186 protein-coding genes, 8 tRNA genes and 2 pseudogenes (2 of these 196 only partly in view) are annotated in these 230,686 nt (G+C 29.6%); 119 read left to right on the forward strand and 77 right to left on the reverse strand.

What is annotated here, in order from left to right:
• A protein-coding gene (locus tag ACJJVK_RS09125) for an FUSC family protein (RefSeq protein WP_405565382.1) crosses the window boundary here: on the reverse strand, positions 1–1,370 show its 5' portion. It extends 847 nt beyond the left edge of the window; 1,370 of the gene's 2,217 nt are visible here — the first part of the coding sequence; the start codon lies at positions 1,368–1,370; its stop codon lies off the left edge, out of view.
• Between the two features lie 138 nt (positions 1,371–1,508).
• On the opposite strand from ACJJVK_RS09125, the gene ACJJVK_RS09130 reads away from it, so the two are divergent.
• The 7 genes from ACJJVK_RS09130 (at position 1,509) to ACJJVK_RS09160 (ending at position 8,001) form a co-directional block, all read left to right on the forward strand.
• Positions 1,509–2,099 (forward strand): alkylphosphonate utilization protein, encoded by a 591-nt coding sequence (locus tag ACJJVK_RS09130; RefSeq protein ID WP_215993457.1) that lies wholly within the window; start codon positions 1,509–1,511, stop codon positions 2,097–2,099.
• A 172-nt stretch (positions 2,100–2,271) separates the two neighbouring features.
• Positions 2,272–2,631: a BlaI/MecI/CopY family transcriptional regulator gene (locus tag ACJJVK_RS09135; protein ID WP_215993456.1), complete on the forward strand. Its 360-nt coding sequence runs from the start codon at positions 2,272–2,274 to the stop codon at positions 2,629–2,631.
• A 139-nt stretch (positions 2,632–2,770) separates the two neighbouring features.
• A complete protein-coding gene (locus tag ACJJVK_RS09140; protein ID WP_405565385.1) occupies positions 2,771–3,124 on the forward strand; it encodes a hypothetical protein in 354 nt (117 codons plus the stop codon).
• 115 nt (positions 3,125–3,239) lie between these two features.
• Entirely contained in the window at positions 3,240–4,670 is a 1,431-nt protein-coding gene (locus tag ACJJVK_RS09145; RefSeq protein ID WP_405565387.1) for a M56 family metallopeptidase, read from the forward strand.
• 11 nt (positions 4,671–4,681) lie between these two features.
• Positions 4,682–6,229: a M56 family metallopeptidase gene (locus tag ACJJVK_RS09150; protein ID WP_405565389.1), complete on the forward strand. Its 1,548-nt coding sequence runs from the start codon at positions 4,682–4,684 to the stop codon at positions 6,227–6,229.
• 7 nt (positions 6,230–6,236) lie between these two features.
• Positions 6,237–7,487 carry a tetratricopeptide repeat protein gene (locus tag ACJJVK_RS09155; RefSeq protein WP_405565391.1) on the forward strand — a complete coding sequence of 417 codons (1,251 nt, stop codon included), beginning with the start codon at positions 6,237–6,239 and terminating at the stop codon, positions 7,485–7,487.
• A 46-nt stretch (positions 7,488–7,533) separates the two neighbouring features.
• Complete coding sequence (locus tag ACJJVK_RS09160) at positions 7,534–8,001, forward strand: hypothetical protein (protein ID WP_215993451.1); 468 nt, start codon at positions 7,534–7,536, stop codon at positions 7,999–8,001.
• 6 nt (positions 8,002–8,007) lie between these two features.
• Here ACJJVK_RS09160 and ACJJVK_RS09165 read toward each other — a convergent pair whose 3' ends face one another.
• The 3 genes from ACJJVK_RS09165 to ACJJVK_RS09175 all read right to left on the reverse strand — a co-directional run bounded on the left by ACJJVK_RS09165 (position 8,008) and on the right by ACJJVK_RS09175 (position 10,552).
• Complete coding sequence (locus ACJJVK_RS09165; protein ID WP_405565394.1) at positions 8,008–8,238, reverse strand: hypothetical protein; 231 nt, start codon at positions 8,236–8,238, stop codon at positions 8,008–8,010.
• Positions 8,222–8,509 carry a hypothetical protein gene (locus tag ACJJVK_RS09170; protein ID WP_405565397.1) on the reverse strand — a complete coding sequence of 96 codons (288 nt, stop codon included), beginning with the start codon at positions 8,507–8,509 and terminating at the stop codon, positions 8,222–8,224. Before ACJJVK_RS09170 ends, ACJJVK_RS09165 begins: the two co-directional genes overlap by 17 nt.
• A gap of 87 nt (positions 8,510–8,596) precedes the next feature.
• The gene (locus ACJJVK_RS09175; RefSeq protein WP_405565400.1) at positions 8,597–10,552 is read right to left on the reverse strand and encodes a putative porin; all 1,956 of its coding nucleotides are present in this window, start codon (positions 10,550–10,552) and stop codon (positions 8,597–8,599) included.
• A gap of 83 nt (positions 10,553–10,635) precedes the next feature.
• On the opposite strand from ACJJVK_RS09175, the gene ACJJVK_RS09180 reads away from it, so the two are divergent.
• Together ACJJVK_RS09180 and ACJJVK_RS09185 are read left to right on the forward strand one after the other, a co-directional pair.
• Positions 10,636–11,235, forward strand: a complete 600-nt coding sequence (locus tag ACJJVK_RS09180) for a ribonuclease HII (protein WP_405565402.1) — start codon at positions 10,636–10,638, stop codon at positions 11,233–11,235.
• Between the two features lie 171 nt (positions 11,236–11,406).
• Positions 11,407–12,459, forward strand: a complete 1,053-nt coding sequence (locus ACJJVK_RS09185) for a nucleoid-associated protein (protein ID WP_405568344.1) — start codon at positions 11,407–11,409, stop codon at positions 12,457–12,459.
• A gap of 81 nt (positions 12,460–12,540) precedes the next feature.
• On the opposite strand, the gene lipB is transcribed toward ACJJVK_RS09185, so the two are convergent.
• On the reverse strand, positions 12,541–13,245 hold the full coding sequence (gene lipB, locus ACJJVK_RS09190; RefSeq protein ID WP_405565404.1) for a lipoyl(octanoyl) transferase LipB: 705 nt from the start codon (positions 13,243–13,245) through the stop codon (positions 12,541–12,543).
• A 61-nt stretch (positions 13,246–13,306) separates the two neighbouring features.
• Between lipB and ACJJVK_RS09195 the strand changes: the two genes are divergently transcribed.
• Positions 13,307–16,612, forward strand: a complete 3,306-nt coding sequence (locus tag ACJJVK_RS09195) for a reprolysin-like metallopeptidase (RefSeq protein WP_405565406.1) — start codon at positions 13,307–13,309, stop codon at positions 16,610–16,612.
• Between the two features lie 57 nt (positions 16,613–16,669).
• On the opposite strand, the gene ACJJVK_RS09200 is transcribed toward ACJJVK_RS09195, so the two are convergent.
• On the reverse strand, positions 16,670–17,059 hold the full coding sequence (locus ACJJVK_RS09200; RefSeq protein WP_405565409.1) for a DUF2306 domain-containing protein: 390 nt from the start codon (positions 17,057–17,059) through the stop codon (positions 16,670–16,672).
• 85 nt (positions 17,060–17,144) lie between these two features.
• Positions 17,145–18,770: an L-glutamate gamma-semialdehyde dehydrogenase gene (gene pruA, locus ACJJVK_RS09205; RefSeq protein ID WP_405565412.1), complete on the reverse strand. Its 1,626-nt coding sequence runs from the start codon at positions 18,768–18,770 to the stop codon at positions 17,145–17,147.
• A gap of 157 nt (positions 18,771–18,927) precedes the next feature.
• On the opposite strand from pruA, the gene ACJJVK_RS09210 reads away from it, so the two are divergent.
• On the forward strand, positions 18,928–19,617 hold the full coding sequence (locus ACJJVK_RS09210) for an NRDE family protein (RefSeq protein WP_405565414.1): 690 nt from the start codon (positions 18,928–18,930) through the stop codon (positions 19,615–19,617).
• A gap of 7 nt (positions 19,618–19,624) precedes the next feature.
• Here ACJJVK_RS09210 and ACJJVK_RS09215 read toward each other — a convergent pair whose 3' ends face one another.
• A complete protein-coding gene (locus ACJJVK_RS09215) occupies positions 19,625–20,113 on the reverse strand; it encodes a hypothetical protein (protein WP_252726770.1) in 489 nt (162 codons plus the stop codon).
• 88 nt (positions 20,114–20,201) lie between these two features.
• Between ACJJVK_RS09215 and ACJJVK_RS09220 the strand changes: the two genes are divergently transcribed.
• On the forward strand, positions 20,202–20,483 hold the full coding sequence (locus ACJJVK_RS09220; RefSeq protein WP_405565417.1) for a hypothetical protein: 282 nt from the start codon (positions 20,202–20,204) through the stop codon (positions 20,481–20,483).
• Between the two features lie 32 nt (positions 20,484–20,515).
• On the opposite strand, the pseudogene ACJJVK_RS09225 reads toward ACJJVK_RS09220, so the two are convergent.
• Both ACJJVK_RS09225 and apaG read right to left on the reverse strand, forming a co-directional pair.
• Positions 20,516–20,794, reverse strand: a pseudogene (locus ACJJVK_RS09225) (DUF3667 domain-containing protein); the annotation flags it as partial.
• Positions 20,761–21,147: a Co2+/Mg2+ efflux protein ApaG gene (gene apaG / locus ACJJVK_RS09230; protein WP_215993442.1), complete on the reverse strand. Its 387-nt coding sequence runs from the start codon at positions 21,145–21,147 to the stop codon at positions 20,761–20,763. The gene apaG and the pseudogene ACJJVK_RS09225, both read right to left, overlap by 34 nt.
• Before the next feature lie 298 nt (positions 21,148–21,445).
• Between apaG and ACJJVK_RS09235 the strand changes: the two genes are divergently transcribed.
• The 3 genes from ACJJVK_RS09235 (at position 21,446) to ACJJVK_RS09245 (ending at position 23,651) form a co-directional block, all read left to right on the forward strand.
• Positions 21,446–21,775 (forward strand): hypothetical protein, encoded by a 330-nt coding sequence (locus ACJJVK_RS09235; RefSeq protein ID WP_405565420.1) that lies wholly within the window; start codon positions 21,446–21,448, stop codon positions 21,773–21,775.
• A gap of 58 nt (positions 21,776–21,833) precedes the next feature.
• Entirely contained in the window at positions 21,834–22,181 is a 348-nt protein-coding gene (locus ACJJVK_RS09240; protein ID WP_405565422.1) for a hypothetical protein, read from the forward strand.
• A 117-nt stretch (positions 22,182–22,298) separates the two neighbouring features.
• Positions 22,299–23,651, forward strand: a complete 1,353-nt coding sequence (locus ACJJVK_RS09245) for a sigma-54-dependent transcriptional regulator (protein ID WP_405565424.1) — start codon at positions 22,299–22,301, stop codon at positions 23,649–23,651.
• Here ACJJVK_RS09245 and ACJJVK_RS09250 read toward each other — a convergent pair.
• Together ACJJVK_RS09250 and ACJJVK_RS09255 are read right to left on the reverse strand one after the other, a co-directional pair.
• Positions 23,644–26,058, reverse strand: coding sequence for an ATP-binding protein (locus ACJJVK_RS09250; protein WP_405565427.1), 2,415 nt, complete (start codon positions 26,056–26,058; stop codon positions 23,644–23,646). The genes ACJJVK_RS09245 and ACJJVK_RS09250 overlap by 8 nt on opposite strands.
• Before the next feature lie 64 nt (positions 26,059–26,122).
• Complete coding sequence (locus ACJJVK_RS09255) at positions 26,123–27,340, reverse strand: DUF5103 domain-containing protein (RefSeq protein WP_405565429.1); 1,218 nt, start codon at positions 27,338–27,340, stop codon at positions 26,123–26,125.
• Positions 27,341–27,535: 195 nt separating this feature from the next.
• On the opposite strand from ACJJVK_RS09255, the gene ACJJVK_RS09260 reads away from it, so the two are divergent.
• From ACJJVK_RS09260 to nqrF, 6 genes are all read left to right on the forward strand, one after another.
• Positions 27,536–28,885, forward strand: coding sequence for a Na(+)-translocating NADH-quinone reductase subunit A (locus tag ACJJVK_RS09260; protein ID WP_405565431.1), 1,350 nt, complete (start codon positions 27,536–27,538; stop codon positions 28,883–28,885).
• A 4-nt stretch (positions 28,886–28,889) separates the two neighbouring features.
• Positions 28,890–30,089, forward strand: coding sequence for an NADH:ubiquinone reductase (Na(+)-transporting) subunit B (locus ACJJVK_RS09265; RefSeq protein WP_215993435.1), 1,200 nt, complete (start codon positions 28,890–28,892; stop codon positions 30,087–30,089).
• A gap of 2 nt (positions 30,090–30,091) precedes the next feature.
• Positions 30,092–30,838, forward strand: a complete 747-nt coding sequence (locus ACJJVK_RS09270; protein ID WP_405565434.1) for a Na(+)-translocating NADH-quinone reductase subunit C — start codon at positions 30,092–30,094, stop codon at positions 30,836–30,838.
• Between the two features lie 3 nt (positions 30,839–30,841).
• Entirely contained in the window at positions 30,842–31,489 is a 648-nt protein-coding gene (locus tag ACJJVK_RS09275; RefSeq protein ID WP_068355489.1) for an NADH:ubiquinone reductase (Na(+)-transporting) subunit D, read from the forward strand.
• An 82-nt stretch (positions 31,490–31,571) separates the two neighbouring features.
• Complete coding sequence (gene nqrE / locus ACJJVK_RS09280; protein WP_215993433.1) at positions 31,572–32,297, forward strand: NADH:ubiquinone reductase (Na(+)-transporting) subunit E; 726 nt, start codon at positions 31,572–31,574, stop codon at positions 32,295–32,297.
• 7 nt (positions 32,298–32,304) lie between these two features.
• Positions 32,305–33,615: an NADH:ubiquinone reductase (Na(+)-transporting) subunit F gene (gene nqrF / locus ACJJVK_RS09285; protein WP_215993432.1), complete on the forward strand. Its 1,311-nt coding sequence runs from the start codon at positions 32,305–32,307 to the stop codon at positions 33,613–33,615.
• A 92-nt stretch (positions 33,616–33,707) separates the two neighbouring features.
• On the opposite strand, the gene ACJJVK_RS09290 is transcribed toward nqrF, so the two are convergent.
• Entirely contained in the window at positions 33,708–34,169 is a 462-nt protein-coding gene (locus tag ACJJVK_RS09290) for a Na(+)-translocating NADH-quinone reductase subunit F (protein ID WP_215993431.1), read from the reverse strand.
• A 149-nt stretch (positions 34,170–34,318) separates the two neighbouring features.
• Between ACJJVK_RS09290 and ACJJVK_RS09295 the strand changes: the two genes are divergently transcribed.
• From ACJJVK_RS09295 to ACJJVK_RS09305, 3 genes are all read left to right on the forward strand, one after another.
• Positions 34,319–34,768, forward strand: coding sequence for a retropepsin-like aspartic protease (locus tag ACJJVK_RS09295; RefSeq protein WP_405565439.1), 450 nt, complete (start codon positions 34,319–34,321; stop codon positions 34,766–34,768).
• 20 nt (positions 34,769–34,788) lie between these two features.
• A complete protein-coding gene (locus ACJJVK_RS09300) occupies positions 34,789–35,241 on the forward strand; it encodes a GatB/YqeY domain-containing protein (protein ID WP_405565441.1) in 453 nt (150 codons plus the stop codon).
• 23 nt (positions 35,242–35,264) lie between these two features.
• Positions 35,265–35,338 (forward strand) — tRNA-Arg (locus ACJJVK_RS09305).
• Between the two features lie 258 nt (positions 35,339–35,596).
• On the opposite strand, the gene ACJJVK_RS09310 is transcribed toward ACJJVK_RS09305, so the two are convergent.
• From ACJJVK_RS09310 to ACJJVK_RS09380, 15 genes are all read right to left on the reverse strand, one after another.
• Entirely contained in the window at positions 35,597–38,002 is a 2,406-nt protein-coding gene (locus ACJJVK_RS09310; protein ID WP_405565443.1) for a glycoside hydrolase family 31 protein, read from the reverse strand.
• A 239-nt stretch (positions 38,003–38,241) separates the two neighbouring features.
• Positions 38,242–40,149, reverse strand: coding sequence for a 1,4-alpha-glucan branching protein GlgB (gene glgB / locus ACJJVK_RS09315; protein WP_405565446.1), 1,908 nt, complete (start codon positions 40,147–40,149; stop codon positions 38,242–38,244).
• 24 nt (positions 40,150–40,173) lie between these two features.
• Entirely contained in the window at positions 40,174–41,436 is a 1,263-nt protein-coding gene (locus ACJJVK_RS09320) for a glucose-1-phosphate adenylyltransferase (protein ID WP_405565449.1), read from the reverse strand.
• Between the two features lie 3 nt (positions 41,437–41,439).
• On the reverse strand, positions 41,440–42,843 hold the full coding sequence (locus ACJJVK_RS09325) for a glycogen synthase (protein ID WP_405565452.1): 1,404 nt from the start codon (positions 42,841–42,843) through the stop codon (positions 41,440–41,442).
• Between the two features lie 285 nt (positions 42,844–43,128).
• The gene (locus ACJJVK_RS09330; RefSeq protein ID WP_405565455.1) at positions 43,129–43,722 is read right to left on the reverse strand and encodes a hypothetical protein; all 594 of its coding nucleotides are present in this window, start codon (positions 43,720–43,722) and stop codon (positions 43,129–43,131) included.
• An 81-nt stretch (positions 43,723–43,803) separates the two neighbouring features.
• A complete protein-coding gene (gene rplT, locus ACJJVK_RS09335) occupies positions 43,804–44,148 on the reverse strand; it encodes a 50S ribosomal protein L20 (RefSeq protein ID WP_068355457.1) in 345 nt (114 codons plus the stop codon).
• Between the two features lie 95 nt (positions 44,149–44,243).
• Positions 44,244–44,441, reverse strand: a complete 198-nt coding sequence (gene rpmI, locus ACJJVK_RS09340; protein ID WP_068355454.1) for a 50S ribosomal protein L35 — start codon at positions 44,439–44,441, stop codon at positions 44,244–44,246.
• A gap of 123 nt (positions 44,442–44,564) precedes the next feature.
• Entirely contained in the window at positions 44,565–45,083 is a 519-nt protein-coding gene (gene infC, locus ACJJVK_RS09345) for a translation initiation factor IF-3 (RefSeq protein WP_405568345.1), read from the reverse strand.
• Positions 45,084–45,207: 124 nt separating this feature from the next.
• Positions 45,208–47,148 (reverse strand): threonine--tRNA ligase, encoded by a 1,941-nt coding sequence (thrS, locus tag ACJJVK_RS09350; RefSeq protein WP_405565459.1) that lies wholly within the window; start codon positions 47,146–47,148, stop codon positions 45,208–45,210.
• A 797-nt stretch (positions 47,149–47,945) separates the two neighbouring features.
• Complete coding sequence (locus ACJJVK_RS09355; protein ID WP_215993422.1) at positions 47,946–49,409, reverse strand: glutamate synthase subunit beta; 1,464 nt, start codon at positions 49,407–49,409, stop codon at positions 47,946–47,948.
• 4 nt (positions 49,410–49,413) lie between these two features.
• Positions 49,414–53,925 (reverse strand): glutamate synthase large subunit, encoded by a 4,512-nt coding sequence (gltB, locus tag ACJJVK_RS09360; protein ID WP_405565462.1) that lies wholly within the window; start codon positions 53,923–53,925, stop codon positions 49,414–49,416.
• A 217-nt stretch (positions 53,926–54,142) separates the two neighbouring features.
• A complete protein-coding gene (locus ACJJVK_RS09365; RefSeq protein WP_405565465.1) occupies positions 54,143–55,372 on the reverse strand; it encodes an ammonium transporter in 1,230 nt (409 codons plus the stop codon).
• A gap of 6 nt (positions 55,373–55,378) precedes the next feature.
• Entirely contained in the window at positions 55,379–55,729 is a 351-nt protein-coding gene (locus ACJJVK_RS09370) for a P-II family nitrogen regulator (RefSeq protein WP_215993419.1), read from the reverse strand.
• Between the two features lie 127 nt (positions 55,730–55,856).
• Positions 55,857–57,161, reverse strand: a complete 1,305-nt coding sequence (locus ACJJVK_RS09375; RefSeq protein ID WP_215993418.1) for an ammonium transporter — start codon at positions 57,159–57,161, stop codon at positions 55,857–55,859.
• 42 nt (positions 57,162–57,203) lie between these two features.
• Complete coding sequence (locus ACJJVK_RS09380; RefSeq protein ID WP_405565468.1) at positions 57,204–58,199, reverse strand: outer membrane beta-barrel protein; 996 nt, start codon at positions 58,197–58,199, stop codon at positions 57,204–57,206.
• A 273-nt stretch (positions 58,200–58,472) separates the two neighbouring features.
• Between ACJJVK_RS09380 and ACJJVK_RS09385 the strand changes: the two genes are divergently transcribed.
• Complete coding sequence (locus tag ACJJVK_RS09385; RefSeq protein WP_405565470.1) at positions 58,473–59,255, forward strand: tRNA pseudouridine synthase A; 783 nt, start codon at positions 58,473–58,475, stop codon at positions 59,253–59,255.
• A 232-nt stretch (positions 59,256–59,487) separates the two neighbouring features.
• On the opposite strand, the gene ACJJVK_RS09390 is transcribed toward ACJJVK_RS09385, so the two are convergent.
• A complete protein-coding gene (locus ACJJVK_RS09390) occupies positions 59,488–60,630 on the reverse strand; it encodes an acyl-CoA dehydrogenase (protein ID WP_215993415.1) in 1,143 nt (380 codons plus the stop codon).
• 89 nt (positions 60,631–60,719) lie between these two features.
• Here ACJJVK_RS09390 and ACJJVK_RS09395 point away from each other — a divergent pair, with 89 nt between their 5' ends.
• The 35 genes and pseudogenes from ACJJVK_RS09395 (at position 60,720) to ACJJVK_RS09565 (ending at position 97,176) form a co-directional block, all read left to right on the forward strand.
• Entirely contained in the window at positions 60,720–61,772 is a 1,053-nt protein-coding gene (locus tag ACJJVK_RS09395) for an anhydro-N-acetylmuramic acid kinase (RefSeq protein WP_405565473.1), read from the forward strand.
• 193 nt (positions 61,773–61,965) lie between these two features.
• Positions 61,966–63,198, forward strand: coding sequence for a Glu/Leu/Phe/Val dehydrogenase dimerization domain-containing protein (locus tag ACJJVK_RS09400; protein ID WP_405565476.1), 1,233 nt, complete (start codon positions 61,966–61,968; stop codon positions 63,196–63,198).
• A 13-nt stretch (positions 63,199–63,211) separates the two neighbouring features.
• Positions 63,212–64,615: a sodium:proton antiporter NhaD gene (nhaD, locus tag ACJJVK_RS09405; protein ID WP_405565479.1), complete on the forward strand. Its 1,404-nt coding sequence runs from the start codon at positions 63,212–63,214 to the stop codon at positions 64,613–64,615.
• Between the two features lie 144 nt (positions 64,616–64,759).
• Positions 64,760–65,449, forward strand: a complete 690-nt coding sequence (locus ACJJVK_RS09410; protein ID WP_405565482.1) for a MotA/TolQ/ExbB proton channel family protein — start codon at positions 64,760–64,762, stop codon at positions 65,447–65,449.
• 55 nt (positions 65,450–65,504) lie between these two features.
• The gene (locus ACJJVK_RS09415; RefSeq protein WP_405565484.1) at positions 65,505–65,897 is read left to right on the forward strand and encodes an ExbD/TolR family protein; all 393 of its coding nucleotides are present in this window, start codon (positions 65,505–65,507) and stop codon (positions 65,895–65,897) included.
• A gap of 68 nt (positions 65,898–65,965) precedes the next feature.
• Positions 65,966–66,808: an energy transducer TonB gene (locus tag ACJJVK_RS09420; protein ID WP_405565487.1), complete on the forward strand. Its 843-nt coding sequence runs from the start codon at positions 65,966–65,968 to the stop codon at positions 66,806–66,808.
• Between the two features lie 57 nt (positions 66,809–66,865).
• Positions 66,866–68,074 carry a bifunctional folylpolyglutamate synthase/dihydrofolate synthase gene (locus tag ACJJVK_RS09425; RefSeq protein ID WP_405565489.1) on the forward strand — a complete coding sequence of 403 codons (1,209 nt, stop codon included), beginning with the start codon at positions 66,866–66,868 and terminating at the stop codon, positions 68,072–68,074.
• A gap of 160 nt (positions 68,075–68,234) precedes the next feature.
• Positions 68,235–68,309: transfer RNA gene (locus tag ACJJVK_RS09430), tRNA-Val, on the forward strand.
• A 688-nt stretch (positions 68,310–68,997) separates the two neighbouring features.
• Positions 68,998–70,275 (forward strand): nucleotide sugar dehydrogenase, encoded by a 1,278-nt coding sequence (locus tag ACJJVK_RS09435; RefSeq protein ID WP_405565492.1) that lies wholly within the window; start codon positions 68,998–69,000, stop codon positions 70,273–70,275.
• 202 nt (positions 70,276–70,477) lie between these two features.
• Positions 70,478–71,410 carry a Gfo/Idh/MocA family oxidoreductase gene (locus tag ACJJVK_RS09440; protein WP_405565495.1) on the forward strand — a complete coding sequence of 311 codons (933 nt, stop codon included), beginning with the start codon at positions 70,478–70,480 and terminating at the stop codon, positions 71,408–71,410.
• A gap of 45 nt (positions 71,411–71,455) precedes the next feature.
• Complete coding sequence (locus ACJJVK_RS09445; protein WP_215993406.1) at positions 71,456–71,884, forward strand: adenylyltransferase/cytidyltransferase family protein; 429 nt, start codon at positions 71,456–71,458, stop codon at positions 71,882–71,884.
• A 49-nt stretch (positions 71,885–71,933) separates the two neighbouring features.
• Positions 71,934–72,377 (forward strand): adenylyltransferase/cytidyltransferase family protein, encoded by a 444-nt coding sequence (locus tag ACJJVK_RS09450; protein WP_215993405.1) that lies wholly within the window; start codon positions 71,934–71,936, stop codon positions 72,375–72,377.
• A 3-nt stretch (positions 72,378–72,380) separates the two neighbouring features.
• A complete protein-coding gene (locus tag ACJJVK_RS09455) occupies positions 72,381–73,706 on the forward strand; it encodes a UDP-glucose dehydrogenase family protein (RefSeq protein ID WP_405565499.1) in 1,326 nt (441 codons plus the stop codon).
• Between the two features lie 15 nt (positions 73,707–73,721).
• Positions 73,722–74,672 carry a GDP-L-fucose synthase family protein gene (locus tag ACJJVK_RS09460; protein ID WP_405565501.1) on the forward strand — a complete coding sequence of 317 codons (951 nt, stop codon included), beginning with the start codon at positions 73,722–73,724 and terminating at the stop codon, positions 74,670–74,672.
• Between the two features lie 138 nt (positions 74,673–74,810).
• Positions 74,811–75,155 (forward strand): annotated as a pseudogene (locus ACJJVK_RS09465) (four helix bundle protein).
• A gap of 69 nt (positions 75,156–75,224) precedes the next feature.
• Positions 75,225–76,352 carry a GDP-mannose 4,6-dehydratase gene (gene gmd / locus ACJJVK_RS09470; protein ID WP_405565503.1) on the forward strand — a complete coding sequence of 376 codons (1,128 nt, stop codon included), beginning with the start codon at positions 75,225–75,227 and terminating at the stop codon, positions 76,350–76,352.
• A 120-nt stretch (positions 76,353–76,472) separates the two neighbouring features.
• Entirely contained in the window at positions 76,473–77,945 is a 1,473-nt protein-coding gene (locus tag ACJJVK_RS09475; protein WP_303436098.1) for a hypothetical protein, read from the forward strand.
• Positions 77,946–78,001: 56 nt separating this feature from the next.
• The gene (locus ACJJVK_RS09480; protein WP_215993400.1) at positions 78,002–78,769 is read left to right on the forward strand and encodes an HpcH/HpaI aldolase/citrate lyase family protein; all 768 of its coding nucleotides are present in this window, start codon (positions 78,002–78,004) and stop codon (positions 78,767–78,769) included.
• 71 nt (positions 78,770–78,840) lie between these two features.
• The gene (locus tag ACJJVK_RS09485) at positions 78,841–79,530 is read left to right on the forward strand and encodes a cytidylyltransferase domain-containing protein (protein WP_405565504.1); all 690 of its coding nucleotides are present in this window, start codon (positions 78,841–78,843) and stop codon (positions 79,528–79,530) included.
• Positions 79,520–80,152 carry an HAD family hydrolase gene (locus ACJJVK_RS09490; protein ID WP_405565506.1) on the forward strand — a complete coding sequence of 211 codons (633 nt, stop codon included), beginning with the start codon at positions 79,520–79,522 and terminating at the stop codon, positions 80,150–80,152. The genes ACJJVK_RS09485 and ACJJVK_RS09490 overlap by 11 nt, the downstream gene beginning before the upstream one ends.
• A gap of 7 nt (positions 80,153–80,159) precedes the next feature.
• A complete protein-coding gene (locus ACJJVK_RS09495; RefSeq protein ID WP_215993397.1) occupies positions 80,160–81,515 on the forward strand; it encodes a lipopolysaccharide biosynthesis protein in 1,356 nt (451 codons plus the stop codon).
• A gap of 38 nt (positions 81,516–81,553) precedes the next feature.
• Positions 81,554–82,717, forward strand: coding sequence for a glycosyltransferase family 4 protein (locus ACJJVK_RS09500; protein WP_405565508.1), 1,164 nt, complete (start codon positions 81,554–81,556; stop codon positions 82,715–82,717).
• Between the two features lie 8 nt (positions 82,718–82,725).
• Complete coding sequence (locus ACJJVK_RS09505) at positions 82,726–83,805, forward strand: glycosyltransferase (RefSeq protein WP_215993395.1); 1,080 nt, start codon at positions 82,726–82,728, stop codon at positions 83,803–83,805.
• Positions 83,795–85,318 carry a hypothetical protein gene (locus tag ACJJVK_RS09510; RefSeq protein ID WP_405565509.1) on the forward strand — a complete coding sequence of 508 codons (1,524 nt, stop codon included), beginning with the start codon at positions 83,795–83,797 and terminating at the stop codon, positions 85,316–85,318. The genes ACJJVK_RS09505 and ACJJVK_RS09510 overlap by 11 nt, the downstream gene beginning before the upstream one ends.
• A gap of 98 nt (positions 85,319–85,416) precedes the next feature.
• Complete coding sequence (locus ACJJVK_RS09515; RefSeq protein ID WP_405565512.1) at positions 85,417–86,379, forward strand: glycosyltransferase family 4 protein; 963 nt, start codon at positions 85,417–85,419, stop codon at positions 86,377–86,379.
• Positions 86,380–86,494: 115 nt separating this feature from the next.
• Positions 86,495–87,175 (forward strand): hypothetical protein, encoded by a 681-nt coding sequence (locus ACJJVK_RS09520; protein ID WP_215993392.1) that lies wholly within the window; start codon positions 86,495–86,497, stop codon positions 87,173–87,175.
• A 3-nt stretch (positions 87,176–87,178) separates the two neighbouring features.
• The gene (locus ACJJVK_RS09525) at positions 87,179–88,333 is read left to right on the forward strand and encodes a glycosyltransferase (protein ID WP_252726767.1); all 1,155 of its coding nucleotides are present in this window, start codon (positions 87,179–87,181) and stop codon (positions 88,331–88,333) included.
• Between the two features lie 11 nt (positions 88,334–88,344).
• On the forward strand, positions 88,345–89,403 hold the full coding sequence (locus ACJJVK_RS09530; protein WP_215993391.1) for an acyltransferase family protein: 1,059 nt from the start codon (positions 88,345–88,347) through the stop codon (positions 89,401–89,403).
• Complete coding sequence (locus ACJJVK_RS09535; RefSeq protein WP_303435837.1) at positions 89,390–89,965, forward strand: putative colanic acid biosynthesis acetyltransferase; 576 nt, start codon at positions 89,390–89,392, stop codon at positions 89,963–89,965. The genes ACJJVK_RS09530 and ACJJVK_RS09535 overlap by 14 nt, the downstream gene beginning before the upstream one ends.
• Entirely contained in the window at positions 89,958–90,512 is a 555-nt protein-coding gene (locus ACJJVK_RS09540) for a putative colanic acid biosynthesis acetyltransferase (RefSeq protein WP_215993390.1), read from the forward strand. Before ACJJVK_RS09535 ends, ACJJVK_RS09540 begins: the two co-directional genes overlap by 8 nt.
• Positions 90,509–91,414 (forward strand): glycosyltransferase family 2 protein, encoded by a 906-nt coding sequence (locus ACJJVK_RS09545; RefSeq protein ID WP_405565515.1) that lies wholly within the window; start codon positions 90,509–90,511, stop codon positions 91,412–91,414. Before ACJJVK_RS09540 ends, ACJJVK_RS09545 begins: the two co-directional genes overlap by 4 nt.
• 2 nt (positions 91,415–91,416) lie before the next feature.
• Complete coding sequence (locus ACJJVK_RS09550; protein ID WP_405565518.1) at positions 91,417–92,181, forward strand: glycosyltransferase family 2 protein; 765 nt, start codon at positions 91,417–91,419, stop codon at positions 92,179–92,181.
• 50 nt (positions 92,182–92,231) lie between these two features.
• On the forward strand, positions 92,232–93,623 hold the full coding sequence (locus ACJJVK_RS09555; RefSeq protein ID WP_405565520.1) for an undecaprenyl-phosphate glucose phosphotransferase: 1,392 nt from the start codon (positions 92,232–92,234) through the stop codon (positions 93,621–93,623).
• A gap of 370 nt (positions 93,624–93,993) precedes the next feature.
• Positions 93,994–94,767 carry a polysaccharide biosynthesis/export family protein gene (locus ACJJVK_RS09560; protein WP_215993386.1) on the forward strand — a complete coding sequence of 258 codons (774 nt, stop codon included), beginning with the start codon at positions 93,994–93,996 and terminating at the stop codon, positions 94,765–94,767.
• A gap of 3 nt (positions 94,768–94,770) precedes the next feature.
• On the forward strand, positions 94,771–97,176 hold the full coding sequence (locus ACJJVK_RS09565) for a GumC family protein (RefSeq protein ID WP_405565524.1): 2,406 nt from the start codon (positions 94,771–94,773) through the stop codon (positions 97,174–97,176).
• 721 nt (positions 97,177–97,897) lie between these two features.
• On the opposite strand, the gene ACJJVK_RS09570 is transcribed toward ACJJVK_RS09565, so the two are convergent.
• From ACJJVK_RS09570 to ACJJVK_RS09580, 3 genes are all read right to left on the reverse strand, one after another.
• On the reverse strand, positions 97,898–98,752 hold the full coding sequence (locus ACJJVK_RS09570) for a hypothetical protein (protein WP_405565527.1): 855 nt from the start codon (positions 98,750–98,752) through the stop codon (positions 97,898–97,900).
• Positions 98,753–98,774: 22 nt separating this feature from the next.
• Complete coding sequence (locus ACJJVK_RS09575; protein WP_252726765.1) at positions 98,775–99,791, reverse strand: MBOAT family protein; 1,017 nt, start codon at positions 99,789–99,791, stop codon at positions 98,775–98,777.
• A gap of 446 nt (positions 99,792–100,237) precedes the next feature.
• Positions 100,238–100,990 (reverse strand): tyrosine-protein phosphatase, encoded by a 753-nt coding sequence (locus tag ACJJVK_RS09580; protein ID WP_405565530.1) that lies wholly within the window; start codon positions 100,988–100,990, stop codon positions 100,238–100,240.
• 132 nt (positions 100,991–101,122) lie between these two features.
• On the opposite strand from ACJJVK_RS09580, the gene ACJJVK_RS09585 reads away from it, so the two are divergent.
• Positions 101,123–101,974 carry an N-acetylglucosamine kinase gene (locus ACJJVK_RS09585; RefSeq protein ID WP_405565531.1) on the forward strand — a complete coding sequence of 284 codons (852 nt, stop codon included), beginning with the start codon at positions 101,123–101,125 and terminating at the stop codon, positions 101,972–101,974.
• A gap of 53 nt (positions 101,975–102,027) precedes the next feature.
• Here the strand turns inward: ACJJVK_RS09585 and murF are convergent, their stop codons facing one another.
• Positions 102,028–103,284 (reverse strand): UDP-N-acetylmuramoyl-tripeptide--D-alanyl-D-alanine ligase, encoded by a 1,257-nt coding sequence (gene murF / locus ACJJVK_RS09590; RefSeq protein WP_405565532.1) that lies wholly within the window; start codon positions 103,282–103,284, stop codon positions 102,028–102,030.
• Between the two features lie 67 nt (positions 103,285–103,351).
• Entirely contained in the window at positions 103,352–105,028 is a 1,677-nt protein-coding gene (gldJ, locus tag ACJJVK_RS09595) for a gliding motility lipoprotein GldJ (protein ID WP_405565534.1), read from the reverse strand.
• A 193-nt stretch (positions 105,029–105,221) separates the two neighbouring features.
• Here gldJ and porU point away from each other — a divergent pair, with 193 nt between their 5' ends.
• The 8 genes from porU (at position 105,222) to ACJJVK_RS09635 (ending at position 115,636) form a co-directional block, all read left to right on the forward strand.
• Complete coding sequence (porU, locus tag ACJJVK_RS09600) at positions 105,222–108,617, forward strand: type IX secretion system sortase PorU (protein ID WP_405565536.1); 3,396 nt, start codon at positions 105,222–105,224, stop codon at positions 108,615–108,617.
• 38 nt (positions 108,618–108,655) lie between these two features.
• Positions 108,656–109,783, forward strand: coding sequence for a type IX secretion system outer membrane channel protein PorV (gene porV / locus ACJJVK_RS09605; protein ID WP_215993377.1), 1,128 nt, complete (start codon positions 108,656–108,658; stop codon positions 109,781–109,783).
• Positions 109,784–109,860: 77 nt separating this feature from the next.
• A complete protein-coding gene (gene cdd / locus ACJJVK_RS09610; protein ID WP_405565539.1) occupies positions 109,861–110,343 on the forward strand; it encodes a cytidine deaminase in 483 nt (160 codons plus the stop codon).
• Positions 110,344–110,399: 56 nt separating this feature from the next.
• On the forward strand, positions 110,400–110,783 hold the full coding sequence (locus tag ACJJVK_RS09615) for a group III truncated hemoglobin (RefSeq protein WP_405565541.1): 384 nt from the start codon (positions 110,400–110,402) through the stop codon (positions 110,781–110,783).
• 119 nt (positions 110,784–110,902) lie between these two features.
• Complete coding sequence (locus ACJJVK_RS09620) at positions 110,903–111,967, forward strand: 3-oxoacyl-ACP synthase III family protein (protein WP_405565544.1); 1,065 nt, start codon at positions 110,903–110,905, stop codon at positions 111,965–111,967.
• 111 nt (positions 111,968–112,078) lie between these two features.
• A complete protein-coding gene (gene guaA / locus ACJJVK_RS09625) occupies positions 112,079–113,614 on the forward strand; it encodes a glutamine-hydrolyzing GMP synthase (protein WP_405565546.1) in 1,536 nt (511 codons plus the stop codon).
• 5 nt (positions 113,615–113,619) lie between these two features.
• Complete coding sequence (locus tag ACJJVK_RS09630; RefSeq protein WP_405565549.1) at positions 113,620–115,296, forward strand: LysM peptidoglycan-binding domain-containing protein; 1,677 nt, start codon at positions 113,620–113,622, stop codon at positions 115,294–115,296.
• A 1-nt stretch (position 115,297) separates the two neighbouring features.
• Complete coding sequence (locus tag ACJJVK_RS09635) at positions 115,298–115,636, forward strand: hypothetical protein (protein ID WP_405565552.1); 339 nt, start codon at positions 115,298–115,300, stop codon at positions 115,634–115,636.
• 72 nt (positions 115,637–115,708) lie between these two features.
• On the opposite strand, the gene ACJJVK_RS09640 is transcribed toward ACJJVK_RS09635, so the two are convergent.
• Positions 115,709–116,224: a DUF2892 domain-containing protein gene (locus tag ACJJVK_RS09640; protein ID WP_405565554.1), complete on the reverse strand. Its 516-nt coding sequence runs from the start codon at positions 116,222–116,224 to the stop codon at positions 115,709–115,711.
• Positions 116,225–116,276: 52 nt separating this feature from the next.
• Positions 116,277–119,480: a cytochrome c biogenesis protein CcsA gene (ccsA, locus tag ACJJVK_RS09645; RefSeq protein WP_405565557.1), complete on the reverse strand. Its 3,204-nt coding sequence runs from the start codon at positions 119,478–119,480 to the stop codon at positions 116,277–116,279.
• Positions 119,481–119,580: 100 nt separating this feature from the next.
• Here ccsA and ACJJVK_RS09650 point away from each other — a divergent pair, with 100 nt between their 5' ends.
• Entirely contained in the window at positions 119,581–120,156 is a 576-nt protein-coding gene (locus tag ACJJVK_RS09650; RefSeq protein ID WP_405565560.1) for a hypothetical protein, read from the forward strand.
• Between the two features lie 56 nt (positions 120,157–120,212).
• Here the strand turns inward: ACJJVK_RS09650 and ACJJVK_RS09655 are convergent, their stop codons facing one another.
• Both ACJJVK_RS09655 and ACJJVK_RS09660 read right to left on the reverse strand, forming a co-directional pair.
• Positions 120,213–121,580, reverse strand: a complete 1,368-nt coding sequence (locus ACJJVK_RS09655) for an NAD-dependent succinate-semialdehyde dehydrogenase (RefSeq protein ID WP_405565562.1) — start codon at positions 121,578–121,580, stop codon at positions 120,213–120,215.
• Between the two features lie 442 nt (positions 121,581–122,022).
• Positions 122,023–123,540: a GH3 auxin-responsive promoter family protein gene (locus ACJJVK_RS09660; protein ID WP_405565565.1), complete on the reverse strand. Its 1,518-nt coding sequence runs from the start codon at positions 123,538–123,540 to the stop codon at positions 122,023–122,025.
• Between the two features lie 179 nt (positions 123,541–123,719).
• Between ACJJVK_RS09660 and ACJJVK_RS09665 the strand changes: the two genes are divergently transcribed.
• Positions 123,720–124,055 carry a hypothetical protein gene (locus ACJJVK_RS09665; protein ID WP_405565568.1) on the forward strand — a complete coding sequence of 112 codons (336 nt, stop codon included), beginning with the start codon at positions 123,720–123,722 and terminating at the stop codon, positions 124,053–124,055.
• 22 nt (positions 124,056–124,077) lie between these two features.
• Here the strand turns inward: ACJJVK_RS09665 and ACJJVK_RS09670 are convergent, their stop codons facing one another.
• From ACJJVK_RS09670 to ACJJVK_RS09715, 10 genes are all read right to left on the reverse strand, one after another.
• Entirely contained in the window at positions 124,078–125,319 is a 1,242-nt protein-coding gene (locus tag ACJJVK_RS09670; protein ID WP_405565571.1) for an RNA polymerase sigma factor, read from the reverse strand.
• The gene (locus tag ACJJVK_RS09675; RefSeq protein ID WP_215993363.1) at positions 125,319–125,666 is read right to left on the reverse strand and encodes a YciI family protein; all 348 of its coding nucleotides are present in this window, start codon (positions 125,664–125,666) and stop codon (positions 125,319–125,321) included. Before ACJJVK_RS09675 ends, ACJJVK_RS09670 begins: the two co-directional genes overlap by 1 nt.
• Before the next feature lie 72 nt (positions 125,667–125,738).
• Positions 125,739–125,912 carry a hypothetical protein gene (locus tag ACJJVK_RS09680; protein WP_215993362.1) on the reverse strand — a complete coding sequence of 58 codons (174 nt, stop codon included), beginning with the start codon at positions 125,910–125,912 and terminating at the stop codon, positions 125,739–125,741.
• Positions 125,913–125,945: 33 nt separating this feature from the next.
• The gene (gene scpA, locus ACJJVK_RS09685; protein WP_405565574.1) at positions 125,946–128,027 is read right to left on the reverse strand and encodes a methylmalonyl-CoA mutase; all 2,082 of its coding nucleotides are present in this window, start codon (positions 128,025–128,027) and stop codon (positions 125,946–125,948) included.
• Entirely contained in the window at positions 128,020–129,369 is a 1,350-nt protein-coding gene (locus ACJJVK_RS09690) for a methylmalonyl-CoA mutase subunit beta (protein ID WP_405565577.1), read from the reverse strand. The genes scpA and ACJJVK_RS09690 overlap by 8 nt, the downstream gene beginning before the upstream one ends.
• Positions 129,369–129,689, reverse strand: coding sequence for a septum formation initiator family protein (locus ACJJVK_RS09695; RefSeq protein WP_215993359.1), 321 nt, complete (start codon positions 129,687–129,689; stop codon positions 129,369–129,371). Before ACJJVK_RS09695 ends, ACJJVK_RS09690 begins: the two co-directional genes overlap by 1 nt.
• Positions 129,689–130,294 (reverse strand): uridine kinase, encoded by a 606-nt coding sequence (udk, locus tag ACJJVK_RS09700; protein WP_215993358.1) that lies wholly within the window; start codon positions 130,292–130,294, stop codon positions 129,689–129,691. The genes ACJJVK_RS09695 and udk overlap by 1 nt, the downstream gene beginning before the upstream one ends.
• Positions 130,295–130,421: 127 nt before the next feature.
• The gene (locus tag ACJJVK_RS09705; RefSeq protein ID WP_405565581.1) at positions 130,422–130,922 is read right to left on the reverse strand and encodes a cupin domain-containing protein; all 501 of its coding nucleotides are present in this window, start codon (positions 130,920–130,922) and stop codon (positions 130,422–130,424) included.
• Between the two features lie 3 nt (positions 130,923–130,925).
• Positions 130,926–131,693, reverse strand: coding sequence for an SGNH/GDSL hydrolase family protein (locus ACJJVK_RS09710; protein WP_405565584.1), 768 nt, complete (start codon positions 131,691–131,693; stop codon positions 130,926–130,928).
• Positions 131,690–131,851 carry a hypothetical protein gene (locus ACJJVK_RS09715; protein ID WP_215993355.1) on the reverse strand — a complete coding sequence of 54 codons (162 nt, stop codon included), beginning with the start codon at positions 131,849–131,851 and terminating at the stop codon, positions 131,690–131,692. Before ACJJVK_RS09715 ends, ACJJVK_RS09710 begins: the two co-directional genes overlap by 4 nt.
• Positions 131,852–131,983: 132 nt before the next feature.
• Between ACJJVK_RS09715 and ACJJVK_RS09720 the strand changes: the two genes are divergently transcribed.
• The 4 genes from ACJJVK_RS09720 (at position 131,984) to ACJJVK_RS09735 (ending at position 137,463) form a co-directional block, all read left to right on the forward strand.
• Positions 131,984–132,838 (forward strand): PPK2 family polyphosphate kinase, encoded by an 855-nt coding sequence (locus ACJJVK_RS09720; RefSeq protein WP_405568348.1) that lies wholly within the window; start codon positions 131,984–131,986, stop codon positions 132,836–132,838.
• 63 nt (positions 132,839–132,901) lie between these two features.
• On the forward strand, positions 132,902–133,729 hold the full coding sequence (locus ACJJVK_RS09725; protein WP_405565587.1) for an exonuclease domain-containing protein: 828 nt from the start codon (positions 132,902–132,904) through the stop codon (positions 133,727–133,729).
• 99 nt (positions 133,730–133,828) lie between these two features.
• Positions 133,829–134,314, forward strand: a complete 486-nt coding sequence (locus ACJJVK_RS09730; RefSeq protein ID WP_215993353.1) for an ABC transporter ATPase — start codon at positions 133,829–133,831, stop codon at positions 134,312–134,314.
• 230 nt (positions 134,315–134,544) lie between these two features.
• The gene (locus tag ACJJVK_RS09735; RefSeq protein ID WP_405565589.1) at positions 134,545–137,463 is read left to right on the forward strand and encodes a glycoside hydrolase family 3 N-terminal domain-containing protein; all 2,919 of its coding nucleotides are present in this window, start codon (positions 134,545–134,547) and stop codon (positions 137,461–137,463) included.
• A 429-nt stretch (positions 137,464–137,892) separates the two neighbouring features.
• On the opposite strand, the gene ACJJVK_RS09740 is transcribed toward ACJJVK_RS09735, so the two are convergent.
• From ACJJVK_RS09740 to ACJJVK_RS09770, 7 genes are all read right to left on the reverse strand, one after another.
• The gene (locus ACJJVK_RS09740) at positions 137,893–138,513 is read right to left on the reverse strand and encodes a hypothetical protein (protein ID WP_405565591.1); all 621 of its coding nucleotides are present in this window, start codon (positions 138,511–138,513) and stop codon (positions 137,893–137,895) included.
• A 313-nt stretch (positions 138,514–138,826) separates the two neighbouring features.
• Positions 138,827–139,879 (reverse strand): 1-acyl-sn-glycerol-3-phosphate acyltransferase, encoded by a 1,053-nt coding sequence (locus ACJJVK_RS09745; protein WP_405565593.1) that lies wholly within the window; start codon positions 139,877–139,879, stop codon positions 138,827–138,829.
• The gene (locus ACJJVK_RS09750; protein WP_405565595.1) at positions 139,872–140,801 is read right to left on the reverse strand and encodes a bile acid:sodium symporter family protein; all 930 of its coding nucleotides are present in this window, start codon (positions 140,799–140,801) and stop codon (positions 139,872–139,874) included. The genes ACJJVK_RS09745 and ACJJVK_RS09750 overlap by 8 nt, the downstream gene beginning before the upstream one ends.
• 78 nt (positions 140,802–140,879) lie before the next feature.
• The gene (locus ACJJVK_RS09755; RefSeq protein ID WP_405565597.1) at positions 140,880–141,521 is read right to left on the reverse strand and encodes a DUF4159 domain-containing protein; all 642 of its coding nucleotides are present in this window, start codon (positions 141,519–141,521) and stop codon (positions 140,880–140,882) included.
• Between the two features lie 41 nt (positions 141,522–141,562).
• The gene (locus tag ACJJVK_RS09760; RefSeq protein WP_405565600.1) at positions 141,563–142,270 is read right to left on the reverse strand and encodes a 16S rRNA (uracil(1498)-N(3))-methyltransferase; all 708 of its coding nucleotides are present in this window, start codon (positions 142,268–142,270) and stop codon (positions 141,563–141,565) included.
• Between the two features lie 124 nt (positions 142,271–142,394).
• Complete coding sequence (locus tag ACJJVK_RS09765) at positions 142,395–143,516, reverse strand: GTP cyclohydrolase (RefSeq protein ID WP_215994869.1); 1,122 nt, start codon at positions 143,514–143,516, stop codon at positions 142,395–142,397.
• A gap of 14 nt (positions 143,517–143,530) precedes the next feature.
• Complete coding sequence (locus tag ACJJVK_RS09770; RefSeq protein ID WP_405565603.1) at positions 143,531–144,547, reverse strand: transporter; 1,017 nt, start codon at positions 144,545–144,547, stop codon at positions 143,531–143,533.
• A 173-nt stretch (positions 144,548–144,720) separates the two neighbouring features.
• Between ACJJVK_RS09770 and ACJJVK_RS09775 the strand changes: the two genes are divergently transcribed.
• The 6 genes from ACJJVK_RS09775 to ACJJVK_RS09800 are packed head-to-tail and all read left to right on the forward strand — an operon-like array spanning position 144,721 to position 151,932.
• Positions 144,721–144,981 (forward strand): DUF4834 family protein, encoded by a 261-nt coding sequence (locus ACJJVK_RS09775; protein ID WP_405565606.1) that lies wholly within the window; start codon positions 144,721–144,723, stop codon positions 144,979–144,981.
• Between the two features lie 48 nt (positions 144,982–145,029).
• A complete protein-coding gene (locus tag ACJJVK_RS09780; protein ID WP_405568350.1) occupies positions 145,030–147,468 on the forward strand; it encodes a YfhO family protein in 2,439 nt (812 codons plus the stop codon).
• Entirely contained in the window at positions 147,461–147,979 is a 519-nt protein-coding gene (locus ACJJVK_RS09785) for a methyltransferase (RefSeq protein WP_405565608.1), read from the forward strand. Before ACJJVK_RS09780 ends, ACJJVK_RS09785 begins: the two co-directional genes overlap by 8 nt.
• 5 nt (positions 147,980–147,984) lie before the next feature.
• Positions 147,985–149,178, forward strand: a complete 1,194-nt coding sequence (locus ACJJVK_RS09790) for a glycosyltransferase family 4 protein (RefSeq protein WP_405565610.1) — start codon at positions 147,985–147,987, stop codon at positions 149,176–149,178.
• Positions 149,175–150,440: a glycosyltransferase family 4 protein gene (locus ACJJVK_RS09795; RefSeq protein WP_405565613.1), complete on the forward strand. Its 1,266-nt coding sequence runs from the start codon at positions 149,175–149,177 to the stop codon at positions 150,438–150,440. Before ACJJVK_RS09790 ends, ACJJVK_RS09795 begins: the two co-directional genes overlap by 4 nt.
• 1 nt (position 150,441) lies before the next feature.
• The gene (locus tag ACJJVK_RS09800; protein ID WP_405565616.1) at positions 150,442–151,932 is read left to right on the forward strand and encodes a lipopolysaccharide biosynthesis protein; all 1,491 of its coding nucleotides are present in this window, start codon (positions 150,442–150,444) and stop codon (positions 151,930–151,932) included.
• Here ACJJVK_RS09800 and ACJJVK_RS09805 read toward each other — a convergent pair.
• From ACJJVK_RS09805 to ACJJVK_RS09850, 10 genes are all read right to left on the reverse strand, one after another.
• Entirely contained in the window at positions 151,923–152,228 is a 306-nt protein-coding gene (locus ACJJVK_RS09805) for a DUF6122 family protein (protein WP_405565617.1), read from the reverse strand. The genes ACJJVK_RS09800 and ACJJVK_RS09805 overlap by 10 nt on opposite strands.
• 313 nt (positions 152,229–152,541) lie before the next feature.
• Complete coding sequence (locus ACJJVK_RS09810) at positions 152,542–153,117, reverse strand: Crp/Fnr family transcriptional regulator (protein ID WP_405565619.1); 576 nt, start codon at positions 153,115–153,117, stop codon at positions 152,542–152,544.
• Positions 153,118–153,158: 41 nt separating this feature from the next.
• Positions 153,159–153,755, reverse strand: a complete 597-nt coding sequence (locus ACJJVK_RS09815) for a WbqC family protein (protein ID WP_405565622.1) — start codon at positions 153,753–153,755, stop codon at positions 153,159–153,161.
• A gap of 85 nt (positions 153,756–153,840) precedes the next feature.
• Complete coding sequence (lepB, locus tag ACJJVK_RS09820; RefSeq protein ID WP_405565623.1) at positions 153,841–155,535, reverse strand: signal peptidase I; 1,695 nt, start codon at positions 155,533–155,535, stop codon at positions 153,841–153,843.
• A gap of 78 nt (positions 155,536–155,613) precedes the next feature.
• The gene (dapB, locus tag ACJJVK_RS09825) at positions 155,614–156,318 is read right to left on the reverse strand and encodes a 4-hydroxy-tetrahydrodipicolinate reductase (RefSeq protein ID WP_405565626.1); all 705 of its coding nucleotides are present in this window, start codon (positions 156,316–156,318) and stop codon (positions 155,614–155,616) included.
• A 1-nt stretch (position 156,319) separates the two neighbouring features.
• The gene (locus ACJJVK_RS09830) at positions 156,320–156,916 is read right to left on the reverse strand and encodes a DUF5683 domain-containing protein (protein WP_405565628.1); all 597 of its coding nucleotides are present in this window, start codon (positions 156,914–156,916) and stop codon (positions 156,320–156,322) included.
• Positions 156,917–157,804: a ParB/RepB/Spo0J family partition protein gene (locus tag ACJJVK_RS09835; RefSeq protein ID WP_215994882.1), complete on the reverse strand. Its 888-nt coding sequence runs from the start codon at positions 157,802–157,804 to the stop codon at positions 156,917–156,919. It abuts the gene before it with no gap.
• 4 nt (positions 157,805–157,808) lie between these two features.
• Positions 157,809–158,573: a ParA family protein gene (locus ACJJVK_RS09840; RefSeq protein WP_215994883.1), complete on the reverse strand. Its 765-nt coding sequence runs from the start codon at positions 158,571–158,573 to the stop codon at positions 157,809–157,811.
• A gap of 177 nt (positions 158,574–158,750) precedes the next feature.
• Positions 158,751–160,214 (reverse strand): aminoacyl-histidine dipeptidase, encoded by a 1,464-nt coding sequence (locus tag ACJJVK_RS09845; protein WP_405565631.1) that lies wholly within the window; start codon positions 160,212–160,214, stop codon positions 158,751–158,753.
• Between the two features lie 92 nt (positions 160,215–160,306).
• Positions 160,307–160,939, reverse strand: a complete 633-nt coding sequence (locus ACJJVK_RS09850; RefSeq protein ID WP_405565633.1) for an NAD(P)H-dependent oxidoreductase — start codon at positions 160,937–160,939, stop codon at positions 160,307–160,309.
• Positions 160,940–161,047: 108 nt separating this feature from the next.
• Here ACJJVK_RS09850 and ACJJVK_RS09855 point away from each other — a divergent pair, with 108 nt between their 5' ends.
• Complete coding sequence (locus ACJJVK_RS09855; RefSeq protein WP_405565636.1) at positions 161,048–162,319, forward strand: DUF2851 family protein; 1,272 nt, start codon at positions 161,048–161,050, stop codon at positions 162,317–162,319.
• 37 nt (positions 162,320–162,356) lie between these two features.
• Here the strand turns inward: ACJJVK_RS09855 and ACJJVK_RS09860 are convergent, their stop codons facing one another.
• Positions 162,357–164,786 carry a zinc-dependent metalloprotease gene (locus ACJJVK_RS09860; RefSeq protein ID WP_405565639.1) on the reverse strand — a complete coding sequence of 810 codons (2,430 nt, stop codon included), beginning with the start codon at positions 164,784–164,786 and terminating at the stop codon, positions 162,357–162,359.
• A gap of 151 nt (positions 164,787–164,937) precedes the next feature.
• On the opposite strand from ACJJVK_RS09860, the gene ACJJVK_RS09865 reads away from it, so the two are divergent.
• On the forward strand, positions 164,938–165,579 hold the full coding sequence (locus tag ACJJVK_RS09865; protein WP_405565642.1) for a DUF4291 domain-containing protein: 642 nt from the start codon (positions 164,938–164,940) through the stop codon (positions 165,577–165,579).
• Between the two features lie 7 nt (positions 165,580–165,586).
• Here the strand turns inward: ACJJVK_RS09865 and ACJJVK_RS09870 are convergent, their stop codons facing one another.
• From ACJJVK_RS09870 to uvrA, 7 genes are all read right to left on the reverse strand, one after another.
• Positions 165,587–168,040, reverse strand: a complete 2,454-nt coding sequence (locus tag ACJJVK_RS09870; RefSeq protein ID WP_405565643.1) for a thiamine pyrophosphate-dependent enzyme — start codon at positions 168,038–168,040, stop codon at positions 165,587–165,589.
• 295 nt (positions 168,041–168,335) lie between these two features.
• Positions 168,336–169,988: a hypothetical protein gene (locus ACJJVK_RS09875; RefSeq protein ID WP_405565645.1), complete on the reverse strand. Its 1,653-nt coding sequence runs from the start codon at positions 169,986–169,988 to the stop codon at positions 168,336–168,338.
• A gap of 12 nt (positions 169,989–170,000) precedes the next feature.
• Positions 170,001–170,675, reverse strand: coding sequence for a hypothetical protein (locus ACJJVK_RS09880; protein ID WP_405565648.1), 675 nt, complete (start codon positions 170,673–170,675; stop codon positions 170,001–170,003).
• 90 nt (positions 170,676–170,765) lie between these two features.
• Positions 170,766–173,576 carry an aminopeptidase gene (locus ACJJVK_RS09885; RefSeq protein WP_405565651.1) on the reverse strand — a complete coding sequence of 937 codons (2,811 nt, stop codon included), beginning with the start codon at positions 173,574–173,576 and terminating at the stop codon, positions 170,766–170,768.
• 1 nt (position 173,577) lies between these two features.
• Positions 173,578–174,849 (reverse strand): T9SS type A sorting domain-containing protein, encoded by a 1,272-nt coding sequence (locus ACJJVK_RS09890; protein WP_405565654.1) that lies wholly within the window; start codon positions 174,847–174,849, stop codon positions 173,578–173,580.
• A complete protein-coding gene (locus ACJJVK_RS09895) occupies positions 174,849–175,556 on the reverse strand; it encodes a TIGR00730 family Rossman fold protein (protein ID WP_405565657.1) in 708 nt (235 codons plus the stop codon). The genes ACJJVK_RS09890 and ACJJVK_RS09895 overlap by 1 nt, the downstream gene beginning before the upstream one ends.
• Before the next feature lie 26 nt (positions 175,557–175,582).
• A complete protein-coding gene (gene uvrA, locus ACJJVK_RS09900; RefSeq protein ID WP_405565659.1) occupies positions 175,583–178,405 on the reverse strand; it encodes an excinuclease ABC subunit UvrA in 2,823 nt (940 codons plus the stop codon).
• Between the two features lie 233 nt (positions 178,406–178,638).
• On the opposite strand from uvrA, the gene ACJJVK_RS09905 reads away from it, so the two are divergent.
• The 24 genes from ACJJVK_RS09905 to ACJJVK_RS10020 all read left to right on the forward strand — a co-directional run bounded on the left by ACJJVK_RS09905 (position 178,639) and on the right by ACJJVK_RS10020 (position 200,187).
• On the forward strand, positions 178,639–178,857 hold the full coding sequence (locus tag ACJJVK_RS09905) for a PspC domain-containing protein (protein WP_215994896.1): 219 nt from the start codon (positions 178,639–178,641) through the stop codon (positions 178,855–178,857).
• A 3-nt stretch (positions 178,858–178,860) separates the two neighbouring features.
• A complete protein-coding gene (locus tag ACJJVK_RS09910) occupies positions 178,861–179,859 on the forward strand; it encodes a TrkA family potassium uptake protein (RefSeq protein WP_215994897.1) in 999 nt (332 codons plus the stop codon).
• Position 179,860: 1 nt separating this feature from the next.
• Positions 179,861–180,760 (forward strand): SDR family oxidoreductase, encoded by a 900-nt coding sequence (locus ACJJVK_RS09915; RefSeq protein ID WP_405565661.1) that lies wholly within the window; start codon positions 179,861–179,863, stop codon positions 180,758–180,760.
• A 90-nt stretch (positions 180,761–180,850) separates the two neighbouring features.
• The gene (locus ACJJVK_RS09920; RefSeq protein WP_405565663.1) at positions 180,851–182,437 is read left to right on the forward strand and encodes an alanine/glycine:cation symporter family protein; all 1,587 of its coding nucleotides are present in this window, start codon (positions 180,851–180,853) and stop codon (positions 182,435–182,437) included.
• 9 nt (positions 182,438–182,446) lie between these two features.
• Entirely contained in the window at positions 182,447–183,361 is a 915-nt protein-coding gene (locus tag ACJJVK_RS09925; RefSeq protein WP_405565666.1) for a ComEA family DNA-binding protein, read from the forward strand.
• An 18-nt stretch (positions 183,362–183,379) separates the two neighbouring features.
• Positions 183,380–184,546 (forward strand): acyl-CoA dehydrogenase family protein, encoded by a 1,167-nt coding sequence (locus tag ACJJVK_RS09930; RefSeq protein WP_405565668.1) that lies wholly within the window; start codon positions 183,380–183,382, stop codon positions 184,544–184,546.
• A gap of 410 nt (positions 184,547–184,956) precedes the next feature.
• A complete protein-coding gene (gene rpsU, locus ACJJVK_RS09935) occupies positions 184,957–185,154 on the forward strand; it encodes a 30S ribosomal protein S21 (protein ID WP_015480739.1) in 198 nt (65 codons plus the stop codon).
• A gap of 272 nt (positions 185,155–185,426) precedes the next feature.
• The gene (locus ACJJVK_RS09940; protein ID WP_405565671.1) at positions 185,427–186,323 is read left to right on the forward strand and encodes a tyrosine-type recombinase/integrase; all 897 of its coding nucleotides are present in this window, start codon (positions 185,427–185,429) and stop codon (positions 186,321–186,323) included.
• On the forward strand, positions 186,320–186,628 hold the full coding sequence (gene hpf, locus ACJJVK_RS09945) for a ribosome hibernation-promoting factor, HPF/YfiA family (RefSeq protein ID WP_405565674.1): 309 nt from the start codon (positions 186,320–186,322) through the stop codon (positions 186,626–186,628). The genes ACJJVK_RS09940 and hpf overlap by 4 nt, the downstream gene beginning before the upstream one ends.
• Positions 186,629–186,735: 107 nt before the next feature.
• Positions 186,736–186,809, forward strand: a tRNA-Thr gene (locus tag ACJJVK_RS09950).
• Between the two features lie 35 nt (positions 186,810–186,844).
• Positions 186,845–186,926: transfer RNA gene (locus tag ACJJVK_RS09955), tRNA-Tyr, on the forward strand.
• A 14-nt stretch (positions 186,927–186,940) separates the two neighbouring features.
• Positions 186,941–187,013: transfer RNA gene (locus ACJJVK_RS09960), tRNA-Gly, on the forward strand.
• 17 nt (positions 187,014–187,030) lie between these two features.
• Positions 187,031–187,103: transfer RNA gene (locus ACJJVK_RS09965), tRNA-Thr, on the forward strand.
• 62 nt (positions 187,104–187,165) lie between these two features.
• Positions 187,166–188,353: an elongation factor Tu gene (tuf, locus tag ACJJVK_RS09970; protein ID WP_405565676.1), complete on the forward strand. Its 1,188-nt coding sequence runs from the start codon at positions 187,166–187,168 to the stop codon at positions 188,351–188,353.
• Between the two features lie 78 nt (positions 188,354–188,431).
• Positions 188,432–188,504, forward strand: a tRNA-Trp gene (locus tag ACJJVK_RS09975).
• 18 nt (positions 188,505–188,522) lie between these two features.
• Complete coding sequence (gene secE, locus ACJJVK_RS09980) at positions 188,523–188,711, forward strand: preprotein translocase subunit SecE (RefSeq protein ID WP_015480735.1); 189 nt, start codon at positions 188,523–188,525, stop codon at positions 188,709–188,711.
• Between the two features lie 10 nt (positions 188,712–188,721).
• Positions 188,722–189,270 (forward strand): transcription termination/antitermination protein NusG, encoded by a 549-nt coding sequence (gene nusG, locus ACJJVK_RS09985; RefSeq protein WP_068357679.1) that lies wholly within the window; start codon positions 188,722–188,724, stop codon positions 189,268–189,270.
• 68 nt (positions 189,271–189,338) lie between these two features.
• A complete protein-coding gene (rplK, locus tag ACJJVK_RS09990; RefSeq protein ID WP_068357676.1) occupies positions 189,339–189,776 on the forward strand; it encodes a 50S ribosomal protein L11 in 438 nt (145 codons plus the stop codon).
• 20 nt (positions 189,777–189,796) lie between these two features.
• Entirely contained in the window at positions 189,797–190,486 is a 690-nt protein-coding gene (rplA, locus tag ACJJVK_RS09995; protein WP_068357673.1) for a 50S ribosomal protein L1, read from the forward strand.
• 19 nt (positions 190,487–190,505) lie between these two features.
• Positions 190,506–191,027 carry a 50S ribosomal protein L10 gene (gene rplJ / locus ACJJVK_RS10000; RefSeq protein WP_405565681.1) on the forward strand — a complete coding sequence of 174 codons (522 nt, stop codon included), beginning with the start codon at positions 190,506–190,508 and terminating at the stop codon, positions 191,025–191,027.
• 46 nt (positions 191,028–191,073) lie between these two features.
• Positions 191,074–191,448 (forward strand): 50S ribosomal protein L7/L12, encoded by a 375-nt coding sequence (gene rplL, locus ACJJVK_RS10005; protein ID WP_215993210.1) that lies wholly within the window; start codon positions 191,074–191,076, stop codon positions 191,446–191,448.
• Between the two features lie 150 nt (positions 191,449–191,598).
• Positions 191,599–195,408, forward strand: a complete 3,810-nt coding sequence (gene rpoB, locus ACJJVK_RS10010; RefSeq protein ID WP_215993209.1) for a DNA-directed RNA polymerase subunit beta — start codon at positions 191,599–191,601, stop codon at positions 195,406–195,408.
• Positions 195,409–195,487: 79 nt separating this feature from the next.
• Positions 195,488–199,762, forward strand: a complete 4,275-nt coding sequence (gene rpoC / locus ACJJVK_RS10015) for a DNA-directed RNA polymerase subunit beta' (RefSeq protein ID WP_405565685.1) — start codon at positions 195,488–195,490, stop codon at positions 199,760–199,762.
• Between the two features lie 113 nt (positions 199,763–199,875).
• Complete coding sequence (locus ACJJVK_RS10020) at positions 199,876–200,187, forward strand: DUF3467 domain-containing protein (RefSeq protein WP_405565688.1); 312 nt, start codon at positions 199,876–199,878, stop codon at positions 200,185–200,187.
• 37 nt (positions 200,188–200,224) lie between these two features.
• Here the strand turns inward: ACJJVK_RS10020 and ACJJVK_RS10025 are convergent, their stop codons facing one another.
• Positions 200,225–200,995 carry a hypothetical protein gene (locus ACJJVK_RS10025; protein WP_405565689.1) on the reverse strand — a complete coding sequence of 257 codons (771 nt, stop codon included), beginning with the start codon at positions 200,993–200,995 and terminating at the stop codon, positions 200,225–200,227.
• Positions 200,996–201,207: 212 nt separating this feature from the next.
• Here ACJJVK_RS10025 and ACJJVK_RS10030 point away from each other — a divergent pair, with 212 nt between their 5' ends.
• Positions 201,208–204,048, forward strand: coding sequence for a TonB-dependent receptor (locus ACJJVK_RS10030; RefSeq protein WP_405565692.1), 2,841 nt, complete (start codon positions 201,208–201,210; stop codon positions 204,046–204,048).
• Between the two features lie 10 nt (positions 204,049–204,058).
• Positions 204,059–205,093 carry a phytase gene (locus tag ACJJVK_RS10035; RefSeq protein ID WP_405565695.1) on the forward strand — a complete coding sequence of 345 codons (1,035 nt, stop codon included), beginning with the start codon at positions 204,059–204,061 and terminating at the stop codon, positions 205,091–205,093.
• A gap of 62 nt (positions 205,094–205,155) precedes the next feature.
• Here ACJJVK_RS10035 and ACJJVK_RS10040 read toward each other — a convergent pair whose 3' ends face one another.
• The 3 genes from ACJJVK_RS10040 to aroC form a co-directional block, all read right to left on the reverse strand.
• On the reverse strand, positions 205,156–206,088 hold the full coding sequence (locus ACJJVK_RS10040; protein ID WP_405565697.1) for a carboxylesterase family protein: 933 nt from the start codon (positions 206,086–206,088) through the stop codon (positions 205,156–205,158).
• The gene (locus ACJJVK_RS10045; RefSeq protein WP_405565699.1) at positions 206,060–207,157 is read right to left on the reverse strand and encodes a heparan-alpha-glucosaminide N-acetyltransferase domain-containing protein; all 1,098 of its coding nucleotides are present in this window, start codon (positions 207,155–207,157) and stop codon (positions 206,060–206,062) included. Before ACJJVK_RS10045 ends, ACJJVK_RS10040 begins: the two co-directional genes overlap by 29 nt.
• A 136-nt stretch (positions 207,158–207,293) precedes the next feature.
• The gene (gene aroC, locus ACJJVK_RS10050; RefSeq protein WP_405565702.1) at positions 207,294–208,358 is read right to left on the reverse strand and encodes a chorismate synthase; all 1,065 of its coding nucleotides are present in this window, start codon (positions 208,356–208,358) and stop codon (positions 207,294–207,296) included.
• Positions 208,359–208,599: 241 nt separating this feature from the next.
• On the opposite strand from aroC, the gene ACJJVK_RS10055 reads away from it, so the two are divergent.
• The 10 genes from ACJJVK_RS10055 to ACJJVK_RS10100 all read left to right on the forward strand — a co-directional run.
• Positions 208,600–208,684, forward strand: a tRNA-Ser gene (locus ACJJVK_RS10055).
• Positions 208,685–208,966: 282 nt separating this feature from the next.
• Complete coding sequence (locus tag ACJJVK_RS10060) at positions 208,967–210,214, forward strand: site-specific integrase (RefSeq protein WP_405565704.1); 1,248 nt, start codon at positions 208,967–208,969, stop codon at positions 210,212–210,214.
• A 238-nt stretch (positions 210,215–210,452) separates the two neighbouring features.
• Positions 210,453–211,148: an RteC domain-containing protein gene (locus ACJJVK_RS10065; RefSeq protein ID WP_405565706.1), complete on the forward strand. Its 696-nt coding sequence runs from the start codon at positions 210,453–210,455 to the stop codon at positions 211,146–211,148.
• A 234-nt stretch (positions 211,149–211,382) separates the two neighbouring features.
• Positions 211,383–211,709, forward strand: a complete 327-nt coding sequence (locus tag ACJJVK_RS10070; protein ID WP_405565708.1) for a helix-turn-helix domain-containing protein — start codon at positions 211,383–211,385, stop codon at positions 211,707–211,709.
• Entirely contained in the window at positions 211,702–212,526 is an 825-nt protein-coding gene (locus ACJJVK_RS10075) for a transcriptional regulator (protein WP_405565711.1), read from the forward strand. Before ACJJVK_RS10070 ends, ACJJVK_RS10075 begins: the two co-directional genes overlap by 8 nt.
• 361 nt (positions 212,527–212,887) lie before the next feature.
• Positions 212,888–213,505 carry an ATPase gene (locus ACJJVK_RS10080; protein ID WP_405565713.1) on the forward strand — a complete coding sequence of 206 codons (618 nt, stop codon included), beginning with the start codon at positions 212,888–212,890 and terminating at the stop codon, positions 213,503–213,505.
• A 173-nt stretch (positions 213,506–213,678) separates the two neighbouring features.
• Positions 213,679–216,528, forward strand: coding sequence for a helicase-related protein (locus ACJJVK_RS10085; protein WP_405565715.1), 2,850 nt, complete (start codon positions 213,679–213,681; stop codon positions 216,526–216,528).
• A 2-nt stretch (positions 216,529–216,530) separates the two neighbouring features.
• Complete coding sequence (locus ACJJVK_RS10090) at positions 216,531–221,348, forward strand: Eco57I restriction-modification methylase domain-containing protein (RefSeq protein WP_405565718.1); 4,818 nt, start codon at positions 216,531–216,533, stop codon at positions 221,346–221,348.
• 18 nt (positions 221,349–221,366) lie between these two features.
• Positions 221,367–225,965 (forward strand): DUF3883 domain-containing protein, encoded by a 4,599-nt coding sequence (locus ACJJVK_RS10095; RefSeq protein WP_405565719.1) that lies wholly within the window; start codon positions 221,367–221,369, stop codon positions 225,963–225,965.
• A 2-nt stretch (positions 225,966–225,967) separates the two neighbouring features.
• Positions 225,968–230,686 carry the 5' portion of a DEAD/DEAH box helicase gene (locus tag ACJJVK_RS10100; protein ID WP_405565721.1) on the forward strand. 1,254 nt of this gene lie beyond the right edge of the window, so the window shows 4,719 of its 5,973 coding nt (coding positions 1–4,719); its start codon is at positions 225,968–225,970; its stop codon lies off the right edge, out of view.

The raw sequence follows: 230,686 nt of genomic DNA on the forward strand, positions 1-230,686 counted from the left end.
GCAACACCAACCAAAGCACCTATAATTGTACCAATAACCCTGTTTTTAGTTCTTTCTTTTGTTAAACTATAACTTGGTCTCATGATTACGATTATGGTTAAAAGAATCCAATAAGATTGTTGTAATTCAATAATATGACCAACAATAAACCCAATTAAAGTGGTTAAAGTTAATCTTAAAGAATGCCTAAAGATTGGCGATTTAATACTAAAATTAGCCCTTAGCTTTTTTAAATCATAATCTTGAGGAGTAATAAACTGTTCTGCATTTTTTATACCTCTAATTTTATCATTTTTAGAGTATTTGCTTAAAATTCTAACAATATCATTTAAGTTCTGAATTTGCTTTTCTTGATAAGTTTTGTAATTTAATAACAGAATTACATCTTCTCTAGATTCTGGTAAACCTACTTGTAGCTCAAAAAGATCAATCTGATTCTCTATTTTTTTTAATAATATTTTAAAATTGTTTGCAAACGAAAGTTTTTCTTCTTTTAAAATAACTTTAGAAATATGTAAAAGTCTTTCTGAAATTTCAAAAATTAAAACTTTAAATTCATCAATTTTTTCTGGATGATCTTTATATAATACATCAAACTTTTTATAATTAATAGGGTTAGAAATGGCTAACTCATAAACTTCCATCAGTTTAGAAAATATTAATTGCTGACGTCTAATTCTGTTGCTAAAACCAGCATTAGTTCTTCTTTCTAAAATTACTTCTCTTAAGGTTTCATGTAGCTCATTAATATCAATCTGTAGTTTAAAACTTTTCTCTAATAGTAAAGTTCTATCTTCTTTTTCTACTAATAATTCACCTCTTAATTTTATAAAACCTGCTGTTTTTTCTATTAATGTAAAAAATAAAAAGTCGGTTTGAACTTTAGGGAAAATCAACTGAGTAGAAAGCGTTAAAAATAAATACCAAAAGCCACCAAGAGCAATAAATAAAGCATGTTGTAACAAGGAAACTTCATTACTATCGTAGGCAAAAGCCAAAACCAAAGCCAATAAACCTGCCAAAGAAATTAAAGAAGCTCTAAAACCAAATACAGAAATATACGAAACTGAAAAAACTAAAATTATTAAAATCGGAATTATTAATAACAAGTAACTACTAAAATAACCAACCATTAGAGTTATTGTAAAAGCTAGAATTATAGAGGCTAAAATACCATAGAATTTATGTTTTAAACTACCATTAATATCTGCAGGCAAACTTAAAATTGCACCAAGAGCAATACTAAAACCAATATCCATACTATCAAAAAAATAGATAGATATAAATACAGGAATTGTCATGGCTAAAGCAACTAAAACCGCTTTTAAAAATTGAATACTTTTTATATATCTTAAAAAAGATGTAATCATAACTTATTTTATACTGCAAATTTAAGAAGTAATTTTAGGGCAGTATATTTATATGCATTATTTAAATAATTTTTTTAATACTATCAATCATCATAAAATAAAAGGGTTTGATTATTTTTGTACAATCAAAACATAGAAATGAGTTTATTACAAGATTTAGAAAAGAGAAGTGGCAATCAATGCGAATTGTGTTCAGCAACAAATAATTTAGCTATTTACGAAGTTAAACCAGTATCTACAGGTGGTTTTGATGGTAGTATTTTAGCTTGTGAAACTTGTATAAATCAAATTGAAAATCCTGAGGAAGTAGATGCAAATCATTGGCGTTGTTTAAATGATTCTATGTGGAGCGAATTTACGCCTGTAAAGGTTACAGTTTGGCGAATGTTACATCGTTTAAAGAACGAAGGTTGGCCACAAGATTTATTAGGAATGATGTATTTAGAAGATGAAGAAATCCGTTTTGCAAAAGAAACAGGAGATCATTTATCAGAAAGTGAAAAGATTATTCATAGAGATGCAAATGGGGCAATTTTACAAGCAGGGGATTCTGTTGTGTTGATAAAAGACTTAAAAGTAAAAGGTTCTAGTATGGTTGCAAAACAAGGAACTGCAGTTCGTAGAATATCTTTAGATCACGAAAATGCAAAATATATTGAGGGTAAAGTTGGTCCAACTCAAATTGTTATTATTACAGATTATGTAAAGAAAATGGCAGAAAAGGAATAATTTTTTTTGATAAAAACTTAAAAAGGCTTGTAATTTATTGAATTACAGGCCTTTTTTTTATGGTTTAAAGAGAGATGAGATATAAAACAATAATATTTATAACTAAAAAATTAGTTTAAACTAGTTTTTTAGTTATATTTGTATCGTTAAACTAAAAGTTTAGTTGAAAATTATGAAGAAACAATTAACAAAAGCAGAAGAGCAGATTATGCAAGTTTTATGGAATTTGGAAGAATCTTCTGTAAAAGAAATCATAGAAAAATTACCTGAACCTAAACCAGCTTATAATACAGTTTCTACAATTATTAGAATTTTAGAAACTAAAGAATTTGTGGCACATAAAGCAAAAGGTAGAGGTTATGTGTATTACCCATTAATTGAAAAAGAAACGTATAGCAACCAAAGTTTACATAAATTAATGAATGGTTATTTTAATGGTTCATTTAAAAGTATGGTTTCCTTTTTTGTAAAAGAAAATAATATGGATGTTGCTGAATTGGAATCTATTTTAAAAGAAGTGAATAAAAAATAAAGTGATGAAAAATTTATCGTTCACACTTTTAATAATTTTCTGTTTTTGCTATGGATGTAAGTTAGACTCGAAAGAGGAAAATGTTTTAGTATTTAATTTAAATACTATTTCAGAAATAGAACAAAAGGATTTTTTAAAAATGAATTTAGATAAAAATCATCCAAATTTATTAAATCCTGATATTAGTAATCTGGATTTTGAAATAGTAGTGGAGTCTTGGACAAAATTGCATTCAGATTTATATCATTTTTTAAAAGACCATAACTTTAAATGGAATTCTAAAAAAGAAAACATTAAGATCTTTAACAAAATATATTTTACTAAAAAAGGAAAAATAAAAGTATACGCTTTTAAAATATTAGAAGATATAAGTGAAGATAAGATTATTGAGTACGAAAAGCTCGTTAATGAGTTTGCAAATAATGCTAAAATTAATGTAAAGAGAGATATTGATTTTGCGCAATGTGGAAAAGCATCCTTACCTAATTTATAAAATATAAGCTATGATCAATTACATCCTTCAGGTTATCTTATTCCAAGTGTTATTCTTGACTGTTTATGATTTTTTTCTTAGCAAAGAGACCTTTTTCACCAAAAATAGATGGTATTTGTTAAGTACACCAATTTTATCTTTTGTGTTACCATTGATAAAAATACCAACGTTTCAAAAAGCAGTTCCACAAGAATTTGTAATACAATTGCCAGAAATTGTTTTAAATCCTGATCAAGTAATCCAGCAAACAATTCAAGAAACAAATATTGAACAATCTATTAACTATATCAATATTTTATTTTGGATTGGAGTCGCTTTTTTCTCGGTTTTGTTTTTGATAAAATTGATAAAGATTATTTCATTTATTAGAAATAATGAAACGATTAATAAATCTGATTTTACTTTAATTTTAATTCCAAATCAAACCAAAGCCTTTTCATTTTTTAACTATATTTTTTTAGGGAAAGAAGTGCCCAAACATCAACAAGAAAACGTAATTCAGCACGAGTTGGTACATAGCCAGCAAAAGCATTCTTTAGATTTACTTTTTTTTGAAGTATTAAAAATTGTGATGTGGTTTAACCCAATGATTTATTTCTATCAAAAGCGAATCACTTTGGTACACGAATACATTTCTGATGCAATTGTAGCCAAATCAGAAACCAAAGAAAGTTATATCAATAATTTGTTATCTAGCTTTTTTCAAGTAGAAAATATATCGTTTGTAAATCAATTTTGTAAAAAAACTTTTATAAAACAAAGAATACTGATGATGAATCAGAATCAATCAAAAGCGGTAAAGCAATTAAAATATTTGGTTTTAGTACCAATATTAATTAGTATGCTTTTTTACAGTTCTTGCGCATCTTTTGACAGTAGGTTAAAGAAAAGAATTGTAACGCATTATAGTGTTGCTGATGGAGAGTTATTTAGTTACAAAGGAGAAAAAGAATCAAGTTTAGACACTTACTATGGTCCTAATCCAAAAGGGCTTTTAGAAGAAATACCTTTAGAAGAATTGCCAGAAGAAATTAAAGAACGAGAGTATAATAGGTTTAAAAAATTCAGAAACAAAGGAGAAAGAAATCAATTGTTTTTATCTTTTTATAAATTCAATAAATATTTTAAAACACCTGATGGAAGAATTGCTCATGGTATGGTTGGAGATAATTTGACTAGCATTCATCCAGATAAAGTTGGAGATGAATTGTTATTCATAAAATTAACTAAGTCACCCATTTTCCCTGGTTGTTCAGAAAGAGATTCTGATTGTTTTTTAGAAAAACTAGAACAACATTTCTTAGATAATTTTGATAGAAAAACTTTAACTGGTTTAAAATTAAATACAAAAAAAGTAAAAGTTTTGGTTGATTTTAATATTAATCCAAATGGTTATGTAGGAGATATTTCAGTAGAAGCACCAAATGAAATGATTAAAAATGAAGCTAAAAAAGTTATAGCTTCTTTACCAAAAATGACTGGTGGAGAAAAATATGGAAAACCAATAAAGGCAAAATACATATTGCCTTTTACAATTATACTTTAAAAAAAAAATCTATGATTAATTACATCCTACAAGTTATCTTATTCCAAGTGTTATTCTTGGCTATTTATGACTTCTTTTTAAGCAAAGAAACCTTTTTCACAAAGAATAGATGGTATTTATTAAGTACACCAGTTTTGTCTTTTTTAATTCCGTTGATAAAAATACCAACCTTTAAAAATGCAGTTCCACAAGAGTTTTTTATTCAATTACCAGAAATTGTTTTAAATCCAGATAGAATAATTAAAGAAAGCATTACAACAATAAGTTTTACAGATTCTATCAATTATATTAAAATTTTATTTTGGATTGGAGCCGTTTTTTTCTCGGTTTTATTTTTGATAAAATTGATTAAGATTATCAATTTTATCAAAAAATATGGAGTTCAAAAACTATCCGAATTTAGTTTGATAATGATTCCTAATGAAACCAAAGCCTTTTCATTTTTCAATTATATTTTTTTAGGATCTGCCATTAAAGAAACCAACAGAGATAAAATAATTAAACACGAATTGGTACATAGCCAACAAAAGCATTCTTTAGATTTATTATTTTTTGAAGTTCTAAAAATTCTGATGTGGTTCAACCCAATGATTTATTTCTATCAAAAGAGAATCACGTTAGTACACGAATACATTTCTGATGCAGTTGTAGCCAAATCAGAAACCAAAGAAAGTTATATCAACAATTTGTTATCTGGTTATTTTCAGGTAGAGAATATTGAGTTTGTAAATCAATTTTATAAAAAGAGTTTAATTAAAAAAAGAATAATTATGATGAAAAAGAATCAATCTAAAAAAATGAATCAGTTAAAGTATTTAGTATTAGTTCCTGTTTTAATAAGTATGTTGTTTTATAGTTCTTGTGCTGATAATGTTTCTCAAGAAATAACAGAAAGCAAAAAAGCACCTCAAACTATGTATTTAAATAGAAATGGTAAGGTTACAGAAACTGTTGGAACAGTTGAAAGCTACTTAGATGTTTACCTTGGTATGGGAGAAGGTTATGAACTTCCTAAAACGAAAGAACTATCTATAGAAGATTTAAGTGAAGGAGAAAAAATAGAATATTTAGAATTTAAAGAATCGTCAGAGATTGGTAATGATTTTAAATTAGGAGTTAAAGTGTTTGAATATAAGAATGATAGAAAGGTAATAGTTTTTAGCCCAAGTTCTTTTAGCGATTCGAATTCATCAACAGAAATAGTAGAAAAAGAAGAAATTTCTTTTATAAATATTGACAAAGTACCAACTTTTCCTGGTTGTGATGAGGGAGATAGAAAGTGTTTTTCTAAAATGGTTCAAAAGCATTTTTCAAGAAACTTTGATGCAGATATGCCTAAAACATTAGGTTTAGAACCAGGTAGAAAAAGAGTTTTTATCGCTTTTAAAATTGATAAAGAAGGAGATGTTGTTGATGTACAAGCTAGAGCTCCTCATAATGATATTAAAGAAGAAGTATTAAAAGTAATGAATTCTTTACCAAAAATGATTCCAGGTGAACACCAAGGAAAAAATATAACAGTAAAATATTCAATACCTTTTACCTTATTTATAGAATAAACGATTTATGAAAAAGAAGATTTTATTTATATTAATATTTGCAATTGTTAAAGTTGAGGCACAAACCTCAACTTTTTCTGTTGCTGACAGTTTGTTTGCTAAAGGAAGATATAAACTTGCTTTAAAAGAATTAGACACCAAAGAAGCCTCATTTTTGTCCAACTACAAAAAAGCAGTTATTTATGAATCTATAGATAATTATAAAAAAGCAGCTTATTTTTTAGAAAAAGCCATCACTTTTAAAGATGATGAAAAGGCAAAATTAAAATTAGCTAAAATTTATAGAGCTTCTAAATTATCAAAAAAAGCCATTCCTATTTACGAAGAAATTCTAGCCATAGACTCTTTAAATTTAGTTTTAAAATATCAATTAGGTAAACTTTACATCATCAATAAAAAACCGAAAAAAGCTATTGAAACCTTTACCTACTTAATTAAAAATGATACAGAAAATCCAAATTATTCTTATCATTTAGGTTTATCTTATGCTTTAAATGGGCAAAGAGATCCTATGATAAATAGTTTTATAGATACATATCAAAAAGATTCTACACATATTAGAGCAATTTCTAGATTGGCTAAAAGTTTCCTTAAATTAAAAGATTTAGATTCAACCCAATTGTTTGTAAATAAAGGTTTAGCAATTTCGCCAAACGATTTAGATTTAAATAAAATAAAGATTAATCAATTTTTTAGAGATAAAAAGTACAAAGAAAGTATTCCCTATTTATTAAATATCGATTCTTTATATAAAAAAGAAACTTATAGCACATCACTTTTGGGCAAAGCCTATTACAATATAGATAGTTTAGAAAAAGCCAAAAAATATTTTACCAAATTAAAATTTAAAGATAGAGCAAACTTTAAAGCACATACATATTTAGGGCATATCGATTTTAAGCAAGAGAAATATAATTCAGCAAGAATGAATTATATGATGGCTACTTTTATTGGTAAAGAAAGTAGAGACGAAGAATATTATGGAATGGCAAGAGTGTTTTACGAATTTAAAAAGCCAAAACAAGCTATAAATGCATATCAAAATGCTTTTGAAGAAAACCATAGAAATTACAGAGCATTATATCAATTAGCCAAACTTTCTGATGATTATTATAAAGATAAAAAGATAGCCTACAAGCATTATATAAAATATATCGAAACCTTTTATGAAATTGATGAAGGGATGTCTGCTTTTGTAAGAAACAGAATAAAAGAGATAAAAAAAGAGTATTTTTTAAGAGGAGAAACTTTAAAATAAAAGTCATTAAAATTTAGTAAGTTTACGCTTAATAAGAAAACTATAAATGCGCGTTTTTTCTTTTTTAATTTTAATGATTTTTTGCACTTCGTGTGATAAATTCTCTTTCTCAAAAAATAAGAATGTACAAGTTGTAGATACTATTGTAGATTATACTTCTGTAGATACTTTTCCGTCTTTTAAAGTTTGCGATTCTTTTATTGATAAAATTAAAAAGCAAGATTGTTTTAGAAACACAATACATCAAAAAATAGGAGAGGAGTTACAAAAACACATCTATTCTATTAAAGATTCTATTGATACAACTGTTTTGGTTGATTTAATTATCAATGCCAAAGGCGAAATAGTTTTTGATGGATTACAATCTGAAAATATAGAAATGCAATTACCAGAATTACAAGGTATAATTCGTAATTCTATTAATAATTTACCAACTGTTCTGCCTGCTGTTAAAAGAGGAATTCCTGTAACTACAAAATATCAATTACCAATAAGAATTTTGTTGAAAGAATAAAAGATGTTATTTCTTTAAATTTAAAACTCCAGAAATTAATAATAACAACCAAGGCAAACCGTGTAAAAGAACATCGAACCAATCTTGTGGTTGTAATCCTTTTTGAGCATCAAAGGCATTTCCTCCTAAAATCCATTGAATTTTTCCCCAAATATGTGGCGGATTAAAAGGAGCTAAACCCAAGGTTAAACTCGCAATTAAAAAGAGTTTCCAATTATTTTTAAGTTGATCTTTCATCTTTTCTAAGTTTATAACTTTTATAAATAGCAAAAATAAAGCCTGTTGTTGTATGTAGAATTAGTGTAAATATTAATCTTAAAAAAGCAACTAAACCATATTCATCATGGCCCCATAAATATTTGCCTCCGTAAATTATTATACTAAAATAAATTGCAATTAATATTAGGTTTAAAAAAGCATACCAATATACATATTTCCAATATGATAAAAGGTAAATACTAAACAACCACATTGCTATGATAAAGAAAATAAATAAAAGTATATACATAACATTTTATTCAAAAAATCTGCTAAAAATCGCTATTAGTACTTGTTTTGAATTCAGTCTAAATAAAAAGAATTTAGCTTAAGGTTTTTATATAAACCAATTCCAAACCAAACCAAAACGAATAGTAAAATCTCTATAAGGATAATTAGGAGCAGAAAAATAATTTTTTTCAGAAAAGCTAGAAGTTACATTATCTATCTTAAAGTAAATTCGAGTTCTACGTACTCTAGCATTAAAGAACACATCAAAAGTAGGGTAGCCAATTTCATCCGTATTTTGTAGCGTAAATTCTGCCAATAAAGGGTTATAAGCATTGGCATTATACTTTGTAAAATACTTAAACGTAACTCCAATATTTACCAACATTGGTTTTCCCTTAAACCACTCATCAGTATAATATAAAGTATTTCTAGTAACAAATTCGGGTACTCTAAAAACTTCTGCACCACTTGTAACATTTTGATACATAACAGTGTTGTCTAATCCTAATTTCCAGAATTTAAACTCTCTGTTTGCTTTAACCTTTAAATAGGTTATTTGACTTCCATATTGCTGAGGTAAATTGTTTTCATCAAAATAAGTGTAGTTATCAATATTTGTAAAGTTTAGATTGGCATTTATCAATTTAGAAGTAAAAGCAAAACCTAAATCTCTTGTATTTACGTTACTAAAATCGTTTTGCCAATTATAATCATCATATTTACTTTGATGTAATAATGTATTAAAATTAGGTGATTTAGAACTTAATAATAAACTTCCTTTTAAGCCAAAAAGGCTGTCTTTTAAATACACAGCTTCACCTTGTAAATGGCTTCCAGATAATCTTCCAGAACCAGGAGTTAAAGCTGCATCAGCATTTAATTGAAAGTTTTTAATTCTTGCATTCCAGTCTGCACCAACAGAAATTGCGCTACCCTCTAATTTTAACTTGTTAATAGAACTACTTGTATTTAAAATGGTATCATAACCATAAGAATAGTTAATAAGGTTTGCTTTTGCTTTAAATTTACCTAAAACATATTTCGAATTAAATTCAAGATTTAACTCATTATTGGTTATAGAACTTTTGGCTTCGTTATTTGTAGTATCAGAAGCATTTGCACTACCAAAAATATCTGTTGTAGTTGAGGTTTGATTAAAGCTATAAAACTTGTTCTCGCTAGTAAAAACGTGACCAACTTTTAAATTAGTAAAATCTTTATCGTTAATAGTGTCTTTGCTAGATAGTATTTTATAACTATGCTCTACATAAACTCTAGTACCATCAAACTGACTTTCTGCATCCTCAAGATTAACATCTAATCTAGAACGTTGTGTAAAATCAGGATCTTCAGTAACAAAATAATCTAAAGCATCAGCAGTTAAGCCACCACTTTCTTCGTGAAAAAAATCTTGGGATGTTAAATGCCCTCTAATTTCATATTGGTTTTCTTTAGTTCTGTAATGAAAAGCACCTCTAAAATTACCATTACTTACCAAAGATTGTCTGTATTCTCCCAAAGAACGTAAACCTTTGTAAGAAAGTGAAACGTTTAATCTTTTAGAAAAATTTAGAGTAAAAAGGGCATCAACAACTTGCCCTTGTTGTAAGCCTGTTCTGTATAAAATTTCGGTTGTTGGTGTAGGTACTTCGTAATATTTAATGTCTTCAACATCTAAATAACTAAATTGTTTTGCGCTAAAACCAATATCAGGAAATTGACTAATATTATCAAAACTATACCCTAAATTATTAAAAGTTTGCCCTTGGTTATGGAACTCAAGTAACTCAAAATTATCTTTTCTAAGATAATTGAATTTGTATTCTTTTTGTAAAGTTAAAGTAGTGTCTATGTAAGAAGTGTCTCTTTTATGAGAAAATATTTTGTAATCTGTATACTTTGTTTTACCAGATAAAATTACTTTAGTTTCGTTAGAATTATTTATGGTATCATTTCTAGAGTTTCCAAAAGATCCTCCTTCAATTTGTTCTTTTAGTCGCTGTCCAAATAAATTATTAGAGCAGATAAGCAGTAAAAAAATGTAAAAAAACGTTTTATTCATAGTAGATAAATACAAGAGCAAATGTAAAATAATTAAACGAAAAGAATAGTTAATAATTATGCTGAAATCTGTTAATTTGTAAAATGTTACAATCAAATTATAGTGGTTTTACTTTAGAAGCAGGTACAGACGAAGCTGGTAGAGGCTGTTTGTGTGGTCCTGTTGTGGCAGCAGCCGTAATTTTGCCTAAAGATTTTACGCATCCTTTTTTAAATGATTCCAAGCAATTATCAGAAAAAAAGAGAGACGAATTAAGACCTTTTATAGAACAAAATGCCTTGGCTTTTGGGGTTTCTTTTATTTGGCAAGAAGAAGTTGATGAAATAAACGTACTACAAGCCTCAATTACAGGAATGCACAGGTCTTTAGATGAACTAAAAATTACACCAGAATTTATAATTATAGATGGTAATAAGTTTCGTAATTATAAAGACATACCACATAAAACCATTGTAAAAGGCGATGCCAAATTTTTGAGTATTGCAGCAGCATCTGTGTTAGCAAAAACGTATAGAGATGAGTATATGGCTAAAATTCATCAAGAATTACCCATGTACAATTGGCAAAAAAACAAAGGTTACCCAACTAAAGAACACAGAAATGCCATTCGCGAATTTGGTGCCACAAAATATCACAGAAAAACATTTAAACTCTTACCAGAACAATTAAAAATGAAATTGTAATTTTTTTAGAAGTTATTTCCTGCTTTCACTACTCGCTTTTTTTGCTCCAAAAAGCAAAAAAGAGCTCAAACAAGTCGTTCAATCAGGGCTAAACTTGTTTGTAAACTTTAGTAAATAACTTCAAATTATTTAAAAAAGTTCAACTATTTTTACGCTCCAAATTTCTAGATGATGATTAAAAAAACAAGAGCCGAAATCACCAAATGCATTTTACACAAAGTCGCTAATAAATTCAATAGTGGTCAAAATGTGCTTTCAGAAGATTTAATTCGTTTCGATCAAGAAGGTTACGATTTAATGAAAGGGTTTTTATTAAAACCATTTGGTAGTTTAACACAAAGTTATCGCTTTTCTCATCATGCAGATGTACGTTTAAATGAGTTGAATAACTATGCATCAGAAGTTTTTAAAGACGAAAATACGTTTATAGAATACTCTAAAAACATCGTAAATCATTTGTACGAACAATCGAATTCTGCACAAATTAAAACAGGAGATGTAATTGTTGTTTTTATAGAAGGTATAGAATATAAAGATGTTTTAACAGAGGCAATAGGAGTTTTTAAAATCGAAAATAAAGTTGACTTTTTTCAAACGTATTTAGATGATAATGAAAGTTTTGATGTTGTAGTGCAAAAAGGAATATCAACAAAAAGAATAGATAAAGGTTGTTTAATTTTAAATACATCAGATGTAGAAGGTACTGTTGTTTTTTCTGTAGATAACAACAACTACGATGCCCAATATTGGATTAAAAATTTCCTTTCTGTAAAGCTAGCTGATGATTATAATGCGCACACTCAAAACTATTTAGAACTGTGTAAAGAGTTTTCTGAAGAAGTAATAAAACCAGAATTTGGGAAACATGAACAAGGTAATTTTTTGGCAAATACCGTAGATTATTTTAAAGAACACGAAGCTGTAGATTATCACGATTTTAAAGACGAAATTTTTGAAGAAGATAAACACAAAGATTTGTTCGAAGATTATAAAAAACATTACGAAGATTTAAATGATGTTTTAATTCGTAATAATTTTGATGTTTCAGGAGTTGTTTTAAAGAAAGAAAAAAGCAAGTTAAAAACAGAAATTAAGTTAGATACAAACATCAACATAAAATTAGATGTAGATGCACCAGATGCAGCCTCAGAATATTTGGAAAGAGGTTATGATGAAGAGAAAAAAATGAAATATTACAAAGTGTATTTTAACGAAGAGAAATAATTATTTGTAATTACAAAAGATAGTGAAGTAATCTGTTTAATAAATTTTGCATATTACTTCGCAAATTCGCATTAACGTATTTTATGAAGCAACAAAAGCTTCAACCTCAAAAAGTGTTTTAAAATGCTTTAAAATTTTAGTTTTTACTTCTTCTAAATCAACCTTCCTATTTAACTCAGCTTCCATAGAAGTAACTGCTTTACCTTTAATTCCACAAGGAATAATATTATCAAAATAACCTAAATTCACATTAGCATTTAAGGCAAAACCATGCATGGTTACCCATCTAGAAGAACGAATACCCATTGCACAAATTTTACGAGCAAAAGGTGTTCCAACATCAAGCCAAACTCCAGTTTCTCCTTCACTTCTTGTACCTTTTATACCATATTCTGCAATGGTTAAAATTATGGTTTCTTCTAATAAACGTAAGTATTTATGAATATCTGTAAAGAAATTTTCCAAATCTAAAATTGGGTAACCTACAATTTGTCCTGGGCCATGATAGGTAATATCTCCACCTCTGTTTATTTTGTAAAAAGTAGCACCCTTTTCTTTAAGTTGATTTTCATTCAATAACAAATTACTCATATCACCACTTTTTCCTAAAGTATACACATGAGGATGCTCTACAAACAAAAAGTGATTTTTTGTAGTTTCTTGTAAGTCATTTCTACGATTAGAAATCTTAACGTCTACAGTTTCTTGTAGTAATTCAGTTTGATAATCCCAAGTTTCCTTGTAATCCTTAACTAATAAGTCTTTTAATTCGATGTTTCTATTCATAATCTAAAGTACAAAGGTAAATATTTCATTATATTTGGAGAGCTAATATTAAAACGATATTATGAAAAATATAAGCCCTCTTTTTTTATTATTAACATTGTTCTTTTTGATAGGTTTTCAAATCAATGCTCAAGACAATTGGCAAAAGGTTTCAAAAACAAAATATGATAAGAATGAAACAGCTGTTTTTAGTAAAAAACATTTTCCAAAGGAATATAATTTGGTTTCTTTAAACTTAGAGAGTTTTGCTTCTAATCTTAAATCAAAATCAAAAAAAGCTAACAATATTATAAAGTTACCAGATGCAAATGGAAAATTGCAGAAATTTCGTTTAGAAGAATCTTCAAATTTTGAAGTTGAATTACAAGAGAAATTTCCTGAGATAAAATCATATTCAGCACAAGGAATTGATGATCCTACAGCAATTGCAAAAATAAGTATGGGTACAGATGGTTTACATGGAATTGTTTTTTCTGGTAATCAAGAAACAATGTATATAGATCCATACTCAAAAGACAAACAAGATTATATTGTTTATAGTAAAAATAGTATAGCTAAAGACGAAGATGATTTTCAATGTATGGTAGAAGAAACTGCAAATAAAGAGCTTGTTTTTTCTGATGCAGCAAAAAATGCAGACGATGGTAAATTAAGAACTTTTAGATTGGCATTAGTTTGTAGTGGAGAGTATGCGCAATTCCATTTAACTAGACAAAATGTATCAACTTCTGCTACAGATGCTGTTAAAAAGGCGGCTGTTTTATCAGCAATGAATACATCTATGACAAGGATTAATGGTGTTTTTGAAAATGATTTAGCTGTAAAAATGGTAATTGTTGGTAATAACGATGATGTTATTTTTTTAGATGAAGACACAGACAACATCACTGATGGTAATGCTGATACTATGATAGATGAAGTACAATCTATTTGCGATACTCAAATTGGTACTGCAAATTATGATATTGGACACATTTTTAGTGTTGGTGGAGATGGTTTAGCTGGTTTAGGAGTTGTTTGTATTTCTGGTCAAAAAGCAAGAGGTGTAACTGGTATTGGTTCTCCTGTTGGAGATCCCTATGATATTGATTATGTTGCTCATGAAATGGGACATCAATTTGGTGCAACACATACACAAAATAACGATTGTAATAGAACAAGTTCTACAGCAGTAGAGCCTGGTAGTGGTTCTACAATTATGGGGTATGCAGGTATTTGTTCACCTAATGTTATTGGTACAGGTTCTGCAACTGGTAATAGCGATGATTATTTTCATACAGTAAGTATAGCTCAAATGTGGAGCCACATACAATCTTCTGGTAGTTGTGCAGTTACTTCAAATACAAATAATACTGCACCTACAGCATATGCAGGTTTAGATTATTCTATACCAAAATCTACACCTTTTAAATTAGAAGGTATAGCAACAGATACAGATGGTTTAAGCTCATTAACTTATAATTGGGAACAGATAGACAACGAAGTAAGTACAATGCCACCTTCTGCAACAAACGATGTTGGCCCAATGTTTAGATCTTTGCCATCGAAAACTACACCAATTAGATATATGCCAGAATTGGCAACTATAGTTGCAGGGAATTCTTCTACAACTTGGGAGGTATTGCCTTCTGTTGCAAGAGATTTAAACTTTTCTTTTTTAGTTAGAGATAATAATATTGGTGGTGGAAGCACAGCAAGAGATGATGTTAAAATTACAGTTACAGATGCTATTGCATTTACAGTAAATACTCCTAATTCTGCTGTTATTTGGGATGTAGGTTCTACACAAACCATTACCTGGAATAAAGGTACAACAGATGTAGCACCAATTAATTCTACTTTGGTAAATATCAAATTGTCTACAGATGGTGGAATTACTTTTCCTATTTTATTAAAAACAAATACTGCAAATGACGGTTCAGAAAATATTATAATTCCAGATAATGCAACATCTAACGCAAGAATTATGGTAGAAGCTGCAGACAATGTTTTTTACAATGTAAATAGTACAAATTTTACAATAAATTCTACAGCACCAACTTTTGTAATGAATAATAATAGTGGTACTCAAATTGCTTGTAATTCTGGTAATGAAACTGTTAGTTATACTTTAAATTTCGATTTTGTTAATGGTTTTTCAGAAACAGTTACTCTTTCTGCTACTGGTCAACCTAATGGATCTGTAGTAACTTTTAATCCGACAACTATAAATAGTGATGGTAATGTAACAATGTCAGTTTCTAATTTAGATGATGAAACTGCACAAGATTATGTATTATCAGTTTTAGGATCTTCATCAAGTATAGTTCAGAGTTTAGATTTAGATTTAAAATTAACATCACCTGAATTTGGTACTTTAAAACTTACTTCACCAACAAATGGTGACACAAACATTGCTTTAACAGGAGATTTAGTTTGGGGAGCCAATACAAATGCTACCTCTTATGATGTTGAAGTAGCAACAGAAACAGGTTTTACAAACATTGTTTCTTCTGGTAATGTAACTACCAATTCTTACACAACAGATAATTTATCTGGATTAACAGAGTATTTTTGGAGAGTAAAACCTAAAAATGATTGTGGAGAAGGTTCTTATTCTACTGTGTATAGTTTTACAACATTATCACCAAGTTACTGCGAGTCTATATTTACAGATGAAACTGGTGGTTCAGAACATATACAAAATGTTACTTTTAATACCATTGAGAATGATTCTGGTAATGACACTGCAGATGGTTATATAAATTACACAAAAATATCAACAAATGTTAAAAGAGGAGATACACATCAAATTTCTGTAACTATGGATACAGCAGGTTATCAAGATCATTGTTTTGTTTTTATTGATTGGAATCAAGATTATGTGTTTGATAATGATACAGAAAGATATGATTTAGGAAGTGTTACACAAGATATTGGAACTGTAACAGCATCTATAACAGTGCCTGATGATGCAAGATTTGGAAGTACAAGAATGAGAGTAATTATAGAATACGATGATCCTAATGAAGGTTATGGTTTAGGTGCTTGTTTAGCAGATCATATTTGGGAATGGGGAGAAACAGAAGATTATAGTGTAATTGTAGACAACACAGCATCTATAGAAGACACCTCTTTTTCTAATTTTAATTTATACCCAAACCCTACTAAAGGAGCATTTACTTTGAATTTTGATATGCACAATGAAGAAGAGGTTAATCTAAAATTATATGATATTAGAGGTATGCTTGTAGGTGAAAAAAGATATGAAAATACAAGTTCTTATTTTTCTAGAAAAATTCAGTTTTATGATGTTGCTAGCGGATTATATTTATTGAAAATAATAAATGGAAACCTACAAACCACTAAAAAATTAATGATTGAATAATCATTTAAATAAATAATAATTTTAAAGAACCACACCATAATACATGATGTGGTTTTTTTAACTCCCAAAAAAGAATGTGTGTAAATATCTACCAGGAGTAAAAGTAAATCCGCCAGCAATAATGATAGCACCTAAATAAAGAAAAATCATTTTAAACTTATGCTTTTTGATTTGTCCTTTTTTTACAGCGATAATTGCTGTAGGTACAGAGTATAGAGTTAAAAAACTAAATAAATGTATATAGCCAAAATGATTTAAAAATTGTGGGCCAACATAAGCAGGCATAAATAAAGTGATTATTGCAGTTATCATCATTAAAGCCATATAAATTTTACCTAATGACTTATGAAATGGAGTTCCTTTTTTTACAGATAAAAGATAAGCACCAATAAAAAAACAAGGAACCACAGTTGACAAATGAGCGTACATTAAATATTTATAATCCATAGTATTATAAAGTTTTTGTCTAAAAATAACAAATAAAAAAACCGTATAAAATTTTATACGGTTTTTAAATAATATTTTGTTTTATTTATCCTAAGAAAGGGTATTTATAATCTGTAGGCGTAACAAAAGTTTCTTTTATTAATCTTACAGATGTCCAACGTAATAAGTTTTGTGCAGAACCAGCTTTATCATTGGTTCCAGAAGCTCTAGCTCCTCCAAATGGTTGCTGACCTACAACAGCTCCTGTTGGTTTATCATTTATATAAAAGTTACCAGCAGCATTTTCTAATGCTTTTGATGCTTGCTCTACAATATATCTATCAGTAGAAAAAATTGCACCTGTTAATGCATATTCTGTAGATTCGTCTACTAATTTTAAAGAAGCCTCCCATTCAGCATCTTCGTAAACATAAACTGTCATTACTGGGCCAAAAAGTTCAGTTGTCATTGTAGAGAATGTTGGCGATTTTGCAAGAATAACTGTAGGTTCAATAAAATACCCAACAGATTTATCATAATTACCACCAATAATTACTTCAGCATTTTCATCAGCTTTAGCTAAGTCAATATACTTTGCAATTTTATCAAAAGAACCTTCGTGAATAACAGCATTTACAAAGTTTTCTGGGTTTTCTGGTGATCCCATTTTTAATTCTGATGTCTGTGCAATTAAATGTGCTTTAACGTCATCCCAAATAGAAGCAGGTATGTAAGCACGTGAAGCTGCAGAACATTTTTGACCTTGATATTCAAAAGCACCCCTTGTAATTCCTGTTGCAACTTGTAAAGGATTTGCAGAATTGTGTGCCCAAATAAAATCTTTACCACCTGTTTCACCAACAATTCTTGGGTATGTTTTATAAGTATGGATGTTTGTACCAATTTGTTTCCATAATTCTTTAAAAACAAAAGTAGAACCTGTAAAATGTAATCCAGAGAAATCTGGAGAAGATAAACAAGTATCAGAAATCATTACAGGGTCTCCATAAACAACGTTAATTACGCCATCAGGTAAACCAGCTTCTTTAAATAAATCTACAATTACTTGTGCAGAATATGCTTGATGATCAGAAGGTTTCCAAACCACAACATTACCCATTAAAGCTGCTGCTGCAGGTAAATTTGCTGCAATAGAAGTAAAGTTAAAAGGAGAAATTGCATACACAAAGCCTTCTAAAGGTCTGTACTCAACTCTGTTCCAAATTCCTGGTGCAGATGCTGGCTGATCTTTAAAAATATCAGTCATGTATTGTACATTAAATCTAAAGAAATCGATCATTTCACAAGCAGCATCAATTTCTGCTTGGTGTACATTTTTAGATTGTGCAATCATTGTTGCAGCATTCATTTTTGCTCTATATGGTCCTGCTAATAACTCAGCAGCTTTTAAAAATATAGATGCTCTTTCCATCCAAGAAACAGAAGACCAAGCTTGTCTTGCTGCTAATGCAGTTTCAATAGCTTCATCTATATGTTTTTTTTCTGCTGTATGATATTGGCCAACAATATGCTTGTGATCATGAGGAGGTGTAACATTTTTTGTGTTTCCTGTTCTTACTTCTGCACCATTAATATGCATAGGTATATCTATAGAACCATTAAACATTTCTTTGTAAGTTGCTAATAATTCTTCTCTTTCTGGAGAGCCAGGTGCATAGCCTTTTACAGGCTCGTTTACTGCAACTGGAACATTAAAAAATCCTCTTGCCATTTTGTATGTTTTTTAAATTTGAATCGACTAATTTTGTCTATGCAAAGTTACAGTTTTTGTTTCAATAAATTTAATGGTTTTTAGGTGTCTTTTGTTAAGGGAAATTTAAAAACTATATCAATATTTAAGATTTATCATAATTTTTTAAAAGATTTTTATGTGTACAGTTACCTATCTTCCTTTAGGAGGAAATAATTTTATTTTAACTTCTAATAGAGATGAAACTCCATTAAGAAAAACAATTCCGCCAAAAACTTATTTAGAAAATGGTGTGGAAATTACCTACCCAAAAGATGAATTAGCAGGTGGAACTTGGATTGGTACAAGCAATATGAATAGATTAGTTTGCTTGTTAAATGGAGGTTTTGAAAATCATAAAAGGGAATTGCCTTATAAAATGAGTAGAGGTATTATTGTTAAAAACATACTTTCTGCGGATGATGCAGTAGCGTATATAAATAATTTTGATTTTAACAACATAGAACCATTTACTTTAATTCTCGCTGATTGGAATAGCTCTTTAGATACTTATGAGTTAGTTTGGGACGGATTAAAAAAATATTTTAATAAATTGCCACAAGAACCAAAAATTTGGTCTTCGTCTACATTATATACTTCTGATATGAGACGATTAAGACAAGTTTGGTTTGCAGATTGGTTAACTCAAAACAAATTGTTTTCTCAAGAAAAAATATTACAATTTCATAATAATTCTACTTTAGGAAGTGTAGGGACATCAATTAAAATGAAACGCGAATTTGTAGAAACTGTAAGTGTTACATCAATCTTAAAAACTGCCAATAATGTTACGTTTGATTATTTTGATTTAGCTAAAATAGAAGTATAGTTTTTGTTTAAAACAGCGCAAAAGATATCACAAAAACAAAAATAATACCAATTGTAGCTACAATAGAATAACTAAAATTCAATAACATAAACTTCATAAAAGTTTTAATATAGCCTTGCTGATAAAACTTTTTCATTGCAATAATTAAATACAGTAAAAAGAGAATAGTAAAAATCCAGAGTTCTGGTTTTAGTCCGCAAATTTTTAATAAAAAGAAAATAGCAAACAGCATAAAAAATACAGTTTGTATATGAAAAACAAAGATTAAGTGATCTATGTAGCCAAATTTTCTTCGGATGTAAAAGAACTTTAGAAACAATGTAAAAAAGGGTAAAAGTATAAATAGAGAAATAGAGCCCGAAGATAAAATTTGACTAAAAAATTGATCTCTACTATCTTCATCTTCAGTAAAAGAATATAAAGTTTTTGCTCTTGTAAATAAAAATCGATTTGTAAAATTTTTCTCAAAACCCAAAGAGTCTAAAGCTACATCCATTTTAGAATTTGGATATTCTTTTATATAATCAGTAAATTTATCTAACCTTGTAATTCCACCAAAATTAAAACTGATATCATCTTTTTTATTGGTTGTAGTAGTGTCTCTAGCTTCTTTTTCTACTTCTTCTAATATTTTTTTTCTTGCAGATGCTGGTATAGGAACAAAAGATTTTTTTAATTGGCTATCTAATTTTTGTTTAATTGAATCTATTTCTGCATCAGTTGGTGTTTCTTTTTTCTTTTGTATAGAATCTTTTTTAACTACTTCAGTAATTTCTGCTACACTTTCTTTAGCTAATTCTTCGTATTTATCTATAGATTTAGATAAACCTACAATTAGAAAGAAAAGAATGGAAACAGTTAAGTAAAAACGAAAAGGATTTGAATAACGTTGTCTTTTACCATCAATATAATCTCTAGAAACTTTACCTGGTTTTATTAAAAGAGGAACAATAGTTTTCCAAAACTTAGCATCAAAATTGAATAAACCATTAAAAACTTCGTGAATAAAACTTTTAAAAGTAATTTTATTTCCTTTATTAGTTTGGCCACATTCTGGACAGAATTTTTCGTAGCCAGAAAAAGGAAAGCCGCAATTCAGACATTCTGGATCTTTAATTTTAGCAACTTTATTTTTTCTTTTTTTTAGTTTGATAAGACTTTTGTTATTAGTTGAAATGTGGGTATAATTACATTAAATTTTTCTAAAGTTTCTATGTTTTCCATAGCATAAAAACCTTTCATAGCTCCAATATTAGATTCTAAAAAGCAACCAGAACTATATGAATATGTGTCATTTGGTTTTAAAACCGGAGTTTGCCCAACAACACCTTCGCCTTCAACGATTTCAGATTTATTTAAAGAATCAAAAATTTGCCAAAAACGATCTGTTAATTTTACAGTTTCAGTAGAGAAATTTTCTATAGTAATAAAATATGCAAATACATAATACAAACTGTTATTCCTATAGCTTGTACCATTGTATTTTGTTTTGACAGAAATTTTAATGCCTTTTGTTATTTGTTCTACCATTCAGGGTAAATGTAGTTTTTTTGGATAAAAAATACAAGTCAAAACTTAATTTAAAAAGTTTGTTTAAGAATCAATGTTTATAAAAGTAGTAATTGTCGGTTTTTGGGTAAAATTTACCCAATTATATTGAGAATTACACATGTTTTACACATTTGTTTTTACGGTATTTTGACGTGGTTGTTTTTTAGTGCGCTGTTAATTAGTGTTTTATGAATATTTATCTGTAATAGGTTTTTTACGGCATATTTATTTCAATATACCTAATCGAAAATAATTATTAATTTAAAAACTTATCATTATGAAAAAATTAGTTTTAACAGTAACATTAGCAGTATTAACAAGTGGAGTATCAGTTTATGCTTTAGAAAGCAACAATAACAACAATCCAAACGAAATTATTAAGACAGTTGTAAATGACGAATTTAAAGAAATTGCCATTGCAGATTTACCAGTAGCAGTTTCTGAAGCAATTACAAAAGATTTTGCATCTGCAACTGTAACAAAAGTTTTTGTAAACGAAAGTGAGCAGTATAAAATTGAAATTACAATGGATGGTGCTGAAAGTGTTGTATATGCAGATAAAGAAGGAAACTGGTTAGAGGAAAAAGAAATTATGACTAAGAAATAGATTAGTACGTAAGTAAAAGAATTTTTAAGAATACATAAACATTTATAAATCCAATATTATGAAAAAATTAGTTTTAACAGTAACATTAGCAGTATTAACAAGTGGAGTATCAATTTATGCTTTAGAAAGCAACAATAACAATAATCCAAACGAAATTATTAAGACAGTTGTAAATGACGAATTTAAAGAAATTGCCATTGCAGATTTACCAGCAGCAGTTTCTGAAGCAATTACAAAAGATTTTGAATCAGCAACTGTAACAAAAGTATATGTAAATGCTAGTGAGCAATATAAAATTGAAATTAAAGTTGATGAAAAAGAAACTGTTGTTTATGCAGATAAAGAAGGTAGTTGGTTAAAAGAAGAAGATATTATTACAGAAAAAGGTAGTAAATTAAAGATGTAATTATCTAAAATTTCATTTTTTTAATCAAATAGGGGGGAAGGCATTTTTTAATTAAAATGCCTTTTTTTTATATCAATCAATTTATCTTGATATTTTTGTAATAAATCTATAAGCTTTATGAAAAGGATTTTATTAATTGAAGATGATGTAACTTTTTCAGAAATGTTAAAGCGTTTTTTAGTACGACATAAATATGTTGTTGATGCAAGCTATACTATAAAAAGTGCTTTATTACAGTTAAAAAATCACAACTACGATTTAGTTTTTACAGATTTACGTTTGCCTGATGGAGATGGAATTACTTTGTTAAAACAAATAAAACTCAGTAAAAAGCCAATTCCTGTAGTTTTAATGACAAGTTATGCAGAGGTTTCTACTGCAGTACAAGCAATGAAACAAGGTGCTTTCGATTATATTTCAAAACCTTTTAATCCTGATGAAGTTTTAGAGGTTATAAGTAATGCATTAGTAGAAAAACCGGAAGTTAATACAGTGGTTTCTGAAAAGAAGCAAGAAAAAAGAACAAACAAAGTTGCAACAGAATTTATAAAAGGTATTAGTAATTCTTCTAAAATTTTATATGAATACATAGATTTAGTTGCACCAACAGATATGTCTGTACTTATAACAGGAGAAAGTGGTACTGGTAAAGAAGTGGTCGCAAAAACAATTCATTTAAAAAGTTCAAGAAAAGATCAGCCTTTTATTCCTGTAGATTGTGGTGCAATTCCTAGAGAAATAGCTTCTAGTGAGTTTTTTGGTCATAAAAAAGGTTCTTTTACAGGTGCTAACGAAGATAAAATTGGGCATTTTGAGTCCGCAAATGGAGGTACGCTTTTCTTAGATGAAGTAGGTAATTTAACTTACGAAAATCAAATACAACTATTACGTGCTTTACAAGAAAGGAAAATTAAACCAATTGGTAGTAGCAAAGAAATTAATGTTGATATTCGTTTAATAACTGCAACCAATGAAGATTTACTTTTGGCTGTAGATAAAGGTGATTTTAGAGAAGATTTGTATCATCGTTTAAATGAGTTTTCTATTAAAGTGCCCAACTTAAAAGATAGAAGCGACGATTTAATTTTGTATGTAGATTTCTTTTTAAATAAGGCAAACAAACAATTGAATAAATCAGTTGTTGGTTTTTCTAAAAATGTATTAACTATTTTTCAAAATTATCAATGGCCAGGTAATTTAAGAGAATTATCTAATGTAATTAAACGAGCTACATTATTAACTAAATCAGAAATAATCGATGTAAATACTTTACCAAGTGAGTTAACGCTGGTTAAAGAAAACGAATCAGTTTTGTCTTCTTCTAAAAAATTTTCAACAAAAGAAAATGAGAAAAAGCTAATTATAAATGCCTTAGAAGAAGTGGGGGATAATAAAACTCAAGCTGCAAAACTATTGAACATCACCAGAAAAACATTGTATAATAAAATGAAAGAATACAATCTTAATTAAGGTATTTTTTTATTGATGTTACAATTGTATTTAATTTATATATAAAATCAGTAAAAACTTCATCATCAAAAGAATTGGCAGTTTCAAATAATTCTAAATGCGGAATTACAGTTTTAATTTCTAATTGTTTAAACATACTCAACATTTTATGGCTTACCTCATTTAAGGTATATATGTCTTTGTTTTCTTGTGCATTTTTTAATAAAATAGAATTATTTTCAGTGTCTTTTAAGAAAGTCTGTAATGTGTTGTTTAAAGCATCAGCATCATTATTTAAAAAAGAATTTAGTGTTTTTAGATTAAAACCTTCAGTTGTTTTCTCTTCATTATTGTTGATGTTACTATTAAGGTCTACAATATTTGCATCAAAAAAGCGAAGTAAAGTATTTTGCAATTTTTTAGAATCAAAGGGTTTTATTAAAACATCAGAAAAACCGCTTTTTATTAAATCTTCTTTAGTAATGTTTTCACGACCTGTCATTGCAAAAACTGGTTGCTGTTTGTAAGATGTGCTATTTTTAAGTGTTTCCATAAAATGGATACCATTCATTTTGGGTAATTGAATATCAGTTAAAACAAAATTGTAAGCTATTTTATCAATGCCTTTAATGGCATCTTGAGCGTTTTTAAAAAGTATTGGTTTTATTTTAAGTTGCTTTAAAAAGTCTTCTAAAAGTTGTCTTAAAGAGGCATCATCTTCTACAATAATAGCAGTTAAATTAAAAGTAAAAATACTGTTTTTAGCTTCATTAGTAGTTGTAATTCTTTTTTCTGATAGTGTAACAGGTAGTTTTAAAGTAAAAGTACTTCCAACATTTATTTTACTTTCTAGAGTTAACGAACCATTTAATAATTCTGTAAGTTTTTTAGAAATGGTTAAACCTAATCCAAAGCCTTTAATAGTATTGTTTTTGTTTTCTGCTTGATTAAAAGCTTTAAAAATATTTTCTTTTTGATCTTTACTAATGCCAATTCCTGTATCTTTTACTTTAATTTCTAAAATATTATTTTTTAAAAAACTTTCAATGGTTATTGTTCCTTCTTGGGTAAATTTACACGCATTAATGATGAGGTTAGATAGAATTTGTTTAATTCTAAAAGGATCACTAATTATAAGATTATTGATGGATTTATCGTGTTTAACAATAATAGTTACAGGTTTATTTTTGATATAAGCTTTAGCATTTTCACTAATTTCATCAATAGAATTTTCTAAGTTAAAAGGAATAGATTCTATGGTTATATTTCCATTTTCTAATGTAGAAAACTCTAAAAGATCGTTTACTAATTGCCCCATGTAACCAGATGCACTGCGAATGTGGTCTATATAATTCTTGTCTTTTGTATTTTGTGTTGTTTTTTGAAGTAATTCACTAAAACCAGAAATGGTGTTTATAGGAGTTCTTAAATCATGACTTACCATAGAAATTAGTTGTTCTCTATTTTTTAAAAGTGATGTTGTTTTTGAGTTTGCTTTTTCTAATTGATTACGATAACGTTGTGTTTTCCAATAATCATTTAAAATAATTATAGAAAAAAATATGATGATTATAAAACTGATAGCTGCAGCAAGCAAAATAATTTTTCTACTTCCATTAATTGTTTCTTCTCGCTGATTATTCATATCAGTTGTGTAAAGAATAATATCTTTTTCAAGATTGTCTAGAAGTTCATAGAGTTTTCTAGAAATGGTTAAATCATTTTTAATAAGTTCTTTTTGTTTTCTTTGTAGATAAAAACGTCTACTATCATTTTTGTTTTTAGCTTCTTTTAACATCCTTTTAGAGATAGAAACTAAAGTGTCAATTTCTGTTTCACCAAGTTTTGTAATAGAATCTTTTGGTGTATTTTTATTTAGTGAAGCTGCATAATCTTCTAACTTTAATTTTGCTTCATTATCTAAATTTAATTGGCTGTTTACAAAATCGTTTGTGTTAATTTGTACTAGAAGTGAGTCTATAGATGTTAGTTTGTTAATTGCATTATTTATAGATTCATCAGTATCATTTTTACGATTTAAATTATGTAAATCGATAACATTTTTTAATTTTTTATCAATAATTAATTTAATGCTATCTAAAATAAACTCTTGCGAATTATTAGAAATACTAAGATTTAACGAGTCTAATCTTGATATTAATTTTTTGTTTTCAGTAAGGTACTCGTTAAATTTTTCTCTAGAATTAAATTGAAGAGCGGCCCTAGCTAAACTCTCATTTTTATAAATATTAGCAATTAAAGTACCAGTTTTTACAATTACATTTCTATCAGTAACATCTTGTTTTTGTAATTGCGTAAAAGTTTTTATTTCAGAAAGCACTAAAAAACCAGAAACAACAGCTAAAAGGCTAAGTGTTATATAACCTATTATTACCTTAAAAGTAAATTTCTGTTTTAATGATTTCATAAATTAGAATAATTATCTAAATTTTAAATCTAAAAGAATAAAATTGCTAGTTTAGTTTTTGTAATTATCTATTTTGATCAAAATAAGTAGTTCCAACTCCAATAACTCTATCATATAAACCTCCAAAAGTTTTGTAGTAGGCAATAACTGTATATTGGTTTTCTGTTTGATAAAAATTACCATTTATAGCATTCGTATCAACCTTGTTATATTTATCTACAGTTACAAAAGTATAATTGTAAAAACCTTGTTTAAAAAGTATGTTTCCTTTGTAGCTAAGATTTTTAAAATCATATTCCATTTTTGCATTTTCATCAATTTTAAAATTATTAAAAGCACCATAAATATATACGTCTTTATCTAAAAAAGGAGTATCTGCAAATAAGGTAAAATGCATCATAGCATAATCTGCTTCTGTATTTGTATCAGTACCTTCTATGGTTCTAATTACAAATTGCCCATTAATATCGGGGTTGTATCTATAAGATAAATACTCATTATATGTATAAGGATATAAATAATGATGAAAAATATCTTTCATCTCAATTCTAACTGTATTTACACTTCTATTTCTGATGAGCTTGCTATCAAAATTTAAATATTCATTGCCACCGTCAAAATTGGTTTTATTAGTATAAGTGTATAGTAATTGATTTTGTTTAAAAAAGGTTGGCTGTAAATCTGTAATTTTTTCATTCCAGTTATCATTTTTTAGAACAACAACATTTATTTCTTGTGATGGATTATTGATGCGTAAATTAGGATGATTTATAGAAAACTGAACAGTTTGTTGTGTGTTTGTAGTTTTTGCATTTCTACTTCTAGTAACATTTGCAGCAACAATTGCTGTACTTTCGTAAAGTACAAATTTTCTAGTAAAAACAACTTCGTCATCATCATTTAAAACTGATAAAAGGTAATTGCCACTTTTAGTAATCACTGTATTTATATTCGGAATTTTTACTGAATAATGAGAGTAACTCTGAAAAGTATTAAACGAATTCGTTACATCTATAATCGAGTTTTCATCAAACCCATCTATAAACTGACTAGATAACAATCTACTTTTTTTCCAATCGTGAGTCATGTGCTCAATTCTATATCTATAGTCTTTAGCATCAGCATCTAAATCATCAAAAGACAATTCTAAAAGAGTGCCTAAAGGTACAATTGAAGAATAATTATTTTCTTGTAAAGTTCTTAGTTGAATAGATTTTATACTTTGAGAGTAAGATAAATAGCAACAAAAGCTTAATAATAAAGGTAAAAATTTCTTTAACATTATACAAAAATAAGAATTCACTTTTCAGAAATATCAAATTTTAAGCCAAAAATTATGACGATAACGTTTTCATTAAATATATTTATTTAGAATAAATATAAATAGTGAATTTAAGCTTTAAAAAGTATCAAAAAGAAGATGTAAAATCCGTAAATTTGCTTGATTTTTTTAGATAATTAAAATTCCAAATTTACTATGTCAAAAGACATTCGTATTAAAAAAGGCTTAGATATTAAGCTTGTTGGTATTGCAGAAAAAAACACTACAAAAAGTACTTTAAGTAGTGTTTATGCAGTTAAGCCAGAAGATTTTCACGGAATTATACCTAAACTTGTTGCCAAAGAAGGAGCAGAAGTAAAAGCAGGAGAAACACTTTTTTATTCAAAAAGTGACGAACGCATTTTATTTCCTAGCCCTGTTTCTGGTAAAGTTGTAGAGGTAATTCGTGGAGCAAGAAGAAAAGTTTTAACCATAAAAATTGCTGCTGATGCTTCTCAAGTTTATACAGACTTTGGGGTAGTAGATGTTAATAAAATGTCTGAGCAAGAAGTGAAAAATCACTTGTTTACTTCAGGTTGTTGGCCATTTATAAAACAACGTCCTTATGATGTTGTTGCGAATCCAAATCAAGCACCAAAAGCAATATTTATTTCTGGGTATGCAAGTGCACCTTTAGCTGCAGATTTAGACTATACTTTAGCTGGTAAAGAAGCTGAATTACAAACAGCAATTAATGCTGTGTCTAAATTAACAGAAGGTAAAGTTCATTTATCAGTTGGTGCAAATTCAAACTCTGTTTTATCAAAATTAACAGGTGTAGAATTGCATAAAGTTTCTGGTCCACATCCATCAGGTAACGTAGGTACTCAAATTGCAAACATAGATCCTATTAATAAAGGAGAAGTAGTTTGGGTTGTAACGCCTCAAGATTTGGTTGTAATTGGTGAGTTATTGTTAACAGGTAAGTTTAATGCAGAAAGAACAATTGCATTAACAGGTTCTAAATTTAGTAAACCACAATATGTAACTGCAATTGCAGGAGCAGCAATAGAAGATATTACAAAAGATAATTTAATTGCTGATAATACAAGAGTTATTAGTGGTAACGTTTTATCTGGTAAGCAAGTTGCAGCAGATGGTTTTATCGGTTTTTATGATAACCAAATAACTGCAATTCCAGAAGGAGATGATTATGAATTCTTTGGATGGAATAAGCCAATCTTTAATAAAATCTCTACTTCAAGAGCATTAACTTTTTCTTGGTTAAATCCTAAGAAAAAGTACGATTTAGATACCAATACAAATGGAGAGCATAGAGCTTTTGTTGTAACTGGTGCTTATGAACAAGTTTTTCCTTTAGATATTTATCCAATGCAATTGTTAAAAGCATTTATGATACAAGATTTAGATGAAATGGAAGCGTTAGGTGGTTATGAAGTAGCTCCAGAAGATTTTGCATTAACCGAATTTATTTGTGTGTCTAAACAACCACACCAAAAAATAATTCGTGAAGGTTTAGATTTAATGAGACAAGAATTAGGATAAGATTATGGGCTTAAAACAAAATTTACATAATTTAAAAGAAAAATATAAAGGGACAAAAATGGCTCCTGCATTTAATGCAATCCATACCTTTTTATATTTACCAAATGAAGTTACTCATGGAGGAACTCATATAAAAGCAGCAGACGATTTAAAGCGTACAATGAACATTGTAATTATGGCTTTAGTACCTTGTTTGTTATTTGGTATGTTTAATGCAGGTTATCAGCATTATGCTGCAATAGATGGTTCTTTAAGAACTGATGTTATAGCTAACTTTTTTACTTGGGATAACCTTTGGATTGGAATTATAAAAGTACTACCATTAGTAATTGTTTCTTATGGAGTTGGTCTTATTGTAGAATTTATATTCGCAGTTATTAAAGGTCATGAAGTAGAAGAAGGATATTTAGTAACAGGTATGTTAGTACCTTTAATTGTACCAATTGATACTCCACTTTGGATGTTAGCTGTTGCAGTTGTTTTTGGAGTTGTTATTGGTAAAGAAGTTTTTGGAGGTACAGGTATGAATATCTTAAACCCTGCATTAACAATTAGAGCATTCTTATTCTTTGCATATCCAACTTGGATGTCTGGAGATAAAGTTTGGGTTTACGATGCAGTAAAAAGAACTGGTACAGAAGATGCAATTTCTGGAGAAACTATTTTAGGAAGTTACGCACAAAATAATGATGTAGTTTACTCTACTTGGGATATGTTTATGGGATTCATTCCTGGTTCTGTTGGTGAAACATCAACTTTATTAATCTTATTAGGTGCAGCTTTTTTAATTTTCACAAAAATAGGAAGTTGGAGAATTATAGTATCAACTTTTATTGGTGCAGCTGTAATGGGATTAATTTTTAACGGAATTGTAAATGCAGATATCATTACAGAATCTAGTAAATTCTACGGATTAATGAGCACTGATTGGTGGCAACACTTAATAATTGGAGGTTTAGCATTTGGGGCTGTGTTTATGGCAACAGATCCTGTAACAGCATCACAAACAAATAAAGGAAAATGGATTTACGGTTTCTTAATTGGTTTTATATCAATTATGATTCGTGTATTTAATCCTGCTTACCCAGAAGGTGTGTTTTTAGCAATCTTGTTAATGAATGTATTTGCACCAACTATAGACCATTATGTGGTTCAAGGAAACATAAAAAAGAGATTAAAACGTACTAAAGTTAAAACTGCCTAATTATGAGTAAGAGAACAGATAGTAATAGTTATACAATGATTTTCGCTGTTGTAATGGTGTTAATTGTTGGTTCTTTATTGGCTTTTTTAGCTTCGTCTTTAAAACCAGCCATTAAAGAAAATGAAAGAATAGAAAAGCAACAGAATATTCTGTATGCTATGGGTGTAAACGAAAATGACGAGTCTAGTGCTACATTCGTATCAACATCAGTTGCAGGAGAAGAGTTTGCAAAATACATTAAAAAGCAAATTGTTATAGAAGGAGATAAAATTTCTGAAGATGACGAAGCGTATTTAATAGATGTAAAAAAGCAACAAGCAAATGCTAAAGAAGGTAAAATTAGAAAATTGCCTTTATTTATTGGAGAAAAAGAAGGTAAAACATTTTACGTAGCTCCAATTAGAGGTAAAGGTTTATGGGACGCTATTTGGGGTTATGTTTCTATGGATGAAAATATGGTTGTACAAGGAGCTTATTTTGATCATAAAGGAGAAACACCAGGATTAGGGGCTAACATTAAACAACGTTATTTTATGGATGATTTTTACGGAGAGCATTTATTAACAAAAGCTGGAGTTTTTAAAGGAATTACAGTAGCTAAAGGAAATAACGATCCTAAAAACGAAGAAAAAACAGATTATGAGGTAGATGCAATTGCTGGTGCTACAATTACTGGTGATGGTGTTTCTGCAATGATAAAGAAAGATTTAGCATTGTATGTACCTTATTTTAAATCATTAAAAAAATAATTTATGGGACTTTTATCAAAAAAAGACGCAGCATTAATTAAAGATCCGTTATTAGATAATAATCCAATTACAATTCAAGTATTGGGTATTTGTTCTGCATTAGCAATTACTGCAGAGCTAAAAGCTTCTATTGTAATGTCAATTTCTGTATTATTCGTATTAGGAGTTGGTAACGTGGTTATCTCTTTAATGAGAAACATTATTCCATCAAAAATTAGAATTATTGTGCAACTTATTGTTGTTGCAACATTGGTAATTATTGTTGATTTAGTTTTGAAAGCCTTTGCTTATGAGTTAAGTAAAACATTATCCGTTTTTGTTGGTTTAATTATTACAAACTGTATTATTATGGGACGTTTTGAAGCTTTTGCTTTAGGTAATGGACCTTGGAGATCTTTCTTAGACGGAATTGGTAATGCAGTAGGTTATGGTGTAATTTTAATTGCAGTTGGTTTCTTTAGAGAATTATTAGGTTCAGGAACTTTATTAGGTTTTAAAGTTTTGGGAGACCCAATTGAAAAAACAGGTTTATATGCTATAGGATATGAAAATAACGGATTTATGTTATTATCACCAATGGCATTAATTGTTGTAGGTATCATTATTTGGGTACAGAGAACTAAGAACAAATCATTAATAGAAGAACATTAAAATTAGTTTGCAGTAAGCAGTCACAGTTTGCAGTCAAATGCTAACTAAATACTGAAACTGAAAACTGAAAACTAAAAAATATATGGAACATATAGAATTATTTTTCAAATCGATATTTATAGATAACATGGTTTTTGCTACCTTTTTAGGTATGTGTTCTTACCTTGCTGTATCTAAAAAAGTATCTACTGCTGTTGGTTTAGGGGCTGCTGTAATTTTTGTACTAGCAGTTACTGTACCTTTAAACTGGTTATTAGATCAATATATATTAAAAGACGGAGCTTTAGTTTGGTTAGGAGAAGAGTATGCAGAGTACGATTTAAGCTTCTTATCATTTATTATGTTTATTGCAACTATTGCAACCATGGTACAATTGGTAGAAATTATTGTTGAAAAATTTTCACCATCATTATACAATTCATTAGGTATTTTCTTACCATTAATTGCAGTAAACTGTGCTATTTTAGGTGGTAGTTTATTTATGCAATCTAGAGAAATCCCTTCTTTAGGCTTAGCTTTAACTTATGGTGTAGGCTCTGGAATTGGTTGGTTTTTAGCAATTTTAGCCATTGCAGCTATTCGTGAAAAGATTAGATATTCTTCAGTTCCTCCAGCATTAAGAGGTTTAGGAATTACTTTTATTATTACAGGTTTAATGGCTATTGGTTTTATGAGCTTTGGAGGTATGTTAACTGGTGGAGATGAAAAGAAAGAAGAAAAACCAGCTGTAGAAGCAAAGGTGAAAGAGGTTAAAGTAAAAGAAGAAAAGGCTAAAGAAATTGTAGCTGAAAACACAAATATAAACTAGTAAAAGAATGATATTAGCAGCAGGTACAACAGGAACCATTATTGCAACAGTAGCAGCCTTTTTATTAATAACATTGTTATTGGTAACATTGTTACTATTTGTAAAACAAAAATTATCTCCTTCTGGTCCAGTAACAATTACCATTAATGGAGAAAAGAAAATAGAAGTTGGTTCTGGTAGCACACTTTTAACAACATTAGGAAACGAGAAAATATTTTTACCATCAGCTTGTGGTGGTGGTGGTTCTTGTGTTCAATGTGAGTGTCACGTTTTAGAAGGTGGAGGAGAAGCTTTACCTACAGAAGTGCCACATTTTACAAAAAAAGAATTAAAATCAGGTATACGTTTAGCTTGTCAAGTTAAAGTTAAACAAGACATGAACATTACTATTCCAGAAGAAGTTTTCGGAATAAAAAAATGGGATGCAGTTGTTGTTAGAAATTACAATGTAGCTTCTTTTATTAAAGAGTTTGTAGTTGAGATTCCTGAAGATATGGGTTATAAAGCTGGTGGATATATTCAAATTGAAATTCCTCCATGTGAAGTAAAGTATTCAGAAATGGATATTACAGCTCACCCAGAAGAACATGAAACACCAGATAAATTTGAAGCTGAATGGGATAAGTTTAAATTACGTCCATTAGTAATGAAAAATACTGAAACTGTAGAAAGAGCATATTCTATGGCTTCTTACCCAGCTGAAGGTAGAGAAATTATGTTAAATGTTCGTATTGCAACTCCACCATTTGATAGAGCAAAAGGTGGCTGGATGGATGTAAATCCTGGAGTTGCATCTTCTTACATTTTCAATTTAAAGAAGGGTGATAAATGTGTAATTTCTGGTCCTTATGGAGAGTTCTTCATTAACGAGTCAGATGCAGAAATGTTATATGTTGGTGGTGGTGCAGGTATGGCTCCAATGCGTTCTCATTTATATCATTTATTCAGAACTTTAAAAACCGGTAGAAAAGTAACTTATTGGTATGGAGGTCGTTCTAAAGCAGAGTTATTCTATATTGAACACTTTAGAGCTTTGGAAAAAGATTTTCCTAATTTCAAATTCTATATAGCGTTATCAGATCCTTTAGAAGCTGATAACTGGAAAGTTAAAAAAGATATTCATGATGAAACTGGTGATGGATTTACAGGTTTTATTCATAATTGTGTAATTGATAACTATTTAAGTCTTCATGATGCACCTGAAGATTTAGAATTATATTTCTGTGGACCACCATTAATGAACAAAGCTGTTCAGAAAATGGGTGAAGATTTTGGTCTTGCAGATGAAAATATTCGTTTTGATGACTTTGGAGGATAAACCAAACTGTTATCATTAATCAACAAAAAACCGATTCAATTATTATGAATCGGTTTTTTGTTGTTCGTTATTTAATATAATTATTGTTTTACTTATGCTAAAAATGTTTGTAGATGATAAATTGGCTCACCATCTTCTTGTTCAAAAATCTTTGAATAATCCATAACATTAGGAATGTTATCAAGTTTGCATAATAGTTCAACTACGTTAGAAAGACCATTAAATAATACTTCATTAGAACTAGGGTTTTCGGGTTTAGTGTTATAATGACATAAAGGAGTTTTAAATCCGCAGGCATCTAAAAATACTTTTTCTATTTGTAATATTTCTTTTGGTGAATAGCCATTAAATTTTCTTCCTAAATTTTGATGTACTCTGCCAACATAACTAAGCTCTAAAGAACCATGATTGTTTGATAAATGTTTCCAACTATCATGATTGTCTAATATATTACCCACTGCACAAGCAGTACAATCCTCAGGATTTAATCTATTATTATGATATGCATTGTATAGCTTAAGAAGAGCTTGTTCAAGTCTTTTTGTAGTTTTCATATACTATTGCTTTTTATCAATCTAAAAATACTAAATTTTTGTTACTAAATCAAATGTTAGTATAGTTTATAGAATTAAATTAAATAAGACTTATGCTGGTTTTTTTTCATCCTTTTATATTGTATTTTTGATGATCTTATTTTCAAAAAATGAAAAATATTCAAAAAATATTAAAGAAGAATAAATACATCAAAATTAAATTAAAGCGTATTGAAACCAACCATTTGGAATTAAAAGCAACTTTGAATGGTATAAAAGGTAGATTTATTTTAGATACTGGAGCTTCAAATTCTTGTGTAGGATTAGATTTAATTGAATATTTTAATCTTGATGCAAAAGAAAGTGAAACCAAAGCAGCAGGAGCAGGTGCTACAGATATGGAAACCCAGCTATCAGAAAACAATACTTTAAAAATAGGTGATTGGAATACAAAAAAATGTCATTTGGTTTTGTTTGATTTGTCGCATGTTAATACTGCGTTAGTACAGCATAAAGCTAAAAAAGTACATGGTATTATAGGTGCTGATATTTTACAAAAAGGAAAAGCATTTATAGATTATAATAAGAATATTTTATATCTAAAAAAGACAAAGAAATAATTAATTTAAAATTAAATAAAATGAGTTTGCAAAAACAAGTAATGGATAAAATGAAAGAAGCTATGAAAGCAAAAGATACTGTTGCTTTACAAGCTTTAAGGGCTGTTAAATCTGCTTTTTTATTAGCAAAAACTGAAACTGGTGTTCAAAAAGAGTTAACTGAAGAGCAAGAAGTTAAAATTATACAGAAACAAGTAAAACAAAGAAAAGATAGTGCAGCTGTTTTTTTAAAACAAGGTAGAGAAGATTTAGCAGAACCAGAATTGATAGAAATTACTGTTTTAGAACAATTTTTACCAGAAGCTTTATCCGAAGAAAAAGTAGAGGAAATTGTTAAAGCTACTATTACTAATTTAGGAGCTTCTGGAATGCAAGATATGGGTAAAGTTATGGGTGTAGTTTCTAAAGAATTGGCTGGGCAAGCAGATGGAAAAACAATTTCTACTTTAGTTAAAAAGCATTTAATGAGTTAACAACTGCATTGTAATATTTAAATGGCTCCATAGTTCAACTGAATAGAATATCAGATTTCGGCTCTGAGGGTTGCAGGTTTGAATCCTGCTGGAGTCACAAAAAGGAATAAAAAAAAGAAGCGATGATAAGATTTATCTTTCATCGCTCTCTTTTTTACAAACAATTAACTAGAAAACTAGTTTTGGATTTATTATAATCTTGGGGGTTAGATTTATAATACTGGTTCAAATTTACATTAGATTTATAAACTATACAATCCCCATAAATGGTGAAATTTTTTTCTCCCTATAAATGGGGAGAGTCCTCCCCATTTATAGGGAGGACTCTCAAAAGAAATGATTTTAAAAATGTAAATTATTGTCCGAATAAATGTAATTCAGTAAATTCTTTGTGAACAGTAATTGTTTGTGATTCAATTGATTCTGATTGATTTATTTCAATTTCTACATTGTCTATTTGTACAGATGTAATCTTAAAAGGTAAATTGTGTAAGTTTACATTAAACTTAGTATAACTAGCATCAAAAGTACCTTCTTTGTGTTGCTGTAAAATAAATTCTTTCTTTTTACCAGTTAATTTAAAAGTACGTAAACTATATCGTCCTTTCTTATAGTCATAACCATCATGCGCATCATCATATAATTGAGACTTTTCTTTACCAGCTTTGTAATAAACATCTAATGTAATTTCATCGAAGTTCTTTTCACCTACATATTGTTGTACAGGATATTTTGGTATAACAGCACCTTCTTTTATAAAAATTGGCATACTGTCTAGATCAGCATCTACCCAAATTTCTTTACCTCCTTCAACTACTTCATTTGTCCAGAAATTATACCATTTTCCTCTTGGTATATACATTCTTCTTCCTTTAGCATTTGGTTCTTGTATTGGGCAAACTAAAATTTGTTCTCCATAAACAAACTCATCACTTCTATAATGTGTTTGTGCATCTTCTTGATCGAATAAAACAAGAGATTTAAGTATTGGAGTTCCATGATTTATGTGTTTCCAAAAAGCTGTATATAAATAAGGTAATAATTGGTATCTTAATTCTACAAACTTTCTTACGATATCTGTAATTTCATGTCCGAAAACCCATGGTTCTTGATCTCCATGATCACCAGAAGAATGTACTCTACAGAATGCGTGAAATATCCCTAATTGAATCCATCTTGCAAAAAGTTCTCCTTGAGGTTGTTCTGCAAACCCACCAATATCAGATCCTGCAAAAGAAAAACCAGACATTGCCATTCTTTGAGCTTGATTATTTGCAATTGCTAAATGTTCCCAAGTGGCAACATTATCACCCATCCAAGTTGATGTATATCTTTGAGTACCAGAATATGCTGCTCTTGTAATTACAAAAGGTCTTTTTGGATATGCATATTTTTTTAATCCATGGTAAGTGGCACGTGCCATTTGCATACCATAAATATTATGTGCTTTTCTATGCGAACAATGGTTACCATCATAATCATGACGTACATCATTTGGGAAAGATTTATTTGGCACATCCATTACAGCTGGCTCATTCATATCATTCCAAACACCTTTTACACCAATTTCTTCTATTAATTCTTGAAATAAACCAGACCACCATTCTCTTACTTCTGGTTTTGTATAATCAGGAAAATAACATTCTCCTGGCCATACTTTACCCTTCATATATGGCCCATCTGCACGTTTACAGAAATAATCTTTGTCTAAAGCTTCTTTAAAAACATCATATTCTAAATCTATTTTTATTCCTGGATCTATAATAACAACAGTTTTAAAACCGTCTTCTTCTAGCTCAGTTACCATTCTTTTTGGATCTGGGAAATAATTTTTATCCCAAGTAAAACAACGGAAACCATCCATATAATCGATGTCTAAATAAATAGCATCACAAGGAATCTGTAAATCTCTAAAAGTTTTTGTAATTTCTTTTACATTACTTTCTGGATAATAACTCCATTTACATTGATGGAAACCTAAAGCCCATAAAGGTGGTAATGCATGAGGTTTACCAGTTAAATCTGTATAATTGGCAACTACATCTTGCATTTTTGGTCCATAGATAAAATAATAATCCATTTCGCCACCTTGTGCCCAAAAACTTGTTACATTTCTTCTTTCTTGTGCAAAATCGAAATAAGTTCTAAAAGTATTATCAAAGAAAATACCATAAGCTTTATTATTGCAGATAGATGTATAAAATGGTATTGCTTTATATATTGGATCTGTGTCTTTACCAAATGCGTAAGAATCAGTTACCCAGTTTTCGAAACGTTTTCCTTTTAAATTTACATCTACAGGTTTATCTCCTAAACCATAATAACTTTCAGCTTTTTGAGATATTTTACTCATTTTCACGATATCTCCACCATATTCATAGCTTTCTTCCCAATGAAAACCTATTTCATCTTCATTGATTAAAACCATATCTATAGCATCATAAATGCTTACTTGTAAACTTAACTTTTCTACTTTACAAACTAATTTAGATGTTGTAATAATATAATGAGTTTCATCTTCTGTAATTTCTAAAAAATTATATCCTCTAGATGCGTGTATAGTAATACCATAAGAAAAATCATTTTCGAATTTTCCTGTTGTTGCATATCTAAATCTAATTACACTATCTCTTACAACTGTAACTTGTAAAACAACGTTGTTTTTAGTTGTAAAGTAGAGTGTATCTACATCTTTTTTATAACCTATTATTTTAGAAGGAAATAAATTTCCTTTTTGTTCTAATTCAGTATTTACAATCATAATTGATTTTTTTAGTTATGTATTAAGGTATCTTTATAAGATAAGTTTACCTTAATATATAAGGTATGTTAAAAACAAAAATATTGCTTATTTATTTAAAAATAAACCGAATACAATATCTTTTAAGTTTTTTGCTGTATAATTTATATTGTGATAATATTGGTTAGTTTTTTTAAGAAGTATATAAAAAACACTCTTTTTTCACTGTGATTTTTGATGAAAAAAGAGTGGTTTTTTTTCTATTTGTATTTAAAAGCTAACATACTGAGAGGAGGTAGGTTCAATTCTATAGAATTCTCACGATTATTCCATTCTAAAGTATTTGATTGTAATTTTGTGTTTTTATAATTACCAGTACCAAAATATTTCTTTTGATCACTATTAAAAACTGTTTTTAAGTTACCTGATTTAGGTAAACCAATTCTATAATTCTCTCTAGGAACTGGTGTAAGGTTTAAAACGATAATTATATTATCTTTTTCATCTTCGCCTTTTCTAATATAAGATAAAACTGAATTCTTATGATCGCCAAGATCTATCCATTCAAAACCTAAATAAGAAAATTGTTTTTGATGTAAAGCTGGTTCTTTTCTGTAAAAAGTATTTAGATCTTTTACAAGTTGTTGTGCACCTTTATGAACATCATACTCTAATAAATGCCAGTCTAAACTTCCTTGAAAATTCCATTCGCTCGTTTGCCCAAATTCACCACCTTGAAATAATAATTTTGTACCTGGATGAGTATACATAAATGAATACAGCACTCTTAAATTTCCAAAACGTTGCCATTCATCACCAGGCATTTTACTAACTAAAGATTTTTTACCATATACTACTTCATCATGAGAAAGAGGTAACATAAAGTTTTCCGTAAATGCATAGTTTAAACTAAAGGTTAACTCGTTTTGATGGTGTTGTCTGTAAATTGGTTCTTTTTTAAAATAATCTAAAGTATCATGCATCCAACCCATCATCCATTTCATACCAAAACCTAAACCACCATCATAAATTGGTCTAGAGACTTTAGAGAATGACGTGGATTCTTCTGCAATAGTTTGTACATCAGGAAAAGATGCATAAACTTCTGTATTCATTTCCTTGATAAAATCTATGGCTTCTAAGTATTCTCTTCCTCCATATTTATTAGCTTCCCATTGACCTTCTTCTCTAGAATAATCTAAAAATAACATAGAAGCTACAGCATCTACTCTTAAGCCATCTGCATGAAATTGATCTAACCAAAATATGGCATTACTAATTAAAAATGCTTTTATTTCGTTTCTCCCATAATTAAAAATTAGACTTTTCCAGTCTTGGTGATATCCTTTTCTTCTATCTGGGTGTTCGTATAAATGAGAGCCATCAAAATAACCTAGACCATGATCGTCTGAAGGAAAGTGAGAAGGAACCCAGTCTAAAAGAACTCCAATTCCTTTTTCGTGAAATTTATCTACTAAATATTTAAAATCATCTGGATAACCAAAACGTGCTGTAGGTGCAAAGTATCCTGTTAATTGATATCCCCAACTTGGGTCATAAGGATACTCCATAATTGGCATAAATTCTACGTGAGTAAAATTCATGTCTGCAACATAGTTTACTAATTCTTCTGCAAGTTCTCTATAACTTAAAAATCTATTTTCTTCTATTTGTTTTTTCCAAGAGCCTAAATGAACTTCATAAACAGAAAAAGGTGCATCTAGTGCATTGTTTTTCTTTCTGTTTTTCATCCATTTTTTGTCTTGCCATTTGTAATCATCTGACCAAACTTCTGATGCTGTTCTTGGAGGATGCTCACATCTTCTTGCAAACGGATCTGCCTTTTCTGTGGTTACATTATTATGTGAACTTTGTATTTTGTATTTGTATTTAGTTCCTTTACCAATACTTGGTATAAAGCCTTCCCAAATTCCACTTCCATCCCATCTAACATTTAATTGATGATCTGACTCTTGCCAAAAATTAAAATCTCCTATTACAGAAACTGATTTAGCACTTGGTGCCCAAACAGCGAAATAAGTTCCGTTTTCATTATCAAGTGTGGTTATGTGCGATCCAAATTTTTCGTATAAACGATAATGATTACCTGCTTTAAATAAATTTATATCAAACTCTGTAAATAAACTGTGTACTTTAACTTTTGGCATGTATTTTTTTATAAGTAGGTATTATTAAATAGATGTTCCTTTTGGTATTGTAGCACCTTTTTTTACAACAACAATACCGTCTTTAATTAAATAATTATCGGTTTCATCATCTTTTAAATGAGCGCCACCATTTATAGTAACATCATCTCCAATTCTACAGTTTTTATCTACGATACAATTATTAATTGTACATCTATCTCCAATACCTAAAAGGTTTTCTATTTTATTATTTTCTATGTCTTCTAAAGTTTCATAAGAGTCATTACCCATCATATAAGTATTGGTAACAACAGAACCTTTACCAATTCTTGATCTTACTCCAATTACGCTTCTTTCAATTTTATCTGCATGTATAATACATCCATCAGAAATTACAGATTTATTTAATAATGTTCCAGAAATTTTAGATGTAGGTAAAATTCTGGCTCTTGTATAAATTCTATTGTCATCGTATAAATTAAATTTAGGAATTTCATCTGTTAATCCTAAATTTGCTTCAAAGAAAGATTCTATTGTACCAATGTCTGTCCAATATCCTTCGTATTGATAACTTGTTGTTTTATGATTATGTATAGCATTCGGAATTATTTCTTTTCCAAAATCTATAGTATCTGGGTTTTTCATTAATTCAACTAAAAGGTCTCTATTAAATATATAAATACCCATAGAGGCTAGGTAATTTCTACCTTCACTTTTCATTTCATCACTTACATCAGAAGTCCAATCTGGTAATAATGATTCGTCTGGTTTTTCTATAAATGATGTAATTGTATTTTCGTTATCTGTTTTTAAAAGTCCAAAACCAGTTGCTTCTTTTGCTGTAACAGGATAAGTTGCAATTGTAATTTCTGCTCCACTTTCTTTGTGTTTTTTAACCATATCTTGCAGATCCATGTTATATAATTGGTCTCCAGAAAGTATTAAAGCGTATTCAAAATCATTTTCTAAAAAGTGGTGCATACTTTGCCTTACAGCATCTGCAGTACCTTGAAACCATTTATCACTTTGCATGGTTTGTTCTGCAGCTAAAACATCAACAAAAGCTTGACTAAAAAAACTAAAGTGATATGTATTTTTTATGTGTTTATTTAAAGAAGCAGAATTAAATTGTGTTAATACATACATTCTTTTAATGTTAGAATTAATACAATTAGAAATTGGTATATCTACTAATCTGTATTTACCAGCAATAGGTACAGCAGGTTTGGACCTGTCTGCTGTTAACGGATATAGTCTAGAACCTTGACCACCACCTAAAATTATTGATAATACACTGTTGTTAATCATAGTTTACTTTTTTAAAGATTTATATAAGTTTATATATTCTTGTGCAGAATTATTCCAAGAATGATCGATTGACATTATTTTTTTTGAATTTTTTACAAATTCTTTTTTATTTTGATAAAAGGTATTTGCTCTACGTATTGCATTAGTAACATTATTTACAGAAACACCATTATGGGTAATACCAAAGCCATTGGTTTCTTCTAAATCTATTATTGTGTCTTTTAAACCTCCAATTGCATTTACAATTGGCATTGTACCATATCTTAAAGAATACATTTGATTTAAACCACAAGGTTCTACTCTAGATGGCATAAGTATAAAATCTGCACCTGCATAAATAATATGAGAGAGTTTTTCATCGTAACCAATATAGGCGTTATAATTATCTGTGTTTAATAAAGCTTTAAGTTGTTTTTCTGTTTCTTTATTACCTGAACCTAATAAGAGTATAGAAATATCATTTTCTGCCAAAGATTTTTTAAATATTTCTGGGAATAAATCACTACCTTTTTCGCCAACTAATCTTCCTATAAAAGCAAAAAGAGGTTTGTTTATATCTAAATTAAACTCGTTACAAAGCCATTCTTTATTTGTCTTTTTACCAGAAATTACTGTAGATTTTGTGTAGTTTTTTATGAGATAACTATCAGTTTCTGTATTCCAAACATTCCAATCAATACCATTTAAAACCCCTAAACATTTATCACTTTCATGATTTAGGAGTGTTTCTAATCCGTTTGCGTTTTGTTTTAACTCGTTCATGTAAGAAGGAGAAACTGTAGTTACAGCCCAAGCGCATTTAATTGCTGCTGCTAAGGGATTTATTATACTATTCCAGTCTAATAAACCAACGTTTTGAAAATTAAATTCAGGTATTAAATACACTTTTCTATGAGAAAACCATCCTTGATATTGTGCATTGTGAATAGTTAAAATAGTAGGTATAAATTGTAAAGGTTTATACTTGTATGATTGTTTAATCATAAAAGGGATTAAACCTGTGTGATGATCATGAACGTGAATAATATCTGGGTTTTTTTCCCAAGATAAAATCCAATCTAAAACAGCAATTTGAAAAGCTAAAAAACGCTCTGTATCATCTGAAGAATAAACATACTCTTTATATATTAATTCAGGTATATCTACACAATATAAATCAAAATCTAAATCGTTATTAGTAAGTTTTAGTATTTTAAAATTTAAGGTATCGTAACCCAAAACTATTTTACTATCATGAACTATATCAAAGCTATTGTTTTGGGTAAACTTGTTGTTGTAAAAAGGCATTACAACATTACTATTTACATTAAGTTCTCTTTGGTATTTAGGTAAAGCTCCTACAACATCTGCTAAACCACCAACTTTTGCAATAGGATAACATTCTGCACTTACATGTAATATATTCAAAATATAATTTTTAATTTCTGATTTAAAATTACAAAAATTATATTTATTAATGGTAAAGTTTTAAATTATTTATATAAATTTAATTATGAGTTAAATTTATTATCATATTAATGAAAATTGGTTTATAATATGATACATATCATTATTTGACTATTATGATGTTTTATTAAATAGTTGTATTTATTTTAAGAAATTACATGAATGTTTCAAGCTAATAATTTTATAGTTTTCACTATAATTTATACTGTATTTTTGTTTTGTTAAAGTTATAATCTCTAACTAGAATTAGCTATTTCTGTGCTTATTAATTTCGTCTTGTAACTCTCTTCGTAATTTTTGTTCTCTTTCTATAGATTTTTTTCTATGATTTTCAAATTCTTGTTCAACATCAATTAAATTATTTTGAGCTTGTTTTGTTAAAACATTACTTCTAGAAAATTTAAAAATAAAGTAAAATAACGCTAATAGTGAAATAACGATAATACTCCATAGTACAAGGTTATATGTTACTTTGCTAAGTTGTATACCAAATAATGAAATAGAGTTTTCTTTTAAATTAGATACTTCTAAATCTGTTTTTGTTTTAGCGAGAGTTTCTTTTGTCTTTTTTATGTTTTCTCTTTCGGTTTTTAGTAAGTTTTCTTTTTCTAAGATTAAGTTTTTAGCATCTTGTAAAGAATCTAAAACATTGCTTTTAAGCTTTAAAAATTTTTCTTTATCTATAACTTTGTATACCTGGTAAGTGGTAGAAATTCTATAAATTTTATCAAACTGACCTTTTAAAGAAGTGTCTTCTGGCTTAGTTTGTTGTTCAGATTGTTGAGAGAATATAGCAGTACTTATAAAAAGTACAGAAAAGAACAGTGTTTTAAATCTCATAATGTTGTTATTAAAAGTGTAAATTTATGAAAAAAACCCAAACAAAATGTTTGGGTTTTTAATATAAGCAAGTATTATTATTTATTTAATTTTATCTACAACTGCCTTAAAAGCTTCTGGGTTGTTAACTGCTAAATCTGCTAAAACCTTACGATTTAATTCGATATTGTTAGCTTTTACTTTTCCCATAAACTGAGAGTAAGACATTCCGTTTAAACGAGCTGCTGCGTTAATACGCGTAATCCATAATGAACGAAAGTTTCTCTTGTTGTTTTTACGGTCTCTATATGCATAAAGCATACCTTTTTCAACCGCATTTTTTGCTACTGTATAAACGTTTTTTCTACGTCCAAAGTAACCTTTTGCTGCCTTCAAGATTTTTTTTCTTCTATTTCTTGAGGCTACTGAATTTACTGATCTTGGCATAATTTCAATGTGTTTTGTAGTAGGCGATTCAATTAAGAATACTTTGTTTTTTGCCTAACTCCATGGTTAATAATAAAATTCCCTGGTTAAACTTATTATTTTAAGTTTAACATTTGTTTAATGCTAGGCTCATCTGCTTTATGTACTAAAGTATCATGAGTTAGCTTTAATTTACGTTTTTTAGACTTCTTTGTTAAGATGTGACTTTTAAACGCGTGCTTTCTTTTTAATTTTCCAGTACCAGTAACTTTAAATCGTTTTTTGGCGCTAGACTTTGTTTTCATTTTAGGCATTTCTCCTTCGTTTTAACTTGCTTAATATTTTTAGTTTTAAAGTTGAAGGTTTATAAAGCATCAATGTTAAGTATGCACAAAACTTTGATACTTTAAGAACTTTTATACTTTAAGAACTCTATTTTATTTTACTTTTTTGGGAGCAATAAACATAATCATACGTTTACCTTCTAATTTTGGTAACTGCTCCACCTTACCATAATCTTCTAATTCTTGCGCTAATTTTAATAATAAAATTTGCCCTTGTTCCTTAAAGATAATAGAACGTCCTTTAAAGAATACGAATGCTTTTAATTTAGCTCCATCTTGTAAAAACTTAATGGCGTGCTTCTTTTTAAATTCATAATCGTGTTCATCTGTTTGAGGACCGAAACGTATTTCTTTAATAGTCACTTTTGTTGCTTTAGACTTTAAAGCTTTTTCACGTTTCTTCTGCTCATACAAGAACTTCTTGTAATCAATAATTTTACAAACAGGTGGTTTTGCTTTTGGTGAAATCTCTACCAAATCCAATTCCTGTTCTTTAGCTAATTCTCTAGCTTTAGCTAAAGGATATACACCAACTTCAACATTGTCGCCTACCAGACGAACTTCCTCAACATATCTTATTTTTTCATTAATTCTATGTTGATCTTCTTTGATTACTCTTAGTGGTCTTCTCGACCTGCTTCTACGTATTGCTATGACTTATAAATTTAAATTTAACTTATTTATTTTTTTTACTGATGTTACTCAGTATGTACTTTTTTGATGAAACCCTAATATATTAAAATTTCTTTAATGTTTTGTCTTCTTCTTCTTTTATTAAGGTAATAAATTCTTCAATTGTAAAAGTACCTATATCTCCTTCACCATGTTTTCTAACAGAAACTGTGCCATCTTGTTCTTCCTTTTCACCTACAATCAACATAAATGGTATTTTGCTCACTTCTGCATCACGTATTTTACGTCCAGTTTTTTCACTTCGACTGTCTACGAGGGCGCGAATTTCGGAATTTTCTAACGATTCTAAAACTTTTTCTGTATATTTTTGATATTTATCACTGATTGGCAATAAGATAACTTGATCAGGAGTAAGCCAAAGTGGGAAATTACCCCCTGTATGCTCCAATAAAACAGCTATAAAACGCTCCATAGAACCAAATGGAGCTCTATGAATCATTACTGGTCTGTGTTGTTGGTTATCTGCACCTGTATATGTCAAATCAAAACGTTCTGGTAAATTATAGTCTACTTGAATTGTTCCTAATTGCCAACTTCTGCCTAAAGCATCCTTAACCATAAAGTCTAACTTAGGACCATAAAATGCAGCTTCACCAGTTTCAATAACTGTAGATAGACCTTTTTCTTCAGAAGCTTCAATAATCGCAGCTTCTGCTTTTACCCAATTTTCATCCTTACCAATATATTTTTCAGGTTTTTCAGGATCTCTTAAAGAAATCTGAGCCTTAAAATCATCAAAACCTAAAGAATTAAATACATACAGTACTAAATCAATAGTAGCTTTAAACTCTTCTTTTAATTGATCTGGTGTGCAAAATATATGAGCATCATCTTGTGTAAAAGAACGTACACGAGTCATACCATGTAATTCACCTGATTGTTCATACCTGTACACTGTTCCAAATTCAGCATAACGTTTAGGTAAGTCTTTATAAGAAAAAGGTTTAAAGTTGTATATTTCACAATGATGTGGACAGTTCATAGGTTTCAATAAAAACTCCTCATCCATTTTAGGAGTTTTAATAGGTTGAAAGCTGTCTTCTCCATATTTTTCGTAATGTCCAGAAGTTACATATAGTTCTTTCTGACCAATATGTGGGGTTGCTACCATTTCGTATCCACCCTTTTTTAAAGCTTTCTTTAAGAAATCTTCTAAACGTTGTCTTAAAGCAGCTCCTTTTGGTAACCATAAAGGTAAGCCAGCACCAACTTTCTGAGAAAAAGTAAACAATTCTAATTCCTTACCAAGCTTTCTATGGTCACGTTTTTTAGCTTCTTCTAATAAAGCTAAATATTCAGTCAACATTTTTTGTTTCGGAAAACTTATTCCATAAATTCTTGTTAACTGATTATTCTTTTCATCACCTCTCCAGTAAGCTCCAGCAACATTCATTATTTTAATAGCCTTTATAATACCAGTATTAGGTATGTGGCCTCCTCTACATAAATCAGTAAAAGTGCTATGGTCACAAAAAGTAATATCTCCATCAGTTAAGTTTTCTATTAACTCAACTTTATATTGATTGTTTTCTTTTTTATATTTATCTAAAGCATCAGCTTTAGATACTTCACGCATTTTAAATTCGTGTTTACCACGAGCAATTTCAAGAAACTTCTTTTCAATTGCAGCAAAGTCTTTTTCAGAAATGATTTCATCACCTAAATCCAAATCATAATAAAAACCATTATCAATAGCAGGTCCAATAGTTAATTTTGCATTCGGATGAAAACTTAATATAGCCTCTGCCAAAACGTGAGCAGAAGAATGCCAAAAAGCTTTTTTACCCTCAGCATCGTTAAATGTAAATAAAACTAGAGTTCCATCTGTGGTTAAAGGTGTGGTTGTTTCAACTGTTTCTCCGTTAAAACTTGCAGAAATTACGTTTCTTGCCAATCCTTCACTTATGCTTTTAGCAACATCAATAGGAGTGCTGTTTGCAGTGAACTCTTTAATACTTCCGTCAGGTAAAGTAATCTTTATCATTTAATGTGTCTTATTTTAAGGCTGCAAAGATATTAGAAAACTATTTTTCCTACAATATATATATGTACTTACTTGTGATTTTTAATTTTTTTATGGTGTTCCCCTTCTTTTAGTCGGGTCAGGCTTTCCGCACTCGCTTTTTTTTGTTTCTTTTTGGAGTATTGAGTTATCTTATTATAGATTAATTTACATAAAACGAACTAAAATTTCCTTAGATAACAAAAAAAGAGCTCAGACAACTCCTACAATCCTTAACACAAGGTTAGTCGTTTGAGCTATGCTTGTGTTAAAGGAAAAGACTATCTTAAAAAAAAAAGATTAAATTTTTAAAATTATTTTTGAGTTAAACATCTTGTTTTAATGTACTTATATAAATTGCAAAAAATAAATTAAATATTTTTAAAATAATTCCTTGTGGGATTAGAAATGGGTTGTATATTTGCACCCGCTAAGCGAAAAACGAAATACATTTTTATGTTAGTTTATTAGTTTATCAGAGTTCATTGAGAGATTGTTTTTGTTAGATGAAGTTTAACTGTTTTAATTTTTTCGTTTAAAAAATAAAGATTAAAAAAAGTTTTAATTTATTAGTGTTGGGAGAGATATTNTTTTTATTTATATAAGTTATAGAAATTTGTCGAAATTTGCTTTTTTTATGAAATATTCTAGTGTATTTTCGTTTAAAAATTAGTAAACTAATAGCCTAAATGAGAATTTTATTTATTTTATATATATTAAGTATAAAAAAACTCATCAAATAACTTTTGATGAGTTTTAAATATTAGTTTAAATCGACATTACATTGCAACCAAGTCACCTGTAACATCTTTTGAGGGTAATTCAGATTTTCCCATTAAATATAAATCTACTTGTCTTGCTGCTTCTCTACCTTCTGAAATTGCCCAAACGATTAATGATTGTCCACGACGCATATCACCTGCAGTAAAAATGTAAGGAACGTTAGTTTGATATTTTCCATACTCTGCTTTATAATTAGATCGAGCATCTTTATCTATTCCTAATTTGTCAGATAATGTACTTTCTGGCCCTGTGAATCCAAGTGCTAATAAAGCTAGATCACAAGGCCAAGTTTTTTCTGTGCCTGAAATTTCCATTAATTGAGGCCTTTGACCTGGTATCATTTTCCATTCTACATTAACAGTTTTAAGAGCAGTTAATTTTCCATTATCATCTTTTACAAATTCTTTTGTATTGATTAACCAATTACGTTCTACACCCTCTTGATGAGAAGAAGAAGTCTTTAATTGTAGAGGCCAAAATGGCCATGGAGTTGAAGGAGAACGATGGCCTGGAGGTTTAGGCATGATCTCGAAATTTACTACTGATTTTGCTCCATGTCTATTAGATGTACCTATACAATCTGAACCAGTATCTCCACCACCAATAACAATTACATCTTTATCAGTAGCCTTAACTTGGTCTTTGATTTCAGCACCAAAAACTACTTTAGTTTGTTGTGTTAAGAAATCCATAGCTTGTACAACACCATCAGCATCAATACCTGGAGTAGGTAAACTACGTCTTTCTGTTGCTCCACCACATAAAACAATGGCATCAAAAGCTTTTAAATCTTTTACATCATAATTAACACCAACATTTACGTTGGTTTTAAAGATTATTCCTTCTGCTTCTAAAATTGCAACTCTTCTGTCAATAATTCCTTTTTCCATTTTAAAATTAGGAATTCCATATCGTAACAAACCACCAATAGCATCATCTCTTTCAAAAACAGTAACTATATGACCAGCTCTGTTTAATTGTTGTGCAGTTGCTAAACCAGCAGGTCCTGAACCTACAACAGCAATAGTTTTTCCTGTTCTAGATTTTGGGGGTTGTGGTTTTATCCATCCTTCTTTAAAAGCACGTTCTACAATGTTTTTTTCAATATTTTCAATAGATACTGGGTCTTCAATAATACCTAAAACACATGATTTTTCACATGGAGCAGGGCATAATCGACCTGTAAATTCTGGAAAATTATTTGTTGAATGTAATAACCAAGATGCTTTTTGCCATTCACCTTGATGTACCATATGATTAAAATCTGGAATTAAGTTACCAAGTGGACATCCACTATGACAAAAAGGAATTCCACAGTCCATACAACGTGAACCTTGTTTTGTTATTTCTTTATCAGAAAGCGGAACTGTAAATTCTTTATAATCTTTTATACGATCTTTTACAGAAGTATATTTTTCATCCTGTCTTTCAAATTCTTTAAATCCTGTTACTTTTCCCATGACATTATGCTATTGTTAATTCTTCTACCATTGGTTCTTCTGTTCTTAAACGTTCTAAAGCACGTTTGTATTCTGTTGGCATAACTTTTACAAAATTTGTTAAACTAGTATCCCAATCTGCTAATAAATTTGCTCCTTTATCGCTATCAGTAAATAAAACGTGTTTTTCTATTGTTGCTTTTAAATCAGTAGCATCTTCATTCGAAATTTCTTCAAATTCTATTGTTTCAGTATTACATAATCCGTTTACAAATTTGTTTTCTGGATCATAAACATACGCAATTCCACCACTCATACCTGCAGCAAAGTTTCTACCAGTTTTACCTAAAACAATTACTTTACCACCAGTCATATATTCACAGCAATGATCACCTACACCTTCTACAACTGCTGTTGCTCCTGAATTACGTACAGCAAAACGTTCACCCGCAATTCCGTTGATATATGCTTGACCATTAACAGCACCAAATAAACAAACGTTACCAATAATTATATTTTCATCAGCAATAAAATCTGCTTCTTTTGGTTTTTTAACGATTAATTTTGCACCAGATAAACCTTTACCTAAATAATCGTTTGTATTACCTTCTAAAGTAAAAGTTAACCCGTAAGCACCAAATGCCCCAAAACTTTGACCTGCTGAACCTGTAAAATTGATATTTAAAGTATCTTCAGGTAAACCTAAGTGACCATATATTTTAGAAATTTCGTTACTAACTATAGCTCCTACTGTACGATTTATATTATTAATAGGATAAGCTAGGTTCATTTTTTCTTTACGATATAAAGCTCTATGAGAATCTTTTAATATTGTAAAATCTAATACGTTTTCTAAATTATGATCTTGTTTTTCAGTATTTTTAACAGTTAAACTTCTATAAACAGAAGGTCTGTGTAATATACTTGATAAATCTAATCCTTTTGCTTTATAGTGCTTAATTGCCTTATTTGCATTAATTTTATGAGTTTGTCCAACCATTTCAGCTAAAGTTCTGAAACCAAGTTGAGCCATAATTTTTCTTAATTCTTCTGCAACGTAATAGAAAAAGTTTATTACGTGTTCAGGTGTACCTTTAAAGTTTTTTCTTAAATCCTTATCTTGAGTTGCTATACCAACAGGACAAGTATTTAAATGACATTTACGCATCATAATACAACCTGAAGCGACTAAAGGAGCTGTTGCAAAACCAAATTCTTCTGCACCTAATAAAGCAGCAATAGCTACATCACGTCCTGTTTTTAATTGACCATCACACTCAACAACAATTCTACTTCTTAGATTATTAAGTACTAAAGTCTGTTGTGCTTCAGACAAACCAAGTTCCCAAGGTAAACCTGCATGTTTTAAAGAGGTAAGAGGAGAAGCTCCTGTACCACCATCGTAACCAGAAATTAAAACAACATCTGCTTTTGCTTTAGCAACACCTGCTGCAATTGTACCTACACCAACTTCTGAAACTAACTTCACATTAATTCTAGCTTCACGATTTGCATTTTTTAAATCGAAAATTAGTTGTGCTAAATCTTCAATTGAATAAATATCGTGATGTGGAGGAGGAGAAATTAAACCTACGAATGGTGTCGAATTTCTCGCATTTGCAATCCAAGGTAAAACTTTATAACCAGGTAATTGTCCACCTTCACCAGGTTTAGCACCTTGTGCCATTTTAATTTGAATCTCTTTTGCGTTTGATAAATAATGAGAAGTTACCCCAAATCTACCAGATGCTACTTGTTTAATGGCAGAGTTTCTACTATCACCATTTATATCTTTTTGAAAACGTCTTCTGTCTTCACCACCTTCACCAGAATTTGATTTACCACCAATTCTGTTCATTGCAATGGCTAAATTTTCATGTGCTTCTCTTGAGATAGATCCATAAGACATTGCACCTGTTTTAAAACGCTTTACAATATCTGTCCAAGGTTCTACTTCATCTAAAGGAATTGGGTCTAAGTTATCAAATTCGAATAAACCACGAATTGTCATTAAACTTTCTGCTTGTTCATTTATTGTTTTTGCATAAACATCGTAACTTTTTTGATCACTTAAACGAACAGCCTGCTGTAATTTAGAAACAGTTGTTGGGTTAAATAAATGACGTTCACCATTTCTTCTCCATCTATAATCACCACCAATATTTAAACTTAAATTTTTATCGATTTGATTATCTGGATATGCTTGTTTATAACGTTGATCTATTTCTTTTTCAACTTCATATAAACCAATACCTTCTATTCTTGATGCTGTATATGGGAAATATTTTTCTACAAATTGAGAATTAAAACCTACAATTTCGAAAATTTGAGAACCTCTGTAAGATTTTAAAGTAGAGATTCCAATTTTGTTCATCACTTTTAAAACACCTTTACCAATAGCTTTGTTAAAGTTGTCTACTGCTTTTTGCTCATCCATATCAGTAATGAAGCCTTCTTTAACTTGCATTCTGATAATTTCGTTTACCATATATGGGTTAATAGCACTTGCTCCATAACCAAATAAAGTTGCAAAATGATGTGGTTCACGTGGTTCTGCAGATTCAATAATAATATCAAAGTGAGAACGTTTACGTAGTCTATTTAATTGATGATTTACGTAAGAACAAGCCAATAAAGCTGGTATTGGTGCATTTTCTTGATTTACACCTCTATCTGAAAGAATTATAATGTTAGATTTTCTTTCTAATGCTTTTTCTATTTGAATGATAATATTATCTAAAGCATCTTCTAAACCGTTTAAACCTTTTGATTTCGGATATAACATATGAATAGTTTCTGCTTTGAAACTTTCAATATCTATATTTCTAATTTTTTCTAAATCAGCATTAGAAATTACAGGATTCTGTATTCTTAATTTACGACATTGTCTGTCTGTTATGCTGAAAATATTTCTGTCTTTTCCTAAGTTTAAACTAATATCAGTTACAATATTTTCTCTAATACCATCTAAAGGTGGGTTTGTAACTTGTGCAAATAATTGCTTAAAATAATTAGAGATTAATTGTGGCCTATCTGATAAAACTGCTAAAGGTGTATCTATACCCATAGAGCCTAAAGCTTCTTTACCACCTTGTGCCATAGGTGTAATTACTTCTTGAATGTCTTCGAAAGTATAATTAAATAAACGTTGACGTGTTTTTATATCTATCGTTTCAATTGGGCAAGTTTCGCTAGTATAAGGAACGTCTTTTAAATGTAAACGAGTATTATCTAACCATTCTTGATAAGGTCTCTCAGAAACCACCTTATTTTTGATTTCTTCATCATCAATAATTCTACCTTCATTCATGTCTACCAAAAACATTCTTCCTGGCTCTAATCTACCATGTTTTTTTATATCTGAAGGATCAATATCTACTACACCAACCTCAGAAGACATAATTAATTTACCGCTTTTGGTAAGCGTATATCTAGATGGTCTTAAACCATTTCTGTCTAATAATGCTCCAATATAATCTCCATCAGTAAATGGTACAGAAGCAGGTCCATCCCAAGGTTCCATAATACAACCATTATATTCGTAAAAAGCTTTACGAGCATCTGGCATTGTTTTATGTTTTTCCCAAGCTTCAGGTATCATCATCATCATAATTTCTGGTAATGAACGACCTGTATGTGTTAATAATTCAACAACCATATCCATAGAAGCTGAATCAGATTTCCCTGGTAATATTATTGGAAAAAGTTTGTCTATTTGATCTCCAAAAACATCACTTTTCATGATTTCTTCACGTACACGCATTCTACTTACATTACCACGTAAAGTATTTATTTCTCCATTTTGACACATATGTCTAAATGGTTGAGCAAGCTCCCAAGTTGGCATTGTATTCGTTGAGAAACGTTGGTGTACTAATGCTAAACGAGTAACTAAATCTATTTCTTGAAGGTCTTTATAATATGGGCCAATATCTTCTGGCATTATAATACCCTTATAGATAATTGTAGTTATAGATAAACTAGGAATGTAAAAATAATCAGCTTCAGAAATTTTTGAATTTCTAATTTCGTGTTCAGCTATTTTACGAGCAGCATATAATTTTGCTTTAAAAGTGGCTTCATCAATGTCTTCTGTTTTACCAACAAAAAGTTGTTCTATATTTGGTTCAGAGTTTAAAGCAATTTCACCCAGTTGAGTAGAATCTACAGGTACTTCTCTCCATCCTAAAACAGAAAGGCCTTGTTTTTTTACTTCGGATTCGAAAGTAGTTTTACAAAATTTATATTGATTTGAAACTTTTGGGAGAAATACCATACCAACAGCATATTCTCTTTGATCTGGCAGAGAGAAATTACAAACACGAGTAAAATAATCGTGAGGTATATCTATTAATAAACCAGCTCCATCACCAGTTTTTCCATCTGCACTAACACCACCTCTATGTTCTAGTTTTACTAGGATTTCTAAAGCATCGTGTATAATTTGATTTGTCTTTTCTCCATTCAAATTACATATAAAACCAGCTCCACAATTTTCATGTTCAAACTCTGGTAAATACAGTCCTTGTTTCTCCATATTATATTCAATTATATTTACAAAGCTATGTATTTTGTTGAATATAATTCAGTTTTAAGAGATCTTTGATGTAATTTTTATGATGAAATTAAAAATAAGGTATAAAAAACATATTTATGATAATTTTAATGTTTTATATTTGTCAAATTCATAAAAACAAGAAATCTGCCTTTAAAATGTTAAGTTTAAAGGCAGATTTTGTTTTAAATGTAAACTTTTAATGTTCGTTTAGTCTAAAGTCTGGATAAGCATCCATTCCATGTTCATGGACATCTAAGCCTTCTAATTCTTCTTTTTCACTTACTCTAATTCCTACTATTTTTTTAAGAGTATAGATAATTAAAAAAGAAGATACTAGGCAAAAAGCTGCATAACAAGCTACCCCTTTTAATTGTATTAAGAAGGTGTGTTCTGGGTTTGTAGAGAAAATTCCTACAGCCAATGTCCCCCAAATACCACAAATTAAATGTACTGCAATAGCACCTACAGGATCATCTAGTTTTATAGCGTCAACAAAAGCTACAGCAAAAACAATTAAGGTACCTGCAATAGCGCCAATAATTATTGCGCTCTCTGGCGTCATTACATCAGCACCAGCAGTAATACCAACTAAACCACCTAAAATACCATTTAGAAACATTGTTAAATCAAGGTTTTTGTATTTTAAGAAAGATACTAATGCAGCTACAACTCCACCAGCTGCAGCAGATAAGCAAGTTGTTACTAGTGTTAAAGATGTTAATTCTGGATCTGCTGATAGTACTGAACCACCATTAAAACCAAACCAACCTAACCAAAGAATTAAAACACCAGCTGTTGCAAGAGGTATATTGTGTCCAGGTATTGCTTGTGGTTTTCCGTTTTTGAATTTGCCTATTCTCGGCCCAAGTAACCAAACAGCAACTAATGCAGCCCAACCACCAACAGAATGTACTAGTGTAGAACCTGCAAAATCATAGAACCCCATTTGGTCTAAAAAACCACCACCCCATTTCCAAGAACCAGTAATTGGGTAAACTAAACCAACATAGATAATTGTAAAAATCATAAACGGACCAATTTTCATACGTTCAGCTACTGCACCAGAAACTATAGTTGCAGCAGTTGCAGCAAACATTCCTTGAAATAAGAAATCTGTCCACCATGTGTACCCACCATCTGCGTATTCTGTTGTCATTCCGTTTTCTGGTGCAGAAATACCAAAACCTGCAAAATCAATAAAACCAACAGAACCTTCTTCAAAACCAGGATACATAAGGTTAAAGCCACCAATGTAATATAGCAGTAAACCTACAGTTATTATAAATATATTTTTAAATAGTATGTTAATTGTGTTTTTTTGTCTAGTTAATCCGATTTCTAAAAATGCGAAACCTGTGTGCATAAAGAAAACTAATGCTGTACAGATCATCATCCATACATTATTTGCTGTAAAAATTCCTTCCATTTTTTATTATTTTGATATTTTTTTTAAAGTTTCGCCTCCTTTTTCTCCTGTTCTTATTCTGTAAGCTTCTGTAATGTCTGATACGAAAATTTTGCCATCACCAACTTCTCCTGTTGCAGCAGAATTAAGTAGTGCTTTTATGGTTACTTCTTCAAAATCATCATTAACAACTATAGATAAATATCTACGTTGTATGTCACTAGTGCTATAACTTACACCTCTGTATACATGTCCTTCCTTTTCGTTGCCCAAACCAGTTACATCCCAATAAGAGAAAAAGTTTACGTCAACTTCATGAAGTGCTTCTTTTACGGCACTAAATTTTGATTTTCTAATAATTGCTTCGATTTTCTTCATGCTAATTATGATTGATTAATTTTATAATTTTGTGAAAAATAGTAAAAAAATATTATAACAAAAAAATCACGCAACTTTTAAAGTTGCGTGATTTATAAATTATAATCTTAATTATTAGAGCAATACTCTATTTATCAGTATCAAATTCTCTTACTCTTTTTCCAGGATAAGCGATTGATCCGTGTTCTGAAATATCTAATCCTTCGATTTCAACTTCTTTAGTTACACGTAATCCCATTGTTGCTTTTAAGATTCCTAAGATAATAAAAGATAAAGCTACTGCCCAAACAGCATAAGCTAAAACTCCAATTGCTTGAGCACCTAATTGAGCTGCACCACCACCATTGAATAAACCAATTGCAGTATCACCATCTACACCCCAAAGACCAATTACTAAAGTACCCCATGCACCAGCTACACCATGTACAGAAGCAGCACCAATTGCATCGTCAATTTTTAATTTCTTTTCAATAAATTCAATTGAGAATACAACAATTATACCACCAATTAAACCTGCTAATACAGCACCACCAGCAGTCATGTTACCACAACCAGCAGTAATACTTACTAAACCTGCTAAACAACCATTTAATGTTTGTCCTAAGTTAGGTTTACCATACCAGATCCAAGTTGTAACTAATGCACCTAAACCACCAGCTGCAGCAGCTAAGTTTGTAATTAATACTACGTTAGAAGCACCAGTTGCATCAGCACCACCCCAAGCTAATTGAGATCCACCATTAAAACCAAACCAACCAAACCAAAGGATAAAAACACCTAAAGTTGCTAATATTTGGTTATGACCAGGAATTGGTAAAACTTTACCATCTACGTATTTACCTATTCTAGGGCCTACCATAAATGCAGCTACTAAAGCAGCCCAACCACCTACAGAGTGTACAATTGATGAACCAGCAAAATCGATAAACTCAGCTGGCATAATACCATCTGTATCGTTTAACCATCCACCATTCCATTCCCATCCACCAGAAATTGGATAGATGATTGCAGTCATGATTAAAGAAAATATAATATAAGTTGTATATTTTGTTCTACCAGCTATTGCTCCAGATACGATTGTTGCAGTTGTTGCAGCAAACATTGTTTGGAAGAATAAATCAGCTCCTTCTCCTTGGAATAAACCACTCCAAAAGAACCATCCGTTAGAAGTGTCTCCATACATTAAAGAATAACCTACTAACCAGAAAGTTATAGAACCAACACAGATGTCTAGCAAGTTTTTCATTGCTATGTTTACTGCATTTTTAGATCTTGTCATACCAGATTCTACTAATGTAAATCCTGCTTGCATTAAGAAAACTAAGATACCTGCAATTAGCATCCAAAGCATTCCCATATCTCCATTAACTTGTTCTAAAACTTGAGCAGCTTCAGATGGAGTATCTTGAAATAATGTTAAAAATAAACTCATATTATATATTTATTAGTTAGTAATTAATAGTTGAATTTCTTCTTAGAAAGAGTAGATAGCAGCAATAGTGAAAGCAGATAAGCTATTTGTAGCCATACCATCATTGTCAAAATAAGGGTCAGTGTTATCCCATCCATCTAATCTAAATTCAGGTTTAATGATTAAGTTGTCTACTGTATAACTACCTGTTAAAGTTAAACCTAAAACACTCTCGTCATTATTTGCATCACCATGTAAAGCGTAAATTTCACTTCTTAATCCTAAAGAAAAGCTTTCTGAAGTTGCTAATTGTGGGTATAAAGCTACACCATAGAAACCAGAACCGTCGTTGTCATTATATGCAGCGTTTATTCCTAAGAAAAAACTTTCTGATACATCAAAACCACCAGTATAATCAATTTCGAATCCTAAACCATCATTGTTTCCACTATCATAGTATAAGTTAAGGAACTGTCCTTTATATCCTAATTGAGTACCAAATGCATATTCTCCAGTCATAGAAGTGTCATTTGTATCCCAAGGATTCGTAATTGCTAACATTAAGCTAAAATCTTCAGATAAAGTAAAATCTGCTTTTAAACCCATATGAGAAAATGGTCCGCTTGAAAATAAGTAAGATGTACTGTAGTTAAAGTTTGCTGCAGGTGCAATAACTTCATAACCTAAAAATGTATTCCATCTACCAAAAGTTAACGTAGTGTTTTCAGAAACATTCCAGTAAACATAAGCTTGGTTTACAATACCGTCAACAATATCAGAATTAAATGTTGCTCCAGCACCTTTAGGTCCAGTAACTAAATCTAAAACAGCTCCAGCTTTTTCTCCTTCATAACTAGCAATAACATTTGCCATACCTAAAGCAAATCCAGATTTACCTGCAAATGCAGTTCCAAAAGAAGGACCCGAATTATCAGGAGAACTTAAATACGTTTGGTAATACGCATCAACAGAACCGCTAATCGTTAATTTTTTTTCTTCTTCTTGTGCATTTACTAACAATCCGCTTGCTAATAACAAAGTAAAAATAATTTTTTTCATAATGATGTTCTTTTTAGTTTTTATTGATTTTTATTATTTGAACGCTCCAAATGTAAATATTTAATTTAATCTAACAAGGGGGGTGAATTTTCAAAACATACTTTTTGAGGGTTTACCCCTTAAAAAAATAGGGGTTAATTTGAGATAACTTTATTTTAACGTTTATTTAAGGTAAAAAATGTTAGGTTCATAAAAAAGTTGCCTATAATTTTGAGATATTCATAAAAATGCACTTTTTGTAAAAAAAAATGCAATTATTGTACATTTGCACTTATGAAATATTCAGTTTCTTACTTAATTTACTTACAATTCCTTGGTTTTCGGTTTTCTGGTTGGCAAAAACAGAAAAATGCAAAAACATTGCATGAAATTATTGATAAAACCTTGTCTTTTATACTTTTAGAAGGTGATTATAAAACAATTGGTGTTGGTAGAACAGATGCAAAAGTTTCTGCTAATGGTTATTATTTTCAGCTTTTTACAAATTCGATTTTGGAACCAGAATTGTTTTTGAAGTCTTTAAATTCTAATTTTCCTGCGGATTTTAGGGCTATTTCTATGCAAAACGTAGATAGAAAGTTTAATATTATTAATGCTGATAAGATAAAAGAGTATCATTACTATTTTTCTTTTGGAGAAGAAAACCATCCTTTTGCTGCTCCTTTTATTGTAAATGTTAATACTGATTTAAATATTGATTTAATGAAAAAAGGGGCTAAACTGTTTGAAGGCGAGCATTATTTTCATAAATATTGTACTAAGCCATCAGAGAATACAGTTTTTAAGAGGGTAATACATTCTTGTGAAATTGTAGAGAATGATGTTTTATTAGCTAACTTTTTTCCTGAAAAGTCTTATATATTAAAAGTAAAGGGAAAGGGGTTTTTAAGATATCAAATAAGATTAATGATAGCTACTTTGTTTGAGTTAGGTAAAGGTGATTTAAGCTTAGAATTTATTGAAGCTTCTTTAAAAGAGGATAATGATAGAAAGTCTTTAAGAAATATTGCGCCTGCTTCTGGTTTGCAACTGTATACTATAGATTTGCAATTGTAAATATGATTACCTATTTATTATAATTGAATTCTATTGATCTTAAAAAAAAGTTGATTTAAGGGGTTTTGATTTTGTTTACAAGTATTTGCATGAGCGATAGAAATGGCATCCTTTTTTGAAGTATGAAAAAAAGATATAATGGATAGCGCGATTTTTGTTTTTCACAAAAACATGCCAAAATAAAAATCCACCATAAAAAAGATGGATTTTTATACATTATATATAAGTGCTTTTAACCCTTGATAACTCCTCTAGAAATAACAATTTTTTGAATTTCTGAAGTACCTTCGTAAATCTGAGTAATTTTTGCATCTCGCATTAAACGTTCTACATGATATTCTTTTACAAAACCATTTCCTCCATGAATTTGTACGGCTTCTACTGTTTGTTCCATAGCAACTTTAGATGCGTATAATTTTGCCATTGCAGAAGACATGTCGTAATTATTTCCTTGATCTTTGTCCCAAGCAGCTTTCATAACCAACATTCTTGCAGCTTCAATTTCGGTGTACATGTCTGCTAATTTAAAAGCAATGGCTTGATGATTGCAGATTTCTGTACCAAATGCCTTACGTTCTTTTGAGTATTTTAAAGCCAATTCATAAGCGCCAGAAGCAATACCCAAAGCCTGTGCAGCAATACCAATTCTACCTCCAGAAAGTGTTTTCATTGCAAACTTAAAACCAAAGCCATCTTCGCCAATTCTATTTTCTTTGGGTACTTTAAGGTCGTTAAATTGTAACGTATGCGTGTCTGAACCACGAATTCCTAATTTATCTTCTTTTGGGCCAATATGAAAACCTTCTGTGTTTTTTTCAACGATAAAAGCGTTAATTCCTCTATGTCCTTTTTCTCTATCTGTTTGTGCAATTACTAAATATACGTCAGAGCGTCCTCCATTTGTAATCCAGTTTTTTGTTCCGTTTATTAAGTAATGGTCGCCTTTATCAATAGCAGTTGTTGCTTGAGAGGTTGCATCAGATCCTGCTTCTGGTTCAGATAAACAAAAGGCACCTATTTGCTCTCCAGATGCTAATTTTGTTAGGTATTTTTTCTTCTGTTCTTCAGTTCCATATGCTTCTAAACCATAACAAACTAAAGAATTATTTACAGAAACCATTACAGAAGCAGAAGCGTCTATTTTAGATAATTCTTCCATAATTAATACGTAAGAAATGGCATCCATTCCACTACCACCATATTTTGGATCAACCATAACACCCATAAAACCAAGTGCTCCCATTTTTTTTACTAATTCATCTGGGAATTCTTGTTTGTTGTCTCTTTCTATAACACCAGGTAATAATTCAGTTTTAGCAAAGTCTCTTGCTGCGTCACGTATCATTATGTGTTCTTCTGTTAAGCTAAAATCCATATTGTATTTTTATTATATTCGTAATTTAAGACTACAAATATATCGATTTCGTAATATATTTTGAATATACTTTTATTATTTTTACATATATGATTAAAAATGAAGTTTTTGTTATTGGTGTAATGTCTGGAACATCTTTAGATGGTGTAGATTTAGTATATGTTAAGTTTGATAAAAATGATTATAAAAATTTTGTAATTCTAAACTCAGAAACAGTAAGTTACCCTAAAGAATGGAAGCAAAGATTACAGTTTGCAATAGATTTATCTGATAAAGAAATACAAGAATTAGATAATAATTATGGTAAACTTTTAGGAGGTATAATAAATGGTTTTATTCAAAAATTTAAACTGATAAATATTGATTTTGTAGCTTCTCATGGACATACAGTTTTACATCAACCAGAAAAAGGAATTACACTTCAGATAGGGAATGGAAAAGAAATTGCCGAAATTACCAAGCAAAAAGTTGTTTGTGATTTTAGAACTCAAGATGTAAAATTGGGTGGGCAAGGAGCGCCTTTGGTGCCTATTGGAGATGAATTATTGTTTTCAAATTATGATTATTGTATCAATTTAGGTGGGTTTTCAAATATTTCCTTTAAAAAGGATGGTCAAAGAATTGCATATGATATTTGTCCTGTAAATATTGTTTTAAATTTTTATGCCAATAAATTGGGATTTGAGTATGATGCATCAGGAGAAATTGCAAAATCAGGTAAAATTAATCATCAACTACTAGCCAAGTTAAACGCTTTAGAATTTTATCAGAAAAATCCACCAAAATCTTTAGGATTAGAGTGGGTGCAGCAGAATGTTTTTTCAATGATAGATCAGTTAGAGGCGAATGTGCCAGATGTTTTAAGAACTGTTGTAGAGCATGTTGCCATACAAATTAGTGTAGTTATAAAAGATAATACATCACTTTTGTTTACAGGAGGTGGAGTTTTTAATACTTTTTTAATGGAGCAGGTTGCTTGTTACTCAAATGTTAAAATTGGTTTACCAGATTTTAAATTAATCCATTTTAAAGAGGCATTGATATTTGCATTGTTAGGTTTGTTAAAGATTGATAATCAGGTAAATTGCTTAGCAAGTGTAACTGGTGCACAAAAAGACCACTCTTCTGGCGTTATTTTTTAACGGTTAGTTCGTTATAAAATTAATTTGAACAATCATTTTTTTACTGTAAGTTTGTAGGGATATCACAATATTTTATAATAATTTAAAATCAATTTTAAAAATGAATCAACTTTAACTTTTTCCATATAGTTTTTAATTAAAAAAGGGAAAAGAAAATAGCAAATCGAAGTTGAGTAGTCATTAAAATTTTAAAATGAAAGAATTATTAAAAATATACGAAAATAAACAACCAGAAATTGTTTTTCATTGGAAAGATCAAGAAACTGAAGCAGAAGGTTGGACAGTTATAAACTCTTTAAGGGGAGGTGCAGCAGGTGGTGGAACAAGAATGCGTAAAGGCTTAAATATGAATGAGGTTTTGTCTTTGGCAAAAACTATGGAAGTTAAGTTTACAGTATCTGGCCCAGCAATTGGAGGTGCAAAATCAGGTATAAATTTCGATCCAAATGATATTAGAAAAAGAGGTGTTTTAGAACGTTGGTATAAAGCAGTTACTCCGCTTTTAAAACATTATTATGGTACAGGAGGCGATTTGAATGTAGATGCTGATAAAGATGTAATTCCGATTACCGAAAGTTGTGGTGTTTGGCATCCTCAAGAAGGTATTTTTAATGGGCATTTTAAACCCTCTGAAGCAGATAAGATAAATAGAATTGGCCAATTACGTATGGGCGTAATCAAGGTGATTGAAGATGAAACGTTTTCACCAGATTTGTCTAGAAAATATACAATTGCAGACATGTTAACGGGGTATGGAGTTGCAGAAGCTGTAAAACATTATTACAATATTTACGGAGGAGAAGTTAAAGACAAAAGAGCCATAGTACAAGGTTTTGGAAATGTAGGTGCAGCTGCAGCTTATTATTTAACAAAATTAGGAGCAAAAGTTGTTGGTATTATTGATAGAGATGGTGGTTTAATAAACGAAAAAGGATTTTCACAACAAGAAATGACTGATTTATTTTTGTCTAAAGATGGAAATAAATTGACATCAAAAAATATGATTTCTTTTGATGAAATAAATGAGAAAATTTGGGGCTTACCTGCAGAAATATTTGTTCCAGCAGCAGCTTCTAGATTGGTTTCTCAAGATCAAGTACAACAAATGATAGATACTGGTTTAGAAGTAATATCTCCAGGAGCTAATGTTCCTTTTGCAGATAAAGAAATTTTCTTTGGCCCAATTATGGAGTATACAGATAATCATTTAAGTTTGTTGCCAGATTTTATTTCCAATTGTGGTATAGCAAGAGTTTTTGCTTATTTAATGGAGGCAAAAGTTGATTTACCAATGCAAGATAAGGCTATATTTAATGACACATCTAACATCATAAAAAAAGCATTACAAAAAACATTTAAAAAGAGTGCGTCTAAAACAAAAATCTGTTCAACTGCATTCGAAATAGCGTTAAAACAATTAATTTAAATAATAAATAAAAATGGAATCAGTAATTATTATTGTATTTGTAATGGGGTATTTAGCCATTACTTTAGAGCATAATTTAAAACTAGATAAGTTAATACCTGCCTTGGTTATGATGGCAGTTTGTTGGGCTCTAGTTGCACTTGGTGTAGACAACTTTACAAATTGGTTCGATTCTGCAAATCATGGTTTAGTAGACGGTTTTGCAACAATGGGGCATGATGATAAATTACATTTGGTAGAAGAAACGTTATTACATCATTTAGGTAAAACAGCAGAAATTCTAGTTTTCCTTTTAGGTGCAATGACAATTGTAGAAATTATCGATTATTTTGATGGTTTTTCTACTATTAAAAGTTACGTGAATTTTAAAGGTAAGAAAAAGCTTTTATGGATGTTTGCAATTCTAGCTTTTATTTTATCAGCAATTATAGATAATTTAACAGCTACAATTGTTTTGATTTCTATTTTACAGAAAATTGTAAAAACTAGAGATGATAGAATTTGGTTTGCTGGTTTAATTATTATTGCTGCAAATGCAGGTGGTGCTTTTTCACCTATTGGAGACGTAACAACAACAATGCTTTGGATTGGGGATAAAGTAAGTACAGGTATGTTATTTACCTATTTATTTTTACCATCATTATTATGTATGGTTGTGCCTACTTTTATTGCAACTTTTTTACCTGCTTTTAAAGGAGAAATTGATTTTGATGAAAACGAAGTAGAGAAGCCTAAAAGTCAGCACAGTGCAACTATGTTATATTTAGGGTTAGGAGCAATTTTATTTGTGCCAGTTTTTAAAACAGTTACACATTTACCACCTTATGTTGGTATGATGTTGTCTTTAGGTATTGTAGCAACCTTTGCTGAAATTTATAGTAATTCTAAATTTGCGTTGTCAAAAGTAGAAGGAGAGCAAGCTCAAGAACACGAAGCAGAAGCACATCACAGTCCTGTACATGCATCTTTATCTAAAATAGAAATGCCTAGTATCTTATTTTTCTTAGGTATTTTAATGGCAGTTGCAGCTTTAGAATCTTTAGGTATTCTATTTAATTTTGCTGATAGTTTAAAACAAGGTATTCCTTTAATGGGTTCTGAGTTAGAAGGTACAGTAGTTTCTGATTTAGTGGTAATATTATTAGGTATTGGTTCTGCAGTAATCGATAATGTACCATTAGTAGCCGCAAGTTTAGGAATGTTTTCTGAAGGTTTAGATAATCCTTTATGGCACTTTATTGCATTTTCTGCAGGTACAGGAGGTTCTATGTTGATTATAGGTTCTGCTGCTGGAGTTGTTGCAATGGGTATGGAAAAAATAGATTTCTTTTGGTATTTGAAAAAAATATCTTGGTTAGCTTTAATAGGATTTTTAGTAGGATCTTTATCATTTGTTTTACTAAGAGCATTTATTTAAACATAATTTTAATAAAATTCAAAATGCCATTTTGTTAATTTACAAAATGGCATTTTTTTTGCTATAATTAAAACTGAATTGTTACCTTGAAACAATTTTAAAAAAGAACAGTCGTTAATATATAAAACCAAAAAACTTAGTTGAATGATTTCATTTTTTCAAGAAAATAAAGACTTACTAGAAGAAGCTGTACAAGAAGAAAAAACACTCTCTATCTATAAGTTAATTATGGATGGTGGTTTAGGAGGACAAATAATTATTGCTTTGCTATTTGTGTTGTTAGCTGTTGCCCTATATATTTATTTTGAACGCTTTTTTGCAATAAAATCTGCCTCTAAAGTAGATAAGAACTTTATGAATCAAATTAAAGATTTTATTTCTAATGGTAATTTAGAATCTGCAAATGCATTATGTAAAAGTAAAAATACGCCTACAGCAAGATTAATTGGTAAAGGTATTTCTAGAATTGGTAAACCTTTAGATGATATCAATACAGCTATAGAAACTGCAGGTAAATTAGAAGTGTATCAACTAGAAAAAAATGTATCTGTTTTAGCTACAATTGCAGGAGCAGCACCAATGATTGGTTTTTTAGGAACTGTTATTGGTATGATCATTGCCATTCATGAAATTGCAAATGCTGGTGGACAAATAGATATAAAAATGCTTTCTGACGGATTATATACAGCTATGACAACAACAGTTGCAGGATTAATTGTGGGTATTATCGCTTATATAACCTACAATCATTTAGTGGTAAGAACCAATAAAGTTGTCTATCAAATGGAAGCAAAATCAGTTGAGTTTTTAGATTTATTAAACGAGCCAGTTTAGAGGAGTTTGAAATTCAAGATTTAAGATTCAAGATTAATAACCCTGAAAGCAAAGTATGAATTTAAGAGGAAGAAATAAAGTAGATCCGTCATTCAACATGTCTTCAATGACAGATATTGTTTTTTTATTACTGATATTTTTTATGCTAACTTCTACTTTGGTTACTGTAAGTGCTATAGATGTTTTATTGCCCAAAGCTGGTGGAAAAACAGAAAACAGTAAATCAGTTGCTGTAACAATTACCAATAAATCTATTTTTTATATTGATAAAACTGAGGTAAGTTCATCAAGTCTAGAAAGTGAAATTTTAAGAAGTGTTGGTACAGATAAACAGAAAACCATTGTAATTAGAGGTGATAAAGATGTGCCTTATAAAAATGTAATGAAGGTGATAGATATTGCAAATAAGAATAAGTTAAAAATGATTTTAGCTGTAAAAGGGAAGTAAATACAATTGTCAGTTCGAGTGATTTTCTGATTGAAATAAAGAAAATTGTATCGAGAACTTTATAAACAATGCCAATATTAGACACAAAACATAAACGAAAATCAGCAATAATAACATTAATAATTTTAATGTTATTGCTATTTGGTATACTTAATTATGGTATGCAATATTTAGATCCGCCAGAAGAATATGGGGTTGCTATTAATTTTGGAGATACAGATTATGGTAGTGGAGAAGCAGTTTTAAATACCAAAAAAGCACCAACTCCAAAGGTTGAAGAACAAGAAGAAATTATAGAAGAAGAGGTTGTAGAAGAAACTCCTGATGAAATTATAGAAGAAGAAATTATTACTGAAGAAACTGTAGAGGATGTTCCTGTAGTGGAAAAAGTAAAAGAAGTAAAAAAAGAACCTATTAAAGAGGTTGTAAAAAAAGAAGAGAAGCCTAAAGAAAAACCAAAACCTAAACCAAAACCATCAAAAGAAACTACAGATGCATTAAATAGTTTGTTAAATGGTAATGCTTCTGATGGTGCTCCTAAAGGTGAAGGAGATGATAATGAAGAAGGTGTAAAAGGAAAATTAAATGGCGATCCAGAATCCAATAAATATTATGGAAATACGGGTAGTGGTTCTGGTGGTAATTATAATTTAGCTGGTAGAAAAGCACTGTCTAAACCCAAAGAGCAACCAAATTGCCAAGAAGAAGGTATTGTTGTGGTAAGAATTACAGTAAATAAAAATGGAAAAGTAATTAGCGCTGTTCCAGGAGTAAAAGGTTCTACAAATACGGCTGCTTGTTTACTAAAACCAGCTAAAGAAGCTGCGTTAAAAACCACTTGGAATGCAGATGATAAAGCTCCATCAAATCAAACAGGAACTATTATTTATAAGTTTTCTCTCTCTAAATAATGCTTATTTTTGTTGATTCTGTCATTCCTGTAAAAGCAGGAATCTAAAATCAGAATTATGAACTATCAAGAAACTTTACAATGGATGTTTGCTCAATTACCCATGTATCAAAAAGAAGGTAAAACTGCATTCAAAAAAGACTTAACTAATATTTTAGCATTTTCTAAAGAATTAGAGCACCCAGAAAAAAAGTTTAAATCTATTCATGTTGGGGGTACAAATGGTAAAGGATCAACTTCTCATATGTTGGCTTCAATTTTACAAGAAGCAGGTTATAAGGTGGGTTTATATACATCACCACATCTAAAAAACTTTACAGAGCGAATTCGTATTAATGGTAATGAAATTCCGCAAAGTAAAGTTATATCATTTATCAATAGCCATAAGGGATTTTTAGAAAAGCAAAAACTGTCTTTTTTTGAAATGACAGTAGGCTTAGCTTTCGATTATTTTGCAAAAGAAAAAGTAGATATAGCTATTGTTGAAGTCGGTTTAGGTGGTAGGTTAGATTCTACTAATATTATAATGCCAGAAATTTCAGTAATTACAAATATAGGACTAGATCATACACAATTCTTAGGAGAAACCTTGCCAGAAATTGCTTTTGAAAAAGCAGGGATTATTAAAGATATGATTCCTGTAATTATTGGTGAAGAGCAAACAGAGGTTAGAGACGTTTTTTTAGAAAAAGTAAAAGAAACAAATTCAGCACTCTTTTTTGCTTCGGATATTATACAAAATTATACAAGTGATTTATTGGGTGATTATCAGCAAAAAAATACGAAAACAGCAGTGTTAACAATACAAAAACTATATGGATTTATAGTTTCAGAAGAAAATATTAAAAAAGGGTTATTAAATGTGGTAAGAAATACCAATTTAAAAGGAAGGTGGCAGATTTTACAAGATAATCCAAAAGTTATTTGTGATACTGCTCACAACAAAGAAGGTTTAGAAATAGTGCTGAATCAATTAAAAAAAGAAAAGTTTACAAAGTTGCATATTGTGTTAGGTGTTGTTTCTGATAAGAAATTAGATGAGGTTTTACCTCTTTTCCCAAAAACGGCTACCTATTATTTTTGTAAACCTGATATCCCAAGAGGGCTTTCTGAAGATGAATTACAATTAAAAGCAAGAAATTTCGATTTAAATGGAAAAAAATATTCATCTGTAAAAAATGCGTATACAGACGCCTTAATAAATGCAAATCAGCAAGATATAGTTTATGTTGGTGGTAGTACTTTTGTGGTTGCAGAAATAATTTAAAATAAATTTCATTTTTTGTTTGTCAGATTCAAAAACAGTGTTATATTTGCAACCGCTTAAGGTAATTGTCTTAGTTGTTTTAGAAATTATCAATTTTGGTTTTGAAAAATTAAAATTATAAAAGTGATTAAATTCCTACCTTAGGAATTAAAATATAAAAGGGCAATTAGCTCAGTTGGTTCAGAGCACTTGGTTTACACCCAAGGGGTCAGGGGTTCGAATCCCTTATTGCCCACTTCAAAAATCCTTTACTATTATAGTAAAGGATTTTTTTATTTAGCTATGAATTGCTTCTGATGTTTTAATACTTAAAAATCTTGATAGATATGTATAGGGGAGCTAAAGATGTTGAATATGTAGTTTGAAAGCACAATTCTAATTATAAAAGGTGTTCTTTTGAGTATTGAAGTTTTAGTTATGGTGTGTCGTAAAAAGTTTGAGGCATGATTAAAGGCATTGAACTGAGAACGACAAGTAATAATTGGAAAAGTAAAAAAGCCATTCAAAAATTTATAGGCGCTTTAAAAACTTAAGGAGCTCTCAATTTCTTCAATAAGGTAAAAGTTTATTGCTACATTTATTGTTCGCTAAAAATAATTATAGTAATTTTTTGTGTTGAGCAATTTGTAAATTTAAGTTTTAAATTTGTTCTTTTTTTTATCAATTTTTTTAGATATTGAGAAATGAATGTTATTTGTGTTATTGAATAATGTAATGAGGGGAATTAAAATTGTCTTGTTTTTTAGATAGTAATGTGTGAATTTCATATATAGCATGGTTAGTAAAAAAACATGAACTTTATTCTTTTTTTTAAGAGTTGTTTAAAATAACTGTGTCTTTTTATTTCGAATTTTTTGCTTTTCATTCATACATAAAAAACCTTTTTTGTACATTCGTAGACTTATAATTATTTACGTTAGTTAATGCAAAAAATAAAAATAGCAATCATTGGTTTAGGGTATGTAGGTTTGCCGCTAGCGCGATTATTTGCTACAAAATATCCTGTGGTTGGTTTTGATATTAACACGCAAAGAGTTGCAAAACTGCAAGAAGGAATCGATGAAACCCAAGAGGTAGATGATACGCTTTTAAAGCAAGTTATTGTAAATGAAGAACGTGCTGCAAAGGGTTTGTATATTACTACAGATTCGAATAGTTTGCAAACTTGCAATTACTTTATTGTAACAGTACCTACCTCTGTGGATAAAAATAATCAGCCTGTTTTAAAGCCATTGTTATCAGCTAGTAAAACCATCGCAAAATATTTAAAGAAAGAAGATATTGTTATCTATGAATCTACAGTCTATCCAGGGGCAACTGAAGAAGATTGTATTCCTGTTTTAGAAAAACATTCTAATTTAAGTTTTAATGAAGATTTTTTTGTAGGGTATTCGCCAGAAAGAATTAGCCCTGGAGATAAAGTAAGAACGGTAGAAAGTATACTAAAAGTAACTTCTGGTTCTACTCCTGCAACTGCAAAAAAAGTGAATGATTTATATAAATCTGTATTAAAAAACGGAACACATTTAGCACCTTCAATAAAGGTGGCAGAGGCTGCTAAAATTATAGAAAATTGCCAAAGAGATATTAATATTGCCTTTGTAAATGAATTGGCTAAGATTTTTAGTTTAATGAACATTAATACCAGTGATGTTTTAGAGGCAGCCGCAACAAAATGGAATTTTCTTCCTTTTAAACCGGGTTTAGTAGGTGGTCATTGCATAGGTGTAGATCCATTTTATTTGGCGCAAAAAGCACAGCAATTTGGTTATTATCCAGAAATTATACTATCAGGTAGACGATTAAATGATAGTATGGGTAGTCATATTGCTTCAGAAGTCATCAAGTTGATGATTAATAAAGAGGTAAAAATAAAAGGTGCTAAGGTTTTAATTTTAGGGATTACTTTTAAAGAGAACTGTCCAGATATTCGAAATACAAAGGTGGTCGATTTATATCATGCTTTAAAAAGTTACGGAGTAGATATTGATATATACGATCCATGGGCACAAAAAGAAGAGGTTTTTGAGGAGTATCAAATCAGTTTATTAGAAGGTTTAACTGAACATAAATACGGAGCTATTGTTTTGGCAGTAGCACACAATGATTTCAAAGAAATTGATATAAGTGAATTACAAAGAAGTAAATCTGTAATTTATGATATTAAGAATTTTTTAAAGGTTAAGGATAAGAGTTTGTAGGTTCACAGTTCTCAGTCTTAGTTTTTGGTTAAAAATAAGGGGAATTATAAATTACGAATTATGACAAATAGGAGGAAGAGAAGATAGTCTTGAAATAAAAAAAAAGTTGAGTGTTGGAAGTAAATGGTTTGGAATTAGAACTCAACAACGAACATAGATAAACGAATCACGAATAAGTACAGCAAAAAAGCGGAAAATATAAATGAAGAATTTTGCATTAATAGGAGCAGCTGGTTATATCGCTCCAAGGCATTTACAAGCCATTAAAGAAACTAATAATAACTTAATTGCGGCTTTAGATAAGTTTGATAGCGTAGGGATTATGGATCGTTATTTCCCAAAAGCAGATTTCTTTGTAGAATTTGAGCGTTTTGATCGTCATATCGAAAAGTTAAAAAGAAATGGAACACATTTGGATTATGTATCAATCTGTACACCTAATTATCTGCACGATTCACATATTCGCATGGCATTAAGAAGAGGAGCAGATGCCATTTGCGAAAAACCTTTGGTCTTAAATCCGTGGAATATAGATGCTTTAAAAGATATTGAAAAAGAGTCGGGGAAGAAGATAAATACTATTTTACAATTACGATTGCATCCGAGTATCATTGCTTTAAAAAATAAAGTAGAAGCTGCTAATTCCAATCAAAAATACGAAGTAAACCTAACCTATATTACTTCTCGAGGACGTTGGTATGATATTTCTTGGAAAGGTGATGAAAGCAAGTCAGGAGGGATTGCGACTAATATAGGTGTGCATTTTTACGACATGCTTTCTTGGATTTTTGGAGCAGTTCAAGAAAATATTGTACATTTAAGGACGCAAAATAAGGCTTCTGGTTATTTAGAATTTGAAAAAGCCAGAGTACGCTGGTTTTTGTCTATCGATGAAAATTCTTTACCAGAAGCGGTTAAGCAAAAAGGGCAAAGAACTTATAGATCGATCACCGTGAATGAAGAAGAAATTGAGTTCAGTTCAGGATTTACAGAATTGCATAATCGTAGTTATGAAGAAATCATAAAAGGAAACGGTTTCGGATTGGTTGATTCTGAAGAATCTATAAAAATAGTACATGACATTAGGAATTTAACAATTCTTAAAAAAGGGGAAAAACATCCATTTTGTAGTTAAATAAATAAACATATATTTGTCTCAGTATTAATTAAAAATGTAACAATGAAAAAGAAAGCAATTATCGTTTCTGGTTATTTTAATCCTATTCATAAAGGGCATTTAGAGTACTTTAATAATGCCAAATCCTTAGCTGATGAGCTATTTGTAATTGTAAACAGTGATTTACAAAGGGAGTTAAAAGGTTCTAAAGCATTTCAAAAAGAAGACGAACGTTTAATTATAGTTAGTAATATCAAAGCAGTAGACAATGCGATTATTTCTGTAGATCAAGATCGTACTGTTTGTGCAAGTATTGCGCATTTGGTCAAAGAATATGGGGATGCCTATGATTTTGCTTTTGCCAATGGTGGAGACCAAAACAACAACTCTATTCCAGAAGTGCCTACTTGTAAAGAATTGGGTGTAGCCTTAATCGATGGTTTAGGTGACAAAATACAATCTTCTTCCTGGTTGCTTAAAGGTAAGGAGTAACAAGTAGAAATCAAAAATTATCAACCAAAAAGAATAAAAATAAATTAACATGAAAATTGGTATTACTTTCAGTGCTTTCGATTTGTTTCATGCAGGGCATGTAAAAATGTTAGAAGACGCAAAACAAGAATGTGATTATTTAATCTGTGGTTTGCAAACCGACCCAACCTTAGATCGTCCAGAAAAAAATAGACCGATTCAATCTGTAGTAGAACGCTACATCCAATTAAAAGGCTGTAAGTTTGTGGATGAGATTGTACCTTATGCTACAGAGCAAGATTTAGAAGATGTATTACGCTCTTTTAAAATAGATGTGCGTATTGTTGGGGATGAATATATGAATAAACAATACACAGGTCGCAAATATTGCGAAGAATCTGGGATAGAACTTTTTTACAATAAAAGAGAACACCGTTTTTCGAGCAGTGGTTTACGTAGAGAAGTACAAGAAAAAGAAAATTTAAAAGAGGAAGTAAAGTCTAAAAAAGCATAAAGCATGAATATAGCTGTTATTGGTTCTGGATATGTAGGTTTAGTGTCAGGGACTTGTTTTGCAGAAATGGGAAACAAAGTTACTTGTGTAGATATTGATCAAAAAAAAATTGATAAACTTGAAGAAGGCATTATTCCAATTTTTGAACCAGGTTTAGAAAGCATGGTATTGAAAAACGTTAAAAATAAAAATTTGTTTTTTACTACCAATTTAGCTGAAGCCATTGATGCTGCTGTTATTGTTTTTATTGCTGTGGGTACGCCTATGGGAGATGATGGTTCTGCGGATTTGCAATATGTATTAGCAGTTGCCAAATCGATAGGAGAAACCATGCAAAAACGTTTGATCGTGGTTGATAAATCTACAGTGCCAATTGGAACAGCAGATAAAGTAAAGGCTACTATACAAGCTGAATTGGATAAAAGAGAGGTGGCCTTGGAATTTGATGTGGTTTCAAATCCAGAATTTTTAAAAGAAGGCGCAGCGATTGATGATTTTATGAAGCCCGATCGTGTGGTAATTGGTGCGGATTCTGAGTATGCTTTTGATAAAATGAAGCAATTGTATTCGCCGTTTTTTAGAACTCATGATCGTTTTATAACCATGGATATTCGTTCTGCTGAAATGACAAAATATGCTGCTAATACCATGTTGGCGACCAAAATTTCATTTATGAACGAGATTGCAAATATTTGTGAGCGCGTGGGTGCAGATGCAAATAAAGTAAGAATAGGAATTGGTTCTGATAAAAGAATTGGGTATAGTTTTATTTATCCTGGTGCAGGTTATGGAGGTTCTTGTTTTCCGAAAGATGTAAAAGCTTTAAAAAAGATTGCCGAAGAAAACGGCTATAAAGCGAATTTAATTGAGTCTGTTGAAAATGTAAATGACGCTCAAAAGTTATCTATTGCTAAGAAAATTGTAGCGAGGTTTGGAGAAGATTTGTCTGGATTTACCTTTGGTTTGTGGGGTTTAGCTTTTAAACCCGGTACCGATGATATGCGAGAAGCTCCTTCTATTTATACCATTAAAGAATTGGTGAAAAGAGGAGCAAAAGTTAAAGCCTATGACCCTAAGGCTAGAGAAGAAGCAGAACATTTTTATTTAAAAGGAGTTGCTAATTTAGAATATTGTAATTCCAAATATGAAGTTTTATTTGGGGCAGATGCTTTGATACTCTTAACAGAATGGAAAGAGTTTCGTTCTCCAGATTTCCACGAAATCAAACAACAATTAAAATCACCTATCATTTTTGATGGTAGAAATCAATACAATGCTTTTAATTTAGACAAAGAAGGTTTTGAATATTATCAAATAGGTAAAAAGTAGAAGTATATTACATATATGGAAAAGAATTCGAAAATATACATTGCAGGTCATCGAGGGATGGTGGGATCTGCAGTTTGGAGAGCTTTAGAAAAAAAAGGATATACTAATTTAATTGGGAGAACTAGTAAGGAGCTAGATTTAAAAAATCAAGAAGCCGTTTTTCAGTTTCTTCAAGAAGAGAAACCTGATGCTATTATTGATGCTGCTGCAAGAGTAGGTGGTATTTTAGCCAATAATGATTTTCCATATCAGTTTATCATGGAGAACATGCAAATACAGAACAGCTTGATAGATGGTTCTTTAAAATCAGGAATTGATAAATTTATTTTTTTAGGAAGCTCGTGTATCTACCCAAAGTTTGCACCACAGCCTTTAAAAGAAGAATATTTATTAACAGATTCTTTAGAACCGACCAATGAATGGTATGCCATTGCCAAAATTACTGGGGTAAAAGCTTGTGAAGCAATCAGAAAACAATTTGGTAAGGATTATGTAAGTTTAATGCCGACCAATTTGTATGGTTATTTTGATAATTTCGATTTAAAGACTTCCCATGTATTACCAGCGATGATCCGTAAGTTTCACGAGGCAAAAGCTAATAATAATGCTGATGTTGTATTATGGGGAAGCGGAACGCCAATGCGTGAGTTTTTGTTTGTAGATGATATGGCAGAAGCCGTGGTGTATGCATTAGAAAATCAATTGCCAGAACATTTGTACAATGTAGGTTCAGGTACAGACATTACCATTATAGAATTGGCAGAAACGATTCAAAAAGTAACAGGTCATCAAGGAACCATTGTTTGGGATTCTGAAAAACCAGACGGAACACCAAGAAAATTAATGGATGTTTCTAAAATGAAAGCCATAGGTTGGAAGTATTCCACAGATTTGCAAGAAGGTATAGAAAAAACCTACGATTGGTTTTTGGAACATATAGATCGTTTTAAGGAAGTGAAAATGTAGAAGTCGTTCCTCGTCCATCGAGCAACGAAACACGAACAGCGAGAATCGAAACACGAACAACGAACAACGAACAACGAACAACGAACAACGAACAACGAACAACGAACAACGAACAACAACAACAACAACAACAAAATTATGGAATGTAAACTTGAAGTTTGGAAATTATCACATCAGCTTACTTTGGCTGTTTATAAAATTTCTGCCAAGTTTCCATCCTCCGAAAATTATGGCTTAACTTCTCAAATAAGAAGAAGTATAAGCAGTGTGCCTACAAATATTATTTAAGGGCAGGGTAGACAATATAAATAGGAATTCATACAATTCTTGTACATTGCGAAAGGATCTTTAGAAGAAGCCAACTACCAGTTGTTTTTAGCAAAAGACCTGAACTATATTTTAGAAAATGAATATATACAATTGTATGAAGTCTTTACAAGAATAAAAATGATGTTGCATAAATTGATAAAATCATTGAGATAGATTATCGATTTTCGTTTCTCGACCATCGTAAAACGAACAACGAACAACGAACAACGAAATAAAAAAAATATGAAAGTTGCATTAATCACAGGAATTACAGGTCAAGATGGATCGTACTTAGCAGAGTTATTATTAGAGAAAGGCTATGAAGTACATGGTATTAAAAGAAGATCTTCTCTGTTTAATACAGATAGAATTGACCATTTATACCAAGACCCTCATGATCCAAACCAAAGATTAAAGTTACATTATGGAGATTTAACAGATTCTATGAATCTAACACGTATTATTCAAGAATGCAAGCCGGATGAAATTTACAACTTAGGGGCGATGTCACATGTAAAGGTTTCTTTTGACATGCCAGAATATGTTGGTAATGTAGATGCATTAGGTACTTTACGAGTTTTAGAAGCGGTACGTTTGTTAGGCTTAACTAAAAAAACCAGAATATATCAGGCATCTACGTCTGAATTGTTTGGCGGTTTGCCAGAAAATAAAAATGAACGCGGTTTTTACGATGAAAACTCCCCATTATATCCTCGTTCTCCTTATGGAGTAGCTAAAATTTACGGTTTTTGGATTACCAAGAACTATCGAGAAGCCTATGACATGTTTGCTTGTAATGGGTTGTTATTCAACCACGAATCGCCAAGAAGAGGTGAAACTTTTGTAACTAGAAAGATTACACGTGCTGTAGCAAAAATTGCCTTAGGCTTGCAAGACAAAGTCTTTTTAGGGAATTTAGAAGCCAAACGTGACTGGGGACATGCCAAAGATTATGTACGCATGATGTGGATGATTTTACAAGCCGACAAAGCAGAAGATTGGGTAATTGCCACAGGAGTAACGACTACAGTAAGGGATTTTGTTCGTATGGCTTTTAGTGAAGTGGGTATCGAAGTAGAGTTTAAAGGAGAAGGTGTAGATGAAAAAGCCTATGTAGTTACTTGTAATAAAGAAGAATTTCAAGTAGCAATAGGTAAAGAAGTATTGTCTGTAGATCCATCTTATTTCCGTCCAACAGAAGTAGATTTATTACTAGGAGACCCAACAAAAGCTAAAGAACAATTAGGTTGGGTGCCAGAATATGATTTAGCAGGTTTGGTAAAAGATATGATGGAAGGTGATGTAGCACTTATGAAAAAGGATGTAGATCTGTTAAAAGCAGGGCATGAAATTTTAAAACAGGTTGAGTAGAATTTTGTTTAATCAAAATATAAGTTAGTATTAAACTACAAATAAAAAAACATGAAATTATTAGATTGCACACTAAGAGATGGAGGTTATTATACGAACTGGGATTTTGATGAAGCTTTGGTGGCAGAGTATGCTGCAGCAATGGAGGCTTTACCCATTGATTATGTGGAAGTAGGATATCGAAGTATGGCGATGAAAGGATATTTAGGCGAGTACTTTTACTGTCCAGAATATGTTTTGAAACGACTAAAAAGTTTAATGCCTAATAAAAAGTTGGTCATTATCTTAAATGAAAAAGATATAAGGTCTTCGCATATAGATGAGGGATTGTTAGATCCTTGTAAACCATATGTAGCTATGGTTCGTATGGCGATTGATCCTAAAAATATGGTGCGTGCAATTGAATTGGCAAAAACAGTAAAGGCGGCCGGTTTTGAGGTGGCATTTAATGTAATGTACATGTCTAATTGGAAAAATGATCCTTCTTTTTTAGATGCTTTAGTTGGGGTAGATGATGTGATTGATTATTTTTATATGGTAGATTCTTATGGTGGAGTAATGCCACAAGATGTAAAAGATACCATTACTATGGTCCGTAGTAAAACAAGTGTACCCATTGGTTTTCATGGACATGATAATCTAGAAATGGCACTTATCAATACTATTACAGCAAAAGAGGCTGGTTGTGAGATTTTAGATGCCACAATTACGGGTATGGGACGTGGAGCAGGAAATTTAAAAACAGAATTATTACTTACTTATTTAGAAAGTGCAGAAAACTTACCGATTGCGTATAATGAGTTAAGTAGTGTAGTTAGTGAGTTTGAAGAGATGCGTAAGCATTATCAATGGGGTACAAGTTTGCCTTATATGTTTTCTGGAGCCAAATCTTTGCCACAAAAACAAGTGATGGAATGGGTGGGGATGAATCGTTATCCTTTGGGTAGTATTATCAATGCATTAAATAATAAAAAACAAGAAGTCGCAGATAATTTAAAGTTAGCTACATTAAAAAAAGAGTCTAAATATAGTAAAGCTATAATTTTAGGAGGAGGTAAAACTGCCAAAGAACACAAAACAGCTGTAAAGAAATTTTTTGAAGGTGCAGGACAAGATGCGTGTTTAATTCATGCGGGTACACGCCAAGTAACAGAATATTTAGACATTGACTGTGACCAGTACTATGGTTTGGTAGGTTTTGAAAGTGAAAAGTTATTAAAACAAATTGGTGATTTTTCTAAAGTAACACAAGTATGTGTGTATCCTCCTTTCCCTCGTAAAATGGGAACAACTATCCCTGATAGCATAATAAAAGTATCAAAAGAGTTGGAAAGAATTACTTTTACTGATTTAGATACAGAATCACCTATGGCTATAGCAACTCAAATAGCCATTGATTTAGGGGTGAATCACTTGTACTATATTGGTTTTGATGGATACGATTTAAGTTTAAATCAAAATCAGTTTGTAATGGCAAGAGAAAATCAAATTATCTTGGAAGATGTTATGAATACAGGAGGTGTGCAAATAGAATTTTTGACACCAACGAAGTATAAAAATGTAAACGTATCTTCTATTTATAGTTTGATATAGAAAGGGAGATAGAAAAATAAAGAAGACCTTGCCTATTGACTACTTTTTAAATATATATGAAAAAGAACATACTTATCGATAAAATAACTAATCAAAAATTTCTTTATGGACCTTTTTGTAAAATGCAAGATCCTACAATTATAGAACTTGCGGCTTTAAGCGGTTTTGATTTTATTATTATTGATATGGAACATGGGCCGCATGATGTTACTTCCGTACAAAATATGATAAGAGCAGCTGAAGCTAAAGGAATTGTACCGGTAGTTCGTGTAACGGAAAATAACGAAACACTTATTTTACGACTGTTAGATATAGGTGTAAAATGCATTCAAGTGCCACAAGTATCAACGGTAAAAGATGCTCAAAAAGTAGTTGAGTGTACCAAATTTTATCCGATAGGAAATAGAGGTATGTGTAGATATGTTCGTGCTGCTGAATATACGAATGTAAGTAGTGCAGATTATTTTAAAAACTCAAACAATTCTATAGCTACCATTATTCATATTGAAGGTTTAAAAGGTATAGAAAACTTAAAGGAGATTGTTCAAGTAGAAGGAATCGATATTATTTTTATAGGATGTTATGATTTGTCGCAATCATGTGGTGTTCCCGGTGAAATAAAACACAACAAAGTTATAGAAACAATGAAAAAAGCAATAAATATTGCACAGGAAAATGGAAAAATGATGGGTACTTTTACAGAATCATTTGAAGATGCTAAAATGTGGAAAGAAATAGGGGTGCAATATATTTCTTATGCAGTAGATGTGGGTATTGTTTTAGATGCATTTAAAAAGGTGGTAACTCAGTTAAATAAAAAATAGAATATATAATCAATAATAAGAAAATCTAAGGCCATTTTTTTTTGTTATAAGTAAACAAATATCACATTACTATGACCGTATTTTTACCATGTAGAGCAGGTAGCCAAAGGATACCCAACAAGAATACCAAAGAATTTGCTGGTATCGAAGGGGGGTTATTAGAAGTAAAGTTACGTAGTTTAATTAATGCTACTTTGGTTGATAAAATCGTTCTTTCTACCAATGACCAAAAAGTTATCGATATTGCAGAAGCTATTCCTCACAAGAAAATTTCAATTGATATTCGACCAGAACATTTAGCATTATCATCTACCAGTACAGATGATTTGGTAGATTATGTACCGACTATAATTGAAGATGAGCACATTTTATGGACTCACGTAACTTCTCCTTTTATTACTTCCGATTCATTGAACAGAGGAATTAAAAAATATTATGAAAATTTAGATGAAGGTTACGATAGCTTAATGACGGTGAATAAAATTCAAACTTTTTTATGGAATGAAGATGGTAAACCCAACAATTATGACAGAGAAAAAGAAAAGTGGCCTAGAACACAAACTTTAGCTCCTTTATATGAAATTAATAGTGGTTATTTTATTAATAAAAGAGATAATTACATAAATTTAAAAGATAGAATTGGTCATAAACCTTATTTGTTACAATCAGAAGGCTATGAAAAAATAGATGTAGATTGGCCCGATGATTTTTTATTAGCAGAAATGGTGTACAAATTAAAATACAGTGTTGATGTTCAATAAAAAAAACATATTGTGGGATTTTGATGGTGTCATTTTAGATTCGATGGTTGTTAGAGATTGGGGTTTCGAAGAGATTTTTAAAAATTTTGATGCTCAACAAGTTTCAGAACTATTAAAATATCATCGTGCTAATGGAGGACTGTCTAGATATGTGAAAATCAGATATTTTTATGAAAATATTTTGGGTGAAAGTATTACAGAAGAAAAAGTAATGCTTTATGCAGAAAATTTTTCTGTGTTAATGAAAAAGGAATTAACAAACCCTAAAAATCTAATATTAGATGCTGTATCATTTATCAAATCAAATTATCAAAAGTATCATTTTCATATTGTTTCAGGTTCTGACGGAGAAGAATTACGGTTTTTATGTAAAGAATTAGGTTTGACACCCTATTTTTTATCTATTGAAGGTTCACCTACTCCCAAAAAAGTATTGGTTAAAAATTTATTAAAAAAGCATAATTATATTTTAAGAGAAACATGTTTAATTGGAGATTCAATCAATGATTATGAAGCTGCTAAGGCCAATAATATTCATTTCTATGGGTATAATAATAAAGAATTAAATAAATTAGATGGAGGATATATTCCTAGTTTAAATGTTTTAAACACTAATTTTTAATAATTTTATGTCAACAGTAAAAAAAAATATTTTAAAAAATGGTTTTGCTTCTATACTTACAAGAGGTGTAAGAATGTTAGAACAGCTATTTTTAGTGCCTTTTTTTATCACTAGCTGGGGTGCTGCTTACTATGGTGAATGGTTAACACTTACAATAATACCTAGTGTATTTGCATTTTCTGATTTAGGTTTTGGTTCTGCAGCTGCCAATAGTTTTGTTTTAGCATATGCATCGGGTCAAAAACAAAAGGCCGCTAATATAAACAAAGCAGCTATTAGGATAATTTCTACTATGTTAGTTATAGCAATGTTTGTAAGCGTAGTAGTATTATTGATACTTAATCATTTTGATGTTTTCGAAAAATCGATTATTGAAAAATACGATGCTATAATTGCTGTTTCTGTTTTGATATTAGCCAGATTTTTAAATTTTTACACGCAGCTTATAGAATCCTATTATAGATCAGCAAGAAAAGCATCTTTAAGTATTAACTTACAAACTTTAAAATCTTTGTTAAATTTGGGTGCAGGGATGTTAGTACTTTTATTTGGATATGGTATAGTTGCTTTTGCTATTTCTCAGTTAATTGTAATCGTATTCTTTAATTTTTTTTATTGGTATAGAGGGAGTAAAATGTTGGAAGGATTTCATAAATACAAAGGAATTAAAGATAAATTAGAAATAAAAAATATAACATCCAAAGGTATTGGATACATGTTGTTTCCAGGTTGGCAAGCTATTTATTTTCAAGGTACTACTTTTGTGGTTAGAATTGTCTTGGGACCTGAGTCAGTAGCTGTATTTAATACAGTACGCACATTAAGTAGGTCTGTAAATCAAGTTTTAAATATAATCAGTTCTAGTATTTTTCCTGAATTGCAATACGAAATTGGTGCTGGAAATACATCTAAAGCTAATAAAATTTTTAAAATAGGTGTACTTTCTTCTTTTATACTTTCTGTTTTAGGAGTAATATTTTTAGCAGTGTTTGGTCTGTGGTTTTATGGAATATGGACACAAAAACAATTGTATGTAGAACCGTCTGTATGGTATGTTTTTTTAATAGGTATATTGTTTAATTCCCTTTGGTGGTCTTCAGAACCTATATTCAGAGCAAAAAATGAACCATATGTTTTTGCTATTGCAGGTGTAATTAGCGCAATTGTATCTGTAATATTTACTTATCTATTATCTTCAGGTTTTGGTTTATTAGGTGCAGCAATAGGAGCTATTATTTTAGATATAATTATGGCATTTATAATTATTCCTAAAAGTATAAGTATGATGGAGATGAAATTTATAGAGATTTTTCAAGGATTAAATTTAAATATGGCCATAAAAAAAATTGTAAGTAAAAAATAAAATATTTCTCATTTTAAAATATCAATAACGTAATTGTCATGAAAGTAACTCAAATATCAATTGGTAGATTTCATCATTTTCATCTAGCAAGGCAAATGGAAAGATTTGGACTATTAGATAAAGTTTTTACAGGGTATCCTAAATTTAAATTAAAAGATGAGAAAGGAATAGATATAAATAAAATTAAAACTTTTCCTTATCTACATGCACCGTATATGAAAAGAAACGTGATAGGCTTGGATAAGTACGATTGGTTGAATAAAGCTTGGGTTTGGTATGATAAGCTTCTAGTAGATAGTTATGCCGCTTCTAAAATAGATAAGCCTACTATATTAATTGCACTTTCCGGAACAGGATTAAAAGCAGGTAAAGTTGCAAAAAAGAAAGGTGGTATATATATTTGTGATAGAGGATCAACACATATTCAATTTCAAGATGAAATTCTGAGAGAAGAATATGAGAAATGGGGTTTTGTTTATAAAGGGATCGATCCTCGTATAATTGACAAAGAGTTGGAAGAATATAATTTTGCAGACAAGATAACTATACCCTCTACATTTGCAAAGAACTCTTATATAGATAAAGGTATTAATGAAAATAAAATAACTAAAATTCCTTATGGTATAAATTTATCAAGATTCCAAAAGACTAAAATAACACCAATAGATGTGTTTAGAGTAATTTGGGTTGGTGGCGTATCTTTAAGAAAGGGGTTTATGTATGCGTTAAAAGCATTTCAAAGATTAGAACATCCAAACAAAGAATTTTTAATTATTGGAAGTGTCTCCAAAGAAATAAAATTTTTATTAACTAATGAAAATTTAGATAAGATAATTTTTAAAGGAAATGTTAGTAATGCAGTACTAAAAGACTATTATAGTGTTTCGCATGTATTTGTTATGCCAAGTATAGAAGATGGTTTTGGAATGGTGTTAGGAGAATCCTTAGCGTGTGGCTGTCCAATTATTACCACAACAAATAGTGGAGGTGTAGATTTGTTTGATGATAGTAAAGAAGGTTTTATTGTACCTATACGTTCTTCTGACGACATACTAGAAAAAATGCAATTTTTAGCTGATAATCCAGAAATACAAAAACGTATGAGTAGTAATGCTGAAAAAAAAGCTAAAGGAATAGGAGGATGGGATTCTTATGGTGATAGTTGGAAACTAGTAATAGACAATTATAATAAACTCAACTAGGTTACTAAATGGGATTAATAAAAAATAGTAATTTGAGAGTTTTATCTATTGGTGGTTTAAGTGCATATGGAAAAAGTAACACCTGTTTGCATAGGCATAATGCAATAAAAAAGAATGCAAATACTGTGCATGAAGTAGATACTGCAAATACAAAAGTGTCATTACTTTATAAAATAACAAATAAGCTATTTAATTTAGGTTTTCCTATCAATTTACCGGACTCTAAAAAATCTAATAAGAAAATATCTCGATTAATTCAAGAAAATAAATATGATATTGTATGGATTGATAAAGGTTTAACTATTAAAAAAAAAACATTAAAGCTTATTAAACAATTGCAACCAAATTGTAAAATTGTTAGTTTTTCTCCAGACAATATGATGATGCGATTTAATCAAAGCCAAAATTTTTTAAATTGCAGATTTCTATATGATTATACATTTACAACAAAATCATTTATAGTCCAGGATTTGAAAGATCTAGGTTTTAAGAATGTTTTTTTTATCAATAAAACTTATCATGAAGAATTTCATTATCCTAGAGAACTTACTTTAATTGAAGAAAAGGAATTAGGAGGAGATGTTGGTTTTATAGGTGCTTGGGAAGAAGAGCGTTGTCATAGTATTTTATATTTGGTTGATAACGGTATTAAGGTAAAAGTTTTTGGAAATAAAAAATGGAAAGAATACATCGACTATCATCCAAATTTAGAAATTAGAGAGGGTTTGTTTTCAGACAATTACCCAAAAGCCCTAAGAGCTTTTAAAATTTCTTTATGTTTTTTAAGAAAGATGAATAATGATCAGCAAACGGCAAGAACAATGGAGATACCTGCTTGTGGTGGTTTTATGATGGCAGAAAGAACAAAGGAACATCAGATTTTATTTAAAGAAGGTAAAGAAGCTGAGTATTTTAGTACAAATGAGGAATTGCTGAATAAATGTAATTATTATTTAAAGAAAGAAAATAAAGAAATCAGGTTAGCTATTATTAATTCAGGTATTAAGAGATGTGAAAAATCTGGCTATTCTAACGAGAAAACTATTGCTAAAATGATGAAAATAGTATTAGGAAAGAATGAAAAATAAAAATAAAATATTTATTCTTAAACAATTACGGAAATGGCTTGGTATAATTTTAATTATATCCATTACTTTAGAGTTATTACTTTTCCCGTCTTTAGCAAACTTATTAGGTTGCTTAATGACATTCTTTAGTTTTTTAATATTTCGTAATTTTTTAAGAGTTAAATATGTAGTTTACACACCTTTTGCTTTCTTTTTTTATCTTTCAATGTTTATGTACAGATACCTTCCTTTAATTGCAACATTAATAGAAGGTAACCCAATATCTCTCGGTTTTGAAAGACCTATTGAAACTTTTATTTTCGAGTTATTGCTCTTTTCTATCAGTTCATTTGCCTTTTATTTATCTGCAAATTTGAAATATAAAAATAATGCACTTCAAAAAATCTTAAATAAAAATAATTTTTTTGATACCAATCCAAAAATTATTTGGTTGTTAGGGGGTATAGGTTTTTTAGTAAGGCTTTATATATTTAGTGCTGGACAATCAGAGTATGGTAATGTGGGAGGTAAATTTTTAGATGGTATTCTTTATTTATATTATGCACCATTAATATTATTTTTTCCAAAGTTAATAGGTCAAGAGGGATATGGATATAAGAAATTAGTTTGGATTTATTTTGTAATTATTTTTATAGTTAATTTAGCCTCAAATAGCAGAGCAGCAATGATTGCACCTATAGGCGTATGTTTTCTTTTGTTTTTTTTATTTTTAGTAAAAAATAATTTAAAAATTAAAGAAATTATTTCACCCCGCCTTTTGTTAGTTTTAGTTTTTTTAGTTGTTTTTGGTTTGGATATGTTGTCTGATATGTCCTATGCTATGTTATATAATAGATCAATAAGGTCTGACGTTTCTAAAACAGAATTACTACAGAAAACTTTAAAAACATATAACAATAAAAAATTATTAGAGCAAATTAAATTTGATAGAAAAGAAAGGTCTAATGAAGTTAGTTCTTATAGTTTAGGCTGGACAGAAAAATACATTGATAATTTTATGTTAAATCGATATGCTAATATGAGGATATCTGATGAAACATTATATCATGCAAATAGATTAGGCTATGGTAGTGAAAAGTTACAGACCGATTTTTGGAATCAATTAATATTAGTTTTTCCTAGTCCTTTTTTAAATTTTTTTGGTGTAAAATTTAATAAAGAAAGTAATAAATACAGCAGAGGTGATTTACTATCTGGTGGCTCTCTTGGTAATTTTGTAGTAACTAGTCATGTTGGTGATGGTTTAGCAACTTTTAGTTATTTTTATTTTCCAATACAATTCATTCTAAATATACTTGTTTTTTATTTACTCAATACCTTTGTTTATATTAAAGCTTATAAAGTACATTATTCTTTATTTGGTTTAATGAATGCATTTGTTTTTTTAGGAATGTTTAGAAATGCAAATGGTATATTAATAGATTTTGGGTATTGTGTTCGCTATTATTGGCAAAGTGTAATAACTTACATAATAATTTATAGAATAGTTAAATTAATAAAAAAAATTATTTGAGGATAAATTATAGGTAAATAACTAACCTTATTTAATCAATTAAAATTAAAAAAAACAATTTTAAGCTAATGAAAATAACTTATTTTTTTCGCCCAAAAATGGATGGTGTATTTAGTATTGAAACTGTTTTTCAACAATTATTTCAATTTTTACCCAAAGAAATTGAAAAGAAAGAGTACTTGTGTTCACATAAATGGAAACGTTATGATAGTTTTGTAAAAGCACGTAAATTTCAGGGAGAAATCAATCACATTACTGGAGACATTCATACCATTGCATTATTTTTAAAAGGGAAACGTACAATATTAACAGTACATGATATTGGTCGTTATGAAAGAAATTTATCAGGAATACGTAAAATAATTATAAAATATTTATGGCTGCAATGGCCTCTTAAAAAAGTGGCTTATATTACCACAATTTCAGAATTTACTAAACAAAAATTAATTACTACTTGTAAAATAGATGCTAAGAAGGTTTTAGTAATACCGAATCCTGCAAGTTCTGATTTTAAGCCTTTTTATAAGGAGTTTAATAATAAACAGCCTCTTGTTTTACAAATTGGAGGTAGCTCTGTTAAAAACTTACTTAGATTGATAGAGGCTGTAAAAGGGACTAGTTTTAAGTTGTTACTATTAAGAAAGCCTACTGCAGATTTAAAGAAAGATTTAGATGAAGCAAATATTGTATATGAGTTTAGATATAATTTAACAAGAGAAGAGGTATATAAATGCTATTGCGACTGTGATATAGTCTTTTTTGCTTCTCTTCATGAAGGATTTGGTGTTCCAATTTTAGAAGCACAACAAATAGGAAAGCCAATTATAACTAGCAATATTGCACCAATGAACGATGTCGCTGGTGATGGAGCTCTATTGGTAGACCCTACTAATGTTAATGAAATTAAGAAAGCTTTACAGAAGTTGAAAACTGAAACAGTGTTTAGAAATGAATTAATAAAGAATGGGAGTTATAATTTAGAACGATTTTCAGTAAAAACAGTTACAGAAAAATACGTAAGTTTATACAAAAAATTAAATAAAGAATTAGAAAAATTATAATATGGGGTTTTGGCAATTAATGATCAGAAAAGACGATTTTATCATTAAAACTATGAACAGCATAGTCACTTTAAAAAATCGTTTGTCATTTGGGAAGCAAAAAGTATTATTGAGAATGAAAAAGCAGTATAAAAACAGCACCAATGTAAATCAAGTTTACATTATTTTAAATGGACCTTCACTTAAAAAACAAGATTTGTCTGTATTACAAGGGCAAGATATAATGTTTGTAAATAGAGGGTTTAAACATGAATTGTACCATCTGTTGCAACCAAAGTTTCATGTATTTGTAGATGCTAAGCTAAAGACAGGAGAATGGCCGATTACTTGGTTGGATGAAATATTAACAATGGTACCCGATATTACTTTTATAATGCCGGTAGATTGGTATCATTTAGAAATGTTAAAACCTTATAAAGAAAAAGGAGTGAAATTTCTATGGATGTCTTTAGATACACCTTTTAAATGTATAGGAGTTTCTGGGTATTGTTTTGAAGCATCCATGTTTTGTGGATATAAGAAGATCTGTTTTACAGGGTTTGATGCTAACGGTCTGGCTTATGAGTTGATAAATCATCAAAGTCATTTTTATGGTGTAAATGAAGAAAATAATATCAAAACTAGTAAAAATTATGTAATAGATTTATATATGCATAGCAGGCATTTAAGAGAATTACAAAAACTAGCAGAAGCATCAAAGCAAAAAGGTATCGAAATAATAAACTTAACAGAAGGAGGATTATTGGATATGTTTACTAGAAATAAGTTAGAAGAATCTGTTAAAAAAAGAATCTAAGTAATGAAAATATTACATGTAATTAGTACGATGGATCCAAAAACAGGAGGGGTTTGTAAAGCAGTACGAGATATTATTGAAGGTATGCGTATTATAAAACCAGAAATTATAAATGAAGTTTTATGTTTAGATCCTCAAACTGCAGATTATTTGGTTGCAGATACTTTTTTAACAATTTCTTTAGGAAGTAATAAAACAGGATGGAGTTATAGTAAAGAATTGTTACCTTGGATGAAAAAACATATAAAAAATTATGATTTATTAATTGTACACGGTTTATGGCAATATCAAAGTTTTGTAGTTGCACAAATAGCAAAATCTAAAGATATACCTTATTATGTAATGCCTCATGGAATGTTAGATCCATATTTTCAAATAGCTAAAGAAAGAAAGCTAAAGGCGATTAGAAATAGAATTTTTTGGCAGTTTATAGAAAAAAAATTAATAAACAATGCAAAGGGTTTGTTGTTTACTTGCGAAGAAGAAAAGAAATTGGCAAATACGACTTTTCCTATGTATAATCCAAAATCTGAAAAAGTTGTTGGTCTAGGGGTTGAATTACCTCCTATTGAAACAAATAAAATGAGGGAAGAATTACAATTAATAGTACCTGAATGGAATGGAAAACCTTTTTGGTTATTTTTAAGTAGAATACACCCAAAAAAAGGAGTAGATTTATTGATTGAAGCTTACACAAAGTTAGAGCAAGAAAATATTGATTTACCACAATTGATTATTGCAGGACCTGGATTAATTACAGAATACGGTAAAAAGGTATTAGAAAAATCTAAAAGTTCTAAAAATATTTATTTTCCAGGTATGTTAACAGGCGATGCTCGATGGGGAGCTTTTTATGCAGCAGAATGTTTTATTTTACCAAGTCATCAGGAAAATTTTGGAATTGCAGTAGTGGAAGCCTTAGCTTGTGGAACTCCTGTTTTGATTTCTAACAAAGTAAACATTTGGAGAGAAATTGAAAAAAATAAAGCAGGTATTGTACAAAATGATGATACTGGATCAATTTTTAAATCATTAAAAACTTGGTTTAATTATTCAAATGAATTAAAAAAATATTATGAACAGAATGCCAAAGGTGTTTTTCTAAAATATTTTGAAATTCATCAAGTAGGTAAAAGGTTTGTAAAAGAGTTAATTTAATTCTAAATATAATGGAAAAATATGTAAGTGATAAAATTAGAATGATTTCTTTTTTTTTAATACTTTTAGTTCTATATATACATTCTGGTTTTCATACAGAAGAAATACAAGGTATGAAGGTGAATTTTTATGTTCAAATGATTTTAGGAGACATGATTGGAAGATGTGCTGTCCCTATGTTTTATGTAATTTCAGGATTTCTGTTCTTTTTATCTACCACTATAAATATTGAGTCAATTTTTATAAAAATGCAAAAGAGATTTAAAAGTTTGGTTATTCCTTATATAATAGGTTGTGTTTTTGTTGTTTTATTTCTATATATTTTGCTTCAAATTCAAGGAATTTCACACTTTATAAACGGTAATATTTCTTTAATATTTAAAAAAGATATGCTTACTCTACTTTATAATACATTTGTAAATTCTGGTAGTGGTACTCCAATAGCTTTTCATCTATGGTTTTTAAGAGATTTAATATTGTTAGTGTTTTTAGCCCCATTATGGTTTTTTTTGTATAAATGGTTCAATTGGTTTTGGGTTGGTTTAATTGGTCTTTTAGCAATATATTTATCGGAAGGTTCTTTTGCCTATTCATTATTTTGGTTTTCTTTAGGAGGTGCTATACATTTAATAAAATTTAATATTGAAGAAACAACAACTTCTTTAAACAAAAAAGTAACTATATTTTTATTTATCTTATTATGCTTATTAGAATTATTTACATTTAAATGGCATGGTTGGTATTTTTTGAAAGTACCGATAATTTTTTTAGGTTTATTAGCAATTTGGTTTGCATATGATTTTGTTTTTTCTAAACATTTTAGAATAAAAAATTATCGTTATCTTTTTTATATCACTTCTTGTACATTTTTTATCTATTTATTTCATATGCCTACATTGAATATAGTAAGGAAATTAATTGTTTATTTTTTAGGTAAAAATAGTATTGGATTTTTGATATCTTACATCCTTTCCCCTTGGTTATTTGTTGGCTGTGTTACTATTATTTCGCTATTTTTTAAAAAATATTTTTTTAACTTTTATAAAATTATTGTTGGTGGAAGAGTATGATAAATTATTAAAAAAAGTTGACTTATCTCAATATAATCATAGCTTTAGTTTAAAAAATAAAGTAAGTAGGGTGATATGGTATATTACTAGATTTTTTTTGTTTCAACCTTTTAAAGGGAATATATTTAATTCATGGAGAAATTTTGTTTTAAAATGTTTCGGAGCAAAAATTGGTAAAGGGACTATTATTCATGCCAATGTAAAAATTTGGGCACCTTGGAATTTGGAAGTGGGTACATTTACCTGTCTAGGGCAAAATGTAGATTGTTATAATCAAGGAAAAATTAGCATAGGTTCTAATACTACAATTTCTCAAAAAAGTTATTTGTGTGCGTCTACACATGATATTACAGACCCTCAAAATAATTTAATTTTAAAACCAATTGCCATAAAAGATCAAGTTTGGGTAGCAGCAGATGCATTTATAGGTCCAGGGGTAACTATTGAAACAGGAGCTGTGGTAGGTGCTACATCATCCGTATTTAAAAATGTGGAAACATGGACAGTAGTAGGCGGTAATCCTGCTAAATTTTTAAAAAATAGAAAGTTACGAAATGGATAGTGATTTTGAATACAACCCAGTACAGACAACACCTTTTAGTTTTAAAGAAAAGGTAAAAAGTCATATATGGAAAATAGTAAATATGACTATTTTTAAGCTTTTTCCTAATCAAATTAAAAAACCTAGAATCTACTTATTGCGATTGTTTGGGGCTAAATTAAGTAGTACAGTAAATATTAATAGAACGGCAAAAATTGACCATCCATGGAATTTAGAAATGGGGCATCTATCAAGTTTAGGTCACAAATCTTGGGCTTATTGTTTAGATAAAATAACAATTGGAGAAAAGTGTTGTATTGGAGAATATTCTTTTTTAATAACGGGTAGTCACAATGTTAATAGTGTCGGTTTTGAAATGGTGACAAGTCCTATAGTTATCAATGACGGATGTTGGGTAACCACAGGAGTTTATATATTGCCAGGAGTTACTTTAGGAAAATATTCTGTAATTGGAGCAAAATCCTTAGTTGTTAAAAGTATTGAGCCGCTCTCTATAGTAGGAGGTAACCCTGCAAAATACATCAAAAAAAGAGTTTTAAAAGAATGAATCAAACAAAGACCATAGCCGCAATCATACTAACGTATAATGAAGAACAACATATAGAGCGCTGTATCAATTCGATAAAAAATTCGGTAGATGAAATTTTCATTATAGACTCTTTTAGCAAAGACTATACAGTTGCTATTGCAGAACGTTTAGGGGCTAAAGTTTATCAAAACCCTTGGGTTAACTATGCAACCCAATTCAATTGGGCATTACAAAATTGCAACATTCAATCGGAATGGGTTTGGCGTATTGATGCTGATGAATATTATGAATCCAATTCGAATATAGACTTAAAACAAGAATTAGCAAACTTAAGTAGTGAGATTTCAGGTGTCTACATCAAACGAAAAATTATTTTTATGGATAAGCCTCTGTTACATGGAGGTTGGTTTCCAGTATGGCACTTAAAAATATGGAAATTTGGTAAAGGTTTTTGCGAAAATCGATGGATGGATGAGCACATAAAATTAACTGAAGGTATAACTACCGAAATTAACATAGTTCAAGTTGATGAAAATTTGAATGATCTCACCTGGTGGACAGAGAAACACAACCATTACGCTACAAGAGAAGTTGTTGATTTATTAGATACCCAATATCAGATATTTTCTAAAAGCAGTGTAGAACCTAAATTTTTTGGCACTGGAGAACAACGTAAGCGGTTTTTAAAATTGGCTTATTTAAAATTTCCATTATTTGTACGTCCTTTTATCTATTTTTCATACCGTTATTTTTTGAAATTAGGTTTTTTAGATGGTAAATCGGGTTTTGTATGGCATATTTTACAAGGTTTTTGGTATCGTTTTTTAGTAGATGCCAAGATTTATGAGTTAAAACTTAATTTTAAGAATGATGAGACAAAATTGATTGCATATATCAAAGAAAAATATCAAATAAAATAATTATGAAAGTATCCATCATTACTATTGTCTATAACAATGCCGCTTGTATCGAAAGCTGTATACAATCGGTGTTAGCGCAAAGCTATCCCAACATCGAACACATCATCATCGATGGGGGGTCAACGGATGGTACACAAAAGGTAATAGAACCATTTATTCCTCAATTGGGCTATTATAAATCTGAAAAAGACAAAGGCTTGTACAATGCGTTAAACAAAGGGATTCAAGTAGCCACAGGGGATGTGATTGGTATTTTACATTCGGATGATTTGTTTTATGAATCCACCACCATAGAAAAGGTAGTTCAAGGTTTTCAACAATCAAATGTCGATTTGTTGTATGCCCATGGATTGTATGTAGAACGGGATGCGATTGATCATATTAAACGGGTCTATCCAGGGAAACCCTATCAAAAAAAGTATTTGAAGTATGGATGGATCCCTTTGCATACCACCATTTATGTAAAAAGAGACGTATTTGAAAGCTATGGACTTTATGATGAATCGTATCGCATCGCCAGTGATTACGAAATTTCTTTGCGATGGTTCTTTAATGATAAGATCAAAAAATATTTTTTAGATGACTTTATTGTAAAAATGCGTTTGGGAGGTAAGAGCACCACCTTAAAATTGCAAAAGAAAAAGTCTACAGAAGATTTGCAGATCATTCAAAAATATCAATTATGTGGCGTTTTGACTTTAATTTTTAAAATTTCACGTAAAGTAAAGCAATATGCCTTACCAAAAATAAAGGGTTATGCCTCTTAGCATGCAACGAGTTATGTTAAAATGTATCTTTATGACTAATAAAAAAAAGTATGAAAAAAAATAAATCCAAATTTATTCCCTTAATCTTCTCGATTGTAGATGTATTGCTATTCGTGATTGCCTTTTTTGTGGCGAATTATTGGGTGTTTCAAGGACAGATACCGAGTTTGATCTTTTACAATAGCTTTATTGTAGTTGGTTGTTTCTTATGGGTGGGGCTTAATTTAAAGTTTGATATCTACGAAGCACCCAGAATTATATACATGCACAAATTATTGGGGAAGAATTTATATACACTAGTCACTTTCGGTTTTTTATGTGGGGGGCTTATTTTTTTTATTACCGATTATAAATTTTCTCGGGTCTTCTTTTTGTATTTGTTATTGATTTTTTCTGTTTTGGTTTTATGCTGGCGCCTTGTTTCCTATACTTTGGTGAAGGTGTATCGAAGAAAAGGTTATAATTATAGCAAGATTGTGTTGGTAGGAATGAATGAAAACATCCTGAAATTGATTGATAACGTCTATTTCAATGCCAATTACGGGTTTAAAATCTCGGGTTTGTTTACGGATGCAAACATCACCGATGATTTACAAGCCCATTTTAAGGGGAAATTATCCCAGATCTTTGATTTTTTAGAAAAAAACCATGTGCATGAAATTATCATTTCTTTGCCTTACCATCAAAGCAAATTGATCAATGATTTGTTTCGTTATGCGGATAATCATATGATTCGGGTACGGGTGATTCCTGAATTTTCGGAGTATTTGTCCCAACGCTTTTCCATCAATTACATTCAGCAAATTCCGATTATGAAATTGAGAAGTGAGCCTTTAAAGAGTTTTACCAATCGTTTTATTAAAAGGGCTTTTGATGTTACTTTTTCTTCTATAGTGGTATTGCTCGTATTTTCGTGGTTATTCCCAGTCATTGCAATTATTATCAAGTTGACAAGTAAAGGTCCTGTTTTTTTTGTACAAAAAAGAACAGGACAAGATGGCAACGCCTTTGATTGCTTTAAATTTAGAAGTATGACCGTAAACAAAGAATCCGATTCAGTACAAGCTACCAAGAATGATTCGAGAGTTACTAAGTTTGGGGCTTTTATGCGTAAAACCAGTATTGACGAATTACCACAAATCTTTAATGTATTACTCAACAACATGTCTTTGGTGGGGCCTAGACCCCACATGCTCAAGCATACCGAAGAATACCGGGTATTGGTCGATAAGTTTATGGTGCGCCATTTTGCCAAACCTGGTGTAACGGGTTGGGCACAGATCAATGGCTACAGGGGTGAAACCAAGCAAGTCAAGGATATGGAGAACAGAGCCAATGCTGACATTTGGTATGTAGAAAACTGGAGCTTTTTTTTAGATGTAAAAATTGTAGTAATTACGGCCTGGTCCATGTTTTTTAAGAAGGATGAAAATGCTTTTTAATGGTGATTAGATAAAAATAGGATGGTTGTCAAATCGAGTGAATTGATGATCAAAGGAGTCAATTTGTACTGAGTTCTCGATACAATTTTGATGAAAAATCAAAATCACTCGAACTGACAGCTTTGGTTGTTATTGGATAAAAGTAAAGGGAGTGTCACATCGAGTGAATTGATGACGAAAGGAAGCAATTTGTATCGAGATGCCGAAAGAATGTTGATAAAATAATAAAATCACTCGAACTGACCTATCTAGATGCAGAGACCAACGCTTTAAAAATTGAAAGCACCTGTACAAACCTTATTTTAATGTTTAAAAAGATAAAATTAGATAGTATTTTAAAATTTATGTTATTTTAGCAAAAAATTAATTTATGATTAAAAAGAGTACGTATTTTCTAGGAATCTTTGTTTTTGTGTTGATGTCTTCCTGTGTCTCCAAAAAAGACATTATTTATTTTCAAAATGACGAAATAGATCAGTCTAAAGTGTCCAACAGTTACAAAACCATCATCAAACCCGACGATGTATTACAAATCACCATTACTGCTTTAGATACAGAAGCGGTACGTCCTTTTAACTTGTCAGCCGTAACCTATTCTACTTCTTCCAATTCTGCCATTGGGGTGGCACAACAGCAAAGTTATTTGGTAGATACCAATGGGGAAATTGATTTTCCGGTTTTAGGTAAATTAAAAATAGGGGGATTGACTAGAGATGAGTTAATAGACTTTTTAAAAGGAAAACTTGAACCGGATTATATTTTAAACCCGAACATAAATATACGTATCACTAATTATAAAGTAACCGTATTGGGTGATGTGCGTATACCTGGAAGTTATACAGTGCCTAATGAGCGAATTACGATTTTGGAAGCCATAGGTTTGGCAGGAGATTTAAACATTTCCGGTCAAAGACACAATGTGGTGGTCAATCGTGAAGAGAATGGTAAGAAGATACAGTATCAAGTGGATCTATTGTCTAAAGAAATTTTTACTTCACCAGTGTACTATTTGCAACAGAATGATGTGGTGTATGTGGCACCCAATTATGCTAAAATTCAGTCTGCTTCTGCCAATTCTAATACCTCACTTTTTATTTCTGTAACCGGTTTATTGGTTTCTTTAATCACTTTGCTAATTCGATAAATTATGCAAGAAAACAATAGTAATTTTATGATGACTAATCAATTGGAAGAAAATGATTCGATGAATCTTAGGGAGGAAATTGACAAATATTTAATTTATTGGAAATGGTTTGTATTATCTCTCATATTAGCTTTAGGGTTGGCTTTTGTGTATTTGCGTTATACTACTCCTACTTATAGTGCAACTGGTTCAATTATGATTAAGGACAATCAAAAATCGGGGATTTCTACGGAATTGGCTGCCTTTGAGGATTTGGGCATCATCGGGGGAGGTTCTGCCAACAATCCGGAAAATGAAATTGAAATTTTAAAGTCTCGCAAGATTATCGGACATGTGGTAGATTCTTTAGATTTACAAATACAGTACTTTTATCAGGGAAGAGTCAAAACAATAGAAATGTTTGGTTCCCTTCCATTCAAAATCCAATTTTTAGGCAAATCATATTCAAAGAATAAAATTGATACTACTTTTGTCGTAACGATTCAAGATGCTGAAACATTATTAATCAATGATATTGAAAAAGAGCAATCTCTTACAACAGGGTTTAATATAAATTTGGGGAATACAAAGCATTCCTTTCAAATTCTTAAAACTGAAGATTTAAAACCAATTCATTTTAATAAACCAATTGTTGTTGCAATATCATCAAGAGACAAAGTGATTGACAATTATAGAGGAAGAATTAATATCAGCACTATCGATAAAAATTCAAGTGTGCTAAAGTTAAATTTAATTGATGCCGTAAAAACTAAGGCTACCGCTATCTTAGACGAATTGGTGAAACAATACAATATGGATGCCATCAATGATAAAAATTTGGTTTCTGAAAAAACCAAGAATTTTATTAATGAACGCTTAAAAACGGTGGGCGGCTATTTGGCCTTGGCTCAAGATGATGTAAAAGATTATAAAACCAAATACGGAATTACTGGACTTTCATTAGAAGGAGAATTGGCTTTGGAACAAGTTTCTTTAAATAATACTAAAATTGTAGATATTCAAAGTCAATTGAGTTTGGCAAATTGGATTTTAAAAAAATTGGGGAAAGAATCGGAAACTAATGAAATTATACCTACCAACTTGGGCTTTACAGACGCAGCGATAACATCTTCTATAGCGCAATACAATGAATTGGTTTTACAAAAAAATAAATTAGTCGTGATTGCAGGGAAGTTGAATCCGCAATTGATTGAATTGAACAGACAAATTGAGGTCTTGAAAAAAAGTCTATTGGCGAGTATATCGAATTTGCAAAAATCTTTAGAAATACAATTGGAACAATTGAAGCAAGAAGCTCAAAAGGTATCTGCTAAAATCTCTAATATTCCTTTGATTGAACGTGGGATGATTGATATAGAACGTCAAAAAGAAATTTATTCAGAATTGTATTCCTATCTGCTAAAGAAAAAAGAAGAAACGGATATTTCTTTGGCGGTCACTGTGCCTAATGCTAAAATTATTGATTATGCCTATTCTAATGGTTTAGCTGTTGCTCCAAAAAAGAAAATTAATTATCTAGTCGCTTTATTCATTGGTTTTCTATTACCATTAGTTGTCATTTACATTAAAAATGTATTGGATACTAAAATTCATTCTCGTAAAGATATTGAAGACCTTACCACCATTCCATTTTTAGGCGATGTTCCTCACTCGGAAACTGATGAAAAGGTAGTGATTAAAAGTGATTCGAGAACTAGTACTGCAGAAGCTTTTCGATTGATCCGTACTAACTTAGATTTTATGTTGGCTTCCAAAGCCAATGAAAAAGGGAAAACGATTTTTGTAACCTCAACCACCAGTGGAGAAGGGAAATCGTTTATCTCTATCAATTTGGCAGCAGCCTTATCTTTATCGAATAAAAAGGTATTATTATTAGGGGTAGACTTAAGAGCGCCTAAAGTGACGGAATATTTAGGAATTCCAGAACGTAAAGGGATTACAAACTTTATAACGAATGAATCCTTGACTTTAGAGGACATTAAGTTTACCATCTCAGAAATTAAAGACTTAGATATTATTGCTTCTGGTGTTATTCCACCTAACCCAGCTGAGTTATTGTTAGGAGATCGAATTAAACAATTATTTGCAGAGGTGAAACAAGATTATGATTTTATCATTGTGGATACAGCACCTGTTAATTTGGTAACGGATACTTTTTTAATTTCGAAATATGCAGACATTACTTTATATGTATCTAGAGCAAATTATTTAGATAAACGCATGCTAAAAGTAGCACAAAACTTATATACCGAACAAAAATTAAATAATATGGCCATTGTATTAAACGATACAGACATGACTAGAGGTTATGGTTATGGTTATGGTTATGGTTATGGTTATGGTTATGGAGTGGGTTATTTAGAAGAAGCACAAAAAGTACCATGGTATAAACGAATGTTTAAATCATAAATGGTGTTAAAAAAAGTGGAGTGAGTGCAAAACTCCACTTTTTTTTGTAACTTTTCTTTAAAAGAGTTTCAATTTAAGTAAATCTTTTATTAGTAAATATCTAACTCTATTGAATTTTAACTTTTTTGAAAATAAATCTATTATGTTTGATGTAACTTGAACCTTAAAGAAAGTTGAATTTAGGATTCAGTTCTCTTTGATTTAGAATTGATAACTTTTTTAAGTTCAAATTAAAAGTTGAATTTATTAATTATCTATTTATTTCAAATCTAAATTCCATTATTCTTTGGACTAAAAAAAATAGAGAGAAGTAATTCTTTTACATAAATTAAAAAATAATTTAATGATATCGTATTTGTGTTATAATATTATTATTTAATCATTTTTACTTTATAAATAAATAACAATTTATTTTTTTAATTTATAATGTTTTTCATTGTTTTTAATTAAATCTGAACTATTTTTTTAAAATAACGATTGTATAGTTAAAATTTTAATTATTAGGTATGCGAATTTTATCAATAATAAGATCTGAAATCAAATAAAAAATAACTATATATTTTGGTGTTATTTATATTTATTAGAAGGTTTTTGATGTAAATTAAAATATTTTGGCTAATTGTTTTCTTTACTTTTATATTAAGTTGATTTTTTTGAAGTTTATTTAACTTTTTATTAAATATTTAGAAAGAAGACTTAATCTTCTATGTTTTGTTATTTGTTAATTTTTGAAGTGATTTTTTAATTTTTGAGTTATCTTAACTGCTCCATTATAATTTAAGTGTGTTGTATTTTTAAATAAATTATCTTCTTTAATTCCGTTTTTAAAATCAATTACCTCTACATTATTATATAATGAATCAATCTTATTTAAATAGTTTGTTGCCATATTAATATTATCGAATTTATTAAAGCAAGACTCGTGGTAAGGTGTAACTATTAAGATTATTTTTCTGTTAGTTGATTTTATTAAATTATTGAATTGTCTATTTAATTCAGGTTCTATTTTGAATTTAGTTTCAGTGTTCATTCTTTTTTCAATATCTTTATTAAAAATCTCTTTTGTAACCTGAAATTTTTCAAAACTCCCTCCTTTATCAGTAATTTTTGTTAAATTCACCTTATTGTTTATGAAATATTTAAAATATTTTTCAAAACGTCCAAAATATTTTATAAACGGTATAGTATAGTAAAATTCACCTTTATCATTAAGATATTGCTTTGATTCTCTCCAATTAGGTATAAAATTACCTAAATCACCATCAGAATATATTAAACCTTTTAAATCAAAGTTTATAATAATAGGTGTGTTTTTCTCTTTTTTTAATTCATGCTCTAAAAAATACAACCAAATATTACTTTGAGTACCATCAATACCATAATTAAAATAGTTATTACCTAGTATTGAAGGTACAATATTTCCTTGTGCTCGTGAAGAACCAAATATGGGTATTTCAGAACTATTATTAACTTTTAATATTTTATTAACCTTACTAGCACCACTTATTTCACTTTTAAATATTATTTGATTCTCAAAAAAATAATTAAAAAAATAACCAAAAATAATTAAAAACAAAAATATTTTAAAAATAAAAATACTAAAACTGAAAATATATGAATTCTTCTTTTCCATTAACACCAATAATAAAAATTAATAATATAAAAATAATAATAAAAGTAATATTCTGACCTTCCTTTTTAAATTTTAAATCTTTAGGAAATAAATATGTTAAATAAAGTAATATAATGGCTAAAAAACTTAATAATAAATTTAAAGGACCTTTTTGTGCTGTAATTTGATTAAGATTAAATGATAAATCAAATTGAATTAATTTTTCAAAATATACTATAGCATGATTAAGGTTTTCTGCTCTAAAAAATATCCAAGCTAACGTTACTATTGTAAATACAAATACAACTTTTATAAAATTACGAAATTTGTTTTCTGAAGATTTAGTTCTACTTTTTCTAATAAAATTGAGATAAATAATTTGAAATAATCCATGTAAAAATCCCCAAATTACAAATGTCCAATTTGCTCCATGCCATAAACCACTTGTTACAAATACAATCATTAAATTATAATAATTTCTTTTCTTAGACACTCTATTACCTCCAAGAGGAATATATAGGTAGTCTTTAAACCATGTTGATAATGATATATGCCATCTTCTCCAAAAATCTGAAATATTTGTAGCAAGATATGGCTTATTAAAGTTAATCATTAATTCGAAACCTATTAATTTAGAAATTCCTCTAGCTATTAAGGAGTAACCAGAAAAATCAGCATAAATTTGAAACGCAAAGAATACTGCTGCTATTATTAATGAAATTGTATTTGCTGTCTCAACATTATTAAAAACTGAATTCACATAAATTGCTAAACGATCTGCGATTACTATTTTTTTAAAGAAACCGTATACAATTAGACTGCACCCGTTAATAGATTGTTTTAAGTTAAACTTTCTTTTTTTTTGAAATTGGGGTAATAGATTTGAAGCTCTTTCTATAGGACCTGCTACTAATTGAGGGAAAAAAGAAACAAAAACTGCAAAGCTAATAAAGTTATCAGTATGTTTTATTTTTTCTTTGTAAACGTCAATGGTATATGACATAGTTTGAAATGTATAGAAAGAAATTCCAACAGGAAGAATGATTTTTAGAGTCCAAGTGTCAAAATTTATTCCTAAATTTTGTAATAATTCTTCAAAAGAGTTTATGAAAAAGTTAAAATATTTAAAAAAACCTAAAAATCCCAAATTAATTGCTAGGCTTGAAAATAATAAAATCTTTCTTTTTTTTGATTGTTTTGTTTTAGATAATATTTTTCCTATATAAAAGTCAATTATTGTACTAAAAGCTATTAGTCCGAGAAATCTCCAGTCCCACCAACCATAAAAAAAGTAACTAGCAACTAATAGTAAAATATTTTGAAATACTAATGGTTTTTTATTTAAACACCAATATGTTATAAAAATAATCAAGAAAAATATTAAAAACTCTATAGAATTAAAAATCATATAATTTTTTTATGCGAATATATTTAAAATTTTTATATATTTTAATTGGTATTGCTTAAAAACTGTGCATTATTAAGCAAAAGAGATTGTAAAGTTTTTAAATTCTTTTTAGTACTAATTTTTTGCAACAATTTTAAATGCTCAAAGTGATGGGTATCTGTGCCTACAAAATCATAGAGGTTTTCTTTTAATAATTTTTCTGCTGTTTTTTGAACGCCTTTGCCATAGTTTTCGGTAAGAGATAATAAATTCAATTGAAACAAGCAGCCCGCGTTTTTAAGTTTTTGAAAAATACGAAAATTATTGTGGTAACTTACATAACGTTCAGGATGTGCCAAAACTGGTTTATAACCTTTTAAACCCAGTTGAAATAAAATGTCGAACAAGTTGTTTGGTGGACTGAAATAGGACATTTCTACCAATACCAAATTGTCTTTTAAGGTTAATATTTCTTTATCTTCTTGCAGCAGGGTTAAAAAATGCTCGTCCATCATGTATTCTGCAGCAGCTTCAATTTGTATTTCATCTAGGTTTCTTTTTTTTAGCTCTTCTTTCACTAATTTTAATTGACCTCGAATAATTTCTGGTGTGTTTGGATAGACATCACCTAAAATATGTGGAGTTGTAATAAAATTTTTAATTCCATAGGAAGCCATTTTTTGAATCAATTCCATAGAATTATTTATATCTCTGGCACCATCGTCTATACCAGGTAATAAATGTGAATGTATATCTATAAACCCTTCAGGAAAAAATTCGTTTAAAGGGATTTCTTTACTTTTAAAAAAAAACATTGTTTTGTATTTGATACAAATTTACAATTTTAAAAATTTATAATAATATTTTGACACGAAAACGATTGAAGTTTCTCAGATACTTGTACAGCATTTTTTGTTATAATATCTTTGGAATAAAACAGATATATTATGATTTTAATCGCAGACGGAGGTTCTACAAAAGCAGATTGGATTGCTATAAATAGTGATAAAAGTGAAGCATTTAGAGTAAGAACATTGGGCTTAAATCCTGCTGTTGTAGCAGAGGAAGAGTTGAACAATAGAATTATAAATATGTTTCAGTTAATTAACGTTAAAGAAGATGTAACTGAAATTCATTTTTATGGAGCTGGATGTGGAACACTTAAACCTGCTAAAATCTTAGAAGATATTTTACAAGCTATTTTTATAAATGCTGAAATTAATGTGGCTGAAGATATGTTAGCTGCTGTTTACGCTGCTACAGGTGCAGCACCAGCTTTGGTTTGTATATTAGGTACAGGTTCTAATAGTTGCTATTTTGATGGAGAAAATGTGTTAATGAATACACCTTCATTAGGTTACATTTTAATGGATGAAGCCAGTGGGAATTACTTTGGTAAGGTTTTGTTAAGAGAATATTACTATAAAAAAATGCCGGCTAAAATGATGCTTAAATTTGACGAAGAATTTAATTTGGATGCAGATTACATCAAACAAAACTTATATAGAAAACCTAACCCTAATATGTATTTGGCTTCATTTGCTAAATTTATGTTCGATTTTAAAGAAGAAGCTTACATTCATAAAATCATTAGAAATGGTTTTAAAGAGTTTTTTGAATACAGAGTGTTGCCTTTTAATAAAACATCAGAAACCCCTTTGTATTTTATAGGTTCAATAGCATTTTATTTTAGAGATATTTTAGAAGAAGTCGCAGAAAATTACAAGCTTAAAGTTACAGATGTTATTCAGAGACCAATTGATAATTTACTAGAACATCATAGAAATAAGATGGTTTAGTTGGCTTTATGCTTTATGCTTTATGGTGTTGGTAGTAGGCAGTAACGAACCCATTACATTAAATCTAAAACTCTTTCTAAACGCATTCCTCTAGAACCTTTTATTAAAATAGATTGTTTTTCTAGAGGATTATTTTTGAGATAAACTTTAAAATCTTCAAAAGTTTTAAATTGTTGATGTGTAGTAGACGTTTGTAGGAAATTTTCACCAATAAAAAACTGATTATTAATATCTAGAGCACTAGATAGATCAACAATATTTTGGTGTTCTTTTAAACTGTCACTTCCTAATTCAAACATATCACCTAAAATAATTACTTTATTTTCGTCTTTTAAAGAAGCGAAATTTTCTAATGCTACCTTCATGCTAGAAGGGTTTGCATTATAAGCATCAAGAATTATTTTATTGGTTTTGATTTCAATAATTTGTGAGCGATTGTTAGTAGGTGTATAGCTTTCTATGGCTTCTTTAATTTCGCTCTTATAAACTTTAAAATATTCAGCTAGAGTTATTGCAGCTGCAATATTTGCATAATTATATTTTCCAATTAAATTACTTTCTATAATTGTATTGTTGTATGATAATTTTACAAAAGGATTAGCATCAATAAATTTTAAATCATTTTTAGGAAAAAATAGAGATTCTATATTTTTCGTTTTTTGAACTTGAATTTCATCCTCAGGATTTACAAGAGCCATTTTATTATTTTCTTGTAAATAGGTATACAATTCACTTTTACCTTTAATAACTCCTTCTATACTTCCAAAACCTTCTAAATGTGCTTTTCCAAAATTTGTAATATAGCCCAAGTCTGGTTCACAAATAGTACATAAAAATTCTATTTCTTTTTGATGATTTGCACCCATTTCTACGATGGCTAATTCATGTTCTGGTGTAATAGATAATAAAGTTAAAGGAACACCTATATGATTGTTGAGGTTTCCTTTGGTTGCAATTGTGTTGTATTTTCTGTTTAAAACTGTATTTATTAGTTCTTTTGTGGTAGTTTTTCCATTACTACCTGTTAAACCAATAACAGGGATATTTAACTGAACTCTGTGATAATTTGCTAATTTTTGAAGTGTTTTTAAAACATCATCAACTAAAATTATATTTTCTTGAGTTTTATATTCTATTTCATCAACAATAGCATAGTTTGCCCCAAGTGTTAAAGCTTTTTCAGCAAATTCATTACCATTAAAATTATCCCCTTTTAAGGCAAAAAAGATGGTGTTTTCTCTAATATTTCGAGTGTCTGTATCAACAAGAAAATGTTCGGAATAAATTTGATATAATGTTGAAATCTGCATTTTATAAATATAAAAAAAACCTCATTATTATAAAACAATGAGGTTTAAGTTTGTTATATGTTTTATATTATCTACTAGGATTTCTAGCAGATCTTTTACCAGTTGACATTGGTCCAACTCTATCAGAAACACATCTAAAACCAATATAGTTTGTAGCCATGTACTCTGGTAAATATCTTCTTTGAGCAGGATCTAACCAATATTCTCTATCAGACCAAGAACCCCCTTTATAAACTCTTGTTTTATTACTAATTAAAGTTGTTCTTCTTTCTTCGTCGTTTACTAGAATCTCTTCACCAGTTTCTGGGTCAATTTCTCTTGTAGGTGATTTAGGTGAATTATACATGCTAGGTTTAGATGCTATTTGATCTTCTTCTTCATCAAAAAATCTACTAGAATTTGCATCACCATCATTAATGTCTGTATTATCAGCAACCATAAAGTTTCTTCTCATTGTTGCATCATCTTTAGTAATAGGAATGTATTTAATAGAACCTGGTAATTGTCTTGTAAAGATTTTACCATTTGGTAAAGTGTCATATGCTACTTCTGGAGCTTGATCATTTGCAGCAATAACCACATTACCTTCTTCATCAATCATTTTTTTAGTAAAAATATTACCTCTAAAATAGTTGAAATCATTAGCTTCATTATCAATTATTGGTCTGTAAACATCAGAAACCCACTCAGCAACATTACCAGACATATCATACAAACCAAAGCCATTTGGTGGGTAAGATTTAATTTTGTTAGGTATATCTGCTCCATCAGAACTCCAACCAGGTAAACCACTATAATCTCCTTTACCTTGTTTAAAGTTGGCTAATTGATCTCCCCTTGTTCTTTTATTTTTAGATCTGGTATATTTACCATCCCAAGCATATTTTTTTCTACCTCTAATATTATTGTATTCTCTGTTTTCGATATTTGCTTTTGCAGCAAATTCCCATTCAGCTTCTGTAGGTAATCTAAAAGGTTGTACAAAAATACCATCAGCTTTGGTAATTGGTCTTCCTTGGTAAGCATCTCTACTTGGTTTTGGTTCTCCTTTTTTTCTAGGTGTTCTTCCAATACCTCTAACGTTTAATGTACTGTCTAATACTTGATCTGGACTTGTTAAAAAAGCATCAGTATCAAAAGGTATTTTAATAGAATCTATTTCAAAAATATTTTTGATGTGCCCTTTGTCTATTAATGTTTTAAGGTTTACAGCATTTGTACGCCATTTACAATACTCGTTTGCTTGTAACCAACTTACACCCACAACAGGGTAATCTGCGTATGCAGGATGACGAAAATAGTTTTCTGATAAAATATCTGTGTTTCCTAAACTTTTTCGCCAAACTAAAGTATCTGGTAAAACAGAATTATAAATGTGTTTGTAATTTTCATCTGATGGAGGAAAAACATCTTTTATATATTGTACATATAAAAAATATTCTGAGTTAGTAACTTCGGCTTCATCCATAAAAAAAGAACGAACGTGTATCTTTTTAGGAGTTGTATTCCAATCGAACATTACATCATCTTGTACTTGACCCATTGTAAAAGAACCACCTTCTACACCTATCATTCCTGGAGGTGTTTCTTGACCACTAAAAGAATTATTTCTAATAAAGCCACCGTTTTTTTCATCATTAAAATTTAAACCTGTAAGTCTAGATTTATTTGAATTTGAACTTTTACAGTTTGATAACAATAAAATTGTTACGAGAACTAAAGAGATTTTAAATATGTTTTTCATTTCCTAATTTAAAATTGATAGGGTTTTACATAGCGAATTTACGATAAATATACTTTCTTACAAGCAAATCACCAAGTTTTAACGCATCATTTTTGTACATATTTTAATAAACGATTGCTTTTTTACTTTAGTATAATTTATCTTTGTTTGCCATAAAATATCTAAATTTTATTTACGTTATTTGAATAATTAAATGAAAAAACAGCTTTTACTTCTTTTTTGCGTCTTCTTAATACAACAAAACTATGCTCAAGTTAGCAACTCTGTACTTGCTTCTGGAGATTGGTTTAAATTTTCTGTAGATACAACAGGAGTCTTTAAAATTGATAGAAATTTACTACAACAAATTGGTGTTTCTACAAATGGGTTAAATCCGAAGAAAATTCACATTTATGGTAATGGTGGTCAGCTTTTGCCAGATTTAAATAGCGAATTTAGATATGATGATTTACAAGAAAACTCCATTTTTGTTCAAGGTGAAAATGATGGTTCTTTTGATGCTGACGATTATATTTTATTTTACGCAAAAGGCCCTCATAATTGGACAGTAAATACCACCTTAAATACAGCAACTCATAACCAGAATATATATACAGATAAGTCGTATTATTTTATTATGGTTAATGATGAAGATGGAAAAAGAGTTCAACAAAAACCTGAAGTAACAACTAGTTCAACAACACAATTAAATAAATTTAATGACTATACTTTTTACGAAAAAGAAGAGAATAGTATTTTGGCTGTAGGTACTCAATGGTTTTTTAATACTGATTTTAATATAGAAAAGACCCAAACTTTTAATATTCCTTTTCCTGATGCAGTTACAAATGGGGAGATTTCTGTAGAAATTGGAGGCGTTTCTAATTCTGTGGTTTCTTCTACTATGGATGTCAATGTAAATGGAGAAGCGATTTATTCAATTAGTTACCCAGCAGTAAATTCGGGTTCTTTAACTAAGGCTTATGCCATACAAAGAAGTGCAAAAATTGTAAATTCATCAGAAAATATAGAGGTTGCTATTACCTATAATAATAACGGAAATCCGTCTGCAAATGCTTTTTTAGATTATATAGAAGTTGTAGGTGAAAAGCAATTAATATTTAGTGATTTTCAATTTTCATTCAGAAGTTTTGATCAAGCAAATGCAGCTGGTGTTGTTGAGTATCAAATAGAAAACGGAAGTTCGGCTTTTCAAGTTTGGGATGTTACCAATTATATAGAACCACAAACCATTTTAAATGAAAGTACAGCTACAAATTTTTCTTTTAAAGATAATGGAGGTGAGTTAAGAGAATACATCATTTTAAATGAAAATGATTTTTATACGCCAGAAACTATTGATAATTCTAGAATAACCAACCAAAATTTACACGCTATTAAAGATGTAAATTATATGGTAATCACAAATTCTGAACTTTCGGGTCAAGCACAAAGATTAGCAGATTATCATCAAACTAATTCAGGTTTAACTACAAAAGTTGTGCTTTTAGATGAAATTTATAATGAATTTTCTTCAGGCTCTAAAGACATTACAGGAATTCGAGATTTTATAAAACATGTGTATACCACAAATTCATCCGAAGATACAAAGCTTAAATATGTTTGTTTTTTTGGTGATTCTTCTTACGATTATAAAGATAGAATTGCGAGTAATAATAATATAATTCCTGTAAAATTATCGGATATCAGTTTTAATTTGGCAAATTCTTGGGTTACAGACGATTTTTTTGTGATGCTAGAAGATAATGAAGGTACAATGTCTAGCAATCACACAGTTGATGTTGTGTCCAGTAGAATTCCAGTTTCTACAATTAGCGAAGCTACTATTGTTGTAGACAAGATTTTAAATTATTATAGTAAAGAAGCAATTGGAGATTGGCGAAATACAATTACACTTTTAGCGGATGATATTGATGCTTCTGGAGAAGAAGTAATTGAACAAGGTGTAGAATCTATTGCAGATGAAATTAAAAATAATAAACCCATTTTTAATGTAAATAAAATTTATGTTGATGCTTTTGTGCAAGAAAACTCTTCAGGAGGTGAACGTTACCCAGAAGTAAATGAAGCCATTACAAATGCTATAGAAAAAGGGACTTTAATTTTCGATTATTTTGGTCATGGAGGAGAAGATGGTTTTGCCTCAGAAAGAATTTTAGATGTACCACAAATTCAATCTTTTAATAACCCAAATACATTGCCGCTTTTAATAACAGTAACCTGTGATTTTTCTAGATTCGATAACCCCAATAGAATTACAGCAGGTGAGTTAACTTTTAAAAGTGATACTGGTGGAGCTGCAAGTATGATTACCACAACAAGAGAAGTTTTTATATCTACAGGCCAACGTTTTAATGAGCAATTAGTAAGAGAGTTATTAGCTTTTAATGATCAAGATTATACCATTGCAGAAGCCCTAGCAGCAACAAAAAACAATTTTACAAGTACACAAAAATTCTTTATTTTTCACTTTGGAGATCCTGCAATGAAATTAGCAATTCCAGAGCCTAATATACGTATTACAAAAATGAATGATGTTGATGTAACTCAATCTCTAGATACGATAAAAGCTTTATCAAAAGTAAAATTTGAAGGCGTTATTACAGATGATGTTAATGCAGTTTTAAACAATTTTAATGGTACCTTATCTACAACAATTTTCGATAAATCTATAGATAAAACTACTTTAGATAATGATGGTTTTGGAATAGAATTAATCTTTGATACACAAGATAGTAAGTTGTTTAGAGGTAAATCTACAGTTACAAATGGTACTTTTACTTTCGATTTTATTGTGCCAAAAGATATTAAAATTGCCTACGGAAAAGGGAAACTAAGTTTTTATGCAGAAAATGGCGAAACAGATAAAGCAGGTGCAAATTTTGATGTTGTTGTAGGTGGAATTAACGAAAACGCACCCGAAGATAATATAGGGCCAGAAATAAGTTTGTTTATGAACGACGAATCTTTTATTGATGGTGGTAACACAAATTCATCACCTAATTTAATTGCAGTTTTATCAGACACAAATGGTATTAATACTTCCATAACTGCAGTAGATCATGATATTGTTGGGATTTTAGATGGAGATACATCTAACCCAATTATTTTAAATGATTTTTATCAAACAGAATTAGACGATTATTCGAATGGAAAAGTAAATTATACACTAAGAGATTTAGAAGTTGGCTCACATACTTTAAAAATTAAAGCTTGGGATACTTACAATAACTCATCAGAAACTACGTTAAACTTTGTGGTTGTAAGTGATGCTATTCTAAATCTAGAAAATGTATTGAATTATCCAAATCCTTTTGTAAATTATACAGAGTTTTGGTTTAATCATAATAAGCCTAATGAGCCATTAGAAGTGCAAGTTCAAGTTTTTACAGTTTCTGGTAAATTGATAAAAACGATTAATCAAAATGTGCAAACAACAGGTAATTTATCTAGAAATATTACTTGGAATGGTTTAGACGATTTTGGTAATAAAATAGGTAAAGGTGTTTATGTTTATAAATTAAAAGTAACATCTACAACAAGTAATTTAGTTTCAGAGAAATACGAAAAATTAGTAATACTTCAATAAAAAGAAGATATTTGTAATAAATAACAAGAAAATTAAGAATGAAAAAAATAGTATTTTGTATGGCACTTTGTGCTTTAGTAAGTTTAAAAATTAATGCACAAACAGATACTCAACAAACAGGTGGTATAACAACTGCAACACCTTTTTTATTAATTGTACCAGATGCTAGAGCAGGAGGTATGGGAGATATGGGAGTTGCAACTACTGCAGATGCTTGGTCTTTATTTCACAACCCAGCAAAAATTACATTTAGTGATCGACAAATAAAAACAGGTATTACATACTCACCTTGGTTACGAAATTTAACCGACGATATTTTTGTTGGTAGTGGTGCTTACATTAACAGATTTAGTGAAAATGCAGCTTGGGGTGCAGATTTTAAATATTTTTCTTTAGGGCAAATCGATTTAACTAATGATGATGGTAGTGATAATGGTTCTATAAACCCAAATGAATTTGTAGCAACAGGTTCTTATGCTTTAAAATTAAGTGAAACTTTTTCTATGGGAGTTTCGTTAAAATACATTCGTTCTAACTTAGCGTTTAATGGTACTTCTGGTAATTCTTTACAACCTATTAATTCTTTTGCTGTAGATGTTTCTGGTTACTACCAATCTTATGAAGAAAACTATGGTAACTTTAATGGTCGTTATAGAATAGGTTTTAATATTGCAAACATTGGACCTAAAGTTTCGTATACACCAGGTGAAGAAGATTTTATACCAACAAATTTAAAATTTGGTGGTGGTTTTGACTTTATTTTAGATGATTACAATATTATATCTACAAATATTGAATTCACAAAATTACTAGTACCAACACCACAAGAAGATGGTTCTGATGAAGAAAAAGGATGGATACAAGGTATATTTGGTTCTTTTGGTGATGCTCCAGGTGGTTTTAGCGAAGAATTAAGCGAATTTACGTATGCTTTAGGTGCAGAATACTTATACAATAATGCTTTTGCTTTAAGAGCAGGATATTTTCATGAAAGTCCAGATAAAGGGAACAGACAATATTTTACTTTAGGTGGTGGTTTTAAAACAAATGCACTAAATGTAGACTTATCATATTTAATTAATTCATCAGATGTAAATAATCCATTAGAAAACTCATTACGTTTTTCTTTATCTTTTGATTTAGGAGAAATTTATGATAATTACTAAAATTGATTTTTTTTTAGTAAATTTATAACAATATAATAAGCAGTCAAATAAGGCTGCTTTTTTTGACCAATTTATTTATGAAAAAAATTGAAATAGCTACAACTGCCACACTTTATAATGATGTGTCAGAACTCACTTCAGAAGACAAAATGTTGATGGATAAAGCTATTGAAGCAAGGCATAAAGCGTATGCACCTTATTCTAAATTTAATGTTGGTGCAGCTTTATTATTAGAAAATAATAAAATTGTATTAGGTAACAATCAAGAAAATGCAGCATATCCTTCTGGTATGTGTGCAGAAAGAGTTGCTATTTGGAAAGCAGGTTCTGAGTTTCCTGGAGTAAAGATTTTAAAATTAGCAATTACAGCAAGTTCATCTATAACTAAGGTAGATAAACCTGTTGGGCCTTGTGGCGCCTGTAGACAATCTTTATCAGAATATGAAATAAAGCAAAAACAATCCTTTCCAATTTTATTTATGGGTGAAGTAGGCGAAATTGTAAAAACAGAATCATTACGTTCTCTATTGCCTTTTTCTTTTGATAGTTCGTATTTATAAAATTCTTTTTTCTGCAAGGTTTTTAAAACCTTCTAGACATTTTAAAATGATAATAGGTGAAACCAGATATTAGCTCAAGAAAAGACATCAAATTTATCATTACCCATTTTTATGATAAATTATTGGTCGATAAAATGATGATCCCTTTTTTTGAGGAAATTGTTGCCAAAAATCAACTTGAACATCATCTAGAAACCATTACAGATTTTTGGAATGATATTTTGTTTGATACCCTAACTTATCAGAATAATGTAATGCAAAAACATGTGAAAATAAATGCATTTCTAAAGTTTAAAGAAGTACATTTTGGCATTTGGGTATCGTATTTTTTTGATACTATTGATGCTAATTTTGAAGGAGAAAAAGCACATATAATGAAAAGCAGAGCAAGCTCAATTGCAACAGTAATGAAGCTTAAGATGAATGTTTATAAGAAATAATATAATTTTCTTATTCAAAATAAGTAGTAAAATTTCAATTTGAGTTTTCCATTACTATGCATGCATAGTAATTTTGAAAATCTGAATTTCATAAATTTATACTCGAAAATAAGTACAATATGATTTCATCAAAGATTACAGGAACAGGAACCTATATACCATCTTTAATAATAAAAAATTCAGATTTTTTAAACGAAGAATTTTTAAATGCAGATGGTTCTACTTTTGCAGCGAGTAATGATGTTATTGTCGAAAAATTTAAAGCAATAACAGGTATTGCAGAAAGACGTTATGCACCAGAAGAATATAAAACTTCAGACATTGCTTTTTTTGCTTCTCAAAAAGCAATAGAAGATGCTAATATTAATTCAGAAGAATTAGATTATATTATTGTTGCTCATAATTTTGGAGATTTAAAAAAAGGAGCTATTCAGGGTGATACGTTACCAAGTTTAGCATCTAGAGTAAAAAATAAACTAGGTATTAAAAACCCTAACTGTGTTGCTTACGATGTTTTGTTTGGTTGCCCAGGTTGGATTGAAGGTGTAATACAAGCACAGGCTTTTATAAAAGCAGGTATTGCTAAGAAATGCTTGGTTATAGGTGCAGAAACACTATCTAGAGTAATAGATAAATATGATAGAGATTCTATGATTTTTAGTGATGGAGCAGGAGCTTGTATTGTAGAAAAAACAGAAGAAAAAGAATCTGGTATTTTAAGTCATGCTTCACAAACTTTTGCGAATGACGAGGCTTATTTTTTAAATTTTGAAGGCTCTTATAAAAAAGAAGAAGACCAAAATGTAAGATATATTAAAATGTTAGGACGCAAAATTTATGAATTTGCCATAACAAATGTACCAGCAGCAATGAAATCTGCACTAGATAAAAGTGGTGTAGAAATAGATGATGTTAAAAAGATATTTATACATCAAGCTAATGAAAAAATGGACGAAGCAATTATAAAACGCTTTTATAGACTATTTAAAAAACGAGTACCAAAAGATATTATGCCTATGAGTATTCATGAATTAGGTAATACTTCTGTTGCAACAGTACCTACTTTATTAGATTTAGTTTTAAAAGGTAAAATAAACAACCAAGAAGTAAATAAAGGAGATGTTATTATGTTTGCTTCTGTTGGTGCAGGTATGAATATTAATGCAATTGTATATAAGTTTTAAATTTAATATTAATAAATTTAACGAATTCTAACTCATTTTCACGAATTCTAATTCGCGTAAAAAAATATATATTTCAGGGTAAAAATTTAAACTGAAATAGTATTTTTGCGTATGCAACAACACAACGTACTTATTTTAGATTTTGGTTCTCAATACACGCAATTAATTGCAAGAAGAGTAAGAGAATTAAACATTTACTGCGAAATTCATCCGTATAACAAATTACCAGAAAGTTTAGATAGTTTTAAAGCTGTAATCTTATCAGGGAGCCCTAATTCTGTAAGAGGAGAAAATGTACTTCATCCAGATTTAGCAGAAATTAGAGGCAAAAAACCTTTACTAGCAGTTTGTTATGGTGCACAATATTTAGCACATTTTTCTGGTGGAAAAGTAGCAGAATCAAATACAAGAGAATATGGTAGAGCAAATTTATCATTTATAAAAAATGATGAAACGTTCTTTAGAAATATCACAGAAGGCAGTCAAGTTTGGATGAGTCATTCAGATACCATAAAAGAATTACCAACAAATGCTGTTTTATTAGCAAGTACTAAAGATGTACAAAATGCCGCTTATAAAATTGAAGGCGAAACTACTTTTGCCATTCAGTTTCATCCAGAGGTATATCATTCTAAAGATGGTAAACAATTATTGGCAAACTTTTTGGTAGATATTGCAGGTGTAGCACAAACTTGGACACCCAATTCTTTTGTAGAAAGTACAGTAGATGCAATTAAAGAAAAAGTTGGTGAAGACAAAGTTGTTTTAGGACTTTCTGGTGGTGTAGATTCTACAGTTGCTGCAGTTTTATTACACAAAGCAATAGGTAAAAACTTGTATTGTATTTTTGTAAATAACGGACTTTTACGTAAAAATGAATTCGAAAGCGTATTAAATCAATACGAAGGAATGGGTTTAAACGTTAAAGGAGTAGATGCTTCTGAACGTTTTTTGAAAAAGTTAGAAGGTATCACAGATCCTGAAGGAAAAAGAAAAGCCATAGGTAATACATTTATTGATGTTTTTGATGATGAAGCACATCAAATTAAAGATGTAAAATGGTTGGCACAAGGTACAATTTATCCTGATGTTATTGAGTCTGTCTCTGTAAATGGAGGGCCTTCTGCAACCATTAAAAGTCATCATAATGTAGGTGGTTTGCCAGATTTTATGAAACTAAAAATTGTAGAGCCTTTGCGTATGATTTTTAAAGATGAAGTTAGAAGAGTAGGTGCTTCTTTAGGCATAGATAAAGAATTATTAGGTCGTCATCCTTTTCCTGGACCTGGTTTAGGAATTCGAATTTTAGGTGATATTACTGCTGAAAAGGTTAGAATCTTACAAGAAGTAGATGCAATTTTTATCAACGGTTTAAAAGAAGATGGTTTGTATGATAGTGTTTGGCAAGCTGGTGCTATGTTGTTACCCGTAAATTCTGTTGGAGTTATGGGTGATGAAAGAACCTACGAAAAAGTAGTAGCCTTAAGAGCTGTAGAAAGTACAGATGGTATGACTGCTGATTGGGTAGATTTACCTTATAAATTTTTACAGAAAACATCAAACAAAATAATAAATCAAGTAAAAGGTGTAAATAGAGTTGTGTATGATATTAGCTCTAAACCACCTGCAACTATAGAATGGGAATAAAGTATATGAAGCATTTAAAATTTTTTATTTTTCTGTGTATTTTAACATTCACAGTTTCTTGTGGCCAGCAAAAAAGATACATTCAGTATAAGGTAAAGCAAGGAGAAACCATGAGTAAAATTGCTGAAAAACTGGCTATGAAAACGCCAGATTTAAAGCGATTAAATCCAGATGTGGAAGGTGAGCCCAGAGCAAACACTTTTTTAGTAGTACCAGAAAAAAAACTAAATAATTTTAATAATCAAGTAAAAGAAAGTGCTGAGGTTGTTTCAGATTCAATTGTAAATACTTCTGATTTAGATGAAGAAGAAAAGCTTTTAGAAGAAATAAAAGAACAATTTGTGGTTTATGAAGTTAAAAAAGGTGATACTTTTTATAGCTTAAATAAAACTTTTGATGTTTCTAGAGGAGAATTATTGCAATTAAATCCAGAATTAAAAGAAGGTTTAAAAGTAGGAATGTTGTTAAAAATAAAAGAAATTCCTTTAGAAATTGTATCCGAAGAAATTTTTTATAACGATTATATTGATAGAAATAAAGACTTAAAAGTTGCTTTATTATTGCCTTTTAGAACGCATAAATACAGAAACGATTCACTTACTTTAAAAGAAATTTTTGATAGAAATTCAACTTTATTAAACATTACCACAGACTTTTATTTAGGAGCAGAAATTGCGATTGACTCTTTAAGAAGAAAAGGAGTAGATGTCGAATTTAATGTGTATGATACAGGCGATCGTAGATCTAATCAAATAACGAATATTATTTCTAGAAATAACTTAAATAGTAATGATGTTGTTATTGGTCCTTTGTATTCTGAAGAGGTTCGTACAGTAGCTTCTAATGTAAATATTCCTGTAATTTACCCTGTTTATTCTGATGATCAATCAGGATTTAGTTCTAGTAATATTGTAAAAACATCACCAGAAAAAAAGGTATTTAGAGAAGAATTGGAAAAATATATCATCGAGAATTTTAACAAAGTAGAAACTATAGAAGACAACAATACTTTGGTAGATGAACAAACTATAATAGAAACTCCAATTATTGAAAAAGGAAATATTATTATTGTGACTGATGAAAGTTCTGCCTCTAAACAAAGCAGTAGAACTATTCAGAATAACTTAAATTTTGGTTTAGATGCAGTTGTAAATATATTGTCTCCACAAAAGGGTTATATCGCAAAAGAACGTTTCTTAGAATTGTTAAAACCAAATGCTAAAAATTGGGTAATTATTGCTACTGATAAAAATGTTGCAGTTTCTGACGCAATTAATAGTTTAATCAGTTTGCCAGAAGAAACTACTGTAAAAGTTTTTACTTTTGATAAAGGGAGAGTATATGATAAAATTGACAATAGAAAATTAGCTAAAATTGGTTTTACCTATGTAAGTGATGAGTTTGTTGATGAAAACTCTTTAAACACAAGAATATTCAACCAACAATATCAAAAAAAGAACAAAGCATTGCCATCTTTTTACGCTACAAAAGGTTTTGATATTACGTATGATATATTAATTCGTTTGGCTTCTGGTTATGATTTAAAATCTACATTAAACGAAGGAATGTCTGTAAGAATAGAGAGTAAGTTCGATTATAGAAATAGTACTTATCTTGCAGAAAATCAAGGTTTATTTATTGTACAATACAATAAAGATTTGTCTTTAACTAGATTGAAGTAAAATGAAATTATACACGAATTGTAAATCTTGCAAAAAAGAAATTACAATAAAATCTAACGCTTCAACTAGACCAGATCTACAAATGGAAAAAGGAGATGAATTTAACGTGAATTGTTTTAATTGTGGTAAAAAGGAAAAGAAGCATGTAAATGATATTAAAGCTGAACCTAATAAATTAGTTATTCTAATTGGGCTTCTGTTAGGGTTTTTTGCAACACTATTTTTGTGGACAATTTATGGAGCAATAGGTACAGTAAGTATTATTATTCCTTTAATATTTTTGCAACAACAAATGAGCTCAACAAAAGGTTTTAATTCTTATATGGTAAGAAGAAAGTAGAAATTTGTGTAATATATAAAACAAAAAATCCGCTATAAGCGGATTTTTTTGTTTTTGAATGGAAATAACAACTTAGATTTTCTTCATCTGTTGTTTCATCATTTGCATTTGTTCTTTTAGCATTCCGTGTTTGTCTAATTTCTTAGCCTCAGCCATTAAATTAGTCGCTTCACGTTTACGTCTTTTGGTCATTGCAATTCCTGCTAATTGTAGTTTTGCCATTGCCAAATCATGATCCATAGACAAACCTAATTTTACTGCTTTTCTTAAGAATTTTTCAGCTTGTGTAATGTTGGTTTGGCTTAACATAATACCATGTAAATAGTTATAATAACCTTGTTGTTTCGTTATTAAAGCAGTTTCTGGGTTTTTTATATAACCTAACCATTTTTGTGCAGCAGGAAAATTTTGCTTACGCAATTGTAAAAAAGCCAAAAGAATAAACTCGTTTTTAAAATAGAATAAGACAAAAATTCCAGCTAATAATAAGATAGAAATTCCGTTCATAATATTTCCTTGCGTAAATTCATACACAGACCAAACTGTAATTAAACCTGCTAAAACTAATTTTATATTTTTATTAAACATTGTTTGTTTTTGATGATTAAAAATTTCGAAAAGCAAAAATACATTTTCAGAATTACTTCTTAAAGTATTTCTTGTATTTAAATGATGCTAATACTGTTAAGCCAACTAAAGCTATAATATATATATAAGCTTCTTTAGGAGTTACAGCTTGGTCTCCACTTGCATAAGAATGCAAACCAGATAAGTAGAAGTTAACTCCAAAATAGGTCATCATTATAGATAAATATGCAAAAGCAGATGCAAAGTTAAAAGATAAACGACCTCTTAAACCAGGTATTAAACGCATATGTAAAACAAAAGCATAGACCATAATAGAAATTAAAGCCCAAGTCTCTTTAGGATCCCAACCCCAGTAACGACCCCAACTTTCATTGGCCCACATACCACCTAAAAAGTTACCAATGGTAAGCATAACTAAACCAACAGTAATAGCCATTTCATTAATAATGGTCAATTCTTTAATGTTTACATCCATTCTTTTTTTATTCTTATCATTGGTAAAAGCAATCAAAATTAATGATACAACTCCAAGAATCATCCCTAGAGAAAAAGGGCCATAACTAGCTACAATTATAGATACATGCACTAATAACCACCAAGAATTTAAAACAGGTTGTAAGTTAGCAATTTCTGGATCTAACCAGTTTTGATGTGCAAATGCTAAAATAATAGCAGCTAAAAATGTTGTTGCTCCAATGGTTAGTGCAGATTTTTTACCCAGATACAAACCAAATGCCATTGTAGCCCAAGCTACATAAATAATAGATTCGTAAGCATTACTCCAAGGTGCGTTTCCGCTAATGTACCATCTAGAAATTAATCCAAAAGTGTGGAATAAGAAACTTAAAATAATTAATGTAATTAAGCCTTTAACAATGTAATTTAAAACTTTAGATTTATAGTAAAAGATTTTAAGAATTTCTACAAATATTAAAAGTAAACCAAGTATCATGTAAAAAATAGAACTTTTTATAAAAATACCTAATTTATTATAAGCAATTTCTAAGTCAATTTTTCTTTCTTTAGGATAAACTTCAGCACCATATTTCTTTTGATAAGTTTTAATTCCGTCTAAAATTTTATTAGCTTTACTATAATCTCCATTTCTTTTAGCAGTTTGTAAAAGTTGCATGTATAAAGGCAACAATTTAGGAACGTAAAGTGAATCTTTGGTCTTTAAAATTTTGCTATTTGCTATTTCTGGATGCGAAACCCATTTGTTATTTTCATCATTAGGAATTGGATAAACTCTTAAAATTCCACCACCAATAGCGCTGTATAATAAACCAACTCTTCTATCGATTTTAATTAAATCTTTATCAAATTTATTTTGAAATTTTGTTTTTTGAGCTTCTTCTACTTGACCTTTAATAATATACTCACCTCTGTTAGAGAAAAAGTCTGACAAACGAGCATATTTAGCAGTTTTTTCTAGGCCTAATTGTTCTCTAATTTTAAAATTATTTTTTTCTAGATATATAGCTGGTACTTCATACCAAAGCCTAGAGTTTTCTAATATTGATAATAAAACCTGACTAGGTTCCATATCATGTAAAGTTTCGGTTTGGCTTACTTTTCTAACCAATTCAGAAGCAAAAGTATGCGCAGGTTTCATTCTACCTCCTGCATCTTGAATTATTAATTTATTAAAATCTTCTGCATGCTCTAAGGATACTAAATTTGCTTTTAAAATAGAATCTACTTGTTGGTCTGTAATTCTATTTACTTTATGAGGAGTAGTATGTTGTTGCTTCGTTTGAGTAGTTGTTGTATGTACATGATTTGGATCTGAATGATCGTGATCTGCTTCTTGCCCAAAACTAAAAGAAGAAATAAATAAAGCTGTAGTTAAAGACACTAAAGTTTTTTTATTTCTGATTTTCTTTAATGAATTTTTAAGCGAATCAAAACGTGTGTTTTTTGCAAAAAAGATGCAAATTAAACCTGTATATAAAAGTGAATATCCTAAGTAAGTGATAAAAGTTCCCCACCAATCATGATTTACAGATAAGTGTGTTTGTTCTCTTTCGCCAGATAAATCGTAACTAGATTGAAAAAATTTGTAGCCTTTGTGATCTAAAATATGATTCATGAAAATTCTAAAATCAAAAGTTTCATCAGTATCAATTACAGTAACTTCACTTGCATAAGAAGCTGCACTTTCTGATCCTGGATATTTTTCTAATTGAAAATCGTTTAGTTTTACACTAAAAGGTGTTTCTAAAATTTTAGCACCATACCATAATCTAAAATTTAAACCATTTATAGTAAAATCTTGTGCATTATCGTTGTTAAATTTACCACCAGTAAGTTCTACTCTTTGTGTTTCTGTACCTGTTTTTACATCTAAAACAATTACGTCTAAAACTTTATCATCTTTTGGACCACTAATTGTTGTCATTGTACCTTTACTTGGGTATTGAGGTACAACAAAAGGCAAGCCAGCAACATTATATAAAGAACGTAATTTAAAATCTTGAATACTATCTTTTAATAAACCACCTTGTTGTTGTGTAGCCATTACTTGATAATTACCATCAGCTTTAGAAAGAATTTTTAAACTATCATTTCTTTTAAATATGTTGATATTCGCATTGTTATCTTTAGCATTAAAACCCACTAAAACATTATGAATATTAGCAACTGTACCCGATTTTATATAATGTTCGTGTCTATTTCCGCTCGAAGATTCTACTATAAATAAATGTTCAACCCCATTTTTATCTTCAACTAATTTTCTTTCTGCCCAAGGTATATAATCTACTAAATTAACCTCATAATCTTTGCCTTTAAAATTATCAGAAAAAGACCAAGAATTAGAACCCCAAGCACTTAATAAAATAGGTTCGTGTTTAGTTTTTTGCACCTCATTATTATCAACAATAAGATTTACATAGGTAGTTTCTGATAAAAATTTATTAGTAGTTTCACCTTCGTCAATTAACATAATTCCTTCAAAACCAACATATCTAGTAACACCAGCGCCAATTAAAATAAATAAAAATGCTATGTGAAACATTAAAACTGGCCATTTTTCTTTTCTTAACAATTTGTATCTAAAAATGTTACCAAAAAAGTTGATGACAAAGAAAATCATAATTACTTCAAACCACCAAGTATTATAAACTAGCGCTTTAGAAGTTTGAGTGCCAAAATCATTTTCTATAAAAGTGGCAATACCCATTGCTGTTGCAAATAAGAAAAATAGAACAGCCATTAAACGAGTTGAGTATAGAAAATTAAAAAAGTTTTTCATCTTAAAATATGTGCTTTTAAAAGAGCAACAAATTTAAGCATAAAAGCACAAATAACCTTTTTGATATAAGTATATTTAATTGTTAAAAAGAACTAAAAAAATGAATAAAACTCACATAATTCCTAATAAAATTCAAGAAAGAGTAGAAGTAGCATTAAAATATTTTCCACAATTAGCCGATATTAAGATTGAATTTAAATTAAAGAAAAACATCAAAAAATCTACAATGCAAGCTAGACCCACGTTTGATAGTTTTTTTAGAAGTAAAAAAAATAGAAAATATTTAATTTTAATTAGTAAAAAATTTAAAATTTCTGATAAAGAATTTTCTACTTTAGATATTCCTGATGATATTTTTATTGGTTGGATTGGTCATGAATTAGGACATATTATGGATTATCAAGACAGAAGTAGATTTAATTTAATTTGGTTTGGACTCAAATATTTGTTTTCAGAAAATCATATTGTAGAAGCAGAAAGAGCAGCAGATAGTTTTGCAGTAAAACATAAAATGGAAGACTATATTTTAAAAACTAAGAATTTTATTTTAAACCACGCAGAAATCTCAGAAGTGTATAAAAATAGAATGAGAAGATATTATTTATCGCCAGAAGAAATTATGTTTTTAGTTGAGGATAGAGATAAAATGCCAGACAAGCAAGAGAAAGCTTTATAGAAATATTGAATTAAAAAATAAAAGCCTTTGCATTTGCAAAGGCTTTTATTTTTTAATTAATCAATCCAAATGGATTTTGTATTTACAAATTCTTTAATTCCATAATCGGATAATTCTCTTCCATAACCACTATTTTTAATCCCTCCAAAAGGTAATCTAGGGTCAGAAGCTACTAATTTATTTACAAAACTATTACCAGCTTCAAGTTGTAACGCAATTTTTTCTCCACGTTTAGCATTAGCTGTTAATACTCCAGATCCTAATCCAAAAGTGGAATTGTTTGCCAATTCAATGGCTTCATTTTCATCTTTGGCTTTAATTACAGAAGCAACAGGTCCAAACAATTCTTCATCAAAAGCAGTCATGCCAGGTTTTAAATCTGCTAAAATAGTTGCTGGATAATATGCTCCTTTTCGATCAGGAATTTTACCACCTAAAATTAATTTACCTCCTTGTACTATTGTTTTTTCTACTTGCTCATGAATTTCATTTCTTAAATCAATTCTAGCCATTGGTCCATAATAAGCATCTTCATTGGTTGGCTCATCCATTTTTGCTTCTTTCATTTTTTTTGTAAACAATTTTAGAAAATCATCATAGATTTCTTCTAAAACAATAAATCGTTTGGATGCAATACACGTTTGCCCATTATTTTGCAACCGACCAAAAGTTGCCAAATCTGTAGCTTTTTCTAAATCAGCATCCTCTAAAACAACATAAGCATCACTACCACCTAATTCTAAAACGGTTTTCTTTAAATTTTCTCCAGCAATTTTGGCCACAGAACGTCCTGCAGGTTCACTACCAGTTAAAGTAACTGCAATAATATTTTTATCTTCTATAATGGTTTTAATATCATCAGATTCTACATTTAAATTGGTGAAAACGCCTTCAGGAAAACCAGCTTTTTTAAAAGCACCTTCTAAAGCAAAAGCGCAACCTTGTACATTTGATGCGTGTTTTAAAACACCAGTATTCCCTGTCATAATAGCTGGAGCAGCAAAACGTATTACTTGATAAAAAGGGAAGTTCCAAGGCATAATAGCTAAAACAACGCCTAAAGGTTGGTAGGTTATATAACTTTTTTTAGCTTCAGTTTCTACAATTTTATCAGCTAGCAAATCGTGAATATTATCAGAATAATATCTACAAACTAAAGCACATTTTTCAATTTCACTTCTAGATTGTTGAATCATTTTACCCATTTCTTGGGTAGCTAATTGTGCATATTCTTCTTTATTTTTATCAAAAATATCAGCAAGTTTTCGCATTAATTTAGAACGTTCTCCAAAAGAAGTTTTTTTCCAAGATTGATACGTTTCATTTGCTTTTGCAACTTTTTTAAGTGCTTTATCTGTTGTTAATCTATTATAACTTGCAATTTCTTCTTCAGTTGCTGGGTTTATTGTGGTTACTTTTTTCATAAGTTTAGTGTTTTGTTTTTTCTTTTAATAATACATTCAAAATTTATAATTTAGAGAATAATCTACAACTAAATCAATAATGTGAAAGCCTTTGGTTTGTAACCTTTGGCTCCAAAACTTTCTGCATATTTAACAAAATCAGGATTTTGATTTTTAAACCATATCTAGAAAAAATATAGCCATGTACTTTCATTTTTCTTTATTCTTTTTCCTTTTTAGAAATTTATCCGAAGTTAGTTATGTGTTTTTTTTACTGTTTAGTTAAAAACGATGTTAAGTAAAATATATAGTGATTTAGGTTTATGGTTTAAAATTGGATTTATCAGCTTGATGGTTGCTAAATTGGAAATATATTGTTTGAGTACAAATTTTATTAGGTAATGAAATTTATAATAATCTGAATTTGTATGGAGGTTTCTGTTACTTAGGATTTTTATAAAGTTTAACTTACAAACTTTTCCCATTTTTTAAATTTTTTCTCTTTCATAACACGTTCCATTTTAACTTGCCCACCTTTTTTCTTGTTATTGTCACTCCAATTGTGGAATTTTTCTACATCAATAATATTTACTTTTACTCCTTTTAGAGCTTTACTTCTTGCCACTTTATAATTTTTATTTGCCTCTTTTAAAAAGTTATCTAAAGCATTAGCAACCTCTTTTTCATCAGCTTTTAATTCTGTACCTAAATACCAAGAATGATAAAATTCGCCATCATCAAATCTTTTTGCACAGATTGTATATTCAGAAATTTTAGTAGAGAATTTTTCTTCTAAATGCTTCATTGCATCATCCATTTTATTTACAGAAAGTTGAGAACCTACTGTGTTTAGAAAGAATTTTGTACGACCTGTAATTTTAATTTCTGCTTTTTCTACATCTGTAAAAGCAATGGTGTCTCCAATTAAATATCGCCAAGCACCACTTACAGTACTAATGATTAAGATATAATCTTTGTTAGGTTCAACGTCTTTTAAAGTTAATGAAGGCGCATTTTTTTTGATGGATCCATCTTCTTTAATATAATCTGGATTCATAGGTACAAACTCAAAATAAATTCCGTTTTCGGTGTTGAGTTGCATTGCATCTGTTTCTGGTCTGGTTTGTGTGGCAATGTAACCTTCTGAAGCCAAATAGGTGTCTATAACTGTAACTGGTTTACCTAAAAGAGCTTTAAAACTTTTTTCGTAAGGACCAAAAGCAACTCCACCAGAAGTATAAACTTGTAAGTTTGGCCAAATTTCGTGTATGTTTTTAACATTGTGATATTTTATAACCTCTTGCAACATTAATTCCATCCAAGAAGGAATTCCGCTTAAAGCACCAATATCCCAATTTTTTGCATTCTTTGCAATGTGAGCAACACGTTTATCCCAATCATCAATCTTTGCAATATCTTCACCAGGTTTATAATATCCTTTAAACCAAAAAGGGATATTGCTTGCGCTAATTCCGCTAATTTCTCCTTCTAAATGATCGTTTTTTTCTTGTAAATCTGTAGAGCTTCCTAACATCATAATTTCTTTTTCGAAAAAATCTGCAGGTAAATCAAAGTTGTTTAAAGATAAAACTTGCTTTATTCCAGAACTTTGAATTGCATCTATCATTGCATCTGTAACAGGAATTCTTTTGCTGCTTTTACCAGTAGTACCAGAGCTTAGTGCAAAGTAAGTAGGTGTTCCTGGCCAAGTAACATCAACCTCACCTTCGTGTAATTTGCTCCACCATTTTTCATTAATTTTATTGTAATCGAAATATGGAACAACGTCTGCAAAAGATTCACCTAAATCATCACTTAATAAAATAGTTTCGAAACTATATTTTTTACCAAATTGAGTGTCTTTTGCAGTTTCTAAAAGATTTTTTAAAACAGCTTCTTGTGCATCTGTATGATTTGTTTCTGATGTTAGTGTATCTGTTAAGTTGATAACTCCTTTTATAATATTTCCTAAAATTGCCATAGTTGTTGATTTTTAACAAAGTTCAACAATATTATAGTTACTGTTTAACTCTAATCATATAAAAATGAATGCAAAAGAAATAAGCTTGCACTACTATTTTAGAGTTAAAATTTATGGCATTTGCGATACTTTCTTAGGTGGTTTTTTATTTATTTTGATTAAATTTTAAAACATATATAATGGAAAATCAGAGTAAAAATGAATTGGATTTTATAAAAGAGTATGAAAGTAAAGGATATAAAAATTCTTATAGAGTAAAAGGAAATAAGTTAATTGAAAATGAAACAAAATCTGAATTTAGTTCAAAAGATATTAAAGTAGTTGCAAAACATAGATATGAAGGAATGAGTAACCCAGAAGATATGTCTATTTTATACGTTATTGAAACTAATAAAAATACAAAAGGTACAATTTTAGCACCTTATGGACCTGCAGGAGATACAGGAGTTTTAGAATTTATAAATGAGATTCCTGAAGAAAATATATCAGATTCAGAAAATATTCTGAACAAATAAAAAAGATTATATGCAGTGAAAATCAATTCTGATTAAGTTTAATTTTCTTCTTTATTAAATGCTCTTTTTCTAGTTGATTATTTACGGTTTCTATGGCTAGATTAATATGTGCAATTGCTTTTTTTAAGTCTTTTTTAGCAGCATAAAAATCTGATTTTGTCCCATAAAATAAATATTTACGTTGTTCAAAATCATTAGCATTCAGTTTGTTTAAATAAGTGTCTGCTTTTTGTAAATCGTTTTTTTGAATACAAATTACTGCCATAGTTAGCAAATGATTTGGCATTGGTTGTAAGGAATTTAAGCATTCATACCAGTATAAAATTTTATCCCAATTTGTAGCATTAAAAGTTTTAGCTTTTAAATGCTCTGATGCTATTGCAGCTTCATAATGATAGCAAGAAAACTCATTGTTTTCTACAGCTTTGTACATCATAGAATTCCCTAATTCTATTAACGGGTAATGCCACAGACTTCTATCTTGATGCTCTAAATCAAGAATTTGGTTTTGTGAATTTGTTTTAGATTCTAAACGTGCAGCATGAAAACACATTAACGCAAATAGAGCATAACTTTCTGAAGTTCTTGTATGTGTATTTTTTAAAAGCATTTTGCACAAACGCATTGCTTCACCACACAATTCTTTGTGAATTAATTGTTCTTTTTTATTAGAGTGAAAACCTTCGTTAAAAATTAAATATAAAACCTCTAAAACAGATTCTAATCTTTTTTTAAGTGATTTACCTTGTGGAATTTTAAATTGTAAATCTGCTTTTAGAATTGCTTTTCTTGCTCTAATTAAACGTTTTTTTACAGTTTCTTCTTTGGTTAGTAAAGCTGATGCTATTTCTTTACTACTAAAACCAGAAACTGTTTTTAGAGCAAAAGCAATTCTGTCTTTAGCGTTTAACTTCGGATGACAAGCAGTAAAAATCATTCTTAATTGAGCGTCTTCAATTTCTGATTCTAAAAAAAGTTCGTTAATTGCAATAGTGTTTGCGCCTTGATAGAAATTTGGTAGGTAGTTTTTTTCTGTTTTTAATTTTCTAAAAATATCTAGAATTCTATTTTTTGCAGCCTGTGTTAACCAAGCTTCTGGGTTTTCTGGTACTTGTTTACGCCAAGAAATACTGGCTTTTATAAAAGTGTCTTGCACAGCATCTTCAACAATTTCTAGATTAGATAATCCAAAGATTCTTGTTAAAACAGAAACCATCTTTCCTGAGTGATATCTGAAAAGATGGTCTATGAGTTGGTTTTCCATTATTTATCAAAAACCATTATTTCTCTAATTTCTACAGTTCCTCCTAAATCATAATCAGGGAAATCTTGTGCAATTTCTTGCACAGCATCAAAATCTTTGGCTTTTACAGTATAATAGCCACCAACAATTTCTTTTACTTCTGTAGATGTTAAATCTGTTACTGTTCTATTTTTACCAACAATTCTTCTAATGTCTGGTGTTAAAGCTTCTCCACCAACAAGAACACCTGCTTGTTGCATCTTATCATTCCAAGCAAACCATTTACCCATTCTTGTTTGTAATTCTTCAGGAGAAAGACCAAGATCAGCATAATCTGCGCCAATAAAAATCATCATAAATTGTTTCATCGTATATATTTTAAATTGTTATTATATCTATAAGACGTATGCCAAATTATAAAAGGGACAATTTTTTAAAAATTATTTTTTTTGTTTTTGTTGACGATTGTAATACGTAGTTCCTATTAAAACAACACCTATAAAAATAGAATAGAAATAGGCTTTAAAATCGCCACCTTTTACTAGTGAAAAAAGTCCAACTAAAATACTAAAAGAACCTATGATGATTAAAAAATAATAAAGTGCTTTTTTCAATGATGAGGTATATTAATGAAATACAAAATTAAACTATTCAGCTACACTATCAATTAAAATTTCTAGTAAATCAATAGCAGCTTGTGCAATTTTTGTTCCAGGGCCAAAAACACCTACAGCTCCAGCATCGAATAAATATTGATAATCTTGTGCAGGAATTACACCACCCACAATAACCATAATATCTTCTCTGCCATATTTTTTTAACTCTGCAATTACTTGAGGTACTAATGTTTTATGACCAGCTGCTAAAGAAGAGATTCCTAAAATGTGCACATCGTTTTCTACAGCTTGTTTAGCAGCTTCTTTTGGTGTTTGAAATAAAGGGCCAATATCAACATCAAAACCTAAATCTGCATAAGCAGTAGCAACAACTTTTGCACCTCTGTCATGACCATCTTGACCTAGTTTTGCAATTAGGATTCTTGGTCTTCTACCTTCTAAATTTGCAAATTTATCTGCGAATTCAGATGCTTTTTTAAATAATTTATCGTCTTTTATTTCTTTGCTATACACACCAGAAATGGTTTTAGTAACTGCTTTATGTCTGCCAAAAACTTTTTCTAAAGCATCAGAAATTTCACCTAATGTGGCTCTATTTTTCGCTGCTTTTACAGCTAAATCTAAAAGGTTACCTTCATTTGAATTTGCTGCATTGGTTAAATTTACTAAAGATTTTTTAACTTCAATAGTATTTCTTTTTGCTTTTAAGTGATTTAGCCTATCAATTTGAGATTTACGTACAGCTTCATTATCAACCTCTAAAATATGTAAAGGATCTTCTTTTTTTAGTTGATATTTATTTACACCAACAATAACATCTTGCCCACTATCTATTTTTGCTTGTTTTTTAGCAGCAGCTTCTTCAATACGTAATTTCGGAATTCCCTTTTCAATGGCTTTGGTCATTCCTCCTAAACCTTCTACTTCTTGAATCAGTTCCCAAGCTTTGTTGGCAATGTCTTCTGTTAATTTTTCAAGGTGATAACTTCCAGCCCAAGGATCTACAGTTTTTGTAATTTGGGTTTCTTGTTGCAAATAAATTTGAGTGTTTCTTGCAATTCTTGCAGAAAAATCTGTAGGTAAAGCAATCGCTTCATCCAAAGCATTTGTATGTAAACTTTGTGTACCACCAAAAGCAGCAGCCATTGCTTCTATAGTTGTTCTGGCTACATTATTAAAAGGATCTTGTGCTGTTAAAGACCAACCACTAGTTTGGCAATGAGTTCTTAAAGTTAAGGATTTTGGGTTTTTAGGATTAAATTGTTTTACAATCTTAGCCCACAACATTCTTGCTGCTCTCATTTTAGCAATTTCTGTAAAATGATTCATACCAATTGCCCAAAAGAAAGATAATCTTGGTGCAAAAGTATCAATATCTAAACCTGCTTCAATTCCTTTTTTAATGTATTCTAAACCATCTGCTAAAGTGTAAGCCAATTCAATTTCTGCAGTTGCTCCTGCTTCTTGCATATGATAACCAGAAATAGAAATTGAATTAAATTTAGGCATATTTTTACTGGTATATTTAAAAATATCAGCAATAATTTTCATTGATGGGGAAGGAGGATAAATGTAGGTGTTTCTTACCATAAACTCCTTTAAAATATCATTTTGAATAGTACCTGATAATAATTCTGGAGCAACTCCTTGTTCTTCTGCTGCAACAATGTAGAAAGCTAAAATGGGTAAAACTGCTCCATTCATTGTCATAGAAACAGACATTTTATCTAATGGAATTTTATCAAACAAAACCTTCATATCTTCTACAGAATCTATGGCAACCCCTGCTTTACCAACATCACCTTGTACACGTTCGTGATCAGAATCGTAACCTCTATGTGTAGCTAAATCAAAAGCAACAGATAATCCTTTTTGACCTGCTTCTAGATTTCTTCTGTAAAATGCATTACTTTCTTCTGCAGTAGAAAAACCTGCATATTGTCTTATTGTCCAAGGTCTACGAACATACATTGTAGAATAAGGCCCTCTTAAATTTGGTGCAATTCCTGCTATAAAGTTTTCGTGTTCAAAAGTTTTAGAATACTCATCTACATTTTGAGTTCTAAATTCTGAATTTTGAATTTTAATATTTGAAACATCTTTTCTACTCATTGTCTAAACGCTGTTTTTCAACTGTTTCAGAAAGTCGTTTTCTAACAATTGGAGTGATTAATGTTTTAATATGTCTTTGTTTTACAAAAGGATACAATTCTAATTCTGATTTCATTTTATCAGCAGAATTAACTTGTAAGTTTGTGCCTAATAAAACAATTTCTTTTGTATTGAATTTTTCTTCTTCTTTTATAGCACTTTCACTAATTTTCTTTTGAATGATACCTGCTTTTAGCTGTTTTAAAAATCCGCCAGATTTTTCTATGAGCTTAAAAAGTGTCAAGGCATTTTGTGCTAATTGATTCGTGATTGAATCTATATAATAAGCACCATCAGCAAAATTTTGAGCTTCTGATAAATAACTTTCTTGTTGTAAAATTAAGAGTTGATTTCTAGCAATTCTTTCGCCAAATTCATTTGATTTATGGTAAATTTCATCATAAGAAACATTAGAAATTGTGTTTGAGCCACCTAAAATTGCACTCATACATTCAGAAGTTGTTCGCAACATGTTTGTATTGTAATCGTAAAGTGTTTTGTTGCTCAAACTTGGTTGGGTAAGAATGTGTGCTTCTACATCTTTTAAGCCATATTCATTTAATAAGGATTCCCATAAAATTCGGAATGCTCTTAATTTTGCAATCTCGAAAAAGTAATTGCTACCCACTGCAAAATTAAAATGGATTTTATCAGCAATTGCTCCATCAAAATGATTTAAATATTCGTTTGCATGCGCTAAAGTGTATGCTAATTGTTGAGTAATAGTTGCACCTGAATTTTGATATAATTCACTAGAAATTGAGATGCAATTTTCTGAAGATGATAAAATTTTTTCTAATTGATTATGGTCTTCTTTTAGGTTAGTAAACCAATTGCCTTTTTCAGCTAAATTGCCAATAATATCGGTTTGAAAAAATGTATTTTTTGAACTACAATAATTGCATAATTCAATTTGAAAATCAGCATTTAAAAAAGAAAATTTAAAATAAATAATGGTTTTTTCTGTATTAATTGTATTTAAAACCGTTTTATAATCAAAAGTTTTTGAAGCTTTAAATTGAATGGAATTTGCACCTCTTTGTAATGCTTCAATAGCAAGTGAATTGGCTATTTTTTCATCATCAATAAAAATGGTTTGACAAATATTAAAACCTTTTTTGGGTAAGTTTATTGCAGTGTTATTTCTGTCTTCTTTGGTGTAAAAAGGTTTTACAATAATACTTTCATCTGTATGCCAAAGTAAGCTGTTATTATAGTCTGCACCTTTTAAATCTACTTGAATTTTTTGTTTCCAAGCTTTTGCAGATGTTGGGTTAAATTCATCAAAAAGAAAATTACTCATTACTTGTTTATTGTATCAAATTCAATAATATATATGTCTTCGTTTTCTTTTTTCATTAAATATTTTTCTCTTGCAAATCGTTCTAATTCAAGAGAATCTTCTAGCTTTTTTATAGTTTCTTTGTCTTTCGCAATTTTTTCTTCGTAAAAAGAAATGGTACTTTCTAAGTCATCAATTTCTTTATCAAATTTACGATGAACTAAATAGGAGTTTTCATCAAAAAAGATCATCCAAATTATAAATGGAACTAAAATTATTACAAAAATATTTGTAAGAATTTTAAAGACAGAATTACTTTTTAATTGCTGAAAAAAACTCATTATAGTCGTTCGTTTATAACACTTCTAACAATATCTATAGCTACTGTATTGTGCCTGTCATTAGGTATAATAATATCAGCAAAATTCTTGGTAGGTTCTATAAATTGCTGGTGCATAGGTTTTAATGTGTTTTGGTAGCGATCTAAAACTTCTTCAATATCTCTACCTCTTTCAGAAATATCTCTTCTAACTCTACGAATTAAACGCTCGTCTGTTTCTGCATGTACAAAGATTTTAATATCGAACAAATCGCGTAATTTTTCGCTATTAAAAATTAAAATCCCTTCAATAATTATAACTTTTCTAGGATGTGTTTTTACTGTTTCTTTGGTTCTATTATGCCTAATAAAAGAATATACAGGTTGGTTAATTGTGTTTCCTTTTCTTAATTCTTTTAAATGTTTTATGATTAAATCGAAATCGATAGCTCTTGGATGATCGAAATTTATTTTAGTACGTTCGTCATAAGATAAATTATCTGTGGCTTTGTAATAAGAATCTTGCGAAATTACACAAACTTCATCAGAAGGTATTTCTTTTACTATTTGATTAACAACTGTAGTTTTTCCACTTCCAGTTCCACCTGCAATTCCAATAATTAACATAAATTTGTTTGATTTGTTTTGATTAACTCCACGAAAGTAATAAACATTTTACAAAGTTATAAAATTATTAATTTTTATACTTTATGTTTTAAATTAAACATACTTGTTAAAAGTAAAAAAATAGACTTTAATGATGGGTTAATTGCGCTATAATTTGAGTGAGTTTTGGAAATTTTTTTGATAATTCAGCAGAACTTGGTAAAACAAAATCTTTAAAATCGAAACCAGGAGAAACAGTGCAACCTACAAAAGCAAATGAATCTTTTGCTAAAATTTCTGCAGCAAAATAATAATGTGCTGGGACTGTGTATTGAGGAATTTCGCCCTTTAAAAAATTATTACCAATTAAAATTGTTGAATATTCACCTTCAGGAGAAATTTGATGTAATTTTAAAGTAGTTCCTGTATAAAAATGCCAAATTTCATCTTGATTAATTTTATGAAAAGCAGAGCATTTGTCTGATGTTAGTAAAAAATAAATACTTGTACAATAGTTTCTATTTCCGTTAAAATGATGACTTAAGTTTTCTGATAAAATGATTTCTTTACTTCTGTAAGTTTCTTTGTAGAATCCACCTTCAGGATGTGCTTTTAAATCAAAAAAATCAATGATTTCTTTTGCATTCATAGTTTAAAATTTTTCTCTATCAATGATAAATTGTGCCATGTCTTTTCCCCAAATCTGATATGTTAATTTTGATGGATGAACTCCATCACTAAAGAAAACACCAACATCATCATCTAAATTATATTTTTTTTGCCAATTTTCTAAAGTTATAATTTCATTATTGTAATGTACATTACTCTTTTTTTGAACTCTTCTGTACAATCTTTTACCTAAAATCTCAACCAAATTCCCAATCACAAACTTTATAACACTTGTAAAAGCAGGGAATTCTTTAATAGGAGGCATATTTGTAAAATAGATTGGTGTTTTTGGGAATTTTCGCTTTAAAGTTTTAATCAATAAATTAATTTGAAACATCCAAGTTTCTGGTGAGTTTAGCTTAAAAGCATCATTACCACCTAAACCAATAACTATAAGATCTGCATTTGTTTCTTCAATTTTTGGTACAATTCTTTTACGAACCATTTTAGCTGTGTAACCACTTTTTGCATAAACTCGCCAAAGAATAGAGTGGTTTGTTTCTTTAGCTATTTCCTGGGCTAAAGAACCTATAAAACCGTTTTCATGAAAATCTACACCTACACCAGCTATTGTACTTTCTCCAATAGTTAAAATTTTTAATGTTTTTTCAGAGGTTGTTTTTATGTAACCTTGTGGTTTTTTAGCTTCAGGCAGTTTGGGTACATTTCTTCGGATTTTTTTCCCTTGAAAATATAAAATTGGCAAAAGCGGAACAGCAATTACAGCCCCTAAGTAATATTTAAAACTCACGATTCTGTATTTTTTTGTTCATTAGCCTTTTTTATAATGGCTTTTAAACGTTGTTTATTAAGCTCTTTCTCTAACTTTACTTTGTTGATTTTTCTGTTCATCAACTTAGTATGTTTTGCTTTGTTAACCGTATTTTTTGCTTTTCCTTTTTTCGGCATCTTTTAGTGTTGATATACGAAAATAAGAAATTTAATCTCAAAAAGTAACTATTATTCAGTTTGTTAAAAGCAGCGTTAAATCCTCTTTATTTGTTTGTTATTTTCTATCTTTAAATTTTAATTAGAATGATGATGAGTTTAGAGAAATATAAAGTAACATCTACTATAAATTTAAAGGATATATCTACAAAAGAAGTAGATGAAGATGCTAAAAAAGCCCTTAAAAAGATTCGAAAAAAGATAAGTGATGTACAGAATGCAATGTATGCAGAAGGTAAATATGGTTTGCTGATTTGTTTACAAGGTATGGATACTTCTGGTAAAGATAGTTTAATTAGAGAGGTTTTTAAAGATGTAAATGCAAGTGGAGTAGTAGTACACAGTTTTAAAGTACCTACAGAATTAGAGTTGAAACATGATTTTATGTGGAGACATTATATTGCATTACCAGCAAAAGGAAAAATAGGTATTTTTAATAGAACGCATTATGAAAATGTGTTGGTTACAAGAGTACACCCAAACTATATTTTAGGCGAAAATATACCAACAGTAAAAAGTGTTGATGATTTAGATGATGCTTTTTATCATAATAGAATGGAAAGAATAAATCAATTTGAAAATCATTTAGCAACCAATGGAACTATTGTTTTAAAATTCTTTTTAAACTTATCTAAAGACGAACAAAAAAGCAGATTGTTAAGAAGGTTAAACATTCAAGAAAAGAATTGGAAATTTTCTGATGCTGATTTAAAAGAACGAAAACTGTGGGATGAATATATGTTTTGTTACGAAGATTTATTAAACAGAACATCTAAAGAAAATGCACCTTGGTTTGTAATTCCTGCTGATGATAAACCAACAGCCAGACTAATTTTAGCCAATATCTTATTAGAAGAATTAGAAAAATATAATTTTACAGAACCATCATTATCGCCTAAATTATTAGCGCAAATAGACGATTTTAAAGCACAATTAAATAAAGAATAATATAAATGTTTAAAACTTTGATTTTTAAACTCAAAGCAGAACATTAACCTTAAACAAATAACCTTGAACCTTAAACTAGAAAAACCAATCGTATTTTTCGATTTAGAAACCACAGGAGTAAATATTGGAAATGATAGAATTGTAGAAATTTCCATTTTAAAAGTATTTCCAAACGGAAATAAAGAAAGTAAAACTTGGTTGGTAAATCCAGAAATTGAAATTCCGAAAGAAGCCTCAGATATTCATGGAATAACCAACGAAAAAGTTGTTACAGAACCAACTTTTAAAGAGTTGGCTAAAAAAGTGAATAAAATGATTATGGGCTGTGATTTGGCTGGTTTTAATTCAAATCGATTCGATATTCCTTTGTTAGCAGAAGAATTAATGCGTGCAGGAATCGATTTTGATATGAACAATAGAAAAGCCATAGATGTGCAAGTTATTTTTCATAAAAAAGAACAAAGAACCTTAGGTGCAGGTTATCAATTTTATTGTGGTAAAGAATTAGAAGGTGCTCATGGAGCAGAAGCAGATACAAATGCAACTTACGAAATTCTATTGGCACAATTAGATAAATACGATGATATTGGAAATACAGTTGATGACTTAAGCGAATATTCAACTCATGGAAAAAGAGCCGATTTTGCTGGTTTTATTTTGATGAATGATGAAGATCAAGAGATTTTTTCTTTCGGAAAATATAAAGGTAGAACTGTAGAAGAGGTTTTAAAAGAAAACCCTGGTTACCATAATTGGATTCAGAATGCAGATTTTCCTTTATACACAAAAAAGGTTTTAAAACAAATTAAAGAAAGAATGTCTGCTCCAAAAAACACCATGTCAGACGCAGAGAAATTAACAGCTTTACAACAAAAGTTTAATTTAAGATAAAACGGATTTTTAGCCCCTTAGATTATTGGATTCATAGAAAAGTTGAATAATCTAAACTATCTAAAAGTCTAACTATCTAAGAATCTAAAGACTTAAAATATGTTTACAGAATATAAAAATTTACCAGATAATTCTAGAGTTTGGATATATCAATCAGACAGAGAATTTAGCAATAATGAAGTTGAATTTATAGCAACAAAAGCAGAAGAATTTATTAATGCTTGGACCAGACATGGAGATGATTTAAAAGGTTCTTTTACTATTAAATACAATCAGTTTTTGGTTTTAGCTGTAGATGAAAGTTTTAACAATGTTTCTGGTTGTTCTATTGATAGTTCTGTGCGTTTTGTGCAAGAATTAGAAAAAGAATTGCAACTAGATTTAATGAATAAAATGAACATCACTTTTAAAGATGATAATCATATTAATTTAGTGAAATTGTCTGATTTTCAGAAATTTGCTGCAGCAAAGAAAATAACTTCAGAAACCATTGTTTTTAATAATATGGTAAGCACAAAAGAAGATTTTGAAAACAATTGGGAGGTTCCTGCAAAAGAAAGTTGGCACAAACGCTTTTTGGTATAACAATTGATTTATAAAGAAAACAAACTACCAAACAAGTTGCGTTAAGGATTGAAATGGCATCCTTTTTTTTAATTTTTAAATAAGCGTCATTACGAAATGAGGAATGAATGAAGTAATCTCTTTCTTTATTGAGAGATTGCCTATTAATACTCAATTACATTTCTATAATCACAAAAAAAAGATATAATGGAAAGCCTGTTAAAACGCCAAAAAAAATAGATCGTATTTAAATGAAAAAAGAAATATTTTTAATTCTATGTATTGCATTCTTTTTTAAAGCAAATGCACAAACTATAGACCCATTAAGAACTAAAGATTTCGAAGCTCAAGATATTTGGGTAGATAGTATTATGAGTAAAATGACCATTGATGAAAAAATTGGTCAACTATTTATGGTACAAGCTTATTCTAATTTAGATCAAAAACACGAAGATTTTATTACAGAAATGATTACAAAATATCATGTAGGTAATTTAATTTTTATGCAAGGTACACCAGATAAACAAGCCGTTTTAAATAATAAATATCAAGCTTTATCTAAATTGCCTTTAATGATTGGTTTTGATGGTGAATGGGGTTTAGATATGCGTTTGCAAAATACTTACAGATTTCCTTGGAATATGACTTTAGGGGCAATTCAAAACGATTCTTTAGTAAAACAATTTGGCGAACATTTAGGCGAACATTGTAAACGATTAGGAATCCATGTTAATTTTGCGCCTGTAGTAGACATAAATGTAAACCCAGAAAATCCTATTATTGGTAATCGTTCTTTTGGTGAAAGCAAAGAAAACGTATCTAATAAAGCTATTGCTTTTACACAAGGAATGCAAAAATTAGGAGTAATGGCAAATGCAAAACATTTTCCAGGTCATGGAGATACAGGTTCAGATTCTCACCATACTTTACCAGTTTTAAATTTTGATAAAGCTCGTTTAGATTCTATTGAATTATATCCTTACAGAAAGGTTTTTGATGCAGGTGTAGGTAGTGTAATGACAGCACATTTAAGCATACCAAGTTTAGAATCAAACACAAAACTACCAACGTCTTTATCTAAAAATGTAGTTACAGATTTGTTGCAAAACGAACTTGGTTTTAATGGTTTAATTATCACTGATGGATTAAATATGAAAGGTGCAGCAAATTATGCAACATCTGCAGAAATAGATTTGGCAGCAATACAAGCAGGTAATGATATGTTATTAATTCCACAAGATGTACCAGCAACAACTCGTTTAATAAAACAATCTATTTTACTAAAAACCTTAACAGAAGAACGTTTAAATTTTTCGGTTCGTAAAATATTAAAAGCCAAATATTGGATGGGCTTACACAATTATAAACCAGTAGTTTTAGAAAACTTAAACCAAGATTTAAATAGGGTAGAAGATGAGTTGTTACATAGAGAATTGGTAGAGAATTCTATAACATTACTTAAAGACGACAAAAAAAATATACCTATAGCAAATTTAGATTATCAGAAAATAGCTTATGTAAAATTAGGAGATGGTTTAGGGTATCATTTTTTAAATACATTAAAAAATTATACGAAGGTAGATGTAATTACTGATAGTAATTTAGACGGATTATTAAAAAAGTTAAAACCATACAATCAAGTAATTATTGGTTTTCATAAATCTAACGATCATCCTTGGAAAACTTATAAGTTTAAACAAAAAGAGTTGGTTTGGTTGCAAGAAATTGCAAGACAAAAAAATGTGATTTTAGATGTTTTTACAAGTCCTTATAGTTTATTACAAGTAAAAAGTTTTACAAATATAGAGTCTTTAATTGTGTCTTATCAAAACAGTAAATTAGCACAAGAAATTTCTGCTCAAATTGTTTTTGGAGCTTTAAAAGCAACAGGTAAATTACCAGTTTCTATAGGTAATAATTTTAAAGTAGGCTCAGGTATTAATACTTACGATTTAGGTAGATTAGAGTACACAATACCAGAAGCAGCACAACTATCATCTAAAAAACTGGCTTATATAGATACAATTTCTAAAACAGTATTAGAAAAAAAAATGGCACCAGGTTTTCAAGTTTTAGTAGCAAGAAAAGGAAAAGTAGTTTATAACAAAAGTTTTGGTTATCATACAGATCAAAAGAAAATAGAAGTCAAAAATTCTGATATTTACGACTTAGCTTCTCTTACTAAAATCTTGGCATCATTACCATTACTAATGAAGGCAGAAGAAGAAGAGAAAATTCCTTTATCTGCAAGTATTCAAGATATTTTACCAAGTTTTGCAGAAACCAACAAAGCAACAGTTTCTGTAAAAGAAATTTTATCACATTATGGTAAATTGCCAGCTTGGATTCCTTTTTACCTAAAAACAAAAGATAGCATAACACATAAAAATTCAACAAAGTTTTACAGAGCTACAAAAACAGGCAGATATAACGTAAAAGTTGCCGAAAATCTATTCATAACAAGTTCTTACAAAGACAGTATTTACAAGTACATAAAAGAAGTAGATCAAAGAGAAAAAGAAGGGTATAAATACAGTGATTTAGGATATTATTTATTTAAAGAAGCTTTAGAAAAAAAGTACGACAATTCTTTAGATGTTTTAGTAAATCAGAAGTTTTATAGCTCTTTAGGTGCAGATAGAATGACTTTTTTACCACTAAAAAAATTCAATAAATCTGTTATTGTACCCTCAGAAAAAGACGATTATTTTAGAGATCAATTATTACAAGGTAATGTGCATGATATGGGAGCAGCAATGTTAGGAGGTGTTGCAGGGCATGCAGGTTTATTTGCCAATGCAAACGATGTTGCTAAAGTTATGCAAATGTATTTGCAAAAGGGTTTTTATGGAGGCAGACGTTATTTAAACACAGAAACTATAGACAAATTTAACCATCGTTATTATCAAGATAAAAAAGTACGTAGAGGTTTAGGTTTTGATAAACCACAATTAAATCCAGATGTAAAAGCTACTTGTGGTTGTGTTTCAGACGAAAGTTTTGGGCATTCTGGTTTTACAGGCACATATACTTGGGCAGACCCAGAAAGCGAAATTGTGTATGTTTTTCTATCTAACAGAACCTACCCAACCATGGATAATAGAGGTTTGGTAAAAGAAAATATACGTACAGAAATTCAGCAAATTATTCAAGACGCAATTATTTATTAGAAGCTATTTCCAGCTTTCACTACTCGCTTTTTTTAATCTGAAAAAGCTTAAAAAAGAGCTCAGACAAGCCGTTCAATCTGGGCTAAACTTGTTTGCTGGTTTTTTGAGTTCTGTGTATAAGTTTTTAAGCTTTGTTGTGTTATACAATGCCTAAAGAACGGGAGTTATCCCAAAAGTTCATTGACATTACTAAAACCTTTATTTTTTTAAAAGCGAGGGAAAAATAACTGACGTAGGAAGTGAAAAATGATAATAAAAAAACCTTTGTTTTCACAAAGGCTTTTCTATTATTTTTTTCGGGGTTAAACACTAAAATTCTGTAATGTCGTTCAATTTTTTCATCTTATTTTATTTAATTAATTAAAAATTAATTTCAGCAAATATATATTTTTAATATTTAAATTGTGTTATAAATATACTAAAAATATATTAATCATGACTTTCAATTTCCATTGAATTTCCATGACAATAACCACCAGGCTTTATACAAGCATAATGATTAAATTTTTCATGAGCTATACTTGTAATACCACTGAAATTGTTTTTGGCTATTACTTTTAAATCAAAATACGTGCCATTTTGTGCTTTATTCTTCCATTCATTCAATAAATCAAAGTCATCTTGAAGCGTTATAAGAATTGCATAAGTAGCATAAATATCTGTTGAAAATAAATTATGAAATTTACCTTTTCTTCTGCTTAAAAACCACATATGATTTGATTTTAAAGGAATTTTTTTAACGTGAATATTCATCCCTTTAGGTGTTGATTGGGGTTGAAGCATCGTTAATTCAAACTGAATATCTACAAGTTGAAATAGATAAGATTTATTTATAACTTTTATCTTGTATATATTTTTTCCGCCTTTAACAGAACTTGCTATTTTAGGAGCTATTTTAACTTTTGGCCTTAAAAACCAAATTAAAAATAAACCCATAGCAGATAAAACAATTCCACCAGAAATTTCTACAATATAACTATTGTAGAAGAATTTACTCAAGGTAGTACCATTCTCAGGATCAAATAAAATTAGAAATATAAAGTTTTTCATATTTTTTTTAGGCAAATATAATTAAATTTATTTTTCAAAATTTAATTCCCACAAACAAGCTAAAAATACCTAAGGTAAAAAATAAAGATTATCAGTAAGAATATTAATTGAAAAGACGTTTCCTAAATATTTTAGGTAACTCTATTCAGATCTACTGATTTTTAATTCGTTATATCCAGAGTTAGCCAAGTTAGTTTTTTTAAAGTAAAATATTAATAGTAAAAACTTTTGTTATAAAAAAAACATAAAAAGAATAATGCTTGTAAAGTATAAAGCCTAACAAACTATTTTTTATCAGAAAAAGAGCGAGAAATTAAAAATCTTCGGTATTTGTAGGTGAAAATTTAGTGTAAACAAATATGAGTAAGTAAGAAGCTATCCAATAGCAAACTGCAATTTTCCATCCAAAGAAAAAAGAGATAATTAGTGCTTGTAGTAGATAAAAAATAGGAAAGGAAATTACATTTACTGCATATCTCATGGTATCTACAAACTCAATTTCTTGAATGTTTTTCTTCATTTTTTTCCATAGTAAATAAGGGGAAATTCCATTGAGAAGTACCATATAAAATAAGACTTTTAAAAGATTAGCAGGTTTTTTTACAGGTTTAGGAAAACTGTTTTCTGCAATCATTTTATTTACTTTCGCTACTTTTGTAAAATCTACATTTGCTTTATTTAATTTACTTAAAACATGTTGGTAATTTTCATCATCAGGAATATGAACAGTGAGTTTTTGGAGCTGACTGCTTACAGCTGCTTTTAAAATATTTATGGCTTTGGGTTTTTCGTTGTCATTAAAAATGGCTCTAGAATCTATTACCTTCCCAAATTTTACAGCAACTTTACAAGGGTAGCTAGATGAATTTTGATAAGTAATACCCACAGGAATTACAGCAATTTCTAAATCAGGATTTTGTTCTAAAGCACCAAAAACTATTCTGGTAAACCCTTTACTTAGTGGTTTAATATTTCTATCTCTAGAATGGCCACCTTGTGGAAAAATAATTAATGTTTCTTTGTTTTTTAAAATTTTAAAGCACTTTTCAAAAACTTCTTCGTTGTTAGATAATTGTTTTCTACCATCTCTAATTCTGTAAATTGGCATTAAGTTTAAAGAACCCAATGCTTTTTTTATTAATGGTTTTTTAAAAACATCTGCTCTTACTAAAAAATGATTTTCTCTAGGGTTAAATGTAGTTACAAACAAAGGATCCATTAACGCATTTGGATGATTGATGGCAAATAAAACTGCACCTTTTTTTGGAATGTTTTCTTTACCAGAAATCTTAATCTTATTTGCATAAAAGTTTAAACTAATTTTTAAAAAAGCTTTTACGCTTTGGTACCATATCTTTTTAATCATCGCTTTTAACTTCTATTTTTTTCGAATTTCTTCCCCAAAAAGTGGCTAATGCCATTCCAGAAAACACATCCCATATTCCCCAAAAAGCAGCTAATAAAGCCATGCCTCCTAAACCATCAAAAAAACCAAAAATTAACAGTAACCCTAAACCACCATTTTGTATTCCAGTTTCCATAGAAATGGTTTTACAATCTTTTTTATTTAAACCAAAACTTTTAGCTGTATAAAAACCTAAGATAAAAGCAAAAATATTATGAAAAATAACCAATGCTAAAACATGGTGAATATGATTTATAAATACATCTAAATTTTGAGAAAAAGCAATAAAAATTAATGCAATAAAAACTAACATAGATAAAGGCTTTAAAACCTTTTCTATTTTACCAGCCATTTCTGAATGGTAATGTTTAATAAGCATTCCACAGATTAATGGAATTCCTAAAATTAGAGAAACCAATTTTAATAAATCTACCCAATTGAGTTCTACTGTTTTTAGAATTGTGTTAGTTGGCTCATATAAACTACCCCAAAATTGTAAGTTAAAAGGCGTCATAAAAATGCAAATTAAGGTAGCAAAAGCAGTTAAGCTTACAGAAAGTGCTGCATTACCACCAGCCATTTTGCTAAAAAAGTTCGAAACATTTCCTCCTGGGCAAGCAGCAATCATTATCATTCCTAAAGCAAAACTAGGATGAGGTTTTAGTAATACAATTGCTAAAAATGTTAAGGCAGGTAATAATATAAATTGAGACAAAACACCAACAAAAACAATTCTAGGATTTTTGAATAATCGTTTAAAATCATCTATAGTAATTGCTAAAGCAACACCAAACATAATAATGGCAATTGCAATATTTAAAACCCACAATCCACTAGAATCGAAGTTTATTTTTATGGCATCTATGTCTATTTGATTTTGCATATTCTTGTATTAGATTCAAGATTCAAGGTTTAAAATTTAAAGTTTAAAAGGTTTTTCATTTTTGCTAACAGTTAACAGCTAATTTGTAAACGCATACTCAATAATATTTGCACCCATTTTTAATGCTTTTTCTCTAACTTCTTTTGGGTTATTATGAATAATTTGATCTTCCCAACCATCACTTAAATCGGTTTCATAATCGTAAAAAACAACTAATCTACCTTCGTAAAAAAGCCCAAAACCTTGTGCGTTTTTCTTGTCATGTTCGTGAATTTTAGGAATTCCGTTAGGAAATTTAAACGTTTGATTATAAATAGGGTGGTTACTTGGTATTTCTTGAAGCTCTAAATTAGGAAAAACCTTTTTGAGTTCTCTTCTTATAAATTTATCCAAACCATAATTGTCTGAAATGTGTAAAAATCCGCCAGAAATTAGATAGCTTTTTAAGTTTTGTGCTTCATCATCAGAAAAATAAACATTACCATGACCAGTTAAAAATAAAAGAGGATAATTGTAAATGTCTTCGCTATTTACTGCAACAGATTGCGGATTTTTAGAAATATTGGTTTTAATAGTTTGATTGGTAAATGAAACCAAATTTGGTATTGCAGTTGGGTTTGCATACCAATCACCACCACCATTGTATTTTAGAATGGCAACGTCTTGTGCATTAAACTGATAAATAATAGAGAATACTAAGAGCGTTATAAATTGCTTCATAAATTTCAGAAATAATTTATAGCAATATAGTAAAAATGATTTTACTGATTTACAAAAGAAACTGTATTTACAGCAACTAAAGCAGCAGTTTCAGTTCTTAATCTACTTTCGCCTAAAGAAATAGGAGTTATTTTTTTCTCTAAAGATTTTTTAATTTCATCCAAAGAAAAATCGCCTTCTGGGCCAATTAAAATGGTAATTTTTTCTGATTGATTTATACTGTTTTTAAGTAATGTTTTATCAACATCTTCACAATGCGCTATACAAACTTTGCCTTCAAACTCTTGGTTGATAAATTCATTAAATTTTACTGAAGGGTTTAATTTTGGAAGACTAAATTTTAAAGATTGTTTCATTGCAGACTGAATGATTTTTTCAAATCGTTCTAGTTTTACAACTCTACGTTCAGAATTATTACATATAATTGGTGTAATTTCGTCAATACCAATTTCTGTAGCTTTTTCTAAAAACCATTCAATTCTGTCGTTATTTTTTGTGGGTGCAATTGCAATGTGCAAATAATAATCCCAAGGTTTTTGTTTTTCTTGATGAGCTATAATTTCTGCAATGCATTTTTTATCGCTTGCAATTGTAATTTTTGCATCGAACAAAAAGCCTTTTCCATTGGTAATGTGCAAAACATCATCTTGTTTTTTTCTTAAAACACGAACAATATGTCTGCTCTCGATTTTATCAAAAGTTATAGAAGAAGTTGAGGTATTAATATCAGAATTATAAAAAAGCTGCATTGGTAAATGGTCAAAATTAAAGTTAGTAGCAAAGTTACATAGTTACAGATTGAAAAAATAACAAAATTTCAAAGCAAAAAGTTGTAGACGTTTAATTTTTAAATTTTGCAAACTGCAAACAGACCTACTGAATACTCTTTCTATAAGTTCTTCTTCTTTTATGAGTTACAGGATTAAAGTCTTCCCAAATCTTTTTGATAGATTCATTTTCTTCTAACTCAGGAGTTCGTATACAATTAACGATTCCTTTTTTAGTGAATGTTTTTGTGTATTGGTCAAAAATAATTGCAGTAACTCCTTTGTTTTGATAATCAGGATGTACACCAATTAAATAAAATGTAACGTCTTTAGAATGTTTTCTTGCTTTTAATAAACGAAACATACCTAATGGAAATAATCTACCTTTTGCTTTTTGTAACGCACTTGAAAATGAGGGCATAACAATAGCAAACGCAACAAGTTTATTACTTTCATCTACCACAAATTTTATATATTCTGGGTTGATAAATGTGATGTATTTTCTTTTAAAATAATCTATTTGAGATTCTGAAATAGGTACAAAAGTTGATAGTTTAGAGTAAGAAGCACTAAAAACTTCAAACATTTCATCTACATAAGGCATTATCTCTTTTGTTTTTGTAAAATCTAAAGCTTTAAGTTTAAAACGTCTTTTTATAATGTTGCTTACTCTATCAAAATAAACAGCATCAACATTTTTAAATTTAAATTTATTTTCTAAATATTCTTTTTCTTTAACAAAACCTAATTGCTCTAAATGTTCTTTATAATAAGGATGATTATACCAAGTAATCATTGTTCCTTGATGATCAAAACCATCAATTAAAACTCCAGTCTTGTCTAAGTTATTAAAACCTACAGGTCCTTCTATGTATTCTAAATTGTTTGCTTTACCAATTTCATTTATTTTGTTTAGAAGCACTTTGGTAACTTCAATATCATCTACCACATCAAACCAACCAAAACGCATTTTTTTTAATTGTTGATTATTTACTTCGTACCAATTAATAATAGCAACAACTCTACCTACAATTTTTCTACCTTTATAAGCAAGAAAAAATTGTGCATCCGCATTTTTAAAAACAGGGTTTTTTTTAATATCAAAATTGGCAATTTCATCTTTAATAATTGGTGGAACCCAATATTTGTTTTTTCTGTATAAAGAGAAAGGAAACAAAACAAATCGTTTTATTTCTTTTTTAGTAGTTGCTTGTTTTAGGGTAATCATAATTTATTTGGGGGTTAATTTTTCCTTTTTCTACTTCTTGTTCTTGCTGTTTTCTTCTCTTCCTTTTTGGTAAAAATACCGAAAATTCTACTAAAAAAACCTTTTTGCTTTTTATTGTAATTAGAAACAGGCGAATCTTTTATTTCTCTTCCATTTTCATCTAACTCTTTATAAGAATCTTTGTGTTTATTAATTCTGTAAGAAACACCAAAACCTCCATAAAAACCAGTAGACTGCCCTTCAGAAAGCAATCTAACAGAAGAATTAATTTGTAAATCTTTACTAAATAAATAAGCTAAACCAAAGCCCAGGTTTGTGTTATTTTGATATTCTTTAAATACAGTTTGGTTTTCTAAAAAAGAAGACCATCTGTCACTAAAATTATAAGTACCAGTAATTATGTAAGAGAATTCTGCAAAATCTGTACCTATTTCATCGTAATAAATATTGGTAATTACATTAAATTTAGAACTTAAGTTATTTTGTAATAACACACCCACTTTTGGAGACATGCTTTCTTTTTCATAAAATTCACTTACAAAATTGGTGTTTAAACCTGCATAAATTGCTACAGAAGGTATTAGTCGTTTTTTATCGAAAGCAAACCTTTTTTTCCAGCTTCTAACTTCTTTACTTTTATCTTCATATTCTTGTTGAAAAATTAAATATTTTGCACCAACCGTAAATTTGCTTAAACCTGTTGTATAATAATGAGAGGTAAAAATATTTTTAAATGTAATTTTATCTTTTTGATAACTTGCTTGTGCATTAATTTCTAATTTTTCTAAAAAAAAACTAGTTCTAAAAAGCATATCAAACCCTAAAGATTGTGGTCTAGAAAAAGTGGGTTCTATAGATGTGTTTCTAAAAAACATATTACTTTCAAACTGATAAACACCTGTACCTACACTATATGGACTTTCAGAAAAACCGGGTTTATTAGAATTTATAACCTCTGTATATTGGCTATATATTGATGAAAAACACAATAGAAAGAAGAAAAGAAAGGTTTTCAATTTAGGGTTTTTCATCGCCAATAAACAATTTTAATTTAAATATTGAATTACTAAACAAACATAGAACAAAAATGCTGTTTTTAAAAGCATTGCATACTTTTTTAGCTTTGTTAAAGTTTTATAGTTTGTTAACGCTACAATTATTATCAAATTGTTATTTTTGATAGATTTTTTAATACAATTATGGAATGGGTTTATTGAAAACTATATTTTTTATTTTAATTATTTACTACGCTCTTAAATTTTTAACAAAATTATTAGCGCCTTTACTGATGAAAAAAGTTGCAGATACAATGCAGAAAAAAGCAGAAGAACAATTTGGGGGCAGAGCTCAGCAACCAAAAAGTAATATTAAAGAAGGAGAAACAATTATTGATAAAGCACCTAGAAATGCCACACAAGGTAAAAACTCAGTAGGTGAATATGTAGATTTTGAAGAAATAGAATAATTCTATTAATCTTAACTGATACAAAGCAAAAACCAACTTAACTTTTAAATTAAGCAATTGAAACTTAAAAAAATATTTCCATACGCAATTGCAATTGCAATTTTTGTAATTGCTTCTATTATTTACTTTCATCCTGTTTTAAAAGGACAAAAAATAGCCCAATCAGATATAACTCAATTTACTGGTATGGCTAAAGAAATTAAAGATTTTAGGGCTGATAAAAATGCAGAACCTTATTGGACAGGTGCTTCTTTTAGTGGAATGCCAGCGTATCAAATAAGTGCATATTATCCCTATGACTTTGTAAGAACTTTAGACAGAACAATTCGTTTTTTGCCAAGACCAGCAGATTATACTTTTCTTTATTTTTTAAGTTTTTTTGTGTTAATGATGGCTTTAAAAGTAGAATGGAGATTGGCTATTTTAGGTGCACTTTCCTTCGGATTTTCTACTTATTTAATCATCATTTTTGTGCCTGGCCATAATGCAAAAGCACATGCAATAGCATATATGCCTTTAGTTTTGGCGGGTATTTTGTGGGTTTTTCAAAAGAAATATGTGTTAGGTTTTATTGTTACTGGTTTGGCAATGGCTTTAGAAATTTACACCAACCACATACAAATGACCTATTATTTAGGCTTTTGTTTATTGATTTTAGGAATTGTAGAACTCGTAAATGCGATTAAAGAAAAGACAATACCGAGTTTTATAAAACAAGCAGCTGTAATTATTGCTGCAGTTGTTTTAGGTATTGGGGCAAATGCGCCTAGATTAATGGCAATGAAAGAATATGCAGATTTTAGTACCAGAGGTAAATCTGAATTAACTATAAATGCAGACGGATCTAAAAAAGAAGCAACTAAGGGATTAGATAAAGCGTACATTACAGAATATAGTTATGCCAAATTAGAAACTTTTAATTTGTTTGTACCTCGTTTTATGGGGGGGGGAACTGTAGAAGAATTGAGTAAAAACTCTAATTTTTATCAATTGATAGAAAAAAGAGCAGGTAAAAAAGTTGCAGACGATTATTCTAAACAAGTGTTAACTTATTGGGGAGACCAAACTATAATAGAAGCTCCTGCATATATTGGTGCAGTTGTGTTTTTCTTATTTTTCTTAGGTATTTTTTTAGTGAAAGGAAGATTAAAACAATGGTTGGTTGCAGCAACAGTATTTTCTATTCTGTTGAGTTGGGGTAGAAACTTTGAAGGTTTAACCAACTTTTTTATTGATTATGTGCCTCTTTACAATAAGTTTAGAGCAGTTTCATCAATCCAAATTATAGCAGAATTATGCGTGCCAATTTTAGGGGTTTTAGCTTTAAAGGAATTCTTTTCATCAAAAAAATCGGATAAAAAGAAATTAAAAGCACTAGAAAAAGCTGTTTTTACTTTTGGTGGTTTAATTGTTTTTGGTTTTATTTTAGCACATAGTTTTTCTACTTTTCAAGGAATAAGAGATGCTAATTACAATGATTTACCAGGTTTAATTGATGCTGTTATTGCTGATAGAAAATCGATGTTATTGATGGATACTTTACGTTCTTTAATTTTAGTGATTTTATCTGCAGGAGTTTTGTGGTTTTTCTTAAAAAACAAATTAAAACAACAATATGCAATGATTGGTTTATTGGTTTTTATTTTATTCGATTTAATATCTGTAAATAAAAAATATGTAAACGAATCTGATTTTAAACCCTCTAGAAGAGTTGAGCAACCTTTTGTAAAATCGAATGCAGATAAACAAATATTAGAAGATAAAACACATTATAGGGTTGCTAATTTTGCTGCAAACCCAATGCAAGATGGATCAACTTCTTATTTTCATCAATCCATTGGAGGTTATCATGCAGCAAAAATGGGGCGTTATAAAGAGCTGTTCGATTTTCAAATTGCAAAGAATAATATGCAAGTATTAAATATGTTGAATACTAAATATTTTATTGTTGCAGATAATGAAGGTAAAAAACAAGCACAATTAAATCCAGATGCAAATGGTAATGCTTGGTTTGTAGAAAATCTAAAAACTGTAAATTCTGCAAATGATGAAATAACAGCTTTAGATTCTTTAAATACAAAAACGACTGCTGTTTTAGATAAAAGTAAATTATCTGAAAATATAAATTTTGATATTCAAAAAGATTCAACTGCTACAATAGAATTGCAGAATTATGATGTTACTACTTTAACATATCAATCAAAAACAGAAAAAGAACAATTTGCCGTTTTTTCTGAAATCTATTATAAAGATGGTTGGAATGCTTATATAGATAATAAGTTGGTGCCACATTACAGAGTAAATTATGTTTTAAGAGGAATGAAAATTCCTGCAGGCGAGCATAAAATTGTTTTTAAATTTGAGCCAGTAGTAATTCAGAAAGGTAGTTTTATATCTCTAGCTTCTTATGGTTTATTGATTTTAGTAACTTGTGGATGGTTGTTTTATGATGAAAAGAAGAAGAAAAAAGTAGCTAAAAATGTATAAGAAACTCCCATCAAAAAGATACGAACACACTTTGGCTTTTTTACAAAAAACAGTTCCTGCACCAGCAACAATTTTAGATTTAGGTGTTCGAAATCCGTTTTCTGAAATTATGGAAGCCAATGGTTATACTGTAATTAATACAGAAGGCGAAGATTTAGATCTTTTGCCAGAAATTGTAAAAAATCATAAAGTAGATGCTGTTTCTGCTTTCGAAATTTTTGAACATTTAATAGCGCCATTTAATGTGTTAAGAGAAATTGAAGCGACTAAATTAATTACAACTATCCCTTTAAACTTATGGTTTGCGAAAGCTTACAGAAGTAAAACTGACATGTGGGATAGACATTATCACGAATTTGAAGATTGGCAATTTGATTGGTTGTTAGAAAAATCGGGTTGGGTAATTAAAGACAAATTAAAATGGACAAGCCCAATTAAAAAGATTGGTTTTAGACCCATTTTAAGAAAGTTTACACCTAGATATTATGCTGTTTTTGCAGAAAGAAAATAGTAAATATGAATATAGGAATGATTTTAGATGAGGAATTTCCTCCTGATCCTAGAGTAGAAAATGAGGCTATTGCATTAATCAATGCTGGGCATGCTGTTTTTCTTTTTTGTTTGACTTATGATACTAGCCAAGTATCATCAGAACATATTCATAAAATTCAAGTTAAACGCTATTTATCTAATAAACTTACCTATAAATTATCGGCTTTAGCCTATACTTTTCCTTTTTACAAATTGATGTTAAAGAGTAAGATAAAACACTTTTTACAAGAGAATAATATTGATGCTATTCATATTCATGATCTTAGAATAGCTGATACTGTTTTTAGTACCAACCAAAAATTAAAACTTCCAACTATTCTAGATTTGCACGAAAATAGACCAGAGATTATGAAGTTTTATCCGCATTTAACAAAGTTTCCAGGTAAGTTTTTAATATCACCCAAAAAGTGGAAAAAGAACGAGGAGAAATTTATTAAAAAAGCAGATAAAGTTATTGTTGTAACTAAAGAATCTAAGAAGGAAATTAATAAAAGAGTACAAATTAATGCTGATAAAATAATTGATGTTCCTAACACAGTTCGTAAAGATTTTTTTACAAAGCATTCTACATATCCTGATATTTTAAATCGATATGAGAATCATTTTGTGTTGCTTTATATTGGTGATACTGGTTTAAGAAGAGGTTTGCAAACTGCTATTAAATCGTTAGTTTTTTTGAGTGATAAAATTCCAAATATTAAGCTAGTTGTTGTAGGTAAAAACTCAACAGATTTAATTCTAAAACAATTGGCAAAAGATTTAAAAGTAGAAAAGTATGTCGATTTTTTAGGATGGAAAGACCCAAAATATTTTAGTTCTTACATTTTATCTAGTGCTGTTTGTATTTCTCCTTTACACAGAAATTTACATCATGATACCACTTATGCAAATAAGATTTTTCAATATATGAGTTTTGGTAAACCTTTGTTGGTTAGTGATGCAACAGCTCAAAAAAACTTGACAGAAAATTACAAATCTGGTTTAGTACATAAAGCAGAAGATGTAAATGATTTTGCTGATAAAACTATGCAATTATATAAAAATGAAGCGTTAAGAACTGAACTTAGTGCAAATGGAAAAGGTTTTGTGAGAAATAAATTTTCTTGGGAGCAAACATCAAAAAAACTGATATATTTATATGATAATCTTCTAAATTGAAAGTACTAATTATAACATATTATTGGCCACCTGCAGGTGGCTCTGGAGTTCAACGTTGGTTAAAATTTGTAAAATATTTACAAAATTTTGATATTGAACCGATTGTTTTTACAGTTGATAATGCAAATTATCCAAAAGAAGATAAATCTTTATTAAATGAAATTCCTAAAGATGTAAAGGTATTAAAACAACCTATTTGGGAGCCTACAGATTTACTGTTTTGGAAAAATAAAAATCAGCATAAAAAGGATATTTCTAATAGTACAAATAGTGGTTTTTTATCTTTTATAAGAGGTAATTTTTTTATACCAGATCCTAAAATATTTTGGGTAAAACCTTCTGTTAAATTTTTAAATCAAATTTTAAAGGAAAACCCTGTTGACGTTATAATTTCTACTGGTCCACCTCATAGTATGCATTTAATTGCGAAAAAAATCAGCAAAAAAAACAATGTAAAATGGTTGGCAGATTTTAGAGATCCTTGGTCAGATTTGTATTATAACAAAGACTTTAATCAGCTTTCATTTGCTAAAAAGAGAAATATTGAATTAGAAAATTCAGTTTTTAAATCTACAGATTGTCTTTTAACTGTAAGCAATACCTTAAAAAAGGAGTTTACAAACAAAACCCAAAGAGTAGAAGTAATTACTAATGGTTTTGATGATGAAGTTGCCACTAAAAACAACGTAAGATTAGATAAAAAATTCACGATTTCTTATATTGGTTTATTACCAAAACAAAGTAACCCAAAGTTATTGTTTAAAGTGTTACAAAAACTTTGCTTAGAGAATTTTGGTTTTAAAAATGATTTAAAAATAAATTTTATTGGTGATATTTCTGATGAGGTAAAAAAAGAAATCGAGTTCAATAATTTAATTGATAATACAGTGTTTAAAGGTTATGTTTCTCACAAAGAAGCGATTATTTATCAGAAAAAAGCACAAGTTTTGTTGTTGTTAATTCCTAATGTAAAAAAATCCGAAGGTATTTTAACAGGCAAACTTTTTGAATATCTAACAGCAAAAAGGCCTATTTTAGCTTTAGGTCCAGAAAAAGCTGATTTATCAGAAATATTAGAAAATACAAATGCTGGAGTTGTTGTTGGTTTTAATAATGAAACCAAACTAACATCAGAAATTATAAGTTTATATCAAAAATATAAAGAAGGATTTTTACAAGTAAATTCTAAAAACGTTGAGCAATATCATCGTAAAAATTTAACAGCACAATTAGCCACCATCTTAAAAAGTATGAAATCGTAAAATGGGAATCGTATTAAAACAATCTTTTAAAAATACATTAATCATTTATTTAGCTTTTTTAATAGGAGGTGTAAATACTTTAATTTTTTATCCAGAATTCTTAGAAGCAGAGTTTTATGGTTTAGTAACTTATTTGTTGTCTACTTCTAATATTATTATGCCATTAATTGCTTTAGGAGTGCATTTTACTATGGTAAAGTTTTTTTCTTCCTACAGTACAAAAGAGCAAAAAGATAGGTTTTTAACTTCTTTAATTTTTTTACCATTAATAATTGCAATTCCACTTGGTTTTTTTTGGAACTACGCACATGAATTAATAATGAATAGAATTGCAGAGGATAATAAAACCATAGAAGATTATACTTTTTCTATTTATGTTATATCTGTTTGCTGCGCTTATTTTGAGTTTTTTTATGCTTGGACAAAAGTACAACTGAATACCGTTTTTGGTAATATTTTAAAAGAGCTTTGGAATAGAGGGGTTGTTATGATTTTGTTATTGTCTGTTTTTATAAAATTAATTACAAAAGTTGAATTTATTACATATTTAACCATTGCCTATGTTTTAAGAACTATTGTAATGATGTTATATGCTTTTAAAGTTTATTTACCAAAATTTCATTTTAAACTACCAGATAATTTTTCTGAAATTTTAAAATATTCTGGCTATATAATTTTGGCAGGTAGTGCAGGAGCTATTTTATTAGATATAGATAAGAATATGATACCTGGTAAAGATGCTATAGAAAAAGTTGCTTACTATACAGTTGCTGTTTTTATAGGTTCTTTTATAGAAGCCCCAAGTAGAGCTATGACTCAAATTTTACAACCTTTAACCTCTAAATCATTAAATAATTCTGACATAAAAGAAGTAGAAAATTTGTACAAAAAAAGTTCAATAAATTTATTTTTAATTGGTGGTTTATTCTTTTTGTTGATAAATTGTGGGGTTCATGAACTTTTTAAATTAATGCCAGAAAAAGGTTATTCTGGTGGTGAATTGGTAGTGTTAATGATATCATTAGCAAAATTATATACTATGTTTTTAGGAAGCAATGGTGCAATTATAACTAATTCTAAGTTTTATAGAATTACTTTACCTGTTGGTTTAGGTTCTGCTTTAGCAGTGTATTTTTTAAATAAACTCTTTTATTTTAAATTAGATTTTGGAACAGATGGTTTGGCTTTAGCTACTTTAATAACTATTCTGATTTTTAATACTGTAAAGCTATTCTTTGTAAAAAACAAGTTCTCAATAACTCCTTTTACTAATAAAACATTTACATTGTTTTTATTAATCTCTGTTCTAATGCTATCATTCTATTTCTGGAATTTTTCAATTCCACAAATAACTATTTTTAATAGAAATATTGCTCCATTATTTAACATCATTTTAAAAAGTATCATAATTTCAGTAATTTATATCTTTTTGATTATCAAATTAAATATTTCTGATGATATAAATCGAATTTTTAAAAGATTCTATAAGTAGCAATCTATAAAATCTGTGAGCATATGAAACAATAATGCTATACATAGAATTCTTGTCTTTTTAATAAATATGCCTGTAACATAAAAAATCATTGCAATATAAGTATGCAGAGGATGAAAGTTTATACTGCATCTGCTTTCTTCAAAAATTGGATTGGCTACTAGATGATCTAAATCTACTAACATCGATAATAGAAAAATAAGGTAAACTTTCTTCCATTTATCCTTAAAAAAGAAATAAGCAATTAAAACAGGTACAACAAAATGAAGGGAGTAATGAATGGCAAATTTTAGCATAAAAAAAAGACTTATAGTAAAAATAAGTCTTTTTTTACAATATGAATAATTATAGAATAACTGGGGGAATCCATATTATGTGGTAAATGTAAGTGTTTGATTAACTTAGTGCATTTACATATGTTAATAAAACGTATTTTTTTAGTTTTTTTATATAAAAGACTATGATTAGTTGGGTTTTTAAAATGAAATTTCAATAAAAGACTTAAAATTGAATTAAATCTTTTTTACACTAGAAAAAAAATGAATAAATTTTGGGAACTTTAAATTTAAATTTTAGTTCCGAAAAATTATTTTATTTACGTTAATAAAATTATTGAGAATATAATTTTTTTCTAATTCTGCTTAATTGAACTGCAGAAATATTTAAATAAGCAGCAATATGATATTGAGCAATAATATTTTCTATTTCTGGTATTTCATTTTTAAGTTTTAAGTATCTTTCAGTTGCATCTAATATGGCAAGATTGTAAATTTCAGATTCCATTATAAAAAACACATATTCTAATAACTTAGCATATAGATTGGCTATGTTAATATCTGTTTTTGTTAAACTCAAAAAATCTTTGTAATTTATTTTATACAGTGTGCAATCTGTTAAACATTCATAAGCAAGTTTACTTGGTTGTTTAGATATGAGTGAGTTTAAAGAAGCTGCAGGTTTACCTTGGGTAAAAAAGGTTCTTGTGTATTCTTTCCCTTTTTCATCAACCAAATAAGATCTAATTATACCAGATTTTATAATATAAAAGCTTGTGGATACATCATTAAATTTAATAACAAATTCATTTTTTTTAAATTCAACTTTCGATGCTAATTTTATAAATGTGTCAAGACTTTTTTCTGGAATATCTTTAAATTGATACGTAAATTCTTTTAATGATAGCATACATTTAAGGTTTTCTTTTAAAGATAAGAAAACTTAATGACTTATAAATAACTTATTGCATTAGGGCCTTCCATAAAAAGTAAATCTAAAACCGATAAATTAGGGATAAAACCATGTTTTTCATCAAACATTTGTATATATCTTTCAACCATTTTCTTTGGTTGATGTTTTTTATCAGCCAAAATTCTAAAGTCATTTACTATGTTTTCAGTTTTATATTCTTTAGTGAAAGTAAAGTCAGAATTCAATTGTAAAGCATCAGTAATAAAAAGAAAAGTATCGATATTTAAATCGTGTAAATATTTGTATTTCTTATTAAATATAGGAGCAATATCATCCTCTAAAAAATCAAAAAAAGGAGAAGTTCTGTAAGCTATTTTTAAAGATTTAAAATGTTGGTCTTGCCAAGGAACATTATTTTCTACTAATGTGTCTTTGGTTTTCTTTCTTCCATCTTTAATTTGATGTTTTACAGGAATAGTTAAGAGTTGTTTGCCACTAGAATTATAAATATAACAACGATTTCTATAACTCTGCTTTTGAAAATTATCTTCTACTTCAAAAACAATGTCTTTAGCTTTTACAATTTCAGAATATTGTGAAATAGGTGAAAAATATGTTGGTATAAATAATGACATAAGTCCCTTTTAATTCTCTAAAGAGAAAAATTAATTAGTTATAAAGAGTTTTTAAGTTTTAAATCAAAAGAAATTAAAACAAAACTTAAGCTTTCTTTTTAGATTTATAAAAACTCCAACCAATATAAAGCGCAATTAAAGCAAGCACTAAATACCTATAAGAAACTGGTTCTCCATCTCCATGAACAGTGGTAAACATTCTGTCCCAACGAATTGATTTTAGTTTTGCGCCAAAACTAGGTGCATCAGCATCCCAACTAAACCAAACCATAACTGGTTTTCCTAAAACGTGATCGAAAGGAACATAGCCCCAATATCTTGCATCTAAAGAATTATGTCTGTTATCACCAACTAAATAGAAATAGTCTTGTTGAAAAGTGTAAGAATCTACTTTTTCTCCGTTTATAAAAATATCATCACCATTAATAACTAAATCATTATACTCGTAATTTTTAATGATTTGCTCATAAAAAGGAAGCGACTCTGTATCTAATTTTACAGTGGCTCCAGCTTTAGGAATATAAATAGGGCCAAAGTTATCTTGGCTCCAACCTAATTCTTTTACATGAGGGAAAATAGCATTATCTGCACCATGATTAATTTTTGTAACAGATTTAGTTAGAGGATATTTTTCTAATCTATCTACTTCTTCTTCTGTTAAATTAATATTGATTTTATTCTCAACATTAATCATTTTAATTTTTCTAGCAAACTCAGGGTTTATACCTCCAGCAACTTCTGTGTATAAAGAATCTTGCCCTATTTTAGATAAACTTCCATTTTCTTTTATTGCAATTTGTACTTTATCATTTTCCCAGTATTCTGTAAGTATTTTGTATACTCCAGTTCTTTCTTTAGATAGTAAAAACTTAGGGAAACTAGTTTGACTTATTGGTTCTTTACATTCAAAAGTGTAGTAAAACTGCAATTTTGCTCTGTAAGGCAATTCGTTCTTTTTACCATTTATGTAAAAATAACCATCTTTCATTTCTAAAGAATCACCAGCAATACCAACAGAACGTTTTACATAATTTGTTTTTTTATCTACAGGTTTATAGGTAAATTTTCCAGAATTATCACCCCACATTGTAGCTAAAGAATCTGCAGGCCAGTTAAAACAAACAATATCGTTATTTTTTATTTCTTGTAAACCAGGTAAACGTGTATAAGGTAATTGAGGCTTTTTTAAATAAGAAGGTAAACCAGTAAGAGGTAAAGAATCGTGAACCATAGGTGCAGCAATTACTGTAGATGGAACTCTAGCACCATAATGAAATTTACTAACGAATAAATAATCACCAACTAATAAAGATTTTTCTAAAGACGATGTTGGTATTGTAAATGGCTGCATAAAATAAGTGTGTACCAAAGTTGCAGCTATAATTGCAAATGTAATAGAGCTAACCCATTCTCCCATTTCAGATCTTGGTTTTAAACTTCTATTTGCATTGTATTTAGCGTCTGTTGCATAATTGATATAAAAAATATACAAACCTAAAGTAACAATAGCTAAAAGCGAATCTGTTTTTTTATAATACCCGAAAGTTCTAATAGTTTCAATCCAAATTACAGGAAACATTAATAAATTAACAATTGGTATAAAAAGTAGAATAATCCACCATTTTGGTCTGTTAATTATTTGCATTAAAACAATACCATTATAAACTGGTACTGCTGCTTCCCAAGCTTTTCTACCTGCTTTTACATACAATTTCCAAGTACCTAAAAAGTGCAATACTTGCACTACTAAAAAGAAGATAAACCACTGTGTATAAGTCATAATATATTTTTAATTTCTTAAAATAGAAATAATTTTTAATGTTTTATAAGGCGCAAAATAGATAAAATGTTACAGTAATTAAGAGATGTTTAACACATCTTTCATAGAAAATACACCTGTTTTATCTAAAATCCATTCTGCTGCAATTACTGCACCTAAGGCAAACCCTTTTCTGTTATGTGCAGTGTGTTTAATTTCTATAGTATCTACCTCAGAATTGTACCAAACAGAATGTGTACCTGGTACATCTGGTATTCTTTTAGCCACAATTGGTATACTATTTTCTTCGGATGTTTTATCACCTAAAAACCAATCTTCTTTTGATGAATTTTCTATAACCCCTTCTGCCAAAGTTATTGCAGTTCCACTTGGTGCATCTAATTTTTTAGTATGATGAATTTCTTCCATAGAAACATTGTACTCTTTTAAAGCACTCATCATTTTTGCCAATTGTTTATTCAATTCAAAAAAGATATTTACTCCTACACTAAAATTAGAAGCATAAATAAATCCTCCTTCTTTTTCTTTACAAAGAGCAACAGCATCATTATAATTTTCTAACCAACCAGTAGTTCCAGAAATTACAGGAACATTATTGTTTAAACAATTTGTTATATTGCTAAAAGCTGAATCTGGTATGCTAAAATCAATAGCAACATCTGCCAAAGTTATGTCTATAACATCATTGGCATCTTTACGAATTACTATTTCATGGCCTCTAGAAACTGCAATTTTTTCAATTTCTTTACCCATTCTTCCATAACCTAAAAGTGCAATCTTCATTTTAAAAAGTAAATTTAATTTGTAATCCTACTGTTGGTGCTTCAAACTGAATTGGATCAGGAATAAAAGCTGGTTTTATAGATAAGTTATCATCAGTATTAAACTGTATTAAATGTGCATTTACACTTGCTTCTACAATTTGTAAAACATAAATAATAACTCCAGATAAAAGAGAGAAATCTCTGTTTTCTTTTAACTGTTCTTGTGCAGTCTCTAAAGTTTCTGTAGATACTAAAACGCTTCCATCATCTGATGTAAACTCATCTTGCAACCCTGCTTTTCTTAATCTATAAGCAGTTCTATAACGTTTATAATCGTTGTTGTTTATTTGATAATAATAAGTTGGTATTGCTAAGGCTCCCCAAACAATGGGTGCTTTCCAATATTTTTTATTATAAATCTGACCCATCCCTGGAAAAATAGCTGAATAAAAAGCTGCTTTTGATGGTGCTAGTGGGTCATAAATTCCTTGTGAAGTTTTTACGTTACCTAAAATTTTTACATCGTTAATTTTAACGTCTGTAGAATCTTTTTGAGCAAAAGAAAGAACAGCATTAAATATGAGTAAAATAGTAAGTATATTTTTTTTTAAAAGCACTTATTTTAATAAGTTTTTTATTCGATTAAAATCTTCTTCAGAATGAAAAGGTATTGATATTTTACCTTTTCCATTAGATGCTACTGAAATGTCTATTTTATGGCCAAAAAATTCGCTAATTTCTTTTTTACTTTCTCTAACAAAAGGAGGAATTACGATTTTCTTTTTAGGTTTAGCTAAAGCACCTGTTTTTAGGCTTTTTACCAATTCTTCTGTTTGTCTTACAGATAATTTTTCGCGTAAAACTTTCTCATAAATGGCTAATTGATCTTCTGTATTATCAACATTAATCATTGCACGACCATGTCCCATAGAAATAAATCCATCTCTCATACCTGTTTGTAAAATAGGATCTAATTTTAACAAACGTAAGTAATTTGTAACTGTAGATCGTTTTTTACCTACTCTTGTACTTAACTCTTCTTGCGTTAACTGAATTTCATCAATTAAACGTTGGTAAGAAAGCGCAACTTCTATTGGATCTAAGTTTTTACGCTGAATGTTTTCAACCAAGGCCATTTCTAGCATTTCTTGGTCGTTTGCTAATCTTATATAAGCAGGTATTGTAGGGTTACCTATTAATTTAGATGCTCTAAAACGACGTTCACCAGAAACCAATTGAAACTTATTGCCTTCTAATTTACGAACTGTAATTGGTTGAATAACACCTAATTCTCTAATAGAACTAGCTAATTCTCTTAATGCTTCTTCATCAAAATAAGTTCTTGGTTGATAGGGGTTTACATCAATTAAATCTAATTCTATTTCTATAATGTTACCCACAACTTTATCTGCATTCTTATCAGATGCAGAGTTAATGTTAGGTGTTTCTTGTAATAAAGCAGATAATCCTCTTCCTAAAGCCTGTTTCCTTGTTGCTTTTGCCATTATTTTACAAATTCTTTTTTAATAATTCTTGGGCTAAATTTAAGTAATTTATTGCACCTTTACTAGTAGCATCATAGGCTATAATGCTTTCTCCATAACTTGGTGCTTCTCCCAAACGTGTATTTCTTCTAATAATTGTATCAAAAACCATACTAGAAAAATGTTTTCTTACTTCATCTACAACTTGGTTTGATAAGCGTAAACGAGAATCGAACATTGTTAATAATAAGCCTTCAATATCTAAATTAGAATTATGAATGTTTTGTACACTTTTTATTGTGTTAAGTAACTTTCCTAATCCTTCTAAAGCAAAATATTCACATTGTATAGGTATAATTACAGAGTCTGAAGCCACTAAAGAGTTTAAAGTTATTAAACCTAAAGAGGGTGCACAATCTATTAAAATATAATCGTAATCATTTTTAATTTTTTCGATAGATTTTTTAAGCATGTATTCTCTTTCTTGCTTATCTACCAATTCAATTTCAATAGCTACCAAATCTATATGTGCAGGAATAATATCTACATTAGGTGATGTTGTTTTAACAATAGCATCTTTTGCATCTATAGTATGCTCTAATACTTGATAGGTGCCAAATTCTACAGCATCTACATCAATTCCTAGTCCAGAAGATGCATTTGCTTGTGGATCAGCGTCTATAAGTAGAACTTTTTTTTCTAAAACACCTAAAGAAGCTGCTAAATTAACACTAGTTGTAGTTTTACCTACACCTCCTTTTTGATTTGCAATAGCAATTATTTTTCCCATAATAACTCAATGTTAATTAAGAGTAAAATTACATTTTTTTATGATTTCTGAAATTTAAAGATGTTAACAAAAAGATAAATTAATAAATATCTAAAAATCAAGTAAATATACTTTGACTTTAATCTTTTTTAAACAATTTTATAAAAAACGAATGTAATTTTAATTCATTTATAAAACCTAAGCTTTTTCAGGTATGTTTTTAAGAACTTCTTTTAATAATTTCCAAAATTTTTGGGTAGATTTAATACCAGCTCTTTCATCTGGTGAATGTGCTCCTCTAATTGTTGGTCCAAAAGAAATCATTTCCATCTCTGGGTAATTTTGTCCTAAAATTCCACATTCTAATCCTGCATGACATGCAGCAACATGTGGTTGCTCATTAAATAATTTAATATAATTACCCTCAACAATTTTTAAGATTGATGAATTCATGTTTGGCAACCAACCAGGATATGTACCAGAAAATGTTACTGTAAAATTAGCCAATTCAAAACAAGATTTTAAAGAATTTGCTAAATCCCATTTACCACTTTCTGATGATGAACGTGTTAAACAACCTATTTTAATAGTGCCATTTTTTATAGTTATTTTAGCAATATTATTAGATGTTTCTACTAAACCATTAACATCAGGGCTCATTCTATAAACTCCGTTTAAAGCTGCGTAAATAGATTTTATAAAGTCTTCTTGGGCAATAACTTCCATTACTTTTTCTGGTGATTGAACTTCTTGAAGTTCAATAGATAATTTTTGTTCAAGTGTTGAAAACTCAGCTTTTATTTTGTTGATAAGTGTTGTGCTATCTGATAAAAATCTTTTTTTATTATCGCTATTAATAACAACAGTTGCAAAACTTTCTCTCGGAATTGCATTTCTTAAACTACCTCCATTTAAATCAGCAATTCTTAATCCATAATTTTTATAGCCCTCAAATAATAAACGATTCATTATTTTGTTGGCATTACCTAAACCTTTTATAATATCCATACCAGAATGACCACCATTTAAACCAGTAACTGCAATTGAAAAAGCAGTTGTGTTTTCTGGTAGATTTTCTTCTGTATAATTTCTTGTGGCAGTAACATCTACGCCACCTGCACAACCAATACCAATTTCATCATCTTCTTCTGTATCTAAGTTTAGTAAAATTTCACCATTTAAAACACCACCTTCTAAACCCATAGCTCCTGTCATACCAGTTTCTTCATCAATAGTAAAAAGTGCTTCTATTTCTGGGTGAGGAAAATCTGTTGAAGATAAAACAGCCATAATTGCTGCAACACCTAAACCATTATCTGCGCCTAAAGTTGTACCATCTGCTTTTACCCAATCACCATCAACATACATTTTAATACCTTCTTGATCAAAATCGAAAACAGTGTCAGAGTTTTTTTGATGCACCATATCAATATGGCCTTGCATAACAGTAATTTTTCTGTTTTCCATGCCAGAAGTAGCTGGTTTTTTTATAATAACATTTCCAACTTTATCTACAAAAGTTTCTAGGTTTAAACTTTTACCAAAATCAACCATAAACTGTATAATTCTTTCTTCTTTTTTTGATGGTCTTGGTACTGCATTTAAATCTGCAAAATGATTCCAAACTGATTTTGGTGCTATATTTCTAATATCTTGATTCATAAAGTTGTTGTATTAATAGGTTACAAAAGTACCAATTTTAAAGGCCAATAAAAAAGCCTTCTTGTTAAAGAAGACTTTAAATTTCGTAATATTTAATTGATTTCTATAATACTATCGTCAATATTTTTTCTAACTTTTTTTAAGTCTTTCATATAATCATCTTCAGCTCTAAACCCAACAGGTAAAACTAAAACAGAAGTTAAATTTTGCTCATTTAACTTTAAGATTTCATCATATTTTTCGGGTATAAAACCTTCCATTGGGCAAGCGTCTATTTTTTCGATAGCACAAACTGTTAGTAAATTACCTAAGGCAATATAAGCCTGATTTTTATTCCAAATTGTTAATTCTTCTTGAGTTTTATTAGCAAGTTGAGCTGTTAAAAACTCTTTAAAAGGATTGATGATTTCATCTGGAGTTTGCCTAACTTTTTGAACTAAGTTAAAGTAGTTTTCAATTTCTTTAGTTTCGTATGTTTTAGGGATACAAATTATTAGTAGGTGAGAGGCTTCTACAACTTGCGGCTGATTCATAGAATGCAAAACCAATTCCTCTTGAATGGTTTTATTTTGAACTACTACTAATTTTAATGGTTGTAATCCGTAAGAAGTAGGTGTAAGGTTAAATGCTACTTTTAAAATATCTATTTGTTTTGCAGAAAGTGTTTTGTTTTTATCAAATTTCTTAACAGCATATCTCCATTGTAAACTTTCTATTGTATTCATAAATTTAAAATATACTACAAAAATAAGGGATTCATAGTTCTAAAAATTAAGTTTCTATTGGTAAAATTGATGCGCTTATAAATTTTTTGTACTTTTAAAATAAAAAGGATGAACGAAGATTTTTTGTATTATGTATGGCAATACAAACTTTTTTCTAGTACAAGTTTATCTACTTCTGATGGACTAAAAATCCATATAAAAAAGGCAGGAACTCATAATAAAAATGAAGGTCCAGATTTTTTAAATGCTCATATTGAATTAGACAATCAGCTTTGGGTTGGTAATGTAGAAATGCATTTAAAATCGTCTGACTGGTATCTACATAAACACGAAGAAGATGTAAATTATGATGCTGTAATTCTACACGTTGTTTGGGATTATGATGCAGATATTTTTATGAAAAACAACAAAGCTTTACCTACTTTGGAATTAAAAAATGTTGTTGAAAATAACATTTTATTGAATTATAAAAGTTTAATTTATCAAAAACAAAATTGGATTCCTTGTGAAAATCAAATTGATTTAGTTGATGGTTTTTTGGTTGATAATTGGTTAGAACGTTTGTATTTTGAACGTTTAGAACAAAAATCAACCTTTATAAAAGAATTACTCAATGCATCTAATTACGATTTTGAAGCTGTTTTATTTCAGCTTATTGCAAAGAATTTTGGATTAAAAATAAATGGTGATGCTTTTTTACAATTAGCAAAATCTATTGATTTTTCAGTAGTAAGAAAGGTTCGTTTTGATGAGAATAAATTAACAGCTTTATTTTTTGGTCAAGCAGGTTTTTTAGAAGATGAAATTGAAGATAGTTATGATAAAGAATTAAAAAAGGAATATGAGTATTTAAAGCATAAACATCAACTAAAACCAATTTCTAAAAATACGTTTCAATTTTTTAGAATGCGTCCTCAAAATTTTCCAACAATAAGAATTGCACAATTGGCTGCTTTATTTTTTACACATCAGAATTTATTTTCTAGGTTGATGAGCATCAGTAAAAATGAAGATTTTTATGAGGTTTTTAATTTTGGGATTCAAGAGTTTTGGCAAACTCATTATACTTTTGAAAAGTCATCAAAAAAATCATCAAAAAAACTTACAAAAGCTTTTATCGATTTAATTTTGATAAACACCATTTTACCTTTAAAATTTGTGTATTTAAATAATAGAAATGAGTTTTTAAATGATGATTTTCTAAAACTGATTAAACAAATAAAACCAGAAAAAAATAGTGTTATTTCTAAGTTTTCTGATTTAAAAATAGGAGTAAAAAATGCAATGGACAGTCAAGCTTTGTTAACGCTTAAAAACAACTATTGCACAAAGAAACGTTGTTTACAATGTGCAATAGGTAATACTTTATTGAGAAAGTAAGTTTACAAAACATAAACTTATCTATAAGAAATTTAGATTATTTTGGATTTAAAATTTCTTTAATTTTAGCCATACAATCTCTGTAATGATACTTTGTAATTCTATTTACACCTCTGTTTTTTGCAATATTTAATTGAAAGTTTAAGCTCTCTAATTCTCCTCTAAGAATAGAAGAAATATCAGAATTTTTAGCATCCTTAGAATTTAGTAAAGTACCCATTCTGTCAATTAAAGATTTCTGTAAATTACGTCTAAAAACATCAACATTTTTAGTATAATTTGCTTCAGAAAAAATACCTGTTCTTAAATCACGAACCATACTTAAAGCATCGTAACTTTTTGGGTTTAAAATTTCTGCATCAATCATTCTTTCTAATTTTGATGTGTTTAAAAGCGAAAATAATTGTCTGGTTTGCAAACGTAACATTGTATTAGTATAACCACTTTCATCAATATTTGCTAAAATTTTAGGATCTAGTAACCAATCTTGAGTAGCAAAAGCATTTTTTTGCAACCAAATCATAGATTCTTTTTGTTTTTCTTTAGATACAGGTTCGTAAATAATTCCATCTTGTACAGGTTTTTTATTGTATTCGTAAATACCACCAATATTACCAGTAACATGACCAACATATCTGCTCCAAACACTTATAAGTTCACCATATAATTCTGATAAATCTTCGTAATTATTAGTTTGATCAGAAGTCCATTCAGGTAAATTTTTTGCAACTATTTTTAAGTTTTTTACACCATAAGTAGATGCTTTTACTTGATCATTTCCTATGCCTTCTGTTTGTGCTGAAGGATCAAAACGTTGTGCACCAAATCTGTAAATAGGATCATCAGCTTTTTCTTCAATCCATTTATCTAGAGTTTTAACTTCTTGTTCTGGTGTTTTTGCTAACGGTATTTTACGATAACCCCAATTAATTGAATAATGATCATAAGGCCCTAATTGACGTACAAATCTTACGTTTTCATCACCTGGTTGAGCTATATAGTTATAACGAGCGTAGTCCATAATTGTAGCAGCAATTCCCATTTTTTGAGTAAACTTCCCTGATCGTAAAGAATCTACAGGATAAGCATAACTTGCAGCCATATTATGAGGTAAACCTAAAGCGTGACCAACTTCATGAGAAATTACCATACGCATCATTTCACCAATTTCTTCTGCAGGTGTATCTAAAGTTCTTGCAGAAGGATTTGCAGCACCAGTTTCTAATAAATATCTATTTCTATAAGAACGTAAATGATTGTGATACCAAATAATATCACTTTCAAGAATCTCTCCAGTTCTAGGATCAGAAACACTTGGTCCAGTAGCATTTCTAGTAGTACTTGCTACATATCTGATAGAAGAATAACGAACATCTTCCATACTAAACTCAGGATCTTCTTCTTTTGTAGGTGCATATTTTGCCATAATTGCATTTTTAAAACCAGCAGTTTCAAAAACTTTAGCCCAATCATCTACACCTTGTTTTATGTATTTTTTTAATTTATCTGGTGTACCAGGATCTAAATAATACACAATTGGTTTTATAGGTTCTACTAATTCACCACGATTGTAGGCATTAATATCTTTTGGTTCTAAACGCCATCTTCTTATATATCTTTTTTCATCTGCTTTTAAGGCTTCTGAGCTATAATCTACATTTCCAAGAGAGAAATAACCTACACGTTTATCATATAATCTAGGCATCATTTTATCTTCTGGTAACACAATCATAGATTGATTTACACGAATTGTAATGGTATTTGTTCTTGAATTACTTGGTGGTTCATCTGCATCAAAAGTAAAATCTTGTACTACTTCTATGTTATTTGGATAACTTTTTATAGAGTTGATAAAACTTCTAGATGCATCTAATCTTTTTACTTTATAAGTTCTTCTATAACGTGCAGGTAATGCTGTAATAGCTTTAATATCAGAAGTAAAAAATTTAGTAACATCAACCAATACAGCAGTTGAATCTGTATTTTGAGTTTTTATATCGAAAGCATAAATAATAGGTTCTAGGTTATTGACTTTTACAGATTTGTAAATTGGTAAAGAATCATTGGCAACTGCGTTGTAAGATTTTACTTTTAATAAAATTTTATCCTGAAATTTTTCCCAAACAACAACTTGGGTATTTATTTTAGAACCAGCATTTACGTAACCACCACCTAAACCTGCAGGAATTTCTTTAATTCTAGTTACAAGTAGCATTTCTTTGCCTAAATGCGATTCTGGTATTTCATAAATGAATTTGTTATTGGTGTTGTGTACTTTAAATAAGCCTTCATCTGATTTTGTTTTTGCTGTTACAAAATCTGAATATTTTGGACTTTTACTTTTTTTAAGTGTTGATTTTGTTGGTGTTTGTTCGGTTTTTTCTTTTTTTGATTTCTTTTTTTGTGCTTTTATTTCTGTCTGAAAAGCAAATACAGAGATCATTGAAAAGAGTAATAGTTTCTTCATGAGTTATGTTTATTGGGAATTGAAGCTTCTAAAGTAAGTAAAACTGAAAATAGAAACTCTTTAGATTTTGTTAAAATATTTATAATCTGATTTCTATTTGTTATTTATTTTATATTTTTTTATTAAATTTATTTTATATGTTAAGCAAAAAATGAAATTAAAAACAAAATTATACAAAGAACAATTACAAGAATGGCCAGAAAAAGGGTATCATATTATGGCTCAGTTTGATGAAGAAAAAGTAGTTGTTTATCAATCTTATAGACCAGAAATAGGGAATTTTGCATTTGAAAATCAGTATTTTGGTGGTGCTTTTAGCTTAAAAAGAATGACATGGATTAAACCTAATTTTCTTTGGATGATGTATAGAAATGGTTGGGGAACTAAAGTTGGACAAGAAATTATTTTGGCAATTCATTTAAAGAGAAGCGCTTTTGAACGATATTTGAATCAAGCAGTGTATTCTGGTTTTCAGAATGATATTTATAACGATATTGAAGAATGGAAAATTGCTGTTAAGAATTCTAATATTAGATTGCAATGGGATCCAGATCATGATCCTTATGGAGTTAAATTAGAAAGAAGAGCAATACAGATTGGTATAAGAAATAAAGAAATTGAACAATATGCAAAAGATGATATTTTAGAAATTGAAGATATTTCTGAATTTGTGAGCGCACAACATCAGTATGTAATTAATCAACAACTAGAAAAATTAATTGTTCCTGAAGAAAAACCTTTTATCCCAAGTAAAAAATCAACATTTAATCACTTAAAATTAACTGATTTTTAAATGATTATTAATACAAACTTTTAAATTTAGTTGGATTTTCTTCATGCATAATGGCATATACTTTTTCGAAAATATCTTCTACAGAAGGTTTAGAAAAATAATCGCCATCAGTACCATAAGCAGGCCTGTGTGGTTTAGAAGTTAGTGTAGATGGTTTGCTGTCTAAATATTGATACCCATCTTGGTTTTCTATAATTTCTTGTAAAATGTAAGCAGAAGCTCCACCAGGTACATCTTCATCAACAACTAATAACTTGTTGGTTTTTGTTAAGCTTTTTACGCAATCTTTGGTTAAATCGAAAGGCAATAAACTTTGAGCATCAATAACTTCAATATCAATACCAACTTGATTTAAATCTTTTGCAGCTTCAAGTACTAAACGTAGAGTAGAACCGTAAGAAACTACAGTTAAATCTTTACCTTCTTTAACAGTTTCTACGATACCTATTGGCGTTTTAAAATCGCCTAAATTAGTTGGTAATTCTTCTTTTAAACGATAGCCATTTAAACATTCTATTACCAAAGCAGGATCATCACCTTCTAAAAGTGTGTTGTAAAAACCTGCAGCTTTTGTCATATTTCTTGGTACTAAAACGTGTATACCTCTAATGTTATTTATAATTCCACCCATAGGCGAACCTGCGTGCCAAATACCTTCTAATCTATGACCACGAGTTCTTATAATTAAAGGTGCTTTTTGTTTTCCTAAAGTTCTGTATCTTAAAGTTGCTAAATCGTCACTCATAATTTGAAGAGCGTACAATAAATAATCTAAATATTGGATTTCTGCAATTGGTCTTAAGCCTCTCATGGCTAAACCAATTCCTTGACCTATTATAGTAGCTTCTCTAATTCCTGTATCAGAAATTCTGATGTTACCAAATTTTTCTTGTAAACCTTCTAGTCCTTGATTAACATCGCCAATAAAACCAGCATCTTCACCAAAAATTACCACATCTTTATGTTTGTTAAGAATGGCATCAAAATTATCTCTCATAATAATTCTGGCGTCAACTAAGTTTTTTTCTTGAGCATAAATAGGTGCTTTGTCTAAAACCTCTAAAGCACTTAAATCAGTTTCGCTTACTAAATGTGTAGAGTATTTTTGATAAGCATCTTTGAAAAATGATTTTATGTAAATCTGTATTGCGATTTTTTCAGCAGAATTTTCGTCTCTTAAATACCATAAACATTTTCTAACCGTAGATAAAACATCTTTTCTTGTTGGTTCTGATATTGCGTTTAAATCATTTTTATATTTATTGATAAAAGGTTTGTTAGAGCTTTTATTTGCAGCTTTTTCTAATAATTCAGAAGCGTCTAAACGTTCTGATTTTATTTCATTTAAATAAGCGTTCCATGCATTTCTTTTTGCATTGGTTACTTCTTTTTTAGCTTCTTTTTCTAAAATGATTAAATCAGTTTCATCTTCTACAAATCGTAAAACATCTCCAGTTTCTGTTTCTAATTCAAAATCTAAAATCCATTCACGTAGTTTTATGATACAATCATGGTTTTTTTCCCATTGTAAACGTTCTTTAGATTTGTATCTTTCATGAGATCCAGAAGTAGAATGGCCTTGTGGTTGTGTTAATTCTTTAACATGTATTAAAACTGGTACATGTTCTTCGCTAGCTAATTTTGCTGCTTTTTGATATACATCTACTAATTGAACATAATCCCAACCATTGATTACAAAAATTTCGTAACCTTTATTTTTTTTATCTCTTTGAAATCCTTTTAAAATTTCTGAGATACTTTCTTTTGTTGTTTGATGTTTTGCGTGTACAGAAATTCCGTATTCATCATCCCAAACACTCATTATCATTGGTACTTGTAGAACACCTGCAGCATTTATGGTTTCGAAAAATAAACCCTCACTTGTACTAGCATTACCAATTGTACCCCAAGCAACTTCATTTCCATTTATAGAAAAGTTGGTGTTGTTTTGTACACTTTTTTCGTTTCTATAAATTTTTGATGCTTGTGCTAAGCCTAATAAACGTGGCATTTGGCCAGCAGTAGGAGAGATGTCTGAACTAGAATTGTATTGTTTTGTTAAGTTTTTCCAGTTTCCATTATCGTGTAAACTGTGGGTTGCAAAATGGCCTCCCATTTGTCTTCCTGCAGACATTGGGTCTGCATTTATATCTGTGTGAGCATATAAACCAGCAAAAAATTGTTGTGGACTAAGCTCACCAAGAGCCATCATAAAAGTTTGATCTCTATAATAACCAGATCTAAAATCACCTTTTTTAAAGGCTTTAGCCATAGCTAATTGCGGTACTTCTTTTCCATCACCAAAAATACCAAACTTTGCTTTACCAGTAAGTACTTCACGTCTTCCTAATAAACTGCATTCTCTACTAATTCTTGCAATTTTGTAGTCTTTTAACACCTCTTTTTTAAATTCGTTAAAAGAAATTTCTTGAGTGTTTAAAGCTACTGGTTGTTGCAACATAGTTTTCTGAATTTTTATGGTGCAAAGATAGTTTTTTTAATTGATATTTAAAAATATCAAATTTAATTAAGAATATGATAATTAAACACTGTTTTACTTGTGTTTTGTTAATAAATATGCAATATATATGTTTTTGTTTGAATTTATATGAAAATACCTTTAAATATTGAGAATATTATGTGGTTTTTTAGGTTGAATTTTTATTTTTCCTTCAATGTTTTATTTATTACTGAACAATTAAAAAAGAGATATTATTTTCATAATATCTCTTTTTATTAGTTTTATTAATTATATATTATGGTAATCTGCTGCATAAATCACCTGGTGCTTCAAAATCATCTATAACTATATTGTCAGAATTAAAAGTATAATCATAGAAGTAAACTTCACCATTATAAATAGTACCATATTTTTGAGATACTCCAATTTTAGCACCATAAATAAATCCTCTTCCATTATAAATGTACCCTACAATTCTCCAGCTTGAGTATGTTCTTCCATAATATGTATAAGATTCTTGCCTCCATAAATATAAGAATGGATTTAAAATTTTATCACCACATCTAGCCTGAAACTGTATGTTTATATTTTTTACTAACGGGGTTGTTAAACTTGCTAAACTATTAGCATCAATTGTTACTATATTACTACTACAACCATCAAATTCTTCTGAGGTATATAATAATTTTCTGTTACTATCGTAATACCTGCCATAATATACTTTTATTTTTAAACTTTGATTAGGAGTGTTCTTATATCCATTTGCATTATCTCTAGTTTTAGAAACTTGAATGTCTCTTCTTGAAATTACTTGATTGTTTGATGCATATACAACTTCGTAAGATAACTGATAAAAATTATCGCTAAGGTTTGGTACTTGTGGAATTGATACTGTTAATTTTCTTCCATAATTACATACTCCCCAGTAATGGTAATCTAGATTATACCAAGATAAATGTGTTGTGGTAAATGTAATATTGTAATTACCATCTGAATTCATAGTTACAGTACCTGTTTTATGAAAACTCCACTCTCCTTCATCATTATAAGACCAAATTTTTATTTCATCCCCAACCTCAATGTTATTTCCAGTTTCTGGGTTAATATAATCATTAGGAATTTCCATACTTACACTAATAGGTTTAGAGAAGTTTTTTACTTCTTTATCACCAACAAACATATCTATAGAAGTAAATCCTGCAGTTAAAAAAGCACTATCTTCAATTTCATCTCCATTCTCATCTGTAACACTTAAAGGTTTTAAACCACCAGGAAAAGAAGCAATAGATTCTGGAGTATCTAAGCTAAAATGAGCTACTTCACTTTTAAGATTGTCACCTGTAATATCATTACCGTTAATATCTTGAAACACTGTACCAGCTTCTACTGTAATTTCTGTTTTAGTAGATGCTTTAGTTTTAGGTGTTATTATTGTGTAATTGTTGTCTATGGTGTTGTTTGATAGTGATTTATTGTTTTCAATAAAGTCAATACCTTGTACAGTGTTTAATTTGTTTACAATATTTATAGATTGTGTTACAAGAGTGTCATCTGGAAACATCTCTAAAGGAATTGTGGTTGTTAAATAATCTTCACCACTTACTCTAAGTAATACTTTTAAAGGTGTAGAAGAAGCTTTGTTTGGGTTTACTGCTAGTGCAATGTTTCCGTTAACAACTTTTAGTTTTGATATGTTTTCACCAGAATTTGTAACAAAATTATCAGAATCTGTACCTAATACTTCTACAGTTAATTTATTATTGCCATCTAATTTTTCAGGATTAACAATATCTTCTATAGTAATAATTGCTTCTTGTGTTAATATATTATTAGAGATTTCTATATCAAAATCTTCTGTAATTTCATCAATGCCTTTACAAGACATAATGATTGTAATTGATATTGCAATAAATGCAATGGCTGTTGTTAGTAATTTTCTTGTTTTCATAGTGTTTGTTTTTTAAAATTTGTATGCAATTCTTAGTTGTATTCTCGGAATAAATTTGAAATCTTCTAAAGATTTTTGTAGGTTTTCTTTTTGTGAAGCCGTATTTTCTAATAAGTTTGTTGCGTTAAGGTCTATTTCTGGAGATGAGGTTATGTAAGAGCCAAACTCAATACCAAACCCTAATCTATTTTTCGGAATTGCTCTACCAAAACCTATACCAACATAAGGGGCTATATCTGTCCATGTAACATCTGCTATAATTTGACCTGCATCTTCGTTAGTGATAATTACATCACCAAAAACAATCTCTTCATTATAAGTAGCAACAGCATTTAGGTTTACCTTATTTAATACACCTAATCCAGCTGTTAGTTTAAAAGAAGATTTTTTAAATGGCAAATATTCTATACCAATATCTACAATTGAAACATCTAGATTGGCTAAAATGTCTACGATATCAGATTTTATTTCTACATCTTCTATTTCGAAATCCTCTAGTTTGAAAAAGTGATAAGCTACTTTGGCATTAAGGTGAGGAGTTAATTTTCTTGCATATTCTACACCAAAACCTGGTAAGCCAGCAGAAATGGCTAATGCATTCTTTTTTTCAGGAACTTCTTCTTCTTCTTGCGAGTATGTATTTAAAGCAATAGCAGCAAAAAGAATACAGATAAAGTAATTTTTCATATTCATTTAGTTTTTTGTTTTTATTTTTGTAAAACTAAAGAACAGTGTTTACTTGTGAAATACCTATTGATAGGTATTTTTAAGTTTTGTTTATAAGAATCCTCTTTTAAAGAAATTGTAAATAGAACCTATATCTGCAGTTAAAGTAAATCTAATTTTTTCAGCATAAGCAGGTTGTGAAACTTCCCAGCCATTATTTGAATATAAAGGAAAGTAAATTTCAAAAATATGGTGTACAAAATTAAAACGTATTCCATTATTATATCCGAAGTAAAGTGGGTCATGCTTATTTTTTAAAAATGCTACATCATTATAAAATTCTACCCATCTCCATAAACCAAAACTAGAATTAAAAGCTAGCATATATTGGTTGGCAAATCTTGTTGGTAAAACCGATTTAAACCCCCCTTCTGCAATAATAAATTGCTGACTAAAAAAACCACTATTTTCTGAACGTCCTAAATAATTAAGTTGAAACAAATAGTCATTTGCTCTGTCTAAACCAAAGCTAAAATAATCTCCTTTAGTAGAGTTATTTAAAAATGTACCTGCAAATATTCTAAAATCTAATTGAGTGTTTGATGTTGATAAAGATCTATACCTAATATCCGCAGCAATTTTAGAAAAATTTTGAGCAACTTCAAAACTAAAGTTATATCTAAACTCTTTTATTATGTCTGGATTAACATAGTTGTAATTTACACTAAAAATACTGTAACTATCTTCATCTGTTCTAATAACATCTATGGGGATTTCTTTATCAATGTGTAGTAATTTTGCACCTATTGATTCATAAGTTGCATCTCTTAAATCTTTCCTTTTAAAAATTAAATTTACATAAGGTACAAACGATTTGTAAGCTAAATTTGGTGCGTAATCTGATGTTGAACCAGAGATACCATATAAAATTCTATAAATTTTAGTTTTTTCGAAATATTGACTGTACCTAACAGAAAATGAACCAACAACAGAATTACTCTTTGTTGCGTAAGAAGGTGATAATGAGAATTCTAGGTTTCTTTTGATTAATGGCTGGTTATTTAATTTTATACCTAAAATTAATCCATTATAAAAATTGTAACTAGCATTTGGTTGGTAGAATACTTGATTGTAATATGGGTCTTGAATATCTTTAAACAGGCTAAATTTTAAAGGCTTATTAAAAATTCTATCTTTTAAGCTTTTCCAATTGTCTAAAGTGTTTAATTCTGGGTATAAGTTTTCGTAATTTAGTGCAACTTTATTTATTCCTTCTTTAGGTAAATATACAGTTGCAGTATCATTAACATTTGTAACCCATTTTTTGTGTTTTATGTTTTTATCTTCTAAACCATACAGTAAAACAGGTGTTGTAATGTTTCTTTTATTTTTAATGGTTACAGCTACACTGTCTTCTCTTATAACAACTTTTTTTATAGTGTGATCTATTTTTTTATTTGTATTAATAAAATCATTAAAAAACCAATCTAAATTTTTATCTGTTTTAGAAGTTAGTGCATTTTTAAAGTCGTTACTTGTAATTATTTTTGTTTGATTGTTTTGATAACATTCTTTAATGGTTTTGTTTAAGATACTATCGCCTAAATACCCTTTTAAATATCTAAAAGCTAAGCCAGCTTTATATTTATTGGCTATTTTTCTGTTAAAATTAGATAGAGAATCTGAAGATGTTGTTAATGATTGGTCTAAAAACCTACGAGATATAAATTGATAAATTAAAGGATACTGATCGTTAAAATCTGATTTTGCAATGTAAAACCTTTTAAGAAACCAGGCATCAGAGAATTTACCTAAAAGTTTCTGATTTGGGTAAAACTCATCTATGTATTCCATCATTAAATAGTTCTGTAAACCATCTAAATACCAATTGTCTTTTCTTTTATTTAACAGTAATGTATTCTCAATAAATTTAATGCTTAGAGCTTTAAACATTGTAATTTCTGTTTTAAAATCCTCTGTAAAAGGGCGCAAGAAATTAGGTAGTTGAGTTAAGCCATAAACAGGGTCTTTACGTTGTGTAATTTTATCAACATAAATTTCTTTATGTGGGTATTTACCAAGAAACTTCTCTAAAAATTTAATGTTTTTATTCAAAAGTTTAGTAGCTATTTGGTAATCTATTTCTTCATTAAAAACATCAGTATAAACTGCAATTTTATTGGTTTTGTAAGTTTTTAGTTGATGTTCTTTGTTGATGCCTAAAATTATATCTGTTTTCTTTTTACCAACTAAATAATAGTTAGTTGTATTTTCTTTTTTTGTAACATATTGATATAAATTACTTTCTAAAACATAATCTTCTGGTATGTTTATACTAATTTTAAAATCAGTGGCTTTTTCATATAAATCATTTATGTTTAAATTGCTCATTAATTCCCAGCCATTGTTGTAAACAGCTGGTGTTATGTACCAAAAACGTAAATGATAACCATCTTCTGTTTTGCCATAACCAGTAAATGAAGCATTAGGTATTTTTATTGAATAGGTTATGTTTATCTTAACTGTATCGTTTTTTGCTAATTTTTTTTGAAGTTCTACTTTTAAAATATCAGCCTGGTCTTTAAGCTCGTAAAAGGTAGTTGAATCGAAATTTACAGTTAGGTTTCTAATTGATGTGCTACCTAAATCTTCTTTATCAGCAAAATATAAATCTTTTCTAAAATCTTTAATAAACCTTTTAGATAATGGTGTTTTACGATCTCTAAAACTATTTGCCCAATTGTGTAAATAAATGTTGCTTAAAATTGAATCTGTAGTATTTATAAAAACAATTTCTTGATTTACCAACAACTCATTTTTATCAGTATCTAAGGTAGCTTTTATGTCTATAGAATTTTCTTGAGCGTAAGAAAATGCATAACAAAAACTACAAATAATAAATAATCTTAGATACTTTTTCAAATTAATTTTTTACAAATTTAAGGGTTTTATACGCATCAGTCTTTAAGTAGTAAATTCCCTTAGAAAAATGACGTATATCTATTGTTAATTCTTGTTGATTAATGTTTTTAGTTTGATACATTATTTGCCCAAGCTGATTGTAAATAATAATTGAATTTACATTTTCTTTTAAAGCCAAGGTTATCTCGTTTTTAACAATATTAGTGTTTATAAACGAAACTGGTAAAATGTTTGGAATTAATAATACATTTTCTGATGTTTCAACTTCCATTACAATAGGTAGGTGGTCGCTAAAATTGTATAATGCATTTCTTAATTCTTGCGTAAAAGCACCTGTGCAATTCGTATTACTAACATAAGAATTATAACAGTTTCCATTATTACCAATTGTCTTATAACTGTTATCTACATAATACAAATCAGAACTTGTAGTCAAATTTTTAGACATCATTATAAAATCAAAACGATCATCCATTCCACCTCCAGCACCATCTCCATTTAATTGATAGTTTCTTGTGGCTTGCGAATGTACATCAGCAAAAGAACTATTATTCCAAAAATATGTTGAGTTATAATCATCATCAAAATAATCTTTATCATCATTAGGGAATTCTGGGCAGAGTCTATTTATTGGGTCTACAATTTGTATTGAATTATACTCATCTATCAAAGCTGTAAAACCTTCTTCGTTACTTGTATAAAAATTAAAATCGCCAGCAAAAAGAACAAAACTGTTAGGGTCTAATTGATCTAAATAAGTTGTGAATTCTCTAATAGAACTTAATCGTTTTTGTCTGTTTGTATAACCACTTGATGCTTTTAAATGTGTAACAAAAACCTCTATGTTTATTGGTGTTGTTTCAGAGTTTTCTGTGTTTAATTTAAAAGTGTAATGGTTTATATCTCTAGTAGTTGTAGGTACAATAGTACTTTTTTCTAAAGTTAATTTATCTGAATTAAAATATACCATTTGCAACAAACCTGTAGCAGGAGAGTTACTGTAGTTAAAATCGGCTTTTTTAAATTTACTATTATAAGTTAAAACTGCATTATTAAATAAATAATTAGATGCAGTTTCATTTTTAAGTTCACAAACCATAAATAAATCTGGTTGTATATCTTCTAAAATAGTCTTTAAATATGGTGTTCTATTTTGACTATTAAAATCAGAATTGTAATTTAATAAATTGTAAAACATTGTTTTTACTGTAGTTTGGCTGTTTATTGAAAAGCCATAAAATAAAAGCAAAAAGAGGATGTTTTTTTTAATCATTAAAAGTTCGGTTTTAATTTATACTTAGCGTAAAATTTATTAAAATGTTCTACAGCTTCATCTGCAGTATCTACAACTCTAAACAGATTTAAATCATCTTCGCTAATATTACCTTCTGCAATTAATGTGTTTTTTATCCAATCTAATAAACCAGCCCAAAACTTTTTACCAACTAAAACAATTGGAAAACGACCAATTTTTTTTGTCTGAATTAAAGTAATCGCTTCAAAAAGTTCATCCATAGTACCAAAACCACCAGGCATTACTACAAAACCTTGAGAGTATTTTACAAACATTACTTTTCTAACAAAAAAGTAATCGAAATCTAAACTTTTTCCTGGGTCAATCCAAGGGTTATCATGTTGTTCAAATGGTAATTCTATATTTAAACCAACAGAAAGGCCTTTTCCTCTATTTGCACCTTTATTACCAGCTTCCATAATTCCTGGGCCACCACCAGTTATTACTCCAAAACCATTTTGTGTTAATTTAAAAGCAACTTCTTCTGCTAATTTATAGTAAGGATGATCTGGTTTTGTACGTGCAGAACCAAATATAGATACACAAGGTCCTATTTTACTTAAACGTTCGTAACCTTCTACAAATTCTGCCATTATTTTAAAAATAGCCCAAGAATCGTTTGTTTTTATTTCGTTCCAAGTTTTTGGTTGAAATTTTTCTTTTATTTTTCTGTCTTCGTTAATCATCTCTAAATATTTTTATCAATTTGTAATTAGGCTAATTCCTTTTTCAAAAATTTAGCTGTATAACTTGTTTTGTGTTTTGCTACTTGTTCTGGGGTACCAGTTGTTAAAATTTTTCCACCTTTTTTTCCACCTTCCATACCAACATCAATAATATAATCTGCCAATTTAATTACATCTAAATTATGTTCTATAATTAAAACTGTATTTCCTTTATCTGCTAGTTTATTTAGCACTTCCATTAATACTCTAATATCTTCGAAATGTAAACCTGTAGTAGGTTCGTCTAAAATATAAAAAGTATTTCCTGTATCTCTTTTAGATAATTCTGATGCTAATTTAATTCGTTGAGCTTCACCACCAGAAAGTGTTGTTGATTGTTGCCCAAGTGTAATATAACCCAAACCTACATCTTTAATTGTTTTTAGTTTTCTATGGATTTTAGGTATGTTCTCAAAAAAATCAGTGGCATCTTCAATTGTCATATCTAACACATCAGAAATAGATTTTCCTTTGTATCTAATTTCTAAAGTTTCTCTGTTAAAACGTTTTCCTTGACAGGTTTCACATTCTACTTGTACATCAGGTAAAAAGTTCATTTCAATTACACGAACACCTCCTCCTTGACAAGTTTCACAACGACCACCTTTTACATTAAAAGAAAAACGGCCAGGTTTATAACCACGAATTGCAGCTTCTGGAGTTTTTGCAAATAAACTTCTAATTTCATCAAAAGTCTTGGTGTAGGTTGCTGGGTTAGATCTTGGTGTTCTTCCTATTGGAGATTGATCTATATCTATAACTTTATCAACATTTTCTAAACCTTCAATTTTCTTATAAGGTTTTGGCTTTTTTACACCTCTATAAATATGAGCGTTTAAAATTGGGTAAAGTGTTTCGTTAATTAATGTCGATTTTCCACTACCAGAAACTCCTGTAACACAAATCATTTGGCCAAGAGGAAAATTAACAGAAACATTTTTAAGATTATTACCAGAAGCACCTTTTAGTGTTATGGTTTTTCCATTGCCTTCTCTGCGTTTTTTAGGAACTTCAATTTTTTTTCTACCTGTTAAATAATCAGTAGTTAAAGTTTTGTTTTTTATAATCTCATTATAAGTACCAATACTTACAATTTCTCCTCCATGTTTTCCTGCTCCAGGGCCAATATCTAAAACATAATCTGCTTTTTTCATCATATCTTCATCGTGTTCAACGACTAAAACAGAATTACCAACATCTCTTAATTTTATTAATGAATCTATTAATTTTTGATTATCTCTTTGATGTAAGCCAATACTTGGTTCATCTAAAATATATAAAACACCTACTAATTGTGAACCAATTTGAGTTGCTAAACGAATTCTTTGAGCTTCTCCACCAGAAAGTGATTTAGAGGTTCTGTCTAAAGTTAAATAATCTAAACCAACATCTAATAAAAACTGAATACGAGTTCTTATTTCTTTTAATATTTCTGATGCAATTGTAAGTTGTTTATCTGATAAGTTTTTTTCGATTGTAGAAAACCAAGAAGCTAATTCAGTTACATCCATTTGTGCTAAATCACTTATATTTTTATCAGTAATTTTAAAATGTAGCGCTTCTTTTTTTAATCTTTTTCCACTACAAACAGAGCAAGTAACTTCATCCATAAAACCTTTTGCCCAACGTTTTATGCTTGTGCTTTCTGCATTTTTATATTGGTTTTCTATAAAAGCAACAATACCTTCAAAATCAATTTTGTAATTTCTAGTTACACCAACAGTTTTAGATTCAATTTTAAATGTTTCATTACCACCATTTAAAATAATTTCTAAAGCTTCTTTGGGTATATCTTTAATAGCATCTGTTAATTTAAATTGATAACGTTCTGCTATATTCTGAATTTGTTTAAAAATCCAACTACTTTTTTGTTCACCTAAAGGTGCAATACCTCCATTTTTTATAGAAATTGTATCATCAGGAATCACTTTTTTTAAGTTAATTTCTTGAGTAATACCTAAACCATTACATTTATTACAAGCTCCTTTAGGTGAGTTAAAAGAAAAAGTGTTTGGCTCAGGATTTGGATATGCAATTCCTGTTGTTGCACACATTAATTCTCTACTAAAATAACGAGGATTATTGTCATCAATATCAATAACCATCATTATATTATTACCAGAATATAATGCTGTTTTTATAGTTTCGTCTAATCTTTTTTCTGATGATTTATTTACCAAAAGGCGATCGATTACAACTTCAATATCATGCGTTTTATACCTGTCTAAACGCATTCCTTTTTCTATTTCTCTTATTTCTCCATCAACCCTTACTCTAACAAAACCTTGTTTAGAAATTTGTTCGAATAATTCTCTATAATGTCCTTTTCTAGATTTAATTAAAGGCGCTAAAACTGCAACTTTTTTATTGTCAAAATCTTTTAGAATTAGCTCTTTTATTTGTTCATCAGAATAGCTTACCATTTTTTCGCCAGTATTGTAAGAGTAAGCATCAGCAGCTCTTGCAAATAATAATCTTAAAAAATCGTAAATTTCTGTAATTGTACCTACTGTAGAACGTGGACTTTTATTAGTAGTTTTTTGTTCTATAGAAATTACAGGAGATAAACCATCAATTTTATCTACATCAGGTCTTTCTAAGCCACCTAAAAATTGTCTGGCATAAGCAGAAAAAGTTTCTATATAGCGTCTTTGGCCTTCAGCATAAATAGTGTCGAAGGCTAATGAAGATTTTCCACTACCACTTAAACCAGTAATTACAACTAGTTTTTCTCGCGGAATTTTTACATCTATATTTTTTAAATTATGGGCTCTTGCTCCATAAACTTCAATATATTCTTGGTCTTTCAAAAAAATGGAATTTTTGCAAAGATGCAAAGTTAATCAATCTGTATTACTTTTTTATTAAAAAGCAACTATTGCCTAAATTAGAATTAATATATTTTCAAATTCATAGTTTAAATCACTTTTCTTAACGAATTCTAATTTTTAATATTAAATTTTTATCAAACTTAATTTTAGTGATTTTAAGATAAATCATCTCAATATACTATCTTGCATTTAAATGTTTAATAATAAATTGTATGCATTCAATTCGTCATTTTTTTGAAAGACATGGTTTTGGGGTTTTTTCTAGGCTAGCAGATAGATTAGGTATTAGAGCCAAAAATGTACGTATATACTTTGTTTATGTAACTTTTTTTACTGTTGGTTTATCTTTTGGGTTGTATTTAACTTTAGCATTTTTGATGAAGCTAAAAGATTTAGTTTATACAAAAAGAACTTCGGTTTTTGATTTATAATTTATGGGATTTTTAGCATCTAAGATTTATAAGATACTGTTTTTAGTAGTTTCAATTTTAACTGTTGGAACTGTTGGTTACATGCTTTTATCTCATTATTCTTTTGTTGATGCACTTTATATGACTGTTATTACTGTAACAACAGTAGGTTTTGGTGAGGTGCAACCTTTTACACCAGAAGATAAGATTTTTACAATTTTTTTAATTTTAACAAGTATTACTATTTTTGGTTATGCAGTTTCAGCATTTTCAGAATATTTAGTTAGCGGACAATTTTTTGAACATTTTAAACATAGAAGGGTGGAAAAACAAATAGCACATTTAGAAGGGCATACAATTGTTTGTGGTTATGGTAGAAATGGAAAACAAGCAATTGTAAAATTGCAAAATTATCGTAAAGACTTTGTTGTTGTAGAAAGAGATAAAGAAATGATTGCTTTATTAGATGAGCAAGGTTTGTTAAATATTCATGGTGATGCAACTATGGATGAAACTTTAATAAATGCTGGTATACATAAAGCTACAGCATTAATTGCAGCATTACCATCTGATGCTAATAATCTTTTTATTGTTTTAACAGCCAGTCAACTAAATAAAAAATGTAGAATAATTAGTAGAGCTTCTGATGAAAGTTCTTACAGTAAATTAAAAATTGCTGGGGCAGACAACGTAATTATGCCAGATAAATTAGGTGGTAATCACATGGCTTCTTTAGTAACAACTCCAGATGTTATAGAATTTGTAGATCGATTAACAATAGAAGGTGAAACAACTGCAAATTTAGAAGAGATTGATGTAGATGAATTGCCAATAAAATATATAGGCAAAACTATTTTAGATTTAGATTTAAGAAAAAAAACAGGTTGTACAGTTATAGGTTTTAGAAACCCTGATAAAGATTATATAATAAACCCAGATGCTGGTTCAGTTTTAATAAATGGTTCTCACTTAATTGTTTTAGGTAGGCCAGAACAAATAACAAAACTCAGACAGTTATTTTAAAATGAATAAAGTTATTATTACAGGTAGTAATGGATTGTTGGGTCAGTCTTTACTAAAATTATTACTACAGGATAAAGAAAATTACGAAGTTTTTGGATTTTCGAAAGGTAAAAATAGAAGTGGAAGAGAAGATTTTACTTATGTTTCTATTGATATTACAAACAAAGAAAACCTAAAAAATACTATAATAGAAATTAAACCTGATTTTATAATAAATACAGCTGCAATGACACAAGTTGATGCTTGTGAAAATGATAAAAAAGCTTGCGATCTATTAAATATTACTGTTGTAAAATGGTTAACTGAGGTTTCAATAAAAATAAATGCACATTTAATTCATCTTTCTACTGATTTTATTTTTGATGGTAAAAAAGGATATTACAAAGAAACAGATACGCCAAACCCATTAAGTTATTATGGTTTGTCAAAATTAAAATCAGAAGAAGTATTATTAGATTCAAATATCAATTATACAATTCTAAGAACCATTTTAGTTTACGGAAAAGTATTTGACATGAGTAGAAGCAATATTGTACTTTGGGTAATAAGTATGCTAAAACAAGGTAAAGAAATTACAATTGTAGATGATCAATTTAGAATGCCAACCTATGTAGATGATTTAGCCTTAGCTTGTAAAATTTCTATGGATAAAAAAGCGAAAGGTATTTTTCATATTTCATCAAACAAATTATTAAGTGTTTTTGAGATTGCACAACAAATTGCTGAGGTTTTTAATCTAGATAAAAGTTTAATAAAACCTATAACTACATTAACCTTAAATCAAACAGCACCAAGACCAGCAAAAACAGGTTTCGATTTGTCAAAAACAAATAAAGGGTTAGAGTTTTATCCAAAATCATTTAAAGAAGATTTGCACAGATTTAAAGAAAAGTTAATGTAAAAATGACATTTAACATTCAAAAATTGTTAAAACTTCATTTTTTTTATGATATTGCACATCAGTAAATTTAAAACTAACAATACGAATATTATGAAGAAAAAACTTCTTTCTTTGTTGCTTTTAGCAGCACCAATATTAACTTTTGCCCAAGAAAAAGGACTAGACCAACAAATAGACGAAGCATTTGGTAATGCAACTGGTTGGTTTGTAGATTTTATTTTTTATCAAATTCCTTTTACAGATACAGTAAGTATCTATTGGGTTCTATTCCCATTAATCTTAGGAGCAACTTATTTTACTTTCTATTTCAATTTTATCAACTTTAAAGGTTTTATTACATCAATAAATATTGTTAGAGGTAAATACGATAGTTTAGAAGATAGAGAAGATCATAAAGTAGAAATTGCTAAATCAGAATTTACTGACGAAGAAGATAATCCAGATACTATTAGAGTAGAAGGTCATAGTGGAGAGGTTTCTCACTTCCAAGCATTAACAGCAGCACTTTCTGCAACTGTAGGTTTAGGTAATATAGCAGGTGTAGCAATTGCAGTTTCAATTGGTGGTGCAGGTGCTACTTTTTGGATGATTGTTGCAGGTTTTTTAGGAATGGCATCAAAATTTGTGGAGTGTACTTTAGGTGTAAAATATAGAGATATTGAAGCTGATGGAACTGTGTATGGGGGTCCAATGTATTATTTAACAAAAGGTTTAAAAAATAAAACATTAGGTAAAGTTTTAGCAGTGTTTTTTGCGATTTTTGTAATTGGAGGTTCATTTGGTGGTGGAAACATGTTTCAAGTAAATCAAGCTTTTCAATTAGTAGAAAATATTACAGGAGGTTCAGAATCTTTTATTCATGGTAAAGGTTGGTTATTTGGTTTAGTAATGGCAATTCTTGTAGGTATTGTAATTATTGGAGGAATCAAAAAAATAGCGAAAGTAACAGATAAGATAGTGCCTTTTATGGTGGCTATTTATGTTGCAGCTTCTTTATTTGTAATTTTTGCAAATTTCAGTATGGTTGGTGATGCGTTTTCTCAAATCTTTACAGGGGCATTTAGTCCAGAAGGAATTGCAGGTGGTGCAGTAGGAGTTTTAGTACAAGGATTTAGAAGAGCAGCTTTCTCTAACGAAGCAGGTATTGGTTCTGCTTCTATTGCACATTCTGCAGTAAAAACAAAATATGCAGCAAGTGAAGGTATGGTTGCATTATTAGAACCTTTTATAGATACAGTTGTGGTTTGTACAATGACAGCTTTAGTATTAATTATTACTGGTAATGTAGCTGCAGAAAATGCTTCTTTAAATGATGCACAAGCAATTTTATTAACCTCTGGTGCATTTGAATCTGCAATTTCTTGGTTTCCTTATGTATTAACAGTAGCAGTTGTTTTATTTGCGTTTAGCTCAATGATTTCTTGGTCTTATTATGGTTTTCAAGGTTGGGTATTTTTATTCGGTAGATCTAAAAAAATGGAATATACTTATAAAGTAATCTTTTGTGTGTTTGTTGTAATTGGTGCAGCAGCAAGTTTAGGTTCTGTAATTGGTTTTTCTGATGCAATGGTTTTTGCAATGATGGTGCCAAATATGATAGGTTTAATTCTATTGGCTCCTAAAGTTAAAGCTGAGTTAACAAAATATATGGATGCTATAAAAAGTACTAAAGCATAAAATATAAAAATGAAAATTTTAAAATCCCATTTCTGGTATAACAAAAGCGAAAGAAATGGGATTTTTTTATTGGCAATATTTATCATTATTCTTCAAATATTTATTTTTTCTGATGTTCTTTTTGATGATGATAAAATAGATACAAATCAACCAAATTTACTCGCTTTTCAAAATCAAATAGATAGTTTAAAATTAGTTGAAATAGAAAACAGAAAGCCTAAAATTTATCCTTTTAACCCAAATTACATTACAGATTATAAAGGCGAACAATTAGGGATGTCTTTAAAAGAAATTGATCGATTATTATCTTTCAGAAAAACAAATAAATTTGTGAATTCTAAAGAAGAATTTCAAAAAGTAACGAAGGTTTCAGATTCTTTACTGGCAAAAATATCTCCTTATTTTAAATTTCCAGATTGGGTTGTAGAAAGAAATAAGAAAAATCAGAATTCTACTTCAAATACCCATTCTAAAACTTTCGATAATTCTAACAAGAAGTACAATTATAAGAAGAAAGTAGTATCAACCACAGACATCAACAAAGCAACAGCAGAAGATTTTATAACTATAAACGGAATTGGTGCCGCTTTTTCTGAAAGAATTATTAAGTATCGTTCTAAATTGCAAGGATTTTCTTTGGATGCTCAATTGTACGAGGTATGGGGTTTAGAAAAAGAAGTTGCAGATAAAGTGCTTTCGGTTTTTAAAATTGTAGATAAACCAATCATTAAGAAAGTGAATGTAAATACTGTGGAATTCAAACAATTATTAAAAAATCCTTACATAGATTACGAGTTGTGTAAAAAGATTTTTAATTATAGAGATGAGGTTGCTGAGTTCCAAGATATATCAGAATTAAAAAATATCAAGGGTTTTCCTTTAGATTTGTATGATAGAATAACCTTATATTTGTTGGCTGAATAAATAAAAATATCCTGCCTAATGAACAGTATGTATTTTACTGAAGAACACCAAGCTTTTCGTGCTAGTTTTAAAGAGTTTTTACAGAAAGAAGTTGTACCTCATATAGATAAATGGGAAAAAACTGGAACTATAGATCGTTTCATCTGGAAAAAGTTTGGAGAAATGGGGTATTTCGGTTTATCAACTCCAGCTGAGTATGGAGGTTTAGATTTAGATTTGTTCTATACAGTTGTTTTTTTAGAAGAAATGCAAAAAATTAATTCTTGCGGATTTGCAGCAGCAATGTGGGCGCACGAATATTTAGCAATGACACATTTAAATAAAGAAGGTAACGATTCTCAAAAGAAAAAATATTTAGAACCAAGTGTTCATGGAGATATGATTGGTTGTTTGTGCATCACAGAGCCTTTTGGTGGTTCAGATGTTGCAGGTATGCGTTCTACAGCAATCAAAAAAGGAGATAAGTATGTTTTAAATGGTTCTAAAACATTTATTACAAATGGTGTGCTATCAGATTATTTAATTGTTGCAGCAAAAACAGATCCATCAGATAAATACAAAGGTATTAGTCTTTTTATTGTTGATAGAAGCTCAAAAGGATTGTCTGCAACAATGCTAGATAAGTTAGGTTGGAAAGCCTCAGATACAGGAGAAATTGCCTTTGATAATGTAGAGATTCCTGCAGAAAATTTATTAGGAGAAGAGGGCAAAGGTTTTCCTTATATCATGCAACATTTTGCTTTAGAAAGATTACTAATGGGTGTAAATGCGCACGCAAGAGCAGAATATGCAGTAGATTATGCACTTAAATATATGGAAGAAAGAATTGCCTTTGGCAAATCTTTAGATAGCTTTCAGGTCTTAAGACATAAAATTGCAGAAATGGCAAGTAGAGTGGACATGTGTAGAGAATACAACTATTCAATTACTAAAAGATTAGATAATGGGCAATATGTAGTAAAAGAAGCAAGTATGTCTAAATTGTTATCAACTAAAATGGCAGACGAAGTAATTTACGATGCACTTCAACTTTTAGGAGGTTATGGTTATATGGAAGATTATCCTATGGCACGATTGTTAAGAGACAGTAGGTTAGGTCCAATAGGAGGAGGTACTTCAGAAATCTTAAAAGAGATTATCGCAAAAATGGTAATTGATGGTAAAGAATACAAACCAGCTACGTAATTTTTTAAATTAGTTTTTTTGTCAAAATAATACTAAGATTATCGCAAAAAAAGAACTGTTTAATAAGAAAGAATACAAATTGTGTAATTTTTTATTTTTGCTAACTGCTAACTGCTAACTGCTAACTGCTAACTGCTAACTGCTAACTGCTAACTGCTAACTGCTAACTGCTAACTATTATTCTGGGCGTTACCTAAAGGTCGGGCTTTCACTACTCGCTTTTTTCGTACCTCAAAAGAGCTCAAACAGGTCGTTCAATCCCTAACGCAAAAAGTTACTTCAAAAAATTAATTGAAATAAAAAATTGTAATTAATAATTAATAATTACATTTGCAGTCCAAAAATTATAAATCAGCAGTTTAACTGTTTTTTAAAATATATAAGATACTTATGAAGGGAGGTGCCAACCAATGTTAATTATACCTGTAAAAGAAGGAGAGAATATAGATAGAGCTTTAAAACGTTACAAACGAAAGTTTGACAGAACAAAGACTATGAAAAACTTACGTAACAGAAAAAACTTTACAAAGCCATCTGTTGCTAAAAGAGCTCAAAGAATAAAAGCTTCATACGTACAAAGATTAAGAACGCAAGAAGAAGTAGGTTAGTGAAACTCTAATTTCTCTTTTGGGAAATTAGTAAGTTTATTTAATCCTGATTTTAGATCAGACTTTTATAACCGAAAAGCAAAATACAAACTCGTATCAAATAATTTTGATACGAGTTTTTTTATGGGTAATTTTTTGTAATTTTACAAAAGACCTCAAGTCTTTTAATTAATAATGTAATATTTTAAGAAAACTAGAAATTTTGTTTTTCGTAAAATAAAGACTGGTATTTTTTAAATTAAATCAAATAACTCGTAAATTATTATCAACAAATGATAGATTCTTTTTTAGAATATTTATCGCTAGAAAAAAAATATGCTCTAAATACGGTTACAGCATATGAAAACGATTTAATTTCATTTAGAGATTTCTTAGCAACTGAATTCAATCAAGAGAATTTATCAGAAGTACATTACAATCAAATTAGAACTTGGATTGTTTCTTTGGTCGATTTAAAAATTTCCAGTCGTTCAATTAATAGAAAGGTGAGTTCTTTAAAGTCTTTTTATAAGTATCTTCAGAAAACGCATCAGATTGAAATTAATCCACTTTCAAAACACAAAGCTTTAAAAGTTGAAAAAAAGATTCAAGTACCTTTTAATACAAAAGAAATAAGTGAAGTTATAAATTTAGTTTCACATCAAAGCGATTTTACTTCTATGCGAAATAAATTAATTATTGAACTTTTTTATTCCACAGGAATTAGAAGAATAGAGCTTATAAACATAAAAGAAGGAGATGTTAGTTTGTCAGATAGCACAATAAAAGTTCTCGGAAAAAGAAATAAAGAAAGGTATATTCCTTTGTTAAAATCTGTAAGTCAAACATTAAAGCAATATTTAGAATTAAAACAAGAATTCTCTATAGGTTTAGAAGAGCTTTTTATCACAGAAAAAGGAAATAAAATCTATGAAAATCTTGTTTACAGAATAATAAATTCTTACTTTAGTAGAGTCTCTTCTAAAGAGAAAAAGAGCCCTCACATTTTAAGACATTCCTTTGCGACACATCTTTTAAATGAAGGGGCAGATTTAAATTCAGTTAAAGAGTTGCTAGGGCATTCATCTTTAGCTTCAACACAAGTCTATACTCATAATAGTTTAGAGGCAATTAAAAGAGTGTATAATCAAGCTCACCCTAGGAGCAATAAAAAGAACAATGAAGTATGAAAGTATTCACCCAATCCGTTAATTTTAATGCAGACAAAGAATTAATTAAATTCGTAGACGAGAAAGTATCAACTTTAAATAGGTTTCATGACAAGATAGTTGACGCTGAAGTTTTTTTAAAAGTTCAAAATACTAGTGATAAAGAAAATAAAATTACAGAAGTAAAAATTAATATTCCTGGTAGTGAGTTGATTATAAAAAGAGAAACTAAAACTTTTGAAGAAGGTATTAATGCAGCAGTAGATAACTTAAAAAGACAATTAAAAAGGTCAAAAGAAAAGCATAGAGATTCATTGATTTCTTAAATTTCAAAAAAAATAAAAAAAAGATTAAAAAAAAGTTTTTAAATGTAAAAAAACTTTATACATTTGCAATCCGTTAGAAATAGCGGGTTGTTTTTTGTGCAACAAAAGCCGATGTAGCTCAGCTGGCTAGAGCAGCTGATTTGTAATCAGCAGGTCGTGGGTTCGAGTCCCTCCATCGGCTCAAAAACAATAAGTTCATTAAAATAGTAAATTGAAGGGGAGATACTCAAGCGGCCAACGAGGACGGACTGTAACTCCGTTGACTACGTCTTCGCAGGTTCGAATCCTGCTCTCCCCACAAATTTACATTTTGCGAAAGTAGCTCAGTTGGTAGAGCGTCAGCCTTCCAAGCTGAATGTCGCCGGTTCGAACCCGGTCTTTCGCTCAAAAAAAATCAACAAAGCCGGTGTAGCTCAGTTGGTAGAGCGCATCCTTGGTAGGGATGAGGTCACGGGTTCAAATCCCGTCATTGGCTCATTTTTAAAAAGTATTATTAGACACTAAATATATTTAAACTAAGAATTAAAATCAATAATTATGGCAAAAGGAACTTTTGACCGTTCGAAACCTCACTTAAATATTGGTACAATCGGACACGTAGATCACGGTAAAACAACTTTAACTGCGGCTATTACTAAAGTATTAGCTGATGCAGGATTCTCTGAAGCTAGATCTTTTGATCAGATTGATAATGCACCAGAAGAAAAAGAAAGAGGTATTACAATTAATACTTCTCATGTAGAGTATCAAACTGCTAATCGTCACTATGCACACGTTGACTGTCCAGGTCACGCGGATTATGTAAAGAATATGGTTACAGGAGCTGCTCAAATGGATGGAGCTATTTTAGTGGTTGCTGCTACAGATGGTCCAATGCCTCAAACTAGAGAGCATATCTTATTAGGTCGTCAGGTAGGTATTCCACGTATCGTTGTTTTCTTAAACAAAGTTGATATGGTGGATGATGAAGAGCTTTTGGAATTAGTTGATATGGAGGTTAGAGAATTATTATCTTTCTATGAGTATGATGGAGATAATGGTCCTGTTGTTTCTGGTTCTGCTTTAGGAGCTTTAAATGGAGAGCAAAAATGGGTTGATACTGTGTTGGAATTAATGGCGCAAGTAGATGCTTGGATTGAAGAACCTTTAAGAGAGGTTGATAAAGATTTCTTAATGCCTGTTGAGGATGTATTCTCAATTACTGGTCGTGGAACTGTGGCTACAGGTCGTATCGAAACAGGTATTGCTAATACAGGAGATGTTGTTGATATTATTGGTATGGGAGCTGAGAAAATGTCTTCTACTATTACCGGTATTGAAATGTTCCGTCAAATCTTAGATAGGGGTGAAGCTGGAGATAATGCTGGTATCTTATTAAGAGGTATTGCAAAAGAAGATATTAAAAGAGGTATGGTAATCTGTAAGCCAGGTTCTGTAACTCCTCACGCTAAGTTTAAAGCAGAGGTTTATGTTCTTAAGAAAGAAGAAGGTGGGCGTCACACTCCATTCCATAATAACTATCGTCCACAGTTTTATGTAAGAACTACGGATGTTACAGGTACAATTAATTTACCTTCAGGTGTAGAAATGGTTATGCCAGGAGATAACTTAACTATTACAGTAGACTTAATTCAGCCAATCGCATTAAATGTTGGTTTACGTTTTGCAATCCGTGAAGGAGGTAGAACAGTAGGTGCTGGTCAAGTTACTGAATTATTAGACTAATATTGTTTTAGTTTACTAATTTATAAATTTAAAGGGTGTCCCATTTTAATGGGATGCCTTTATGAATAAATAATAGAGACGGGTTTAGCTCAGTTGGTAGAGCACTGGTCTCCAAAACCAGGTGTCGGGGGTTCGAGTCCCTCAATCCGTGCAAAACAAAATAAGTAAGATGAACTTTATACAATATATCAAAGATTCTTTTGACGAATTAAGTAACCATATGACTTGGATATCTAAAGAAGATGCCCAAAAAACTACTGTTACTGTAGCTGTTTTTACAATTGTATTCGCATTAGCAGTTGCTGGTATAGATTATGTTTTTCAAACTGGATTAGATAACTTTTTCAAATTATTTTAAGAAATAAATTATGGCTGATTCAGTGATGAAATGGTATGTTGTTAGAGCCATTGGAGGACAAGAGAATAAAGTTAAAAATTATATTGAAACAGAAATTTCTAGAGTAGGTTTATCTGATTATGTAAATCAGGTTATTGTTCCTACAGAAAAAGTTGTTCAAATAAGAAACGGAAAAAAAGTTAATAGAGAAAGAGTTTATTTTCCGGGATATATAATGGTAGAGGCTAATCTATCTGGTGAGGTTCCTCACGTTATCAAAGCAATTACTGGTGTTATTGGGTTTTTAGGTGAAACAAAAGGTGGTGAGCCTGTGCCTATGAGAAAGTCTGAAGTAAACAGAATGCTAGGTAAGGTTGATGAACTTTCTGTTCAAGATGAAAATATTGCAATTCCTTATAACCAAGGAGAAACAGTAAAAGTTGTAGATGGTCCTTTTAATGGGTTTGACGGAACTATAGAAAAAGTAAACGAAGAAAAGCGTAAACTTGAAGTAATGGTGAAAATATTCGGAAGAAAAACACCATTAGAATTAAGTTATATGCAAGTAGAAAAGATATAATTGTTACACAAATATATAGATTTATTTTTTGGCTTCCAACTTAAAATAAATCATTAAACATTTTTAAAATGGCAAAAGAAGTTAGTAAAGTAGTTAAGTTACAAGTAAGGGGAGGCGCAGCGAATCCATCGCCGCCGGTTGGACCCGCTTTAGGAGCTGCTGGTGTTAACATTATGGAGTTCTGTAAACAGTTTAATGCAAGAACGCAAGACAAACAAGGTAAAGTTTTACCTGTTGTTATTACTGTTTTCAAAGACAAATCGTTTGATTTTGTTGTAAAAACTCCTCCTGCAGCAGTTCAGTTACTAGAAGCGGCCAAAATTAAAAAAGGTTCAGGAGAACCAAACAGGAAGAAAGTAGCATCAGTTACTTGGGATCAAATTAAAGTAATTGCAGAAGATAAAATGGTAGATTTAAATGCCTTTGAAGTTTCTTCAGCAATGCGTATGATTGCAGGTACAGCTCGTTCTATGGGATTAACAGTAAAAGGTGATGCACCAGCATAAACTTTATAAAAAGTAGTAAAATGGCAAAATTAACAAAAAAGCAAAAAGAAGCTTACGCTAAGGTTGATAAAACTCAATCTTATGATTTAGCAGCTGCTTCAGCTCTAGTCAAAGACATTACTAATGTAAAGTTTGATGCATCAGTAGATTTAGCAATTCGTTTAGGAGTAGATCCGCGTAAAGCTAATCAAATGGTTAGAGGTGTTGTAACATTACCTCATGGAACAGGTAAAGATGTAAAAGTATTAGCATTAGTAACTCCAGATAAAGAAGCAGATGCAAAGGCAGCTGGTGCAGATTATGTTGGGTTAGATGAGTACCTTCAAAAAATTAAAGGAGGATGGACAGATGTAGACGTAATTATAACAATGCCTAGTGTTATGGGAAAATTAGGTCCTTTAGGTAGAATATTAGGTCCTAGAGGTTTAATGCCAAATCCAAAGACAGGTACTGTAACAATGGATGTTGCAAAAGCGGTTACAGATGTAAAGGCTGGTAAAATCGATTTTAAAGTTGATAAAACTGGTATTGTTCACGCAGCAATCGGAAAAGTATCTTTTGATGCTAAGAAGATTGAAGAAAATGCAAACGAGTTAATACAAACTATTATTAAATTGAAACCTACAACTGCAAAAGGAACGTATGTAAAAAGCGTTTTTATGTCTAGTACTATGAGTCCTAGTATTGCTGTTGAAGTAAAAACTGTTTAATACGTTAAAACTTATAATTATGACTAGAGAAGAGAAATCACAAGTAATACAAGATTTAACAGCAGTATTAGCAAACACAAATACAGTATACTTAGCAGATATTTCAGGATTAGATGCACAAACTACTTCTAATTTAAGAAGAGCTTGTTTTAAAGCAGGGATCCAGTTATCAGTTGTTAAAAATACGTTACTTGCAAAAGCAATGGAAGCTTCAGATAAGGAATTTGAAGACTTACCATCAGTATTAAAAGGTAATACATCAATGATGATTTCTGAAGCAGCAAATGCTCCAGCAAAATTAATCAAAGAATTCAGAAAGAAAGTAAAAGATAGACCTATTTTAAAAGGTGCCTTTGCAGAAGAATCTGTTTACATTGGTGATGATCAATTAGAAGCTTTAGTAGATATTAAATCTAGAGAAGAACTTATTGGTGAAATCGTTGGATTATTACAGTCTCCAGCTAAGAATGTTATTTCAGCATTACAGTCTGGTGGACAAACACTTTCAGGTATTATTAAAACTTTATCTGAAAAAGAATAAGCGCACAAATAAACTATAATAAAACAAAATTTTAAAAACAATTAAAATGGCAGAATTAAAAGATTTCGCAGAGCAATTAGTTAACTTAACAGTAAAAGAAGTTAATGAATTAGCTACTATTTTAAAAGATGAGTACGGTATTGAGCCAGCAGCAGCAGCTGTAGCAGTTGCAGGTCCTGCAGCAGGTGGAGAAGAAGCAGCTGAAGAGCAAACTGAATTTGATGTTATCTTAACAGCAGCAGGTGGTTCTAAATTAGCAGTTGTAAAATTAGTTAAAGAATTAACTGGTTTAGGATTAAAAGATGCTAAAGGTATCGTAGATAGTGCACCAGCACCTATCAAAGAAGGTGTATCTAAAGATGAGGCAGAAGGTCTTAAAAAATCTTTAGAAGAAGCTGGAGCTGAAGTAGAGCTTAAGTAAAATACATATTCCTGATTTTTGTAAGTATCAAAAACAGGAAAACAAATTTAGGTTTAGGTACTAAAGACTATTGTTTTTAGACCTAAACCATTTTGTGTCTATATTCGTTCTTTATTTTAATTCAGATTTTAATCAAAAAAATATTCTCTTTTGGCAACGAAAAACACTACTGAAAGAATCAACTTCGCAACTTCTCAAATGATTAAAGAATATCCAGATTTCTTGGATATTCAGGTAAAATCTTTTCAAGATTTTTTCCAACTTCAAACAAAGGCAGAAGAAAGAGGAGAAGAAGGTTTATATAAAACCTTCATGGATAACTTTCCAATCACAGATACAAGAAATCAATTCGTTTTAGAATTTTTAGACTATTTCGTAGATCCACCAAGATATTCTATTCAAGAATGTATAGAAAGAGGTCTTACGCACAGTGTACCTTTAAAAGCACGTCTAAAGCTATATTGTACTGACCCAGAACACGAAGATTTCGAAACAATTGTACAAGACGTATATCTTGGAACAATTCCTTATATGACAAACTCTGGTACCTTTGTAATTAACGGTGCAGAGCGTGTTGTTGTTTCTCAGTTACACAGATCACCAGGCGTATTCTTTGGTCAGTCATTCCACGCAAATGGTACAAAATTATATTCAGCAAGAGTTATTCCTTTTAAAGGATCTTGGATAGAATTTGCTACTGATATCAATCAAGTAATGTATGCTTATATTGATAGAAAGAAAAAATTACCAGTTACAACATTATTCAGAGCCATTGGTTTTGAAAGAGATAAAGATATATTAGAGATTTTTGACCTTGCAGAAGAGGTAAAAGTTTCTAAAGCTGGATTAAAGAAAGTATTAGGAAGAAAATTAGCAGCAAGAGTTTTAAAAACTTGGCATGAAGATTTTGTTGATGAAGATACTGGAGAAGTTGTATCAATCGAAAGAAATGAAATCGTTTTTGATCGTGATACAATTTTAGACAAAGAACATATAGATGAAATAATAGACGCAGGTGCTAAAACGGTTTTACTTCATAAAGAAGATAACCATATGGCAGATTACGCTATCATTCATAATACATTACAGAAAGATCCTACAAACTCTGAAAAAGAGGCTGTAGAGCATATTTATAGACAATTACGTAATGCAGAACCGCCAGATGAGGAGACTGCAAGAGGTATTATCGATAAATTATTCTTTTCTGAACAAAGATATAATTTAGGAGAAGTAGGTCGTTTTAGAATGAACACTAAACTTCAACTAAATGAACCTATAGATCAAAAGGTATTAACAAAATTAGATATTATAACTATTATTAAATATTTAATTGAGTTAATTAACTCTAAAGCAGAGGTAGATGATATTGATCACTTATCTAACAGACGAGTAAGAACTGTTGGTGAGCAATTAGCAGGTCAGTTTGGTGTTGGGTTAGCACGTATGGCTAGAACAATTCGTGAACGTATGAATGTACGTGATAACGAGGTGTTTACTCCAATTGACTTAATTAACGCCAAAACTTTATCATCTGTAATTAACTCATTCTTTGGTACCAACCAATTGTCTCAGTTTATGGATCAAACAAATCCATTAGCAGAGATTACTCACAAGCGTAGATTATCTGCACTAGGGCCAGGTGGTTTATCAAGAGAAAGAGCAGGTTTTGAGGTTCGTGATGTACACTATACTCATTATGGACGTTTATGTCCTATTGAAACTCCTGAGGGACCAAATATTGGTTTAATTTCTTCGCTTTCTGTATTTGCAAAAGTGAATAACTTAGGATTTATAGAAACACCTTATAGAAAAGTTGACAACGGAATTGTAGAAAAAGCAGAACCAACTTATTTAAGTGCTGAAGAGGAAGAAGGTATGAAATTTGCCCAATCTAATTTAGAATTAAATGAAGATGGAAGTTTTGTTTCTGATAGAGTTATTGCTCGTGAAGAAGGAGATTTCCCAGTTGTTAGCCCAGATGCAATTGATTATATGGACGTTGCTCCAAATCAAATTGCTTCTATATCTGCATCTTTAATTCCATTTTTGGAACATGATGATGCCAACCGTGCTTTGATGGGATCGAATATGATGCGTCAAGCAGTTCCTTTATTACGTCCAGAATCTCCAATTGTTGGTACAGGTTTAGAGCGTAGAGTTGCAAAAGATTCAAGAATCTTAATTAATGCAGAAGGAGCAGGTGTAGTAACTTATGTAGATGCTAATAAAATTACAATTAAGTACGATAGAACTGAAGAAGAAAAAATGGTTAGTTTTGATTCTGATGAAACATCTTATAACTTAATTAAATTTAGAAAAACCAACCAAGGTACTTCTATCAACCTAAAGCCGATTGTAGAAAAAGGAGATAGAGTAGAAGAAGGACAAGTACTTTGTGAAGGTTATGCAACACAAAAAGGAGAATTAGCTTTAGGTAGAAATATGAAAGTAGCCTTTATGCCTTGGAAAGGGTATAACTTTGAGGATGCAATTGTAATTTCTGAAAAAGTTGTTCGTGAAGATATATTTACATCTATACATATTGATGAGTATTCTTTAGATGTTAGAGATACAAAATTAGGTACTGAAGAGTTAACTAATGATATACCTAACGTTTCAGAAGAAGCCACTAAAGATTTAGATGAAAATGGAATGATTAGAATTGGAGCAGAAGTTAATCCTGGTGATATCTTAATTGGTAAAATTACACCAAAAGGAGAATCTGATCCAACTCCAGAGGAAAAATTATTACGTGCTATTTTTGGTGATAAAGCAGGTGATGTAAAAGATGCATCATTAAAAGCTTCTCCATCATTAAGAGGTGTAGTAATTGATAAAAAATTATTCAGAAGAGCTGTAAAAGATAAAAACAAAAGATTAAGAGATAAAGAAGCTGTTGCAACTTTAGAGCAATCTTTCGTTTCTAAATTTGAAGGTTTAAAAGACGAATTAATTGAGAAATTATTCACTTTAATTAGTGGTAAAACGTCTCAAGGTGTATTTAACGATTTAGGAGAAGAAGTTTTACCAAAAGGTAAAAAATACACTTTAAAAATGTTAAATTCTGTAGATGATTATGTTCATTTAACAGGTTCTTGGACAACTGATAGTGAATTAAATAGTTTAGTTGGTGAATTAGTTCATAACTATAAAATTAAAGTAAATGACTTACAAGGTAATTTACGTCGTCAGAAATTTACAATTTCAGTAGGAGATGAATTACCAGCAGGTATTTTAAAATTAGCCAAAGTTTACATCGCTAAAAAACGTAAGTTAAAAGTGGGTGATAAAATGGCAGGACGTCATGGAAATAAAGGTATTGTAGCTCGTATTGTAAGAGCAGAAGATATGCCTTTCTTAGAAGACGGGACTCCTGTAGATATCGTATTAAATCCATTAGGTGTACCTTCTCGTATGAATATTGGTCAGATTTATGAAACTGTTCTTGGTTGGGCAGGTCAAAAATTAGATACTAAGTATGCAACACCAATTTTTGATGGAGCATCTTTAGATCAGATCAACGGAATTACAGATTCAGCTGGTGTACCAAGATTTGGACATACTTATTTATATGATGGTGGAACTGGAAAACGTTTCGATCAACCAGCAACAGTTGGTATCATCTATATGATTAAGTTAGGGCATATGATTGAAGATAAAATGCACGCACGTTCTATTGGACCATACTCTTTAATTACACAACAACCTTTAGGAGGTAAAGCACAGTTTGGAGGTCAGCGTTTTGGAGAGATGGAAGTTTGGGCACTTGAGGCTTATGGAGCGTCAAGCATATTAAGAGAAATCTTAACTGTAAAATCTGATGATGTAATGGGTAGAGCTAAAACATACGAAAGTATTGTTAAAGGTGAAGCTATGCCAGAACCAGGTTTACCAGAATCGTTTAACGTATTAATGCACGAACTGAAAGGTTTAGGATTAGACGTTAGATTAGAAGAATAAATTTTTTCAGTAACCAGTTTTCAGTAACCTTTATGTTACTGAAAACTGAATACTGCCAACTGAATACTTATTAAAAGACATGGCAAGAAAACAAGAGAAGTACACTGTAAAAAAGTTTAACAAAATCTCAATTGGTTTATCATCTCCAGAAGCGATTCTAGAAATCTCTAAAGGTGAAGTTTTAAAACCAGAAACTATAAATTATCGTACTCACAAACCAGAAAGAGATGGTTTATTTTGTGAGCGTATTTTTGGTCCTGTAAAGGATTATGAATGTGCTTGTGGTAAGTACAAAAGAATACGTTACAAAGGAATTGTTTGTGATAGATGTGGTGTAGAAGTAACAGAAAAGAAAGTACGTAGAGATAGAGTAGGGCATATTAACTTAGTTGTTCCTGTAGCTCACATTTGGTATTTTAGATCATTACCTAACAAAATGGGATACCTTTTAGGTTTACCATCTAAAAAGTTAGATATGATTATTTACTACGAAAGATACGTAGTAATTCAACCTGGTATTGCTAAAAATCCAGAGGGGGAACCATTACAAAAAATGGATTTCTTAACAGAGGAAGAATACTTAGATATTGCTGATGAGTTACCTCAAGATAATCAATATTTAGATGATTCAGACCCAAACAAGTTTATCGCTAAAATGGGGGCTGAGTGTTTAATTGATTTATTAGCTCGTATTGATTTAGAGTCTTTATCTTTTGAATTAAGACACAAAGCAAATACAGAAACGTCTAAACAACGTAAAACTGAAGCATTAAAACGTTTAAATGTTGTTGAAGCATTTAAAGATTCTCAGAAAAATAGAGAAAATAATCCAGAGTGGATGATTATGAAGGCAATTCCGGTAATTCCACCAGAATTAAGACCTTTAGTTCCATTAGATGGTGGACGTTTTGCTACTTCAGATTTAAATGATTTATATAGAAGAGTTATTATCAGAAACAATCGTTTAAAAAGATTAGTTGAAATAAAAGCTCCTGAAGTTATTTTACGTAATGAAAAACGTATGTTACAAGAATCTGTTGATTCATTATTTGATAACACACGTAAATCATCTGCAGTAAAAACTGAATCTAACAGACCTTTAAAATCTTTATCAGATTCATTAAAAGGTAAACAAGGTCGTTTCCGTCAAAACTTACTTGGTAAGCGTGTTGATTATTCTGCACGTTCTGTAATTGTTGTTGGACCAGAAATGAAATTATCTGAGTGTGGATTGCCAAAAGATATGGCAGCTGAGCTTTATAAACCTTTTGTAATTAGAAAATTAATTGAAAGAGGAATTGTAAAAACAGTAAAATCTGCAAAGAAAATAATTGATAGAAAAGAACCAGTTGTTTGGGATATTTTAGAAAATGTAATTAAAGGTCATCCAGTTTTATTAAACAGGGCTCCTACTTTACACAGACTTGGTATACAAGCATTCCAACCAAAATTAATTGAAGGTAAAGCTATTCAGTTACACCCATTAGCGTGTTCTGCATTTAATGCCGATTTTGATGGAGATCAAATGGCGGTTCACTTACCATTAGGACCAGAAGCTATTTTAGAAGCACAATTATTAATGTTAGCTTCTCACAATATCTTAAACCCTGCAAATGGTGCTCCAGTTACTGTACCTTCTCAGGATATGGTACTTGGTTTATACTATATGACAAAAGAAAGAATTTCTACTCCTGAAGTACCAATTAAAGGAGAAGGATTAACTTTCTATTCTCCAGAAGAAGTTACTATTGCTTTTAACGAAGAAATGGTAGACTTAAATGCTGGTATTAAAGTAAGAACTCAAGATTTAGGAGAAAATGGAGAACAAGTAACAAAAATTATTAAAACTACTGTTGGTAGAGTTTTATTTAATGAAAAAGTTCCTGCTGCTGCTGGTTATATCAATGAGGTATTAACTAAGAAAAACTTACGTGGTATTATTGGTGGTATTTTAAAAGCTACAGATATACCTACAACAGGTGCATTCTTAGATGAAATAAAAAATATGGGTTATAAATTTGCCTTTCAAGGTGGTTTATCATTCTCATTAGGGGATATTATTATTCCAGCTGAAAAGCAATCTATGATTGATGAAGCAAATAAAGAAGTTGATGTTATTGTAGGTAACTATAATATGGGTATGTTAACGCAAAAAGAGCGTTACAATCAGGTAATTGATGTTTGGGGTTCTACCAACAATAGATTAACTGAATTATCTATGAAACGTTTACGTGAAGATCAACAAGGTTTCAACTCAGTATATATGATGCTTGATTCTGGTGCAAGGGGTTCTAAAGAACAAATTCGTCAGTTAACAGGTATGCGTGGATTAATGGCAAAACCTAAAAAATCTACAGCTGGTGGTGGAGAAATTATTGAAAATCCGATTCTTTCTAACTTTAAGGAAGGTTTATCGATTTTAGAATACTTTATCTCAACTCACGGTGCACGTAAAGGGCTTGCAGATACCGCTTTAAAAACGGCAGATGCTGGTTACTTAACACGTAGATTGGTTGATGTTTCTCAAGATGTTATTATTAATGAGGAAGATTGTGGTACATTAAGAGGATTAGAGGTAACACCTTTAAAGAAAAATGATGAAATTGTTGAATCTATTGCAGACAGAATAGAAGGACGTATTTCTTTACAAGATGTTTATCACCCAGTAACAGAAGAATTAATTATAAAAGCGAATCAATCTATTACATCTAAATTAGCTGATGCTGTAGAAGCTTCTGGTATTGATAGATTAGAAGTAAGATCTGCTTTAACTTGTGAGTCTACTAGAGGTATTTGTGCTAAATGTTATGGTTTAAGTTTATCAACTCGTAACAAAGTTCAAATTGGTGAAGCAGTTGGTGTAATTGCTGCACAATCTATTGGTGAACCTGGTACACAGTTAACATTACGTACATTCCACGTTGGTGGAGTTGCTGGTAACATATCAGAAGAAAACAAATTGATTGCTAAGTTTGATGGTAATGTAACTATCGATGATTTACGTACAGTTGTTGGTAAAGACAACGAAGGTAAAGAAGTTGATATTGTAATATCTAGAACTGCAGAAATAAAAATTAAAGACAAGAAAACAGGTATAACTCAGAGTACAAATATTTTACCTTACGGTTCTATTATTTTTGATAAAGAAAGAAAGACAATTAAGAAAGGTGATGTTGTTGTACAATGGGATCCATTTAATGGTGTAATTGTTTCTGAATTTGCAGGAAAAGTTAAGTTCGACAATTTAGAGCAAGGTATGAACTACTCTGTAGAAATTGATGAACAAACTGGTTTCCAAGAAAAAGTAATTACAGATTCTAAGAACAAGAAGATTATTGCTTCGTTAATTATTGAAGACGAAGATGGTAATGCATTACGTTCTTACAGTTTACCTGTAGGTGCACACTTAATGGTTGATGATGGAGATACTGTTGAATCTGGACATACTTTAGTTAAAATTCCTAGAAAATCTGGTAAAGCAGGTGATATTACAGGAGGTTTACCACGTGTAACAGAATTATTCGAAGCACGTAATCCTTCTAACCCATCTGTAGTTTCTGAGATTGATGGTGTAGTTTCTTTCGGAAAAATTAAAAGAGGTAATAGAGAGATTATTGTTGAATCTAAAACAGGAGATATTAGTAAGTATTTAGTTAAGCTTTCTAACCAGATTTTAGTTCAAGAAAATGACTTTATTAAAGCAGGTATGCCATTATCTGATGGTGCTACAACACCTTCTGATATTTTAAGAATTAAAGGGCCATCTGCAGTACAACAATACTTAGTAAATGAAATACAAGAAGTATATCGTTTACAGGGTGTAAAAATTAACGACAAACATTTCGAAGTTGTAGTTCGTCAAATGATGCGTAAAGTTAAGATTATAGATTCTGGAGATACTTTATTCTTAGAGAATCAATTAATTCATAAAACTGATTTCATCAAAGATAATGATGCTATTTACGGAATGAAAGTTGTTGAAGATGCTGGAGATTCTGAAAACTTAAAGGCAGGTCAAATTATTTCTGCACGTCAATTAAGAGATGAAAATTCTTTATTAAGAAGAAATGACAATAACTTAGTTACTGCAAGAGATGCAAGACCAGCAACAGCTGAACAAGTTTTACAAGGTATTACAAGAGCTTCTTTACAAACAAAATCGTTTATTTCTGCTGCTTCTTTCCAAGAAACAACAAAAGTATTAAATGAGGCTGCTGTAAATGGTAAGATAGATACTTTAGAAGGATTAAAAGAAAATGTAATTGTTGGTAAGAAAATTCCAGCAGGTACAGGTATGAGATCTTATGATAAAATTATTGTAGGACCTAAAGATGAAATAGAACAAAGTTTCTAATTAAACGTTTGAACGTTAACGTTTAAAAATTATATAAGTTGAATTGTTTGTAGTATTTTTACTACAAATAATTCAACTTTTTTTATTGATATTAATAATACAACCCAATAACTATGGAAGATAACCAAAATAAAGATGGACAATTAAATATAGAATTAGATCAAGAAGTTGCGGAAGGTACGTATTCTAATTTAGCAATTATCAATCATTCTATGTCAGAATTTATTGTAGATTTTATAAATATTATGCCAGGTGTACCCAAAGCCAAAGTAAAATCTAGAATTATTCTAACACCACAACATGCAAAACGATTAACCAAAGCGTTAGCAGATAATGTTCGTAAATTTGAACAACAACATGGTGAAATCAAAGATTATGAGAAACCTCCAGTACCAATGAATTTTGGACCTACAGGACAAGCTTAATCATAAAAAAGTGAAACGTTAGTTTCACTTTTTTTATTTAAAACTCTACTGAGAAATCTAAAATTTTAGGATTCGAAAAATAATCAATAATATTCTTTTCAATAGTTATGGTTTTACCATTAGCACTATAATAGGCTTCTTTAATAGAGGCATTTTTTATTCGTTTAGGAAATGTATAAATCAATTTATAGGTTGAACTCGAAAACATAGTTTTTAATTTCCCTAAACTATCAACTTCTTTTTTCAATTGCTCAGGATTTAAAATTTCTGTATTGCGTTCAAATTTCTTTTTCGAATACAAATAGTTAACTTTAGTAGAAGGTGTTTTGGGTTCACTTAATTTTTTAGTTTGTTTTCCGGAAGCTAAAAGTTTATTAGATTTCGAAGCCAAACCATAACCTTCTTGAAAAGAATTTAGCATATTATTCAATTCTTTTACATCTTTAAAGTTGGTAAACATATCAAAATTCATTTTTTCTGTATCAGAATTCATCTGCATTCTCATGCTAAAATTTTCCAATTTTTTTAATGATTTTTGTTTTTCTTGCGATAGTTTTAAAATACTATCTTTATTTTGTTTGATAACATCTTTAAAATGAATAATAGTATCGTAATTAGTATTCGTTTTTTCTTTATTTAATTTATCGCCCATCATTTGCATAAAAAACGAAGCATCAACTTTAAAAGATACAGTTCCACTTCCGTTTTTTGTAACAGTTAATTCTTCTGTCATTTGGCAACTTGTAAAAAATAAGACAATTAATATCAATAGAAAATAAGATAGATTTGGTATAAATATTGTTTTCATAGCATAGTCAATTTAAAAGATTAAATAGTAAATGTAAAGATTATTTAACAATTAAATAGGTGCAAGAGCGCTTTAAAATTATTGTAAAAATGAAATTAATTTAATGTTAATTAGTGGTGTTTTTCAATTATAATTTAGCTTTTTCTTTTCATTTTGTTAATCTTTTAAAACTTATCAAAAGTTAGTTTTGTTAAAAATTTTAACCAAATAAAATGAAACTAAACAAATTAAAATTTATTCTATTCATTGCAGTTTTATCAATGTCTGCTGCAAAGTCTTTTGGACAAACAGGTACTATTCAAGGTTTAATTACCGATGAAAATGGTATTTATGTTCCAGGAGCAAATGTATCTTTAGAAACAATTAAAAAAGGAGACGTTACAGATTTTAACGGTAGATTTACAATTGTATCTATACCTGTTGGTACTTATACTTTAAAAGTTACCTATTTAGGTTATAAAGATATTACGAAACAAGTAGTTGTAAAAGAAAACGAAACTACAAAAGTAATTTTAGAATTAAAATCTGGAGGCATTGAATTAGATGAAATTGAATTTAGATCTTACAGCTTAAGTGGCCAAGCTAAGGCTTTAAATACTCAAAAAAATAACATAAACATTACCAATGTTGTGTCTACAGATCAAATTGGTAAATTTCCAGATGCAAATATTGGAGATGCTGTAAAAAGAATTCCTGGTATTACCATGCAAGTAGATCAAGGTGAAGCTAGAAATATTGTTATTAGAGGACTTTCTCCTCAATTAAACTCTGTTACTTTAAACGGAAGTAGAATTCCTTCTGCAGAAGGAGATAACAGAAACATTCAAATGGATTTAATTCCTTCTGATATGATTCAGTCTATCCAAGTAAACAAAGCTGTAACTCCAGATATGGATGCAGATGCTTTAGGGGGGGCTGTAAACTTAGTTACAAGAACAGCTCCACAAAGTTTTAGATTATCTGCAACAGCAGGTTCTGGTGTAAATACCATTACAAATAAAAGAATTTTAAATGGTTCTTTTTTAGTAGGTGATCGTTCTAAAGACAAGAAATTTGGATGGATGCTTTCTGCAACCGTTAATGATAACGATTTTGGTTCTGATAATGTAGAAGCAGAATGGACAGATGAATTCGCTTATTTTGATGGTACAGACGAAGTAGAAATGGAAGTAAATCCTTATACAAACGTATTTGAACAAAGAACGTATTTAGTACAAAGAGTACGTAGAAGTTTTTCTGCAAATTTCGATTATCAAATAAATGATAACAACAACATCTATTTTAAATCGATGTATAACTGGAGAGATGACAGAGAAAATCGTTTTAGATTAGAGCATGAAATTTTAGATGCAGAAGATATTGAAATTGGTGATTTTACACTAACAAACAACACACCAACAATGTTTCCTGTGTCTGTAGTTAGACAATCGAAAGGTGGTATAAATAACGACAGAAATAAAAACAGACGTTTAGAAGACCAAAGAATGCAAAACTATTCTTTAGGAGGTAACCATGTTGCTGGTAATTTAAAAATCGATTGGATGGCTTCTTTAGCAAAAGCTTCTGAAGAAAGATTAAATGAAAGATATGCAGAGTTTGAATCTGAGTATATCATCAATAGCAGTACAGATTCAGAAAACCCTTTTTACTCACCTGTTGATGCTTCTGATTTTAATGATCTTGCAAGTTTTGAATATGGAGAAATTACAGAAGAAAATCAATATACAGAAGAAGAAGATTTTAATGTTTTTGTAAACTTTGAATTGCCTGCAGATTTTTTTGGTAAAGGTGATGGATTTATAAAATTTGGAGCAAGAGGTAGATTTAAAACCAAATACAGAGACAATAATTTCTTTGAGTATGATTTAGAAAGTGCTTACTCAACTTTAGAGGGTATACCAACCAAAGATTATTCTAAAGCAGATTTTCTTGCTGGTAGCCAATATCAAGCTGGTTTATTTGCATCCGAAGAATGGTTAGGAGCTTTAAATTTAGCAGATGGTGAGTCTGTAGACGATGAGTTTTTAAGAGACAATTATAATGTAGAAGAAAATGTTTATGCTGCGTATTTAATGGCAAATCAAAATTTATCGAATAAATTAAGTGTTTTAGCTGGTGTTCGTTTAGAGCATACAACTTTAACTGCAACTGGTAATAATATTTTAGATGAAGATACTTTAAATGGTACAACAACTAAAGAAAGTACTTATACAAACATATTGCCAGGTGTACATTTTAAATACGATGCTACAGATAATACAGTAGTTCGTTTTGCTTGGACAAACACTATTGCAAGACCAAATTATGCAGACATAACACCTACTTTAGATGTTGTAACTGGGGATGATGAAATTTTTGTAGGTAACCCAGATTTAGAGCCAACTACTTCTATGAACTTCGATTTAATGGCAGAAACTTATTTTAACAATGTAGGTTTACTTTCTGGTGGATTATTCTATAAAAAGATAAACGATTTTATTTATACTTTTCAACAAGAAACATCTTCAGATTTTTACGGAGCAGGTACAACAGGGTTTGATGTTTATCAACCTTTAAATGGAGATGATGCTTCTATTTTCGGAGTTGAATTTGCTATCCAGAGAAAATTAGATTTCTTACCAGGATTTTTAAAGAACTTTAGTCTTTATTTAAACTATACTTATTTAACTTCTAACGCAAATGGAATTCGTAATGAAGATGGAGATGAAAGAGACGATTTAGATTTGCCAAACACAGCACCAAATATGTTTAATGGTTCTTTAGCTTATGGTGGTAAAAAATTCTCAGCTAGAGTTTCTGCTAATTTTTCTGATGCTTATGTAGATGAAATTGGTGGTAATGCTTTTGAAGATCGTTATTACGATCAACAATTTTTCTTAGATTTTAATGCAACATTTGCGATTAACAATAACCTAAGTATTTATGCTGATGTTAATAATATTACAGACCAACCTTTGCGTTATTACCAAGGTGTAAGTGATAGAACTATGCAAATGGAATATTATGGAAGAAGAATTACCTTTGGTTTAAAATACGATTTGTTTAAAAAATAAGAAATTAATAATGAGTTTATTAAACAAAAATAAAATTGTAAAAAGTACTATATTACTTAGTGCTTTTTACTTTTTTTCTTGTAATTCTGGTAGTAAACTACCAACAATAACACCAGATATTATTACAGAAAAAACACTGAATGATACAGATGATCCTGCAATTTGGGTAAACCCAAAAGATGCTTCTAAAAGCATTGTTTTTGGTACCGATAAAAAAACAAATGGAGCCATTTATGCTTTTAATTTAGATGGAAAAATTATAGAAAATAAAACCATCAGAAATATTAAAAGACCTAATAATGTAGATTTAGAATACGGGTTTAAAATTAACGATTCTACAGCTACAGATATATTAGTGTTTACAGAAAGAGAAAAACAACAAATAAGAATTTTTTCTGTACCAGATATGCAACCTTTAGACAATGGAGGTTTTCCTGTTTTTGTTGATGAAAAAAATGCAGAACTCAAATTACCTATGGGTGTTGCTTTTTATAAATCTAAATTAGATGATAGTTTTTATACTATTGTAGGCAGAAAATCAGGACCTAAAGAAGGATATTTATATCAATACAAATTAACAGCAGCAAACAATTTGATACAAGCTAATTTGGTAAGAAAATTTGGTAAGTTTAGTGGTAAAAAAGAAATAGAAGCTATTGCTGTAGATTCAGAAATGGGTTTTGTGTATTATTCTGATGAAGGTGCTTGCATTCGAAAATATTATGCAGAACCAACCAAAGGAAATGAAGAAATAGCATGTTTTGGTGGCGAGTATTTTTTAGAAGATATAGAAGGAATTGCCATTGCCAAATTAGAAGACAAAAAAGGATATATTATTATTTCTGATCAACAAAAAGGACAATTTAATTTGTTTGATAGAACAACAAATAATTTTGTTAAAGCAATTAATTTATCAACCTTAGAAACTGATGGTTGTGATGTGGTTACTGTGCCATTAAACAACACGTTTAAAAGCGGTTTGTTTGTTGCAATGAACGATGAAAAGAATTTTTATTTTTATGATTTTAATAGATTAATCAAATAAAAAAATCTAAATATTTGAACTTTAAAAGTCGTGCTATATTTTTAGTACGGCTTTTTTATTTGTCAGATTTTAACTTCTGTTTGTCTTTCATTTTTCTGTAAAACATCAAAATACAAAAAATCTAAAATTTCGTTTTTACATTGATAAATAGGTCTAGAATTCCAACTGTGATCACCATTTTTAACTGAATATAAATAGTAAGATTTACCAATAGATTTTAATTGATCTGCAATTGCTCTAGAACCATATAATCTTAAATAACCAATATTTTCTTTTTTACAATAATGATGTGGAGCAATATTATAGGGCACTAAATCATCTTTTTCTCCGTGAAAAAGTTGTGTTGGTATTGCTTTATCATTTGTTATTTTATCAATAGTTGTAATTGCACCAGCCATACCAATAATTCCTGCAAATTTAAAACTTGAATCTAGAATCTCATTTTCATAAACGTAAGCTATGTTTAAAACTGCTTCTGCACCAGCACTAGAGCCTACTAAAATAACTTTGGTTGTGTCTATTTTAAATTTTCTATTACGTTTTATAATGTACTTTATAGCATAACTAATATCCTTAGAAACTTCATTAAAAGCCTTAATTTTTAAATCAGATTTTGTTTTGCAGCCAAAACCAATTCCTTTCATTGTTAAACGATAAGAAATAGAAGCTACAGCATAACCATAACTTGCCATTTCTTTAGAGAAGTCTACAGCGTATTTGTCATTTCTTTGTCCGCCAGAAAATCCACCTCCATGAACATAAATAATTAAAGGCTTTAAACCTTTCACTTTTCTGGGTTTGTAAAAATCTAATTTTAAATTCTTTTCTTTTTTAATTCTTTGATAAGTAAATTTATGTACAGAAGTTTTTGCTATTTTCTCTAAGTATTTTTTTTGAGAAAAACTGTTAATTGATAACAATAAAGAAAGAATAAATAATGTAGATTTCATAAAGTTATAGTCGTAATTATTCTGGTTTTCCTTTAAATTTATCATAAATTTTCCTAGAGTTTAAATACAAGAATGTGTTTGTTTTTACATAAAAGTAAGCCAACAAACATACTAATATCAAGAATAAAATTGCACCTAAAATTGCTTCAATAGGGTTTAATGTTTTACCAATTAAACTGTTTAAACCCAAACCCGTAAAACTTCCATAAATAATTATAAAATGAATCACATAAATAGATAATGTTTTTTGACCGATTTTTAAAAGAATAGGGTTCTTAAAGTAACTTTCTAATCCGTAGAAAAAAGCAAAATATAATAACACATTTCCAAATCGAGTAAATAGGTAATTATAGCTAGCAGAATCCATAAATAATTGAACATGAAACATTTTGGATAGATATGCTAGGAAAAAAGAGGAGTAGAAAATTAACAATAAACCCGTAACTATAAATGAAGTAATAATTGTTTTTTTAAAATATTTTTTGTGTAAGTTTTTATAAAATAAGGTTGATAAAAAAGCACCAAAACAGATATAACCAAACCAAGGAATTATTGTGAAAATAGAACCATTACTTTTAGAGATATAATTGCTTAAAAATAACGGAATTGAAGAAACATTTATATTTCGATACAAAGGTTCTGTTAAAAATAGAACTGTACCCAAAACTAGAACGATAGAAGAAAAAAGAATCGTTTTTTTATTACATAAAAAGTAAATACCAATTATTAATATTAAACTAATACCAATTATCTGTAAGACATCTATCACTAAAAAGTAAGGGTTAAAATTACCTGACAACCAGTTGAAAATATCGATTCGTAATAAATAACCAACTCCAATTAAGAAAAAACCTCTTATAATTCCTTTTCTCATTCTTAATTTTTCAATGCCTTTTTCTTTAGCTTTTAACAAAAGATAGGTGAAAATTAATCCAGAAATGGTAAAAAAAGTTGGTGCTGTTATTCCTCTAAAATAAGCCCAAACTCTGTAAATATTATAATTTGAATCTCTATAAGAAACCTCTAAAAGTGTATCAATAAAATGACCCTGCAACATCATTAAAATGGCAAAAGCGCGCACAATATCAATAAAATAAAGTCTATGAGAATTCAAACATCAAATTTAATGCCTTAAAAATACACATATAATTAAGAATCTACTAAGTGAAGTAAATTATATTGATTTTAATATTTATTAAGTAAAATTCAATAAATGTTTTACGAAATTTTTAAAAAAACAAGAAAGTGAATTATACTGTTCTTGTTCTATTTAGCAATAAAAAGTCTGCTAAAACTAAGGCTGTTAAAGCTTCTACAATAGGAACAGCTCTAGGTACAACACAAGGATCATGTCTTCCTTTTCCTGTAATTTCTGTAACTTCATTTTCAGAATTAATGGTTTGTTGGCTACTCATTATTGTGGCTACTGGTTTAAAGGCAACTCTAAAATAGATGTCCATTCCATTAGATATTCCACCTTGAATTCCACCAGATAAGTTGGTTCTAGTAGATCCATCAGCATTAAAAATATCATTATGTTCAGAACCTTTCATTTTTGCGCCACAAAATCCGCTACCAAATTCAAAACCTTTTACTGCATTTATAGATAACATTGCACTACCTAATTGAGCATGTAATTTATGAAAAATGGGTTCACCCAAACCAACTGGCACGTTTTGAGCTACACAAGTAATGGTTCCTCCAATAGTATCTCCAGCTTTTCTGATTTCTTTAATTTTGTCAATCATTTTTTCTGCGGATGTTTCATCAGGACAACGAACAATATTACTTTCTGTTTTAGAAAAATCTACCTCTTGATAAGGTTTTTCCATAAAAATATCACCTACAGAAGAAGTAAACGCATTTATTTTAATGCTAGAAACTAATTGTTTAGCTAAAGCACCAGCAACCACCCAGTTAGCAGTTTCACGAGCAGAACTTCTTCCACCACCTCTATAATCTCTTAAACCATACTTTTGGTCGTAAGTATAATCTGCGTGCGAAGGTCTATATACATTTGTATTATGATTATAATCTTTACTTTTTTGATTTGTATTTTTAATTACAAAACCAATTGAAGTTCCAGTAGTTTTACCTTCAAAAATTCCAGATAAAAATTCTACAGTATCTGGTTCTTTACGTTGGGTAACAATTTTAGATTGTCCAGGTTTACGTCTATTTAGCTCATCTTGAATAGCTTCGAAATCAACTTCTAAACCAGCAGGAAAACCATCTATAATACCACCAATAGCGGTTCCATGAGATTCTCCGTAAGTTGTTACTTTTAATAAATTTCCAAAAGAGTTAAACGACATAATTAAAAATTATAATTTTCTACAAATATAATGAAAGTACTTTATAGTTTTTGAAAGTTAAATCTTGTTCTAATGATTTCTAAAATCTATTAAATAACTTTAACTGCTGACTTTTAGTGATATAAAATTATAATTTTAAGATATTCAAAAAAAATAAAAATTATTTGTTTTTTTTGTTTCACAAAATAAAAAAGGTTTATATATTTGCATCCGCATTCAGGAAATACCTGATGAGACTCTTGGAGAAATGGCAGAGTGGTCGAATGCGGCAGTCTTGAAAACTGTTGACTGTAACAGGTCCGGGGGTTCGAATCCCTCTTTCTCCGCTGATAGATTTTCAATAATCATCAAAACCCTTTAAAACCTATGTTTTAAAGGGTTTTTACTTTTCCACAAAACCCATAAAATTCATTAAATCGTATAAAAATCGAGACCAATTCGGTGTCACTTGTAATTTACAAAAATCATGGACACCGAATTTTTCTGTATCCCTTTAATATCAGGGGTTTCAAGATTAAAACATGACTAATACCTGTTCAAAAAAAGTACATCTTTTTTTGTATTCGGTGTCAGTATACATTTAATATGAATTTAAAAGGTTACCAAAAATGAAAACAAAAACAGCAATTCTTTTTTATGCGAAGAAAACAAAAGTAAACAGCAAAGGACTATGCGCCATTTACACACGCATTACAGTCAATGGAAAACGAATGGAATTTAGTACAGGTAGATTCATACAGCCAGAAAAATGGTCTTCAGCTGGAGGTAAAGTAAAGGGGCATTCCAATGAAGCTCGTTCAATAAATAGACACCTTGATATTTTAAAAACGAAGATTATTGATATTCAAATGGAATTTATCCACGCAAAAATTCCAATTACAGCAAAACTCTTTAAAAGTAAAATATTAGGAGAAGAAGCAAAACGTAGAATGTTAATTCCAATTTTCGAAGATCATAACAAAAGAATAGAAGAATTAGTAGGAAAAGAATATGCTCCAGGAACACTTGAGAGATATAAAACATCACTAAAGCATACCAAAAAATTTTTAGAATGGAAGTTTAAGGAGTCAGATATCGATATTCTAAAAATAAACCATGCCTTAATCACAGATTACGAATTCTATTTAAGATCAGTTAGAAATTGCAGTAATAACACAGCAGTAAAATACATCAAGAATTTCGGTAAGATTATTAAAATCTGTTTGGCCAATGATTGGATGGATAGAAATCCATTTAGCAATTACAAATCAAAAATAAGAACAGTAGAACGCGTTTATCTAACAGAAGATGAAATTCATAAACTAATGGAAAAAGAATTTACATCAGAGCGTTTGTCTTTAGTAAGAGATATTTTCTTATTCAGTTGTTATACAGGGTTAGCTTATATAGATGTAAAGAATTTAACCAAAACACATATTAGTATCGGAATAGATGGAGATAAATGGATATTCACCCATCGTCAAAAAACAGAATCAGCATCTAAAATACCAATGTTACCAGTCACTCAGATCATCATTGATAAATACGAGGACCATCCAAAATGTATTGCAAACAATATATTACTACCTATTTTTAGCAATCAGAAAATGAATGCCTATTTAAAAGAAATTGCGGTAGTATGTGAAATCAATAAAGAATTGACTTTTCATATTGCACGTCACACATTTGCAACTACAGTTACGCTTTCAAATGGAGTGCCCATAGAAAGTGTTAGCAAAATGTTAGGACATAAAAATTTAAGAACCACTCAGCATTATGCAAAAGTGTTAGATAAAAAAGTAAGCCATGATATGCAGGTCTTAAAGCAAAAATTAAATAATAAATATACATTGTCAAAAAATCAAGATATAAGCTAGTTTAGAGGGTGTTAATAACTTTTTAAGCACATCAATTCATAGAATTTATACAAAATGGAGTATTTTGGTAGTCCTCAAAATAACTCATTTATTTGCTATGAATTCATTTTGCACACCATTCTTTCAAGAATTGGAGCGGGACTTTGTATTACTCAAAAGTTCCGAATCCAACACGATTGTTGGGTGCCAAAAAATTATTTATTTTTTAGAAAAGAAGCTAAAGCTACTCAACAAATGGTTGAAGAATTATTCTTTTGAATGTGAAAAAAACGAGATTTATTTCTTTAAAGAATTAAAACCTTCCTTAATTTCTAAAATACTGTTTTATCAAAATGTTTTAAAGATTGAATCTAGGTTACCTCCTGGTAAAAAAGCAAAAAGGAAACACTATATCAAAGCCATAAATAAGTTGACAGAAGTAACCAGAGAAAACCCTGATTTTTACGAGTATTACAGGTCAAGAGCAACATATAATGACCATAAATATTTTGTAAGAAGACCGTATAAAGATATTTTAAGAGACGATCCAATGCAGTTGTTTTTCGATTCTAAAATATCCACATCTCATGAATATCAAGTAGCGATCTTAATAGGCTCAGATATGCTAGTAAATTATTTAGAACGTAAAATTGATGAAATAAATCATAAAAGTGGTGCAGCGAATTTTAGAGATCCAATAAACTATACTTGGTCTGGTTCAAAAATTGATTTAGTCGAATTAATCTATGCTCTAAAACATGCTGGACTCATTAATAACGGAAATACAGAGGTAAAAGAATTAGCAACACATTTAGGTAAGGTTTTTAACATTGAATTAGAAGATAATATTTACAGAATTTATCAAGACATCAAATCTCGCAAAACCGTTAGAACTAAATTCTTAAATAAATTAGCAGACAACCTCAACCAAAAGTTAAACGAAGAAGATCTATAAAACCCATCTTGGGACAACTGTGGTTTTCGATATAAAAAGGATACTTTTCCAGCCGTTCTATATGGATTAGAATTCAATAGACATCCATATTAAAATAGATCTTCAACAATAATAGTCGTTTACAACCTTTTAGTAAAAAATCACACCCACCTTACGAATACCTTGTGAATAGAAATAACCCAATTGCAGTTGATTTGTAGTAGAACAATTTATTCTAATTTAAAACAAATCAATATGTATTTACATCTTAAAAAACTATTCCCAGAAACCGAAAATTTAGACCTATTAAAACATCAACAAGTAACAAGGTTAGACTTATTAAATGCACTCAACTTGTTAGTTGGTGAATTGAAAACAACCAGTAAAGAAGAACAGCCTAAAAAATGGTTAAAGTCTTCAGAAGTAAAAGCTTTGTTAAGAATTTCTCCAGGAACATTACAAAACTTACGCATCAATGGCACCTTAACCTATACCAAAATAGGCGGAATTATCTTTTACTCTTATGAAGAAATTTTAAAAGTAATGGAACAAAACAAAGTAAACAGAAATACAAATGAGTAACATGAATTACATAAAACACCTAACAGGTTTCTTTGATAAAGTCATCAACGATCATACCTTAAATCCAACAAATATCAGTTTGTACATTACTTTGTTTCAATTCTGGAACTGCAACCGATTCAGAAATCCAATCAGTATTTCTAGAGACGAAGTAATGCGTATAAGTAAAATCAGCTCAAAGGCCACCTATCATAAATGCTTAAAAAATTTACATGCATTAGGCTATTTAAGATACGAACCATCCTACAATCCCTATAAAGGGAGTGTGGTTTTTATGTTTAATTTTTCTGAAAACTTAAAACCTAAAAAGAAATCATATAATAAACAAGTAAAAGACAAGCAGCAGACAAGTAACCCACCAACTAATGAACAAGCAGAAGTATCTTATATAAACAATACAAATAGTACAAACAATATAAATAAATTAAAAGAAGAAGAGCAATCACAAAATTCTGATTTAGAAAATTTAGAAGAGGTTTCAAAACAAAAAAAGTTGCGCCAAAAAAATAAAAATAACGAATGTCATCTCGAGCAAGGTCGAGAGATCTCAAATAAAATTCCTAAAGTTGATGAAGTCATAAAATATTTCCAGGAACAAAACTTTCCAGAAATCGAAGCCAACAAATTTTACAATTACTTTTCCAGTAATGGATGGTTAGTAGGAGGCAAGACCCCAATGAAAAATTGGAAAGCTGCAGCAAAAAACTGGATGCTCAATAGTCTAAAATACAATAAAAATAATAACAACTCAAAAACATTAATTCAACCCAAAAACCTAAACACAGCAATTGATAAAGATTACTCAGAACCTTTGTAGGTTGTCATTTCGACAGAGAGAAGAATGAACGACGAGAAATCTCATAATTAGAGTGTCATTGGGAAAAATGAATCTCATAAAAAAGTCACAATCTCAAACGTCATAGAATTTGCAAGCGAGTAGTCTTCTGTTTGAAAATTACGTAAAATGAAATGCTGTTTGAGCAAAGCGAGTTCATTTAATTTAGTAATTGAGAACCTAGAAGACCGCTGAAAATTCAAGACTAGATTTTTTTGTTTCTTTTTTGATCAATGCAAAAAAGAATGAGAAATAATTAAAAATATATGCAGCCTAGATTTTTTGAATACTTTTTCATCAATGGAAAAAGTATTAGAATAAAACAAAAGAAAATTAATCAAAAATGATAAACTACCAAAACACCACAAACTGGTTAGAATCCAAAGGAAAACAACTATTTGGGAATCATTTCAAAATCTACGAAGAAGACAAAACTATTATTTACAAACTGATAGCCTACGCTTTACAAGACCAAAAAATGGTAAAAAGATGTAATATCAATTTAGAAAAAGGAATCCTACTATCAGGACCTATAGGATGTGGAAAAACCACATTAATGACATTATTAAAATTCTTAGTTCCAAAAGATCAGAAGTACTATGTAAAATCATGTAGAGAAGTAAGTTTCGAATTCATAAAAGAAGGTTACGATGTAATACACAAATACAGCAAACCAAGATTACATCAAAAAAAAGCAGGCATCATTTGTTTTGACGATCTAGGAACCGAAAGCAATCTAAAATATTACGGAAACGAATGCAATGTAATGGGAGAAATTTTACTGAGTCGTTATGATGCTTTCAGTCACCCTGAGCGCAGTCGAAGAACAAAAACCCATCTCACTACAAACCTATCAGCCTCAGAACTAGAAAAATGTTATGGTAACAGAATAAGAAGCCGATTAAGAGAGTCATTTAATTTAATAGCTTTTCCAAATAATACCTTAGACAAACGCAAATAATAAAATTTAAGTTCTTTTAGTTCTTTTTGTTAATTTAGAGCAGTTTTATTACCTTTCATCTTTACTTGTAATTTTAAGTAAAAATTGCTAAAATTATCATGTATTTATTTTTAGAAATGAAATATAGTTTTCATTGTGCTAAGACTAAATAAATCAACCATTAACCAAAAAGAATGCAAGAAAAACCAATTACTATTGGGCAAAGGATTTCAACAAGAGGAGAAGATTTTTTAATTACAAATATTATAAATAATTCAGATGGTAGCCAGTTATTAGATGTAGAAGGAATCAGTGAATTAGTTAAAGGAATGCGTTTTGCTTTTGATACTAAAATTGATAATCAAATCAAGGCAGTAAATCCTAATGATACTATTTTTATTGCAGATAATGAAGCTGGATATAGGAAATCAAAATTATATATAGAAACCCATCTTAGAAATTCTACAATTTATTCTGATAAAATAACCATTGCTACAAAAGCTGCTTTTAATGTTGCTGAATATCAATTAACACCAACGTTAACAGCTTTACAATTACCAAGACCTCGTTTATTAATTGCAGATGGTGTTGGTTTAGGGAAAACAATTGAAGTTGGAATTTTCATCACTGAAATGATGAAAAGAGGAAAAGGAAAGCGAATTATGGTATTGGCATTAAAGTCAATTTTGGGCCAATTTCAACAAGAATTATGGAATCGTTTTGCCATTCCATTGGTAAGATTAGATAGCGAAGGAATTGCTAAAATAAAAACCCAACTTCCCGCAAACAAAAACCCATTCGATTATTACGACAAAACAATTGTTTCAATAGATACCTTAAAAAACAATGCAAAATTTAGGCATTATATAGAAAAATCTAGATGGGATATCATAGTAATTGATGAATGTCATACAGTAGCAAACAACCAAAGTCAACGAGGAGATTTAGCGCAGTTTTTAGCAAAACAGTGTGAATCGTTAATTTTAACATCAGCTACACCTCACAATGGTAAAAAAGAGAGTTTTGCCAATTTAATTAATATGATTGAGCCTACTGCTATTCCTAAAAGCGGTAATTATACAAACGATGATGTAAAACCATATTATGTTAGACGTTTTAAAAATGATATTACAGAAGACGCAGTAAGAGCCAATTTTCAAGATCGTGAAATTATTAGGTTAGAAACAGGGTTGTCTTCAGAGGAGTTAGCCTTTTTACGTTACCAGCAAACCTTAAAAATTCAAGGTTTACAGGCATTAAAAAGTAAGAAATCAAAAGACGATTTGTTATTCTCTATAATGATATTCAAATCGTTTATGTCTTCTCCATTTGCAGCCTTAAAGTCTATCAACAATAGAATTGAAAAAGTAAAAGAGATAGGGGGGCAGTCAACCAATTTTGAAGATAGTTTAGAAGTCTTGAATGAGTTAAGGGTGTATTTAGAGGATATTTTGAAATCAAAACAAGATAGCAAATACAAAAAGTTCAAAAAAACCTTAATGGAGTTAGGTTGGTCTGGTAAGAAAAAAGATGATCGATATGTAGTTTTTGCAGAACGTATTGCAACTCTTGAATATTTAAAAGAAAACTTAATAAGAGATTTTGGTTTAAAACCAGAAGTAATTCAATCCTTTAGTGGTTCAGATACAGATGTAGAACAACAACATATCATAGAAGATTTTGGTAAAGAAGATAGTAAGGTTAGGATCTTATTATGTTCAGATGCTGGCTCACAAGGGGTAAATTTACATTACTATTGTAATAGAATGTTTAATTACGATATTCCTTGGTCGTTAATCACGTTAGAGCAAAGAAACGGACGTATAGATCGTTATGGACAAAAAAAGATACCTTACATCTATTACTTGGTAGGTAAAACAGAGGATGAAGCCATTAGAACAGATTTACACATCATTAACAATCTGACTAAAAAAGAAGAAGAAAAGCATAAAACATTGGGAGATATTGGCTCTATCATGCAATTGTATAATGCAAAAGAGGAAGAAAGTAAAGTAATAAAAGCTATTGAAACTAAAAATGAAGACTTTCTAGAGGAGCTAGAAACTTTCGACTACGGTGCAGCTTTTATTACAGAAGATGACAGTACAGCATCAATTATCACAGATAATCCTTTTGAAGAACAACTAACCATATTTAATAACGATTTCACGTATTACAAAGCGCTTTTCAATCAGTTAAATGGTGAAAACCTATTGAACTCAAAAGACTTTTCCTTATACGAGGAAGATGAGTTTTTAGAATTGAACAATACAAAAGAATTGAATAAAATTTTATACGATTTACCTTCTGAATCGAAACCAAAAATTAACGAGTTTTTTAAACTAACTACCAATAAGGATTTAGTTCAACAATCTATAGAAAATGCTCGTAAGAAAACAGATGAATGGGCAGAGTTTCAAGTCTTGTTCGATTTGCATCCAGCAATTAAATATTACATGACCAAGTTAGAGGCTAGTGTGCCAAAAAACGAGGCGTTAGCAGCTAAATTAAGTACAAAGTTACCTGAAAATAGTGCTTGGTATGTGCTACAAGGGCAAATTTCAAATAATCTAGGACAACCTGTGGTCTCAGACTTTTTCGTGGTAGGAGTTTCAGAAGAAAAGGTGATAAAATCGATGCCAATTTTAGAGTTTTTAGAAACTTATAAATTGAAAGAAGAATTATTTAACGAACATATTACAGCAGAAGAGTTAGCAGCATTACATAAAAAATTACCAATAGCTATAGATTTTGCGCAACACAAACACATGCAAACCTTACAAGGAAAGCTTTCATCGAAGATGTTTGAAGAAATGGTAAAGCAAGAAGAAAAGGTAATGAAATGGCAGGAAGCATCTTTAGAACAATTAGAAGTAAAGTTTGAAAATACGGCCGATACTAACTTTATGAAAAACAAAAAGGAAAAGGAACTCGAAGAGATTAATTCAATTACAGCAGACTCAAGTCAGTATTTAAAAAACGTAATGAGTTTAGCAGATCAGGAAGCATATATCAAAGTAATGGCAGTATTTTTTAACGCATAGGTATGATTAAATTTATAGATAATATAGGCGATTTTTTTGCGACCAATTATTTCGATGAAGACTTCGTTAAAAAAGTCCATGCCAAATCTGGATACAGTGCAGAAGATCAAAGAGAACTTCAAAAAAGAATTAGCCCTATAAAAGATAAGTATTTTAAGTACAAACAATCTATTATAGAAGGGCGTTTACGTACAAAAGATAAAATTTACGAAACGCATCAATTTCACACACACGTTCTAAATGCATTAGGTTTTGATGGTGATCATCACCAATACAACGATCCATTCCATTTTAGTGAAACAGAAGTATTACCTGTGCGTCACAAATTGTATCGTGGAGAGAAGCTCCATATGATGATTATGGAAATGCAGCCATTAATCAAAGAAGGTGATGAAGAACCAGATGGATTGTTTGAGCAACGTTACAATATTGAAGATGATGAAATTAAATTAATTAAAGAACAAAAATACCATAGGTCATCTTGGAGTAGAATTTTTAAGGTAAAAGACGAGTTTAAAATTTCACCTGTTATTATTAACAAGGCAATTTCTCAACTATGCTTGTTAGACCAAAAAGAACGTCCACAATACATTTTGTTGTTGGCGGGTAATGTGGTTTTTTTAATTGATGTCGAAAAATGGTTTAGAGGTTCGTATCTATATTTCGATTTAGAAGAATTCTTTTCAGAAGCTACAATCACTCGTGCATATTATTCCTTATTCTACTTATTATTATCTAAAGAGATGTTATCTCCAGAGAGTGATATGGTGCTGATGGATCAACTAGAAGAAGACAGCCATAAAAGTGCGTACGAGGTTACCAAAGATTTAAAAGAGGGAATCATTCATGCAGTAGAAGCTTTGGCTAATGAAGCAATTTACTATAGAAAGAAAATACTTTCACAGGAGTTTGATGAAACCGATGATAATTTTGAAGCCCAGGTAAAAGACGATTGTTTAAGTATAGTTTATCGTTTGTTATTCGTGTTTTATGCAGAGTCAAGAGCTGATTTAGATATTTTACCCATTTCGGATAGTGTCTATCAAAAAGGATATTCCTTAGAAATGTTACGCGATTTAGAACAAACGCCCTTACAAACAGATCATGCTGCCAATGGGTATTTCTTTCACGAATCTTTACACCAATTATTCCAATTGATGAGTGCTGGCTATCGTGAAAATGAAAATGGAAGTAACAAAAGTTTTAGAATTCGTCATATAGATTCACCTTTATTTGATGATGATAAACTCAACCAATTACAAGGTGTAAAATTTAGAAACTATGTGTGGCAAGATGTCATTTGTCAATTATCGCTTTCGCGAAAACAAAAAGGAAAAGCACGTGGTCGTATTTCTTATGCCAATTTAGGCATCAACCAATTGGGTTCTGTATACGAAAGCTTACTAGCATTTAGAGGTTTTTATGCAGAACAAGATTATATAGAAGTCCATCCAAAAAACAAACCCAAAGAAGGTACTTTATTAGTACCGCGAAAACGACGTAACGATTTTGACGATGCTGAGGTTTTAAAAAATAAAGAGGGTAAAGAAGTCATCATTCCAAAAGGGCAATTTGTATATCGTTTAAGTGGTCGTGATCGTCAAAAATCGGCTTCCTACTATACGCCAGAGGTACTCACACAATGTACCGTAAAATACACACTGAAATCTATTTTAGAAAAAGTAGAATCTGGTGAAATGAAAGCACTAGAGTTATTAGAACTCAAGTTGCTAGAACCTGCCATGGGTGCAGCTGCGTTTCATAACGAACTCATCAACCAATTGGCAGAAGCCTATTTAAGTTATCGCCAAAAAGAACTCAAACAAAAAATTTCACCTGAAAAGTTTCGTGAAGAACTGCAAAAAGTAAAAGCATATATCGCTACCAACAATACCTATGGTGTCGATTTAAACCCAACAGCAATAGAGCTGGGGAAACTATCCTTATGGCTAAACGTTATCCATAAAGATATGGAAACACCGTTTTTTGGGTATCGTTTAGGAGTGGGAAATGCAGTGGTGGGTGCTTGGTTAAAAGTGTATCATAAGAGAGCGTTTAGTGTAGAGTTTTCTAAAGTAGGTACTAAAAAACAACGAGAAAAACCGATTAAAAAAGAATGGTGGGACAAAGCACCAAAGCACCTACATTTTAAACCCAATGAAGGCATACAACGCAGGAAAGATGAAATCTACCATTTTTTATTACCTGATAAAAATATGGTACCATCTGCTAAAATTAAACTCTTAAAAAACGAGTTTGAAGACGAAGCGAAATATGTAAGTACCTGGAAAAGTAATTTTTGCGCGCCCATAAATGGCGATGAATACCAACGTTTACAAAAACTCTCGAAAGCGGTAGATGTTTTATTAGAAGAACATTACAAATTTCAAGCATCCATAAATGCACAAACCAAAACCAAAGGAGGTTTTTTTGGCGCTTATGAAGATGAAGAACAAGGCCAATTAGGATTACGTTCTTATGACGAAAAAGAGCAACTAGCAGCACAACGTAACAATACCAACGCACCTTATTACAAGTTAAAACTCATTATGGACTATTGGTGTGCCTTATGGTTTTGGGACATGCGCGATGCTAAAGAGCTACCAACACGCCAACAATGGTATGACGATATTGAAAAAATTATAAACATAGATTTAAGTTTATTAGAAGACGTTGAAAAAGAAGTAGAGGAAGAACTTTTACCAAAACCTACTTTAAAACAAGCCAGTTTATTTGAAGAGCCCAATACCCAATACACACTTAAAAGTTATAGAAAAGATAAAGTTGCAGCACTTAAAAAATTAGAAGAAGCCTTACAAAGCAACCCAGACTCATTATTTAAAAATGAGCGCAGTAAAATTGTAAACCAACTAGCAGACCAATATAAGTTTTTTCATAACCAATTAGAATTTATTGAGGTGTTTAAAGAACGTGGGGGTTTTGATGTAGCTGTTGGGAATCCACCTTGGTTAAAGATTACATTTGAGGAAAAAAGCTTAATGAGCGAAAAATTTCCAGAACTATTTATAAGAAAAGTTTCTGCTACAAAAGCTAGAGAACTTCAGATTTCATATTTGCAAAACGTCTTACAAAAAGAAGCTTATTTTAAAGAATATATTGGGACTGATTCTTCTGCAACTTTTATGAATGGATTTCAAAACTATCCCCTTTTAATAGGTCAACAAACCAATTTGTATAAATGTGTAATTGAAAACAGCTTTTCTTTAATTTCAGAAAATGGGTTTTTAGGATTACTACATCCAGAAAGTGTTTATGACGACCCTAATGGTAAACCGTTAAGAAAGGAAATTTACAAGAGATTAAAATATCATTTCCAATTTAAGAATGAGCTAATGTTATTCGCTGAAATTGACCATCATAATTTTTATGGAGCGCATATATATTCAGGTAGTAGAAATGAAATTGATTTTCTATCAATCAATAATTTGTTTCATCCTTTCACAATTGATGGCTGCTTTGTGCACAATGGTTCTGGTATGGCTGGTGGTTTTAAAATTAAAGATGAAACTAAGGGAAAGATGGTTTGGAATATCCAACCTCATAAAGATAGAATTGTTAGAATTAAAAGCGCTGAACTAAAATTATTATCTAACTTTTTTGAAAATTCTAATGATTATGAAAGTTCAAAATTGGTAAACCTGCATACACAATCAATTATCAAAATAATTGAAAAGTTATCATCTCTTAAAACTAAAGTTGAAGATTACCAAAATATTATTGATGAAGGTTATCATGAAACTAATGCTCAAAATGAGAATAAAATTAAAAGGCTTAAAATATCAAATAGACCAGATATAACTAAAAGCGAGCTAATAATTGGAGGTCCACATTTTTTCGTTGGTAATCCTTTATATAAATCGCCTAGAGAAATTTCAAAATTAAATTCAGATTATGATGTTATAAGCCTTATTGATATTGAAGAAGATTATATTAGTAATGTAAACTTTAGTCCAGATAACAATTTCAACTATATTGAAGATGAAAAATATAGATTAGTATTTAGCCAAATGTTGAGCATCACTGGAGAGAGAACAATACAACCAGCGCTTTTTCCACCTCACACTTATCATATTAATACAGTAACTTCTATAACATTTAAAGATGAAAAGAAACTTTTAGAATTATCGGCTATTTCTAGCTCAATTGTAATAGATTTTTATGTCAAAATAATTGGGAAAGGTGGATTTTATTCAGGTTCATTAAGAAAATTATTGCTTGGAATTAACAAACAATTTGTTCCTCAATTAAGCTTGCGTACACTTCTCTTAAATTCTTTAAATGACAATTATTCTGATTTATGGGAAAGCAACTTTATTGATCTTTTCAAAGAAGATAATTGGAGTAAACAAGATTCTCGCTTAAAACCATTTAGTACGTTAACCCAAGAATGGCAATGGGCAATACCTTTACGCAATTGGTTTGAGCGCAGACAAGCTTTGGTAGAAATAGATATAATTACGGCTATGGCTTTAGGGTTAACTTTAGAGGAGTTAATTTTAATATACAATGTGCAATTTCCTGTACTACAGCAAAACGAAGACGATACGTATTATGATACCACTGGTAATATAGTTTATACGGTAAGTAGAGGATTAACAGGCGTTGGTGTAGATACACCAGTTTGGAAAACCATTAAAGACCTAAAAGTAGGAGAAACTTACGAGCATACCATAGCAAAAAGTGAGTTATACAAAGGTAAAGTAGTCACCTACCACGCTCCTTTTGATAAATGTGATCGTGTAGAAGATTATAAGGTGGCTTGGGCGCATTTTGAGGAGGTTTTTAAAGAGGAGAAGTAGAAGTCAAAAAGAAAAAGAATGCTAGAAAAAGAAACAACAATATTTATTGAAGAGAAAAATACGTTAACATTAAAAAATGTAAAGAAATTAGTAAATAAAACATTTGCAGTTTACGATGCAGATGCTTCAAGAATTATTGCAGATTATCGTTCAGAAAAACAATATACTGCAGATTATAATGGTAGGCAAATTCTAGAATTACTTCAAAATGCGGATGATGCCCAAACAGATGTAATCAATATAGAAATCAATACAGATACAAAAATATTGACGCTTTCTAACAATGGAATTCCATTTTCTTTAGATGGTGTAAAGTCGCTTATGTTAGCAAATATGAGCCCTAAAAATAAAAAAGAATACATAGGGAATAAAGGTTTAGGGTTTCGTTCTATCTTGAACTGGGTAACTCAAGTAGAGGTGCTTACAGAAGAAGTTAATTTAAAATTTTCCGATTCATTTGCGCATAAGAAATACAGAACTATTTTTAATAATAGTGAAGATTTAAGAAATCTTGTCCAAAAGGATAAAAATTTAGAGGAGGGTGAAATACCATTTGCTGTATTGGCAATTCCTGACATTGATGAGGTTACTGAAAAAGATGGTTGGATAACAACGGTAAAACTACATTATAAAACGAATGAAGAAAAAAGTATACTAAAACAGTTAGATGCGATACAAGAAGAAACATTATTGTTTCTAAAATATACCAAGAATATTACAATTCTTAAAAATAAAGAAGAACCTAAGGCTTTTAATAAAAGTAGACCAAGCGAAAATAAAATACAGGTTAATCATAAAGTTTGGAACATTTACAATTCTGGTGAGTGTAAATATGATGAAACGAAAATGTACAGTTACCAAATTGCTTGGCAAGATAATTTAGAAGATAAAGATGGCGTTTTCTATACCTATTTTCCAACAAATGTTAAAACACATTTGCCATGTTTAATTCATGCTACATTCGATCTAAATGCTTCAAGAAAAGAAATAAATCCATCAGCAGAAAACAAATTTGTATTACATGAAATTGCAGAAAAATTAGGGGAATTAGCAGTTACAAAACTTACTGCATTTCCTTCAAATTGGTTATCGTATCAGTTTTTAGATAAAACTCAAAAAAGTGATAATGAGGTTTTAGAAGATTTTTATGAAATCATAGATATATCAAAATATAATGCTGCAATTTATCCAGGTTTAGATAATAAGTATTACCCTAGAAAGGAGGTTTATCAATATAATAATGAACTGTTAATCTGGGTTTTAGAAAATAACTTTGGTGATTTTTTTCCAAAATTAATAAGACCTATCACAGATAAGGATAATATTGATGATTTTAATCTATCTAATTATAACAAATATACTCCAGAAGAGCTTTTAGAGATAGTTGAGAATTTAAATCCAAAATTAACAGATTTAAAAGAGCGAGTTAAGTTTATTAAGTTTTTAATAAGCGACAATTTTAAAAACTTACATGAAAGCAATGTAAGATTACCGTTGTTAATAGATAGGAAAACAAACTTACCAACTACAGACCAGTTGTTTACGATTAGGCAAGAAGAGGATGAATCATATTTAGATATTGTAAAAAATGTAGAAGGGATTTCATTTATACTTCCAGAAATATTCGATTTATTAGAGATTGAATTAAAGGAAGAAATTAAGCTAGTTGAAAAAGAAAATGAAGATGTTTCCAGACCTATAAAAAGAGTCATTGATAAGGTCGTAAACATTGGTTCTAACGATATTATTCATGTAATAAGATATATGGTTAATGAAGCACGAAAAAAGATTAATAACGAAGTTGAAGAGACTGAGGTTATTATCAAAAATTTTGTTAGTTCGTTACACTTAATTTTTATTAAAAATTCTGATAGAAGAGGTAAATTACCATTTAGCATTCCTCTTTATAATAGAAACAAAAAACTTGTAAATAGTGATGAATTATTTTTTGGTGATGAATACTATGGAGGTCAATTAACTGAATTTATATTTAAAGGTATTTATAATAACGATAATTATATAATTGGTAATGATTATTGGGGTTTAGATTTTGAAAGTGAGTTAGAAATTCATTCCTTTTTTACATGGTTAGGTGTAAATAAATATATAAAACTTCAAAAAGAAGCTAAAGAAGTTACACCTCCAATAGAATATCAAGAGCTAGTATTTAAAAGCAGACCAGATTTAAAAAAAACGTATCACTACTATAAAGGTACTAGAATTGTTAAAGAATCTCTTTTAGCAAAATTAACTATTGAAAAGTTACTTGTATTAATAACAAAAGAAGAAGTTTTAAAAAAGAAATTATCTGATCATCATGAAGATAGTTATAAATATAAATATGGGTCAGGATATCCTAAAGATCTATATGGATTTCCTTCATTTATAGAATATCAAATTAAAAAAACTGTAGATTTTTCGAAGTATATTGTAGAAGATGAAATAGGAGTCGAGCAACTTTTTAAAACAGTAAACTATAAAGATGAGATTTTCAAGAATTATGATATTTCTTTAAATGAAATCAAAGGTTTATTAGAAAAATTAGGGGCAATAAAATCTCTAGACGATATTTCAATCGATCAATTTTATGCTTTATTTGAAAATCAAGAAGATATGTTTCCTCAAGGTAGAGGAAGCGCTACTTTTTATAAACGATTTTTAGAATACTGTACAAAAAATAATGAAATTAGTAAATCTGAAAATAATTTTGATTTTACTGGATTCAAATGTTTTGCTCGTAAAGGAGGTAAGAAAGAAAGTGAATTTGAACTTTTACCTGTCTCTCAAATTTATTATTCAGATAATAATTTAGTACCTCAGGATATTTTAGATAATTACAACATTCTTGCACTTTCAAAAAGGTTAGGAGAACAAAATGTAAAAAAATATTTTGGTGTTAATTTAATTCAAGATGTTATTAAAAATATCGAGATTGATAAGGATGATCTTGAGATATCTGATCTAAATAAAGCATTTAATGAGAGAATTAATAAATTAAAACCATATTTTTTATTCTATCGTTTAGAGGCTATTAAAGTTGAGAATACTAAAAATGAGGCTATAAACCTTACTAAGAATATCGATATCAAGTTGGTTAATAAATGCTGGTATCATTTCAATGCGGATGAAAAGTTTACACTAGAAGAAAATTTCTTCATCAAAATTGGTGATACTTTCTATATTAGAAACAATACAAGTCATTCTGTAGAAGGTTTAATGAATGATTTAGTTTTTTGTGATACGGTTGCAGAGGTTCTGAATACACAATATAAAGTAAAAGAACATCATGATAGGTTTAGAGCTATATTTAAAGATAATGTCAGAGAAACTGAATATGTTATTAAGACCAAAGAAGGTGAAGAATTGTTAAATAAAGCCAAATTATTATTGGGAGTTTCTAGCATTGAATTAGAATTTTGGGCGTTTATATTCAAACAAAATAATAAAATATTACCTGAGTATATTGCCGATTTTAATCAACTTAAAAAAATAGTCAAAAAGACTTTAGAGTTTAAATTACCAGAAGATTATTTTAGAATTTCTTTTGAGGTCTTTTCTAGTAAAGAGGCTTATAGTTTAATAATTAAATTAATAAATAATGAGAAGGTTACTTATTTAGAATTACTAGAGAATAAAAGTGTTGTAAAAGGATTAGTGGATTTTCACTCAAGAAAAATTTCTGAATTAATAAACTTCAACTCTAATCAAGAAAAAATAACAAAATTTGTTTGGAGTAACTTACATAAAAGTTCTGTAGAAGAGAAGAAAAAATTCAATATTAAAATTATAAAATTAAAGAAACAGATTCAATCTGAACTGATAAAAATTATTAAAGAAGAATCAAAAAATAAATTAGAGATAGAATACTTAAATTTATTTTTAAACCATATAAAAACAAATTATCATACTGATATTCTTATAGATATTCAGAATATTTACAATAAGAATGTTTCAAAGATATCAAATACAAAAATTGTTGATATTGAAGATGATTTAAAAAGCTTACTATATTTCGAATGGGATGAAATAGATGAACTTAAAAATATCCTTTTTCCAAAACAAGAAGAAGAAGCTCCTGCTAGTAAACCTCAGATAAAAGAATTAGATGATGTGGAAATTTTAGAATCACATATTTCTTCTGTTGATTTTGTTGAAAATACAGATGGAGTTAATAAAGGGAATGGTGGAGGAGCTCATAGTCAAGGTCACGAAAAAAGTAAAAGAATAAAAGGAAAGGCAGCAGAAAAATTAGTCAGAGATAAATTGAAAGCTTTGGGTTATAATGATGTCGCATGGGTTTCAGGTAATTCTGATGAGCCAATAAGAGATGATAGTTTAGGGTATGATATTAGATATGTAAATGAAAATAATGAAGAAAAGTTTTTAGAAGTAAAAGCAATAGCTACAGATAACAGTTTTTTTATCTCAGAGAATGAAAAAAAGTGTGGACTAAAGCACAAGGAAAAATATGTAATGGCATTGGTAATTGGAAAAAAGATTCATTTTATTAAAGATTTTTTTAAGTTTAATGAAGGGGAAACTTTTGAAATAAATAAAAAATACACTGTTAAGAATAATAACTATAAAGTTTACTTTAAGGTTGAAAATAGAGATTAATTATGCTACCACTACAACAAGCTTACGAAGTAAAGCAATCCATATTAGAGTATTTAAAAGCAACGTTCAGCTTTAAAGAAAAACCAGTTTCTGAAGCTTTTTATAATTTTATTCAACATCCAAAAGACGGTATTTTTAAAGGGCCTTATGTGTCGTTAAAATTACCTTTTGTTACTTATACAGATGAGGAGGAGTTACCATTAGAAATAAAACCTAGTTTCCCACCATATAAACATCAGTTTGAAGCGTTTAAACGATTGCATACTAAAAATGGGAATAAACCAGAACCAACCTTATTAACTACTGGTACAGGTTCAGGTAAGACAGAATCGTTCTTGTTTCCAATTTTAGATTATTGCTATAAACATAGACAGGAAAGAGGAATAAAAGTCATCATTTTATATCCAATGAATGCCTTAGCTACAGATCAAGCAAAACGTCTGGCAGAAGCCATTTATGAGGATGATAAACTAAAAGGGAAAGTTACAGCAGGTTTATTTATTGGGGAAGGGAAAAATAAAAATAAGTTTCCAACCAAAATGGGTGAAACCCATGTGATTGAAAATAGAGAGGAAATTATAAACAATCCTCCAGACATACTATTAACCAACTTCAAGATGTTAGATTATGGGTTAATGCGTCATAGTTATAACAAACTATGGTCTCATAATTTTGAAAATCCTGAATTGTTACGTTTTTTAGTGTTGGATGAATTACATACCTATGATGGTGCACAAGGTACTGATGTTGCGAATCTAATTCGCAGATTAAAATTAAAATTAGCAATTTCAGAAAATTATTTATGTCCTGTAGGTACATCAGCAACTATTGGTAAGGGCTCAGATTCTGTAAAGCTATTAACCAAATATGCTTCAGATGTTTTTGGTGAAAACTTTCCACCAGAATCTGTTATTGTAGAGCATCGTTTATCTTCCGAAGAATTTTATACCATTCCAGGTGATAAATTGGATACTTTTTTACCAAGAGTATTAGGTATACAACAAAGCAGACTAAAATTAGATGAAGAGTATCATGATTATATTAATAGACAGAAAAAATTATGGCAAATTCCAGAATCTATATCAGCGTATAAATTAGCGGGTGAATTAAAGAAGTTAAAAATAGTAAAGGATATCAGTACCCTTTGTAGTGAAGGAATTGTATCTATAAATCAGTTAATTCAAAGATTAAATAAAATAAATGCAAATTTCAATGCGATTCTAGATTATGATGACGAGTATGGATATAATCCAAAAGAAGAAGTCATTACATCTATTTTAGCATTAATAGCAGAGGCAAAAGCGGATGAAAAAGAACGTTTCCCTTTTTTATTCTTGCAAATTCAAATATGGATTCGTGAGTTAAGTGGTGTATTAAGAGTATTCTCTGAAGAACCAAAATTTACTTGGCGAGATAAAATTGGAGGAAAAGGAGAGGCTGCAGCATTACCACCCTATTTTTGTAGAGAATGTGGTGCAAGTGGTTGGTTAGCCAATAAGCAAGACAACAGAAATCAGTTTGAATTAGATCCATTAGAAGTATACGAACAATATTTTAGCAATCATAAAAACATCTATTTTGTAAATTACAACAATGCAAAGCATTACAAAATAGAAGAATATGAACCTACAGCAGCACTAACAACCTATGCACATCAGGTATATTTAAAATTTGGGAATGATCCAGGAGAACGCAGTATTAATCTATTAGCATATCGTAAAGTAAAAGAAAATAAAGCGGTACATACTTGTCCTGAATGTAATGCGAATAACGATATGAGTATTATTGGTACTCGTATTGCAACTTTAAATTCGATTACAACAAGTCAAATTCTAGCGTCTAATTTAGATGAGCGTGAAGAGAGATATCGAAAAGTTTTAGCATTCACAAATGGGGTACAAGATGCAGCACATCAGGCAGGTTTTATTGAGTCTAGAAATTACAGATTTACCTTTAGAGCTTCTTTACAAAAGGTAATTAATGAAATTAATGAGCCTGTAGATTTAATCACAGTAAAGAATGCTTTTATAAAGTATTGGAAAACGCATGCAGATCCAACAGAAAAAAAACATTTAGAAGCTTATTTCTATAGATTTTTTCCAGCAGATAGAATTGGTGAAGCAAGAGTAGAAGATTTTAGAAATTTATCAACCAATTCATTTTCTAAAACCTTTGAAAAGGAATTTGATACTCGGGTATTTTGGGAAATTATTTCAGAATTTGGGTACAGTGCAGGTATTGGTAGAACTTTAGAAAAAACGAGTTCTTCAGCTCCAAGTTTTAATCATGAAAAGTTAGAAGATGTATTTTCTAAAATGAAATCATGGTTAAATGAAAATATGTTAGAGCACATAGAACAAGGAGATTTTGTGAAATTTATAAATGGTTGTTTACACCGTATACGAATTCGCGGTGCAGTAGATCATGATTATTTGGCGAACTTTAGGCAAAAGAATCTTAAAGTAATTGAGTTAAATTGGACATATAATAAAAGGCATTATTTAAATAAACGATTTCATCAAAGAGCAAGATTTCCTAAACTAGTGGTGAATTACCCTGATAGCAGAGGGATTATTGATAGCACCTTTGCAAAAACAACAAATTGGTTTCACGCGTATTTTAAAAAATCGTTTCAATTTGCACCAGATAATAATGCCATTATTAATGAGTTTTATAAAGAATTTTTTTTAGTATTAGAACAAGTAGAAATTCTAAATAGTGAAACAGCAAAAGATGGAGAGAACTTTGCAATTGATCCCAAAGAAATTATAATAAGTAATAAGGTTGCTAGCTATAGTTGTAATGAGTGTACCTCTACTTTAAACGTTGCTAAAAATGATACCCTAACAGAAGGTACAGCATGTATAAATTATAGGTGCCCCGGTAAATATGTAAAAGCAGAAAAAATAGAATTCAACTATTATAACCTCATTTACAATAGAGAAAATTCTCCAAGAATATACGCTTCAGAGCATACGGGTGTTTTGGATAGAAAAGTTAGAGAGCAAACAGAATATGATTTTAAAGAAAGACCTCAATACAATTCATTAAATACCTTAGTTGCTACGTCTACTTTAGAAATGGGTATTGATGTAGGTTCACTAAATGCAGCAACCAACACAAGTATTCCACCATTACCATCTAATTTCCTACAAAGAATAGGGCGTGCAGGACGTTCTTCAGGAACAGCATTAATAACAAATTTTGCTCAAAACAAAGCACATGATTTGTTTTACTATGAAGAGCCTAAAGAAATGATGGAAGGGGATATCAATACACCTGGTTGTTTCTTAAATGCGAAAGATATTTTGTTTAGACATTTTACAGCCTATTGTTTTGATAGTTGGACAAAAGAAGATCCTGAAAGACATCAAATACCGGGTTTAATTAAACAATTAGGTTTACTGGAAACGGGTAAGATAAGTAGTAATGGGTTCTTTATAAATCAGTTATTAGCTTTTGTGTTAGATAATCAAAAAGAACTAATAGCAGCCTTTAGAAAAATGTATGAAGGTCAAATTGATATGTCTATTATTGATGATGTCAAAATAACATTGCAACAAGGTGTTTTTCAACAAAAATTATTAAGGGTTTTTGAAAATTTAAAAAATGAATTCTTTTTTATCATTCAAAAAGTAAATGATATTGATAAATATATCAAAGAAAAAGAATTGGGTGCAAATGATGAAGAACATAAAGAATTAACAAGAGAGAAAAAAGCACTTTGGCAATTAAAAAAGTCTGTAGAATTGAGGCAAGTCATAGAGCATCTTACAAATGTTGGGGTGTTACCCAATTATGCCTTTCCAGAAACTGGGGTTACTTTAAATGCACACGTCTATGGTTTTAAACCTGAAGGAGCAGAGCAAGAACCTGAAAATAAATCATTTGAAATTGTACGTTCTTCGGCGTCAGCTTTAAAAGAATTTGCTCCAGATAATTTTTTCTATAGCCAGGGGAATAGATTAGAGATTTCTGGTTTAAATACCTATGACTGGAGTGGGGAAAAATCGAGTTTAGTAACGATGAGGTTTTGTGGAAACTGTGATCACATAGAGGATGCCTTAAAAGCAGAAAAAGGAATGTGTCCTAAATGTGGCCATGAATCTTGGAATTCTGCTTCAAATACGCACAAATTTGCAAAATTACAAACTGTAAAATCAGTAAATTCAAGAACAAAATCTACCCTTAAAGATGCAAAAGATGAAAGAGAACAAACACATTACACAGTTTCAATACATTTTAAATTTAATCCAAATACAATAGCAGGAACTTGGGGTATGGTTAAAATACCATTTGGAATTGAATTTGTAAAAGAAGTTAAATTAACAAAAATAAATTTAGGGTCAGGTACTTTAAATGCAAGTCATTTAACGATAAATCAGAATGAAAATGTTGCAAGACATGGTTTTGTAACCTGTAAGCATTGTGGTAAATCAACTTCTAAACCGAATTTAGTTTTAAATAGTCAAGATAAAAAATTCCATTACGGATTTTGTAAACATAGAGAAGAAGAGTATAACAATGTTCCAAATGACATCTTTGAAGAAGTTTTTTTATTCAGAAATATCAACACAGAAGCCATTAAAATTTTATTGCCTGTTCAAGAGTTTTTAAATGAGGCAACACAACAAATGTTTAAAGCAGGTTTACAATTAGGGTTAAAGAAATATTATAAAGGGAACCCTGATCATGTGGCATTTGATTTTTATTCAGAGTTC

The organism is Polaribacter sp. Asnod6-C07 (assembly GCF_045063625.1).
Classification (GTDB): Bacteria; Bacteroidota; Bacteroidia; order Flavobacteriales; family Flavobacteriaceae; genus Polaribacter; species Polaribacter vadi_A.

What these genes read in the sequence shown, in the direction of transcription:
- ACJJVK_RS09130 (WP_215993457.1), top strand. Translation starts at nt 1,509, where the DNA reads ATGAGTTTATTACAAGATTTAGAAAAGAGAAGTGGCAATCAATGCGAA.
- ACJJVK_RS09135 (WP_215993456.1), top strand. Translation starts at nt 2,272, where the DNA reads ATGAAGAAACAATTAACAAAAGCAGAAGAGCAGATTATGCAAGTTTTA.
- ACJJVK_RS09140 (WP_405565385.1), top strand. Translation starts at nt 2,771, where the DNA reads ATGAATTTAGATAAAAATCATCCAAATTTATTAAATCCTGATATTAGT.
- ACJJVK_RS09150 (WP_405565389.1), top strand. Translation starts at nt 4,682, where the DNA reads ATGATTAATTACATCCTACAAGTTATCTTATTCCAAGTGTTATTCTTG.
- ACJJVK_RS09155 (WP_405565391.1), top strand. Translation starts at nt 6,237, where the DNA reads ATGAAAAAGAAGATTTTATTTATATTAATATTTGCAATTGTTAAAGTT.
- ACJJVK_RS09160 (WP_215993451.1), top strand. Translation starts at nt 7,534, where the DNA reads ATGCGCGTTTTTTCTTTTTTAATTTTAATGATTTTTTGCACTTCGTGT.
- ACJJVK_RS09165 (WP_405565394.1), bottom strand. Translation starts at nt 8,238, where the DNA reads ATGAAAGATCAACTTAAAAATAATTGGAAACTCTTTTTAATTGCGAGT.
- ACJJVK_RS09170 (WP_405565397.1), bottom strand. Translation starts at nt 8,509, where the DNA reads ATGTATATACTTTTATTTATTTTCTTTATCATAGCAATGTGGTTGTTT.
- ACJJVK_RS09175 (WP_405565400.1), bottom strand. Translation starts at nt 10,552, where the DNA reads ATGAATAAAACGTTTTTTTACATTTTTTTACTGCTTATCTGCTCTAAT.
- ACJJVK_RS09180 (WP_405565402.1), top strand. Translation starts at nt 10,636, where the DNA reads ATGTTACAATCAAATTATAGTGGTTTTACTTTAGAAGCAGGTACAGAC.
- ACJJVK_RS09185 (WP_405568344.1), top strand. Translation starts at nt 11,407, where the DNA reads ATGATTAAAAAAACAAGAGCCGAAATCACCAAATGCATTTTACACAAA.
- lipB (WP_405565404.1), bottom strand. Translation starts at nt 13,245, where the DNA reads ATGAATAGAAACATCGAATTAAAAGACTTATTAGTTAAGGATTACAAG.
- ACJJVK_RS09195 (WP_405565406.1), top strand. Translation starts at nt 13,307, where the DNA reads ATGAAAAATATAAGCCCTCTTTTTTTATTATTAACATTGTTCTTTTTG.
- ACJJVK_RS09200 (WP_405565409.1), bottom strand. Translation starts at nt 17,059, where the DNA reads ATGGATTATAAATATTTAATGTACGCTCATTTGTCAACTGTGGTTCCT.
- pruA (WP_405565412.1), bottom strand. Translation starts at nt 18,770, where the DNA reads ATGGCAAGAGGATTTTTTAATGTTCCAGTTGCAGTAAACGAGCCTGTA.
- ACJJVK_RS09210 (WP_405565414.1), top strand. Translation starts at nt 18,928, where the DNA reads ATGTGTACAGTTACCTATCTTCCTTTAGGAGGAAATAATTTTATTTTA.
- ACJJVK_RS09215 (WP_252726770.1), bottom strand. Translation starts at nt 20,113, where the DNA reads ATGGATGTAGCTTTAGACTCTTTGGGTTTTGAGAAAAATTTTACAAAT.
- apaG (WP_215993442.1), bottom strand. Translation starts at nt 21,147, where the DNA reads ATGGTAGAACAAATAACAAAAGGCATTAAAATTTCTGTCAAAACAAAA.
- ACJJVK_RS09235 (WP_405565420.1), top strand. Translation starts at nt 21,446, where the DNA reads ATGAAAAAATTAGTTTTAACAGTAACATTAGCAGTATTAACAAGTGGA.
- ACJJVK_RS09240 (WP_405565422.1), top strand. Translation starts at nt 21,834, where the DNA reads ATGAAAAAATTAGTTTTAACAGTAACATTAGCAGTATTAACAAGTGGA.
- ACJJVK_RS09245 (WP_405565424.1), top strand. Translation starts at nt 22,299, where the DNA reads ATGAAAAGGATTTTATTAATTGAAGATGATGTAACTTTTTCAGAAATG.
- ACJJVK_RS09250 (WP_405565427.1), bottom strand. Translation starts at nt 26,058, where the DNA reads ATGAAATCATTAAAACAGAAATTTACTTTTAAGGTAATAATAGGTTAT.
- ACJJVK_RS09255 (WP_405565429.1), bottom strand. Translation starts at nt 27,340, where the DNA reads ATGTTAAAGAAATTTTTACCTTTATTATTAAGCTTTTGTTGCTATTTA.
- ACJJVK_RS09260 (WP_405565431.1), top strand. Translation starts at nt 27,536, where the DNA reads ATGTCAAAAGACATTCGTATTAAAAAAGGCTTAGATATTAAGCTTGTT.
- ACJJVK_RS09265 (WP_215993435.1), top strand. Translation starts at nt 28,890, where the DNA reads ATGGGCTTAAAACAAAATTTACATAATTTAAAAGAAAAATATAAAGGG.
- ACJJVK_RS09270 (WP_405565434.1), top strand. Translation starts at nt 30,092, where the DNA reads ATGAGTAAGAGAACAGATAGTAATAGTTATACAATGATTTTCGCTGTT.
- ACJJVK_RS09275 (WP_068355489.1), top strand. Translation starts at nt 30,842, where the DNA reads ATGGGACTTTTATCAAAAAAAGACGCAGCATTAATTAAAGATCCGTTA.
- nqrE (WP_215993433.1), top strand. Translation starts at nt 31,572, where the DNA reads ATGGAACATATAGAATTATTTTTCAAATCGATATTTATAGATAACATG.
- nqrF (WP_215993432.1), top strand. Translation starts at nt 32,305, where the DNA reads ATGATATTAGCAGCAGGTACAACAGGAACCATTATTGCAACAGTAGCA.
- ACJJVK_RS09290 (WP_215993431.1), bottom strand. Translation starts at nt 34,169, where the DNA reads ATGAAAACTACAAAAAGACTTGAACAAGCTCTTCTTAAGCTATACAAT.
- ACJJVK_RS09295 (WP_405565439.1), top strand. Translation starts at nt 34,319, where the DNA reads ATGAAAAATATTCAAAAAATATTAAAGAAGAATAAATACATCAAAATT.
- ACJJVK_RS09300 (WP_405565441.1), top strand. Translation starts at nt 34,789, where the DNA reads ATGAGTTTGCAAAAACAAGTAATGGATAAAATGAAAGAAGCTATGAAA.
- ACJJVK_RS09310 (WP_405565443.1), bottom strand. Translation starts at nt 38,002, where the DNA reads ATGATTGTAAATACTGAATTAGAACAAAAAGGAAATTTATTTCCTTCT.
- glgB (WP_405565446.1), bottom strand. Translation starts at nt 40,149, where the DNA reads ATGCCAAAAGTTAAAGTACACAGTTTATTTACAGAGTTTGATATAAAT.
- ACJJVK_RS09320 (WP_405565449.1), bottom strand. Translation starts at nt 41,436, where the DNA reads ATGATTAACAACAGTGTATTATCAATAATTTTAGGTGGTGGTCAAGGT.
- ACJJVK_RS09330 (WP_405565455.1), bottom strand. Translation starts at nt 43,722, where the DNA reads ATGAGATTTAAAACACTGTTCTTTTCTGTACTTTTTATAAGTACTGCT.
- rplT (WP_068355457.1), bottom strand. Translation starts at nt 44,148, where the DNA reads ATGCCAAGATCAGTAAATTCAGTAGCCTCAAGAAATAGAAGAAAAAAA.
- rpmI (WP_068355454.1), bottom strand. Translation starts at nt 44,441, where the DNA reads ATGCCTAAAATGAAAACAAAGTCTAGCGCCAAAAAACGATTTAAAGTT.
- thrS (WP_405565459.1), bottom strand. Translation starts at nt 47,148, where the DNA reads ATGATAAAGATTACTTTACCTGACGGAAGTATTAAAGAGTTCACTGCA.
- ACJJVK_RS09355 (WP_215993422.1), bottom strand. Translation starts at nt 49,409, where the DNA reads ATGGGAAAAGTAACAGGATTTAAAGAATTTGAAAGACAGGATGAAAAA.
- gltB (WP_405565462.1), bottom strand. Translation starts at nt 53,925, where the DNA reads ATGGAGAAACAAGGACTGTATTTACCAGAGTTTGAACATGAAAATTGT.
- ACJJVK_RS09365 (WP_405565465.1), bottom strand. Translation starts at nt 55,372, where the DNA reads ATGGAAGGAATTTTTACAGCAAATAATGTATGGATGATGATCTGTACA.
- ACJJVK_RS09370 (WP_215993419.1), bottom strand. Translation starts at nt 55,729, where the DNA reads ATGAAGAAAATCGAAGCAATTATTAGAAAATCAAAATTTAGTGCCGTA.
- ACJJVK_RS09375 (WP_215993418.1), bottom strand. Translation starts at nt 57,161, where the DNA reads ATGAGTTTATTTTTAACATTATTTCAAGATACTCCATCTGAAGCTGCT.
- ACJJVK_RS09380 (WP_405565468.1), bottom strand. Translation starts at nt 58,199, where the DNA reads ATGAAAAAAATTATTTTTACTTTGTTATTAGCAAGCGGATTGTTAGTA.
- ACJJVK_RS09385 (WP_405565470.1), top strand. Translation starts at nt 58,473, where the DNA reads ATGAAATATTCAGTTTCTTACTTAATTTACTTACAATTCCTTGGTTTT.
- ACJJVK_RS09390 (WP_215993415.1), bottom strand. Translation starts at nt 60,630, where the DNA reads ATGGATTTTAGCTTAACAGAAGAACACATAATGATACGTGACGCAGCA.
- ACJJVK_RS09395 (WP_405565473.1), top strand. Translation starts at nt 60,720, where the DNA reads ATGATTAAAAATGAAGTTTTTGTTATTGGTGTAATGTCTGGAACATCT.
- ACJJVK_RS09400 (WP_405565476.1), top strand. Translation starts at nt 61,966, where the DNA reads ATGAAAGAATTATTAAAAATATACGAAAATAAACAACCAGAAATTGTT.
- nhaD (WP_405565479.1), top strand. Translation starts at nt 63,212, where the DNA reads ATGGAATCAGTAATTATTATTGTATTTGTAATGGGGTATTTAGCCATT.
- ACJJVK_RS09410 (WP_405565482.1), top strand. Translation starts at nt 64,760, where the DNA reads ATGATTTCATTTTTTCAAGAAAATAAAGACTTACTAGAAGAAGCTGTA.
- ACJJVK_RS09415 (WP_405565484.1), top strand. Translation starts at nt 65,505, where the DNA reads ATGAATTTAAGAGGAAGAAATAAAGTAGATCCGTCATTCAACATGTCT.
- ACJJVK_RS09420 (WP_405565487.1), top strand. Translation starts at nt 65,966, where the DNA reads ATGCCAATATTAGACACAAAACATAAACGAAAATCAGCAATAATAACA.
- ACJJVK_RS09425 (WP_405565489.1), top strand. Translation starts at nt 66,866, where the DNA reads ATGAACTATCAAGAAACTTTACAATGGATGTTTGCTCAATTACCCATG.
- ACJJVK_RS09435 (WP_405565492.1), top strand. Translation starts at nt 68,998, where the DNA reads ATGCAAAAAATAAAAATAGCAATCATTGGTTTAGGGTATGTAGGTTTG.
- ACJJVK_RS09440 (WP_405565495.1), top strand. Translation starts at nt 70,478, where the DNA reads ATGAAGAATTTTGCATTAATAGGAGCAGCTGGTTATATCGCTCCAAGG.
- ACJJVK_RS09445 (WP_215993406.1), top strand. Translation starts at nt 71,456, where the DNA reads ATGAAAAAGAAAGCAATTATCGTTTCTGGTTATTTTAATCCTATTCAT.
- ACJJVK_RS09450 (WP_215993405.1), top strand. Translation starts at nt 71,934, where the DNA reads ATGAAAATTGGTATTACTTTCAGTGCTTTCGATTTGTTTCATGCAGGG.
- ACJJVK_RS09455 (WP_405565499.1), top strand. Translation starts at nt 72,381, where the DNA reads ATGAATATAGCTGTTATTGGTTCTGGATATGTAGGTTTAGTGTCAGGG.
- ACJJVK_RS09460 (WP_405565501.1), top strand. Translation starts at nt 73,722, where the DNA reads ATGGAAAAGAATTCGAAAATATACATTGCAGGTCATCGAGGGATGGTG.
- gmd (WP_405565503.1), top strand. Translation starts at nt 75,225, where the DNA reads ATGAAAGTTGCATTAATCACAGGAATTACAGGTCAAGATGGATCGTAC.
- ACJJVK_RS09480 (WP_215993400.1), top strand. Translation starts at nt 78,002, where the DNA reads ATGAAAAAGAACATACTTATCGATAAAATAACTAATCAAAAATTTCTT.
- ACJJVK_RS09485 (WP_405565504.1), top strand. Translation starts at nt 78,841, where the DNA reads ATGACCGTATTTTTACCATGTAGAGCAGGTAGCCAAAGGATACCCAAC.
- ACJJVK_RS09490 (WP_405565506.1), top strand. Translation starts at nt 79,520, where the DNA reads ATGTTCAATAAAAAAAACATATTGTGGGATTTTGATGGTGTCATTTTA.
- ACJJVK_RS09495 (WP_215993397.1), top strand. Translation starts at nt 80,160, where the DNA reads ATGTCAACAGTAAAAAAAAATATTTTAAAAAATGGTTTTGCTTCTATA.
- ACJJVK_RS09500 (WP_405565508.1), top strand. Translation starts at nt 81,554, where the DNA reads ATGAAAGTAACTCAAATATCAATTGGTAGATTTCATCATTTTCATCTA.
- ACJJVK_RS09505 (WP_215993395.1), top strand. Translation starts at nt 82,726, where the DNA reads ATGGGATTAATAAAAAATAGTAATTTGAGAGTTTTATCTATTGGTGGT.
- ACJJVK_RS09510 (WP_405565509.1), top strand. Translation starts at nt 83,795, where the DNA reads ATGAAAAATAAAAATAAAATATTTATTCTTAAACAATTACGGAAATGG.
- ACJJVK_RS09515 (WP_405565512.1), top strand. Translation starts at nt 85,417, where the DNA reads ATGGATGGTGTATTTAGTATTGAAACTGTTTTTCAACAATTATTTCAA.
- ACJJVK_RS09520 (WP_215993392.1), top strand. Translation starts at nt 86,495, where the DNA reads ATGAAAAAGCAGTATAAAAACAGCACCAATGTAAATCAAGTTTACATT.
- ACJJVK_RS09525 (WP_252726767.1), top strand. Translation starts at nt 87,179, where the DNA reads ATGAAAATATTACATGTAATTAGTACGATGGATCCAAAAACAGGAGGG.
- ACJJVK_RS09530 (WP_215993391.1), top strand. Translation starts at nt 88,345, where the DNA reads ATGGAAAAATATGTAAGTGATAAAATTAGAATGATTTCTTTTTTTTTA.
- ACJJVK_RS09540 (WP_215993390.1), top strand. Translation starts at nt 89,958, where the DNA reads ATGGATAGTGATTTTGAATACAACCCAGTACAGACAACACCTTTTAGT.
- ACJJVK_RS09545 (WP_405565515.1), top strand. Translation starts at nt 90,509, where the DNA reads ATGAATCAAACAAAGACCATAGCCGCAATCATACTAACGTATAATGAA.
- ACJJVK_RS09550 (WP_405565518.1), top strand. Translation starts at nt 91,417, where the DNA reads ATGAAAGTATCCATCATTACTATTGTCTATAACAATGCCGCTTGTATC.
- ACJJVK_RS09555 (WP_405565520.1), top strand. Translation starts at nt 92,232, where the DNA reads ATGAAAAAAAATAAATCCAAATTTATTCCCTTAATCTTCTCGATTGTA.
- ACJJVK_RS09560 (WP_215993386.1), top strand. Translation starts at nt 93,994, where the DNA reads ATGATTAAAAAGAGTACGTATTTTCTAGGAATCTTTGTTTTTGTGTTG.
- ACJJVK_RS09565 (WP_405565524.1), top strand. Translation starts at nt 94,771, where the DNA reads ATGCAAGAAAACAATAGTAATTTTATGATGACTAATCAATTGGAAGAA.
- ACJJVK_RS09575 (WP_252726765.1), bottom strand. Translation starts at nt 99,791, where the DNA reads ATGTCATATACCATTGACGTTTACAAAGAAAAAATAAAACATACTGAT.
- ACJJVK_RS09580 (WP_405565530.1), bottom strand. Translation starts at nt 100,990, where the DNA reads ATGTTTTTTTTTAAAAGTAAAGAAATCCCTTTAAACGAATTTTTTCCT.
- ACJJVK_RS09585 (WP_405565531.1), top strand. Translation starts at nt 101,123, where the DNA reads ATGATTTTAATCGCAGACGGAGGTTCTACAAAAGCAGATTGGATTGCT.
- murF (WP_405565532.1), bottom strand. Translation starts at nt 103,284, where the DNA reads ATGCAGATTTCAACATTATATCAAATTTATTCCGAACATTTTCTTGTT.
- gldJ (WP_405565534.1), bottom strand. Translation starts at nt 105,028, where the DNA reads ATGAAAAACATATTTAAAATCTCTTTAGTTCTCGTAACAATTTTATTG.
- porU (WP_405565536.1), top strand. Translation starts at nt 105,222, where the DNA reads ATGAAAAAACAGCTTTTACTTCTTTTTTGCGTCTTCTTAATACAACAA.
- porV (WP_215993377.1), top strand. Translation starts at nt 108,656, where the DNA reads ATGAAAAAAATAGTATTTTGTATGGCACTTTGTGCTTTAGTAAGTTTA.
- cdd (WP_405565539.1), top strand. Translation starts at nt 109,861, where the DNA reads ATGAAAAAAATTGAAATAGCTACAACTGCCACACTTTATAATGATGTG.
- ACJJVK_RS09620 (WP_405565544.1), top strand. Translation starts at nt 110,903, where the DNA reads ATGATTTCATCAAAGATTACAGGAACAGGAACCTATATACCATCTTTA.
- guaA (WP_405565546.1), top strand. Translation starts at nt 112,079, where the DNA reads ATGCAACAACACAACGTACTTATTTTAGATTTTGGTTCTCAATACACG.
- ACJJVK_RS09630 (WP_405565549.1), top strand. Translation starts at nt 113,620, where the DNA reads ATGAAGCATTTAAAATTTTTTATTTTTCTGTGTATTTTAACATTCACA.
- ACJJVK_RS09635 (WP_405565552.1), top strand. Translation starts at nt 115,298, where the DNA reads ATGAAATTATACACGAATTGTAAATCTTGCAAAAAAGAAATTACAATA.
- ACJJVK_RS09640 (WP_405565554.1), bottom strand. Translation starts at nt 116,224, where the DNA reads ATGTTTAATAAAAATATAAAATTAGTTTTAGCAGGTTTAATTACAGTT.
- ccsA (WP_405565557.1), bottom strand. Translation starts at nt 119,480, where the DNA reads ATGAAAAACTTTTTTAATTTTCTATACTCAACTCGTTTAATGGCTGTT.
- ACJJVK_RS09650 (WP_405565560.1), top strand. Translation starts at nt 119,581, where the DNA reads ATGAATAAAACTCACATAATTCCTAATAAAATTCAAGAAAGAGTAGAA.
- ACJJVK_RS09655 (WP_405565562.1), bottom strand. Translation starts at nt 121,580, where the DNA reads ATGAAAAAAGTAACCACAATAAACCCAGCAACTGAAGAAGAAATTGCA.
- ACJJVK_RS09660 (WP_405565565.1), bottom strand. Translation starts at nt 123,540, where the DNA reads ATGGCAATTTTAGGAAATATTATAAAAGGAGTTATCAACTTAACAGAT.
- ACJJVK_RS09665 (WP_405565568.1), top strand. Translation starts at nt 123,720, where the DNA reads ATGGAAAATCAGAGTAAAAATGAATTGGATTTTATAAAAGAGTATGAA.
- ACJJVK_RS09670 (WP_405565571.1), bottom strand. Translation starts at nt 125,319, where the DNA reads ATGGAAAACCAACTCATAGACCATCTTTTCAGATATCACTCAGGAAAG.
- ACJJVK_RS09675 (WP_215993363.1), bottom strand. Translation starts at nt 125,666, where the DNA reads ATGAAACAATTTATGATGATTTTTATTGGCGCAGATTATGCTGATCTT.
- scpA (WP_405565574.1), bottom strand. Translation starts at nt 128,027, where the DNA reads ATGAGTAGAAAAGATGTTTCAAATATTAAAATTCAAAATTCAGAATTT.
- ACJJVK_RS09690 (WP_405565577.1), bottom strand. Translation starts at nt 129,369, where the DNA reads ATGAGTAATTTTCTTTTTGATGAATTTAACCCAACATCTGCAAAAGCT.
- ACJJVK_RS09695 (WP_215993359.1), bottom strand. Translation starts at nt 129,689, where the DNA reads ATGAGTTTTTTTCAGCAATTAAAAAGTAATTCTGTCTTTAAAATTCTT.
- udk (WP_215993358.1), bottom strand. Translation starts at nt 130,294, where the DNA reads ATGTTAATTATTGGAATTGCAGGTGGAACTGGAAGTGGAAAAACTACA.
- ACJJVK_RS09705 (WP_405565581.1), bottom strand. Translation starts at nt 130,922, where the DNA reads ATGAATGCAAAAGAAATCATTGATTTTTTTGATTTAAAAGCACATCCT.
- ACJJVK_RS09715 (WP_215993355.1), bottom strand. Translation starts at nt 131,851, where the DNA reads ATGCCGAAAAAAGGAAAAGCAAAAAATACGGTTAACAAAGCAAAACAT.
- ACJJVK_RS09720 (WP_405568348.1), top strand. Translation starts at nt 131,984, where the DNA reads ATGAGTTTAGAGAAATATAAAGTAACATCTACTATAAATTTAAAGGAT.
- ACJJVK_RS09730 (WP_215993353.1), top strand. Translation starts at nt 133,829, where the DNA reads ATGTTTACAGAATATAAAAATTTACCAGATAATTCTAGAGTTTGGATA.
- ACJJVK_RS09735 (WP_405565589.1), top strand. Translation starts at nt 134,545, where the DNA reads ATGAAAAAAGAAATATTTTTAATTCTATGTATTGCATTCTTTTTTAAA.
- ACJJVK_RS09740 (WP_405565591.1), bottom strand. Translation starts at nt 138,513, where the DNA reads ATGAAAAACTTTATATTTCTAATTTTATTTGATCCTGAGAATGGTACT.
- ACJJVK_RS09745 (WP_405565593.1), bottom strand. Translation starts at nt 139,879, where the DNA reads ATGATTAAAAAGATATGGTACCAAAGCGTAAAAGCTTTTTTAAAAATT.
- ACJJVK_RS09750 (WP_405565595.1), bottom strand. Translation starts at nt 140,801, where the DNA reads ATGCAAAATCAAATAGACATAGATGCCATAAAAATAAACTTCGATTCT.
- ACJJVK_RS09755 (WP_405565597.1), bottom strand. Translation starts at nt 141,521, where the DNA reads ATGAAGCAATTTATAACGCTCTTAGTATTCTCTATTATTTATCAGTTT.
- ACJJVK_RS09760 (WP_405565600.1), bottom strand. Translation starts at nt 142,270, where the DNA reads ATGCAGCTTTTTTATAATTCTGATATTAATACCTCAACTTCTTCTATA.
- ACJJVK_RS09765 (WP_215994869.1), bottom strand. Translation starts at nt 143,516, where the DNA reads ATGATTACCCTAAAACAAGCAACTACTAAAAAAGAAATAAAACGATTT.
- ACJJVK_RS09770 (WP_405565603.1), bottom strand. Translation starts at nt 144,547, where the DNA reads ATGAAAAACCCTAAATTGAAAACCTTTCTTTTCTTCTTTCTATTGTGT.
- ACJJVK_RS09775 (WP_405565606.1), top strand. Translation starts at nt 144,721, where the DNA reads ATGGGTTTATTGAAAACTATATTTTTTATTTTAATTATTTACTACGCT.
- ACJJVK_RS09785 (WP_405565608.1), top strand. Translation starts at nt 147,461, where the DNA reads ATGTATAAGAAACTCCCATCAAAAAGATACGAACACACTTTGGCTTTT.
- ACJJVK_RS09790 (WP_405565610.1), top strand. Translation starts at nt 147,985, where the DNA reads ATGAATATAGGAATGATTTTAGATGAGGAATTTCCTCCTGATCCTAGA.
- ACJJVK_RS09800 (WP_405565616.1), top strand. Translation starts at nt 150,442, where the DNA reads ATGGGAATCGTATTAAAACAATCTTTTAAAAATACATTAATCATTTAT.
- ACJJVK_RS09805 (WP_405565617.1), bottom strand. Translation starts at nt 152,228, where the DNA reads ATGCTAAAATTTGCCATTCATTACTCCCTTCATTTTGTTGTACCTGTT.
- ACJJVK_RS09810 (WP_405565619.1), bottom strand. Translation starts at nt 153,117, where the DNA reads ATGCTATCATTAAAAGAATTTACGTATCAATTTAAAGATATTCCAGAA.
- ACJJVK_RS09815 (WP_405565622.1), bottom strand. Translation starts at nt 153,755, where the DNA reads ATGTCATTATTTATACCAACATATTTTTCACCTATTTCACAATATTCT.
- lepB (WP_405565623.1), bottom strand. Translation starts at nt 155,535, where the DNA reads ATGACTTATACACAGTGGTTTATCTTCTTTTTAGTAGTGCAAGTATTG.
- dapB (WP_405565626.1), bottom strand. Translation starts at nt 156,318, where the DNA reads ATGAAGATTGCACTTTTAGGTTATGGAAGAATGGGTAAAGAAATTGAA.
- ACJJVK_RS09835 (WP_215994882.1), bottom strand. Translation starts at nt 157,804, where the DNA reads ATGGCAAAAGCAACAAGGAAACAGGCTTTAGGAAGAGGATTATCTGCT.
- ACJJVK_RS09840 (WP_215994883.1), bottom strand. Translation starts at nt 158,573, where the DNA reads ATGGGAAAAATAATTGCTATTGCAAATCAAAAAGGAGGTGTAGGTAAA.
- ACJJVK_RS09845 (WP_405565631.1), bottom strand. Translation starts at nt 160,214, where the DNA reads ATGAATCAAGATATTAGAAATATAGCACCAAAATCAGTTTGGAATCAT.
- ACJJVK_RS09850 (WP_405565633.1), bottom strand. Translation starts at nt 160,939, where the DNA reads ATGAATACAATAGAAAGTTTACAATGGAGATATGCTGTTAAGAAATTT.
- ACJJVK_RS09855 (WP_405565636.1), top strand. Translation starts at nt 161,048, where the DNA reads ATGAACGAAGATTTTTTGTATTATGTATGGCAATACAAACTTTTTTCT.
- ACJJVK_RS09860 (WP_405565639.1), bottom strand. Translation starts at nt 164,786, where the DNA reads ATGAAGAAACTATTACTCTTTTCAATGATCTCTGTATTTGCTTTTCAG.
- ACJJVK_RS09865 (WP_405565642.1), top strand. Translation starts at nt 164,938, where the DNA reads ATGAAATTAAAAACAAAATTATACAAAGAACAATTACAAGAATGGCCA.
- ACJJVK_RS09870 (WP_405565643.1), bottom strand. Translation starts at nt 168,040, where the DNA reads ATGTTGCAACAACCAGTAGCTTTAAACACTCAAGAAATTTCTTTTAAC.
- ACJJVK_RS09875 (WP_405565645.1), bottom strand. Translation starts at nt 169,988, where the DNA reads ATGAAAACAAGAAAATTACTAACAACAGCCATTGCATTTATTGCAATA.
- ACJJVK_RS09880 (WP_405565648.1), bottom strand. Translation starts at nt 170,675, where the DNA reads ATGAAAAATTACTTTATCTGTATTCTTTTTGCTGCTATTGCTTTAAAT.
- ACJJVK_RS09890 (WP_405565654.1), bottom strand. Translation starts at nt 174,849, where the DNA reads ATGATTAAAAAAAACATCCTCTTTTTGCTTTTATTTTATGGCTTTTCA.
- ACJJVK_RS09895 (WP_405565657.1), bottom strand. Translation starts at nt 175,556, where the DNA reads ATGATTAACGAAGACAGAAAAATAAAAGAAAAATTTCAACCAAAAACT.
- ACJJVK_RS09905 (WP_215994896.1), top strand. Translation starts at nt 178,639, where the DNA reads ATGCATTCAATTCGTCATTTTTTTGAAAGACATGGTTTTGGGGTTTTT.
- ACJJVK_RS09910 (WP_215994897.1), top strand. Translation starts at nt 178,861, where the DNA reads ATGGGATTTTTAGCATCTAAGATTTATAAGATACTGTTTTTAGTAGTT.
- ACJJVK_RS09915 (WP_405565661.1), top strand. Translation starts at nt 179,861, where the DNA reads ATGAATAAAGTTATTATTACAGGTAGTAATGGATTGTTGGGTCAGTCT.
- ACJJVK_RS09920 (WP_405565663.1), top strand. Translation starts at nt 180,851, where the DNA reads ATGAAGAAAAAACTTCTTTCTTTGTTGCTTTTAGCAGCACCAATATTA.
- ACJJVK_RS09925 (WP_405565666.1), top strand. Translation starts at nt 182,447, where the DNA reads ATGAAAATTTTAAAATCCCATTTCTGGTATAACAAAAGCGAAAGAAAT.
- ACJJVK_RS09930 (WP_405565668.1), top strand. Translation starts at nt 183,380, where the DNA reads ATGAACAGTATGTATTTTACTGAAGAACACCAAGCTTTTCGTGCTAGT.
- rpsU (WP_015480739.1), top strand. Translation starts at nt 184,957, where the DNA reads ATGTTAATTATACCTGTAAAAGAAGGAGAGAATATAGATAGAGCTTTA.
- ACJJVK_RS09940 (WP_405565671.1), top strand. Translation starts at nt 185,427, where the DNA reads ATGATAGATTCTTTTTTAGAATATTTATCGCTAGAAAAAAAATATGCT.
- hpf (WP_405565674.1), top strand. Translation starts at nt 186,320, where the DNA reads ATGAAAGTATTCACCCAATCCGTTAATTTTAATGCAGACAAAGAATTA.
- tuf (WP_405565676.1), top strand. Translation starts at nt 187,166, where the DNA reads ATGGCAAAAGGAACTTTTGACCGTTCGAAACCTCACTTAAATATTGGT.
- secE (WP_015480735.1), top strand. Translation starts at nt 188,523, where the DNA reads ATGAACTTTATACAATATATCAAAGATTCTTTTGACGAATTAAGTAAC.
- nusG (WP_068357679.1), top strand. Translation starts at nt 188,722, where the DNA reads ATGGCTGATTCAGTGATGAAATGGTATGTTGTTAGAGCCATTGGAGGA.
- rplK (WP_068357676.1), top strand. Translation starts at nt 189,339, where the DNA reads ATGGCAAAAGAAGTTAGTAAAGTAGTTAAGTTACAAGTAAGGGGAGGC.
- rplA (WP_068357673.1), top strand. Translation starts at nt 189,797, where the DNA reads ATGGCAAAATTAACAAAAAAGCAAAAAGAAGCTTACGCTAAGGTTGAT.
- rplJ (WP_405565681.1), top strand. Translation starts at nt 190,506, where the DNA reads ATGACTAGAGAAGAGAAATCACAAGTAATACAAGATTTAACAGCAGTA.
- rplL (WP_215993210.1), top strand. Translation starts at nt 191,074, where the DNA reads ATGGCAGAATTAAAAGATTTCGCAGAGCAATTAGTTAACTTAACAGTA.
- rpoC (WP_405565685.1), top strand. Translation starts at nt 195,488, where the DNA reads ATGGCAAGAAAACAAGAGAAGTACACTGTAAAAAAGTTTAACAAAATC.
- ACJJVK_RS10020 (WP_405565688.1), top strand. Translation starts at nt 199,876, where the DNA reads ATGGAAGATAACCAAAATAAAGATGGACAATTAAATATAGAATTAGAT.
- ACJJVK_RS10025 (WP_405565689.1), bottom strand. Translation starts at nt 200,995, where the DNA reads ATGAAAACAATATTTATACCAAATCTATCTTATTTTCTATTGATATTA.
- ACJJVK_RS10030 (WP_405565692.1), top strand. Translation starts at nt 201,208, where the DNA reads ATGAAACTAAACAAATTAAAATTTATTCTATTCATTGCAGTTTTATCA.
- ACJJVK_RS10035 (WP_405565695.1), top strand. Translation starts at nt 204,059, where the DNA reads ATGAGTTTATTAAACAAAAATAAAATTGTAAAAAGTACTATATTACTT.
- ACJJVK_RS10040 (WP_405565697.1), bottom strand. Translation starts at nt 206,088, where the DNA reads ATGATAAATTTAAAGGAAAACCAGAATAATTACGACTATAACTTTATG.
- aroC (WP_405565702.1), bottom strand. Translation starts at nt 208,358, where the DNA reads ATGTCGTTTAACTCTTTTGGAAATTTATTAAAAGTAACAACTTACGGA.
- ACJJVK_RS10060 (WP_405565704.1), top strand. Translation starts at nt 208,967, where the DNA reads ATGAAAACAAAAACAGCAATTCTTTTTTATGCGAAGAAAACAAAAGTA.
- ACJJVK_RS10070 (WP_405565708.1), top strand. Translation starts at nt 211,383, where the DNA reads ATGTATTTACATCTTAAAAAACTATTCCCAGAAACCGAAAATTTAGAC.
- ACJJVK_RS10075 (WP_405565711.1), top strand. Translation starts at nt 211,702, where the DNA reads ATGAGTAACATGAATTACATAAAACACCTAACAGGTTTCTTTGATAAA.
- ACJJVK_RS10080 (WP_405565713.1), top strand. Translation starts at nt 212,888, where the DNA reads ATGATAAACTACCAAAACACCACAAACTGGTTAGAATCCAAAGGAAAA.
- ACJJVK_RS10085 (WP_405565715.1), top strand. Translation starts at nt 213,679, where the DNA reads ATGCAAGAAAAACCAATTACTATTGGGCAAAGGATTTCAACAAGAGGA.
- ACJJVK_RS10090 (WP_405565718.1), top strand. Translation starts at nt 216,531, where the DNA reads ATGATTAAATTTATAGATAATATAGGCGATTTTTTTGCGACCAATTAT.
- ACJJVK_RS10095 (WP_405565719.1), top strand. Translation starts at nt 221,367, where the DNA reads ATGCTAGAAAAAGAAACAACAATATTTATTGAAGAGAAAAATACGTTA.